The 230,686-nt window shown below is 31.4% G+C and carries 207 protein-coding genes, 4 tRNA genes, 3 rRNA genes, 1 other RNA gene, 1 pseudogene and 1 riboswitch (2 of these 217 only partly in view); of the genes and pseudogenes, 100 read left to right on the top strand and 116 right to left on the bottom strand.

What is annotated here, in order from left to right:
• A protein-coding gene (locus tag NZD85_RS10150) for a tyrosine-protein phosphatase (protein WP_171623929.1) crosses the window boundary here: on the bottom strand, positions 1-453 show its 5' portion. Its footprint begins 297 nt before the window's first position; the window shows 453 of its 750 coding nt (coding positions 1-453); the start codon lies at positions 451-453; its stop codon lies beyond the left edge, outside the window.
• 167 nt (positions 454-620) lie between these two features.
• Between NZD85_RS10150 and NZD85_RS10145 the strand changes: the two genes are divergently transcribed.
• Entirely contained in the window at positions 621-1,463 is an 843-nt protein-coding gene (locus tag NZD85_RS10145; protein WP_188319394.1) for a siderophore-interacting protein, read from the top strand.
• 117 nt (positions 1,464-1,580) lie between these two features.
• On the opposite strand, the gene NZD85_RS10140 is transcribed toward NZD85_RS10145, so the two are convergent.
• The 3 genes from NZD85_RS10140 to rluF form a co-directional block, all read right to left on the bottom strand.
• Positions 1,581-1,967, bottom strand: coding sequence for a hypothetical protein (locus tag NZD85_RS10140; protein ID WP_171623931.1), 387 nt, complete (start codon positions 1,965-1,967; stop codon positions 1,581-1,583).
• 189 nt (positions 1,968-2,156) lie between these two features.
• Positions 2,157-4,601 carry an alpha/beta hydrolase family protein gene (locus NZD85_RS10135; protein WP_260541691.1) on the bottom strand — a complete coding sequence of 815 codons (2,445 nt, stop codon included), beginning with the start codon at positions 4,599-4,601 and terminating at the stop codon, positions 2,157-2,159.
• 113 nt (positions 4,602-4,714) lie between these two features.
• A complete protein-coding gene (rluF, locus tag NZD85_RS10130) occupies positions 4,715-5,629 on the bottom strand; it encodes a 23S rRNA pseudouridine(2604) synthase RluF (RefSeq protein WP_188319396.1) in 915 nt (304 codons plus the stop codon).
• Between the two features lie 109 nt (positions 5,630-5,738).
• On the opposite strand from rluF, the gene NZD85_RS10125 reads away from it, so the two are divergent.
• Entirely contained in the window at positions 5,739-6,086 is a 348-nt protein-coding gene (locus NZD85_RS10125) for an arsenate reductase family protein (RefSeq protein WP_260541688.1), read from the top strand.
• Positions 6,087-6,094: 8 nt separating this feature from the next.
• Positions 6,095-8,233, top strand: a complete 2,139-nt coding sequence (locus NZD85_RS10120; RefSeq protein ID WP_260541686.1) for a S9 family peptidase — start codon at positions 6,095-6,097, stop codon at positions 8,231-8,233.
• A 70-nt stretch (positions 8,234-8,303) separates the two neighbouring features.
• On the opposite strand, the gene NZD85_RS10115 is transcribed toward NZD85_RS10120, so the two are convergent.
• The 8 genes from NZD85_RS10115 to NZD85_RS10080 all read right to left on the bottom strand — a co-directional run bounded on the left by NZD85_RS10115 (position 8,304) and on the right by NZD85_RS10080 (position 16,966).
• Positions 8,304-10,505 carry a M1 family metallopeptidase gene (locus NZD85_RS10115; protein ID WP_260541684.1) on the bottom strand — a complete coding sequence of 734 codons (2,202 nt, stop codon included), beginning with the start codon at positions 10,503-10,505 and terminating at the stop codon, positions 8,304-8,306.
• 125 nt (positions 10,506-10,630) lie between these two features.
• The gene (locus NZD85_RS10110; RefSeq protein ID WP_171623566.1) at positions 10,631-11,242 is read right to left on the bottom strand and encodes a DUF4254 domain-containing protein; all 612 of its coding nucleotides are present in this window, start codon (positions 11,240-11,242) and stop codon (positions 10,631-10,633) included.
• 83 nt (positions 11,243-11,325) lie between these two features.
• On the bottom strand, positions 11,326-11,505 hold the full coding sequence (gene tatA / locus NZD85_RS10105; RefSeq protein ID WP_171623567.1) for a twin-arginine translocase TatA/TatE family subunit: 180 nt from the start codon (positions 11,503-11,505) through the stop codon (positions 11,326-11,328).
• A 37-nt stretch (positions 11,506-11,542) separates the two neighbouring features.
• The gene (locus tag NZD85_RS10100) at positions 11,543-13,210 is read right to left on the bottom strand and encodes a murein hydrolase activator EnvC family protein (RefSeq protein WP_260541682.1); all 1,668 of its coding nucleotides are present in this window, start codon (positions 13,208-13,210) and stop codon (positions 11,543-11,545) included.
• Positions 13,210-14,001 (bottom strand): DUF4292 domain-containing protein, encoded by a 792-nt coding sequence (locus NZD85_RS10095; RefSeq protein WP_260541680.1) that lies wholly within the window; start codon positions 13,999-14,001, stop codon positions 13,210-13,212. Before NZD85_RS10095 ends, NZD85_RS10100 begins: the two co-directional genes overlap by 1 nt.
• 6 nt (positions 14,002-14,007) lie before the next feature.
• The gene (locus tag NZD85_RS10090; RefSeq protein WP_171623569.1) at positions 14,008-15,030 is read right to left on the bottom strand and encodes a sugar phosphate nucleotidyltransferase; all 1,023 of its coding nucleotides are present in this window, start codon (positions 15,028-15,030) and stop codon (positions 14,008-14,010) included.
• Positions 15,031-15,176: 146 nt separating this feature from the next.
• Positions 15,177-15,611 carry a dUTP diphosphatase gene (gene dut, locus NZD85_RS10085; protein WP_171623570.1) on the bottom strand — a complete coding sequence of 145 codons (435 nt, stop codon included), beginning with the start codon at positions 15,609-15,611 and terminating at the stop codon, positions 15,177-15,179.
• A 2-nt stretch (positions 15,612-15,613) separates the two neighbouring features.
• Positions 15,614-16,966, bottom strand: coding sequence for a lipopolysaccharide biosynthesis protein (locus NZD85_RS10080; protein ID WP_260541677.1), 1,353 nt, complete (start codon positions 16,964-16,966; stop codon positions 15,614-15,616).
• A gap of 162 nt (positions 16,967-17,128) precedes the next feature.
• Here NZD85_RS10080 and NZD85_RS10075 point away from each other — a divergent pair, with 162 nt between their 5' ends.
• Genes NZD85_RS10075 through NZD85_RS10065 form a run of 3 tightly spaced genes read left to right on the top strand, consistent with a single transcriptional unit; the run spans position 17,129 to position 18,874 of the window.
• A complete protein-coding gene (locus NZD85_RS10075) occupies positions 17,129-18,130 on the top strand; it encodes an NAD(P)H-dependent glycerol-3-phosphate dehydrogenase (RefSeq protein WP_171623572.1) in 1,002 nt (333 codons plus the stop codon).
• A gap of 1 nt (position 18,131) precedes the next feature.
• Positions 18,132-18,572, top strand: a complete 441-nt coding sequence (locus NZD85_RS10070) for a hypothetical protein (RefSeq protein WP_171623573.1) — start codon at positions 18,132-18,134, stop codon at positions 18,570-18,572.
• A gap of 2 nt (positions 18,573-18,574) precedes the next feature.
• Entirely contained in the window at positions 18,575-18,874 is a 300-nt protein-coding gene (locus NZD85_RS10065) for a hypothetical protein (RefSeq protein ID WP_171623574.1), read from the top strand.
• A 75-nt stretch (positions 18,875-18,949) separates the two neighbouring features.
• Here the strand turns inward: NZD85_RS10065 and metG are convergent, their stop codons facing one another.
• Positions 18,950-20,986, bottom strand: a complete 2,037-nt coding sequence (metG, locus tag NZD85_RS10060; RefSeq protein WP_171623575.1) for a methionine--tRNA ligase — start codon at positions 20,984-20,986, stop codon at positions 18,950-18,952.
• Between the two features lie 87 nt (positions 20,987-21,073).
• Between metG and NZD85_RS10055 the strand changes: the two genes are divergently transcribed.
• Entirely contained in the window at positions 21,074-21,295 is a 222-nt protein-coding gene (locus NZD85_RS10055) for a hypothetical protein (RefSeq protein WP_171623576.1), read from the top strand.
• 50 nt (positions 21,296-21,345) lie between these two features.
• Here the strand turns inward: NZD85_RS10055 and NZD85_RS10050 are convergent, their stop codons facing one another.
• The 4 genes from NZD85_RS10050 to NZD85_RS10035 form a co-directional block, all read right to left on the bottom strand.
• Positions 21,346-23,682: a penicillin-binding protein 1A gene (locus NZD85_RS10050; RefSeq protein ID WP_260541674.1), complete on the bottom strand. Its 2,337-nt coding sequence runs from the start codon at positions 23,680-23,682 to the stop codon at positions 21,346-21,348.
• A gap of 6 nt (positions 23,683-23,688) precedes the next feature.
• Positions 23,689-24,150 (bottom strand): gliding motility lipoprotein GldH, encoded by a 462-nt coding sequence (locus NZD85_RS10045; RefSeq protein ID WP_260541673.1) that lies wholly within the window; start codon positions 24,148-24,150, stop codon positions 23,689-23,691.
• The gene (gene ricT / locus NZD85_RS10040; protein ID WP_260541672.1) at positions 24,134-25,792 is read right to left on the bottom strand and encodes a PSP1 domain-containing protein; all 1,659 of its coding nucleotides are present in this window, start codon (positions 25,790-25,792) and stop codon (positions 24,134-24,136) included. Before ricT ends, NZD85_RS10045 begins: the two co-directional genes overlap by 17 nt.
• 84 nt (positions 25,793-25,876) lie before the next feature.
• On the bottom strand, positions 25,877-26,746 hold the full coding sequence (locus NZD85_RS10035; protein ID WP_260541671.1) for an MBL fold metallo-hydrolase: 870 nt from the start codon (positions 26,744-26,746) through the stop codon (positions 25,877-25,879).
• A 118-nt stretch (positions 26,747-26,864) separates the two neighbouring features.
• On the opposite strand from NZD85_RS10035, the gene gltX reads away from it, so the two are divergent.
• Entirely contained in the window at positions 26,865-28,373 is a 1,509-nt protein-coding gene (gene gltX / locus NZD85_RS10030) for a glutamate--tRNA ligase (protein WP_225541340.1), read from the top strand.
• A 54-nt stretch (positions 28,374-28,427) separates the two neighbouring features.
• Here the strand turns inward: gltX and NZD85_RS10025 are convergent, their stop codons facing one another.
• Complete coding sequence (locus NZD85_RS10025) at positions 28,428-28,799, bottom strand: DUF779 domain-containing protein (protein WP_260541670.1); 372 nt, start codon at positions 28,797-28,799, stop codon at positions 28,428-28,430.
• A 35-nt stretch (positions 28,800-28,834) separates the two neighbouring features.
• A complete protein-coding gene (locus tag NZD85_RS10020) occupies positions 28,835-30,340 on the bottom strand; it encodes an aldehyde dehydrogenase family protein (protein WP_188319351.1) in 1,506 nt (501 codons plus the stop codon).
• A gap of 142 nt (positions 30,341-30,482) precedes the next feature.
• On the opposite strand from NZD85_RS10020, the gene ssrA reads away from it, so the two are divergent.
• The 11 genes and pseudogenes from ssrA (at position 30,483) to NZD85_RS09965 (ending at position 41,559) form a co-directional block, all read left to right on the top strand.
• Positions 30,483-30,880, top strand: a transfer-messenger RNA (tmRNA) gene (ssrA, locus tag NZD85_RS10015).
• Positions 30,881-31,426: 546 nt separating this feature from the next.
• Complete coding sequence (locus NZD85_RS10010; protein ID WP_032132333.1) at positions 31,427-31,951, top strand: hypothetical protein; 525 nt, start codon at positions 31,427-31,429, stop codon at positions 31,949-31,951.
• 340 nt (positions 31,952-32,291) lie between these two features.
• A complete protein-coding gene (abc-f, locus tag NZD85_RS10005) occupies positions 32,292-33,887 on the top strand; it encodes a ribosomal protection-like ABC-F family protein (protein ID WP_090410526.1) in 1,596 nt (531 codons plus the stop codon).
• A gap of 283 nt (positions 33,888-34,170) precedes the next feature.
• Positions 34,171-34,953 (top strand): lincosamide nucleotidyltransferase Lnu(H), encoded by a 783-nt coding sequence (lnu(H), locus tag NZD85_RS10000; protein ID WP_260541668.1) that lies wholly within the window; start codon positions 34,171-34,173, stop codon positions 34,951-34,953.
• A 202-nt stretch (positions 34,954-35,155) separates the two neighbouring features.
• Entirely contained in the window at positions 35,156-36,322 is a 1,167-nt protein-coding gene (locus NZD85_RS09995; RefSeq protein ID WP_008651082.1) for a tetracycline-inactivating monooxygenase Tet(X2), read from the top strand.
• A gap of 193 nt (positions 36,323-36,515) precedes the next feature.
• The gene (locus tag NZD85_RS09990; RefSeq protein ID WP_216650029.1) at positions 36,516-37,469 is read left to right on the top strand and encodes a dihydrofolate reductase; all 954 of its coding nucleotides are present in this window, start codon (positions 36,516-36,518) and stop codon (positions 37,467-37,469) included.
• Between the two features lie 167 nt (positions 37,470-37,636).
• Positions 37,637-38,500 carry an aminoglycoside 6-adenylyltransferase AadS gene (locus NZD85_RS09985; protein WP_003013318.1) on the top strand — a complete coding sequence of 288 codons (864 nt, stop codon included), beginning with the start codon at positions 37,637-37,639 and terminating at the stop codon, positions 38,498-38,500.
• Between the two features lie 149 nt (positions 38,501-38,649).
• Positions 38,650-39,015, top strand: a complete 366-nt coding sequence (locus tag NZD85_RS09980) for a hypothetical protein (RefSeq protein WP_059137248.1) — start codon at positions 38,650-38,652, stop codon at positions 39,013-39,015.
• Positions 39,016-39,034: 19 nt separating this feature from the next.
• Entirely contained in the window at positions 39,035-39,943 is a 909-nt protein-coding gene (locus tag NZD85_RS09975) for an IS1595-like element ISBbi1 family transposase (protein ID WP_057281936.1), read from the top strand.
• A gap of 69 nt (positions 39,944-40,012) precedes the next feature.
• The gene (locus tag NZD85_RS09970; protein ID WP_005807148.1) at positions 40,013-40,558 is read left to right on the top strand and encodes a BRCT domain-containing protein; all 546 of its coding nucleotides are present in this window, start codon (positions 40,013-40,015) and stop codon (positions 40,556-40,558) included.
• A 220-nt stretch (positions 40,559-40,778) separates the two neighbouring features.
• A pseudogene (locus NZD85_RS09965) lies at positions 40,779-41,559 on the top strand (penicillin-binding transpeptidase domain-containing protein).
• A 203-nt stretch (positions 41,560-41,762) separates the two neighbouring features.
• Here NZD85_RS09965 and erm(F) read toward each other — a convergent pair.
• On the bottom strand, positions 41,763-42,563 hold the full coding sequence (gene erm(F), locus NZD85_RS09960; RefSeq protein WP_042005545.1) for a 23S rRNA (adenine(2058)-N(6))-methyltransferase Erm(F): 801 nt from the start codon (positions 42,561-42,563) through the stop codon (positions 41,763-41,765).
• Between the two features lie 380 nt (positions 42,564-42,943).
• On the opposite strand from erm(F), the gene estT reads away from it, so the two are divergent.
• The 5 genes from estT (at position 42,944) to NZD85_RS09935 (ending at position 48,450) form a co-directional block, all read left to right on the top strand.
• Entirely contained in the window at positions 42,944-43,786 is an 843-nt protein-coding gene (gene estT / locus NZD85_RS09955) for a macrolide hydrolase EstT (protein ID WP_260541666.1), read from the top strand.
• On the top strand, positions 43,779-44,930 hold the full coding sequence (tet(X), locus tag NZD85_RS09950) for a tetracycline-inactivating monooxygenase Tet(X) (protein WP_260541665.1): 1,152 nt from the start codon (positions 43,779-43,781) through the stop codon (positions 44,928-44,930). The genes estT and tet(X) overlap by 8 nt, the downstream gene beginning before the upstream one ends.
• A 224-nt stretch (positions 44,931-45,154) precedes the next feature.
• Complete coding sequence (gene dgt, locus NZD85_RS09945) at positions 45,155-46,570, top strand: dGTP triphosphohydrolase (protein ID WP_260541664.1); 1,416 nt, start codon at positions 45,155-45,157, stop codon at positions 46,568-46,570.
• Positions 46,570-47,334, top strand: a complete 765-nt coding sequence (locus tag NZD85_RS09940) for a nucleotidyltransferase family protein (RefSeq protein ID WP_260541663.1) — start codon at positions 46,570-46,572, stop codon at positions 47,332-47,334. The genes dgt and NZD85_RS09940 overlap by 1 nt, the downstream gene beginning before the upstream one ends.
• 357 nt (positions 47,335-47,691) lie before the next feature.
• A complete protein-coding gene (locus tag NZD85_RS09935) occupies positions 47,692-48,450 on the top strand; it encodes a ThiF family adenylyltransferase (RefSeq protein WP_260541662.1) in 759 nt (252 codons plus the stop codon).
• Here NZD85_RS09935 and NZD85_RS09930 read toward each other — a convergent pair.
• Positions 48,447-49,205, bottom strand: a complete 759-nt coding sequence (locus NZD85_RS09930; protein WP_260541661.1) for a helix-turn-helix transcriptional regulator — start codon at positions 49,203-49,205, stop codon at positions 48,447-48,449. The two genes, NZD85_RS09935 and NZD85_RS09930, sit on opposite strands and share 4 nt — an antisense overlap.
• A gap of 163 nt (positions 49,206-49,368) precedes the next feature.
• On the opposite strand from NZD85_RS09930, the gene NZD85_RS09925 reads away from it, so the two are divergent.
• Both NZD85_RS09925 and NZD85_RS09920 read left to right on the top strand, forming a co-directional pair.
• Positions 49,369-49,998: a hypothetical protein gene (locus tag NZD85_RS09925; RefSeq protein WP_260541660.1), complete on the top strand. Its 630-nt coding sequence runs from the start codon at positions 49,369-49,371 to the stop codon at positions 49,996-49,998.
• A 59-nt stretch (positions 49,999-50,057) separates the two neighbouring features.
• Positions 50,058-52,418 (top strand): outer membrane beta-barrel family protein, encoded by a 2,361-nt coding sequence (locus tag NZD85_RS09920; protein WP_260541659.1) that lies wholly within the window; start codon positions 50,058-50,060, stop codon positions 52,416-52,418.
• A 240-nt stretch (positions 52,419-52,658) separates the two neighbouring features.
• Here NZD85_RS09920 and NZD85_RS09915 read toward each other — a convergent pair whose 3' ends face one another.
• From NZD85_RS09915 to NZD85_RS09905, 3 genes are all read right to left on the bottom strand, one after another.
• The gene (locus NZD85_RS09915; protein WP_260541658.1) at positions 52,659-53,117 is read right to left on the bottom strand and encodes a LexA family protein; all 459 of its coding nucleotides are present in this window, start codon (positions 53,115-53,117) and stop codon (positions 52,659-52,661) included.
• Positions 53,118-54,386 (bottom strand): Y-family DNA polymerase, encoded by a 1,269-nt coding sequence (locus NZD85_RS09910; protein WP_317619453.1) that lies wholly within the window; start codon positions 54,384-54,386, stop codon positions 53,118-53,120.
• Positions 54,387-54,477: 91 nt separating this feature from the next.
• Positions 54,478-55,098, bottom strand: a complete 621-nt coding sequence (locus NZD85_RS09905) for a master DNA invertase Mpi family serine-type recombinase (RefSeq protein ID WP_260541657.1) — start codon at positions 55,096-55,098, stop codon at positions 54,478-54,480.
• Positions 55,099-55,182: 84 nt separating this feature from the next.
• On the opposite strand from NZD85_RS09905, the gene NZD85_RS09900 reads away from it, so the two are divergent.
• On the top strand, positions 55,183-56,094 hold the full coding sequence (locus NZD85_RS09900; RefSeq protein ID WP_260541655.1) for a TaqI-like C-terminal specificity domain-containing protein: 912 nt from the start codon (positions 55,183-55,185) through the stop codon (positions 56,092-56,094).
• A gap of 140 nt (positions 56,095-56,234) precedes the next feature.
• Here NZD85_RS09900 and NZD85_RS09895 read toward each other — a convergent pair whose 3' ends face one another.
• Positions 56,235-56,648, bottom strand: a complete 414-nt coding sequence (locus tag NZD85_RS09895; RefSeq protein WP_260541653.1) for a hypothetical protein — start codon at positions 56,646-56,648, stop codon at positions 56,235-56,237.
• A gap of 3 nt (positions 56,649-56,651) precedes the next feature.
• Positions 56,652-60,350, bottom strand: a complete 3,699-nt coding sequence (locus NZD85_RS09890) for a type IIG restriction enzyme/methyltransferase (protein WP_260541650.1) — start codon at positions 60,348-60,350, stop codon at positions 56,652-56,654.
• A 1,182-nt stretch (positions 60,351-61,532) separates the two neighbouring features.
• Between NZD85_RS09890 and NZD85_RS09885 the strand changes: the two genes are divergently transcribed.
• From NZD85_RS09885 to NZD85_RS09770, 24 genes are all read left to right on the top strand, one after another.
• Positions 61,533-61,880, top strand: coding sequence for a hypothetical protein (locus tag NZD85_RS09885; protein ID WP_032132208.1), 348 nt, complete (start codon positions 61,533-61,535; stop codon positions 61,878-61,880).
• Between the two features lie 2 nt (positions 61,881-61,882).
• On the top strand, positions 61,883-63,337 hold the full coding sequence (locus NZD85_RS09880; RefSeq protein ID WP_260541648.1) for a relaxase/mobilization nuclease domain-containing protein: 1,455 nt from the start codon (positions 61,883-61,885) through the stop codon (positions 63,335-63,337).
• A 1-nt stretch (position 63,338) separates the two neighbouring features.
• Entirely contained in the window at positions 63,339-63,986 is a 648-nt protein-coding gene (locus NZD85_RS09875) for a ParA family protein (RefSeq protein ID WP_032132210.1), read from the top strand.
• Complete coding sequence (locus NZD85_RS09870) at positions 63,961-64,242, top strand: hypothetical protein (RefSeq protein WP_032132211.1); 282 nt, start codon at positions 63,961-63,963, stop codon at positions 64,240-64,242. The genes NZD85_RS09875 and NZD85_RS09870 overlap by 26 nt, the downstream gene beginning before the upstream one ends.
• Positions 64,243-64,245: 3 nt before the next feature.
• The gene (locus NZD85_RS09865) at positions 64,246-64,686 is read left to right on the top strand and encodes a hypothetical protein (protein ID WP_260541647.1); all 441 of its coding nucleotides are present in this window, start codon (positions 64,246-64,248) and stop codon (positions 64,684-64,686) included.
• A gap of 78 nt (positions 64,687-64,764) precedes the next feature.
• Positions 64,765-65,031, top strand: a complete 267-nt coding sequence (locus tag NZD85_RS09860) for a DUF4134 family protein (protein ID WP_288764206.1) — start codon at positions 64,765-64,767, stop codon at positions 65,029-65,031.
• A gap of 1 nt (position 65,032) precedes the next feature.
• Positions 65,033-65,314, top strand: a complete 282-nt coding sequence (locus NZD85_RS09855; RefSeq protein WP_032132214.1) for a hypothetical protein — start codon at positions 65,033-65,035, stop codon at positions 65,312-65,314.
• Positions 65,311-68,370: a TraG family conjugative transposon ATPase gene (locus NZD85_RS09850; protein ID WP_260541645.1), complete on the top strand. Its 3,060-nt coding sequence runs from the start codon at positions 65,311-65,313 to the stop codon at positions 68,368-68,370. Before NZD85_RS09855 ends, NZD85_RS09850 begins: the two co-directional genes overlap by 4 nt.
• Entirely contained in the window at positions 68,357-69,013 is a 657-nt protein-coding gene (locus NZD85_RS09845; protein WP_260541644.1) for a hypothetical protein, read from the top strand. The genes NZD85_RS09850 and NZD85_RS09845 overlap by 14 nt, the downstream gene beginning before the upstream one ends.
• Positions 68,997-69,701: a hypothetical protein gene (locus NZD85_RS09840; protein ID WP_260541643.1), complete on the top strand. Its 705-nt coding sequence runs from the start codon at positions 68,997-68,999 to the stop codon at positions 69,699-69,701. The genes NZD85_RS09845 and NZD85_RS09840 overlap by 17 nt, the downstream gene beginning before the upstream one ends.
• 1 nt (position 69,702) lies before the next feature.
• Positions 69,703-70,362, top strand: coding sequence for a hypothetical protein (locus NZD85_RS09835; protein ID WP_032132218.1), 660 nt, complete (start codon positions 69,703-69,705; stop codon positions 70,360-70,362).
• A 9-nt stretch (positions 70,363-70,371) separates the two neighbouring features.
• Positions 70,372-71,181 (top strand): hypothetical protein, encoded by an 810-nt coding sequence (locus NZD85_RS09830; protein WP_260541642.1) that lies wholly within the window; start codon positions 70,372-70,374, stop codon positions 71,179-71,181.
• Positions 71,182-71,186: 5 nt separating this feature from the next.
• Entirely contained in the window at positions 71,187-72,431 is a 1,245-nt protein-coding gene (locus tag NZD85_RS09825) for a hypothetical protein (protein ID WP_260541641.1), read from the top strand.
• A gap of 4 nt (positions 72,432-72,435) precedes the next feature.
• Complete coding sequence (gene traK / locus NZD85_RS09820; RefSeq protein WP_032132221.1) at positions 72,436-73,050, top strand: conjugative transposon protein TraK; 615 nt, start codon at positions 72,436-72,438, stop codon at positions 73,048-73,050.
• 2 nt (positions 73,051-73,052) lie between these two features.
• Positions 73,053-73,421 (top strand): hypothetical protein, encoded by a 369-nt coding sequence (locus tag NZD85_RS09815; protein ID WP_032132222.1) that lies wholly within the window; start codon positions 73,053-73,055, stop codon positions 73,419-73,421.
• On the top strand, positions 73,402-74,583 hold the full coding sequence (locus NZD85_RS09810; RefSeq protein WP_260541639.1) for a conjugative transposon protein TraM: 1,182 nt from the start codon (positions 73,402-73,404) through the stop codon (positions 74,581-74,583). The genes NZD85_RS09815 and NZD85_RS09810 overlap by 20 nt, the downstream gene beginning before the upstream one ends.
• Positions 74,584-74,608: 25 nt before the next feature.
• Complete coding sequence (gene traN / locus NZD85_RS09805) at positions 74,609-75,451, top strand: conjugative transposon protein TraN (RefSeq protein WP_260541638.1); 843 nt, start codon at positions 74,609-74,611, stop codon at positions 75,449-75,451.
• A 13-nt stretch (positions 75,452-75,464) separates the two neighbouring features.
• On the top strand, positions 75,465-77,453 hold the full coding sequence (locus tag NZD85_RS09800; protein WP_260541637.1) for a type IV secretory system conjugative DNA transfer family protein: 1,989 nt from the start codon (positions 75,465-75,467) through the stop codon (positions 77,451-77,453).
• Complete coding sequence (locus NZD85_RS09795; protein ID WP_260541636.1) at positions 77,454-78,269, top strand: M23 family metallopeptidase; 816 nt, start codon at positions 77,454-77,456, stop codon at positions 78,267-78,269.
• Positions 78,262-78,960: a hypothetical protein gene (locus NZD85_RS09790; protein ID WP_260541635.1), complete on the top strand. Its 699-nt coding sequence runs from the start codon at positions 78,262-78,264 to the stop codon at positions 78,958-78,960. Before NZD85_RS09795 ends, NZD85_RS09790 begins: the two co-directional genes overlap by 8 nt.
• A gap of 283 nt (positions 78,961-79,243) precedes the next feature.
• On the top strand, positions 79,244-80,107 hold the full coding sequence (locus NZD85_RS09785) for a hypothetical protein (RefSeq protein ID WP_260541634.1): 864 nt from the start codon (positions 79,244-79,246) through the stop codon (positions 80,105-80,107).
• Between the two features lie 50 nt (positions 80,108-80,157).
• Complete coding sequence (locus tag NZD85_RS09780; RefSeq protein ID WP_260541632.1) at positions 80,158-80,829, top strand: hypothetical protein; 672 nt, start codon at positions 80,158-80,160, stop codon at positions 80,827-80,829.
• The gene (locus NZD85_RS09775) at positions 80,826-86,408 is read left to right on the top strand and encodes an Eco57I restriction-modification methylase domain-containing protein (protein ID WP_260541630.1); all 5,583 of its coding nucleotides are present in this window, start codon (positions 80,826-80,828) and stop codon (positions 86,406-86,408) included. The genes NZD85_RS09780 and NZD85_RS09775 overlap by 4 nt, the downstream gene beginning before the upstream one ends.
• A 91-nt stretch (positions 86,409-86,499) precedes the next feature.
• Positions 86,500-87,702, top strand: coding sequence for an IS256 family transposase (locus tag NZD85_RS09770; RefSeq protein ID WP_032131889.1), 1,203 nt, complete (start codon positions 86,500-86,502; stop codon positions 87,700-87,702).
• 114 nt (positions 87,703-87,816) lie between these two features.
• Here the strand turns inward: NZD85_RS09770 and NZD85_RS09765 are convergent, their stop codons facing one another.
• The 8 genes from NZD85_RS09765 to NZD85_RS09730 form a co-directional block, all read right to left on the bottom strand.
• On the bottom strand, positions 87,817-88,338 hold the full coding sequence (locus NZD85_RS09765) for a hypothetical protein (RefSeq protein ID WP_260541628.1): 522 nt from the start codon (positions 88,336-88,338) through the stop codon (positions 87,817-87,819).
• A gap of 101 nt (positions 88,339-88,439) precedes the next feature.
• On the bottom strand, positions 88,440-88,874 hold the full coding sequence (locus tag NZD85_RS09760; protein WP_260541627.1) for a PH domain-containing protein: 435 nt from the start codon (positions 88,872-88,874) through the stop codon (positions 88,440-88,442).
• Between the two features lie 59 nt (positions 88,875-88,933).
• Positions 88,934-89,104: a hypothetical protein gene (locus tag NZD85_RS09755; protein WP_260541626.1), complete on the bottom strand. Its 171-nt coding sequence runs from the start codon at positions 89,102-89,104 to the stop codon at positions 88,934-88,936.
• A 22-nt stretch (positions 89,105-89,126) separates the two neighbouring features.
• Positions 89,127-90,440, bottom strand: coding sequence for a replicative DNA helicase (locus NZD85_RS09750; protein ID WP_317619452.1), 1,314 nt, complete (start codon positions 90,438-90,440; stop codon positions 89,127-89,129).
• Positions 90,441-90,442: 2 nt separating this feature from the next.
• Positions 90,443-91,093, bottom strand: coding sequence for a hypothetical protein (locus tag NZD85_RS09745; RefSeq protein ID WP_260541625.1), 651 nt, complete (start codon positions 91,091-91,093; stop codon positions 90,443-90,445).
• Positions 91,090-91,350, bottom strand: a complete 261-nt coding sequence (locus NZD85_RS09740) for a DUF3853 family protein (RefSeq protein WP_032132623.1) — start codon at positions 91,348-91,350, stop codon at positions 91,090-91,092. Before NZD85_RS09740 ends, NZD85_RS09745 begins: the two co-directional genes overlap by 4 nt.
• A gap of 2 nt (positions 91,351-91,352) precedes the next feature.
• Complete coding sequence (locus tag NZD85_RS09735; RefSeq protein ID WP_260541624.1) at positions 91,353-91,646, bottom strand: DUF3853 family protein; 294 nt, start codon at positions 91,644-91,646, stop codon at positions 91,353-91,355.
• 19 nt (positions 91,647-91,665) lie between these two features.
• Positions 91,666-91,878: a hypothetical protein gene (locus tag NZD85_RS09730; RefSeq protein WP_032132621.1), complete on the bottom strand. Its 213-nt coding sequence runs from the start codon at positions 91,876-91,878 to the stop codon at positions 91,666-91,668.
• 104 nt (positions 91,879-91,982) lie between these two features.
• Here NZD85_RS09730 and NZD85_RS09725 point away from each other — a divergent pair, with 104 nt between their 5' ends.
• The 7 genes from NZD85_RS09725 to NZD85_RS09695 all read left to right on the top strand — a co-directional run bounded on the left by NZD85_RS09725 (position 91,983) and on the right by NZD85_RS09695 (position 97,057).
• The gene (locus NZD85_RS09725) at positions 91,983-92,426 is read left to right on the top strand and encodes a transcriptional regulator (protein ID WP_260541622.1); all 444 of its coding nucleotides are present in this window, start codon (positions 91,983-91,985) and stop codon (positions 92,424-92,426) included.
• Between the two features lies 1 nt (position 92,427).
• On the top strand, positions 92,428-92,982 hold the full coding sequence (locus NZD85_RS09720; protein ID WP_051955362.1) for a hypothetical protein: 555 nt from the start codon (positions 92,428-92,430) through the stop codon (positions 92,980-92,982).
• 1 nt (position 92,983) lies between these two features.
• Positions 92,984-94,246, top strand: a complete 1,263-nt coding sequence (locus NZD85_RS09715; protein ID WP_032132620.1) for a site-specific integrase — start codon at positions 92,984-92,986, stop codon at positions 94,244-94,246.
• Positions 94,247-94,549: 303 nt separating this feature from the next.
• Entirely contained in the window at positions 94,550-94,900 is a 351-nt protein-coding gene (locus NZD85_RS09710; RefSeq protein WP_260541620.1) for an Arm DNA-binding domain-containing protein, read from the top strand.
• Between the two features lie 17 nt (positions 94,901-94,917).
• Positions 94,918-95,181: a DUF2075 domain-containing protein gene (locus tag NZD85_RS09705; RefSeq protein ID WP_260541618.1), complete on the top strand. Its 264-nt coding sequence runs from the start codon at positions 94,918-94,920 to the stop codon at positions 95,179-95,181.
• Positions 95,182-95,553: 372 nt separating this feature from the next.
• Positions 95,554-96,669, top strand: a complete 1,116-nt coding sequence (locus tag NZD85_RS09700) for a Fic family protein (protein ID WP_260541617.1) — start codon at positions 95,554-95,556, stop codon at positions 96,667-96,669.
• A 28-nt stretch (positions 96,670-96,697) separates the two neighbouring features.
• Entirely contained in the window at positions 96,698-97,057 is a 360-nt protein-coding gene (locus tag NZD85_RS09695; RefSeq protein ID WP_260541616.1) for a hypothetical protein, read from the top strand.
• A gap of 175 nt (positions 97,058-97,232) precedes the next feature.
• Here the strand turns inward: NZD85_RS09695 and NZD85_RS09690 are convergent, their stop codons facing one another.
• Both NZD85_RS09690 and NZD85_RS09685 read right to left on the bottom strand, forming a co-directional pair.
• The gene (locus tag NZD85_RS09690; protein ID WP_260541615.1) at positions 97,233-97,373 is read right to left on the bottom strand and encodes a hypothetical protein; all 141 of its coding nucleotides are present in this window, start codon (positions 97,371-97,373) and stop codon (positions 97,233-97,235) included.
• 15 nt (positions 97,374-97,388) lie between these two features.
• Positions 97,389-97,529 carry a hypothetical protein gene (locus tag NZD85_RS09685; protein ID WP_260541614.1) on the bottom strand — a complete coding sequence of 47 codons (141 nt, stop codon included), beginning with the start codon at positions 97,527-97,529 and terminating at the stop codon, positions 97,389-97,391.
• Between the two features lie 406 nt (positions 97,530-97,935).
• Between NZD85_RS09685 and NZD85_RS09680 the strand changes: the two genes are divergently transcribed.
• From NZD85_RS09680 to NZD85_RS09670, 3 genes are all read left to right on the top strand, one after another.
• Positions 97,936-99,474, top strand: coding sequence for an IS1182 family transposase (locus tag NZD85_RS09680; protein WP_260541296.1), 1,539 nt, complete (start codon positions 97,936-97,938; stop codon positions 99,472-99,474).
• A gap of 151 nt (positions 99,475-99,625) precedes the next feature.
• Positions 99,626-100,054, top strand: a complete 429-nt coding sequence (locus NZD85_RS09675) for a helix-turn-helix domain-containing protein (RefSeq protein ID WP_260541613.1) — start codon at positions 99,626-99,628, stop codon at positions 100,052-100,054.
• Positions 100,033-100,914 (top strand): IS3 family transposase, encoded by an 882-nt coding sequence (locus tag NZD85_RS09670; protein ID WP_260541612.1) that lies wholly within the window; start codon positions 100,033-100,035, stop codon positions 100,912-100,914. The genes NZD85_RS09675 and NZD85_RS09670 overlap by 22 nt, the downstream gene beginning before the upstream one ends.
• Positions 100,915-100,975: 61 nt before the next feature.
• On the opposite strand, the gene NZD85_RS09665 is transcribed toward NZD85_RS09670, so the two are convergent.
• Complete coding sequence (locus tag NZD85_RS09665) at positions 100,976-102,043, bottom strand: ABC transporter substrate-binding protein (protein ID WP_260541611.1); 1,068 nt, start codon at positions 102,041-102,043, stop codon at positions 100,976-100,978.
• Positions 102,044-102,231: 188 nt separating this feature from the next.
• Between NZD85_RS09665 and NZD85_RS09660 the strand changes: the two genes are divergently transcribed.
• Positions 102,232-102,305 (top strand) — tRNA-Arg (locus tag NZD85_RS09660).
• Between the two features lie 108 nt (positions 102,306-102,413).
• Here the strand turns inward: NZD85_RS09660 and der are convergent.
• The 4 genes from der to NZD85_RS09640 form a co-directional block, all read right to left on the bottom strand.
• Positions 102,414-103,721 carry a ribosome biogenesis GTPase Der gene (der, locus tag NZD85_RS09655; RefSeq protein WP_171623781.1) on the bottom strand — a complete coding sequence of 436 codons (1,308 nt, stop codon included), beginning with the start codon at positions 103,719-103,721 and terminating at the stop codon, positions 102,414-102,416.
• 104 nt (positions 103,722-103,825) lie between these two features.
• The gene (locus NZD85_RS09650; protein ID WP_171623780.1) at positions 103,826-104,254 is read right to left on the bottom strand and encodes an adenylyltransferase/cytidyltransferase family protein; all 429 of its coding nucleotides are present in this window, start codon (positions 104,252-104,254) and stop codon (positions 103,826-103,828) included.
• 34 nt (positions 104,255-104,288) lie between these two features.
• Positions 104,289-104,639: a phosphomannose isomerase type II C-terminal cupin domain gene (locus tag NZD85_RS09645; protein WP_171623779.1), complete on the bottom strand. Its 351-nt coding sequence runs from the start codon at positions 104,637-104,639 to the stop codon at positions 104,289-104,291.
• Between the two features lie 112 nt (positions 104,640-104,751).
• Positions 104,752-104,824 (bottom strand) — tRNA-Phe (locus tag NZD85_RS09640).
• A gap of 134 nt (positions 104,825-104,958) precedes the next feature.
• Between NZD85_RS09640 and cls the strand changes: the two genes are divergently transcribed.
• Complete coding sequence (cls, locus tag NZD85_RS09635) at positions 104,959-106,455, top strand: cardiolipin synthase (RefSeq protein WP_260541609.1); 1,497 nt, start codon at positions 104,959-104,961, stop codon at positions 106,453-106,455.
• Positions 106,456-106,545: 90 nt separating this feature from the next.
• On the opposite strand, the gene NZD85_RS09630 is transcribed toward cls, so the two are convergent.
• Entirely contained in the window at positions 106,546-107,184 is a 639-nt protein-coding gene (locus NZD85_RS09630) for an HdeD family acid-resistance protein (RefSeq protein ID WP_260541608.1), read from the bottom strand.
• A 175-nt stretch (positions 107,185-107,359) separates the two neighbouring features.
• On the opposite strand from NZD85_RS09630, the gene NZD85_RS09625 reads away from it, so the two are divergent.
• Positions 107,360-108,685, top strand: a complete 1,326-nt coding sequence (locus NZD85_RS09625; protein ID WP_260541607.1) for a hydroxymethylglutaryl-CoA synthase family protein — start codon at positions 107,360-107,362, stop codon at positions 108,683-108,685.
• 36 nt (positions 108,686-108,721) lie between these two features.
• Here NZD85_RS09625 and NZD85_RS09620 read toward each other — a convergent pair whose 3' ends face one another.
• A complete protein-coding gene (locus NZD85_RS09620; protein ID WP_260541606.1) occupies positions 108,722-110,146 on the bottom strand; it encodes an MATE family efflux transporter in 1,425 nt (474 codons plus the stop codon).
• A gap of 194 nt (positions 110,147-110,340) precedes the next feature.
• Between NZD85_RS09620 and NZD85_RS09615 the strand changes: the two genes are divergently transcribed.
• The 3 genes from NZD85_RS09615 (at position 110,341) to NZD85_RS09605 (ending at position 114,515) form a co-directional block, all read left to right on the top strand.
• Positions 110,341-112,455: a prolyl oligopeptidase family serine peptidase gene (locus tag NZD85_RS09615; RefSeq protein WP_188319365.1), complete on the top strand. Its 2,115-nt coding sequence runs from the start codon at positions 110,341-110,343 to the stop codon at positions 112,453-112,455.
• Between the two features lie 76 nt (positions 112,456-112,531).
• Positions 112,532-113,455 carry a hypothetical protein gene (locus NZD85_RS09610; RefSeq protein WP_260541605.1) on the top strand — a complete coding sequence of 308 codons (924 nt, stop codon included), beginning with the start codon at positions 112,532-112,534 and terminating at the stop codon, positions 113,453-113,455.
• Between the two features lie 10 nt (positions 113,456-113,465).
• Positions 113,466-114,515: an NAD(P)-dependent alcohol dehydrogenase gene (locus NZD85_RS09605; protein ID WP_260541604.1), complete on the top strand. Its 1,050-nt coding sequence runs from the start codon at positions 113,466-113,468 to the stop codon at positions 114,513-114,515.
• Between the two features lie 63 nt (positions 114,516-114,578).
• Here NZD85_RS09605 and NZD85_RS09600 read toward each other — a convergent pair whose 3' ends face one another.
• The gene (locus NZD85_RS09600; protein ID WP_260541602.1) at positions 114,579-114,791 is read right to left on the bottom strand and encodes a hypothetical protein; all 213 of its coding nucleotides are present in this window, start codon (positions 114,789-114,791) and stop codon (positions 114,579-114,581) included.
• 28 nt (positions 114,792-114,819) lie between these two features.
• Complete coding sequence (locus NZD85_RS09595) at positions 114,820-115,056, bottom strand: hypothetical protein (protein WP_171623906.1); 237 nt, start codon at positions 115,054-115,056, stop codon at positions 114,820-114,822.
• 309 nt (positions 115,057-115,365) lie between these two features.
• Between NZD85_RS09595 and NZD85_RS09590 the strand changes: the two genes are divergently transcribed.
• Positions 115,366-116,442 carry a flagellar basal body-associated FliL family protein gene (locus NZD85_RS09590; protein ID WP_260541600.1) on the top strand — a complete coding sequence of 359 codons (1,077 nt, stop codon included), beginning with the start codon at positions 115,366-115,368 and terminating at the stop codon, positions 116,440-116,442.
• Positions 116,426-117,055 (top strand): hypothetical protein, encoded by a 630-nt coding sequence (locus tag NZD85_RS09585; RefSeq protein WP_260541598.1) that lies wholly within the window; start codon positions 116,426-116,428, stop codon positions 117,053-117,055. The genes NZD85_RS09590 and NZD85_RS09585 overlap by 17 nt, the downstream gene beginning before the upstream one ends.
• Here NZD85_RS09585 and NZD85_RS09580 read toward each other — a convergent pair.
• The 5 genes from NZD85_RS09580 to NZD85_RS09560 form a co-directional block, all read right to left on the bottom strand.
• Positions 116,995-117,552 (bottom strand): 5-formyltetrahydrofolate cyclo-ligase, encoded by a 558-nt coding sequence (locus NZD85_RS09580; protein WP_260541596.1) that lies wholly within the window; start codon positions 117,550-117,552, stop codon positions 116,995-116,997. The genes NZD85_RS09585 and NZD85_RS09580 overlap by 61 nt on opposite strands.
• Before the next feature lie 352 nt (positions 117,553-117,904).
• Positions 117,905-118,735, bottom strand: coding sequence for a hypothetical protein (locus tag NZD85_RS09575; RefSeq protein ID WP_260541595.1), 831 nt, complete (start codon positions 118,733-118,735; stop codon positions 117,905-117,907).
• 113 nt (positions 118,736-118,848) lie between these two features.
• Positions 118,849-119,322 carry a ribonuclease HI gene (rnhA, locus tag NZD85_RS09570; protein WP_171623901.1) on the bottom strand — a complete coding sequence of 158 codons (474 nt, stop codon included), beginning with the start codon at positions 119,320-119,322 and terminating at the stop codon, positions 118,849-118,851.
• A gap of 3 nt (positions 119,323-119,325) precedes the next feature.
• A complete protein-coding gene (locus tag NZD85_RS09565; RefSeq protein WP_260541594.1) occupies positions 119,326-121,176 on the bottom strand; it encodes a M1 family metallopeptidase in 1,851 nt (616 codons plus the stop codon).
• Positions 121,164-121,919: a lysophospholipid acyltransferase family protein gene (locus NZD85_RS09560; RefSeq protein WP_260541593.1), complete on the bottom strand. Its 756-nt coding sequence runs from the start codon at positions 121,917-121,919 to the stop codon at positions 121,164-121,166. Before NZD85_RS09560 ends, NZD85_RS09565 begins: the two co-directional genes overlap by 13 nt.
• A gap of 181 nt (positions 121,920-122,100) precedes the next feature.
• On the opposite strand from NZD85_RS09560, the gene pgi reads away from it, so the two are divergent.
• Positions 122,101-123,753, top strand: a complete 1,653-nt coding sequence (gene pgi, locus NZD85_RS09555) for a glucose-6-phosphate isomerase (RefSeq protein ID WP_260544560.1) — start codon at positions 122,101-122,103, stop codon at positions 123,751-123,753.
• Between the two features lie 141 nt (positions 123,754-123,894).
• Here pgi and NZD85_RS09550 read toward each other — a convergent pair whose 3' ends face one another.
• The 7 genes from NZD85_RS09550 to NZD85_RS09520 all read right to left on the bottom strand — a co-directional run bounded on the left by NZD85_RS09550 (position 123,895) and on the right by NZD85_RS09520 (position 131,793).
• Positions 123,895-124,419, bottom strand: a complete 525-nt coding sequence (locus NZD85_RS09550; RefSeq protein WP_171623899.1) for a plastocyanin/azurin family copper-binding protein — start codon at positions 124,417-124,419, stop codon at positions 123,895-123,897.
• Between the two features lie 95 nt (positions 124,420-124,514).
• On the bottom strand, positions 124,515-125,162 hold the full coding sequence (locus NZD85_RS09545; protein WP_225539622.1) for a 7-carboxy-7-deazaguanine synthase QueE: 648 nt from the start codon (positions 125,160-125,162) through the stop codon (positions 124,515-124,517).
• 4 nt (positions 125,163-125,166) lie between these two features.
• Positions 125,167-126,042: a bifunctional 5,10-methylenetetrahydrofolate dehydrogenase/5,10-methenyltetrahydrofolate cyclohydrolase gene (locus tag NZD85_RS09540; RefSeq protein ID WP_171623897.1), complete on the bottom strand. Its 876-nt coding sequence runs from the start codon at positions 126,040-126,042 to the stop codon at positions 125,167-125,169.
• Positions 126,043-126,168: 126 nt separating this feature from the next.
• Complete coding sequence (locus NZD85_RS09535; RefSeq protein WP_260541592.1) at positions 126,169-127,143, bottom strand: SPFH domain-containing protein; 975 nt, start codon at positions 127,141-127,143, stop codon at positions 126,169-126,171.
• A 112-nt stretch (positions 127,144-127,255) separates the two neighbouring features.
• On the bottom strand, positions 127,256-127,582 hold the full coding sequence (locus tag NZD85_RS09530; RefSeq protein WP_171623559.1) for an iron-sulfur cluster assembly protein: 327 nt from the start codon (positions 127,580-127,582) through the stop codon (positions 127,256-127,258).
• Positions 127,583-127,780: 198 nt separating this feature from the next.
• Positions 127,781-128,980 carry a hypothetical protein gene (locus tag NZD85_RS09525; protein WP_225542464.1) on the bottom strand — a complete coding sequence of 400 codons (1,200 nt, stop codon included), beginning with the start codon at positions 128,978-128,980 and terminating at the stop codon, positions 127,781-127,783.
• Between the two features lie 26 nt (positions 128,981-129,006).
• Positions 129,007-131,793, bottom strand: coding sequence for a TonB-dependent receptor domain-containing protein (locus NZD85_RS09520; RefSeq protein WP_260541589.1), 2,787 nt, complete (start codon positions 131,791-131,793; stop codon positions 129,007-129,009).
• 158 nt (positions 131,794-131,951) lie between these two features.
• On the opposite strand from NZD85_RS09520, the gene NZD85_RS09515 reads away from it, so the two are divergent.
• Both NZD85_RS09515 and NZD85_RS09510 read left to right on the top strand, forming a co-directional pair.
• A complete protein-coding gene (locus NZD85_RS09515) occupies positions 131,952-132,632 on the top strand; it encodes a response regulator transcription factor (protein WP_171623557.1) in 681 nt (226 codons plus the stop codon).
• 9 nt (positions 132,633-132,641) lie between these two features.
• Positions 132,642-133,670 (top strand): sensor histidine kinase, encoded by a 1,029-nt coding sequence (locus tag NZD85_RS09510; RefSeq protein WP_225542462.1) that lies wholly within the window; start codon positions 132,642-132,644, stop codon positions 133,668-133,670.
• Here the strand turns inward: NZD85_RS09510 and NZD85_RS09505 are convergent.
• Positions 133,667-134,077: a hypothetical protein gene (locus NZD85_RS09505; RefSeq protein WP_225542461.1), complete on the bottom strand. Its 411-nt coding sequence runs from the start codon at positions 134,075-134,077 to the stop codon at positions 133,667-133,669. The genes NZD85_RS09510 and NZD85_RS09505 overlap by 4 nt on opposite strands.
• A 110-nt stretch (positions 134,078-134,187) precedes the next feature.
• On the opposite strand from NZD85_RS09505, the gene leuS reads away from it, so the two are divergent.
• Positions 134,188-137,043: a leucine--tRNA ligase gene (gene leuS, locus NZD85_RS09500; protein ID WP_260541586.1), complete on the top strand. Its 2,856-nt coding sequence runs from the start codon at positions 134,188-134,190 to the stop codon at positions 137,041-137,043.
• A gap of 242 nt (positions 137,044-137,285) precedes the next feature.
• Positions 137,286-137,828 carry a GNAT family N-acetyltransferase gene (locus NZD85_RS09495; protein ID WP_260541584.1) on the top strand — a complete coding sequence of 181 codons (543 nt, stop codon included), beginning with the start codon at positions 137,286-137,288 and terminating at the stop codon, positions 137,826-137,828.
• Positions 137,829-137,898: 70 nt separating this feature from the next.
• Here NZD85_RS09495 and NZD85_RS09490 read toward each other — a convergent pair whose 3' ends face one another.
• Positions 137,899-138,975 carry a baeRF3 domain-containing protein gene (locus tag NZD85_RS09490; RefSeq protein WP_171623552.1) on the bottom strand — a complete coding sequence of 359 codons (1,077 nt, stop codon included), beginning with the start codon at positions 138,973-138,975 and terminating at the stop codon, positions 137,899-137,901.
• 167 nt (positions 138,976-139,142) lie between these two features.
• On the opposite strand from NZD85_RS09490, the gene NZD85_RS09485 reads away from it, so the two are divergent.
• On the top strand, positions 139,143-140,084 hold the full coding sequence (locus NZD85_RS09485; RefSeq protein ID WP_260541583.1) for a hypothetical protein: 942 nt from the start codon (positions 139,143-139,145) through the stop codon (positions 140,082-140,084).
• A 51-nt stretch (positions 140,085-140,135) separates the two neighbouring features.
• Here NZD85_RS09485 and NZD85_RS09480 read toward each other — a convergent pair whose 3' ends face one another.
• The 14 genes from NZD85_RS09480 to atpD all read right to left on the bottom strand — a co-directional run bounded on the left by NZD85_RS09480 (position 140,136) and on the right by atpD (position 159,466).
• The gene (locus tag NZD85_RS09480; RefSeq protein ID WP_260541582.1) at positions 140,136-141,710 is read right to left on the bottom strand and encodes a T9SS type A sorting domain-containing protein; all 1,575 of its coding nucleotides are present in this window, start codon (positions 141,708-141,710) and stop codon (positions 140,136-140,138) included.
• Positions 141,711-141,786: 76 nt separating this feature from the next.
• A complete protein-coding gene (locus NZD85_RS09475) occupies positions 141,787-143,157 on the bottom strand; it encodes a PKD-like domain-containing protein (protein ID WP_317619451.1) in 1,371 nt (456 codons plus the stop codon).
• A gap of 9 nt (positions 143,158-143,166) precedes the next feature.
• Positions 143,167-144,303 (bottom strand): YncE family protein, encoded by a 1,137-nt coding sequence (locus tag NZD85_RS09465; protein ID WP_260541581.1) that lies wholly within the window; start codon positions 144,301-144,303, stop codon positions 143,167-143,169.
• Complete coding sequence (locus NZD85_RS09460) at positions 144,300-146,297, bottom strand: TonB-dependent receptor (protein ID WP_260541580.1); 1,998 nt, start codon at positions 146,295-146,297, stop codon at positions 144,300-144,302. The genes NZD85_RS09465 and NZD85_RS09460 overlap by 4 nt, the downstream gene beginning before the upstream one ends.
• A gap of 96 nt (positions 146,298-146,393) precedes the next feature.
• Positions 146,394-146,583: riboswitch (cobalamin riboswitch) on the bottom strand.
• Positions 146,584-147,044: 461 nt separating this feature from the next.
• Positions 147,045-147,152 (bottom strand): 5S ribosomal RNA (gene rrf, locus NZD85_RS09455).
• A gap of 258 nt (positions 147,153-147,410) precedes the next feature.
• Positions 147,411-150,194, bottom strand: a 23S ribosomal RNA gene (locus tag NZD85_RS09450).
• A gap of 250 nt (positions 150,195-150,444) precedes the next feature.
• A tRNA-Ala gene (locus NZD85_RS09445) sits at positions 150,445-150,518 on the bottom strand.
• A gap of 16 nt (positions 150,519-150,534) precedes the next feature.
• Positions 150,535-150,608: transfer RNA gene (locus tag NZD85_RS09440), tRNA-Ile, on the bottom strand.
• Between the two features lie 105 nt (positions 150,609-150,713).
• A 16S ribosomal RNA gene (locus tag NZD85_RS09435) occupies positions 150,714-152,232 on the bottom strand.
• Together the 16S, 23S and 5S rRNA genes with 2 tRNA genes alongside form the textbook arrangement of a ribosomal RNA operon.
• Before the next feature lie 1,401 nt (positions 152,233-153,633).
• Positions 153,634-154,080: a hypothetical protein gene (locus NZD85_RS09430; RefSeq protein WP_260541579.1), complete on the bottom strand. Its 447-nt coding sequence runs from the start codon at positions 154,078-154,080 to the stop codon at positions 153,634-153,636.
• Between the two features lie 698 nt (positions 154,081-154,778).
• Complete coding sequence (locus NZD85_RS09425) at positions 154,779-155,786, bottom strand: homoserine O-acetyltransferase family protein (RefSeq protein WP_225542616.1); 1,008 nt, start codon at positions 155,784-155,786, stop codon at positions 154,779-154,781.
• Between the two features lie 27 nt (positions 155,787-155,813).
• Positions 155,814-157,121 (bottom strand): O-acetylhomoserine aminocarboxypropyltransferase/cysteine synthase family protein, encoded by a 1,308-nt coding sequence (locus tag NZD85_RS09420; protein WP_260541578.1) that lies wholly within the window; start codon positions 157,119-157,121, stop codon positions 155,814-155,816.
• 455 nt (positions 157,122-157,576) lie between these two features.
• Positions 157,577-157,870, bottom strand: coding sequence for a F0F1 ATP synthase subunit epsilon (locus NZD85_RS09415; RefSeq protein ID WP_171623425.1), 294 nt, complete (start codon positions 157,868-157,870; stop codon positions 157,577-157,579).
• Positions 157,871-157,957: 87 nt separating this feature from the next.
• Positions 157,958-159,466, bottom strand: a complete 1,509-nt coding sequence (gene atpD, locus NZD85_RS09410; protein WP_188319401.1) for a F0F1 ATP synthase subunit beta — start codon at positions 159,464-159,466, stop codon at positions 157,958-157,960.
• A 188-nt stretch (positions 159,467-159,654) separates the two neighbouring features.
• Here atpD and NZD85_RS09405 point away from each other — a divergent pair, with 188 nt between their 5' ends.
• Entirely contained in the window at positions 159,655-160,587 is a 933-nt protein-coding gene (locus tag NZD85_RS09405; protein ID WP_260541577.1) for a bifunctional riboflavin kinase/FAD synthetase, read from the top strand.
• Positions 160,588-160,613: 26 nt separating this feature from the next.
• On the opposite strand, the gene NZD85_RS09400 is transcribed toward NZD85_RS09405, so the two are convergent.
• From NZD85_RS09400 to NZD85_RS09375, 6 genes are all read right to left on the bottom strand, one after another.
• Complete coding sequence (locus NZD85_RS09400; RefSeq protein ID WP_260541575.1) at positions 160,614-161,651, bottom strand: hypothetical protein; 1,038 nt, start codon at positions 161,649-161,651, stop codon at positions 160,614-160,616.
• Positions 161,648-162,190 carry an RNA polymerase sigma factor gene (locus NZD85_RS09395; RefSeq protein WP_188319404.1) on the bottom strand — a complete coding sequence of 181 codons (543 nt, stop codon included), beginning with the start codon at positions 162,188-162,190 and terminating at the stop codon, positions 161,648-161,650. Before NZD85_RS09395 ends, NZD85_RS09400 begins: the two co-directional genes overlap by 4 nt.
• 134 nt (positions 162,191-162,324) lie before the next feature.
• Positions 162,325-164,580 carry a CotH kinase family protein gene (locus NZD85_RS09390; protein ID WP_260541574.1) on the bottom strand — a complete coding sequence of 752 codons (2,256 nt, stop codon included), beginning with the start codon at positions 164,578-164,580 and terminating at the stop codon, positions 162,325-162,327.
• Positions 164,581-164,691: 111 nt separating this feature from the next.
• Positions 164,692-165,687 carry an aspartate-semialdehyde dehydrogenase gene (locus NZD85_RS09385; protein WP_260541573.1) on the bottom strand — a complete coding sequence of 332 codons (996 nt, stop codon included), beginning with the start codon at positions 165,685-165,687 and terminating at the stop codon, positions 164,692-164,694.
• Positions 165,688-165,940: 253 nt separating this feature from the next.
• Positions 165,941-166,858 carry a T9SS type A sorting domain-containing protein gene (locus NZD85_RS09380; protein ID WP_260541572.1) on the bottom strand — a complete coding sequence of 306 codons (918 nt, stop codon included), beginning with the start codon at positions 166,856-166,858 and terminating at the stop codon, positions 165,941-165,943.
• 149 nt (positions 166,859-167,007) lie between these two features.
• Positions 167,008-167,418 (bottom strand): BrxA/BrxB family bacilliredoxin, encoded by a 411-nt coding sequence (locus tag NZD85_RS09375; protein WP_171623418.1) that lies wholly within the window; start codon positions 167,416-167,418, stop codon positions 167,008-167,010.
• Between the two features lie 112 nt (positions 167,419-167,530).
• Here NZD85_RS09375 and rnpA point away from each other — a divergent pair, with 112 nt between their 5' ends.
• Entirely contained in the window at positions 167,531-167,911 is a 381-nt protein-coding gene (gene rnpA, locus NZD85_RS09370; RefSeq protein ID WP_260541571.1) for a ribonuclease P protein component, read from the top strand.
• Between the two features lie 46 nt (positions 167,912-167,957).
• On the opposite strand, the gene NZD85_RS09365 is transcribed toward rnpA, so the two are convergent.
• From NZD85_RS09365 to NZD85_RS09305, 13 genes are all read right to left on the bottom strand, one after another.
• Positions 167,958-168,158, bottom strand: a complete 201-nt coding sequence (locus tag NZD85_RS09365) for a hypothetical protein (RefSeq protein ID WP_171623416.1) — start codon at positions 168,156-168,158, stop codon at positions 167,958-167,960.
• 14 nt (positions 168,159-168,172) lie between these two features.
• A complete protein-coding gene (locus tag NZD85_RS09360) occupies positions 168,173-168,787 on the bottom strand; it encodes a MarC family protein (protein ID WP_171623415.1) in 615 nt (204 codons plus the stop codon).
• 46 nt (positions 168,788-168,833) lie between these two features.
• Positions 168,834-169,586, bottom strand: a complete 753-nt coding sequence (locus NZD85_RS09355) for a LytR/AlgR family response regulator transcription factor (RefSeq protein WP_260541569.1) — start codon at positions 169,584-169,586, stop codon at positions 168,834-168,836.
• An 8-nt stretch (positions 169,587-169,594) separates the two neighbouring features.
• A complete protein-coding gene (locus NZD85_RS09350) occupies positions 169,595-170,458 on the bottom strand; it encodes a sensor histidine kinase (protein WP_260541567.1) in 864 nt (287 codons plus the stop codon).
• On the bottom strand, positions 170,430-170,789 hold the full coding sequence (locus tag NZD85_RS09345; RefSeq protein WP_260541566.1) for a hypothetical protein: 360 nt from the start codon (positions 170,787-170,789) through the stop codon (positions 170,430-170,432). Before NZD85_RS09345 ends, NZD85_RS09350 begins: the two co-directional genes overlap by 29 nt.
• 67 nt (positions 170,790-170,856) lie before the next feature.
• Positions 170,857-171,483, bottom strand: coding sequence for a tetratricopeptide repeat protein (locus tag NZD85_RS09340; protein ID WP_260541565.1), 627 nt, complete (start codon positions 171,481-171,483; stop codon positions 170,857-170,859).
• Between the two features lie 159 nt (positions 171,484-171,642).
• Entirely contained in the window at positions 171,643-173,442 is a 1,800-nt protein-coding gene (locus NZD85_RS09335) for a BatD family protein (protein ID WP_225542630.1), read from the bottom strand.
• On the bottom strand, positions 173,442-174,293 hold the full coding sequence (locus NZD85_RS09330; RefSeq protein ID WP_171623413.1) for a tetratricopeptide repeat protein: 852 nt from the start codon (positions 174,291-174,293) through the stop codon (positions 173,442-173,444). Before NZD85_RS09330 ends, NZD85_RS09335 begins: the two co-directional genes overlap by 1 nt.
• 17 nt (positions 174,294-174,310) lie before the next feature.
• Positions 174,311-175,321 (bottom strand): vWA domain-containing protein, encoded by a 1,011-nt coding sequence (locus NZD85_RS09325; RefSeq protein ID WP_260541563.1) that lies wholly within the window; start codon positions 175,319-175,321, stop codon positions 174,311-174,313.
• Positions 175,321-176,337 (bottom strand): vWA domain-containing protein, encoded by a 1,017-nt coding sequence (locus NZD85_RS09320; protein ID WP_225542633.1) that lies wholly within the window; start codon positions 176,335-176,337, stop codon positions 175,321-175,323. The genes NZD85_RS09325 and NZD85_RS09320 overlap by 1 nt, the downstream gene beginning before the upstream one ends.
• A 2-nt stretch (positions 176,338-176,339) precedes the next feature.
• Positions 176,340-177,305 carry a BatD family protein gene (locus NZD85_RS09315; RefSeq protein ID WP_260541561.1) on the bottom strand — a complete coding sequence of 322 codons (966 nt, stop codon included), beginning with the start codon at positions 177,303-177,305 and terminating at the stop codon, positions 176,340-176,342.
• Complete coding sequence (locus NZD85_RS09310) at positions 177,305-178,177, bottom strand: DUF58 domain-containing protein (RefSeq protein ID WP_171623409.1); 873 nt, start codon at positions 178,175-178,177, stop codon at positions 177,305-177,307. Before NZD85_RS09310 ends, NZD85_RS09315 begins: the two co-directional genes overlap by 1 nt.
• 23 nt (positions 178,178-178,200) lie before the next feature.
• Positions 178,201-179,202, bottom strand: a complete 1,002-nt coding sequence (locus tag NZD85_RS09305; RefSeq protein ID WP_375781348.1) for an AAA family ATPase — start codon at positions 179,200-179,202, stop codon at positions 178,201-178,203.
• 243 nt (positions 179,203-179,445) lie between these two features.
• On the opposite strand from NZD85_RS09305, the gene NZD85_RS09300 reads away from it, so the two are divergent.
• Both NZD85_RS09300 and NZD85_RS09295 read left to right on the top strand, forming a co-directional pair.
• Positions 179,446-180,039 carry a hypothetical protein gene (locus tag NZD85_RS09300; RefSeq protein ID WP_171623407.1) on the top strand — a complete coding sequence of 198 codons (594 nt, stop codon included), beginning with the start codon at positions 179,446-179,448 and terminating at the stop codon, positions 180,037-180,039.
• 81 nt (positions 180,040-180,120) lie between these two features.
• The gene (locus tag NZD85_RS09295) at positions 180,121-180,336 is read left to right on the top strand and encodes a hypothetical protein (protein ID WP_171623406.1); all 216 of its coding nucleotides are present in this window, start codon (positions 180,121-180,123) and stop codon (positions 180,334-180,336) included.
• Between the two features lie 90 nt (positions 180,337-180,426).
• On the opposite strand, the gene NZD85_RS09290 is transcribed toward NZD85_RS09295, so the two are convergent.
• From NZD85_RS09290 to NZD85_RS09280, 3 genes are all read right to left on the bottom strand, one after another.
• Positions 180,427-182,160 carry a hypothetical protein gene (locus NZD85_RS09290; RefSeq protein ID WP_260541559.1) on the bottom strand — a complete coding sequence of 578 codons (1,734 nt, stop codon included), beginning with the start codon at positions 182,158-182,160 and terminating at the stop codon, positions 180,427-180,429.
• A gap of 13 nt (positions 182,161-182,173) precedes the next feature.
• Positions 182,174-183,325, bottom strand: a complete 1,152-nt coding sequence (locus NZD85_RS09285; protein WP_171623404.1) for an ABC transporter ATP-binding protein — start codon at positions 183,323-183,325, stop codon at positions 182,174-182,176.
• Positions 183,326-183,901: 576 nt separating this feature from the next.
• A complete protein-coding gene (locus NZD85_RS09280) occupies positions 183,902-185,092 on the bottom strand; it encodes a phosphoglycerate kinase (RefSeq protein WP_260541557.1) in 1,191 nt (396 codons plus the stop codon).
• Between the two features lie 541 nt (positions 185,093-185,633).
• Here NZD85_RS09280 and rpiB point away from each other — a divergent pair.
• Positions 185,634-186,074, top strand: coding sequence for a ribose 5-phosphate isomerase B (rpiB, locus tag NZD85_RS09275; protein WP_171623402.1), 441 nt, complete (start codon positions 185,634-185,636; stop codon positions 186,072-186,074).
• A gap of 224 nt (positions 186,075-186,298) precedes the next feature.
• A complete protein-coding gene (gene asnA / locus NZD85_RS09270; RefSeq protein ID WP_171623401.1) occupies positions 186,299-187,303 on the top strand; it encodes an aspartate--ammonia ligase in 1,005 nt (334 codons plus the stop codon).
• A gap of 133 nt (positions 187,304-187,436) precedes the next feature.
• Here asnA and NZD85_RS09265 read toward each other — a convergent pair whose 3' ends face one another.
• Entirely contained in the window at positions 187,437-188,234 is a 798-nt protein-coding gene (locus NZD85_RS09265) for a glycosyltransferase family 25 protein (protein ID WP_171623400.1), read from the bottom strand.
• A 278-nt stretch (positions 188,235-188,512) separates the two neighbouring features.
• Here NZD85_RS09265 and rnr point away from each other — a divergent pair, with 278 nt between their 5' ends.
• Entirely contained in the window at positions 188,513-190,672 is a 2,160-nt protein-coding gene (gene rnr, locus NZD85_RS09260) for a ribonuclease R (protein WP_260541555.1), read from the top strand.
• Between the two features lie 41 nt (positions 190,673-190,713).
• A complete protein-coding gene (locus NZD85_RS09255; protein ID WP_260541554.1) occupies positions 190,714-191,397 on the top strand; it encodes a LysE family translocator in 684 nt (227 codons plus the stop codon).
• Positions 191,398-191,460: 63 nt separating this feature from the next.
• Here the strand turns inward: NZD85_RS09255 and NZD85_RS09250 are convergent, their stop codons facing one another.
• The 5 genes from NZD85_RS09250 to NZD85_RS09230 form a co-directional block, all read right to left on the bottom strand.
• Positions 191,461-191,967: a hypothetical protein gene (locus NZD85_RS09250; RefSeq protein ID WP_260541553.1), complete on the bottom strand. Its 507-nt coding sequence runs from the start codon at positions 191,965-191,967 to the stop codon at positions 191,461-191,463.
• A gap of 296 nt (positions 191,968-192,263) precedes the next feature.
• Positions 192,264-193,316 carry an alkaline phosphatase family protein gene (locus tag NZD85_RS09245; RefSeq protein WP_260541551.1) on the bottom strand — a complete coding sequence of 351 codons (1,053 nt, stop codon included), beginning with the start codon at positions 193,314-193,316 and terminating at the stop codon, positions 192,264-192,266.
• Positions 193,317-193,370: 54 nt separating this feature from the next.
• On the bottom strand, positions 193,371-194,378 hold the full coding sequence (locus tag NZD85_RS09240) for a glycosyltransferase family 9 protein (protein ID WP_225540657.1): 1,008 nt from the start codon (positions 194,376-194,378) through the stop codon (positions 193,371-193,373).
• The gene (locus NZD85_RS09235; RefSeq protein ID WP_260541549.1) at positions 194,359-196,209 is read right to left on the bottom strand and encodes a monovalent cation:proton antiporter-2 (CPA2) family protein; all 1,851 of its coding nucleotides are present in this window, start codon (positions 196,207-196,209) and stop codon (positions 194,359-194,361) included. Before NZD85_RS09235 ends, NZD85_RS09240 begins: the two co-directional genes overlap by 20 nt.
• A gap of 26 nt (positions 196,210-196,235) precedes the next feature.
• On the bottom strand, positions 196,236-196,664 hold the full coding sequence (locus NZD85_RS09230; protein WP_171623391.1) for a SufE family protein: 429 nt from the start codon (positions 196,662-196,664) through the stop codon (positions 196,236-196,238).
• 111 nt (positions 196,665-196,775) lie between these two features.
• Here NZD85_RS09230 and NZD85_RS09225 point away from each other — a divergent pair, with 111 nt between their 5' ends.
• The 4 genes from NZD85_RS09225 (at position 196,776) to NZD85_RS09210 (ending at position 201,058) form a co-directional block, all read left to right on the top strand.
• Positions 196,776-197,648: a diacylglycerol/lipid kinase family protein gene (locus NZD85_RS09225; RefSeq protein WP_260541548.1), complete on the top strand. Its 873-nt coding sequence runs from the start codon at positions 196,776-196,778 to the stop codon at positions 197,646-197,648.
• A gap of 167 nt (positions 197,649-197,815) precedes the next feature.
• Entirely contained in the window at positions 197,816-198,769 is a 954-nt protein-coding gene (locus NZD85_RS09220) for a 2-hydroxyacid dehydrogenase (RefSeq protein WP_260541547.1), read from the top strand.
• 333 nt (positions 198,770-199,102) lie between these two features.
• The gene (locus tag NZD85_RS09215) at positions 199,103-199,816 is read left to right on the top strand and encodes a pirin family protein (protein WP_260541546.1); all 714 of its coding nucleotides are present in this window, start codon (positions 199,103-199,105) and stop codon (positions 199,814-199,816) included.
• Between the two features lie 153 nt (positions 199,817-199,969).
• Entirely contained in the window at positions 199,970-201,058 is a 1,089-nt protein-coding gene (locus tag NZD85_RS09210; RefSeq protein WP_260541545.1) for a DUF6694 family lipoprotein, read from the top strand.
• 71 nt (positions 201,059-201,129) lie between these two features.
• Here the strand turns inward: NZD85_RS09210 and NZD85_RS09205 are convergent, their stop codons facing one another.
• The 6 genes from NZD85_RS09205 to NZD85_RS09180 all read right to left on the bottom strand — a co-directional run bounded on the left by NZD85_RS09205 (position 201,130) and on the right by NZD85_RS09180 (position 207,958).
• Positions 201,130-201,831, bottom strand: a complete 702-nt coding sequence (locus NZD85_RS09205) for an OmpA family protein (RefSeq protein ID WP_225542067.1) — start codon at positions 201,829-201,831, stop codon at positions 201,130-201,132.
• 26 nt (positions 201,832-201,857) lie between these two features.
• Positions 201,858-202,373, bottom strand: a complete 516-nt coding sequence (locus NZD85_RS09200) for a lipocalin family protein (RefSeq protein WP_260541544.1) — start codon at positions 202,371-202,373, stop codon at positions 201,858-201,860.
• Between the two features lie 129 nt (positions 202,374-202,502).
• Complete coding sequence (locus tag NZD85_RS09195; protein WP_188319425.1) at positions 202,503-203,396, bottom strand: class I SAM-dependent methyltransferase; 894 nt, start codon at positions 203,394-203,396, stop codon at positions 202,503-202,505.
• A gap of 1 nt (position 203,397) precedes the next feature.
• Complete coding sequence (mnmG, locus tag NZD85_RS09190) at positions 203,398-205,269, bottom strand: tRNA uridine-5-carboxymethylaminomethyl(34) synthesis enzyme MnmG (RefSeq protein ID WP_225539534.1); 1,872 nt, start codon at positions 205,267-205,269, stop codon at positions 203,398-203,400.
• A 54-nt stretch (positions 205,270-205,323) separates the two neighbouring features.
• Positions 205,324-205,749, bottom strand: coding sequence for an rRNA maturation RNase YbeY (ybeY, locus tag NZD85_RS09185; protein WP_171622932.1), 426 nt, complete (start codon positions 205,747-205,749; stop codon positions 205,324-205,326).
• A 4-nt stretch (positions 205,750-205,753) separates the two neighbouring features.
• Complete coding sequence (locus tag NZD85_RS09180; protein WP_260541543.1) at positions 205,754-207,958, bottom strand: patatin-like phospholipase family protein; 2,205 nt, start codon at positions 207,956-207,958, stop codon at positions 205,754-205,756.
• Positions 207,959-208,106: 148 nt separating this feature from the next.
• Here NZD85_RS09180 and NZD85_RS09175 point away from each other — a divergent pair, with 148 nt between their 5' ends.
• On the top strand, positions 208,107-209,147 hold the full coding sequence (locus NZD85_RS09175; protein ID WP_260541542.1) for an acyltransferase family protein: 1,041 nt from the start codon (positions 208,107-208,109) through the stop codon (positions 209,145-209,147).
• A gap of 34 nt (positions 209,148-209,181) precedes the next feature.
• On the opposite strand, the gene NZD85_RS09170 is transcribed toward NZD85_RS09175, so the two are convergent.
• Together NZD85_RS09170 and NZD85_RS09165 are read right to left on the bottom strand one after the other, a co-directional pair.
• Positions 209,182-211,647, bottom strand: a complete 2,466-nt coding sequence (locus tag NZD85_RS09170; protein WP_260541541.1) for a bifunctional UDP-N-acetylmuramoyl-tripeptide:D-alanyl-D-alanine ligase/alanine racemase — start codon at positions 211,645-211,647, stop codon at positions 209,182-209,184.
• Positions 211,634-212,230, bottom strand: a complete 597-nt coding sequence (locus NZD85_RS09165; RefSeq protein ID WP_171622936.1) for a thymidine kinase — start codon at positions 212,228-212,230, stop codon at positions 211,634-211,636. The genes NZD85_RS09170 and NZD85_RS09165 overlap by 14 nt, the downstream gene beginning before the upstream one ends.
• A 147-nt stretch (positions 212,231-212,377) precedes the next feature.
• Here NZD85_RS09165 and wecB point away from each other — a divergent pair, with 147 nt between their 5' ends.
• The 6 genes from wecB to NZD85_RS09135 all read left to right on the top strand — a co-directional run bounded on the left by wecB (position 212,378) and on the right by NZD85_RS09135 (position 219,065).
• Positions 212,378-213,493, top strand: coding sequence for a non-hydrolyzing UDP-N-acetylglucosamine 2-epimerase (gene wecB / locus NZD85_RS09160; RefSeq protein WP_260541540.1), 1,116 nt, complete (start codon positions 212,378-212,380; stop codon positions 213,491-213,493).
• Positions 213,494-213,501: 8 nt separating this feature from the next.
• A complete protein-coding gene (locus tag NZD85_RS09155) occupies positions 213,502-214,467 on the top strand; it encodes a hypothetical protein (RefSeq protein WP_260541538.1) in 966 nt (321 codons plus the stop codon).
• On the top strand, positions 214,457-215,743 hold the full coding sequence (locus tag NZD85_RS09150; RefSeq protein WP_260541536.1) for a lipopolysaccharide biosynthesis protein: 1,287 nt from the start codon (positions 214,457-214,459) through the stop codon (positions 215,741-215,743). The genes NZD85_RS09155 and NZD85_RS09150 overlap by 11 nt, the downstream gene beginning before the upstream one ends.
• A 4-nt stretch (positions 215,744-215,747) precedes the next feature.
• On the top strand, positions 215,748-216,761 hold the full coding sequence (locus NZD85_RS09145) for a glycosyltransferase family protein (RefSeq protein WP_260541534.1): 1,014 nt from the start codon (positions 215,748-215,750) through the stop codon (positions 216,759-216,761).
• On the top strand, positions 216,761-217,819 hold the full coding sequence (locus NZD85_RS09140; protein WP_225542078.1) for a hypothetical protein: 1,059 nt from the start codon (positions 216,761-216,763) through the stop codon (positions 217,817-217,819). Before NZD85_RS09145 ends, NZD85_RS09140 begins: the two co-directional genes overlap by 1 nt.
• 379 nt (positions 217,820-218,198) lie before the next feature.
• Positions 218,199-219,065, top strand: a complete 867-nt coding sequence (locus tag NZD85_RS09135; protein WP_225542079.1) for an O-antigen ligase family protein — start codon at positions 218,199-218,201, stop codon at positions 219,063-219,065.
• Between the two features lie 91 nt (positions 219,066-219,156).
• Here NZD85_RS09135 and NZD85_RS09130 read toward each other — a convergent pair whose 3' ends face one another.
• Together NZD85_RS09130 and NZD85_RS09125 are read right to left on the bottom strand one after the other, a co-directional pair.
• A complete protein-coding gene (locus NZD85_RS09130; RefSeq protein ID WP_225542080.1) occupies positions 219,157-220,182 on the bottom strand; it encodes a hypothetical protein in 1,026 nt (341 codons plus the stop codon).
• Positions 220,172-221,248: a glycosyltransferase gene (locus NZD85_RS09125; protein WP_260541533.1), complete on the bottom strand. Its 1,077-nt coding sequence runs from the start codon at positions 221,246-221,248 to the stop codon at positions 220,172-220,174. The genes NZD85_RS09130 and NZD85_RS09125 overlap by 11 nt, the downstream gene beginning before the upstream one ends.
• A gap of 90 nt (positions 221,249-221,338) precedes the next feature.
• Here NZD85_RS09125 and NZD85_RS09120 point away from each other — a divergent pair, with 90 nt between their 5' ends.
• On the top strand, positions 221,339-222,727 hold the full coding sequence (locus NZD85_RS09120) for an exopolysaccharide biosynthesis polyprenyl glycosylphosphotransferase (RefSeq protein ID WP_260541532.1): 1,389 nt from the start codon (positions 221,339-221,341) through the stop codon (positions 222,725-222,727).
• Positions 222,728-222,809: 82 nt separating this feature from the next.
• Here NZD85_RS09120 and NZD85_RS09115 read toward each other — a convergent pair whose 3' ends face one another.
• A complete protein-coding gene (locus tag NZD85_RS09115) occupies positions 222,810-222,998 on the bottom strand; it encodes a hypothetical protein (RefSeq protein WP_171622946.1) in 189 nt (62 codons plus the stop codon).
• A 39-nt stretch (positions 222,999-223,037) separates the two neighbouring features.
• On the opposite strand from NZD85_RS09115, the gene NZD85_RS09110 reads away from it, so the two are divergent.
• Positions 223,038-223,982 carry a DUF6427 family protein gene (locus NZD85_RS09110; protein ID WP_260541531.1) on the top strand — a complete coding sequence of 315 codons (945 nt, stop codon included), beginning with the start codon at positions 223,038-223,040 and terminating at the stop codon, positions 223,980-223,982.
• On the opposite strand, the gene NZD85_RS09105 is transcribed toward NZD85_RS09110, so the two are convergent.
• Complete coding sequence (locus NZD85_RS09105; RefSeq protein ID WP_260541530.1) at positions 223,917-224,744, bottom strand: UDP-2,3-diacylglucosamine diphosphatase; 828 nt, start codon at positions 224,742-224,744, stop codon at positions 223,917-223,919. The two genes, NZD85_RS09110 and NZD85_RS09105, sit on opposite strands and share 66 nt — an antisense overlap.
• On the bottom strand, positions 224,720-225,172 hold the full coding sequence (locus NZD85_RS09100; RefSeq protein WP_396127060.1) for a 6-pyruvoyl trahydropterin synthase family protein: 453 nt from the start codon (positions 225,170-225,172) through the stop codon (positions 224,720-224,722). The genes NZD85_RS09105 and NZD85_RS09100 overlap by 25 nt, the downstream gene beginning before the upstream one ends.
• A 34-nt stretch (positions 225,173-225,206) precedes the next feature.
• Here NZD85_RS09100 and NZD85_RS09095 point away from each other — a divergent pair, with 34 nt between their 5' ends.
• Both NZD85_RS09095 and NZD85_RS09090 read left to right on the top strand, forming a co-directional pair.
• On the top strand, positions 225,207-225,872 hold the full coding sequence (locus NZD85_RS09095) for a ComF family protein (RefSeq protein WP_171622949.1): 666 nt from the start codon (positions 225,207-225,209) through the stop codon (positions 225,870-225,872).
• Between the two features lie 27 nt (positions 225,873-225,899).
• Positions 225,900-227,657 carry an Ig-like domain-containing protein gene (locus NZD85_RS09090; RefSeq protein ID WP_260541529.1) on the top strand — a complete coding sequence of 586 codons (1,758 nt, stop codon included), beginning with the start codon at positions 225,900-225,902 and terminating at the stop codon, positions 227,655-227,657.
• 16 nt (positions 227,658-227,673) lie between these two features.
• On the opposite strand, the gene NZD85_RS09085 is transcribed toward NZD85_RS09090, so the two are convergent.
• Positions 227,674-228,084, bottom strand: a complete 411-nt coding sequence (locus tag NZD85_RS09085) for a DUF2752 domain-containing protein (RefSeq protein ID WP_225539546.1) — start codon at positions 228,082-228,084, stop codon at positions 227,674-227,676.
• Between the two features lie 63 nt (positions 228,085-228,147).
• Positions 228,148-229,512, bottom strand: a complete 1,365-nt coding sequence (gene radA, locus NZD85_RS09080; RefSeq protein WP_188319444.1) for a DNA repair protein RadA — start codon at positions 229,510-229,512, stop codon at positions 228,148-228,150.
• 197 nt (positions 229,513-229,709) lie between these two features.
• Here radA and NZD85_RS09075 point away from each other — a divergent pair, with 197 nt between their 5' ends.
• A complete protein-coding gene (locus tag NZD85_RS09075; RefSeq protein WP_260541527.1) occupies positions 229,710-230,501 on the top strand; it encodes a hypothetical protein in 792 nt (263 codons plus the stop codon).
• On the top strand, positions 230,494-230,686 hold the beginning of the coding sequence (locus NZD85_RS09070) for a hypothetical protein (RefSeq protein WP_260541525.1). It continues 584 nt past the right edge of the window; 193 of the gene's 777 nt are visible here — the first part of the coding sequence; the start codon lies at positions 230,494-230,496; its stop codon lies off the right edge, out of view. The genes NZD85_RS09075 and NZD85_RS09070 overlap by 8 nt, the downstream gene beginning before the upstream one ends.

Raw genomic sequence — 230,686 nt, 5'->3', positions numbered from 1 at the left:
TAAAATCGGCGTTCTGTTTTTGTGTTGTATGATATCAAAAAAGCTTTTGTATTGTGCCTGACAGGTTTTATCTAAAACAAAATCTTCATAAATTTTACACATAAAACTTTTTGGATTAGAAATACCAGCTTTAAATTCTTGCACTAACTCTTCGAAATGTCCAGATGAAATATCCAAATGAACTTCGTGATTACAACTGTTCGGAATATGATCTTGATTTTTTAAGCGTTCGTAAGTTGTGCGTAAATCTATAATTGTTCGGATTGGGAAATCATTCAAAACTTCTAAATCGTCATCCGTCAAATTAGCCAAATCATCTGATCGAATTAACAATCCTTTTCTTAAAATTTCATTTTGTGTGTTAACTATTCCACCTAAATCTCTGCAATTAAATCCGCCTTCAAGTGGAAGAGTTCTTTCACTTAGCGAGATTTCGCATAAAGTATTCTCCATTTTCTGTTCGTTTTTTAGGTTATTTTTCAATAGTTAAAAGTTACGGGTATTTATTTAGTTTAACGTATTAAAAAAACGATAAGTTTTTACTTTAACATTTTATTATTTTTATTCAATCTAAATTTATTTTACCTTCGCATAGAATTAGAATAAATCTAAATAATCTGATGGGAGATAAAGTGAAAATTGCGAAAGAGAAATTCATCTTAAAAAAGAAAGAATTTGTGACACCACATCTTATTCGCGTTCATTTAGAAAATAATGATGTGTCTTTTTTTGAAGATACAACTTTAGGAGGAACGTGTAAATTGCTTTTTCCACCGCTTGGAATCCGAGATATTCACTATGCTGAATATGATGAGGAGAACAAGAAATGGATTTCACCATCAGAAAAATTCAAACCAGTTTCTCGCACTTACACATTGCGAAATATAGATGCTGAAAACAATGTGATTGTGATAGATATTGCAAATCATGGGTTAAATGGTCCTGGATCTCGTTGGGCAAATGAAGCAAGAGAAGGCGATATGATTGGAGTTTCGATGAAATCGAAAAAGAAAGAATTAGCGCCAAAAACAGATTTCATTTTCTTAGCGGCTGATTTAACAGGTTTACCCGTAATTTCTGCTATTATAGAATCATTGCCTGCAAAAACAAACGGAGTTGTTTGTATTGAAGTTCCATCTGAAGAAGACATTCATCCTATTGAAACCAAAGCAAATTTGGAGTTTAAATGGATAGTGAATCAACATGTAGGTAATGGAACCGCTTTATATAGTTTAACAAAAAAACAAATCTTTCCGAAACGTAAAGATGGGAAACGTTATGCTTATGTGGCGGGAGAATCAAAATCTATAAAAGAAATTAAATCCTTTTTTAAAGATGATTTAGAATGGAAAAAAGACGAATTTTATTGTACATCACATTGGAAAGCTGGGAAAGCGGAGAAAAATGCATTAGAAGATTGTCACGATAAAATTGAACAAGAATTATTGGTTAGGGTTTTCTAAGTTATTTCGTAACTTTCATCTTTACATATTCTACCTTCCATAAATTCTGTGCAAATAGACATGGAGAAAAAAGCGTTAGAAAGAAGAATAAATATTTATTTTTCATTTTGTAAACGTTTAATCATTAAAGTAATAATAATATTTGTGAGGGTTAGTGATACTTTCTTTAATTTTTATCTTTTTTAATTCTTCAAGTGGAATTAACGTGTTCCAATTCGGATTTTCGGAAAGATAAAATGTATCTTTTTTTTCTGTGATTATTTTATTTAATCTCCATCCATTTTCCATGTTTGAGTCTATTTTTTCAATTTTACGATTTTTTGATAATACAAAATCTAAATCAGCAAAAGCATCTTTCACAAAAAATACGTTAAAAATATAAATTAAAGGAAATAGAAGCAAAAAGCATAATAGTCGAAAAACTAAAGGACATTTTTCCCATAAGAAAGAAAGCAAAACGGCAAATAATATACTTATTATGCATCTCATTAATTCATACTCCATTGTAGTTGAATTAAGTAAATAATATTTTTCATATGCTCTCAAATCAATAAATAGTGAGATAAAGTAGATTATAATAAATAGAACGTTTATAACGACAAACACTTTTTTATTCATTATTCCTGATTAATTATTAACTAAATATAATAAAAAAAGCGATTCAAAACTGAATCGCTTTTCCTATATTGAAAATTATTTCTTTTCAGAAGTTTTTCCTTTATTCTTGACATATTTCTCTAACCATTGATCTTGTTCCCACAACATATGTAAAACATTTTCTTTGGCAGCATAACCATGCGATTCTTTTGGTAATAACACCAAACGAGTTGTTGCACCTAAACCTTTTAAAGCATTAAAATATCGCTCAGATTGCATAGGGAAAGTTCCTGTATTGTTATCAGAATCACCATGAATTAACAACAATGGTGTTTTCATTTTTTCAGCATTCATAAATGGAGACATTGTATTGTAAACCTCTGGTGCCTCCCAATAATTACGTTGTTCTGATTGGAATCCGAAAGGTGTTAATGTACGATTATAAGCTCCTGAACGCGCAATACCTGCTGCAAATAAATTAGAGTGTGATAATAAATTTGCTGTCATAAATGCACCATAAGAATGTCCACCAACAGCAACTTTTTCTCGATCAATAAAACCTAAAGCATCAACTGCATCAATTGCTGCTTTTGCATTTGCAACCAATTGCGGAACAAACGTATCGTTTGGCTCTTCTTTTCCTTCTCCAATAATTGGGAATGCGGCATCATCTAAAACGGCATAACCTCTCAACGCCCAGAAAATAGGACCTCCGTATGATGGCGAAGTAAATTTATTCTCAGAAGTTGTGACTTGTCCAGCTGTTGCTGCATCTTTAAACTCGCGAGGATAAGCCCACATTAACATTGGTAACTTTTCTTTTTTAGTTTTATCGTAGTTTGGAGGTAAATATAAAGTTCCTGATAATTCTACTCCATCAGCACGTTTGTATGTAATTAATTCTTTCGAAACTTGGTTCATCGCCTCAAAAGGATTTTTTGTAAATGTTACTTGTTTTGGCTTTCCTCCTTTTTGGAAAATATTACGTACATATAAATTAGGATAATCAGTTTTAGACTGAATTTGCTCTAATATAATTCCTTTCTTTGGATCAATTACACGTGCGATTACTTCTAACTTATCTGATTTTTGTGCTCTCCATAAACGAGAAGTTTTTTGTGTTTTGATGTCAAAATCATCCACAAAAGGTAAGATTCCATCAGCAGAAACTCCATCACCAACTAACATCAATTTTCCTTTGTTAATCGAAAGAACATTGTAACCATACTCATTTATTTCTGTTACAAAACTTCCTGGATTGTTGTATGCATCTTGTGTATTTCGACTAAAGAAACGTGTTGGTTCTTGCTTTGGATTAGAAGGATTAAAAGTATAATAACTTTCGTTTCGAGTATTGTACCATGCATCACGAATCAAAGCGACCTCATCATTCCCCCAAGTTACGCCTCTGTAACGATCTTTTATTTTTACTAATAATTCTTTGTTAGCAGTAAAAGGCGCAGCAACTTGATAAAGAGCATCACGGTATTCTGCAGGTTTGTTAGCATCACCTCCATCTAAAGCTTCTACCCAGTACAATGTATTTGGTTTGTCTGCTCGCCAATATAAACCTCTTTTCCCCATAATGGTAGAAGAAAATCCTTTTGGAACTACTTCTTGTAATTCTTTGTAATCAACTTCTTTTACTAACTTTCCATTGATATCATAGACAACATCTGTAGATGGAAAACTATTGTAGGTTACTAAATAAGAAAACGGTTTTTTGATTTCATTTACCAAAACATACTGTCCGTCTGGAGATGTAGAAATATTTGTATACATCGCTGCATCTTTCCATTTTGATTTTGCTCCCGTTTCGATGTTTACTTTCACTAATTCGGAAATAGCTAATTGCTCGAAATTAAACTCATCTGTTTTATTTTTCAACAAATCTTGGTAAGTTCTATTTTGAGCTTCTTTTCCGTCAGCTACAGAAACTGTTGGTCCTGTTGCGATTGCATCTTTTGTATCAATTAACGCTTTTTTAGAAGCTGGAATTACATTAACAATCAGCTCACTATCAGAAACCCAACTAAAAGGACGACCTAAGTTTGCATTCAATTTATCTTCGTAAACTTTTGTTGCCGATTGATTTTTAACATCAATCACCCACAATTCTACTCCTTTATCTGTAGTATTTGTAACCGCAAATTTAGATTGAGATTTGTTCCAAGATTGATTCGAAAAACGTCCTTTTGCAGGTAAACCAGCTATCGATTTTTCTTTTGAAGTTTTTAAATCAAAAAAAGTGATTTTCTCACTAAATGTTTCACGCGAATTAATATTCGTTACAGGATTAATTCGCAACCCTGCTAAACGTAACTCTGTTTCTGACAATTCATTAATCGTTTTGTAACGACTTCTGTACGATAAAAAAGCATTCTCTGCTTTACGATCCGTAGAAATTGATGGTGGCATATCTGCCTCCGCTAATTGCAAGATTTCTTGAGGCGGTAATTGAAACGTAACATTTTCTTGTGCTTTTACCGATGTTCCTATTGTCATCGCTAAAAACAATAATGAATAAACAATTTTCTTCATGTGTTTTTAAGATTTTACATCATAAAGATATTGAAACTTTGTAAATCTTAAGTAAAGAAATTAATTATCTATAAAAAAAGACAACTCACCTTATGATGAATCGTCTTTAGTATTTATCTTCTTTTTCCAAATTTTCCTCCTTTGGTATTCGTTGGCGGTTTACTTTTTCCAACTCTTGCTTGCGTTGTTGGTTTTTTTGCTGGTTTTTTGATTGATTTTCCTTTCGAATCTTTAAAATCTGGTGAAATTTCTTTGGTTTTCTTCGCAGATGATTTCTTTGACTTTTGCTGTTGAGTTTTTTCAGCATGTTTTTCAGAGTCGGCTGTTAATCGATTTAATTCTGCTAATTCTTCTGATGTTAAATCTCGGTATTGACCAAGCGGAACATTCAACGTTAAGTTCATAATTCGAACACGTTCTAACTTTTTCACCGAATACCCAAAATACTCGCACATACGACGAATCTGACGATTAAGTCCTTGCACTAATGTAATTTTAAAAACATTTGTACTTATCTTCTCTATCTTACACTTTTTTGTAACCTGATTAAGAATTGGAACTCCTTTTGACATTCTTTCGCAAAACTCATCTGTAATCGCTCTATCAACGGTAACAATATATTCTTTTTCGTGATTATTTCCAGCACGTAAAATCTTATTCACAATGTCTCCATCACTTGTTAATAGGATTAATCCTTGCGAATCTTTATCTAAACGACCAATTGGAAAAATACGTTCACCAAAAGATAAAAAGTCGACAATATTATCTGGATCTGTTGGATCTGTCGTACACGTAACGCCCACAGGTTTGTTCAACAAAATATAAACTGCATGTTCTTTTTCTTTCGGCTCAATCTCTATTCCTTTTACAGTAACATGATCGCCAAGTCTTACAAATTGCCCAATTTTAGCAATTCGTCCATTAATTTGTACCAAACGATTTTCTATGTAATCGTCTGCTTCGCGGCGCGAACAAAAACCGCTGTCACTAATGTATTTATTTAATCGAAAATAATTAGACTCCTCCATATTTGCAAAGATAGTTTTTTATCAATTTGAAAACACTTTTGCATAAACACTTTATGATTGACATAAGCCGAAACTTATTTATATTTACAATTCCAAAGGAATTTTGACTATGAAAAAAGTATTTTTTTTGAAAACATGTGATACATGTAAACGAATCATGAAAGAATTAGATTTTACAGGTTTTGATTTGCATGAAATAAAATCAACTGCAATAACTGAAGAAGAATTAGCTGAAATGAAAGATTTAGCAGGAAGTTATGAAGCTCTTTTTTCTCGTCGTGCACAGAATTATAAAAAATTAGGACTGAAGGATAAAGTCTTAACTGAAGATGAAATCAAAAATTATATTTTGACAGATTATACTTTCCTAAAAAGACCTGTCGTGGTTGACGGAGATAAAATTTTTGTTGGAAACGAAAAGAAAAACTTAGAAGCCCTTGGGCAATATCTAAAATAGATTCACACATGAAAAAAACAATTTTATTAAGTACACTTTTTCTAAGCGCGAGTTTACTTGCACAGAAAAAAAACATATCAATGGAAGATGCTGTACTTGGATTATCGACGAATTTACGTATCGAGAATCTAAATCAAGTACAATGGATTCCAAATCAGAATGCATTTACGCAAAATGTAAAAACATCATACGGAGAAGCTTTAATCAAAAAAGAAGTTCCTTCTCTTAAAACAGATACGATTTTTAGAAGTTCTCAGTTTGAGAATAAAAGAATTCCTTCTTTAAATTGGATCAATGATAAACAAGCTTATTTTTCTACAAAAACAGGTTACAAAACAATTACAACTGCTGGTCAGCAAGCTGATTGGTTGAAATTACCAGATAATGCAGAAAATGTAGAATTTGACGCAATAAATAATCAAGTTGGGTATGTGATTGATAATAATTTATTTTTTGTAGATAAAGCTGGAAAAACACATCAAGTAACGAATGATGGGAAATATGAAATTGTGAATGGGAAATCGGTTCACCAAAATGAATTCGGAATTCACAAAGGAATTTTCATTTCTCCAAAAGGAAATTTAGTTGCATTTTACAAAATGGATCAAACGGTGGTAACTGATTATCCAATAATCGATTGGTCGGTACAACCTGCAGTAAACAAAAACATCAAATATCCGTTTGCTGGAACAAAAAATCACATCGTTACATTAGGAGTTTATAATCCATCAACACAAAAAACGATTTTCTTAGAAACTCAACCAGAAGTTGACCATTATTTAACTTCTGTTACTTGGTCACCAGACGAAAAACATATTTATATTGCTTTACTTTCTCGTAATCAAAAACACATGGAATTGAATCAATATGATGCTATTTCAGGGAAATTGATTAAAATATTATTCAAGGAAGATGATGCAAAATATGTAGAACCTCAAAATGAATTGCATTTTATTCCAGGAAAATCAAACGAATTTATTTGGTGGTCGCAACGTGATGGTTTTATGCATTTATACCGTTTCAATACAGATGGAAAATTATTGAACCAAATTACAAAGGGCGATTGGATTGTAACAGATCTTGTTGGTGAAAATGCAAAGAAAAAAGAGTTGTTAGTCATGACGACAAAAGATTCTCCAAAAGAACGTCAGTTATATGCGGTAAATTGGGAGAATGGCAAATTACGTAAAATCACTACAGATGCAGGAACACATAATGTTTCAGTTTCATCGAACGGTGAATATATTGTGGATAACTGGAGCAATGATAACACGCCTCGTAAAATTGATGTAATTGCAGCAAATGGAAAGTTAAAACAAAATATTTTAACTGCTCAAAATCCTTTAGCAAATTACAATACGGCAAAAGTTGAAAATATAACGTTAAAAGCAGATGATGGAACAGATTTGTATGGAAAATTAATTTATCCAACCAACTTTGATCAATCGAAGAAATATCCAGTTATCGTTTATTTATACAATGGTCCTCACGCACAATTAATCACCAATCGTTTTCCTGCAACAGGAAATCTTTGGTACGATCATTTAGCAGAAAAAGGCTACGTTGTGTTTACAATGGACGGACGTGGATCGGCAAATAGAGGGTTAAAATTTGAGCAAGCGATTCACGGAAATGTAGGAACAACTGAAATGAATGACCAAATGAAAGGTGTAGATTTCTTAAAAACATTGCCTTTCGTAGATGCAGATCGTATGGGAATTCATGGGTGGTCTTATGGTGGATTTATGACAACATCCTTTATGTTACGTAAACCTGACGTTTTCAAAGTTGGCGTTGCTGGTGGACCTGTTTTAGATTGGACACAATACGAAATTATGTACACAGAACGTTACATGGAATCGCCACAAGATAACCCAGAAGGTTACAAAACATCAAATTTAATTAATCGTACAAAAGATTTGAAAGGTAAATTATTAATGATTCACGGAGCACAAGATCCAGTTGTCGTTTGGCAACATTCGGTTGATTTTGTTCGTGAAGCTGTTAAGAATGGTGTTCAAATGGATTACTTTATTTATCCTGGACATGAGCATAATGTTCGTGGAAAAGATCGTGTACATTTAATGCAAAAAATTACAGATTACTTCGATTTGTATTTAAAACCTGAAAGTACAACAACAAAATAATTTCAAAACTAAAAACCACTTCTTGCGAAGTGGTTTTTTAGTTTTATTATTTTTTGTCACTTAAACAATTTTACTTTTTTGTAAACTCAAATTTTTGACCACCTTCTTCTAAGGTGAATGATTTTTTATCTTTCGCAAAAATCAATTCAACTCCTGCTTGTTCGTTATTAAATTTATTATCTCCTAAATATTCTAACGGAATATTTTGACCAACAAATGTTAAACTCAACTTACTATTTTCCGAAATCAATAAAAAAGATGCGTCTATTTCCTTATTCGTATATGTTCCTTCGTAATCTTTTGTATTAATCTTTTCAATAGGTTTTGCATCAGCCATATTGAATGTGTTATTCTTAAGATCTGTATCAGGTAAGGCACCTTTTGGATCAAGTTGTACAGTTGTCACTTCTTTTGTAGAAGGCACTTTGAATGTCCATTCTGTATTACGCTTCCAAACTTCGATTGGTAGTTTTACTTCTTGCGAAGTTCCATCTTTAAAATTGACTTGAATAGTTGTTGGCATTGGTAATTGACCAAAGTTTTCGACTTTTAAAATCAAGCCTTTTTTATAATCCCCATCTACATATTTTGCACTGTTAATTCCTTGATCAATTGTCCATTTATTCAAGAACCAACCTCTCCAAAACCACGATAATTCTTCTCCCGAAACATTTTCCATCGTACGGAAAAAATCCTCTGGCGTTGGATGTTTAAACGCCCAATATTTAATGTATTGACGCAAAGCTTTATCAAATCTTTCTTCTCCTAAAATCGTTTCACGCAAAATTCTCATTCCAATTCCAGGTTTGTAATACAACAACGTTCCAATATTACGTTCGCGCATATTATCTGGTTGTGTGGTAACAGGTTCTAAGTTTTCGCCAAATAAAAACCCTCCCATTCGTTGCAACGATTGTTTTTTATAGTACTCTCCGTTGTTAAAATTTTTTGTTGAAATATCATTAATAAACGTATTGAAACCTTCGTCCATCCAACCATGAACGCGTTCATTAGAACCTACAATCATTGGAAACCAAATGTGTCCAAATTCGTGATCTGTAACACCCCAAAGGCTTTCTCCTTTCGAGTTCATGTGGCAAAATACAATTCCCGGATATTCCATTCCGCCCTCATTTCCTGCCACATTTGTAGCCGCTGGATAAGGATATTCTGACCATTGTTTCGAATAATGCTCAATGGATGCTTTTGTATATTCTGTTGATCTTCCCCAAGCTGCTTCGCCATCACTTTCTACAGGATAAGCCGAAATAGCCAATGATTTTTGACCACTTGGAAGGTCTATTTTGGCTGCATCTACAATAAAAGAAGCTGATGAAGCCCATGCAAAATCGCGTGTATTCTGAATTTTAAACTTCCATGTTTTTGTTCCTTTCGCTGTTTTTGAAGCTTTATTCACTTCTTCAGCCGAACGAATAATAACTGTTTTATCACTTGATTTGGCTTTCGTCCATCTATTGACTTCTTCTTTCGAATACACTTCATTTTGATTCAATAATTCACCAGATCCTACAACATAATGCGTAGAAGGCACTGTAATATTTGCAGTTACATCTCCATATTCCAAATAGAATTCTCCAGGCCCTAAATAGGGTAATGTGTTCCATCCCATGATATCATCGTAAACAGCCATGCGAGGAAACCATTGAGCCATTGTAAAAATTTTACCATTTTTAGTTGATTCAACACCCATTCGATCTGCGCCATAATCTGGTGAAACAAACGAATACTCTACTTTTATTTTGGTTTTACCACCTCTTGCTTTCAAGTGATTCACCAAGTCGATTTGCATGCGTGTATCAGAAATGGTATAGTTTGCTTCCTTTCCGTCTATTTGTACAGATTTGATTTTATAACCACCTTCAAACTGAGAAGTAGCATCACCGTATCGGCTTCCCGAAATAGGTACTAATGCACTTCCACGAGAGTCTGTTTTGAATAAATTTTGATCCAATTGTAACCACAAAAAATCTAAATCATCAAAACTATTATTAGTATACGTAATCTCCGAAGTTCCGGATATTTCATTTTTTTCTTCGTTCAAACTTACATTCAAGTTATAATCCGCGCGATTTTGCCAATAATTATGACCTGGTTTTCCACTTGCCGAACGAGTTTCTGTTGCGTTATTTTGATAAAAAAAAGGTTTGAAAGCTTCTTGGTAATCGTATTTTGGTTTCTCTTGTTGACCAAAAACTGAAACTGAAAAGAAACTCAAACCTAAAATAAAAGGTTTAAAATAATTTTTTCTCATGTGTTTAATTTTACAGTAACTATAAAAATACTTTTTATTTTTTAGATTCACCGAATAAGTTTTGGGTAAAAAAAAACTCATCTTAAAAAAAAAATGAGTTTTTGTATTTCAGCTAAAAGTGAAATCTATTTTTTATTTGCATAAAGAACAGGATTCAAGTCCTCGTCATTATACATTTTCATTTGTTTGTACACTTTCATGTATTTTTTTCCAGCAGCAAAATCAGCCAATAATTCTTCTATCGCAGTTGATAAATCATGATGTTGTTGGTTCAAAACATCCAATTTAGCTTGACAAGCAGCTCTGTGTTCAGCTGTAGCATCTTCACGTTCTGCTTCTTGCTTCATGTGATACACTTTTAGCGATAAAATCGAGAAACGATCGACTGCCCAAGCAGGAGACTCTGTGTTGTATGTAGCATCTGCTTTTACATCTACATCTGCGTATTGTTGTAAAAACCAGCTATCCACATATTCTACCATGTCCGTACGCTCTTGGTTTGATTTATCAATCCAACGTTTTAAGCTTAATGCTTCAACTGGATCAATTTCAGGGTTACGAATAATGTCTTCTAAATGCCACTGAACGGTATCAATCCAATTCTTTTTGTACAATAAGTGAGCGATTAAATCTTCCTCGCTATATGGATTCTCGATTTGACGATTTACATCATCGTATTGGTGATAATCATTAATACTTTGATTAAAAATTGACCAAGCTTTATCTGTAAATTTCATGTTTTGTATGTGTTTATAAAATAAAAGCATTGTAATCAAAATTGTTCAACTACAATGCCTTTTTATTTAATTAAAAAGATAATTTAATTTTCTTTCTTTTCAGAAGTTGTGTCTTCTGGCTTGTTATCTTCGCGAGTTGCTTTTTTAAATTCATTTAATCCAGAACCTAAACCGCGCATTAATTCAGGAATTTTTTTACCCCCGAATAATAGTAATACAAACAATAGAATTACTATCCACTCTTTACCTCCTAACATTCCCATATTGAATTGATTTTAATGCAAATATATAATTTATTTATTACATTCCCGCTACCCAAAGTGCAGGATTTTGTTTTGTTGTTCCACTCCAAACTTGGAAATTCATTATAGTTTCTCCGTCTCCACTTGTGTAGATGATTCCTAAAGATTGACCACGTTTTACATCATCTCCTTTAGAAACACTTACACTTGATAAGTTAGTATAAACTGAATAATAAGATCCATGTCTTACTAAGACAGATTTACCATTTCCAGAAACAGCCATGACAGCTTGTACAACTCCTTCGTAAACAGCACGTGCTTGTGCTCCACGATAAGTTGAAATATCAACTCCACTATTCTGGGTTGTAATATTAGATAAAATAGGATGCGAATTTGAACCAAAACGACTTACGACAGTTCCTTTATCAACAGGCCAAGGTAAACGCCCTTTGTTTGATGAAAATTCTCCTGAAATTCCTTCCGAATCTGGACGTTCAGCATGTGTTTCTGCTGGTTTTACAGCATCTACTTTTACGACACGTTCTTTTTCTGGAACTTTAGTTACTACTTTTTGTTCTGCTTCTATCTTTGCTTTACGCTCTGCTTCAGCTTTTGCTGCTGCAATCTTACGGGCATCTTCTTCTTTCTGAACTTTTAATCGAGCTTCTTCTTCTGCCTTACGCTGTGCAATAATGCGTTGACGTTCTTCTTCTGCCTCACGTTCTAATTGCTCAAATTTTGCGACTTCTGTTTTAGCCGTAGAAACAAAACTTCCTGTTGGATGATGTTTAAGATAAGATTGATACGCTTGTTTTGTATGTGCAGAACGTGCAATATTCCATGCTTTTGCATCGTTTTCAATTCTTAAAATTGCAGTACGTGCAGATTTTGCATAATCACCTTTTGGATTATCTCGCAAATATTCGTTGTATGATGCAATCGAATTTCCTCGCTTGGCTTCGTTCCAATCTTTCAAATCTTTTTCTGCTCTAATTTTCGCTTGACGAATTTCTTCTTCAATAATGGCTTTAATCTGAGCATCTATTTGACGTTGTTGCGCTTCTTTAGCATTAATTTCTGCAGCGATTACTCCTTCGTTTTTACGGAATTCTTCAACAGCTTTTTCCTTAGATAATCGTTCTTTTTCTAAGTTTTGACTAAACAAAGTTTGTTGTGAAAGTACTTTTTCTTTCTCGTCTTTTGCTTTTTCTTTCTGCGCTTTTTTTGCTTGAATATCCGTTTGTTTACCAATAATCTCATTGGCTTGTCCCAATTGGAAAGCGGAATATTTCTCTAAATACTTGATACGACGATATGCCTCTCCTAAACTTTTAGAAGAAAGCACAAAAAGTAATTTATTTTCGACAGATTTATTCTTGTATGCACGAACTAAAACCTGTTTGTATTCTTTTTTAAGCTCAACCAACTCGCGCGAAAGCTTATTAATCTCTAATTGAGTTAAATAAATTTCGTCCTCGATAAAGCGTTTTTCTTTTGATAAATTGTTGACTAACTTAGATTGAACTTGAATTTTTTTCGTCAAATTCTGTACATATTCAACATTTAACTTCGAATTTTTCTTATTAACCTCGAGTTGTTTGTTTAAATTTATAATCTCTTTTTTTAGTTGAGCATTCTGTTTTTGTAAGTTCGCTTTATTGTACGGAACTTGCGCAAACACTGATAATGACAACGTTAAAAGTATCGTTGATAAAACAAACTTCATTATTTTATATCTTTTTTCTTATACCCATCTGGAATAGAGAACGGTGTGTTCGTTTCCTGAAACGTAAAACTATTATATTCCAACTCTACTTGGCGCGTTTTTTTATCTTTTATAATAATTTTAACATTTTTCGGAAATTCCTCTGCGCCAGCTTTTACCCAATTGTTATAAGTCAAATCTACTTCCATCTTGCGTTTTGGATCTTTCAAATGAGCTTCGATTAATCTAAAACCATTGTCAAAAATATAAGTTTGAATATATTCTCCTTCTGTTGGAGAAGCTACAATTGCTTGATTTTTATTATAGGTAATTGTGTATTGATTATTTGCAAAACTTGCTGTGTAATCTGTCGGATTTAGGTCAACGAAAACTTTTCCTAACATCAAATTTTGTAATTTTTGATAATCGATAAAATCAACTTTCAATAATTTATTCGCTATCGTAAAATCGCCTTCGTAATACGTTCCTCCGATTTTTTCATAAGCAGCGAAACCGTCTGGTGTAATTAATGAACGAGCACCTGTAAAACCAAATTTTGTTGCATTAACCCATATCTTTTGTCCATTTTTTACAGCAATCGTAGCGTTAGCATCTCCCAAATCTGCTATAACTTTTGCCTTAATCGTCAAGTCTTTGAACGACGATTTTTTAGACAATGTTTGTTGAATAATTTTTGCCGAAGCGGATACAACTTCTGTCTTATTATCTTTCTCAACTTTTGCTAATTTCTGTGTGCTACAAGCTGTTGCAAGTATTCCTAAGCAAAAGATATACGTTAATTTCTTGATCATATTTTATTAAGCTTCGTGTGACTTGAAATCCAATTCAGAGTAATCTCCTAAGCTGATACTACGCGAAACACCAAAATATTTGGCATTATTTCCGATCATTGTATCTGTTAAATTAGCATTACTAATCGTTGAATTTTCTTGAATCAAACTATTGTCAATATTCGAGTTTTCAATAACCGTTCCATTTCCCAATGATACAAAAGGTCCAATTTTTGAGTTTTTAATCACGACATTTTCCCCAATAAAACATGGTTCAATGATTAAAGAATTTTCGATTGTTGCAGTTGCTGAAACGCCTTTAAAATCTTCTTTATCCAAGTTCAACACGCGTGTGTTTGTATCAACAGTAACTGCTTTGTTACCACAATCCATCCATTCGTCAACTTTACCAAGCGTAAATTTATCTCCTGCAGCACGCATATTTTCTAATGCATCTGTCAATTGATATTCACCTCCTTTCTGAATATCATTCTCTAATAAATATTCAATCTCTTTGTATAATTTTTGTCCATCACGGAAAAAATAAATCCCGATAATTGCTAAATCAGAAACAAATTCTTTTGGTTTTTCAACAAAATCCGTGATTACATTTTGCTCATCTAATTTCACAACTCCGAAAGCAGAAGGATTTTCGACTTGTTTTACCCAAACTACGCCATCCGATTCCATATCCAATTTGAAATCTGCACGGAATAATGTATCTGCATATGCAACTACTGTTGGTCCGTCTAAAGCTTCTTTCGCCATCCAAATAGAGTGCGCTGTTCCAAGTGGTTCTAATTGGTGACAAATTGTTCCTTTTGCTCCTAATTTTTCTGCAATCGAAATTAAATCAGCTTCAACTTCATCGCCAAAATCACCAATTACAAATGCAATTTCATCAATTTTTTCTGAACATACTTTTGCGATATCTTCTACTAAACGATGAACAATTGGTTTACCTGCAATTGGAATTAAAGGTTTTGGTGTTGTTAATGTATGAGGGCGCAAACGTGAACCACGTCCTGCCATTGGGATAATAATTTTCATTTTATTTGTAAAAATATTTTTGTTAGATTGATAGTTTATAATTGATAGTTAAATTAATTCTATCTTAGATTCTTCGACAAGCTCAGAATGACAAACTTTCTCTTTTTAATTTTAATGCGATTCTGAAACGAGTCAGAATGATATTTTTATTGTTTTCCTGTACTACCGAAACCACCAGCTCCGCGTTCAGTTTCATTTAAGTTTTGAGTTTCTTCCCATTCAATAGTTTCGTGTTTTGCAATCACTAATTGTGCAATACGCTCTCCATCGTTGATTGTTACAGCTTCATTCGAAACATTTGCTAAAATAACCCCAATTTCACCACGATAATCTGCATCAATTGTACCAGGAGAATTAAGACAAGTTAAGCCATGTTTTAACGCCATTCCACTACGAGGTCGAACTTGCGCTTCATAACCTGCAGGCAATTCGATACTCAAACCTGTTGGAATAAGTCTTCTTTCTAAAGGTTTTAACTCGATTGGAGCATCAATATTAGCTGTTAAATCCATTCCAGCAGATAAAGCTGTTTTATATTCTGGTAAAGCGTGTTTTGAGATGTTAATAACTTTTACTTTCATCTTTATTTTCTTAATTTTTTGAGTGTATTTCTTTCTGCTAAAGCAATAAATGCAATGTACACGATTAGAATTAGATTACCAATAATCAAATTAGAATCAAGCACAAAATAATTTGTCCAACCTAATGCGATTGCAATTCCCATATAAAGTAATATTTTATTGACTTTGTAAGGAATCGGATAAACTTTCTGTCCCCAAATGTACGAAATCACCATCATTACACCATAAGCAATTAAAGTCGTCCATGCAGAAACCATAAATCCATATTTTGGTAATAAGAGGATGTTTAATATAATGGTGATTGCACCTCCAATTAATGAAATTATAGTTCCGATATTTGTTCTATCTGTGACTTTATACCATGTTGAAAGGTTGTAATAAATTCCAAAAAATAAATTAGCAATTAAAATAATTGGAACAATATCCAACGCAATCCAATAAGATGATTTGATAATGAACAGTTGCTTGATCCAATCGATGTTTGCTAATATTCCGAGAATTACAATGTTACAAATAATACTAAAAAAGAAAAGGATATTGGCATACATCTGTTTTGCATCTCCTTTTTTAGCAACTTTAAAAAAGAATGGTTCGATTCCCATTCGGTAGGCTGTAACAAAAAGCGTCATCAAAGTCGCTAATTTATAACATGCCGCGTAGGAACCTGCAGCATCTTCATCAATAAATTGTCGTTGAACTAATTTATCAAAATTTTCGTTCAAAACATAACCCAAACCAGCAATCATAAGGGGATAAGCGTATATAAACATCGTTTTGAATAAAGGTTTATCAAACTTAAATTGTACTTGACGAATCACACCAAACAACAATATAAAACCAAGAATACTTGCAATTAAATTTGAGATAAATGGATATGAAATTGTATTATCAAACCCTAATCCATTCATAACATCAAAAGATACGTAGTACAATAAAACGATGGTTAAAATCGCTTGAAATACGTTCTGAAAAACTTTTATGCTGGAGTATAAAATTGGTCGATTCTTGAAACGAAGAACAGCGAACGGAATAACACAAAGGGTGTCAAAGAAAGCAATCCAACCAAACCATAAAAGGTATTCGGGATGATCGGTGTAATTGGCAAAATCTGCCAAAGGTTGTAAAAAAACATACAACAACACCATCATAACAGATGAAGTTAAAGTCATAAACCAAAAAGATGTATTCAATACTTTTTGATACAAACTTTCTTCTGTAGCATATCTGAAAAATGCTGTTTCGAAACCAAATGTCAAAATCACATTAAGAAATGAGACAGCAGCATACAGCTGACCGAAAATAGAGAAATCTCCTTCTGCAGTTTTACCAATAATAAATGGTGTCAATGCAAACATGATTAATCTCGGCAAAATTGAGCCAATACCATAAATAATGGTCTCACTAAAAAGTTTTTTGTACAAGGCCGTTAAAATTTATACAAAATTGATGTTCTTTTTGTAAAATTCAAAATACCGAAGCTACAAATTAATTAACTTTGTCTGTTCAATACATATATTATGATAGAGTTATCTAATCGTAAAGTTGGATTAATAGGGAATGGAAGCTGGGCAACTGCGATTGCAAAAATGCTGAATAAAAACCTTGAAACTTTCAACTGGTGGGTAAAAGATGAATACGTAAAAGGCCATTTGGAGCGTAATAGACACAATCCAAATTATTTGACTGATGTTGAGTTTAAATCAGAAAAACTAAAAATATCAACAGATATCAACGAAGTTGTAGCCAATTCTGATATTATTTTCATTGTTGTACCATCTATTTACGTAGCCGATTGTTTGAGTAAATTAACTGTTCCGTTAACAGATAAATTTGTGGTAACATCAATAAAAGGAATTATTCCTGATCATTATCAATTGGTCGGACAATATTTGTTTGAAAACTTCGACTTAAAAGAAGAACAATTAGGAATTGTAAGTGGTCCTTGCCACGCAGAAGAAGTAGCATTAGAGCGACTTTCTTATCTAACAATTGCAGCACAAGAAAAAGAAAAAGCACAAATTGTTGCCGATTGTTTAGCGTGTGATTTTATCAAAACAAAACTCTCAAACGATATATACGGAACTGAATTTGGTGCTGTATTAAAAAACATTTACGCTATTGCGGCTGGTATTGCACATGGTTTGGGCTATGGCGATAATTTTCAAGCAGTTTTGATGAGTAATGCAATCCGAGAAATGAATCATATTCTAAAAACAGTAAGTCCTGTAAAACGTAAAATTAACGATTCTGCTTATTTAGGCGATTTGTTGGTTACAGGTTATTCATTCTTCTCACGAAACCGAATGTTCGGAAATATGATTGGAAAAGGCTATACCGTAAAATCTGCTATTTTGGAAATGAATATGGTTGCTGAAGGTTATTACGCAACAAAAGGTGTGGCGATAATGAATGAACAATATCAGATAAAAGCACCAATTATCAACGCGGTTCATAAGATTTTATATGAAGGTAAAAATGCTTCGAAAACAATCGAAAAGCTGTCTAAAAAATTAGATTAAGATGATTAAACAAGATTTTATTTCAAAATATATTCAAGAATTAAACAAAACATTGGCGCGAATTATTTCTATGGAGATAGGCAATTCTGACGATGGTTTCTTGATTATTTTCAATCAAATGTTACAATCGTACTACAAAATTGATGACAACAATTTATCAACATTGTTAGAAATCAACGAAGAACGCGATCAGTTTTTGTTAGCAGATGAATTGAAAAAGAAAAATATCTTGTCTTTTATGAAAGCAATCCGAGTGTATATCAATCAAAATAATTCGGAAAAAGCTTTGGCTGCTTATCAGGTTTTAAAACGGATTGAAAGTACACATTCTGGAATTTTTCAATTTCCAACAGAAGAAGATAAATTGATTGCACAAGAACGCAAAATTGTGGAAGAAAAAATGAATGCACGCGATTCGTTTACTTTTCCTGAGAATGTTTAGGGATGAAGGTTAGAATAACTTTTTTTGTTTTATTATCTTTTTTAATAGGATTTTATAGTTGTAGTTTCAAAAGTAAGAAAGAAAAATTTGCTAAGGAATTATTAGAAAAGGTTGAAAATTTTCGAAAAGTAAATAATAGAATTCCAGAGAATGTTAGAGAACTTGGATTGTCAGAAGAAATGGATAGCCCTGTTTTTTATCAAAAAGAAAACGATTCGGTCTATATTATTTGGTATGGATTGAGTATTGGAGAATCAAACGTTTACAATTCTTCAATTAAAGAATGGAAGAAAGAAGGATAAGATAATTGTCAAAATAAAAGCCACTTCGATGAAGTGGCTTTCTAATATCTCAATACTTATAGCTAAAATCTAAGTTTATCCAACTTGCACACCATTTGGCGTTTCTTCTTCTGGATTCACAAACGTTAATTTTCCGTCTGCTTTATCCGCAAATAATAACATTCCGTTCGATTCGATTCCACGAATTTTACGAGGTGCTAAATTTGCTAAAACCATTGCTTGTTTCCCAACGATTTCTTCTAACGTAAAATGTTCTGCAATACCAGAAACAATTGTACGAACATCCATTCCAGTATCTACTTTTAGTTCGAACAATTTATCCGCTTTCTCCACTTTTTTCGCTTCTAAAATAGTTCCTATACGGATATCCATTTTTTGAAAATCATCAAAAGAAATCAATTCTTTTTGAGGTTCTGCGTTTGGGTTTGTCATGTTATTTTTAACTTTACTTTCGTTTAATTTATTGATTTGTGCTTCGATGGCTTCGTCTTCAATTTTCGCAAAAATTAATTCCGATTTCCCTAATTGATGACCTGCTTGAACATATTCATCCGTCGATTCTAATTCGTTCCATGACATTTTCTCTAAGTTCATCATCGCTAACATTTTTTCCGATGCAAATGGAATAAAAGGTTCACCTAACTGAGCTAATGCAGCAGAAATTTGCGTTGCAGCATACATAATACCTTTTACAGCTTCTGCATCATCTCCTTTTTTCCAAGGTTCTTGTGCTTGTAAAAATTGATTTCCAAGACGAGCTAAATTCATATATTCTGTTAGCGCTGCGCGAAATTCATATTTTTCTAAATGATCTCCGATACGTTTTGCAAAATATTTGATTTCTGTTAATTCTTCAAATTCGATTGTTTTTGAAGGAACAATTCCCTCGTAATATTTGTGTGATAAAACCATTACACGGTTGATAAAGTTTCCTAAAATTCCAACTAATTCAGAATTATTTTTTGTTTGAAAATCTTTCCATGTAAAGTTATTATCCTTGTTTTCTGGCATATTCGCCGTCAACACATAACGCAATGTATCTTGTTGACCAGGGAAATCTTCTAAATATTCGTGCGCCCAAACAGCCCAATTACGAGATGTTGAAATTTTGTCATCTTCTAAATTTAAAAATTCGTTTGCAGGGACATTGTCTGGCATAATGTAATCACCATGCGCTTTCATCATAGTTGGGAAAATAATACAGTGGAAAACAATATTATCTTTTCCGATGAAATGAACTAATTTCGTTTCTTCATTTTGCCAATAATCTTTCCAATTCTTACCGTTTTGCTCTGCCCATTCTTGCGTAAAAGAAATATAACCAATTGGCGCATCAAACCAAACATACATTACTTTTCCTTCTGCACCTTCTACAGGAACTGGAACTCCCCAATTCAAATCACGCGTCATAGCACGAGGTTTTAAACCATCATCTAACCATGATTTAACTTGACCATAAACACTCGATTTCCAATCGTTTTTGTGCCCTTCTAAAATCCATTTTGATAAGAAATCTTGGTATTGATCTAACGGTAGATACCAGTTTTTTGTTTCTTTTTTGATGGGTGTATTTCCCGATAATGCAGAACGTGGATTAATTAACTCTTCTGGACTTAATGTTGAACCACATTTCTCGCATTGATCACCATAGGCATCAGGATTTTGACATTTTGGACATTCTCCTCGAATGTATCGATCTGCTAAAAATTCGTGTGCTTCTTCGTCGTAAAATTGCTCTGTAATTTCTTCCGTAAACTTATTGTTATTGTACAATGTTTTGAAAAAATCTTGCGAAACTTCTCTGTGTTTAGCTGAAGTTGTACGAGAATAAATATCGAATGTTACACCAAAATTTTCTAATGTACTTTTGATGTTTTCGTGGTATCGATCAACAATATCTTGTGGCGTAACACCTTCTTTTTTGGCACGAATTGTAATTGGAATACCGTGTTCATCAGATCCTCCAATAAATGCTACATCTTTTCCTTTACGTCTTAAAAAGCGTGCATAAATATCAGAAGGAACATACACACCTGCCATATGACCTATGTGCAATGGACCATTAGCGTATGGTAACGCTGCTGTAATTGTATATCTTTTTGGATGACTCATCTGCTTATAATCTATAAGCTACAAAGATACGATTTGTTGTTTGTTTTGTTAAAACCTTTTTCTAAATTTATAAGGTAAAACAATTTTATGGAAGAGCAAGTTGACACAACGCCAGAAGATGTAGTCGCAGATACGATTACCACTATATTTACCTATGCCAATTATTTTTTAGTTGCCGCTCTTGTTGTGTTATTAACTTATATGACGATTAGAGATTTTATGAAGAAACAACGCGAAAAAAAATTAGCGCAAGAACGTGATGCTTACAACAATCAGTTTGATAATGAAAACGAAAATAAAGATGAATAAAAATCAAAATAGCCACTCAATTTGAGTGGCTATTTTTGTAATATGAATTGTTATTCTATTTCTTCTTCAGGAATTTCGTAGTTCTCTCCTACGCTTTCGCTTCCACTTCCTTCGATTATAGGTCCTGGATCATAGCTTTGATCATACTGATGGAACCCATAGGTATTTGAACAATCCCAATGCTTTTCGATATCCTTAGGCTTATCAAATTTATCTCCAGCAGTTACACCAAATTTTCCTCCTTGTTTGTACACATCTTGCATATAGTAAGCCCAAATAGGTAAAGCCGTATTCGCTCCTTGCCCTGTTGCTGTACTTGCGAAATGTGCAAATCGATCTTCTGCTCCGACCCAAACTCCAGTTACTAAATTAGGCGTTAATCCCATAAACCAACCATCCGAGTTTTCGTTTGTTGTTCCTGTTTTACCAGCAATCTCAGCAGTTAATCCATAACGGTTTCTCAAACGAGCACCTGAACCTCTGTCTACAACACCTTTCATCAAATCAATCATCGTGTAAGCTACATTTTCATTGACTACTTCTCTGGTTTGAGGCGTATAATCTTTGATCACTTTTCCTTGTTTATCTTCTATTCTTAAGATTAATTGTGGTTTAATGTAAATTCCTCCATTAGCAAAAGCACTCATCGCACCAACCATTTCGTATAAAGACAAGTCGGCAGAACCTAATGCAATAGTAGGATCATTAACGATTGGCGATTCAACTCCTAAATCTCGTGTCATTTGAATCACAGGTTCTGTACCTGTTTGCATAATCAAACGAGCTGCAACAATATTGGTAGAATAAGCCAATGCCGTTCTCAAATCTTGAGAACCTCCATAGCGACCGTTTGCATTACGAGGAGACCAATTCCCTGGGATTCTTTCGTTCGAAACGGTATGACAAGGCGTTAATCCCAATTGATTAATCGCTGTTGCATAAACAAATGGTTTGAACGTAGAACCTACTTGACGACGAGCTTGTTTTACATGGTCAAATTTGAAATAATCCCAATCTATACCACCAACCCAAGCTTTGATTGTTCCGTCTTTTGGATCCATCGACATCAAACCTGCTTGTAAAATATGTTTATGATATTCGATAGAATCCATTAAAGTTTTTCCTTTTTTATATTGAATTCCGTTCCATGTAAAGAACTTAACAGAATCTCGGGGCGTTGTGAAAACGGTTTCTATTTCTGCTTCCGACTTCCCTTCTGCTTTCATTTTCTTGTACAAATCTGTACGTTGCATAGATTGCTTGAAAATTCTTAATCGTTTATCTGCAGAAATATTATAAAATGGTGCTAAACTTCGTCCTCTTTGTTCTCCAAAAAATTGATCTTGCAAAACTTTCAAATGTTTTTTTACTGCATCTTCAGCTAAAGCTTGCATTCTCGAATCTAATGTGACATAAATTTTAAGACCATCTTTTTCAAGGTTATATGATTTCCCTGTTTCTTTCTCATATTCAACCATCCATTCTTTAATCTCTTTTCTTAAAGCTGATTTGAAATAAGCTGAATGCGATTCGTCTTGTTTCATAATATCTTGCTTATCTGTAACTAAAGGAGCTGATTTTGCAGCTTCACCTTCAGCTTGAGAAATTTTATTGTATTTCATCATTTGATCCAATACAAGATTTCTCTTTTCTTTCGAAACTTCTGGATATTTTACAGGATTATAAGCAACTGGATTTTGAAACATCGAAACTAAAGTTGCGGCTTCGTCTAAGTTTAATTCTTTTGTTGTTTTATTAAAATATACCTTAGAAGCAGATTCAATTCCTTTTGCACCATAAATAAAATCGAATTTATTAAAGTACATGGCAATAATTTCTTCTTTCGTATATAACTTCTCTAATTGTACAGAAGTCACCCATTCTTTTAACTTTTGTATAACACGTTTTACTTTGTTAGAAGAAGGATCTTTTGTGTACAATTGCTTTGCCAACTGTTGTGTAATCGTAGATCCACCACCCGAATCACCACCCGATGTGATTGCACGCGCAGCGGCTTTAACGTCTACGCCAGAGTGATCAAAGAAACGAATATCCTCTTTTGCTAATAAAGCATCTACCAAATGTGGTGGTAAGTCTTTGTAATCAATCGGAGTTCTTCGTTCTGCTTCGAAACGATCTAATAAAACGCCATCAGATGAAATAATTTCTGACGAAACATAAATATCAGGATTTTCTAAATCACGAACATTTGGAATTTCACCTAACCATCCGTTAGAGGTTGCCCAAAATATGCCGAAAACTCCTATTATTGCGCCAAAAAATAGTACCCAAATGGTTACAATTATTTTTTTAGCAAATGAAAAGCTATTGAACTTCTTTTTTGCTTTAGAAGTTTTGCTTGTTTTAGAATTTTTATTGTTTTCCATTCTGTTTTATTCAGCTTTATCAACAATCAAACTAATGTCTTCGATTCCTTTCAAATTCTTTGTTCGCATACCTTGCCAAACTTTTAGTTGATAGCGACCAGAGTCTTTTATTGGTAAATTTTCGCGGTAAACCAACATCATTTCTTTTGTTGTCATTCCTTTTCCAATCCAACTACCATCAGGATTTGCAATGTAATACTGCAAAGTATCAATCATTTCGTTGCCTTTTGGATCGATGAATTTCGTGAACAAATATAAGTTACTATATTCATACGACGTATTATTTCTTAAGACAAATCCAATGTTAACAGCTGATGGTTTTGGATCATTCACCTCAAATGTAAATATTTGAGGTTGATCACTTTTCCATTCATCTTTCACATCTTTTGTGTCTTGATAATAATGTTTTGCTTCGCAGCTAAACAACAAAAAGACTAAAATAAAAAGCAAACTACTGTTGCGTATCATCTGGTTTTGGTCCACGATTAAATCTTTTTTTATTTCGATTTTTCGATTTATTTGGATTCGGTTGAGAATTATTTGTTGAATTCTCCTCCTTCGTTTTCGGATTTTGCTCAGTATTTTGGTTATTTTGCTGAGGCTGTTTTTTAGGTTGTTGAGTTAACTGATTAGCCTGATTGTTTTGTTGGCTATTATTGCTCGGATTATTCGGTTTTCGCTTTTGTTGATTGCGATTGCGATTATTTCCTTGCGGTTTTTGTTGATCAGTATTAGGTTGAGCTTGTTGCTCATTCACCTGAGTTGGCTTACGCTTCTCTTTTGGCTGATTTGATTGCTGATTCGGATTCGAATTTTTATTCGGTCTTATTTGATTATTCTTTTTCGACTGATTTGGATTCTTACCTTGTTTATTTTCAGGACGATTCGTTTTATCTTTTGCTTCATTAGGCTGTTTTTGTTTTGCCTTCTGAGGTTTTAGATTATTCGCATTAGCAGCAACTTTTTCGTTTCCAGAATTTTGATTGTTCTTATTAATTCGTTTACGTTTTTTGTTCTGTTTTTCTTTGCGTTCAAAACGTTCTAATGAATCTTCTCCAATAACATCAGAAAAATCTGGTTTTGATTCTTCTACATTTTTCGCTAAGTCTTCTAAAGGCTGGGTTTTTTTACCTTTAGCTGTCATCGCTAAAAATTCTTGAATATCATCTACAGAAAATTTATACCATATAATTCCACCTTTGTCATAAGCAAACCACATTTCTTTCTTGAAAACATCTACTTTCACACAATGTGCCCAACCTTTTTCAGTTTCAAATCGACTCTCCATTGATGGAAAATGATTCAATGCATCTAAATATGAATCTAATTCAAAATTTAAACAACATTTTAGTTTCCCACACTGTCCAGCTAATTTCTGAGAATTGATTGATAATTGTTGATAACGTGCTGCAGCTGTACTAACAGAACGGAAATCTGTTAACCAAGTTGAACAACATAACTCGCGTCCACAAGAACCAATCCCTCCTACTTTAGCAGCTTCTTGACGGTAACCAATTTGTTTCATCTCTATTCTTACGCCAAATTTACCAGCGTAATCTTTGATTAATTGACGAAAATCGACACGTCCTTCTGCTGTATAATAAAATGTAACTTTCGCTCCATCTCCTTGGTACTCAACATCACAAATTTTCATTTCCAAATTAAGGTTTTTAGCCATAATTCGAGAATCTACCATTGTTTGTTTTTCTCTATCACGAAACTCTATCCAAGTTTCGATATCTTTTTGGTTCGCTTTACGATAAACCTTTTTGACATCTTCCGCAGTCCACGAAAGATTCTTCTTTTTCATTTGGATTCTAACAAGCTCACCCGTAAGTGTAACAACCCCGATATCATGACCAGGTGTTCCTTCAACAGCGATTACATCGCCAATATTTAGAGATATGTTGTTTTCGTTTTTATAATAAAACTTTCGATCGTTTTTGAAACGAACTTCCACAAAGTTGAACTTTTCTTGTCCATTAGGAAGTTGCATATTCGATAACCAATCAAAAACTGATAATTTTCCGCAACCATCAGTGCCACAAGCACCATTATTGTTACATCCTTTCGGAAGGCCATTAGAAGTTCCACAAGATCCACATCCCATGCTTTTATATTTTTTTAATGACAACACAAAGGTATGAAAATATTTTTCTGAATTTGTGAAATCATTTCGGTTAAGTTTTCGAATTTAAATCGAATCAAAAACTTCTGAAAATGAATAAGTTTGATCTAACCTAATACCTTTCTCGGTTAATTTTAAGGTTGCCAATTCATTGACATGATCGTGTTCAAAAAACAAAATATAATCATTTTCAACTGCTTTTTTCAAAAAAGCATCTTTTTCTTCTAATGTTATTAAAGGTCGTGTATCATACCCAATCACATAAATTAACGGAATATGCCCTACAGTTGGGATTAAATCTGCGATATACACTATTTTTTTTCCTTTATAAGTAATGATAGGCAACATTTGTTTTTCGGTATGACCATCTACGAATAGAATATCAAAACCAAGCGGAGAATTTTCTAATATTGAACCATTTTGTGGTAAATCAATAAAATTTAATTGTCCACTTTCTTGTAATGGTACTATATTCTCTTTTAAGAAAGACGCTTTTTCTCTCGGATTTGGATGCTCTGCCCAATCCCAATGATTGGCATTCGACCAAAATTTTGCATTTTTGAAAGAAGCTTCCAGATAATCTTTCTCTTTGTTGTACTGAATTGCACCTCCACAATGATCAAAATGTAAATGTGTTAAAAAAACATCCGTAATATCGTCACGATGAAAACCGTGTTTCGCTAAAGAATTATCCAATGATAAATCGCCCCATAAATAATAAAACCCAAAGAATTTTGCATCTTGTTTATTTCCTATTCCGGTATCGATTAAGATTAATCGTTCGCCATCTTCTATCAACAAACAGCGCATGGCAAGATTTATCAAATTGCGGTCATCAGCAGGATTTGTTTTATTCCAAATAGATTTCGGAACGATTCCAAACATGGCACCTCCGTCTAATTTAAAATTTCCTGTTTCTATCGTATATAATTTCATAATTTGTGGTTTCTAAAATTGTTTCAATGATTTAACGAAGATAAAAAAATAGAATATTATTGAAATAAATATCCAATATAGTTTTGAACAGCTTAAATTTGCAAAAATTTTGATTACAATGGCAAAAGAAGTTCGTGTAAGATTTGCGCCAAGTCCAACAGGTGCTTTACACATCGGAGGAGTCCGTACAGCGTTATACAATTATCTTTTCGCAAAACATAATAATGGGAAATTCTTATTAAGAATTGAGGACACAGACCAAACACGTTATGTAGAAGGTGCTGAGCAATATATTATTGATTCGCTGAAATGGTTAGGTCTAACACCAGATGAAGGCGTTGGTTTTGGAGGAGATTTAGGACCTTATCGTCAATCAGAACGCAAAGAAATCTACAAAAAATATGTAGACGAATTGTTAACGAATGGAAAAGCGTATTATGCATTTGATACAGCTGAAGAATTAGATGCAGCTCGTGCAAAAGCAGAAGAAAATAAAGAAACTTTTATCTATAATTGGTCAACAAGAGGAAACTTAAAAAACTCGTTGTCGTTGACAGAAGCTGAGACAACAGAATTAATTGAAAATGAAACACCTTATGTTGTTCGTTTCAAAATTGATGATTCGCGTACAGTTCTATTGGATGATATGATTCGTGGAAAAATCTCGATTGATGCCTCTACATTAGACGATAAAGTATTGTTCAAATCAGACGGAATGCCAACCTATCATTTAGCAAATATTGTAGATGACCATTTGATGGGAATTACACATGTGATTCGTGGTGAAGAGTGGTTACCATCTATGGCGTTGCACGAATTATTATATGATGGTTTTGGTTGGGAAGCACCTCGCTTTGCTCATTTACCATTAATCTTGAAACCAGAAGGAAAAGGAAAATTGAGTAAACGTGATGGAGACAAACACGGATTCCCTGTATTTCCAATGGAATGGAAAACTGAAGAGGGAATTGCAAAAGGATATAAACAAGAAGGCTATTTTCCAGATGCGGTATTGAATATGTTAGCCTTATTAGGTTGGAATTCTGGAACAGATCAAGAGATTTTTACGATGGATGAATTAATTCAATTGTTTTCATTAGAAAAAGTTTCGAAATCAGGCGCTCGTTTTTCTCCAGAAAAAGCAACTTGGTTCAATCATCAATATTTACAACTAAAATCTGTTGAAGAATTATTACCATCTTTTGAGGAAGTTTTGAAAGAAAATGGAATTGAAGCAGACGCTTCTCTGGATGCAAAAGTTGTAGAATTATTAAAAGAAAGAGCAAATTTTGTAAAAGATATTTTCGATCAAGGACAATTCTTTTATATAGCTCCTACATCATACGAAGAAAAAGCGTCTAAAAAAGCGTGGAAAGAAGATTCGAAAGAGATTTTGAATAAATTTATTGAAGTTTTAAATTCGTCTGAATTTGATGCTGAAACACTACACGATGCGATGGCTAATTTTGTTACAACTCAAGAAATTGGGTTTGGTAAAATTGGAATGCCTTTACGTCTTAGTTTAGTTGGTGCGTTACAAGGACCTGATGTTCCTGTAATTATGTCAATTTTAGGAAAAGATGAAACTATTGCTCGTATCAACAAGGCAATTGAAGTTTTAGGATAATATTATTTCTATCATAAATACAAAAGCCATTTGCATTGCAAATGGCTTTTTCTATTATAAATTGATTTTGACATCTTCTAACCGACCAAGTTCATCTTGCGTAAAAAGCGTATAATTAACTTTGAATGTTTTTCCAAGCGGAACTTCTAACGAAAATCCTCCTGCTCCAATTGCTTCAATTACATCTAATTCGAAATGAGCATATTTCCAATATTCAAATAAATCTTTATCCACCCAAAATTCGACATTGCCAATCTCTCCAATACAAACATCTTTATAACGAAGATAATATTCGCCTTTTCTAAAACATTGCGGCTGTGTTCCTTCACAACAACCACCAGCTTGATAAAGCATCAAATCACCATACTTTTCTTTCAATTCTTGAAGAAGATTTTTCGCTTTTTCTGTTGCATCCACTCTTTTCATATTGTTTTTTTTTTAGATGATTTGATCATGTTCTATTAAAAGAATCCTAATTTCTTTTTACTATAAGAAACTAACATATTTTTTGTTTGACGATAATGATCTAACATCATTTTATGATTTTCGCGACCAATACCTGACAATTTATATCCACCAAATGGAGCACCTGCAGGATAGCTATGGTATTGATTTACCCAAACACGACCTGCCTGAATTGCTCTTGGAACTTGGTACAACTGATGTGCATCTCTTGTCCAAACTCCGGCACCTAATCCATAAATCGTATCATTGGCAATTGCAATCGCTTCAGCCTCATCCTTAAAAGTAGTTACAGCTAAAACAGGTCCAAAAATTTCTTCTTGGAAAACACGCATTTTATTATGACCTTTTAACAAAGTTGGTTTGATATAGTATCCGTTTTCGATATCTCCTTGTAAATGATTCGCATCTCCACCTGTTAATACTTCTGCACCTTCTTCTTTACCAAGTTTAATATAACCTAAAATTTTATCATATTGAATTTGTGATGCTTGAGCACCAATCATTGTTTCTGGATCAAGTGGGTTTCCTGCTTTGATGGCGTTTACACGTTCTACAACTCGAGCAATAAATTTCTCGTAAATAGATTCTTGAATTAATAAACGAGAAGGGCATGTACAAATTTCACCTTGGTTCAAAGCAAACAATACAGCTCCCTCAATCGCTTTATCCAGAAAATCATCATCATGATCCATTACCGACTCAAAGAACACATTAGGCGATTTACCTCCTAATTCTAATGTAACTGGAATAATATTTTCTGTTGCATACTGCATTACAAAACGACCTGTTGCAGTAGAACCCGTAAAAGCAGCTTTAGATACTTTCGGATTTGTAACCAATGCACGACCTAACTCACTTCCAAAACCATTCACAATATTCAAAACGCCTGGAGGCAATAAATCGCCAATGATTTCAATTAAGAATAATATTGAAATAGGTGTTGATTCGGCTGGTTTTAATACGATACAATTCCCCGCAGCTAAAGCTGGAGCTAATTTCCAAACAGCCATTAAGATTGGAAAATTCCAAGGAATAATTTGCGCCACTACACCAATTGGTTCATGAACAATAATCGAAACTGTATCTTTATCAAGTTCATTTAAAGAACCTTCTTCAGCACGAATTACAGAAGCAAAATATCTGAAATGATCAATTGCTAAAGGAATATCTGCATTTAATGTTTCGCGAACAGGTTTTCCATTATCATATGTTTCTACAGCAGCAATATCTTGTAAATGTTGCTCCATTCGATCAGCTATTTTATTTAAGATTAAACTCCTTTCTGTTGCAGAAGTTTGACTCCAAGATTTAAAAGCTTCGTGTGCTGCATCAACAGCTAAACTTATATCATCTTCAGATGAATGTGCAGCTTGTGTGAAAACTTTTCCTGTTAATGGTGTCACAACATCAAAATATTTTCCTGATTTTGGTGCCGTAAATTTTCCATTAATATAATTGTCATAGTGCGCTTTGAAAGCTGGTAGATTTACTAAATTTGACATATTTATGTGATTTTAAATTTTTTACTTGTTCTAATTTAAAAATTTATATTGAATAAGTATGTTTAGAAAAAGTTAATTCTATTTGGTATAAAATTTGTACATTTGGCATCCGTCAATTATTGAATTGACCATTTACTAAAAAGGGGCTGACTGGTTTTGACAGCAGGGTCAATGGGTAAGTAAGCATGTAGTGATAGGTTGTGTACTCACTTTAATCAGGCACTTCAACTTTTTAACTGGCAACGAAGAGTACGCTTTAGCTGCATAATTCTGAATTTTAGTAAGAATTCGCCACGTCTATACAAGGTATAGAAGCTGAATGTTCCTCAAAAGCCTTGACTTACGGCGTTTGATAAAGGAACACGGGAAAGTAAGAATAGAAACCTTAGTGCATCGGATAGGTTTCGAGATTTTAGATGATAAGCGAATGACAGAGTGTTTGTTCTCAGGATTTCGTCGAAAATTAAGAATAGACTAAACATGTAGAAAGCTTATTTGTTGCTTGTTTGGACGCGGGTTCGAATCCCGCCAGCTCCACAACTCATGCTGACTATCAGCGAATTATAAAATACTCGGACTAAATCAGGGACTTTTTCCTAATTTTAGTCCGAGTTTTTCTTTATATTAAATATTAATTCAGTTTTTCTCATTCTTTTAGCGAGTTAATATTATTCATCTTATAGAGATTCTGTAATATGTTGATAGCATTCTATTATATCTACAAAATTTCTGTTGCCTTTAGTATTATGGATATACCAAGCTTTATTTAATGACAAAATAGCGTGACTTACAAAATAAATGTAGAATACTAATATTTTCTTTCTAGTAGTAAAAGAAAATCCAGATAATGTTTTTGTTTCTATGTTAGGCAATTTCGATTTTAAAGTTGGCGAGTACGGATTTTAAATATTATTGAATTACGCAAAACAAATATTTATTATGAATAGAATGACAAATTTATAAATAAATATTGATATAGAATGTTAATATACAGTGTTTTGTGATTTTAAAATTTAAGTTGCATATAAAATATTATTTCGTATATTTGAGTGTTATGCGTCAGTTTAATCCAAACAAGAAACGAATATGAAATATTTACTTTTATCATTTCTTTTAATCTTTACTACACTTGGTTTTGGACAAAATAAAAATAATCAGGAATTAGGATTGAAATCTGAAAGTGATAAGTGGATTGAAAATTTAGAAAAAATTGATTCTAAAGAAATGCAAATTCATTTAATAAAAGAAAAAATAAAACAAGACTCAATTATTAACTTTAAAAGCATATCTGATAAAATTGTAATAAAAGTAGAGGATGGTGAAAACATAAATGACGCATTAAGAAAGCAATCTAAATGTAAAATAATGTTTGTTCTTTTTCAAAAAAATGTTGGTCACTTACTTGACTTAAACCAATACCCTAATTATTCAGTTATTTTAAAATATTTAACAAACGAAACAATAAATTCAATCGAAATTCTAAAAAATGAAAATGCAACTTCTCTTTATGGAAGTCGAGCAATCTGTGGAGTAGTTATACTTAAAAGTAACGACAGAAAATTAAAAAAACTAATAAAGAAAAGTTTGCGGAATAAAAAACCGACCGCATAACAAGGGTTTTGCAAAATGGCGGAGTAACGGCTAAGTTGAAAATTTGTGCTTCGTAATCCGCAAAAGCCAATTTTATTGGCTTTTTTTGTAATTTAGCAAATAGAAATTGGCTTTTGCTACGTGTCGTCTAAATCGAAACTTCCGTCTTCGATTTCCCGCCACTTCGCAAAGCCCCGAACCGTTATCGGCAATACGAAATAAAGTAGTTCAGAAAAAATATTATATTTGCAACATAAATAAAAAGTAAGCAGAAAATGTAAAAATTAATTTCTTAGACAATCTAACAATCAGCTCAAAAAATTGGGCTCCCACTTTTGTTAAACTCAAAAAGAAATTAATTATGCTTACGATTCAAAATTTATCCTATTCACATCCCAATAAAAATACGCTGTTTACTAATTTAAGTATGACAGTAAACCATTCCGATAAAATTGCATTAATTGGCAATAATGGTGTTGGAAAATCTACTTTACTCAAACTTATAGCCAAGGAATTAGAACCTGATGACGGACAAATTTCCTCCGAAACCAAACCCTATTATATTCCTCAAATTTTCGGTCAGTTTAATGATTTGACAATTGCCCAAGCCTTACAAGTTGAAACCAAACTCAATGCTTTACACGAAATTTTAAACGGAAGTGTAGATGAAAAGAATTATAGCCTTTTAAATGACGATTGGACGATAGAAGAAAAATGTCAAGAAGCCCTAAGCTATTGGGATATTTCTGATTTATCACTATCTCAAAAATTAAGCGAATTAAGTGGAGGACAAAAAACAAAAGTCTTTCTCGCAGGTATATTTATTCATCAACCATCATTTGTTTTATTAGATGAACCCAGTAATCATCTTGACAAATCCAGTAGAGACTTACTATACGATTTTATTCAAACCTCAAGAGCAACTTTTATAATCGTTAGCCACGACCGAGAGTTACTTCAGTTATTAAATCCTATTTGTGAGCTCAACAGAAATGAAATTAAAGTTTATGGCGGAAACTATGAATTTTATAAAGAGCAAAAAGAAATTGAACAAAACGCCTTAAGTCAAGATATTCAGAGCAAAGAAAAAGCACTTAGAAAGGCGAAAGAAAAGGAGCGAAAAACAATTGAACGACAACAAAAATTAGATGTTCGAGCAAAAAAGAATTTAGGAAAAGCTGGACTTCCCAAGATAGTATCAGATGCTTGGAAGAATAATGCTGAAAGAAGCTCAGCAAAAATTGCCGGAGTTCATTCAGATAAAATTAATGGTATAAAAGAAGAACTTCAAGATTTGAGGCTTTCCGTTTCTGATATAGAACAAATGAAATTTGAATTTGATTCTTCCAATCTTCATAAAGGTAAAAATCTGTTTATAGCAGAAAATATCAATTTCGCATATAGAACAGGAGGTTTATTATGGGAGAAACCTCTAAACATTCAAATTGTCAGCGGTGAACGAATTGCTATCAACGGAAAAAATGGAACAGGAAAAACCACACTTATCCAAATAATACTCGGAAAACTTAAACCAACGGAAGGAAAAATATTTATTGCTGAAAGTCATTCTGTTTATATTGACCAAGATTATTCTTTAATCAATAATCATTTACAGATTTATGAACAAGCTCAAGAATTTAATCAAACCGGCCTTCAGGAACACGAAGTAAAAATCAGATTAGACCGTTTTTTATTTTCAAAAGATGATTGGGATAAGCCTTGTCATACATTGAGTGGCGGAGAAAGAATGCGGTTAATGTTGTGTTGTTTAAACATTGCTAATCAATCTCCCGACATTATTATCTTAGATGAACCTACCAATAATTTAGACCTTCAAAACATCGAAATTTTAACCAATGCAATCAATGAATATGAAGGAACTTTAATTGTAATTTCCCACGATAAAACGTTCTTACAAGAAATAAATATTGAACGAACTATTGAATTAATGAAGTAAAGCCGATAACATCGGTTTTGCAAGAGAGCGGGTTATTGTTTCCGTTCAAAGATTTTCGTTATATTTAAAGTTCCGTCTTCGCTTGGAAGTCTTATGCTAAAATCCGCTCCCTCGCAAAGCCGCGGCCCGTTGGCGGTAATTTTACCAAACAGAATGTTGAACATAAAAAAGTATAATCCGATGAAGCTATAAGTAACTGTCCAAAATAAACAACGTAAAACTTTTTCATTGCTTTCAAAAAGTAATGCGAACTTCTATTATCAACTTTTAAAAATTAGAAAAAATGACACAGTTACAAATGATTAACAAAACAAAATCTATAGCGCAACAAGACGAAAATGTTTCCGCTGTTTTTATGTATGGTTCATTTACCAAAAACGAAGGAGACAAATATTCTGATATTGAATTTTACATCTTTTTGAAAAATAAAGAAAATTTCTCGACAGAAAAATGGGTAAACCAAATTCATCCTGTGGCTTTATATTTTACAAACGAATATGGAAGCGAAGTGGCTATTTTTAAGAATATGGTCAGAGGAGAATTTCATTTTTTAAAAACGGAGGAAATTAAAATCATCAAATCTTGGGACGGAATAGTTACATTTAGCGATTTTGACCAAATGAACCTAATCGACAAAGACGGACATTTAACGAAAACACTAAATCAAATCAAAACGAAATCGCCCGAAAGAATAACAAATGAAAACATCTTGTGGTTAAGTCAATCATTACTGAATGTTATACTGACAACAAGCAACTTAATTAAGCGAGAAGAATTTGCTCATGCTCATCATAGTTTATCAAATGTTCAGAAATATTTGCTTTGGCTTATTAGAGCAAGAACAAACAAAACCCAACATTGGGAAAGTCCAACTAAAAGTCTTGAAAAGGATATTGATACGACTTGGTATTTTGCGTATAAAACAGTAACATCGGATTTAAATCCTAAAAATATAATTTTAGCTTTTGAAAACTCATTAAATTTATCGGAGAAACTATTTGACGAACTAAATATTGAACCAAAAATGAAAGAAATCCTACACGAAATAAGAAAAAACTACCGCTAACAAGGTATTGCCAAAAGCGGGGCTAAAGTGCTAAATTCAAAATTTGTGCTACTATCTCCGCCAAAAACGAATTTTATTCGTTTTTTATTTTTAAATTTAACTCATAAAAATTCGTTTTGGCTCGCCTCGGTGCAAAATCGAAACTTTCAGCTTCGAATTCCCCGCCTTCGGCAATACCCAAAACGTTATGTGCCATTTTTGAATGACAATGCGAATAGATACAGACAAACAAATGAATTTACTTAGTGATAAGAACGTTGCAATAATTGGTGGTGGACCCGTTGGACTGACTATGGCAAAATTATTACAGCAAAACGGCATAGACGTTTCAGTTTACGAAAGAGACAACGACCGAGAGGCAAGAATTTTTGGTGGAACCCTTGACCTACACAAAGGTTCAGGTCAGGAAGCAATGAAAAAAGCGGGATTGTTACAAACTTATTATGACTTAGCCTTACCAATGGGTGTAAATATTGCTGATGAAAAAGGCAATATTTTATCCACAAAAAATGTAAAGCCCGAAAATCGATTTGACAATCCTGAAATAAACAGAAATGACTTAAGGGCTATCTTGTTGAATAGTTTAGAAAACGACACGGTTATTTGGGATAGAAAACTTGTTATGCTTGAACCTGGTAAGAAGAAGTGGACACTAACTTTTGAGAATAAACCGAGTGAAACAGCAGATTTGGTTATTCTTGCCAATGGCGGGATGTCCAAGGTAAGAAAATTTGTTACCGACACGGAAGTTGAAGAAACAGGTACTTTCAATATACAAGCCGATATTCATCAACCAGAGATAAACTGTCCTGGATTTTTTCAGCTATGCAATGGAAACCGGCTAATGGCATCTCACCAAGGTAATTTATTATTTGCTAACCCCAATAATAATGGTGCATTGCATTTTGGAATAAGTTTTAAAACACCTGATGAATGGAAAAACCAAACGCAGGTAGATTTTCAAAACAGAAATAGTGTCGTTGATTTTCTTCTGAAAGAATTTTCCGATTGGGACGAACGCTACAAAGAATTGATTCATACGACGTTGTCATTTGTAGGATTGGCTACACGGATATTTCCTTTAGAAAAGCCTTGGAAAAGCAAGCGCCCATTACCCATAACAATGATTGGGGATGCCGCACATTTGATGCCGCCTTTTGCAGGGCAGGGAGTAAATAGTGGGTTGGTGGATGCCTTGATATTGTCTGATAATCTAGCCGATGGAAAATTTAATAGCATTGAAGAGGCTGTTAAAAATTATGAACAGCAAATGTTTATCTATGGCAAAGAAGCACAAGAAGAATCAACTCAAAACGAAATTGAAATGTTTAAACCCGACTTTACGTTTCAGCAATTGTTAAATGTATAAAATGGAATAAAACGGCACATAACAAACAAATTGGCAATAGAGCCGGTGAAGTACTTCTATTGAACTTTTGTGCAATGTTGAAGATTAGTAATTCTATTCAACATTTGTGCTAAAAGTCGGCTCCATCGCCAATTTGCCAAACGTTATGCGACATTTTATCCAATCACATTAAATTGACAAAATATTAAATAAAATGCTAAAACTTTACAAAGAAATTAATGGAGTTCTTCATTATTGGGAAACTTGGGATGAAGATGACAAAACAGGTCTTGTTCATTGGGGAACTGTTGGAGAAAATGGAGAGCAAAAAAAAGTAAAATCCACACTTTTAAAAAATTTTCATAAAATAATTCAACAGGAAATTAATGAGAAGATTAATGAAGGTTATGAGCAAATAGACGAAGATGATTTAAAATTTCTAATAATTGAATATAAACTAAATTCTGACTTTGGAAATGAAGAAGACTTGGAAAAACGGCACAGACTTGAAGCCAAAATGAATGAAGATTTGGGATGGAACCTATCATTGGGTAATTGGTTATTTTCTCACGGAAGAAGAGGCCAGGGGAACACAGGTTCACGATGCAGTAATTCCAAATCCCCGCATGGTGTTCATTTCACCTACAATTTACAAAGTACTTCCATGAAAGTAGCATTGATTGTTGCTGTTGATCAGCAATTCGGTATTGGAAAGAACAATGATTTGATGTGGCATTTGCCTGCAGATATGAAATTTTTCAAAGAAACAACCACGGGACATATTGTGGTTACAGGTAGAAAAAACTACGATTCCATTCCGGAACGTTTTCGGCCGTTGCCCAACCGCGAGAATGCGGTCTTAACACGCAATACCGAATATCATGCTCCTGGAGCAGTTGTTTTTTCTTCCTTGGAATCCTGTTTGGATCATTATAAAAATGAAGTGGAACGAACCGTTTTCATAATTGGAGGCGGACAAATTTACCGAGAAGCTTTAGCGCTTGATTGTGTTCAAGAGATGTTTATTACCCATGTGCAGGGCGAATTTGGTGCAGATACCTTCTTCCCGAAATTCGAAGCTGTCGCTTGGAATGTTGAAACGGTAGCAACCCAAGTAGTGGATGAGAAAAATGCCTATGCGTTTGAAGTGAAAAGGTATTGGAGGTAACGTGATTACTTGATGAGAAATAAGAAATCATTGTCTACCTACTTTCGTTATATTTGATCAAATAAAGAAACAAACCTGCACAAAAACATCAAGTATTATGCTGTTTTGTACAGAAAAGCCGTATCAATAAATAAGTTGTACGACATAGTAAAACCGAACCAAACAAAATGAAAGTCAGAGAAGAAAAGTTAAGAACAATTATAGAATGGTCGGAGAAAAACGAAGATGTAAGAGTTCTTCTTCTGACAAGTTCACTTGTAAATCCTTTAGCACTTGTTGACGAATTTAGTGATTTAGACATTGAATTTGTTTTTGAGGATAATACAAATTACATTTCAGACAAAAGCTGGACGCTTAAATTCGGAAATCCAATTGCTATGATTGAAGAAGACGAAAGTTGTTTTAACCATAAACACGCAATGAAAATGCTACTTTATGAAGACGGTGTGAAAGTAGATTTTAAACTTTACAGCAAATCAAAATTTATAAAGGAAACGCAAGAGAAAGAATTACCAGAAGATTGGGATATTGGTTATAAAATTTTAATTGATAAAGATGGTATTACAAAGCAAATGCTGAAACCAACTTATCAAATTTCCATTATCAAAAAACCGTCTGAAAAAGAGTTTCAAAATCTAATAAACGATTTTTGGTGGGACACAACTTACGTGGCAAAGTGTCTTGTGAGAGATGAAATATTCTATGCGAAATTTATGTCGGAAACCGTTATTCGCACAGAATATTTAATTCCTTTAATTGAATGGCACATTGCAAGTGAACACAATTGGAACATAACGACCAATAAATATGGACGACTTTTCAAAAAGTATCTTAACCAGGAAATGTGGGCTAAAACAGAACAAACATTTTCAGGGAGCGATATAAAGGAAAATTGGACTGCTCTATTTTCAATGACTGATTTAGTTTCAGAAATAGGAACTGAATTGTCAAAAAAATTAGAGTACAAATACCCGGATAAATTAGAAAATGACATACGAAAATATTTAGCTGGACTAAAACCCAAAACATAACTACGTCGTACAACATCGTATTGGCAATAGGCGGGCTGAACGGCTTCGTATCAACGGAAGTGCAAAATTCAACTTCTGTTCTTCGATTAAAGTTCAGTGCTAAAAATCCCGCCCATCGCCAATACGCGGCACGTTAGCAGAAATGTCAAATGAAAGTACTGCATAAAACACTTTTCTTAATTATTATCTTGTTTGCAATTAGAATTTTTGCAAGTCCACAAATTCCGGATTATATCATTTATAAAGGTGACACTATACCAACGTATAATTTAATTTTAGAACAATTTTTACAAAAGAAAAATCCAAATGAAGAAAAACTTTTTGGGTTAAGTTTCAGAAGCTCTGAAAATATTGGGGTTTCAACAAATTGTTGGAGAGGATATCAAGCGATATACGAAATAATAGACAATAAACTTTATTTAACAAATATTATTTCTTGTGGTGAATTATACGAAAAATCCAAAATAAATTTATCTGATTCTCCGCAAACACACCTAATATTTTTAGTATATTAGCGCTCAAAAAGCAGGGATTATGAACATATTCAGTTTTACGGCTCATTTCGGTTCGGAGGAAGATTGTCGTTTGCATTTCAAGGAGCAGCGTGATAAGGAAGGGGTTGTCTGCAAGCGATGCGGGGGCACTTCCCATTATTGGTTACAGGGTAAATGGAGTTATGAATGCAAAGGTTGCCGTTTCCGCACCTCGTTGCGCAGCGGTACGAACATGGAGAGCTCCAAGCTGCCGTTTCTGGTGTGGTACAAAACGATGTTCCTGATGAGTTGCACAAAAAAGGGATTCTCCACCAACGAACTCCAGAAGCAATTAGGATTGAAGCGTTACGAACCGGTATGGGCGATGGTACACAAACTCCGCAGGGCGATGGGCAACCGGGATGCAAGGTATACACTGGAAGGGATGATAGAACTGGATGAGGGTTACTTTTCGGTGGCCAGTAAGGAAATCGAGCGAGGCAAGGGTACACGTGGCCGGGGAGCCGAGGGAAAGCAGAACGTTGCGGTGATGGCCGAAAGCACCCCGTTGGAAGATATCGAAACGGGCAAAAAGGAGAAGCATGTGCGTTATTTCAAGGCCAGGGTACTGGATAGCCATCAAAGTGAAGGAATCAACGGCGTGGTCAGGGACTGCATGGAGGATGATGCCATCGTATTTTCGGACAAAAGCACTTCTTACGTTGACATCTCCGATCTGGTGGAATTGCACGTCACCGAGAAATCAGACGCCAAAACCACCAAGGAAACACTCAAATGGGTGCATATCGCAATCAGTAATGCAAAACGGACATTGCTGGGCAACTACCATAAAATCAAAAGGAAATACTTACAGTTGTATCTCAACGAGTTTATTTACAAATTAAACAGACGGTATTTTGGAGACAAACTCTTTGACAGACTAGTAATTGCGAATATAACAGGTGCATAAACGGATAATCAGAAAAATCTATATGAACATTATAATTTAAAACCATATGTCATAAGTTATATTGACACAATGTTATTTGCAGATAAACTTGGGATGCCTAAAAAAATAAAAGATTTAGCAGAGAGTTTGGACTTAGAAGTAACAAATCATCACGACCCAGAATTCGATGCAAAACTTTGTGCTTTAATATTTGGCGAATTGACTGACAAGTATCCAAGTTATCAAGAACTAATAAGAAAAATTGATGACCAGCCTAAAACAAATAATAATTATTTCAATCAACCAAGTGAAGATGTTTTAGAAGAAAATGAAGAGCATTTATCAAATTATCAAATAACTCAAAACGAACTTGAAAACATTGATTTAATAGGAAAAGGAATAGTTATTACGGGCAACTTTTCAATAGAAAGAGAAGAAATAAAAACTTTTCTAATGAAAATTGGTGGACAAATAAAATCAGGAATAACAGGTAAAGTAGATTTTGTTTTTGCAGGTGAAGATTGTGGTTGGTCAAAAATCCAAAAAATAAACGACTTAAACCAATCAAAAAAAGCAAACATTAGAATTTTAAACGAAGCTGACTTAAATTATCTTATCAAAAAATACGGCATATAACATCGCATTGGCAAAATGGCGGGTTAAGTGCCAAACTCAACTTTTGTGCATTTTATTCCGCCGAATGTGTTCCACATTCAGCTTTTTTTAATAATTTAGCTTCTGTGGAAACACATCGGCTACGTCACTGCTAAATTGAACTTTTTGTCCAATTTATCCGCCACTTCGCCAATGCGTTTCCCGTTAGTGGCAACAAAAACAAACGATAATTAGACAATAAATGAAAAATATTTTATTTGTAGTTTTTATTTCAATGATATTTTTATTTGTTTGCTGTAACACAACAACGAATAAAAACATAATTGAAACAGAAATTTCTGATTTTGACAAAATTTTAGATAGTTTTCAAGTAAATGGTTCAATTCTAATTTATGATAACGACAAGATTACCTGCATCAACATTCAAAATTCCAAATTCTATAATTGCTGTTGAATTAGGCATTATTGAAAATGATACAACTATTTTAAAATGGAATGGCGAGCAGAGAAAAATGGATATTTGGGAAAAAGATTTATCATTTAAAGATGCTTTTAGAATTTCCTGTGTTCCTTGCTATCAGGAAATTGCAAGGAAAATCGGAACAATTAAAATGAAAAAATATTTAGAAAAATTTGAGTATAAAAATATGATTTTTGACAGTTTAACGATTGACAATTTTTGGCTTGAAGGAAATTCAAAAATATCTCAAAAACAACAAATCGACTTTTTAAGGAAATTCTATTTTTCAAAATTTCCAATTTCTGATAGGACAATAAAGATTGTCAAAAATATTATGGAAATTGAGCGAACTGAAAATTACATTTTAAGCGGTAAGACTGGATTAAGTTCGATAGAAGAAAAATATAATGGTTGGTTTGTTGGTTATGTTGAAACAAAATCTAATGTTTATTTTTTTGCAACAAATGTAATTCCGACAGACGGATTGAATGTTGATGATTTTATTTCATCGAGAATTAATGTAACAAAAAATGCGTTAAAGCAAATGAATATAATGAAATGATAAATGCCACTAACATATGGTAGCCGATAATTGCCGGCTTTCGTGCCAACTTGATACTTTGGTGCTTTTAACGAACCGAAGTGCTAAATTGATACGAAAGTGCTGTAAATCCGGCAACTACGGCTACCATTTTTCGTTATGCGGCAGCTTAAAAGACGACACCAAACCAAAAAAAATCACCTTGACAACCACCCGACTTTGAACTACGAAGGATGAAATTTTTCAGGGACAACTTCCAGCATTTCCAAAAAACAGTTTACCCATTGACTTGGAGACAAACAAACAATTTGAGCATTAAGGTTTAAACCGAATTTTTCCGAAATTGACCTGACCTGACTTTTCCTGAAAATCGACTTTAAAGCTGTTTTTACAGATAAATCAGGTTTCTCTAACAGACAGGAAATAAATGCTAAGTATTTGGCTTTAAACTTAAAATCAAAAAATAAGTGTTTTCTTTTAATGTTTAACAGGGCTGATTTGACAGTTGGCGGTGGCAAGAAACTTTCAGGACCTACCTCATAGACAAGTTTCAAATCAAAAAAAGTATGATAGAAAACGGTATATGGATTGTAAAGCTTCCTCGAAAATAACTTTTGTGTAGGTTCTAACTGAAGGATAATGGAACCTCCCAGAAAATTTCCAAGACTCTCAAACATCAGGATTTTGAAAATATCGGAAGTAATGCCATAAGGAATATTTGACACCACTTTGAAAGGAAATTTCGGAACTGCAAAATTCCTAAAATCACAACCGACAACTTGAACATTTCGGGCATCAGAAAATAATTTTCGTAAATGTTCAACCAAAGCTGTGTCGTTTTCAATAGCAACAACATTGTTGGCGATTTTTAATAAATGAACAGTAAGAAACCCCTTGCCTGCCCCAATATCTAAAACCGTATCCTGATTACTTATATTTGCTTGTCTTATTGCATCTTTTATTAGCACTTTATCAATAGTAAAGTGCTGACCCGTAAAACGAACGGGCAATTTCTTTTTTGTCATTAGTAACTTCTTACAGGTGAATACTTGAATTCAAATCACAATTCATAATTCAAAAATTGAAATTGCTTGACTGCAAATTTAGTAACTTTGCTTGACAAATTAACGAGAAAGAAGAGAAAATGAAAGCCGACCGCATAACATCACCTATACGCAAGCAGGGGGTTCGTGCTTCGTAAGACAGGAAAGTGGTAAATTTGAAGTTCAGTTCTTCGTAGGAAGTTCAGTGGTTAAAATCCCTGCCTGCGTATAGCTGAGAAACGTTAGCGGGCATTGTGAAAGATACCAGCATAACAGTTAAACATTGATAAATGAAAAAAAAACTACTTTGGATATTAATTTTAGGACTGATAATAATCAGTTGCAAACAAAGGAAAACAGAAATGAAAGAGAAAATAATTAAAACAAACGGCATTGAACTCTGTACGGATAGTTTTGGAAATAAGAAAAATCCAGCAATCCTTTTGGTAGCAGGTGCAACCGTATCAATGCTGTATTGGGACACTGAATTTTGCCAACAATTATCTGAAAAAGGATTTTTTGTTATTCGTTACGACAACAGAGATGTAGGAAAATCCACTAATTATGAACCAGGTTCTACTCCATACGATATTGTTGACTTAACTAATGACGCTATTTCAATATTGGATGGCTACAAGATTGACAAAGCACATTTTGTGGGGATTTCTTTGGGCGGACTAATTTCTCAAATAGCATCAATAAAGTTTGCCGACAGAGTTAACTCCTTAACTCTTATGTCATCAGGCCCTTGGGGAGACTCAGACCCAACTATACCTGAAATGGACACGAGTATTTTAGATTTCCATAGTAAAGCAGGTACAGTCAATTGGACAAATGAAGACAGTGTGGTAAACTATTTAATTCAGGGTGCAGAATTAATGAGTGGCAAGAAACAATTTGACAAACAAAGAAGTGAAAAACTGATAAGAGCTGAGTTCAATAGAGCCAACAATTATATAAGTATGTTCAATCACGCTGCATTGCAAGGTGGTGAAGAATATTGGAACAGATTAAACGAAATCAAACAACCCACCTTAATTATCCACGGAACAGACGACAAAATTTGGCATTATAAGAATGCAGGTTTTTTACAAGAAAAAATAAAAGGTTCAAATCTAATCACCCTTGAAGGTACAGGACACGAATTACACGTTGATGATTGGAAATCAATAATTGATGGAATAGAAAAACACATAAATGACTGATAAACAAATGAATTTACTTAGTGATAAGAACGTTGCAATAATTGGTGGTGGACCCGTTGGACTGACTATGGCAAAATTATTACAGCAAAACCGCGTGGACGTTACAGTTTACGAGAGAGACAAAGACCGAGATGCAAGGATTTTTGGTGGGACACTTGACCTGCACAGGGATTCGGGACAGGAAGCAATGAAAAGAGCGGGATTGTTACAAACTTATTATGACTTAGCTTTACCAATGGGTGTAAATATTGCTGATGAAAAGGGTAATATTTTAACCACAAAAAATGTAAAGCCCGAAAATCGGTTTGACAATCCTGAAATAAACAGAAATGACTTAAGAACTATCTTATTAAATAGCCTACAAAATGACACCGTCATTTGGGATAGAAAACTTGTTACGCTTGAACCTGATAAGGAGAAGTGGACACTAACTTTTGAAGATAAACCGAGTGAAACAGCAGATCTGGTTATTATTGCCAATGGTGGAATGTCTAAAGTAAGAAAATTTGTTACCGACACGGAAGTTGAAGAAACAGGTACTTTCAATATACAAGCCGATATTCATCATCCAGAGGTGAACTGTCCTGGATTTTTTCAGCTATGCAATGGAAACCGGCTAATGGCTGCTCATCAAGGTAATTTATTATTTGCGAATCCTAATAATAATGGTGCATTGCATTTTGGAATAAGTTTTAAAACACCTGATGAATGGAAAAACCAAACGCAGGTAGATTTTCAAAACAGAAATAGTGTCGTTGATTTTCTTCTGAAAGAATTTTCCGATTGGGACGAACGCTACAAAGAACTGATTCGTGTGACATCATCTTTTGTAGGGTTAGCGACACGAATATTTCCCTTAGGTAAGTCTTGGAAAAGTAAGCGTCCATTACCCATAACGATGATTGGAGATGCTGCTCATTTGATGCCTCCTTTTGCAGGACAAGGCGTAAACAGCGGGTTGATGGATGCCTTGATATTGTCGGATAATCTGACCAATGGGAAATTTAACAGCATTGAAGAGGCTATTGAAAATTATGAACAGCAAATGTTTATCTATGGCAAAGAAGCACAAGAAGAATCAACTCAAAACGAAATTGAAATGTTTAAACCCGACTTTACGTTTCAGCAATTGTTAAATGTATAAAATGGAATAAAACGGCACATAACAAACAAATTGGCAATAGAGCCGGTGAAGTACTTCTATTGAACTTTTGTGCAATGTTGAAGATTAGTAATTCTATTCAACATTTGTGCTAAAAGTCGGCTCCATCGCCAATTTGCCAAACGTTATGTGCAATAATTCTCCACTCATATACACAATATTACGGAGCTTTTCATTAATTTAGCACTTAATAAATAAAAGCTAAAATGACCTACAAAGACAAATGGGAACTCCTATTCCAAGATATAAGATTTAGAGAAAAGACACCAAGTATTCCAACTGACGGAAGAAATCCTTTTGAAAATGATTATGGTAGATTAATTTCTAGTTCTCCGATTAGAAGGCTCCAAGATAAAACACAAGTTTTTCCACTTGAACAAAGTGATTATATTAGAACTAGATTAACTCATTCACTTGAGGTATCATACATTGCAAGTTCAATAGGTCAAAGTATTGAAAATATATTAATTGAAAAAAAAGAAATTTCTGCTAATAAAAATGGGTATTTAAGTTCTCTATTAAGAGTTTCAGGACTTATTCATGATTTAGGCAATCCTCCTTTTGGGCATTTTGGAGAAGAAGCTGTAAAGAAATTTTTTAGAGATTATTTTTCTTCAGATGAGTTTCTTGAATATCAGAAAAAAATTCAAAAACAAAATAAAGTAGATGAACCAATTCTTAGTGATTTGGAAAAAAGCGATTTTCTAAATTTTGATGGAAATGTACAAACACTTAGAATTTTATCAAAGCTCTATTATTTTGGGGATGAATATGGTTATAATCTAACTTATTCAACCTTAGCTTCAGCTATTAAATACCCATCTAACTCAATTGATGGAAATAAAGGAAAAGAATTTGCTGAAATTTCAAAAAGAAAATTTGGATATTTCGTGACTGAAAAGGATACTTTTGAAACGATTAACAAATATTTAGAGCTAGGAAATAGAAGAAGCCCAATTGTTTATCTAATGGAAGCAGCAGATGATATTGCATACAGTGCTGCGGACATTGAAGATGGAATTAAGTTAAACATTGTAAATATATATGAGGTCAGAAAAATATTTGAAAACAATTTAACAAATAATAAAGATTTAGTATTAAATGAGATTGATAGATTAATTACGTTATTTGAAAATGATCAAATTGATGAATCTATTGTAATTCAAAAATTTAGAATATTCACGCAACGTGAAATGATCAAAAGGATTATTGAATCTTTTGAAGAAAATTATGATTCAATAATGAATGGAACTCTTGAATCAGAAATCATAGATATTTCAGCAGCATCTGATATTAGAAAAGCATATAAAAAACTTCAATATAAAGTTTTTGATGATAAAAATATTTTGAAAAAGGAAATCGCAGGATGGGAAGCCATATATGGTTTGTTAAAAATTATGGTAAAAGCATCTAGAAGTGCCAATTTTAAATCAGGAGGTAATACTTACGAATCTCGTATTTACAAATTAATTTCTTCAAGTCATAGATTTGTTTATGAAAAAATAGAAACATATGAAAATACTGAATATAAAAAACTTCAAATGATTACTGATTTTATTTCTGGGATGACTGATACATATGCAATTAATTTATATCAAGAATTAAAAGGAATTAAGTTATAGTGAAAAACTATAAAGACATAAGGCACGGATTCTACCTTCATTTTACTAATCAAATGAAGGAGGAAGGTTTTATGGATTTCTTTTACGAATTATTTTTGGAAGGTCATGCTTATGTTGTTGGTGGATACTTTAGAGATTTTATTTTTTCACAACAAAGTAGAGATATTGATATAATAACTGATATTCCTAATGATTTACTAAAATCTATGGTAGTAAATTCAAACGTTACATACGATATCAATAGACACGGTGGTATTAAAATTAAGCTTAATTCTATCGAAATAGATATTTGGGCTATTGAAAACAACTGGGCATTCAAAAATAACCTAGTTAAATTAAATGAGGATGATAAACTAAATAGTATTGCGAAGGGTTGCTTCTATAATTTTGATGCTCCTGTGATAAATTTATATACTTATGATTTTAACATGAGATATTTTAACGATTGTATAGAAAAAAAAGAATTGAATATTTTACAAGAACAATCAGTTTATAAAAATTTGAACCCCTCAATTGAAGCAAATATTTTAAGAGCGATTCACTTAGGGAAAAAATATAATTTAGATTATTCAAAAAATACAATAGAATATTTAATTGCAAAAATTGGCTATATAGATGATAAATTTCAGAAGCCACTTGATAGATTAATTGAAGTGAAACAACAATATCCAAAGTATCATCATATCAAAGAAAATGATATTTTGAATTTATTATATAAACTAAGAGAAAAACAGAATTCTACTCAATTAAAATTAGATTTATAAAAATTACTGCACATAACAATGTATTGGCAAAATGCGGGAGGAAGTGCAAAATTGAAAATCCAGCTTTTTTTGCCGCCGCTGCTTTTCATATTGATATTTTTAGTAATTTTATCAAGATGAAAAAGCATCGGCTTCGCTCGGTTCTGAATTGAACTTTCCGTCCAATTTTGCCCGCACTTCGCCAATACTTTTTCCGTTAGCGGTAATGCTATTTGAAAAATTAACGAAATTTTCGGATTTAATTAAACACCAAAAAAAGAGTCCATCCACGCTATCAGCACATTTTGCATTTTCCCTCTGCTCTATCTCTACAAAAATGCAAAAAGAGCTGATTTTCTCCACTTAAACCCTTAAGCAATGAATGAAAATTTATACAGTAGAAATAGAATATACATTACAGCTCAAGAGCAAGAAACAATTAAAAACTACCCTATTCTATTAGCGGGATGTGGAATTGGGAGTAATATCGCTGAATGTATTTTAAGATTAGGTTTTGAAAAAATTACTATCATTGATGGAGACCAAGTTGAAAAATCAAATCTGAACAGACAAAACTATGTGATTAATAACATTGGTCAAGAAAAGGTGAATTCGATAAAAGAAAGACTACTTGCAATAAACCCAAATGCACAAATCAAAATTTATAATCAATTCATAAATTCAGAAAACATTAATGAATTTCTAAAAGACTGCAAAATTGCCGTGAATGCTTTAGACTTCGACTCCGATATTCCATTGCTTTTCGATGTAAAATGCCAATCCCTGTCCATTCCTGTTTTACATCCTTATAATTTGGGATGGGCTAGTTTAGTGGCAATTATACAACCGCAAAGTCTAAACTTCTCATCATTACAAACCAACAAAGAAAAAATAAATGAAATTGTCATTGTCGAGTTCTTTCTTAAGAAACTAAAAGAAAAAGGTACACCAACAAAATGGTTAGAAAACATTGTAGAAAAATACTTACAAGAAGATGCATCGCTACCGCCTCCGCAACTTTCAGTTGGTTCTTGGTTGGTTGCTGCTATTTGTTCAAATATTCTTTTTAGAATTGCTACAGGAAAAGATGTAAAAATCTTTCCCGAATTTTATTATTTAGGTACAGCCGAAAACTAAATCAGCTTATTATTGATGGCGCAGTTTATCGCCTCAGAAATATTGCTTACTTCTAATTTTTCAAAAAGGTTTTTTCTATGAAATTTTACCGTATCTGCTGTTATAAAAATATTATCTGCAATCTCATTAATGGTAAATCCTCTACTGGAAAGTTGTAAAATCTCTTTTTCTCTATCTGAGAGTTCTACTTTCTGTCCCACTCTCCACACCTCTTCAGATAAATCAAATTCGTATTTTTCATTACTTCCTTTTTTGTAAATGCGAATATTACCTGAATTTTTTTCAGAAGAAAGCGATACCACGCAGATAGCTTTCCATATTTTACCATCTTTTGTAAGAAATAGCGGAGTCAGTTTTTGGTTAATTAAAATCACTTTATTTTCTTGATTTTTTATGTGAAAGTCATAAGATATGGTATATTTTTTTCTTTCTTCAAACGGTATTTTATCATAAAACGCAAATCCTGCTGTATTTATCTTTAATAATAAATCTATATCTTCTTTTATAACATATTTGAGATAATACCCATAACCCATTTTTTGTACTTCTTCTGCCGTATTTCCACATAAAAAAAGGGGATTGTCAGACACATAGTCGAATCCCTTTTTTTCATAATCTATAACATATATACTTGTGTAAATAGTTCTAGCCAATGCTTTCACCGTTTCTAAATAATCATCTAACTGACATAACTCATCATTAGATAATTCATTAACCGTATTACGCTCAAAAAAGAAATCATCAATCTTTTTCATTGGTCTTTCATTGGGATTCTAACAAAGTTACAAACTTTAGCCACACAAGAACTACAATTTTGTGTAGTCATTTTCTTTTTTACACAAAGTAAATTTGAGAAAACACTTAACCATGAACCGATTAGCCAATAATCTTGAGTTGTTGAAATCCGACAACCAGTTGATGGAATTATCAAAATTTATCGTCTTTGAAAATTTCAATCATCATACAAATGGTGAATTATCCATTGATTGTAAAGATGACATAAATTCTATCTATTTTGAGGAAAGGAAATACTTTTCAAATTCAAAAATTTATATGTCTAAAGATGAATTTGGAAACATAAACGGCTCTATAAGAACTTTAGAATGGAACTATATAGATACCTTACCCATTCAGAAAATGTTTGATATTAACCCTTTGAATTTTATGAATGATTCAAATTCAAAAGTTTGGCATATAGGAAGATTTGCCATCAGAAAGGATATAAAAGACAGAAACTTGTTTAAACGACTTATGGTTTGTGCCATACACCCAATTTGTCAAAACAAAGGTAGCATTGTCTTTGCGGAATGTGATAGCAAATTGCTCAGAGTTTTGAATTTATTGGGGATAACTACGGAAGTCATTGGAGAATCAATAGACTATTTAGGGTCAGAAACCATTCCTGTCGCCATGACCACAGATGGATTGCTTCCATTCTACTCCACAAACTACAATCTTGTTCCTTTTCACTTACTAGAAAATCATTTTCAATTATTTAGACCTAATATAAACTATATTAGCCAACAAAGAAACTACAAAATTGGGTAGTCGAGCTAAACATGACAATTATTAGGTTTGTGTTAATAGTTGCTTGATTACCTATCCTAATGAATAAGTTTTTATTACATAAGACATTAATTTTAGTTTCATTCTTTTTTATAACATCTGTTTATGCACAAACCGTTTCTCTCTCAGGACGGTTTGTGGATGAAAAAAATACTCCTTTGAGTTTTATTGAAGTAATTATTTATGAAAACGAAGAACTCGTTTTAACGGAATCGTGTGATGAAAATGGAAAGTTTAACTTTTTCATTGTGCCGTCAAAATACAAATTTGTAGCCGAGAGTTTTGGAGAGATATTGTATGAAGAAGAAATCAATATTCAAGAAGACACAAACCTCAAGGATATTAAAATAACAAATACAAGTATCTTATTACAAGATGCAGTTATTGTAGGAACTAAACCGATTTTCAAGCAAGAATATGACAAATTCATTTTCAATGTAGAAAACAGCCCACTCAAACAAGGTTACGATGGTTTAGAAGTTCTAAAACGAAGCCCAAAACTTCAAGTAAACTCTAAGGGAAGCATTTTATTACGAAACCAAAGTGTTTTAGTATTAGTCAACGGTCGTAAAATGAATATGTCTGGAGAAGAATTATCCAATTATTTAAGTAGTATCAATTCCGAGAATATCAAAAGTATAGAGATACAAGATGTTGGATCAGCAGAAACAGATGCCTCTAATAGCGGTGGAGTAATAAATATAGTTTTAAAAAAGCCACCGACAGGTTTTCAGTCAACCATTAAAACCTTTTATATGCACCGAAACGAAGAAAACCAACTTTACTCTGGAGGGATTACCAATCAGTTCGGTTCAGAGAAATGGAATATCTACAACAAATTCAATTATCGTGATGACGCAAATTTATCCAAATTTAATTCCACAACTCGTTTTTACAATAATAATGGAAGAAATGAGAATGGGGGTGAAACCGATTATCAAAATAAAAATTTCAACACAACAACCGGCATCGTTTTTTACCCGAACGAAAAACACGAAATCGGAACTGAAATATATTATTCACATGGAACGATAGATAGAAATGGTTGGGAAAATCTTGAAGTTTATAATCCTGATTTAAATGCTGTTTCTGAAAATAAATCAATTTATTTCAACAAAAATATCTTTTGGGACGTTGTTGCGAACTACTCATACAAATTAGACAGTTTGGGCAGTAAAATTAAAATTATAGCCGACATAGGAAACAATACCATTGACAATCGAAACGAAGTTGACACCCGATATACATTCGGAAATCTCGAAGACAATAAAAATAGGTTTTTGACAGATGCAAAATCTAATTTTTACAACATCCAATTAGATTGGAACCAAAAGTTGAAGTCAAATTTAGAATTTAGTTTTGGTGCAAAATTATCCAATGTTTCGAGAGAAAATGAATTGAACACATATCTGTATGAAAATGATTGGGAATTAACTGCTGACGGACAAGAAAATTTTGAAAATACCGAAAATGTTTTAGCAAATTATCTAAGTATTTCCACAAAACTTAAAGAAAAGCATCAACTAAAAATCGGTTTACGGACAGAATATACTGACTTAAAAGGAAACGATTTTGTAAATAACACAGAAGTAAAACAAAACTATTTTGATTGGTTTCCAAATTTCTTCTATGCCTATCAAATTAAAGAAAATCAAAACCTTTCATTTTCTTATTCGAGAAGAATACAACGACCAAGTTTTCGAGACTTAAATCCATTTATCATAAAGCAAAACGATTTTCTATATCAAATAGGTAATCCAAATTTACACCCCCAATACACAAACAAGTTTGATTTAACCTATCAACGAAAAAAACAATCGTTTTCCCTTTATGCTGATTTCACTAACGACATGATTATGGGTGTTTATACAACACAAGGGAACATAAGTTATTATAAACCGCAAAACTTTGGGAAAATGAGAAATTTGGGATTTGATTATTCCTTTTATGGTGATTTGACAAGTTGGCTTTATTCAAATATCTCTTTAGGAGGTTGGAATTATAATTTTGAAACACAAAACTTACAAAACGACAGATTCTCTTTTTATATATCAACTTATTCACAAGTTAAATTTAGCAAAACCTTTTTCTTAGATGTAAATAATAGTTTTTACTCTAAAAACCAATTCGGCGTAACACAAGGAGCAGAACAATACCAATTAGACTTAGCATTACAGAAAAATATTTTAGACGGTGCAGGATTAATCCGAATTGCGTGCGAAGATGTTTTCAATACATCAAGAGACAAAAACACATCCTATTACGAAAACTTTGATTTCCGATTTCACCAAAAGAGAGTAACACGCTCATTTGTATTAATGCTTATTTATACTTTCAAAAATAAAGGAAAATTCAACGAAAGAAATGTTCAACAAGGTAACGATAACAAAGGAAGATTATAGAATGGCGGAAACCGAAAAGCCAACAACGAGTAGGTGTAACCCAAAAACTTGTTAGTCATGAATGCAAAAAAATCATTCAAAGAACTTGTAAAGAATATGGAAGCTTTACAAGAGGATGAACTGTATAAAAAAACAAGTTTTTTAAGTTCTTTTTTGAATATAATGATCCTGGTAAATGGTCTTTTTCATTACCCAAAAACCAAACTATTTTATGCTTCTCTAATAAAAAATTGAATTAATTTATCTTCTTTTATGTCTAACTAAATCTGTTACAACTCCTAATATGATTACCACATCCTCTTCTTCTAATTGTATACAGTTTTTATACTTAGAATTTAGAGAAACTAATTGTTTATTTACTGCATCAAAACGTTTGAATGTATATTCTGAGTTATTGACCGAAACGATAATATCATCGTGATGTCTTGGTTCTATGTCAGATCGAATGATTAATAAATCACCTTTTAGATATTCAGGATACATACTATCGCCACCGACACGATTGAGATAAGTTGCCTCTGGATGGTTTAATAAAATTTCATCTAAGCTAATGTTATTTTGGACAAAATCTGCTGCAGGAGAAGGAAAACCTGCTGAAACATCACCGAAAAATTGAACAAATCTTTTTTCACCATCTGTTTTAATCGGTATATTGATTAATTCGTCTGAAAATTTAGGGGCTTGAATAAATTGTACCATTTAATAAACGTTTAAAATATCTGTAAATTTTGTAGTATAACATGGAGATAATCGCTCTTGTTTCATTTTCCATTTTCGGCGGGTATCTTGAGAACCCAATATAAGCATATGATTTCCATACGTTGAATTTAGCTGATCCATTACAGCCATCAACGCTTTATGTTTTGGTGACTCATTATTAAATAAATTCATTTGTACTTGATCGTCTGGTGTTATAGCTGATACAATTACTCCTGCTTTTTTATAATCAGGGACTTTTCCTTCAGATGGTACTATTTTATCTAATAAAAACAAAGCGGCTTTCGATAAGACAATACTCGAATTTGTATCAAAATCTAAGGTTGTACTAAGACTATTAGAAATAAAAGATTGTTTTTCATCAAAACGATTGGTCATAACAAAAACGGTAATGATGTTGCATTTTGATTTTTCTTTTCTAAGTTTTTCTGCACACGAAATAGCAAAAGTAGAAACCCGTTCTTTTAAATTATCATAGTCATTAATTGTCTTCTCAAAACTACGAGTAGTTGCAATCGATTTTTTTCGCTGAATTTCTTCTAATTTTAATACACTTTCGCCTAAAAGTTCTTTTTTTAAACGCAATTCAACAATGGAAAAATTACGTTTAATATATTCATCTTCTAACCTTGTAAAATCATAAGCATTTTTACAACCTATATAGGCTAAACGTTTGGATAAGCGACGTCCTATTCCCCAAATATCTTCACATTTCATCCACTTCAAAGCTTTTTCAATTTTCACTTCAGAATCTATCATGTAAACACCATCATGATGATTCGGGAATTTTTTAGCAATCCGATTAGCTGCTTTAGCCAAAGCTTTTGTAGGTGCAATTCCTATACAAACAGGAATCTTAGTAAGATTATAAATTTTTCTTTTTATATCCTGCGCGTAATCAATCAAATTAAAATTCTCAAATCCTTTAAACAGTAGAAAAGACTCGTCAATAGAATAAATTTCTACATCTGGACAATAAGATTGAAGGATAGTCATTACACGATTACTCATGTCTGCATACAAAGGGTAATTAGAGGAAAAAACATATACTTTTTTCAATCTAAAAAGGCTTTCATATTCAAAGGCAGGTGCTCCCATAGGAATACCCAGATCTTTAGCTTCATTGGAGCGAGCAATAACACATCCATCATTATTAGATAATACCACAATAGGTTTACCATTTAATGTAGGATTAAATACACGTTCACATGAAGCGTAAAAATTATTACAATCAACTAAAGCATACATCATTCTACAAAGTTGACTAAATAAAACGCTACATGGTGTCGTGGTAAAAGTTAAAGTCTTTAGAAATTAACTATTTCTTGAATTTATAGTACTGTTATAATTTTGGATTTGAAATAAGTAATTCTGGATTATTCTTTACGAAACTTGTAACAGTTAATCTATGTACTCCCAATATTCGCCCTATAGCACTATAAGAAACATTTTTATCTAATAGTTCTTTTATCTTTTTTTCTTGACCGGTTAATTTTGTTTTAGATGACTTACTCCCTACAGGACGACCAAGAATAACCCCTTCTGCTTTTTTACGTGCTAAAGCTTCTTTTGTGCGTTGTGAGATAAGATTTCTTTCAATTTCGGCAGATAGTCCAAATGCAAAGGCTAAAACTTTTGAGTTAATATCGCTTCCTAAACGATAATTATCTTTAATTGTCCAAACTTGTATATCTCGATTCATACATTCATTCAAAACACCCATAATCATTAAGAGATTACGCCCAAGACGAGACAACTCTGAACAAATTAGAATATCATCTTTTTTCATTTTTTTGAGAAGCTTTCCTAGCTTTCGGTCATCGACTTGTTTTGAGCCTGATATGGTTTCCTCTATCCAACGGCTAACTATAATGTCTTGCTTTTCACAAAAATGGTTGATTTCAAATCGTTGATTTTCTACTGTTTGTTTATCAGTACTTACTCTAATATATCCGTATATCATGTTGTATAAATTTTTTATACAAAAATGGTTTAAATTAAATACTTATTGTACAAAATAAATATAGACATTTAATATAACAGTAAAATGAGCATTTATTTTGAACAATTTGCTCACCAAACTGATTTTAAAACAAGCGAAAGTTGGGTTGTACTTTCTCCTATTGAAAAACAAATTAAGCAGAAAATAGAAGCTATTGGCACACCTCTTAAAGAGTGGGATATAAACATCAATTATGGAATAAAAACTGGTTTTAACGAGGCGTTTATTCTCACTGGTGAAAAGAGGAAAGAATTAATTGACGAAGACCCAAAAAGTGCTGAAATTATACGACCGTTACTTAGGGGACGTGATATTAAACGTTATTCTTATGAATTCGCTGATTTATATATAATTACAACTTTCCCAAGCTTGAAAATAGATATTGAGCAATATCCTGCTGTAAAAGAGCACCTTATGAGTTTTGGATATGATAGATTAAAACAAACTGGAGATAAAGGAAGTCGTAAAAAGACTAATAATCAATGGTTTGAAACACAGGATACGATAGCTTATATGGAGGATTTTTCTAAACAGAAAATTGTATATATTGAAATAATGACTGACAATCCAGATGAAGGTTACGATTTTCCGTGCTTTTCGTATGATGAAGAAAAAAGTATTGCTTTAAATACTGCATACATCATGACTGGGGATGTTAAGGAATTAAAGTATATTCTAGGTGTGTTAAATTCAAAATTGGGCAAACAGCTTGTTAAATATTATGTCGTACAATTACAACAAAGGCAATACCGAATGCTAGGTCAATATGTCGTTAATTTTCCAATACCAAAATTAGATTATACAGAATATTGTTTTTTTGACAATTTAGCAACTGAAATTTTGGAAAGAAAAAAAAGTATGCAAGACTTTAAAGAGTTGGAAGAAATCATAAAAAACAAAGTATATAATATCTTTAATTTTACAGATGAAGAAATAGATTTTATTGAGCTTCAATAAAATCTATTCCAAAATCATAGTTAAAAACTTTATGTTTTAAAAATGTATATAAAATTATCACACAATCTAAAGCATCTTTCTCCAATAATACATCGTATTCAGATACACCTTTTTCAAATTTTCTTTTAGCTAAAGTATTTTCAAGGGGGGGGGGGTGTTTGATGAACTAGTGGGTTTCTTTTTAATCGTATTTCATCCAACATCTTTAAGAATTCATTAGATAATATATTATTTTCACGAGCAAAAGTTATCATACTAAAGAATGACGTGTTTTTAAACTTTTTATCAGTATTTTTCAAATGGTTATATAATGCTTTTTCTAAAAAAGATTGTGATAAGATTATGGTAGATAAATGTTGACCATTTATAAAAGTTTCTTTAATTTCCCTTAACAAAATAACTGTTTCTGCTCTACCCAGGAGCTCTATTTCAGCAGGGTATATTTTTGAGAGCATATAAAGTCTATGAAGTTTTTTTGTTTTCAAATGATTATCATAATCAACCAAATGTTCATATAATTTGTCAAGCTCATCTTTATTTAAATTATTTTCCATCACTTAAAAGCTATTTATAAAAACCATTTCTTCATCTGTAAAATTAAATAATAAATAAATAATTCTGTTTAATTGATCTTCCAATTCATTAATATTTAGAATATTGTTTTTAGTTAAGACTAAATTGTCTACAATATTTTCAATTTCCTTATTTGTTTCATCATTAGGTATTGGGATCACAAGAGGTTCTATAGCTTGGACGCTTATTAATAAATCACCTGTACCAGTTTTTGGAGCATCTTTCATTAAATATTTACCTAGGCTCGAATTTAATATTCCTACTAAATATTTAATATGCTGTCCTGTTGCAAAGCAGGCGCTATCAAGTGCTAAGGCTCCAGTTTCATCATATGAGAAACGTAAAAGTGAACCAACTCTTTTCCAAACCATTTTTGGTCTAAAAAAATCCTCCATATAAGCACAGTTCCTTAAATTATATGGAGTATCTCCTTTATCAGCTCGTTTTTCTAATTGCGAATAATATTGATCTAAATGTTTCTTGATTGCTGGGTAATCTTCTATTTCTATGCGTTTTACACCTTTGTCTTTTATGCCATTATGAGTATTAATTAACCATAAATCTGCAAAATCATATCCGTATCTTTTAATATCTCTACCACGTAAAATAGGTCGTATAATTTCGGCAGATTTCGGATCAGAAGCTATAAGTTCATCTTTTTTATTTCCATCAATAATAAAAGCTTCATTATACCCTGTAAGTATTCCTCTATAGATATTAATATTCCAATCCTTTAATGGAGTTCCGACAGCTTCAATCTTAGCTTTTATTTGTTGTTCTATTTCGCTTAGAACGATCCAGCTATCAGAGGAATTAAAAGAAGAAATATTATAATGTTGTTCAAAATAAATGCTCAAATTATTTAACACCTTTTCTTTAACAATACAAGCCTTGGTTTGTTGTCTATTTTTATCCTTAGCAAACATTAAAATATTGGTATCAACAGTAGCAGAATCAAATATCTGAATCCCTCCAAAATCAATAAGAATTAAAGGATCTGTATTATCTACAAAATACTTTCGCAAACTTTCTCCATAAGCAGCACGCATCCATTTATTAGAAGTAATGAAAATTAAATTCCCTTTATCTCTTAAAATGTTGTTACCTAATTCGTAAAACAAACTGTAAATATCTCCTGTACGAGCAAAGGTAATATAATTTAATTGTTGTAAAGCATCGCTTGCTTTACCCATTTTTTGCAGTTGGATATAAGGCGGATTACCAATAATTACATCAAATCCAATATAGTTTCCTTCATTATCTAAAACCTCAGGAAACTCGAAACGCCACTCAAAAGCATCCTGATAAATTACATTATTTAAAATCTCTTCTTTTTCCTTAGTGATTTTATCAGCTTTTATTTTTAGTTTTTTAAGATTGTCTTTTTCAGCTTTTTTGATTTTTTCTCCAAATAATTCTAAATTTTCTAAACGCTGTTTTTCAAGCTCATATTCGCCTAAAGCTTTGGAAACTTTATCTTTTATTTTAGAATCTAAGGTTGTTTTGAAATTTGATTTGATCGTGTCAATTATATCTAGAACCTCATTCTTTTTTTGTTTACTATTGGTTTGCTTATACTCATTTACAGCAATCTTATAATCTTCGATACTATAAACAACTTCTTTATTCTTAAAAGCAGTTTTTAAACTATCTTTTAAATCAAATCGACTAATTAATGAGTTCCCACATTTTATATTGATATCAATATTTGGAAGTGTTTGCAATTCACCTTCGGCTGTATAATAAGCATTTTTCAATAATTCGATCCACAAACGCAATCGACAAATATTTACTGAATTAGGATTAATATCTACTCCAAATAAACAGTTTTCAATAACATTCTGTTTTTCGTGAAACAGCGTTTTTTGAATGAGTAAACTATTAATATCTTGTCGATGATATTCGAATAATTCGCCTTCGTTGTAAGAAATGTAGAGTTCATCGTTTTCTATAGACACATCGCAAGGAATTCTTTTTCCTTCTTCATTGCACAAAATATTCAATTCACTTTTAATGGAGATAACTTCATTTAAAGCAGAAACCAAAAAGTGCCCTGAACCAACCGCAGGATCACATATTTTTAGACTATTAATCGTTTGATTGAATTTTAGTAAATCCTCTTTTTTGAAAAATTGGGAACAGTAATCTTTTACATCTTCAAAAGTTTCAATTGTGTCATTGTAATCAACTTTAAACTTATCTACAACAGCTTTCCTGATGGCTTCTTTACACATGAACATAGTAATATATCCGGGTGTATAAAAAGAGCCGTCTTTATAACCGTTTATTTTTTCAAATATTAATCCAAGGACTGAAGCATTGATTAATGTTTTATTTTCGTGAGCATCTTCAACTTCTGTATTTGCATCAGCAGAAAAATCATAAGCATCTAAAAAACGGAAAATATATTCTAAAGTATTTAGCTTTCCTTTCAATCGTTTTCCGTTGGCATCTTTTAAAACTGTAGATGAATAAATTTCCATCTCTTCATCTTTCAAAGCCGTTATATCAAAGGTAAGTTGTTCAATTGCACTATGCTCAAAAAGGCTACTGTTTAAATAAGGGATATGCTTAAATTTATCTTTGTATTTTGCATGACGTTCGTTCAAGGGTCTTGCCAAAGCAGAAAAGAATAAATCATTTAAGGCATCAAATCCATCTAAAAAATTAAAGTTCAAAAACTTGAATTCATTGGATTTGTTATAACTTACTAACTGAGATTCTAATAATTTTAAGAAAAGTATTCTATTAATCCAATTGATGCAAAGTTCTAAACCAACTGAAAATGCTTTTTCGTCGTTATTAGAAAATCCTTTAACACGATCGAGATAGTTTTTATCTTCTAACGTAAATATGGTATTTTCTAAAAGTGAAGCGTAATCCCTTTGGTTTAAAGGTTTACGAACAATGACTTTCTTAGAGTTTTCTTTTATTTCTTCTAAACCGATGATATGAAGCAATTCTTTGTAAAAAGCATCATTTAGTTTATTGCTATCATTACCAAAACCATGACCTAATAAGTGAACATTGGAAAATAACTTGTAAATAGTACTTAATTTGTTATCACTAAGCTTTTCAATCTCATCTGCACCTATTTTTAAATATACATACGGCAATTGTTCTTTAATTCCTTCAATATATTTAAAAGCAATTTCGTTATAGAAAAGTTCATTTTTTGTAGTGTCTTTTAATCCATCACGAAAGTTATTGTACTCTTTAACCAAATTAGCATTTTTATAAAACAAATTATAAAAATCTTCTGCTTTAAAGAAAAACCACTCTACACCATTTGTAATAATCAAATGCTTGATATTGTTGTTTTTATGATCTATTCGTTCACGTAAATAATAAAGCAACAATTCATGTAGTGCTTTCTTATTTAAATTCTTTTCAGAAATAAATTCAGCTTTATTACTTGGTCGCTTAGCTTCAATAATTACTCCTATATCACTCTTTGCTGTTTCATCCAAGTATATAGCTAAATCAATACGATCCTTAGTATTAATAAGATTTTTCTGATAAAATGTATTTTGAAAAAAGCGTTTAATAGGTTCTTTTAAATGCTCTTCACTTTCATTCTTTTTATCGCTTAAATCAATAGCTTCAATACAGTTTAATAATTCATTTTTAAACTTTTCTATATCGCTTTTTAATGGTTTAAATTTACGATATGCTGGATTCAATGCTTTATTGATGGGAGTTGATAACATATAGCAATATTTTAACATATAAACCTACAAAACATTTTATAGAATATAAGTGTATTAATAGAAAATGTTAAAGTTTTAGTAAATAAGTTTATTATTAATAACAGCTTTGCATTTTACGATTACCTACCTGTAAAAAATGTGTATAGGTAAGCCTACCAGCATGTAAAAAATGTGTATAGGTGAACCTACCAACATGTAAAAAATGTGTATAGGTGAACCTACCAACATGTAAAAAATGTGTATAGGTGAACCTACCAACATGTAAAAAATGTGTATAGGTGAACCTACCAACATGTAAAAAATGTGTATAGGTAAGCCTACGAACATGTAAAAAATGTGTATAGGTAAGCCTACGAACATGTAAAAAATGTGTATAGGTGAACCTACCAACATGTAAAAAATGTGTATAGGTGAACCTACCAACATGTAAAAAATGTGTATAGGTGAACCTACCAACATGTAAAAAATGTGTATAGGTAAGCCTACGAACATGTAAAAAATGTGTATAGGTGAACCTACCAACATGTAAAAAATGTGTATAGGTGAACCTACCAACATGTAAAAAATGTGTATAGGTAAGCCTGCCAACATGTAAAAAATGTGTATAGGTAAGCCTGCCAACATGTAAAAAATGTGTATAGGTAAGCCTGCCAACATGTAAAAAATGTGTATAGGTTAAATTTCGCTATCGACTATAATTCAATTACTTATATAAAACTAATAACTTTATTATCTATTTATATATATATTATATAATAATTATAATAATATTAATTAAATAATTTTTACTTCTGCATTGTTTTATCATCCTGGACTTATTTCTAATAATATATTTCTTTATAAATCAATCATTTAACAGCTCTTTTAAAAAATTGATATTAAATAGCAAGATGTGTCATTGTTCCCACAAACTTTTCAAGTTTGGAAAATGACATCTTGCCTTTTTTCAAAAGGAGAAAAAACTTCGGAACTCGTTTTTTACTTAAAATTCACTATTAAAAAAATTTATCTTCAACTATTATTGTCGTTTTTAGTCTTATTTAATACTAATTAGACCTACTGACAGTCAATCACTTGCAATTAATATTTAAACTAATCAAATTTGTAGTGTAACTAACAAAAGAAGGTTTATTTAATTGATTTTGAAGTGGATTAATGGAGAAAAAAACAGACACAATAAAATTTAGAATAGAGATGCAGAAAAAAGAAAAGTGGAAGCAAATCTGTTTACAAAAAAATATTTCTCTAACAAATCTAATCGTAAAATCTGTTGAAAATAGGCTTCTAGAAAATGAAAGAAAGTTGGTTCTGGAGTTCATTGAAAAGCAGGATAATATTTTTGGTAAAATTCAAAACAACATCAATCAATTTGCAAAAATTGCTAATTCAAAAAATGATGTTTCGACAAATGATCTAAGAAGATTCAATCAAATGTTGCAGGAAATTGAAACATTGAAAAAGGTACAGATCGATATTTTTAATAAAATCTATTCAAAACTCTGAAGATGATTGTAAAAATAATGAAAGCTGCTGGACCAAGTTTTCCAGGAGTGAAATACAATGATAAAAAAATACAATCGGAAAAAGGCGAGTTAATGCGGATGAATAATTTCCCTTCATTTATTAATGAAAAAAGTAAACAAGAAGAAGTGAAAAATTATTTGGCTGCAATTTCGAAAAATAACAAAGTTAAGAAACCCCAATTTCATGCAACCATTTCAACAAGATTTAGAGAACATAGTAAGGAAGAATTAACAAGAATATCAGAGGAATTCATGAAAGAAATGGGATATGGAGATCAACCATATATCGTCGTTTTTCATGATGACACAGAAAATAATCACGTTCATATTGTTTCAACTAGGGTTGATAAGCATACAGGAAAAAAGATTGATGATAGTTTTGAGAAATTGAAATCCCAAAAAGCATTGACAGTCGTGATGGAAAAAATCTATGGTGTTAATACAGATGAGAAAATTGAAAAAATGTTGCAGTATAAATTTAGCACCATGAATCAATTAGCTCTACTTCTTGAACGATCAGGTTTTCGTCTTTCGAAAAATGCAAAGATTGAGAATGCTTATGATATTTTAAAAAATGGAGTAAGACAAAAAACCATTTTAAGTAATCAAATAAATTTTAATCAAGGGACAAAAGAACGGAAAAATCAATTAAAGGCTATTCTCCATAAATATAAGGCAATTCAGTCCAATAAGGTTTTCAAAGTTATAGACCGAAGAGAAAAAGAGGGCATGTTACCAAAAGATAAAATTGATGATAACTGGGAGCCCAAAATAGAGTTTCAAAGTGAAATACAACACAAGCTCCGAGAAGCTTTTGGTATTGATATACATTTTCATCAAAGTGCCGACAAAATTCCTTTTGGCTATACATTAATTGATCATAAAACAGGAATGATCTTCAAAGGTAGTGAGTTGTTAACCATGAAAGACTTATTTGAATTTACAGATTCGGAAATCGATAAAAGGCAATTTGAATCCTTAAAAGATTATTCAATAAGAGATGAAGATTCTAAGAGACTACTGCTTCAACATCTTAACAGAAATGGTTTTGATAACATTCAGGATTATATGCTTTTTCAAAATAAAAAAAGAAAAAGTAAAAATGAATTCAGTTCATTGAAAAAAGAAATTGTTGACTATTTGAAAGCTAAATACAAGAACAATAATCATATAACTATTTTGAGAGATGAAGAAGGTAAAGACTACGTAATTCATGATAGACACCATTTCATAGGAGAATTGAAAACTGTTATTGGAGAATATGAATACCAAAAATATTTGAATCATGATTTAAATGTTAATCAAGATTCTAAGCTTTCAGATGAATTAAGTCAAAGTATTAAAGATTTGACTTTTGAAATTAATAAATCATCCCACGGTGGTAACGACCCATCGGAAGAAGAATTAAGGAAAAGAAAACGCAAAAAAAGGAAATAATATGATTATCACTTTTGCAACACAAAAAGGAGGAGCTGGAAAAACAACATTAGCAATTGCTTTTGTTAACTATTTAAATGCTCTGACAGATAGGAAAGTTAACGTTTACGACTTTGACTTTCAGAAATCTTTTTACAATAAATGGATTGAAGATGAAATGTTGGAGTTACCCAAGCTATATGATGTAAATGTTATTGGAGACGATGAAAATCCATTTGATGACTTAGAAGTGCTTTTTGATTTAAAAGATTCTGAAGAAGTAAACGTGTTTGATTTAGCAGGTACACTAGATGAAAAATATTCTGACCTACTAATTTATAGTGATGTTATTATTATTCCTTTTGAATACTCTGATGTTTCTGTTAAATCTACTCTAGTTTTTAAAAACCTTTTGGGGATCATAGAATCGCAAGCAGAACGGATTTTTATTAGGAGTAAATACGATAAAGGTTATAAGTATTTAAACCAACAGGAAATGGACGAAGAAATTTCAAAATATGGAGTTTTAATTGAAACGCCTGTGTTTAAACGAAATTGTCTTCAAACCATTAACACCCGAAAATTGAGTTACGAACAAAAATATGCAGTAAGAAAACCCTTTAATGAAATAATTGAAAGTATAAATGAAGCACTACAAATTACCCTTTAAAATCAATCTTGATAGAAAATACAATGATCTGAATATTGACAAGTATTATGATGAAAGAAATGAGAATGAGAATGAAAGAAAGACGTGGAATATAGCTTTAGACAATGATTTACACATGGAATTAGGGAAATATAAAACTTTTGATATCTCATTAGATGAAATTATTGATTTGGCTCTTAGATATGCTTTTAATAAATATGAATTTAGAAGATTATCAGCTCAATTAATTGAAGAAAAATCATTAAAAAAAACATAATTTATGATAAAATATTTAATAATTCTGCTTGCTACATACGTTATTTATTACACTGTTAATATTGTTTATGATCTTTTTTTAAAGAAAGAAAAAACAGAAAACCCCGATGATAAAGAAGAGTATTCTTTGGGAGATATAGTTACTAATGATATAAAAACAGTCAACATAGATGATGTGGAAGATTTAAAAACTCCAGCATCTTTCCAACAAGTGAACATACAATCTAATGATGATAATCTTCGTCCCAATTTAGAAGAATTAAGGGAGCGATTTGAAAATGAAAACGAAATAGATTCCTCAGCTAATTTGAATAAAGAAAGTGAATCTAAAGCTAAGTCAACGAAAGACAAAAATAACTGGAAGGAACTGATGAGATTATCAGAAACCATGGTTCAAGTTGTAAAAAACTATGATGGTCAAAAAGTTTATCACTCAACAATTTAATAATTAATTTTTTTTAAAACCAATTCTTTAATCATGATTAAAACAAACATGAAAACCAAGTATTTTTTAACAATAGTTATGATGACTATTCTTATTTCTCCTTTAATGGCACAAGGTGGAGCGACAGCTATTTCAAATGCAGCAAGTGACATAAAGGATTATTGGGATCCACTAAAACTTATACTAAAAGCAGTAGGTGGAATTGTAGGACTTATTGGCGGACTTCGTGTGTATAACAAATGGACGAACGGAGATCAGGATATCAATAAAGAAGTTTTGGCATATGGCGGAGCTATGGTCTTCTTAATTGTTGTTCCTGAGTTTGTGGGAGCCTTTTTCAGCTAGTATGAGTTTTTATTTATATAAGGGGTTGAAAAAACCCCTTGTATTTTTCGGTTTAAAAGGTAAGTATATCTTACACGCTGTCGTGGTAATAGGCGTTGGAATCGTTATAACCATGATACTTTCCAAAATAGGATTATTAGGTTCATTGTTAGGTATTGCACTTATTGCAGGAGGCATCTTATTGATCTTTAAAAGACAAGATAAAAAGGGTTTATATAATAAAACTAGAAATCATAATCAAGTATTTATTATTCCTAAAAGAATGAAAAAATTAAAAAAATGAAAAAATTTGAGTTTACAATTCCATTTATTGGCTATGACTATGGGAAAGATCATAACTGGGATTTTGATGTGTTAATCGGACAGTATGGGAATCCAATTATAGCAATCAAAATCAAGAATGTTGTTGAACAATATTCCGCTGATCCTGATTCATACTCAGATTTTCATAGTTTACTGAATCAAATTGTTAGTATTATCGGTGAAGGTCGGATAATACAAAAACTCGACGTTTTTTCTAAAAAAAGATACAATGCAGAAAAACATGATGAATTTCTGCAACAAAAATATTCTGATCATTTTGATGGTCGGATGTATAAAACGATTGATACCGTTTTGATATTTACAGATATCATCGACGATAAGCTCAAAAAAAAATCAAAACAATATAGTTTTTCTGAAAAAAAATATAAAGAATTAAGAGATAAATGTCAAAAGATATTTATGCTGTTGAAACAAGAAAATTGTAATCCTCAATTTTTATTTGAAAAAGACTTTGAACATTATATTTCAGGAACTATAACCATGCAGTTTAATGAACTTCCTGTATTTGACAATATCAAATCTACCAATGAGTTTTTACAAATAGGAAATCGGTTTGTAAAAAACATATCTTACGTAGATGTAGAAAATATAGATTTACCTTCAACAATTGCACCCTATTCTTATTTAGGCGGTTCTGGAGCTGCAGCTGAAACAGCAGTAGATAATTTTTCTTTTTTAAATGATTTAGATGATTATGAGACAATTATTTATAATCAAGTTATTTCTATTCCCTTGCAGGCTCAACAACATAGAGAATTAGATAAAAAGAAAAAAAAACTTGAAGGAGCTTCTAAAAACTCTCCTTCAAATGCAATCATAGCAGAAGAAATAGAAAGCCTACTTTATAATATTGCTACGGATGGTCAATTAATAGTGAACGCTCATGTTTCAATTCTATTTTCTGCAACAAATAAAGAGGAAATGGAAAATATTCAATCCGTAATCGAAAATAAATTATTCACAAAAGGAATCATCGTATCCAAAAATGCATATAACCAAATGGAGTTATTTAGAGCTGCTATTCCTGGTAATTCAACTGAATTACGAGACTATGATTTCTTTATGACAACAAGTGAAGCTGCACTTTGTTTTTTTTTTAAAGAAAGTTACCCGTTGAATGAAAAATCAAATTTTTATTTAAGGTTTACAGATAGACAAGGTGTACCCATCAAAATAGATCCATCAGATTTACCTATGAAAACAGGCAGAATTAACAATCGTAATAAGTTTGTTCTTGGTCCTTCAGGTTCAGGGAAATCATTTTTAATGAACAATATTATCGAACAATACCTCACATACAACTATGATGTAGTGATTGTTGATACAGGAGATTCATATAGCGGCACATGTGCTTATAAAAACGGTAGATATATTCAGTATACAGAAGAGAAGCCAATTACGATGAATCCTTTTCTTTTGACCAAAGAAGAATTTAATATTGAAAAAATTGAATTTCTAGGGAACTTGATTTTTTTAATCTGGCAAGGAGCGGACGCAAATATGTCGCCTACGATAAAATCGATTTTAGACAATGCTTTAATAACCTATTATCATCAATTTTTTACTAAAGATAAAAATTGGTATGAAAGTCAAACTACTGAAGATTTACTTTTTTACTTACAAAAATTCAATATCCATGAAGCAGATATTAACGTAGAACTTGAAAACTCTTTTGAGAAAGAAAAAACTTATTATGATGTTTTAGGAATTGCGTATGACGCTACTACAGAAGAAGTGAAAAGAGCAGGCAAAAAACTTATATCGGAATTTCACCCAGATAGGAATATTAATAATCCTGATTATAATCCAACAGAATTTTACAATGTATATGAAGCTTATGAAACATTGGTAGATGAACATAAGCGAAAAGTGTATAATGAAACTAAGTTGATTTTAATAAAGTCACAAGATATCATTAAAAGACCTCAATCAGCTGAAGAATGGAATGAAGCTTTTAGAAATGCGGTTATAAAAAAGATTAAAAAACTGAATGAAGACTTAAAAGTAAACGAATTGTCTTTTAATACATTCTACGATTTTTGTAATGATTTTCTACCAATTTACTTAAATAATAAACGTCATAAAATCAATGAAAAGGAATTCAATCTACGCACATTTCTGTTTGTTTTAAAAGACTTTTATAAAGGTGGTCGGTATGGTCCAACCTTGAATGAGAGTGCGGATAATTCACTATTCGAAGAGCCTTTTATTGTATTTGAAATTGATAACGTAAAAGATAATCCAAAACTATTCCCTATAGTAACACTTATTATCATGGACACGTTCATCCAAAAAATGAGAATGCGCCAAGATAGACGTAAAGCACTAATCATTGAGGAAGCATGGAAAGCAATCGCTTCTAAATTAATGGGTGGTTATATTCTTTATTTGTATAAAACAGTAAGAAAGTTTTGGGGTGAAGCAATTGTAGTAACACAAGAACTGGATGATATAATCGGGAATGCTGTTGTAAAAGATAGTATTATTAATAATTCGGACACGTTTATTTTGCTTGATCAAACAAAATTCAAGGATAATTTTGATCGGATTGCCGATATACTTTCATTAAATAAAGTAGAACAAAACAAAATATTTACAATCAATAACTTGAACAATAAGTTTAATAGAAGCAGATTCAAAGAGTTTTATATCGGAAGAGGAGGACGTGGTGAAGTGTATGGTAATGAAGTTTCTATTGAACAATACTTGACTTATACGACAGAGAAACCTGAAAAATCAGCAGTTGAATATTATGTGAAAAAATATAAATCATATGACGATGGTTTAGTTGTGATTGTCAAACATTTAAAAGAATTTGATGTTGAATTAAGTGAACTTGTGGCTATTGTTAATTTATTTAGACAACCCTTAAATCAAAAAATTATTGACTTTTATTTTGAGTTAAAGCAAATACATAAAGACAATACCCTTAAAGTAATTTCTCAACAATTGAAAGACTTTCAAGATAACCCAATTGACTTACTTAAAAACAGATACGCTCATGAAAAAGTTTAGTTTAATTGTAGCATGTTTCAGTTGTTTTTCTTTGCATGCACAAAGAACCTATATAGATCCTACCGTTACTGCGGCAATGATTCTCTATTCAGAAAACCTTAAAGCCAAACAGGAACAGGTAATTGATGAAACAAATAAATTACAGAAGGCACAAGCATGGGTAGGTTCACAAATGATGGTGGCAAATGATATACAAAATAAAATTTTGAAAGGTTTAAGTGAAGTTTCAGGAACCTTGCAGAATGGTATTCAAGTGAAACAAATTTATAGTGAATTAGAAAAGTGTTATAAGTATGCAGATGATGTTGCCAAGCTTGCATCACAAAATCCACAATTTGCAATTTTTGGTGTTAAGGCAAGTCAGAAAACGTACGAGCAAAGTATTAAGATTGTAACTGATGTTAGCGAACTTCTTTCTTCTGGACAACTGAACCTAGCAACAGCAGGAGATCGGTATAAGTTATTGTTTAATATTTCTGAAAATGTTAGAAGTTTAAAGCTTTGGTTATTAGCTATTAGATTAAGAATTCAGAGAGCTGTTAATGTAGGGTTTTGGAATGCTATAAATCCATTTTCAAAATATATCAATACGGATAAAAGTATTGTAGAAAATATCATGAAACGTTATGAAAGAAATTTTTAAAAGTAGAATTACCTACGCTTTACGTGTGTGCCTAATCATATTTATACCAATGATTTCTATGTCTATGGGAGGCAATTCTCAACCATGGAGTAAAGAGAATGTTTCGTTCCCAATGATGAACTTGGAAATTAAGGCTACCATGAAAGAAAATGAAAGACAAAAGGATATGAAATCCAATCAGGATCATAATACCATGGCTGAAGTTTATAATAAAGAGCAATGGGGAAACTTTAAAGAAAAGATAGTAAAAATTCAAGATCGGCTAAGAATTGTTTCTTTTAGTTTACAAGCAATTCCTTCAGGTATACAAATCAAAAGAGAGATTGATAAGATATACGAAAACCAAAAAAAGATAATTGAAGAAATTGAACAAATGCCATTAACGTTAGTTGTTATTCTTCCTTCGCAAATCAAATTTATTGATGACGTCCAAATGATTATTCGTTACATCGCAGGAATTATACTTTCTTACGGAGCTATTAATCAAATGGAGAAGGCTGAGCGAAAAATATTATTAGACTTTGCGGTAGATGAGATTAGAATATTAAGAAATAACTCGAGTCGCATGTTGTTCAATATTAGAGAAATAAAATTAAAAATCAAACGAAACACTCGAGCATTTGAATTTTATGTCAATAGAGATAAAAAAGTGGTAGAAGATATTTTAAGTAATATTAAAAATTTTTAAAATGAAGAAGTATTTGCTCTGTTTAGGTCTTCTATTTAGTCTTTCAGCTAACGCTCAATCTTTTGTAATAAATGAGAAGTTGTTAATTCAGATTTCTAAAAATCATGCTGTAAGAATGGCAAGTGAAGGTGCGTTTTTAGATTCTTATGAAAGACAAAAAAAGCTATATGATGAAATCAATAAAAAAGTAGCACAAGTAATTGCTATTCAGGATTATATATATCAGCAATTGAAAAACGTAAATACAGCTATTTTACAAAGTAAAAAATTATACTATATCTATCAATACTTGGATAGGATTTCTAAAAATGGACAGATCATGATTGATTTATCTATGAGAAGACCTGACTATGGAATCTTTGTAAACCGATACTATACCAATATTTTAAGAGAAATAAAACTTTTAGCAACCGAGCTTACTACGGAGATTTTGAATGAAAATAGAGACTTCTTAATGGATTCTATGGATAGAGAAATTCTAATAGAAAAGATATATAACCGTTTAAGACATATCAATGGGAATATTTTATATATCACCCTTAGACTTCAAAACGCTCATAAAATCCCTTATCTATACAATGTGCCTATAATAAAAAATTACCTGAATGTAGATAAGGCAATTGTAAATGATATTATCCGAAAATATAACTACATCTTTTAATCAAATCGTATGAAAAATCTAAACATTTGTCTACTAATAACATTATTATCTGCTCTTGTTAATGCGCAAACAGTAAATAAACTGAATGATCCATCTATCGTAGCTCAACATAAAAGAATGACTTATGAACGTTGGGGAGATTGGAGACCTTATCCAAAGTACTTTTTAGGGATTCAAACAAATTTTGCCTATGCAACCGTTTGGGGAATGTGGGCACCTAAAAGAAACCGAGAATATAAAAGAGGGGAAGATATTCGTCCTTTAAAACCAACAGGTTTACAAAATAGAAGGTTGATGGAGCTGAAAATTGAAGAACTAGAAGCAAATAAAATTAAAACTTCTGCTGATACAATTTATAATAGAAGTGTTCAAGATTTCGCTCATTGGACTTCAACCTTTGTTGATGCTGATCCATTATGGTTGCTTTATTACAAGAGAATGTTATCCCCTGTCAGAAATTTCCCCTCAACTCCATCACATTATATTGATTGGAAAATTAAAGATGAGAAAACGTATGAAATGATGAAAAGCACAGGTAAAATAAAATATTTACAAGAAGAACTTGACATTATTAAAGATAAATATCGCATGTCAAGAACAATGGATATGCCACGTGGAAAACGTTTCCTTATGTATCATGAAACCCTGATAAGATGGAGAGCCTTTGAAAGAAGTTTAAGGGCAATCAATGATAAAACAACTCTTTTGCTAACCTATCGAAATCTTGTGAAAGATAAATACAACTTTAAACAACACACTTCGAAAACCGATGAACAAATAATTGAATCTGTGATGCTTAAACTAAAAGATAAATATTAATTCTTATGAAAAAGTTATATGTAATAGCATTAACTATTGGTTTATTTATCCTGCCTATAGTTTTGTTTGGTCAATCAAATGAAGAGTATGGTAATATTCTAAAATATTTAAAAGGTGATGGTGCATTCGAGAAATGGTTTATGGAAGTTTTCACGAAACTAGATACAACTATTAATGTAGAAGCTTCATCCGCCGCATTATTAGGTAGAGCAATTGGTGGTTTTGGTTCCCTTCTCTATCTAGGATATTTAGGGTGGCAAATGATTTCAGGAGATAGAGATTGGGAAATATTACCGATGCTAAAACCTTTATTCATAGGTTTAATTTTGATCTATTGGACAAGCTTTGTTGGTATGATTCAACAACCTTTTATTTCCTTGTCTGCTCCAGGTCAACAAATATTTAGCGAAATTGAAGATGAAGTAAATGATTTGAGAGTTGAACGTTTTAAAAAACAAGCTCAACTTTTAGAATTTCTTATTAAGAAAAAAGCTGAAGAAGATGCTAAACAAGAAGTAGTTGAAGGTGATCAAAGTTGGTGGCAACAATTAGGGGATGAAATTTCCGATTCTATGGATAAATTGATTGCACCAATAAAAGAATGGGGAATTCGGATGAATTATTCCGCTCAAAAAACAATCGCTGAGATTATCGAGTTTATAGCTTTAGCCTTACTACGAACATGTGTTTATTTAATTTTCTTTATTCAAAAAATTTGGAGCTATATCTTAATAATACTAGGTCCTATTGCTGTAGGTATGGCTTTGGTTCCAGGGTTTGAAAACTCCTTATACAATTGGATTGCTAAATTCATTAATATCAATTTATACACTTTTATAGCCTATACAATTATCAATATTGGTCAACAATTAATAGCATCAGGATATACAATGGAAATTGAAAGATTAAGTCTTTTGGTAACAGAACAAGGGGTTGTTGACGATATCGATGCTTTGCTTCTCTATATGACTGGGAGTGGGATTATTTATAATCAACTTTTTACGGTAGTTGCCTATGCTGTTACAGGAATTGGAGTTTTAATGACTCCAACAATAGCAGATACTATTGTTACAGCAGGAGGTTCAGGCGCAATGACAAAAGTTAAAAACGCTGGTGCTAAAATAATGAGTGGAGCAAAGACAGCTGTAATTGCTGCTAAAACAGGAGGGGCGAGCGCAGTAGCAGCTGCAGCAAAATCAACTGCCTCAGCTGGAGCTTCGAATAGAGTTAAAAATGCAATGAAAAAATAATAAAATGCTAGTAAAAAATATAGAACAAAGAATTAAAATTAATAAAATAGTTTCTATTTCAACTATTTTATTTGCATGCATCATCGTTGTTGTCGGATTTTTATTTTCTTATAAGCTTATTGAAGATTCGAAAAAGTCTATCTATATAATTGATAATGGAGTCCCAGTATTAGCTCAACAAACCGATGCACTAATCAATAGACCAGTGGAATATAAAGCTCAGATTGAGTTGTTTCATAGATTGTTTTTTACTCTAGCACCCGATGATTCATATATCAAAGAAAACATCAATAAATCACTTTATCTAATTGATGATTCAGGTAAAAAAGAATACGCAAATCTTAGAGAAAAAGGGTTTTATAATCAAATCATTGCTTCAAGTTCTATGGTTAGTGTCAAAACAGATTCTATCAAAATAAACCCTGCAAACAATAGCTTCTTATATTTTGGAAAACAGATGATTAATAGAAAATCAGGAATCATTACTAGAAAATTAATCACTGAAGGTTTTTATAAAGATATTATAAGAAGTCCTAATAATCCACATGGTGTTTTGATAGAAAGCTGGAGGGTTCTTGATAATGAGGAGTTGTATTCTAAAACTAATAAATCATTCTAAGTATGGAAAAATATATTGCAAAACTTAGTAATAAAAAGTGGTTTATATGGGTGGTTAATCATCCAAAAAAATTCTATGTATTTACCATGATTTTTTTAATCATTTCCTATATAGGTAACATCACTTATAGTCTTTATAATGAAAGACCTACACGACTTCTAACGTCTAAATTTCCTGTTGTGAAAATAGAAGAAAATAAAACCGCTATAAATCAACAAAAGATTCATGAAAGGATGAAGAAAATTGTTTCCGAATTACAATCCTTAAAAGTCAAAAGAGATAATAATTCGCTTATCAAACAAGACAGTTTAAGAATAGAATATTTGTTTAACCAGTATCAACGATTGAAAAATGAACTTCAAGAAAATTAATTTCAAAGATAAAAAGTATGTAATTCCTCTAATAATATTACCAGTACTATTATTCTTTATCTATTTAGGATCGAGCTTTATGAAAGAAAAGGAGCCAGAAATTGATCAAAGTGAAAAACTAACCCTTTCCTTAGGAGACACTAGAGATTCTATCATGACAAAAAATGAAGCTTATGATGCTTTTTTTGACAAGACGGATGATAGAACTATGCTAGAAGGTTTAGACCCCGAATCTGATAGTTTAATGGTTTATGGAGATTTATTAACAGATAACGAGAAAAAAAGGATTGATTCTATTCGATATAATAATCAAAATCGGATGAAATCAATTAGTAATAAAAATAATTCTTCTTACTACAATCCAAACCAAGATCAAAAAGATTATCAGAGATCGGCAGAGATCATAAGAATGTTGAATGAAAATTCATATACCTCAAAATCAAAAAATACACCTGCTGAAAGCTATTCACAAGAAAATCAAACTGATCCTGTCAAGTTACTGAAAGAGCAAATGTTGATCATGGATTCGATAGAAAAAGCTCGAGATCCTGAATACCAAAGTAGATTAGCAGCTGAAGAAAAATTAAAGTCAAACAAAGCAAAAAAAGATGCTTTTCTAAACTCAACTTTTAATGTAATGAAATCAGATGTAAGCTCTAGTTTCAACTCTATCTACAGAACCAAAGAAAATAATTTCATTAAAGCTGTAATTGATGAAGATACAAAAGGATATTTAGGCTCAAGAATTAGAATACGCTTACTCGAAGATATTTATGTTGCCAAAAAGAGAATTAAAAAGGGAAGTATTTTATACGCTCAAGTATCTGCATTCTCAATGCAACGTGTAAATCTTAATATCGTTTCTGTTTTAGCTGATGGTGAAATTTTACCTATCAATTTATCTATCTACGATTTAGATGGAATGCAAGGGTTATTTATACCTAATAGTCTATTCAGAGATATGGTGAAAGAAATGGGAAGTCAATCCGTACAAGGGACAAATTTAGATATTAACGGAAGTAGTTTTTTTACAAGCATAGGTTCAAAATTATTCACATCTACTTCTCAATCCATTGCCAATATTATCAAGACAAACAAAGCAAAATTGAAGTACAACTCTTATGTCTATTTAATTGATGAAAAAGAGCTTAAAACAAACTAATTATAAACTTTTTAAATATTAAAAAATGAAACCAAATATTTTTTTATTTATTCTTTCTGCATTTTTTTTCATTAAGGTAAATGCCCAAACAGCAACGAAAGAACAGTTAGTTGAAGATTTGAAAATTATCGAAGTATCCAAAGGAATTAATTTACATATAATATCTCCTGAAGTAGTCCAGTATGTAGATTTATCAACGGATAAACTTACGGGTGATATTCCAACCGAAAACATTGCAAGAGTAAAAATTACGGATAATGATTCTATTGCATTTACAAATAACCAAGAAATAGGCATTATCACGGTTGTTGGTCAATCTTTTATAGCTCAGTACAGAATAGTTTATTCTGATGATAGTCAGAAAAACAAAACGAATATCCACATCCAAGCTGAAAATATGCAGCCAATTGAGTTTAGTTCGATGGTTTTTTCCAATACAGAATTGAAAAAATATTCAATGGATTTAATTACAGAAAAATCTGATAAAAAACCTATACGAATTGAAAACAACTCAAAATTAACGATGCAACTAAACAATGTATATGTAAGAAGTGACTACATTTTTTTGGATGTTACTTTTCTTAACAGTACCAACATAAGTTATAGTATTGATGATATTAAATTTACGATTGAGGATAAAAAAATTCACAAAGCGACAAACAACCAGAGTATAGATTTACAGCCAGTTTTCACCTTAAATAATTCTAAATCATTTAGAAAAAACTTCAGAAATATTTATGTATTCAAAAAGTTCACTTACCCCAACTCAAAGGTGATGATGATTCGTTTAATAGAAGAACAACTTTCTGGTAGAACGATTGAAATGAAAGTCAACTATTCTGACATATTGAAAGCAGACACTTTTTAGAAATAATACTATTATGCAAGAACAACAATATCAGTTAAATTTATATAGTTTTTTTCAAAAGTTAGTATATGCAATTGTTGCCCTTGATTGTATATCACTGTTTTACGGAAAGGCTAATATTCCTGTTTTATCTAATCTTCTACAAGGTTTAATAAAAACAGGATTTATCTACCCACCGATTAACGCAAAATTTGCTACACTAATTTTCATCACCTTAGTAGCAATCGGCACAAAGGCAAAAAAGAAAAAAGAATTAAACATTACTACAAATATTATAATACCAATTATTATTGGACTTACACTGATGTTTGCTTCTTTGGTTTGGCAAAATCAAGCTGAATCTCAAATACTTCCAACAATAATTCCTGGATTAAATGCCTATCAACTTCTATATGCTTGTTTGTCTTTTTTAGGAGCTGTAATAACCCAAATGGGCGCAGATAGTATTTCTAAATTTATGCAACAAAAAATGGGAAAAGATAGATGGAATGTAGAAGAAGAATCATTTGATCAGAATAAAGAATTAATCGATACTCCTACTAGTATCAATATTCCATATTTATTCAAGTATAAAGGAAAAAACAACAAAGGTTGGATGAATATTAATCCATTCAGAGGAACTATGGTGATAGGAACGCCTGGTTCTGGTAAATCTTTCGGTGTGATAAATCCAGCTATTCGACAAATGATTTCAAAGGGATTCTGTTTATGTATTTATGATTTCAAATTTCCCGACTTAGCTCAAATTGCCTATTATCATTATTTACTGAAAAAAAGCAAAGAATCTGACTATAATTATGACTTCCATGTCATTAATTTGAATAATGTTGAGATGTCAAAAAGAGTGAATCCTTTTGACAAAAAGTATGTTCAAACTTTAGCAGAAGCTCAGGAAATGGCAGAAGCAATGGTAAGCTCTTTGCAAAAAGGTGGCGCAAGCGCTGGTGGTGGTTCTGATCAATTTTTCACCCAATCTGCTATAAACTTTCTGTCCTCAACGATCTATTTTTTTGCGACATATGAAAATGGTAAATATTCAGATTTACCACACATTCTGTCCTTCATGAATAGAAGTTATGAAGAAATTTTTGATACTTTATTTCAACATGAAGAATTGGTTTCATTACTATCACCTTTTAAATCTGCATATGATAACAAAGCATTTGATCAATTAGAAGGACAAGTAGGTACATTGAAAATTTTCCTATCAAGATTAGCAACAAAAGAAAGTTATTGGGTTTTTTCGGGTGATGAAGTCGAATTGAAAATTACAGACAAACAGAATCCTTCCATTTTAATATTAGCGTCTGATCCAACCACACAAGATATTAATTCTGCACTGTACTCTTCTGTATTAAATAGAACCCTAAGAGTAATTAATTCAAAAAATAATTTACCAGGCGGAATAATTGCGGATGAATTTCCTACGATTTATATCCACAAAATAGACAACGTTGTTGCAACAGCTAGAAGTAATAAAATTGCAGTTTTACTTGGTCTTCAAGAGTTACCACAGTTACGACAATTCTATAAAAAAGAAGTTGCAGATACAATTTCAGCAATTGTAGGAAATATTCTTTCAGGTTCAGCCAGAGATAAAAATACCTTGGATTGGTTAGAAAAAATGTTTGGGAAAATTAAACAGAAAACCTTTTCTCAATCTATTTCTCAACAGGGATCTACGACAAGTATAAATGAGAAAATGGACAATATGATTCCTGCAGGAAAAATTGCTGCCTTAAAAACTGGGGAAATGGTAGGAATAATCGCTCAGGAAAGCAATACCGAAGAATATAAAACTTCCGCCTTTAACGGGAAGATAAGTTTGAATATGAATGAAATAAAAAAGGAAGAAGAAAACTATCCAAAATTACCTGTTTACTATTCGTTTGTTGATCATAACAGAATCAATAGAAAAGAAGATGTTTTGATGACAAACTTCAGAAAGATTAATCGAGAAGTAGAATTACTAGTGAACGAACAACGAAAAACCACAACTTAAATGAAAACATATTACCTAATTCTTTTTTGTTGCCTAAGCCTTATCGCTAGCGCACAATTTAACACTCTTACACGTAATGTTATTTACAATAAAACAGAGGCGAATACAAAGTTCGATACAAAGGAAATAGAGAAAGAAAAGACCAATGATAAAAAGAAAAAAACTATTAAACAAGTCTTAAACCTCACTAGTAAAACAGATTTGAAAAAAGAAATTGATTCAATGAAAATATTAATTAAAGATATTAAAAATGACAGATCTTTTTTTAATCAACTGAAAGACTCACTAATAGGAAACACCATGAGTCAATTGAATAAAAAAAATTTACCAAAAGAAAATAGTATAAAAAATATAATTAAGTACGAAACCATAGAGGAAATTGAAAATAATATATTTATGCCTATAAGCAATAAGATATTAATTACCTCTCCTTTCGGATTAAGAAAACATCCAATAAGTGGTGTGAAAAAGATGCATAATGGTATAGATATTAAAGCAAACTATGAAGCTGTCTTTTCCGTTTTGGATGGCATTGTCGTAGCCGCTGGATGGGATACTAATGGAGGTGGAAATTATATAAAAATTAATCATTTCGACAGATTTGAAACCGCATACTTGCATTTATCTGAAACCTATTATAAAGTTGGTGATTTTGTGAAAGCAGGTTTTGTCATAGGTAAGAGCGGAAACTCTGGGCATTCTACTGGTCCGCATCTACACTTTTCGGTCAAAGAATGGGGAAAATATATTAATCCAACTAATTTTTTAAATGATATAATTAAAGTAAATAACTTAATAGCAAGTAATTATGAATAAACAAACTTTACCTACTGATGAATTGAAAAAATACGGAATTATTAATGATGATAATTCGTTTTCAAAAAAGTTAAGTGCTGATGATGTTCAAGTTTTTTTGAATGGAGGAACTATTGTAGCAGACAATGAAACAAAAAGAATTACTTTTCATTTAACCGAAAATAATTCCAAATTAAATGTCAATCTTTTTGAGCGTGACAAATCATTGAAAGATGTTTTAGAAAACAGTAAAAATAACATTGAATATACTGAAATTACAAACATTTCAACCAATGGTGAAAGGATCAATTTCGAACAAAAAGCATTTGTTTACGATGAAAAATCTAATCAAACTTTAGAACTAGATGTAATCAAAGATATTAAAGAAATTTCTGAAATTGTTAAATCTAAAAATAATGATTTACAAACAAATAGATACAAAATTGAATTGCAAAAACTTCAATCCTTTCTACAAGATAAAATTGATAAGTTCCCTGAGATAGCAAAAGATATTTTAGTCGATTTAAACATTGTTTCAAATGAAATTAATAGCATCAATAGTATTTCAAATCCGAAAAAGCAACAGCAAAAACAAAATAAAAGCGATATCAATTTAAATGTCAATGATCCCGACATGTATCAAGATGCAAGTCTAAAAAGAGAAGAAGAAATGAAAGAAGAAGAAAACCAAACACGTAGAAGAGGAAGATAATAGGTAGTATCTAATCCTTTGCCCTTTCCAAAAAACATTTCACAATTCCGCAACAATTCATTTTATTTCTTGCAGCAAAATTGCTTCATTTATTTTTGAAAAGCGCACTCTCTCTTACAACACTATAATAAAATTCTGTTCCGACATTTTATTATAGAGTTGTATGCTTATCTAAAAAAACATTCAATGTATTATTTAGTCTTTTTTAAATTTAATTAGTTTATAAACAAACACTTATCTTGATTTTGTGAAGTAATTTTTTGAATTTTGAAGTAAGACTTGTATGGCAAAGGATGATTTCATTGAAGAAACTCTGAAGTTTGATGTTGATTCCATAACTAGAATAGGTCTTGAAAATTTTTTAACTACAATTCAATATATAATTATTATGGAAAACAATCAAAATTTTAATCAATTAGAATATTTGAAAAATCAACTAAAGTATCTAGGGTTTGGAGAAGATGAAAAATTACATCAAGATCTAGAATCTGGTATTGAAACTAACGAAAAAAAATTTGAAATAAAAACGAAGACAGATAAAGCTCTTCCTTGGAATGCTGTAGACTTTACTTTGAAATTTAGTAAATCGGAACAAGGAGGAGTTTTTTTTAATTCGTTTGATGCTACACTTTCAAGCGATAAGAAAGATCCCATTACACAAAATTTTAAGGTTACAAAAGATAACACTTTTACTGCAAAAGAAGCAGTTAATCTACTAGAAGGTAGGTCAGTTAAAATAGAATTTGTCAACCCTAAAACAGAGCTGAAAGAAGATGCATTTGTAAAGCTGAATCTCAAAGAAGAAAAAAATGAATTTGGGAATTATAACTATCAAACATTTTATAAAAATTACGGAGTCGATGTTCCTAAAATCATTGAGAAATCAAATTTAATTTTTGAAAAACCAGAATGGAAAGATGACACCATAAAATCACTTGAAAAAGGAAATATTGTCAAAGTGAAATTTCAACTAGAAGATAAGCTCATAGAAGGAAAAGCTTTTTTAAATCCTCAATATAAAACTCTGAATCTCTATGACAATAATATGAATAGAATTAATACGAATAAACCCCTTCAAGGTTTAGAACAAGAGGATGCACATGAAAAAGGAAAAATAAAACAACAAAGCAATTCTAGAAGTATATAAAAGTAATCAAACGGCAATTTTACTATTGCCGTTTTTAAATATATGATTTTATGAAAAAAGGATTAATACTAATGTTTTTATTATCTGTTTTTATTTCCTGTAAGAAAAATGTTGTATCACAACAAGGTGGAATAGATGTAATTTCTAACGTTTATTTTAATGCTTCAAAAGGATTGGATGAAATTCAAACTTTTTACATTTCCAGAATTAATTACTCAAATGATTCTATTATAGAATTAATCCCTGATGTAGATTTACCATCCATAAATGTAGAAAGTAATTTTATTTTAGATACAACTTACTATTCTATTAGCGATAATGTTAGCCAATCATTGATAACAGACCTAATGAAAGGCCAAGGATATTCTGTTTTTAAAAAAAATAATGGGGCTATATATACAAATGAAATAATCCCTAATTACGCGCATAGAAGACCTTTACCTGATACAATTCTTTTCAAGAAAAAATATAAAAGATTCGAGATTAATTCTCCCGATTTATACTCTCGATTTTATGTCTATCAAACAGATACACTATTACCTTACTCTTTATATCAACATATTCGAAAAGATTTTGACGGACGCTTAGAACGTATTGATACCTATAATAAAAAAACAGATGTCTTTGTAACCCTTCAAATTATTCCAAGAAATAAATGGGATGAAGAAGCTGAAGAGTTTTTCAATTTTAATCGTTTCGTCAATACAAAAACAAAGCAATGAATTATCAGTTTACACAAGATGAAATTAATGAAATATCTAACAGTGTTTCTGTTTTAGATTATTTCTTATTTCTTGAACAAAAAGGGAAAATGAAATTTGAAGCTAAAAAAGGAAGAGATTATTTTTTTAGAAATAATGAAAATAAGTTTTCTGTAAATGATAATGGTTATTATAATTTTAAAAATAATGAAGGAGGTAAAATTCTAAAAGCTGTAATGTCTTTTGAAAATAAGACTTGGAAAGAAGCATTAGAATTTCTGAGAAACTTTAACGGAAATAATCTAACAACAATTGCAGAAAGAAAAAAAGACTTTAAAACTCGCGAGAATAATTACTATTCTGAAGTGAAAATTCAATACACAGGATTACCAAATAATGAAAAACTATTAAAATATTTTGAGGAGAGAGGAATTTCTAAATCAGTTCTAGAAGAAAACACTTTTCAGATTCACTATTCAAATAATGGTAGAAATTACTTTGGAATAGGTTTGGAAAATAATTCTGGCGGTTATGAAATTAGAAATCCATTTGTAAAAACCAAATTAGGAAAGTCTGATATTTCTGAAATAAAAGGTTCAAAAAAAGAGATAATACTTTTTGAAGGAATGACCGATTTATTATCATTTCTTCAACTACAAAAAATAAATAATAACAAAAATAATCGTACATTAATTTCTTTAAACTCTATCACCAATACAGACAATTTTTTAAATGCTTATAAAAATTATGATGGTAAGATTTTTTTATGTTTAGATGGTGATTCAGGAGGAAATTTTGCTACAAGAAGAATATTATCAGAATTTTCAGCCAAAAACATACAGGATATTCGTTCCTTTTATAACATTTCTGAAACTGCTAATAATGACTTGAATGACTATCTTAAAGCTAAGATATTACACGAAAATATTAATATAAATACTATTCAAAATGAGAATACAATTAAATCTGAACGAGTTTCCAATTCTCAGTCAATGGAAAGAGGAACACCTAAACAACAAGCTAGAGATATTAGTAAGGAAAGCCAATCCGAGCAAGAAAACAATCACGCAGGAAGACAAGATGTGGGCAGCAACCATGCTAGAAATGGACTTGAAGGAAATGAACCTGACCGTAGGAGAAATCCCGAACCAGGAAGTGAACCCACATACAAAAAACAACAGAAAGATGTTATCCTCGGGGATTCCTTGGGCAGAAGATTATTAAATCAGTCAACTAATATTGAAAAGCTAGATGAGCTTATTATCCAGTATAAAGACAGAAAATTAACAAATAATGAAATAGCCGAAGTCATTTCTACAGCAACGTATATTTCTGATGATTTGAAGGTCAAACTCAAAGAAGGTCTTGTAATAACTGATGATTTAAAGAATATTGCCAATCAATACGTAACTGGAGGAATATCGAAAGAAGGAAGAGGGATATTAGATGAATATTATACCGATTCTACTATAGTAAATAGCATTAAAAATCTGATTAAAAACAATTTCAATAACTTCGAATCCTTAATGGTTTTAGAACCAAGCGTAGGCACTGGAAATTTTCTAGAATTATTAAAAGATATTAATCTCAAATCTTACTCTACTGCATTTGAAATCAATGAAACGTCCGCTAAAATTGCTAAAATATTTTATCCTGAAACAGAAATAAATTTAAGGTCTTTTGAAACAGAATTTATTGATGAAAAAGGTTTTAAAAAAGACAATAATCAAACCTATGATTTGATTATAGGTAATCCTCCTTACGGAGAACATAGAGGATTTTATAAAGGTTTAGGAGAAGAACCCAAAATTGCTAAGTATGAAGATTATTTTGTAAAAAGAGGTTTAGATGTACTTAACGAAGGAGGTACGTTAGCAATGGTTTTACCTTCAGGTTGGCTTAATCGACAAAAAAAATTAGCTGGTGCAGTATTACAAAATGCCTTTAGATTACCCGTTGGTGCTTTCGCAGGAACGCAAATAGGAACGGATATTATTATCCTAAGGAAAAATGCAGAAAAACAAACACAAAATATTTCTGACTATTTTATAAAAAATCCTGACCATGTTTTAGGGGAAATAAAGGAAAAAACAAATCGTTTTGGTAGGCTTGAAAAATATGTTGACGGAAATTTAGAAGACGCTTTAACACTCCTAAATAGCTTCAACAAAACTTTACATCAAGGAACTCAAATAAACTTATTTGAAAATGTAGTTGAGCAAATATCAAAATTAGATGATAATAAAGAAGTAAATACAGAAAGTAATTTATCTGTTGATGAAAAAGACGAAGTAATTAAAATTACCAAGGATGCTATTGATAGACTTCAAGAACTTAAATTTCAATCACCTGCCACTAAGAAGCAAATCAAAAAACTAGAAAACTATTCTCAAAATCTACTTGATAATCATCTCTCCAACAATCAAGTAAAAACAATTAAAGAGAAAGCTGAAATAATAATAAATAACTCGAAAACATCATCTTCAGAATATTTGGTGCAAAATCAACCCAATATTTCTAAAAAAACTTTAAAATATCATTTTATTAAAGAAGATGAAACAGTGAATTTATCGGAGCAAAGCATATCAAATATTTCAGAAAAAGAATTGAATGCTTTTAAAGACACAAATTATGATGGTACATTAAATAACAGAGAAAACCATTTAGAATTTGCCAATCTCTATGATGGAAAATGGATTCATGATTTTTATTATGCTGAAGGAAATATTTACCAAAAACTAGATCAATTAGAAATTGATTTTTCTGATAAAAATTCTCCTCAATACTTAAAACAGAAACAATTATTAGAGGGTGTTTTGCCTACTCCCAAAAAAATAAATGAAATAATATTATCACCTAACCATGAGTTTGTACACAATTTAATAATCGGTACAAAGGAAAAAGCTGAATATAATTATGCAACTAGCGTAATTGATAGTTTTACTGTACAATATAGTTTGGCAGATAAGTTTAAGGACTTTATTTATACTTTACCCTTTGATGCTTTTCAAGGATCATCTGCTTGGGAAGTCAATAGTTTTGTTGATAATGAAACAGTTACAGGTAGTAATAAAGAAAGAAATGCATTAGTAAGGGAACGTAGAAAAGTTGCTGCTAACGATCTGTTTAATAAATTTATAAATGAAGAGTTAGATGAAAAGTTGAAGGTTCTTTTTGTAAAAGAATTTAATCGAAATTACAATAACATTTACGTTCCAGACTATTCTAAATTTCCATTGTTTTCTAAAGTACATTTAAATTTTAAAGGAAAACCATTAAGATTAACCGAAGTGCAAAAAGCTGGTATTGGTAGAAACACTACCAAAGGAGTAGGATTGTTGGCTCACGAAGTTGGCTTTGGCAAAACGCTTTCTGGTATATTATCCATGCATGAAGCAATGGAAAGACAAAACTCTAAAAGACCTCTAATAGTTGTGCCAAATGATAGTATTTTAAAACAATGGGTTGATACGATTTTTGAAACTATTCCTAATGCTAAAATAAACGTTCTTGGTAATCTAGGAAAAGATTATGATTTGTCTAAATTTAATAATAAAGACAATGAAATAACCATCGTTACATATGAAGGTTTTAACAACATTGGATTTTCTCAAGAAATTACACAAAGATTAGCCGAAAAATTCAATTATATTTCTAAAAACGAACTAAAAAGTGTTACAAATACTGTAAGAGAAACAGAGATTGAATTGCAGAAAGAGAAAGAAATTGAAGGTCGAATGAAAAGAGGGAAAATTTATGATTGGGAAGACTTTGGGTTTGATCATTTAACCTTTGATGAAGTTCACAATGCTAATCATATCGTTGGAAAAGTAAGAATTGATGATCGACGTTTTGCCTCTGATTTTAGAAATCAAAATCAGCAAACTTCTAAATTAGGAATCAATACTTGGATGGCTGCTCAATATATCCAAGAGCAACACAATGGTAGAAATATTACTCTTCTTTCTGCAACTCCTTTCACAAATAAGCCCTTAGAGTATTACTCAATCTTGTCTTTAATTGCCAACAATCGCTTAGAAGAAAAAGGATATTTTAGAGTTAATAATTTCTTTGAAACTTTTATGGAAGCCGATAATGACATGGAAATTGATGCGAAGGGAGATGTGAAGTTTAAAGCCAATGTCCGAAGATTCAAAAACAATACTTTGTTTCAACAATTATTATCAGAGTTTATTGATATAAAAGGTGAAGAAGAAAATCCTGAACTAATAAGACCAAATAAAATTAATAAAGAATATAAAATTGAACAAAATGATCTTACTAGAGAACAGTATCAATTGTTAAATGATAACTTTAGTGAAACCGAAAAAGGTGCGATTTTAACCCATATATTAAATGCTCGTTTGATTGCTATCTCTCCATATTTATCTCCGTTTTATGATTATGAAAATGAAGGACAACCATCAATGAAAGAATTTATTGAAAACTCTCCTAAACTTTTCGAAACGATGAAATTGATTGAGCAAAACTTAAAGGATATTCCTGATGGCGGACAAATTATTTATTCTGAATTGGCTGTTTCTGAATTTCCTAAATTAAAAGAATATTTAGTTACCGAAATCGGACTTAAAGATTCTGAAGTTGGAATCATTACTGGAAAAACTACAAAAACCAATAGACTGAAAATTCAGGACAATTTTAATAATGGAAAAATAAAAGTAATAATTGGTAGCGAATCTATCCAAGAAGGGATGAATCTACAAGCGAAAACTACAGATACATACTTTTTATCGTTACCATATAATTTTACTTCATTACGTCAAGTAGAAGGAAGATCATGGAGACAAGGGAATCAATTCGAGAATGTTCGGATGAACTTTATGCTTACTAATGATAGCATTGATGTTTTTATGCTACAAAAACTCCAAGCAAAACAAGCTAGATATTTAGAAGCAATGAAAAAAGGTGCTGATATTTTAGATGTTTCAGATATTGATACGCAAGAACTCAAAACAGCCATCATAACAGATCCATATACTAGAGCTGATATTGAAATAGAATTGATGAAAAAGAAAATAGAAAATGAAAAAAATAAGTTTTCTTCTGATTCTGCTTTCGTCTTAAGAAAATATGAGGAATACAACAACGCGTTGAACGAAGTGAAAAAAGCTGAAGGAGAACATGCTACTTTTGTAAGTTACTCTGAAAAAAATTCTGAAGGTGGACAAATAACAGCTTATTGGAACTCTCAATTATTATACTCACAAAATAAAATCGATGCTGCACAAAAAAACTTAGAAAAGGTAATAGATAATCTTGCTAAAAAAGGTGTGAATGTAACAGAAATAGAGAGTCAAAAAGAAATGACAGAAAATAAAATATTAGAACTAGACAATCAATTAGATAATTTACCTGATAAACATGCTGAACTGGTTGAAATATATAAAATGGAAAAACAAACACTTCTAGAAAAGAAATCTAAAATTGATATTGTTCTAGAGCGAAAAGAAGAAAATTTACGACTATTTCCTAATACAACTTTTGAAAAAGGAAAAATAAGACAGCAAAGTATTTATATTAAGAATGAAGATAATAATATATATTTAGGAAGAAAAGGTAGTATCCCACTAACTGTGTAAGTTAAAAAGTTATTCTGATAAATTTTGAGCCCTTAATGCTCAAAAAATTTATTGGCAATAACTTTTTATTATTTTTAAACATTATACAGTTATGACTAACAAAGAAGATTTATTAAACAACAAGGATTTTTTAAAATCCTTTAAGAATGGTGAAGATTTAACATCTTTCTTCAAAGAACTCCACAAGAAGGCCGTAGAACACATGCTTGATGCAGAACTGGATAGCCATCTGGACAACGAAAAACATGATAAAAGCATCGATGGTAATTATCGAAACGGACATGGAACCAAAAAGATAAAATCCTCATTCGGTGAATCCGAGATAAAAGTTCCAAGAGATCGTGAAGGTAGTTTTGAGCCTGCATTAGTTCCCAAAAGGCACAACATCATTGATGGTTTAGAAAACATCATCATCTCGTTTTATGCCAAAGGAATGAGTGTTTCGGACATTGAAGAGCAGATTAAAGAAATGTATGATTTTGATGTTTCCACTTCGACAATTTCCAGAATAACAAACGCAGTAGCCAGTGAAGTTGTAGCTTGGCAGAATCGACCGTTAGACGATGTTTATCTGATTGTTTGGATGGATGGGATTGTTTTTAAGGTTCGCGAGAACTCAAAAGTCATTAACAAAACCATTTATTTAGCTGTTGGTTTAAATCGTGAAGGCAGAAAAGAAGTCCTCGGCATGTGGCTTGGAAAGAACGAAAGTTCTAGCTTTTGGATGAGCGTTCTCACGGATTTAAAAGCTCGTGGCGTAGAAGACATTCTCATTACAGCTACTGATAATTTGAACGGATTTACAGACACCATCCGCTCGGTTTTTCCTGAATCTCAAACCCAAATATGTGTGGTTCATCAGATTAGAAACGCTTGTAAATACGTGGTTTGGAAGGATAGAAAAGAGTTTTCTGCAGATATGAAACATATTTATACTGCACCCAACAAAGACGCTGCCAAAGCCGCTTTAGAAGATTTTGCCACAAAATGGGAAGGGAAATATCTTTACGCAATCCAATCCTGGAGAAACAACTGGGACGAACTAACCGTATTTTTTGACTTCCCAATGGAAATCCGTAAAATCATTTATACGACTAATTTAATCGAAAATCTGAACGGAAAAATCAGAAAATATACCAAAAACAAAATGTCTTTTCCTACTGACGATGCGGTATTGAAGTCTGTTTATTTAGCACTCAAGGAATCAACTAAAAAATGGACAATGCCTATTCATAATTGGGGTATTGTTCTTAACCAATTTATGCTTATTTTTGAAAAAAGGCTCAGATTATAAAATCTAAGCCCAACTTTTTAACTTACACACTTTATAGGATAGTGTCGAAGAAAAATTAAATAAAACTATTATTTTGAAACAAAGGAGCTTATTGCTCCTTTGTATTTCTCAATATCAATTAAGCTTAATCTCACCAGCCAACAATGCTTCTTGCAAATATATTTTATATTCTTTTTTTTCATATTTGGTAAGTAGCACATACCCACTGTCTGAAAATTCCCAATTAACAATTTCAATTTTTTTACCTGCTATTTTTTTAGCTTCATTAGAAATAGGTAACTCTTGTATTTTTTCTAAAGCTTCAGTTCCGTATTCAATAGCATTAGCAGCTCTCATAATTTTCATTGATTCCGATAATACTTTTATGTTGCCAGAACCAATACCGATAGCAGCTGCACCAGAGCCTGTAATACTAGCAACACTTCCTAATAGTTTAGTATTAATTTTTTTTACAGGCTTTATAAACATAAAGTCTTTTCTTAAAGGTAAAAACACTTGGATTGTCTTACCTCTTTCTAACGATATTGTATCATTTATAATTAATTTATCACCAACATTTTGTATGGATTTTGGAATAATTTGTCCAGTTAAGATATTGGTGAAAAGTATAATTGTAATTATTAATATTTTTTTCATAATTTTTTTCTTTTGTAGTAATTGCTTTTATGTTTTACATTTTTTCAGAGTTAAAAACTTCGGAAACCTTAATTTTAATATGTGTATCTATTTAGAAGAATTTATTTTTTTAGTGAAGTTTTCTCAAGAAGAATTTTTCTTAATGGTTCAGGATTAGCAATAAAATATTGTTGATTTATTTCTCCAGTACTCACCACTACTGTACCGAAACCTAGTATTTTACCTAATAAAGGTTTGAAAAGATATATGTTTTCGATTTTTTGTAAAGGGATGTCTGAAACATTTTTGTTCAAAACTCCTGTTATTTTAGTTATGTTATCTTCAGAAAGATAAATTCTGGTAAATTTATTTTTCAACCACATCCAAATACCTTTAAAAAATAATGCAACTAATAAAATTGCAAAGTATTGGAATAACCCTCTTAAAAATATTGCAGGGAGTATTCCTACAAATCCTATTAATGTTAATATTGAAGGAATTATATATGATATCCAATGAAGGTTTGCTTTATAAATTATTTCATTACTAGAATCCATGTTGTGTATTCGTTATGTTAAACATAATAGGTTTATAAAAATTCTTTTTATTATTTTGGTTATTTGGGAATAATAAGTTTGAAACCTTTATTTGTTTTTACGTATTTCCCACCGTTACGGAGACGTTTCTCCTCAATCACTTTAGCTTTTTCAAGATATACTAATGCTCTAGAACGCGCATCCTTTTTGCCCTCTGTTGTAATTAAATCTTCTTTATTTTTCTTGCTCATGACTTTGTTGTTTATGAAAGATTTATAATGTATAGAATTTCGAAGTTGGTAGATTGATTCCATATCGTTCGGACAACAACCCTCCCTGTCTATTTTTCTGAATAATAATTTCTATTTGATTTTCGGTTGTTTCATTATTATAATCGTAGTTCCAGGTATCAATTCCGTAATATTCAGGTCTGAATAAAAACAAGACTTCATCCGCATCCTGTTCTATAGCTCCTGACTCTCTTAAATCAGAAAGTAATGGTCGTTTATCGCTTCGTTCTTCAACCTTTCTTGATAATTGAGACAAAGCTATTACAGGGACATTTAGTTCTTTTGCAAGAGCTTTTAGAGATCTTGAAATTAATGAAATCTCTTGCTCTCTATTATTTGTATTTCGATCAACAGTCATTAACTGCATATAATCAATAAATATAATATCTATATCATACCTCATTTTAAACATTTTAGCCTTCAATCTCAGATTATTAATACTAATTGAAGGGGTGTCATCAATGTGTATTTTTAATGATGAAATATGTTTTTTATACTGTTTGAACTTATACCATTCATCTTGATTCATTCCTTTTCTTAGTATTGAATAGTTTGGAATTTCTGTAATATTGTTAATTATCCGACCTGTAATTTGCTCTGAACTCATCTCTAGAGAAAAAACTGCACAACTACCACCTTGAGAGGCTACATCAACAACAGATTGGACTAAAAATGCAGTCTTTCCCATACCAGGTCTTCCTGCCACAATTGTTAAATCTGACTTTTGCCAACCACCCATTGCCTTATTAATAATTGGTAAGGATGTTTTGATTCCTGTTAATTTTCCTTGTTCAATTTTTGCTGCTCGTTTCTCAACTGAATTTACAAGTTGAGAGAATGTGTTTAAAGATTTGTTTTTGTCAATAAATTTATCAATGAAGAGATTTTCAAAAGTTTGAAATGCTTTATCCCTGAGATGAAAAATATCCTCGTCAGGCTTTTTAGCAAAATCAATTAAAGATTGAAATTTTTTAATAAAATCTCTTTTAACAGATAACTCCACTAAGATCATTATGTAGTATTCTAAATGCGCACTAGAAGTTGGAGATGCAGAAATAGAAATAATATGTAAATCCAAATCTTTTCTGTTTATTTTACCAAGTTCAACACTGATTGTTACCAAGTTGATAGGTTTATTGTCATGATATTTTTTAATTATTAAATCGTATATTAACTGATTGTTTTTATCGAAAAATAAATCATGATTTAATTTTGAGTAGTGATTAACTATATCTTTTGGAAAGGTTATCATCATACCCAATACCAAGTCCTCTATATTTTTATCATGAATCTTCATATCTATTCGTTGTAAGTTGTTTTTGGTCTGTGTATTTTAGGTACTGTTATTTTTTGATTTTGTTGTTGATTGTTGAGATAAGGAAGTGTGCTCCTTATAGAACTTTGCCAATTTGTAATTGGTCGATCATAACCATTTTTCCAGTCGTTCTGGACCCAACTATCATATTTAGCTTCAATAAAAGGGTCAAGAGTTTCATTATATCCTTTTAGTGTTCTAGTGTATTCAATAAATTCGCTAAATGCTGGAATGGAGGTTTTCTTATTGTTTAGTGATGCTTTAGTTTTATTAATATTTTCTCTATTGATTTCTTTATCTGCATCTTCTTTTTTAGATGGAATTTCTTTTATTTGAATTGGCTTTTCTTCTTTTTCCCATATATTTATATTTAGTAATTGATATCGACAAGGAAGTCCTCTTGTTGTTTTGTATTGAATTAACCCTAAGTTTCTTAATTTAACTTTTGTTGCAATAATTGTAGGTCTTGATAAATTAAGTTCATTTTTAATCTCTATATCTGAAATTACTAATGATTCATAATTATTATCTGCATACTTATTAAGTAGAAACAAATAAAAAGCAATTGCACTAGCGCCTAGAGAGTGTGTTTGGTTGAATTTCCAAAAACTATGTGTTAATTCAATTTGTTTCATACTTTATTACCAAATAGTTGCAATGCTTTATCTGCATCAATGATTATGATATTTCCATTTTGAAATATCGCTTCGTCAAGTATGCCGGACTGCTTTATATTTGAGGCTTTAGATCTTGAACATCCCAGAAGTTTTGCAAGACCTTTAATTCCATAAACATAATTTCTTGTTTTATTGTAGTTTAAACTATTCTGTAGCTCAATAAATTCCAATACTGTAAGCTCAGAAATATTTTTATTAGGATTAATTTGTTTCATGTCTAATCTTTATTATTAAAAAGCTCTAATGCCTTATCTTTATTAACAATAATTTTTCTTCCGTTTTGAATAATTGCTTCATCAAAAATTCCTTCTGATTTTAGTTTTGATGCATGACTTTTAGAACAACCTAATAGTTTTGCTAAACCATTAATTCCATATACATATTCAATTTTTACTGATGGAGATGTTTTTTCTTTAGGTTTATTTTGATTCTGATTAGAAGAACTTAAAATCTCTTTTAATTCGGCTACTGTTAATTGCCAAATTGGTAAGTTTGGATCAATTTTTTGCATAATTCCGATAAATTTGTTGTTATTTATTTTTTTCCATTTTTAATATAACAGCTCTGACACCTTGAGGATGAAGACCTCCATGTTTTTGCCCAAGCGCACGCCAAATAGCCCACTTAGTTGCACCTTCTGGAGGATTTTGGAGTATACTTAAATACTCTTCATATATTTTTTTATTTCTTTCGTCTTTCTCCTTTTGTAAAGGAGTACGTAAATCAAGTTGTTTAGTGATCATAGTGAGTATTACATTTTTTGATTATTTTTGTTTTATTCGTTGTGTTAAACAATTAATTAATTACATTACAAATATAGGGAATTATTTCTCTATAAAACAACAGTATGGAGAATAAAATGACTAACATTAAGGAAAGAATACTTCTACTAGCTGAAAACGTGGAGGTTACTAAGCAGGAGTTCTTTAAAAAGATAGGAATAACTTATAGTAACTTTACAGGGGATAAGAAGAATAGACCTGTAAATTCCGACGCAATAAGGAATATATTGCTTACTTACCCCCAAACTAATCCATATTGGTTGATTCTAGATAAAGGTGATATGTTAATAGATAGTAGACAACAGTTAATTAATAATTTAGATGGTAGTAAAAGTTTTGGTAGTAATATCAATGGAAATAATGGAAATATTACTATTTCTAATAATGACTTTTCTAGCATGGTAGAAGCACAAAAGGAGTATTTATTAAAAGAAAAAGACTTGATAGATAGCTTAAAAGAATGTCAATCTCAAGTAACAACTCTGTTAGAAATTCTTAAAAAGAAATAATATGAAATACTTTTTACTTTTATTAATCTTAGTTATTACTAATCAATCGTTTGCACAGACAAATGAAGAGTTAAAAAAGGAAATTCAAGAGATTAACTCTACTATAAGAATAATTCAACAAGATATTGATGCCATTAAAGCTGAAAATATTTATTTGAAAAGAACTTTAGATTTAAATAAAGCTATTCTCGAAAAAGAAGAGGCTAATAATTCTTATAAAATAAATAAAGTTATAGGTAATAAAACTGAAAAGACAATTCAAATTAGTTTTCTTATTGAATCAAAGGATTTTAACAAAGAGCTTTACGTTAGTGATCTTTCAATAATTGACTTAGAAGGCAACGAATATAAAGTTGATATGAATAAATCAAGTAATCCATTTCCTAAACTTGTTGTAAATATTCCTCTAAAACTAATTTTTTCTTTTAAAAATATTGAAAACGAACCTAAATATTTAAAGTTATTTAGATTTCAGGTTAAAAGCAAACCGCAAGGTACTAGAGATGAGTTTAAAAGCAATCTCGAATTTAAAGACTTAAAAATTAACTGGGAATAACATGCTAACTAATTATCACGCTCAATTTTTATTAGATAAAGAAAAAGATAGTCAAACAGCTAGATTGCGCTATAGAATAAAGTGGGATAATAATAAAAAAATAGTTTCATTTAGCGTTGGTTATCGTATAGAAGTCAATAAATGGAGTTTGGACACCCAAAGATGTGTAATTAATACAACACATGGAAAGAAAAAAATACCTGCAAGCACAATAAATAAAAAAATTCAAAATTTCGAAACAGCATTTGAAAAAGTAGTTACTCATTTTGATAAAAACAACATAATACCAACTGTTAGTGATTTTAGAGATCATTTTAATCAGGAAATAGGTAATAATACAGATTTTAAAAAGAATTTTTTCGAAATATTTGATGAATTTATTAGCGAAGAATCAAAACTAAATCTATGGACCAAATCAACAAATGCTAAGTTTAATACAGTAAAAAACCATTTAATAAAATTTAATCCGCATTTAGATTTTGACTTCTTTGATGAATCGGGTTTATTTGATTATCAAATATTTTTACAAAACGATTTAAATTTTAAAAATTCTACAATAATTAAACACTTTTCTTTTTTAAAATGGTTTTTAAGATGGGCTCAAAATAAGAAATATAACACGAAAGAAGATTTTAGAAATTTTAAACCAAAGCTAAAAACCACCAAAAAGAAAATTATATTTCTTACTCAAAAAGAATTAAAACAACTACAAGATTTTATTATTCCTGATGATAAATCATATTTAGATAAAGTAAGAGATATATTCATTTTCCAGTGTTATTCTGGTCTAAGATACTCTGATGTTGCAAATCTTAAAAGAAGCGACGTTAAAGAAAATCATATTGAAATTACAACAGTAAAAACAGCTGATAGTCTAATTATAGAGCTTAATAACTACACTAAAGCAATTTTAGAAAAATATAAAAATAGAACATTTAAAAACAATTTAGCTCTACCTGTAATTTCTAATCAAAAGATGAATGATTACATAAAAGAACTTGCTGAATTAGCAGAAATAAATGAACCAATTCGAGAAACTTATTACAAAGGAAATAAACGTATTGATGAAGTAACGCCAAAATATGCACTATTAGGCACCCATGCTGGACGGAGAACATTTATCTGCAATGCTTTATCTTTAGGTATTCCTCCACAAGTAGTCATGAAATGGACAGGACATAGTGATTATAAAGCAATGAAACCATACATAGATATAGCTGACGAGATCAAAGTTAATGCGATGGAAAAATTTAATTTACTTTAGTCCCGTATTTATAAAAACAGGGACTAAAACCACTTTAGTTTATTAGATTTTAATAGACTTTGTTAAAACAACAAAAACATTAACTCAATAAATATCAATACTTTAATTATATAATGGAGCTTATTAGCTATTATTTCGAATCCCGCCAGCTCCACAAAAGCAACTTTTAGAATCACTAAAAGTTGCTAAACCCTCTAAAATAGAGGGTTTTGTTGTTTTAAGACCTCAACTAAAAACAAATAAAAGCAACTCAAACTAAATTTACCGTCCCCTATTTTTATTGATCATATTTAAATTACAATTATGGCAAAATCCACATTTGTTTTAAAAGAACCAAACGCAAAAACTAAAACACCTATTTATGTTGTTTTTCGTTGGGAAGATAATAGTTTGAAAATTTCGACTAAACAAAAAGTAAATCCCGAATATTGGAATACAGATAAGCAAAGAGTAAAAACAACGATTAAAGTTTCAAATCACAATGAAATTAATAAAGAGTTAAGTTCAATAGAAAGTATTTTAAACAAAATTTTTGAAAAGTTTATTGAGCGATTTGATAGAAAACCAATCAAAGAAGAAATCAAAAACCTTTTTGATTTAGAGTATTTTCAAAAAAATCCACAATTTAAGAAAGTAGAACACAAAAGGGAGTAACAATTCATAGATTAGAATTGGAGTCACAATTTCGTTGCAATGGTTCTGATGGTTATTTAGCCTGGATTGATAATGCACTTCAGATTAGAGAAACGGCAAATGAAAATCTAGAGGATACAGAATACGAATTTAAAGTAGTCGATACGCCGAGAGAATTACAAGATATAATTTACGAAAAGAATAAAATAAACAATAAAGCAAGGATTGTAGCGGGCTATTGTTGGAAATGGAAAAGTAAAAAGGATCCTGAAACAAGAGAATACTTTAAAAAGATGATATAATTAAAATAAGTCATATTTTAGTTGTGTAAGTACGTCAGATCATCGTAGACTAAATTAGTAAAAAACTAATATAGCCTTATGATGACGAAATGACAACAAAAGAAACTTTGTTTGCGAAAGAGAAAAAAGGGAAGAAGAAATAATTTATTTTATTTACAAAATGAGTCGCATTTTTGTAAACAAAATATTTTGATAACAGAAATTGTAAGCTAAATTTGTTGTTTACATTTTCTAAGCAAAAGTTGTAAGCAAACTTTTTTGTTTACAACTTTTGTAATCAAATCTATTTGACTGTTGTTTTTTGTTGTTTTTTGTAATCAAACACACTTGTTTACATAATTTTATTTATATTTGGATACAATATAATGTGAAATGGATTTTAATATAGATAACGCTGTAAAATATCACTACAATAATTTTCCTCCTCAAAATATTAACTACGCAGATTTTATTCAGGAACTTGTGAAAGCAACGGACGCTCTTGCACGATTTGATCAAATGCTAAAAAATTTACATAACACAGAAATTCTTTTAGCTCCATTAAGAAATCAAGAAGCCGTAATTTCATCTCGTATAGAGGGAACTATTAGTACAATGGACGAGATTATGCTATATGAAGCTGATAATGAAGGTCAAGATAATCCTAATGCTAAAGCTGATGTTATAGAGACTATTTTATATCAACGTGCTTTAAAGAATGCACAAAATGCTTTAGAAAGCGGTTATGGCTTTTCAACAAGTTTTATTAAACAAATGCATCAACAACTTCTGTACTTAGGAAGAGGAGCAAACAAATCACCTGGTGAATTTAAAAAAGAGCAAAATTATTTAGCTGATACCCGTAAAAAAGAAATTCAGTTTATACCAATTAATCCAGAAAACTTAGATCAAGGTTTAGAAAATCTTTTTGATTATATTAAAACTTGCGATTTACCGCCTTTAATTAAAACAGCAATCATGCATTTAGAGTTTGAGGCATTACATCCATTTAAAGATGGAAATGGTCGAATTGGTCGTATGTTAATAACACTTAATTTATGGCAAGAAAAAATTCTTTCTCAACCTCATTTTTATATCAGTGGATATTTCGAAGAAAATAAAGACGAATACATCGAGCAAATGAGAGAGGTTTCACGTTCTAATGATTGGAACCAATGGATAAAATTTTTCTTGAAAGCAGTAGAAAGTCAAGCAATACGTAATTTAGAAATTGCAGAAAATATCAAAAACTTATACGAAACAACAAAAACAGAATTTTCAGATATATTGTCTTCCAAATGGAATATGGAAATTTTAGATTTTATTTTTACTTATCCTGTATTTAGAAATAATAAGTTTGTGAATACAACGAAAATCCCAAATGCTACTGCTGTTCTGATTATTAAAAAATTAGAAGAAAATGGATATTTGGTTTTAAGAGAAAAAGCAGCTGGTAGAAGAGCAGCCCTTTATTCTTTCGAACCTTTAATGCAATTAGTACGCGTGTAAAACAAAATAATAACTCTATTCAATAAACATGAAAACCAATACAACAAACGACTATAAACAACCAATTAATCTGGTTAATGTAAATTATAAACAGACAGGACAAAGTAAATCAACAAATGAATATGGAATGCGTGAAATGCAAGAAAAAGCATTTGAAGCGCGTTCTGCACAATATTTATTATTAAAAGCTCCTCCAGCTTCGGGAAAATCAAGAGCTTTAATGTTTTTAGCCTTAGACAAATTAATTAATCAAGGAATAAAAAAAGTAATAGTCGCTGTTCCTGAAAATTCCATCAACCTACCGTTTATCAAGGAACTATTAGTATCATTAGGAATATCTATAGCTACTATTCGAAATTTGTCAGGACCAAGCGCTATCCCATTATAGGCAGGCAGATTATTAATATAAAATTTTTCTTTCACGTAGACATCACCTTTATTTACTTCAAGCATTTGAACAGGATTAGGAACACCAATACCCATTTGAGCATATACGGTGCTATAAACTGTTAATAACAACAGTATAAATGATAGATTGTATTTCATAGAAAAGTTTAGGTTGGTTAATAATTAATTACAGCAGCAGTTGCAGAAGAGGTAGATTTGTTGTTCATCTTTATCTCTTGTAAAGGAAATATTTTAGCATAATTTTTAGGATACACAACACATGTTATATGCCAAGTACCGTTGTTTTCAGAAGCCACTGCAGAATAATCTGCTTATAAATGCCAAGTTCCATTTATTTCTTTCGTTCTGGCCACTGGTGGTGCTGGATTATTTCCTAATAAATTTTGATCAAACCATGCCGATAAAATTACCAAAGCATAATCTGTAGAATTAATTTTAGTATTAAAATCCAAAACCCAATCTTTATTTATATTTTTTAATTGATAAGTTAAAATATAAAACCCCAAATCAATAAGACACTCAATAAAGGGGGACAAGTTGAGGACAAATTGAAAAATGCTAATTTTAAATACAATTATTAAACAGATAACTAATTAATAATTCATTATTTAAATTCTTATTAAATTAAGAACTTCAATCTATATCAAATTTATAACAATACACTTTACATTTCAACAAATAAACGCCTAATCTACTTGAATTAGGTTAACGTTAAGCTCCAAGAACACATAAAAAAAGAAGCTGTCTCAAAACTAGACAGCTTCTTTTTTTTGCTTTTTAGAATATATATGTTCTTTTATAGTTGGATTTTTACTGTATTTTTTGTAAATTTAATGTAAGAATTCCATCTATTTCTCTATGAATTTCAAGCATTACAATCAGCGTCAAACCGCACTTTTTCCTTATTCGTTTGACGACTTAATTTCAGAAAAACATCCTGTTCGGGTAGTTGATCAAGTTGTAGAGTCCATTAATATCCAACCACTATTAAAAGCCTACAGTAAAGAAGGTAATCCGGGTTATCATCCAAAAATGTTATTAAAGGTGATGATTTATGCTTATATGAGTAATGTTTATTCTTCACGAAAAATAGAGTTGGCTATCAGAGAAAACATCAACTTTATGTGGCTTACGGGAATGAGCACTGTGGATCACAATACCATTAACCGATTTAGAAGTGATAAATTAAAAGATAGTTTTAAAGAAATCTTTAAACAAGTGGTCATGATGCTGGCAGAGGAAGGATTGATTTCAATGAAACAAATTTATACCGATGGCACAAAAATAGAAGCTCAGGCAGGCAGATACACTTTTATTTGGGGTAAAAGCATTAAAACCAACAAAGCTAAAATGCTTACTCAGTTAGAAGAATTGTGGAATTATGCTCAAAGTATATCTAATGATGACGATCCTGATACCGAGCCACCTCAGTTCAAGGAAATCAGTCAGGAAGTTATCCAAAAAACCGTTGAACAGATAGATACCAAATTATCGGGTAATGAAAAAGCTTCCAAGAAATCTAAAGCAAAATTGCGTTACATCAAACAGAACTTTGAAAAAAATCTTCGGAAATATGAAGAACAGGAAGCTATTTTAGGCGGAAGAAACTCATACAGTAAAACCGATCCTGATGCAACTTTTATGCGTATGAAAGAAGACCATATGCAAAACGGACAGTTAAAACCCGGTTACAACGCCCAAATATCAACAGAAAACCAAATCATTATTAATTACACTTTACATCAAAACCCTACAGATACCAAAACTTTAAAGCCACACTTAGAAAATCTTAAAGAAACTTATGGGGCAGAAATCTTTAAAAAAATAGAAAACATTACAGCCGATGCAGGCTATGGTAGCGAAGAGAACTACGATTACCTTGAAAAAGAAGAGCTGACCGCTTATGTGAAGTACAATACTTTTGAAAAAGAACAAGATAAAAATTACCAAAAAAAGCACAAAACCTTTAGGAAAGAAAACCTTTATTACAACCAAGAAGAAGATTATTATGTGTGTCCGATTGGTCAGAAAATGCACAAAACCCATGAAAGCACAAAAACAACCCAAGCCGGATATATACAGCAATTATCGCATTATCAGGCTCAAAATTGCGAAGGATGTCCGCTGCGGGGAGTCTGCTTTAAAGCCAAGGGAAACCGAAGTATAGAACGCAATCATAACCTTGAAAGACATAAAGAAAAAATCAGGGAATTACTCACAAGTCAAACGGGAATACAAAAAAGGAAACAACGCTCTGCCGATGTAGAGCCTGTATTTGCCCAAATGAAACACAACAACAATTTTAGAAGATTTTCGTTAAAAGGAATCCAAAAAACCGAGTTAGAATTCGGATTAATGGCTTTAGCACACAACTTAAGAAAGAAAATTGCTGCATAAGGGCAATTTTACCCTTTTCTAAAATGATGAAATTTTATTGGAAATTAATTCAAATAAAAAAAACCGCCTCAAATTTTAATATTGAGACGGCTTCTTTTTTTGATTGAATTGTCCCGTCCTGAAATAGCGATACAAAAAAGAAATCGTTATTATGGAAGAAAGAAGTAATTATGTCAAACGTACTCAGCGAGATTACAGTATGTCTTTTAAGTTGAATGTTGTAAAAGAAATTGAGTCTGGGGAATTATCTACTGTGGGCGCTTGCCGTAAGTATGGCATCCAAGCCCGAAGTACAGTTATGAGTTGGCTCAGAAAATTTGGTACCTTTGATTGGGAGAACCAAACACCCTCGAATATGCCAAAGTCACCAGAACAAAAGATCATGGAGCTTGAAGCCCAAGTAAAGCTTTTGCAAAAGCAGAAGGCTTTCCTTGAGAAACAAGCTTATGTGGCTGATAAAAAAGCCATTATTTTCGATATGATGATTAACCTTGCCGAAGAGGAATATCAAATTGATATACGAAAAAACTCACCACCCGAACTATCGACTCTTTCCGAATGGAACAAAAAGAAACCATAAGTTTCTCCTGTGAATTGTTCGGGGTTGACCGACAGGTTTATTATCGTCATTTAAAGCGAAGAGCAAAGCGGCAACAAAATGCACAGCAGGTTGTGGATTGGGTAGCAGAGCTGCGAATGATTCATCCAAAAATGGGTGGAAAGAAACTGTATTTTCTTTTGAAAGAGAAACTTGAAAATTTAAGAATTGGCAGAGACAAATTCTTTGACTTCTTAAGGGCTAACCATTTGTTAATCATTCCCAAAAGAAGTTATCACAAAACTACCAATTCGTATCATCGTTTTAAGAAACATAAAAATTTAATTAAAGATTATCAATGCAGAAAACCAAATAATGTATGGGTGTCGGATATCACCTACTTGGGAAACAGAGAAAACCCAGCCTATTTAAGCTTGATAACCGATGCTTATTCTAAGAAAATCGTAGGCTTTGATGTGTCGGATTCTTTGGCTACAGCATCTTGTTTAAATGCTTTAAAAATGGCATTGAAAAAAGAAAACCCGAAGAGTCTTATTCATCACTCGGACAGAGGTTTACAATATTGTTCCGATGATTATCAAAAGCTATTGAAAAAGCATAAAATCCGTTGTAGTATGACACAAGAATCAGATCCTTATGAGAATGCCATAGCCGAAAGAATCAATGGAATTTTAAAACAGGAATATGATATTGATAAATTTAATGTAGATTTGAATACAAGAAAGATTTTGGTCAAACAAACCGTAGAGATTTATAATGAGTTAAGACCGCATTTGTCAAACTATTATTTAACACCGATGCAAATGCACCAGCAACAAGATTTAATACCAAAATCGTACAAAAAGAAAAACAGTACAAATACGAATATATGTACTGTTTAAAATAAAATTTTATTGGTCTAATCCTGTATCATTTTTTCAGGACGTTACAAATATATAACGTCTATTTTAATTGTTGATAAAAGTATAAATCATAGGTAGGAAATAAATTTGGATAGAAAATTTTACCCAAGTCATTTAGAATTATATCGGGACGAACAATTCCTTGTTCAAAATAATCGTTTGAACCTTTTTCGTTCATACGTTTATTGTAAGCATATACATTTCCTTTATTAAATGCATCAAACCAAGTATAATTCGGATAAGATGCTTTCATTTCTGCCAAGGAATTAACATTTGTCACATTAATCCAATAAGTTGCCGATTTACCTTTGGTATAGACTTCTTCAAAGGTTAAACTCAAACTATTTTCTCCAATTTTATCATCAAAAATATAATTACCTTTTGCATCATCAATCAATTTTGCTTGCAACAAATCTCTCGTTGGCAAATACCAAACATCACCATACATCGTATTTACAATTGTCGAAATATTTCCATTTGCTTTGGTTTGAATGATATTTTTAATCGAATCGTAATTATTTTTAACTGTTTCTATACGTTTTTCGGCATCTATTTCTTTTCCTACAAGCTTCCCAAAAATCTTCAAATATTCAACCTGTCCTAATGGATTTTGTTCTTTATATTCATCTAAATACAAGATTTTTATTCCATTTTGTTCCAATTGTTGATGAAATTTTGCCAAAACAGGATTAGAACTAGCAATAATCAATTGAGGTTTATTTTTAAGAATAATTTCTGTGAACAATTCATTGGTGTTACCGACTTTCAAGATCGTCTTATTTGATATTCCTTCATCAATTTTCGGATTAAAGATAAAATCGGCATCGCAAACACCTTTTATTATATCAATACTTCCTAATTCATCTAAAAATGTAACTGCAGCCGATGTTTCGACCATTACAGATTTGATTGGTAACTCTTTTTTATCAAAGGAGACGAAATTACCCGAAGATTTGATTGTGATTGTTTCATCATTTTCTTCTATTGAAATATTTTTTGCAAACAGAAATTTCTTCTGGTTTTGATGATATTGAACGACTTCTTTTGGTTGTTTACAACTGCTAATGGCAAGAAGTATGAATGAACTTAGAATTATTTTTTTTAGCATTTCTTTTCAAAATTGAAGGAACAAGTTAAGAAATATGACAAAATCATAAAAATATTTTTGTAAGCAATTGATTCGTTGTAGATTAAATTATAGTTAAAATTTTTTGTCTAAAACATTAGGTTTTTCTAATAAAAGTGCTGTATATTTGCAATCGAAAATAAGGGAAATTAGTTTTCAATATTTCAAATGGCCGAGTGGCGCAACTGAATAGCGCACTTGATTACGGCTCAAGAGGTTACAGGTTTGAATCCTGTCTCGGTCACAAAAATGCTCAGCGACAAACGTTGAGCTTTTTTTATGAATGTTAAATTCTATTGTTATCAATAAGAAAGTCCATTTACAAATTGTAAATGGACTTTTTGGATTTTTATTATTTCTTTCTGAAGTAAACTTCGATCGGAACACCTTCAAAATTAAATTCTCTTCTCAATTGATTTTCGATAAATCGTTTGTAAGGATCTCTAATATATTGTGGCAAGTTACAGAAAAACGCAAATTGAGGCGTTTTTGTAGGCAATTGCGTCACATATTTAATTTTGATGTATTTTCCTTTTACTGCAGGTGGAGGTGTAATCTCGATAATCGGTAACAATGTTTCGTTTAACTTACTTGTTTTAATACGGCGACTACGGTTCTCATAAACTTCGACAAATGTATCTACAGCTTTTAAAACACGTTGCTTTGTTAAAGCTGAGATAAACAATACAGGAACATCTGTAAATGGTGCAATACGTCTTAGAATAGCTTCTTTGTATTCTTTCATGGTATTGGTTTCTTTTTCTAACAAATCCCATTTGTTAATCAAAATAACGACACCTTTTCTATTACGTTCTGCTAAATAAAGAATATTTAAATCTTGTGCTTCAATCCCACGTTCTGCATCAATTACTAATACACAAACATCACATTCTTCGATTGCACGAACCGAACGCATCACAGAATAAAATTCTAAATCTTCGCTAACTTTTCCTTTTTTACGCATCCCTGCAGTATCCACCAAAACAAATTCATGTCCAAATTTATTGTACAATGTTTCGATAGAATCACGTGTTGTTCCTGCGATATCAGTTACAATATTACGTTCTTCACCTAATAATGCATTGATTAATGTAGATTTTCCAGCATTTGGACGACCTACGATTGTAATTTTAGGTAAACCTTCAAATGGATCTACGTGTACTTCTTCTTTAAAAGTATCCACTACATCATCTAACAATTCACCTGTTCCACTACCAGTCATGGCAGCGATTGTGTACATTTTTTCGAATCCTAAGTTATAAAACTCATAAGAATCGTCTAAATTTTTGTTGGTATCGACCTTATTCACAACTAAGAATGTAGGCTTCTTAGTGCGTCTTAAAAGGTTGCCAACTTCCTTATCCATATCCGTTAATCCAACTTGATTGTCTACCATGAACAAAATTACATTTGCTTCATCAATAGCTAATTCAACTTGCTTGCGGATCTCTTCTTCAAAGGTATCATCCGAACCAACGACATACCCTCCGGTATCGATTACGGTAAACTCTTTCCCATTCCAATCCGATTTTCCATAATGACGATCACGAGTAACACCAGAAGTGTCATCCACGATAGCTTGTCTTTTTTGGATCAATCGATTGAAGAATGTAGATTTACCAACGTTTGGTCTTCCTACAATTGCAACTATATTTGACATTCTGCAAAGGTATAATTTTTCATTTTATTTTTTGTATTAATTTTTTGATTGATAAAGTTTTGTACAAAAAAAAGGTTAGATAAACTCTAACCCTACTAATTTTCTTACTTTACAACTTTTAAAAGCTCTTTTTCCGCCACTACTTTTCTTAATCCAGAACTTGAGAAACGGTGATCTCTTGAGTTATAATACAATTCAATTCCTTTTTCTTCACAATATTTTCTTCCTGTGAAGTTTTTATCTTGATACTCTACTCCCAAAATACGAACATCAATCTTGAAAGAACGTAAAACATCTTCCAAATCTTGTTCTGTCGCATAAGGCACAATTTCATCTACGAATTTGCATCCTTTTAATTGAATGTAGCGTTCTACAACAGTTTGTGTTGGTTTGTTTTTTTCAGGACGATCCAATGTCGGATCCGTCTGTAAACCTACAATCAAATAATCACAATGTTGTTTTGCATCTTCTAACATTTTGATATGCCCAGCATGGAGCAAATCAAATGCACTAAATGTAATTCCTATTTTCATAGTATGTTTTTAGTTTAGTTTCTTAAGTTATTGTTTAGTCTTCGCTGGAACGATTATAATCATCTTCAATTCGAATTATGTCCTCTTCACCAAAATATGTACCATGTTGTACTTCGATGAAAATCAAGACCTCATTTCCGATGTTTTGAATACGATGCTTTGCTTTCAATGGAATAACCACCACTTCGCCAGCATTATATTCATATTCTTTATCATCAAGCGTCACCAAAGCTTTTCCTTGAACAATTGTCCAAACTTCGGCACGATGATTATGGTATTGGTAAGACAAACGTCCACCAACATTTACTTCTATGCGTTTTAATTTATATATCTCGGTATCTTCTAATACATAGTAAGTACCCCAAGGTCTTTTTCCTATTTCCATCTTTTATGCAATTTACTGAATATTTCGATATACATATTCAAAATATTCCATTAATAAATTGTTTCCTTTGTCAAAAAAAAAACCCCAAACATACGCTTGAGGTTTTAAAATGTGGTGCCTCCAGGAATCGAACCAGGGACACAAGGATTTTCAGTCCTTTGCTCTACCAACTGAGCTAAGGCACCGCTCATTTTGGAATGCAAATATAAGAAGGTTTATTTCTTATTTCCAAAATAAATTTATTTATTTTTTTAAATTTATTCAAAACAATTGATTTTTATTGAGTTATTTTTATAAAAAATTTCTAACTGCTAATAAAATGGATTGGTCAACAACTATTTTTCAAGTTTGGAGCTTTATCAAAGATTGGTATTGGATTCCATTATCTTTTTTATATGTCATAGTTATTATTACCATTTTAATTGAAAACAGAAATCCAACAAAAACAATTGCTTGGATATTAGTGATTGTTTTTCTTCCCGTAATTGGATTCATCATTTACTTTTTCTTTGGTCAAAAATTTAAAAAAGATTTATATTTTAAACGTATAGATAAAAGTCATCAAAAAATTATTGGAGAAAAATGGCAAGAAATGGATAAAATTATCCAAGAAGATTTGATACGAGTTAAAGACAAAATAGGTTCTCTTTCTCAGGTTTATCGTTATCTAAATAATGCGCGAGTTGCTCCTCCATCAACCAAAAATAAAGTGAAATTATTGATAAACGGAGAAGAAAAATTTCCTTTATTTATTGAAGCACTAAAATCTGCAAAGCATCATATTCATCTCGAATATTATATTTTTGATGAAGATAAAATTGGTAATGAAATTATCTCCATTTTAGAAAAAAAAGCAAAAGAAGGTGTTGAAATACGTCTAACCACAGATGATTTTGGTTCTCCAAAATTAAATAAACATCAAAAAAGATTTGAAGGAACTGGAATTGAATATCAAACGTTTCTTCCTGTTCGTTTTTCGTCTTTAGCCAATTCAAACTATCGTAATCATAGAAAAATTTTGATTGTAGATGGTCAAAAAGCATTTATTGGTGGCATTAATATTAGTGATAAATACATCAATCAGAATGGAGAAAAAAGTCCGAATAACGAAGTTTATTGGCGTGACACATCCGTTATGATAGAAGGTGAAGCGATTAATAATTTGCAATTGCATTTTTACTTAAATTGGATGATGACAGAAGGAAATAAATTTAATATTTCTGACCCCAATTATTTTTTCGATTCAAAAAACACGAATTTTGACGATATGGCGACTGTAAGTTATGGTCTTTCTTCGCCAGGTAGTGACGTACATTCGGCAATGGAAGCCATGATTTTGGCGATTACCTTAGCACAAAAAAAAGTACAATTGTGCACGCCTTATTTTATTCCAAGCGATGAATTTAAAACAGCCTTGATGATTGCGGTTTCTGCTGGTGTAGAAGTCGAATTGATTATTCCTAAAAAAGGCGATTCTATCATCGTACAACAAGCTTCATTGTCGTTCCTAAAACCTCTAATGAAGAGAGGTGTAAAAGTTTATCTCTATGAAAAAGGATTTATTCACTCAAAAACAATTACTGTTGATGATAAATTGGCTTTTATTGGAACTGTAAATTTAGATTTTAGAAGTTTTATGATCAACTTTGAAATTACTTCAGTTATTGAGAACGATATTTTATTGAATGAAATGAATACGAATTTTGAAATAGATCGAAATAATTCAGAATTATTAAACATCGAAAAATGGGAAAACAAACCATGGTATAATCGTGCATTTGCTTCGGTTTGTAGGTTATTAGCACCGATATTGTAATCGTTTATTATATTTACTTTAATAAGAAAAAAAATGCTTTGCTATCAATAGGAAAAATTGCTTTAGGATTTATTTTCGTAAGTTTCGATTTTAATGATTTCTGAAATCTTCGATTTCCTTTCTGATATCTTCATATCGTCTTCTCAAATCATCTGAAATTGTATTTGGTAAATTTTTAACTCTTTTCAATTGAAATGAAATAAAAATTGCAAATATACCTGATGAAATGATAGCTAAACCAAGCCACATAACAGCTGTTAATCCTGCTAATTGTGGATTTGAAATTAATATAATCGAAATAATTAATCCAATAATTGCGAAAAATAAAGAGAATCCCCAATCTTTAACACCATAGTTTTTAAGTTCAAAAGCATAACTAATTCCCGAAATTGAACGGAATAGCACTAAGAATCCAACATAAAATGCAAAAACTTCTAAACTTAGAATAGGATTAATCACTAACATAAATCCTACAATAGCAGTGATAATTCCAAAAGCTAATGTCCAACCCCAACTATCTATTTCATCTTTATTTGAAAGTGAAAAAACAATTTCAGAAATTCCAGAGAATAAAAATGATACAGCAAAAAACACTGAAAGTGCAACATAAGAAGCTAAAGGAGAGACAAAAGTGTAAATTCCTAATCCAACAAATAATAATCCTATGATTAATAAAATCCACCAATATTTGATAGAATTCTTGATTGATTTGTAAAAAGTACGAGCCATTTTAAATATAGATTTTAAATTATAAAACTATAATTTTAAGAAATTCTCCAAAAAGGAGCATTGTTTTTTGCATAATTTATAATCATCCAAGATTGTTTAAAAATGAAGATTTATTTCATATATAAATAAAAACAAAATAGCCTTAACTTTGAAGTTCGCTTAAAAATCAACGAAAATGAAGTATGGAATAGAAGCGGCTTCTATCTACGTTCCGCATATATATTTACCAATTAAAGATTTGGCAATTAAACGCAATATTGATCCTGATAAACTTGAAATTGGATTAGGTTTAAAGAAAATGGCTGTTTTAGATGCTCACGAAGATACTGCAACTATTGCTGCGAATACTTTATTGAAATTAATTATTGATTTTAACATCAATCCGAACGAAATTGGACGAATTTATTTAGGAACAGAAAGTGCATTGGATGGTGCTAAACCAACGGCTACTTATGCCGTTCAGTTAGTAGAATCTGTTTTAGAAAATCAATTTGGAGAACGACCTTTCAAACACACAGATGTTGTAGATATGACGTTTGCTTGTGTTGGAGGCGTTGATGCTTTACACAATTCTATTGACTATGTTCGAGTAAATCCAGCTAAAAAAGCAATTGTTATCGCGGCAGATTATGCAAAGTATGGATTAGAATCGACAGGAGAATATACACAAGGCGCTGGTGCTGTTGCAATGTTGATTTCGAATCAACCTGATTTGATCGCATTTGATAATAATTGGGGAATTGGAATGGAATCTGTTTTCGATTTCTTTAAACCTCATCAAGCGACTTCGAATAGAAATATTTTAAATGCATTAGAAACAACAAAATCTGAAATTGAGATTTTCTCTGATGAACCTGTTTTTGACGGTCAATATTCTAACGAATGTTATAAAAACAGAGTAAGAGAAGCCTATTTTAATTTTAAAGATCAAACAAATGTTGAAGGAAAATTGTATGAAAACTGGCGATATATTGCCTTTCATTTACCTTATGCATTTCAAGGAAAAAGAATGTTTTCGGATGTTTTTGCTTTAGAAAATGGTCAAGATAATTCGAATGATAATTTAAAAATAATTTCAAAATCGGATGAATATAAAGCGTTAATCAAAGAAAAAGTAGAGCCAACTCAACGTGCTTCTTCTGAGATCGGAAATATGTATACTGCTTCAATTTTCACTGCATTTTTATCGGCTTTACAAGTTAGTACTGATAACAATGAAGATTTAACAGGAAAAACAGTAGGTTTTATTTCTTACGGTTCTGGTTCAAAATCTAAAGTTTTCCAAGGAAAAATTGGGGAAGGTTGGAAAGATGTAATGAATAAAGTTGATTTGTTTAATTATTTGAATCAAAGAGAAGCTATTTCATTTGAACAATACGAGGATTTGCATAATAAAAATCAGAAAACTTCAATTAATGCTTCAAAAGGGTTTGCTTTAGACCGCATTGAAACTGAAATTCCCGATTTGAAAGGTGCAAGATATTATACATTTAAAGGATAAAAACATAAAAAAATCGCTCAAATGAGCGATTTTTTTTTATACTATTTTCAATTTCCATTTCCCTCGTTTAAAAAGTATAAATGCTAAAATTGCAATAAATGTTTCAGCAACAGGAATTGCTATAAAAACACCTTCTTCTCTCAAATCGAAATGGTAAGACAATATATACGCTAATGGAATTTGAAACAACCAAAATCCAACAAAATTAATAATGGTTGGCGTCATCGTATCACCAGCACCGTTAAACGCATTCATCATCACCATTCCAATTCCATACAAAAGAAAACCACTTGCCAAAATATACATTCCTTCCTTTGCAACAAGTTTAATAGACTCTTCTGTTGTAAATATTGAAACTAAATAATTGCTCAAACCATAAAAAACTATGCTTATTATTAGCATATAAATAATATTAAATTTCATGGTCATTAAAACCGATTTTTCTGCTTTTTCGGGATCTCTATTTCCTAAATTTTGTCCTACCAACGTTGCTGCTGCATTACTTAATCCCCAAGCAGGCAACATAAAAAACATCATTAATCGCAATGCAGTTTGATAACCTGACGAAGCTATTTCTCCTCCTGTTTGTGCAACAATCCGTGCTAAAATTATCCAACTACAACTTGCTATAACATATTGAACAATTGCAGGAATAGCAATTCGTAAAATATTGATAATTAAATTAGATTTTGGCACAAAATAAGACCATTTGATTTGAATTAATGAGTCTTTTTTCTTTAAATAATACAGTTGATAGACAACCCCACAACTTCTACCGATTGCTGTTGATAATGCTGCTCCTTCTAATCCCATTTCTGGAAAAAAGAACCAACCACGAACAAGAATTGGACACAAAATAATATTGATCCCGTTTGCTAACCATAAACTTTTCATGGCAATTGCGGCATTTCCTGCACCACGAAAAATTCCATTTATTAAGAATAGAAGGACAATACTTAAACAACTCACCATCATAATCTTGGTAAAGTTTTTACCATATTCGGCTGCTTCTTCAGAAGAGCCCATCCAAATCAATAAATCTTTAGAATAAATAAATCCGAAAACACTTAATAAAATGGTAATCAATATGGATAATAAAATTGCTTGCGAAGCACTTTCAGATGCTTTTATAGGATTTTTCTCGCCAATTCTCCGTGCAATAATAGCGGTTGCAGCCATGCTTATTCCAATCGAAATCGAATAAACTATTGTTAATAATGATTCGGTTAGTCCTACTGTTTGTATCGCAAAAGCGCTTTCTTTTAAATGACCTACAAAATATAAATCAACCAAGGCAAAAACAGATTCCATCACCATTTCGAACATCATCGGAATAGCCAATAAGAATACAGATCTACGAATTGGAATTGCAGTTAAATCTAAATTTTCGCTTGAAAAAGATTGCTTAATCAACAAGAAAACGGACCTAATTTTAGCTGTTAAAGACTTTTCTAAAGTCATTTTTTAGGTTTTATGAATGAAAAATAATTGATAAAAAATTAAATCAAAATGAATTTAACGTAAAGTTGCCGCGAAAAGTTAAGTATCCATTTAAAAATAGGTGAGGATTTTGCACAAATTTAAATCATTTTTTTCAATACCAATTTATCTTTTTGGTTTTATTATCTTTACCAAAACAGCTATTATATAGAGAAATGAAAAAAACTGCTTTTATTTTATTTAATGTTGCCCTTATGGTAGGAGTGAATGCACAGAGTTACAAAAAAAAATACCCAGACACGAAAAAAATTAATCATGTTGACACGTATTTTGGAGAAGAAGTACAAGATCCATATCGTTGGTTAGAAGATGATTTGTCTGATGACACAAAAAAATGGGTGATTGAACAAAATAAAGCGACTTATGCTTATTTGAATGAGATTCCTTTACGCACGCAATTGAAAAAATCGTTGACAGATATCTGGAATTACGAAAAAATATCTACGCCTTTCAAAGAAGGTGATTATACCTACTATTATAAAAATGATGGTTTGCAACAGCATTCTGTTTTGTACCGTAAATTAGGAGAAAATGGAGCAGAAGAAGTTTTCTTAGATCCAAATAAATTCTCAAAAGATGGTTCTGTTTCTTTAGCAGATGTAAGTTTTTCGAAAGACGGAAGCTTAGTTGCCTATTCTATTTCAGAAGGTGGATCGGATTGGAGAAAAGTGATTGTTTTAAATGCGAAAGATAAAACACAAGTTGGAGAAACTTTGATTGATGTTAAATTCTCTGGTACAGCTTGGAAAGGAAACGAAGGTTTCTATTATTCTTCTTATGATAAACCAAAAGGATCTGAATTATCAGAAAAAACAGATCAGCATAAATTATATTACCACAAATTAGGAACAGCTCAGAAAAAAGATCAATTAATTTTTGGAGGAGCAGAAATGCCTCGTCGTTACGTTGGTGCTTATTTGACTGATGATGAACGCTACTTAATCATTACAGCTGCAAACTCGACAACAGGAAATGAGTTGTACTATCAAGATTTATCAACAACCAATTCTCCAATTGTAAACATTGTAAATAATTTTGAGACAAATACTTCTGTAATCGACAATGATGGAGAAACGTTCTATTTATTTACAAATAATAAAGCACCTAACAACAAGGTTGTAAAAGCTACAATCTCAGATTTGAGTGAGCCTGCTTGGCAAACGGTTATTCCTGAAACAGAAAATGTATTATCCGTTTCTACAGGAGGAGGGTATTTATTTGCGAAATACTTAAAAGATGCTATTTCTGTTGTTGAACAATATAAATATGATGGAACTAAAGTTCGTCAAATTACATTACCTGGAGTTGGTACTGCATCAGGATTTGGAGGAAAAAAAACAGAGAAAGAAATTTATTTCGGTTTCTCAAATTATATCACACCATCAACAAGTTATAAATTTAATGTAGAAACAGGTTCTTCTGATGTTTACATCAAACCAAATGTAAAATTTAATTCGGATGATTATATTTCGGAACAAGTATTCTATGCGTCAAAAGATGGCACAAAAGTTCCGATGATTATTACATACAAGAAAGGATTAAAGAAAAATGGTAAAAACCCAACAATCGTTTATGGATATGGTGGCTTCAATATTAGTTTAACACCTGGTTTTAGTCCTGCAACTGCTGCTTGGATTGAAAATGGCGGTATTTATGCTGTTCCAAATTTACGCGGAGGTGGAGAATATGGTAAAAAATGGCACGATGGTGGACGTCAGTTCAATAAATTGAATGTTTTTAACGATTTTATCGCTGCTGCCGAATATTTACAAACAAACAATTATACGTCGCCAGATTACACTGCATTATCAGGGGGATCTAACGGAGGTTTATTGGTTGGAGCTACAGAAACCATAAATCCTAAAATTGCTAAAGTTGCTTTGCCTGCTGTTGGAGTTTTAGATATGTTGCGTTACCACACATTTACTGCTGGAGCAGGTTGGGGATATGATTACGGAACTGCTGATGATAGCAAAGAGATGTTTGATTATCTGAAAGCATATTCACCTGTTCACAATGTTAAAGAAGGAACATGTTATCCCGCAACTTTGGTTACGACTGGAGATCACGATGACCGTGTAGTTCCTGCACATTCATATAAATTTGCAGCAGAATTACAAAAGAAACAAGCTTGTGATAATCCTGTATTAATCAGAATCGAAACTAAAGCTGGTCACGGAGCAGGTCGTTCGACAGAAGTTGTAATTAACGAAACAGCTGATAAATATGCATTCACATTGTGGAACATGGGAATCAAAAAATTGAAGTAATAAAATCAATTTAATAACTCAAAAATCCATCTGATTATTCAGGTGGATTTTTTAATTTTATCCAAAATATAATCGAATGAAAAAATTATTTACTCTACTTATCTTATGTTCAACCTTTTCTTTTGGACAATATATTTCTAAAGCGAAAATAATTTCAAATCAAACGAATAATACTTTTGAGATTAGGGACGTAAGCTATATTAATGATGGAAAAGGAATTCAATTTAAAACAGATTTATCTAAAAATACGTTCGCAATTGTTCGACTAAAAGATTTTAAATTAATCTTTGATAATGAAGATTACTCAAAGAATATTCCGCAAATTAAAGGCGTTTTTAACCAAAAAGAATTCTCTTATCCCGATGGTTTATATTTAACAAAGGATGATTTTATTTCGAAAAAGACAGAAGATAGATTATTTGAGATGAAACCAAATCTTTATGCTGATTTGTTTGAACAGTCAGCAGATTTAGTAAACTTTTATGATAAAAACGGGAAATTTCCTGAATATCAACAACGAGATTATTTCGCAATTGTTAAAAATGGGGATATTTATTTTAACGTAAAAGAAATTAAAAAGATAGCTAAGGAGAAAAAGATTTTGTTGGCAAAAGAAATTCCTAATTTTGCTTATGTAAGAGTAAAAGCAGGTTCAGATCATCATTTATATATGGAATTGCCAAGATCTCAACAGAATAATGGTTATTTAATGATGTTTGGAATGGCAGGAGCAATTGCTTCGACCATGATTAATACAACTGATTCTAAAGAAGAATATTCCGAAAATTATATAAATCTTGTAAAGGAAGGAATTATCACTCTTAATCCTAACGATTATAAAGGAATTATATTCAATACTAAAAATAAAGAATTTGAAATACTATCGAATTGTTCTGATTTGAGTAATTATTCAACTCGATATAATAATTCAATGCTTAATTTAGATTGTAAATCACATTATTCTATAGATAAACAAAGAGAAATATTAAATAACCTTTAATAAGTACAAAATGAACACAAAAGCATACGCAGCATTTAACGAAACAGATGCATTAGGACCACACACAATAGAACGTCGCACATTATCTCCAAAAGATGTTTTTATAGATATTGATTATTGTGGTGTTTGTCACAGCGATATTCATACAGTAAAAGGGGATTGGGGAAAACCAAATTATCCCGTTGTTCCTGGTCACGAAATTATTGGTCGTGTCAAAGAAATCGGTTCTGAAGTAACCAAATTCAAAGTTGGAGATTTAGTTGGAGTTGGTTGTATGGTTGAATCTTGTCAACATTGTCATCCTTGTGACGAAGGTTTAGAACAATATTGTGAAAATGGATCAACAGGTACGTACAATTCTAAAAATTCTAAACATGGTGGAATTACCTACGGAGGTTATTCAGAAAACATTGTGGTAGAAGAAAACTTTGTTCTTCATGTCCCAGAAAATATTGATGTAAAAGCTGCTGCACCCTTATTGTGTGCTGGTATTACAACTTGGTCGCCTTTGCGTCATTGGAATGTAAAAGCTGGCGATAAAGTTGGTGTAGTTGGACTTGGAGGTTTAGGTCACATGGGGGTTAAATTTGCTAAAGCAATGGGTGCTCATGTAGTGATGATTACCACTTCTGAATCAAAAGGGGAAGATGCAAAAAAATTAGGCGCAGATGAAGTTCTTATTTCAAAAGATGCTGACCAAATGAAAGCACAGCGAAATACCTTTGATTTCTTATTGAATACAATACCGGTGAAACATGATGTCAATCCATATTTAGCTTTACTTAAGCTTGACAAAACAATGTGTATGGTAGGTGCGATAGAACCTTTGGATGCAGTTCATGGTGGATTATTAATTATGAAACGTCGTAATTTAACGGGTTCATTAATTGGCGGAATCAAAGAAACACAAGAAATGTTAGATTTTTGCGGTGAACATAACATTGTTTCGGATGTAGAAATGATCGATATTCAAAATATTAATACCGCTTACGAACGTATGATGAAGTCTGATGTCAAATATCGCTTTGTGATTGACATTAAATCATTAAAAGAATCTTAGAATCTAACGTTATAAAAAAAATCCGCTCAATGTAGCGGATTTTTTTTATTAAGTCTACGAGTTTCACTTCAAGACAGAATCTTTAGAAACTTCTGTTTTATTCACAGTTTTTGAAGAATCTACAGTAACTCCTTCTACAGAATCGGCAGACGATACTTCGATTATTGATGAATCTACATTTTCTGGTGTAGTAACTTCTGGCTGAGAAGCTTCTTTTTTACAAGAAATTGCAGTAAAAGTGAATGCTGCAAACGCAAATAACGCTAATTTTTTCATTTGATTTTTATTTAATTTATTCTGCAAATTATTTTTTCTCAGTTGTTGTAGTTGTAGTTGTTTCAACTTTTATAGAATCATTAATCACAACTGAATCTTTTCCAATTGTATCAACTTTAATTGAATCTTCTAATGTTGTAATGGTATCATTTTTCACATCAGTTTCTGTTTTTATTTCTTTCGATCCAAACAAATGACAAGAAGATAAACCCACCGCAGTCCCGAATACTCCTAATACAATTACGTTTAATGCTAATTTTTTCATAACTTTAATTTTTTAAATGTTTTAATTGATTTTAGATTGAAATGATATGTTGTATCATTTTGTTGAACCAAAGTTAATCTCAAATCAACGTTTTTTTCATGCAAGATGCTTGTAAGACAATTGTAATCGATCAAATAAAAATTCAACAAATGTTTTACAATAGAAAAAATCATTTAACAAGTCATTAATAAAGAAATTCGACGAATCATATCAAAAAAATTATTTTATTTGTACTTGTATTAAAACAAGATTTGTAAAATATATTTTATTTTACAAGTTACTAAAAACCAATCTTTTAAATTTTAATTTTTGAGCAAATTTACAGATATAGAAATTTTCGAAATTCTAAAAAAAACGATTGCAACTCGATTTTTAGAAGATAATTCTGCTCAATCCGAAAATATCTCTGATTGGAAAGGTCAAGAAATTACGACTTTCCAAGATGACTTATTCAATAAAACCCGATCAACTGTAAGTGAAAAGTGGTTTTATACTTATTTTAAGTCAGATTTCAAGAAGCTTCCACGTATTGATATGCTCAATCTTTTGGCGCAATATTGTGGATTCAAGAATTGGGCGCATTTTGTTCAAATTCAAAAGAACGAACATTTTGGAACTCATAAAACAGAGGAAATACTGATTGATACAGAAGAAATCGAAAATTTATCCCAAGAAAATACTCCTTCGGACGAAGTAGAAAAAGATACACAACAACAGGTTAAACAACAAACTGAAAAAGAATTAAGTCCAATACAAGCTATTGAGAAGAAACCAAAACTAAAACTGATTTCAATTATAGCTTCTGTAATTCTTTTGTTATGTGGTATTGGTGTGGCTGTTTATTATTCATTTTTTGGACAACGCGAATATGAATTTTGTTTTGTTGATTCGGATAGGCAAACAACCATTAATAACTCTGTCGAAGTGACAATTATAAGAGAAGGATTTACGCCCTTGTATCTATCAACAAAAACAGGTTGTATTAAATTCGAATCTCAAAAAGATACGATCAAAATGTTTGTGACTTCACCTTATTATAAACAAGATACGTTTAAGGTTAATTTACATCAATATAATCAACCCGAAAAGTTATTATTAGAACCTGATGATTATAAAATTATGCTGTATTATTATTCGAATTCAGCAAAAGATTTAAAACAGCGAATTTCTAAATTAAACCAGATGATTTCTGATGATGCGTTGATTTATCAAGTATATGATAATGATTTTTTCGGTGTAGAAATTCTTTCGAAACAACAGTATATCAATTTGGTTACAATGCCTACGACTTCGTTAAAGAACTTTTCTTTAATCGAATCAGAAAGTAAAAAAGGTAAAATTGTTAAATTAAAATTTAAAATCCAGCAAGATGAGAACGATAAGTAAAGTAGTTCATTTTAGCATTATTTTGCTAATGAGTGTTTGGATTATATTTTCGTGTAAAGACGATAAATATAAAGGTGATTACAACCCAGAAGCGATAAAAGGTTACAAAAACGAAGCTTCTACTGTGAGTAGTAAAATGGATTCTGTTGAAGCTGTAAATTTTATTGCAAAACAGAAATTACGTGAGTTTTACGAACTTTCGGCACTGGCTTCTAATACAAGCGACACCGTTGTTGACAGTTTGTTAAGAGATCAATTATTGTCTTATTTCCCGCAAAAAGATACAACAGAAATTTATGCATTACTAAGAGATTTAGCCGATAAAAAAGTAACGATAACTTCTGTTTCTAAGTTTGCAATTCTACCTCAAGACTCTGTTACGCCAGATTCTGTGAAAAGAATTGCTTATTCAGTGAATTATTTTAACTCGAACAAAAAATTAATCGAAACCAATAATCGTACAGGAATTTTTGTGATAAAACAGAAGCCTATCCAATTTAAACGAGAATTTAAATTCTATTTTAGAACTTTAAATGATAAAAAAGACTCGATTCAGAAAGATTCAATTCCTTCGGGAGTAATACAAAAATCAAGTGGAAAATCGCCAGAATAAGCGTCTTCAATAATTTCAATAGGTCTAAAATAAGTTAGACCTATTTTTTTGGAATCAGGTCTACATCTTGCTAAGAACTTATCGTAATATCCTCCTCCATATCCAACTCGATTCCCATTTTTATCTGCAACAAACATTGGAATAAAAACGACATCAATCGTAAAAGCATCGACTTCTGTATATTGAACTGGTTCTGGAATTTGAAGTGAGTTTAATTTAGTTTCAACATCTTTTTCAACCTTACAATTCAACATATCATCACCAACAACCAAAGGTAAAATTACATCTTTATCCTGCTGAAATAACCAATCAATAATTGGATAAGTATTGATTTCGTTGTTTTTTTCGATGGGTAAAAAAAGATGAAACGACTTAGATCCAGAAAAATCGAAGGTTTTGATATACTCAAAAATTTGTTCGCTCAACTTATTTACTTCTTCTTTTGAGAAAGATTTTCTCAACGATCGATAGTATTTTCTTGCTTCAGCTTTTGTCATTTTTAGGCGTATTTCAGACGAAGTTAAGAAATAATTGATTGGTTAAAAAAGTAGAGAGTTTTAAAAAGTTTCAACTATTTAAAAAATACTAAAACAATAATAAAACATACAATTGCTATAAAAAGCAATAAATTAATAGGTTTTATTTTCATTTTGCTAAACACAGACTTTTTGTAAGTCTTATGAATCCTCTTAGGCTTTGACATTATTTGTTAGATTTATTATATAAAAGATGCAAATATGTAGAAAAGGTTGCTTTATAAAATGAGGGAAACCGTAAATCAATTGTAACATAATGTATATCAATAAAATAAACGTATTTATTTTTTTTGAAAGAAATTATTAAAACTTTTTAACTAATTTTTTTCATACGTTTTGAAGCTTCATCTAACCAAGGTTGATAGTTACAATGTTTTTTTATTGCCTGATAAATTGCTTCGCTATTCGGATCATTTGGGTCAAGTTCGTAGATTAATGAATTAATGAATCCTTTTTTGATGGATGGACTTTTTATGTTCTCTAACAAACTATCTGCAGAAAATCCTTGATACAATTTTTCTTGTAAACTCGTCAAAACAATGTTGCGATAACTCTGATAAGTTTTATAATCTTCGTCATTATCCAAATGAATCTTCTCTAATTCGGACAAAAAATTAACGGGTAATTGCTCCGATACTGGATTGTAGTACGTATAAGAATCCTTGTACATATACAATAAATTGATGAAATCGTAATTCAGATTTGTTTTCTCAGTTCTAATAAATGACGAGTTCACCTTCAATTTTTCTAAATCTTCAAACACTTTTTGATGAAAATTTTTGATTTGATTTTTAAAATCTGGAGGGGTTAATTGAAACAATTCTATATTATCAGTCAAAAACTTATCCGTTTTAAAACTTTTTTCAATTAAATAATTGTTTCGATTTTTTCCTTTTCCTGAGAATTTAAAGTGATTCTCAATTTGATTCAAATCTGCATCTAAAATCAGACTATCTCCCGGAACTAAGTAAATTGTAAACTCTTCTCGATCAATTGAAAGTGTTTTATAGCCTTCATCTACCAATTGAAGTGTATCCGAAAAATTTCCATCATAATCTAATGCAAATGCTTTTTCGCGATTATTCAATAAGAGGTAAATACTATCCGTTTGTGCATTGGCAATTCGTCCACTAAAGTGGATCATTTCACCATTTTCTTTTTGAGGTGAACAACTATAAACTGTTATTAAAAGTAGCAGAAAAAATCTCCACAACATCTTCATTTTCATCTTTCTCTCTGTCTTACAAAAGTAGAAAATTATTCTTCGTTTTGATGAATTTCAAAGAAAGAATCTACCTTAAAATTGGCTGAATCATTTGCCGCAGCAACAGCCAATTTATCTGCTTCCTCGTTCCAATGATGTCCAGCATGACCTTTTATCCATTGAAATTTGACACGATGAATTTTGTACACATCCAAAAAACGTCGCCACAAATCTGAATTCTTTTTTCCTTTAAAATTCTTTTGTACCCAACCAAAAACCCAACGTTTTTCTACTGCATCAACGACATATTTAGAATCGGTTATAATCGTAATCTCCGTATTGGTAAATTTTAAAGTTTCTAAAGCCGTAATCACAGCTAATAATTCCATTCGATTATTTGTCGTTAATCGAAAACCTTGAGAAATTTCTTTTTTAACTTTTTTCTCAGTTTCTAATAAAATACAACCAAATCCTCCTGGGCCTGGATTTCCCAACGAAGAACCATCTGTATACGCTACAATTGCCATAGTTTATGGTTTGTAGTTTAACATTGTATCAATCGTTTGACGCGCAACGAAATGGTAATTAGGACGTGCATCTTTGTAAATATTTTTCGCAAAATCTGTTTGATTAGATTCTTTAAGAGCTAAATACAAAGGTTCTAAGAATTTACGTCTTCCGACATTTACCAAGAAATCTTTCGCATTGGCATTCACTTTATCGTAATGCAACAAAAATGCTTTTTCATACCAAGCGGTTTGAATTTCAGGATTTTTAGAAGCTGTAAAATTATATATCTCATCCAAATAAGCTAAATCTTCTTTTGTGTTTTTAGCTGTATCGATTTGACGAATAAAATGTACCCATTCGTTTGTTGATTTTGTAGAAATCTCAACTTTTTTAGGTGCTAATTTATTTCTTCCGTTAGTGATATCTTGTTGTAATTGTGCTTCTGCTAAATCAAATAATTTTGAAGTAGGTTTTTTCAAATCTTTTGGCCAACCAGTATTATAAATCCATTCTTGAACAAATGAATCATCTCCATTCGTTAAATTAGCTTTCAAATAATCCACGAATTTTTCTGTAGTCATTGTTTGAAAAGCATGCGAAGAAAAGTATTGATTCAAGAATTTATCAAATTTTTCTCGACCATATTTGTCTTCTAACATTTTTAAGAACAAATAACCTTTGTCGTATGGAACATCAGAAAAAGCATCATCAGGATTTGCACCAGTCATGTTCACTTTTAAAGAAGTATATTTTTCTGGGATATTTTTCATAGAAGTTTCTAAATCTTGAAACCCGATTACCGAAATCATATCTGCGTAATCCTTTCCTTCTAATTCTTCCATAATTCGACGTTCAAAATAAACCGTAAATCCTTCATTTACCCAGAAATCATCCCAAGTAGAATTTGTTACCAAATTTCCTGACCAAGAATGTGCCAATTCGTGTGCAATTAAATTCGTCATCGAGCGATCTCCTACAATTGCAGTTGGCGTTGCAAACGTTAAACGTGGATTTTCCATTCCTCCAAAAGGAAACGATGGTGGTAAAACCAATACGTCAAACTGTTCCCACGGATATTTTCCGTACAATTTTTCGGCAGCCGTAACCATATTTCCCATTTCAGCAAATTCCCAAGCAGCCGCTTTCAATAATCCTGGTTCTGCATAAACACCTGTTCTGTTATCAATTGGTTGATATTGCACATCTCCAACAGCTAAAGCAATCAAATAAGGTGCAATTGCTTGTGGCATTTTGAAGGTATAAACTCCTTCCGCATTTTTTTCTTTTGGATTAATTGCACTCATTAAAGGCAACAAATCTTTTGGCGTTTTTACTTTTGCATCATACGTAAGACGAACACTTGGCGTATCTTGAATAGGAATCCAAGAACGTGTTAAAATGGCTTGACCTTGCGACAATAAAAAAGGATGTTTTTTATCGTGTGTTTGTTGCGGACTTAACCATTGTAATGCATTTGCATCAGGTGATGTTTTATAAAAAACTTGTACAATCGTATCATTTGGTGTGACATCAATAAGTAATGCTTGACCTTTGATCGAATCTTTTTCGCCTAATTTATACGTTGTTTTTTGTCCATTTGCTAATAAAACAGAATCAATTGTCAACTTTTCAGTATCCAAAATCAATTGTTTAGCTTTATTATTTACAAACGTATATGCAGCCGAACCTTTTATTTGATGGGTATTAAAATCAGTTTCGATATCTAAACTCAAATGCTTAATTCGCGCTTGATCTAAATCTGCAAAAGTCTGATTGTCTTTAGCTTCAATACCTTTTGTTGATGTAATTTGTTTGCTACAAGCTGTCGCAATTAAGGTTGTACCAAGTGCGATATAAACTAATTTTTGCATTCTTCTAAATCTTTTAATATTGTGTTGAAAGCCGCTGCTTTTAAAGCTGCTTTGTCATTTTTAACGTCTAAATTTTCTGTATCGAAAGTAGCCAATAATCGAACTTTTATTTTTCCTGGATAGCCTCTAAACCAATTAAATGGAAACATCTTATTCAATTTATGTATAGAAAAAACAGCCAACGGAGTTTTAGTTTCAATGGCAATATTAAATGCACCATCTTTGAAAGGATCCAAATAAATCTTAAATTCCTTATCGTTTGTTACTCCTCCTTCTGGGAAAATAAAAATACTCAAATTTTTATCTAATTTCTTTTTTGCTTCCGGATAAACGTTTGCTTTACTTCGCACACTTTTTCGATTAACTGGAATACAAATTCGTTCGAATATTCGCCCAAAGATAGGGATTTTAAGTAATTCTGCCTTACCAACAAATACGATTGGATGATGTTTTAGTATGGTTAACATCAGCATAATATCCATTACCGAAGTATGATTAGCTATGAAAATATAATTTTCGTCCGGATCAAGTGGAACACGTTTTTTATAATCGATTCTAAATCCTGTTCCATACAAAACAAATTTCCCCCAATACCTAATCAGTGGATAAATATAAGGAAAGGTTCTGTCAAAACTTGCTAATGGTAAAACGATAAATACCCCTATTGTTAAAATATAAACTGTGGCTAACAAAATCATCCAAATGCGCCAAATAAGAACAAAAAAACCTGTAATGTATTTCATTGAGTTGGTTTAGTTGGGTAAAGATATGGAGAAAATTAGTTGATTGAAAAATAAATCATTTTCCTCGTTTTGTTGAAAAAAAGTCTTAAATAAAATTGCTAAAACGATATCATCCAAAACTTCATTTTGCAACCAATTTGAAATGATTAAATTTGTTTTGGGAAAGAATACTAAAAATATTATGGCTTTAAATACAATCAATCCAACAACTACGAATGCTTGGAATGCATTAGAAAAACATTTTCAAAATATTCAGCACACTTCCATTAAGGAATTATTTGCTCAAAATCCGAAACGTTTCGAAGAATTTTCGATTCAATATCCATCATTATTAGTGGATTATTCGAAGAATAGAATTAATGCAGAAACCATTCAACTTTTAGTAGATTTAGCAAAAGAAATGAATCTTGATCAGGCTATTCAACAAATGTTTGATGGTGACGTAATCAATGTGACAGAAAAGCGTGCAGTTTTGCATACGGCTTTACGTAATCGCTCTAACGAAGAAGTTTTGGTAGATGGAAAAGATGTGATGCCTCAAATTAATGAAGTGTTAGAACAAATGAAATCTTTTTCTGAAAAAGTGATTTCTGGTGAATGGAAAGGATTTTCAGGAAAAGAAATCACAGATGTTGTTAACATTGGAATTGGAGGTTCTGACCTTGGTCCTGTGATGGCAACAGAAGCCTTGAAACACTATAAAACTCGTTTAAATCTTCATTTTGTTTCGAATATTGATGGAACACATTTGGTTGAAACGTTCAAAAAAATTAATCCAGAAACGACTTTATTTATTGTTGCTTCAAAAACATTTACAACTCAAGAAACCATGACGAATGCTTTTTCGGCGAAAGAATGGTTTTTGAATTCGGATGCGCAAGAAGAAGATGTTGCGAAACATTTTGTGGCATTATCAACAAATGCAGAAGGTGTTGCAAATTTTGGAATCGACACAGCAAATATGTTCCAGTTTTGGGATTGGGTTGGTGGTCGTTATTCGTTGTGGAGCGCAATTGGTTTGAGCATTGCTTTGGCAGTTGGTTTTGACAATTTCGAAGAATTATTAGAGGGTGCACATGAAATGGATATCCATTTCAAAACAGAAACTTTAGATCAAAATATTCCCGTTGTTTTAGCGCTTTTGGGAATTTGGTACAACAATTTCTTTGGAGCTAATTCTGTTGCTTTGTTGCCCTACGAGCAATATTTATCACGTTTCGCAGCTTATTTTCAACAAGGAGATATGGAATCGAATGGGAAATATGTTGGTCGAGATGGGAAGAAAGTGGATTACGAAACAGGACCTATTATTTGGGGTGAACCAGGAACAAATGGTCAACATGCTTTTTATCAACTAATTCATCAAGGAACAAAATTAATTCCAGCAGATTTTATTGCAGGAGCTAATTCCTTGAATAAATTAGGGGATCATCATGCAAAATTATTATCAAACTTTTTTGCACAAACAGAAGCTTTAGCTTTTGGAAAAGATGAAGAAACGGTTGTTGCTGAATTAGAAAAAGCGGGTAAATCGAAAGAAGAAATTGATTTCTTAAAAGCATTTAAAATATTTGAAGGAAATCGTCCAACAAATTCTATTTTGTACGAAGTTTTAACACCAAAAGTTTTAGGAAATTTAATTGCGATGTACGAACACAAAATTTTTGTTCAAGGTGTAATTTGGAATATTTTCTCTTTCGATCAATGGGGAGTTGAATTAGGAAAACAATTGGCAAATGTTATTTTACCAGAGTTAGAAAATGATGAGCAAATAACTTCACATGATGCTTCTACAAACGGTTTGATAAATACATACAAATTCTGGAGAAAATAAATTCAGCTATTTTAATAAAAAAAGCCTGTTGAAAAACAGGCTTAAAATTAACACATGAGGACAAAATTTACTCTACTAAATCTTATACACCCATGCTTATTTCAATATTTGTGCCAAAAGTAAATTTGACATAATCAATTATTATTTAACGGCTTTAATTTTTCCGTTCATTGTAGCAAAGTGTCCAGGGAAAGAACATAAGAAATCATACGTGCCTTCGTCTACCGTAAATTTGATTTGATCATTTTCTCTGCCTCCTAATAATTTTGTGTGTGCAATGATTTCTGATTGTAAATCAGTTGGAATATAATCTGTTGCTTTGGCAGAAGCTGCTTTATTTGCAAATGCAGAAGCATCAGAACCTGGTTTTAATAAAATAAAATTATGTCCCATCGCTTCTTTAGACATTTCACCTGTATTCATCAAAATTAACGTAACCTCTTCTCCTGCCTTTACTGTAAACTCTGTTTTATCAAAGCGCATGTCATCACTCGCCTTTAAAACAATATGATTATTTGTTGCTGGTGTTGAAGCTACTGTAGTTTCTGAATCCTCTTGCGGAGCAGTGCTGTAGTCTATTTCTGGTTGAGCAGATTCTTCATTTTTAGAACCACCGCAGCTCATCATAAAGACTGCTGCGAAACTCATTAAAACTATTTTTTTCATGATTCAATATTTTTGTTTGATATAAAAATAGTGAAATTCAGTTACTTAAAAAAGTTTATTGATTAATAAATAATCTGATTTAAAGCAGAAAATTGTTAAGGAATATCTAAATACTTGTGTGTCTGTAAAGAATATCTCCATTTTGGATTCTCTTTTACATAATCAATAATTAAAGGAAGGTTTTTGTCGCGTTTGCTCCATTCGGTTTGTAAAAAGAGTGTACAATCCTTTCCAACTCGTGTTGCTTGTTCTTCCGCAAATTTAAAATCATGATTATTAAAAACAATACATTTTAATTCATTTGCAGCTTCGCAAACCTCATCCAATGGCAGCATTAATTTTTTGGGAGAAAGACAAACCCAATCAATTTCTCCACTTAACGGATAAGCACCCGAAGTTTCGATATGAATACGGGCACCTTTTTCATGTAGTTTTTTTGTCAAATAAGTCAAATCCCACATCAAAGGTTCTCCTCCTGTAATGATGATAGTTTTGGCTTGTGAAGTTGCCAAGTCTACCAATTCATCAACATTAGTTAAGGGATGCTTTTCAGCATCCCAACTATCTTTAACATCGCACCAATGACAACCTACATCACAACCTCCTAATCGAATAAAATAGGATGCCACTCCAGTATACATTCCTTCCCCTTGAATTGTGTAGAAATGCTCCATAACAGGCAATAATTTACCTTCTTCTATCAATAGTTGTTCTTCTGCAGTTGTTGATGCAATATGTATCATAATTTTATTTTTTGTTGTTGTAAGCCAACAATGTGTTTTTTAATAACATTGCACGTGTCATTGGTCCTACTCCACCAGGAACAGGTGTAATCCACGATGCTTTTTCTTTTACATTATCAAAATCTACATCACCAGCCAATCTAAATCCTCGAGGATTAGTTTCGTCGTCAACACGTGTAATTCCAACGTCAACGATGACTGCTCCCTCTTTTACCATATCGGCTTTTAAGAAACCAGGAACACCCAAAGCAGTGATCACAATATCAGCTTCTTTTGTAAATTGTTCTAAATTTTGAGTTTTGGAGTGAGTTAAGGTTACCGTACTGTTTCCAGGGTTCCCATTTTTACTCATCAAAATACTCATTGGGCGACCAACGATGCGAGAACGTCCGATTACAACAGTGTGTTTACCTGTTGTATCAATGTTATAACGCTCTAACATTTCCATAATTCCATAAGGAGTTGCTGGTAAAAATGTTTCCATTTCTAATGCCATTTTTCCGAAATTCATTGGATGAAATCCATCTACATCTTTCTTTGGATCAATCGCATTAATTACTGCTTCTTGATCGATATGTTTTGGCAATGGTAATTGAACGATAAATCCGTCCAATGTATCATCATTGTTCCATTTTTCAATCTCTGTAATTAAATCTTCTTGTGAAATTGTATCTGGCAAACGTAATTCAGACGATTCGAAACCTACGAAATGACAATCCTTTATTTTATTGTCAACATACGTTTGCGAAGCGCCATTACTTCCTACTAAAATTGCCCCCAAATGTGGTACACGAACTCCTTGGTCCTTGTAATTCTGTACCAGCTCCTTGATCTCTTGTTTGATCTCTTTTGCCAGTTTAATACCGTCTAAAATTTGCATTGTTTTGTTGTGTTTGCGCAAAGATACGGACAAATTAGAAAATAAATAAAGATGTTGTGATGATGATTTTTGATTCAATAGAAAAACCACTTCTTTTTATGAAGTGGTTTTTGGTTGATAATAATTTTATGCTTGCTCTGGTAAAGTAAACGAATCGTCTTGATTCGGTTTATTTTTTCGGTGAGTTGATGGCTCGTCTTTTATGATTTGATGTTCATTTAACTGATGTGCCGCTGTAAAAGAAGTCACCATTGTATTCAACATTTCCGATGCTGCTGTTGGCGAATTAGGTAATAACACTAACTTGCTTCCAGATTTTTCTCCAATTGCTTGCAAGGTATCATAATGTTGTGTAACTACAATTAATGCAGAAGCTTCTTGAGACGTAATTCCTGCCCCATTTAATACATCAACAGATTCTAATAAACCTTTTGCAATTTCGCGTCGTTGATCGGCTATACCCTGTCCTTGTAAGCGTTTTGACTCGGCTTCGGCTCTTGCTTTTTCAACAATTAAAATACGAGCAGCATCACCTTCATATTGTGCAGCCAATTTTTCGCGTTCGGCAGCATTGATACGATTCATCGCATGTTTTACTTGTTCATCAGGATCGATATCGGTTACCAAAGTTTTGACAATTTCGTAACCATACGAATTCATCGCTTCTTGTAACTCTCCCTTTACAGCAACGGCTATATCATCTTTTTTCTCGAAAACATCATCCAAACGAAGTTTAGGAACTTCAGCACGAACAACGTCAAATACGAAAGATGTAATTTGCGTATATGGATTATCTAATTTGTAAAATGCATCATAAACTTGTGTTTTGATGACTTGATATTGAACCGAAACTTTTAATCGTACGAATACATCATCTTTTGTTTTTGTTTCAACGACAACATCTAATTGTTGAATTTTGAGTGACATTTTTCCTGCGATTTTATCAACAACTGGAATTTTGAATTGTAATCCAGGGTTACGAATACTGTTAAATTTTCCGAATCGTTCTATGATAACTGCAGTTTGCTGTTTTACGGTAAAAATGAATAAAAAGAGTACAATTATACCTGCAAATAATAAAAATCCTAATGTAGGTCCCATAGTTTTAGTGCTTAAAAATAATAATGGAATTAAGATAAGTATTTATTTTCAGAAAATATTCAGAATGAATTGATAATTGATTTTTAGACCAAAAAAAATTAGGAATGTTAACTTATAACATTCCTAATTCGAATTTTGCTTCTTCGCTCATCATATCTCTATCCCAAGGTGGTTCGAAGGTAATTTCTACGTAACATTTTGATACGTATTCTATTTCTTCTACGCGCTGCTCTACCTCTAAAGGCAAACTTTCAGCTACTGGACAGTTTGGAGATGTAAGGGTCATGGTAACTTTTACTTCACCATCTGCATTCACCTGTGCATCATAAACCAATCCCAATTCGTATATATCAACGGGAATCTCTGGATCGAAAACTGTTTTGAATTTTTCAACCAATTTCTCTCCAATCGAATCTAATTGTTGTTCTGTTAATGCCATTGTTATCAATTGTTATTGTTCTGCAAATGTACGAATAGTTTAGCTTACGTGGAATTTTTCTAAATAACTATTTTTAATGAGTTAAAATAAAATCTTTATAATGATAGAAAATCGCTTCTTTGGAGAACCCAAAAAAGCGATTTACAAACACGAAGAACTTTTTTAGATAAAAAGTTTTATCATTATATGGATTGATTATTATAAACCTAAAGTCCAGCCTTTTGCCCAATCTGGTGTAGCTGTTCCATTTCCAGCACCATTAGCGGTAGAACTTTCTGTATAAACAGCAGAAACATCTACTGTTTCATTCTTAGTATTTTTTCCAACAGATTTTGTAGTTACATTATCAAATTTGACATTAGTAGCTTTTAATTTTCCTGTAGTAATTGCTGCAATTGACTCATCTTGTTGAATATCAAAACCTACATTCCAGTTACTTAAAACTATGTTATCAAATGTACCTTGAGAACCTACTCGTAGCTTTATCCCTTGAGGTTCTGCTCCTTCTTTTCCTGCACCGATTAATGTCATATTTTTTATAGTAGGACTAGAGATTGGAGTTGCTAATGGATTATTAGAGTTGTTATCAGCTTCTATACCTCTATTTCCTGCATTTGTCTTTTTACCATACCAATTTTGTCCCGTTCCATTCCATCCTTCAGTCCAATCAAACATGTCATCCCCAACATCTTTATGGGTATTAACAACGACTAAATTACTCGCGTCTACTGTTCCACCAAACCACTCAAATCCATCATCTGAACTTTCGTATGCTTGTACATTTTTTATAACTGTTCCTTTTCCAACTCCAAATAAAGATAAGCCATTAAACTCTTTATCTGCATTGTAAGCAAAACCAGAATACTCTATTCTTAAATATTGAATTGATCCAGAATTATCGTTGACATCACTTCCTCCGTAAGCCAATTCCCCACCTACTTCTGTTGTCGCTGTTGTTCCTTTGTTTATAGGAGCTTTACCAGCTAATACTAGTCCTCCCCATTTACCAGGAGCTTTGTTTGTAGCCGTCATAATAACTGGATTGCTTTCTGTTCCTTCTACAAATATTTTTGCTCCTTGAGCAATAGAAATAAATCTTACTTCTTCGTATGCTGTAGCAGAACTAGGATTTGTAGCTTCTATAACAACTCCTGGTTTGATTCTTAAAATTGCTCCTTCTCTTACAATTAAACGTCCTGTTAATTTGTAAGTTCCTGACTCCAATACGACCTCTCCTTTTGTTATTTCTCCTTTTAAGTTATTTCTATCTACAACGAAAGTAGATGGATCAGTTATTTCAGAAGAAGAATCATCATCGCTAGAACAAGATATAAATGTTGTTGAAACTGTTCCTACAAATAATGCTAATGTTAAAAGTTTAAAAAAAGATTTTTTCATGTTATTTGTTTTTGTTTTGTTTTGTTTTAAAAATTATAATTTACAGAAAGACCAAAGTTTGCCCCTCTTTTATATGAAACAGCTGTTACGTTACCTGTTGCGTTTTCTTGTACACGTTTAAATTCTGGATTAAGAATATTTTTTGCAGCAATGTTTATTCCTATGTTTTTATTTAACTTAGTTCGTAATATAAAGTCTAAAGATCCTATCCCTTTATCAATTAAGTTTCCTCTATTCTCATTGTTCAATGCATAAATTCGATCCGAGTAATAAGCATAAGAAAGTGTAGCCATAACTTCAGCTCCTCTCTTCCAAGATTTTACATAAGATACATCCGCATTAAGTAAAAAATCAGATGCTCCTGTCAAAGCAGCTTTAGGTGTAGTTAAATTTAAATTATACATCCCTTTTGTTTCTTTTCGTACCTTTTCAGCATCTATTTCTTGGTCAGTTTTCATGTAACTGGCATTTAAACCTGCTGACAATGTATTTTTGCCTTCTTGTCCAAAATTGAATATATTTTTTCTGATTTCTAACTCTGCTCCAACGACATAACCATAATCTCCATTAACCCAAGAAATATCATTTGTAGATGAAGCAATGACAACCTCATTAATTGGATTCTGAATATATTTTCCGAAACCTGCAATAGAAATTAATTCTCCATGAGATGGAAAAATCTCCCATTTTAAATCTACATTATAGTTATCTGATGCATAAAGAAAAGGATTTCCATATTTTGTTTCATTTACATCTTCATATAAAAACAATGCTTTTTCTTTAAATTGAGGAAGTGTATAGGTTTTCGATGCTCCGAAACGTAAGTTTTGTTTATTGTTGATAGCATATTTTACAATAAGACTCGGTAAGAAGTAGTTTTCGTCTAACATGTTAGAATTTAAGTCAGAACTTAACTGTGTTCTCCACGATATTTCTTGCAATATATTTTCGTAACGTAAACCAAGAACTGCACTTAATTTATCTGTTAAGTTATATTCCAAATTTGCATATCCGGCATGTATAGTTTGATCTCCATTATAAACCTGAGGAGCTAAAGTACCGCTATATGTCGTTGTACTAAAATATCCGTTATTATAGTTCGTTTCATTAAAAAAAGCATCCAAATTATTCGGGTCTATGACTTGTGAGTTGTTTAATCTGAAATTAAATTGTCTTGCTTCAAAATCACGATTCACAAAACGACCGTTATATCCCACTTTTACAAAACCTCTAGCTAATCCATTTGCAGATTCATTCAAACGATAGCTTAATCCTACATTTGCAGCATAACTCTTTTCTATTAAATTATGAAAATAACGATGATTATCGGTTGTAGAATTTTGAGCAAGCTGGTATTCATTTGTCGTTTTATTAAGTCGTAATGTGTTTTGTGTACGATCTGGCACATCACTTTCTATTTTATTAAAAGCTAATCCCCAATTCAGATCCAATTTATCTGTCAACTTATGATCTCCCAAAAGTTGGTTTACCATTAATTGGTTTTGTATATAAGTATTACGCTGGATTAATCCATTATCATCCTCAGCAATATCACGAATAAAACCATAGTATAAATCTCTTGATTGCTCAGAAGAATTAATAAATAAGAAATTATATTTGATACTATGATTTTTATTTATTTTATAATTCGCATTAAACATTCCTGTAGAATTTGTTTCATAAGAATATTTTTGATGAGGTACAAAAGATCTTAATCTTCCTCCTAATCCTCCTAAAGCATTAACTGTTTGATTTATACCTTCACGATAATCATAGTTACTATTAAAACTCGCACTAGCAAACACTCCTAGTTTTCCTTCATCTCCAATTCTAAAAGTTTTACCAGCTTTCAATCCAAAATTTGGCGCAATTGTACTCGACGTTGTTGGATTTAACTTCGTCTTAAATTGGTATGAATTCAAAGGGTTATTAGGAACATTTATTTTAGAAAAACCTGTCTTACTTGGTCCATCTTGTAACATAAAGTTACTCTCACCTATAGCATTTGTATTAACAGAAGTTCCTACAGAAATCTGAAATAGTCCTTTATCTTGGAAATCCTTTGATACTATATCTACAGCTGCCCCAGAAAAATCCCCCAACAGTTTAGGAGAATAAACTTTATCAACTGAGATATATTCTATAATGTCAGTATTAAAAAGACTTAAATCAATATTTTTATATTCTGGATCGTTAGATGGTAATGGTAAATTATTTAATGTTGTAGATATATAACGATCACCTAATCCTCTTACAAAAATAGAATTTGTACCTTCAAGCTTAGAAATTCCAGCTATTTTAGTCATTGCTGTTGCTGCATCACTTACTCCTTTTCGCTCTAGCTCCGCAGCACCAATATTCGTTACTATATTTACAGATCTTTTTTGCAAGTTCAAAAGATTTGCCTCAGCAGCTTTACTTCTTACACCTGTAATAACAGCCGTTGATAAATCAATTTTACCATCTTTGAAATCTTCTGGTTGCAAATACATATTTAATGTATTCGAATCTGTTAAATTCTGAGTAATCGTTTGATAACCATCGACTTTCATTTCCAATTGATACGTATCATCTGGAACAGAAATTTCGTAACGACCGTTTTCATCTGTTCTAGCTTGAATATCCAAGCCTTCTACTGTAAATGATTTTCCCGAAAGCGGTTGATTGGTTCTTTGATCAAATAGAGTTCCTTCTAATTTAATATTGGTCTGTGCAAATAATGCGGCTGACCCTAATAATAAAAGTAAAGTTAAATTGCGTTTCATTGCGATTGATAATTCGTGTTTGTTGATTGCAAAGTTGTTGGTTTTCAATGAAAAACATTTTTACAAATTGTAAAGCTTTTGTTAGGTAATTGTTATCAAATTATTGTAATTTTAAATGAATGTTAAGAAATATTTTTAAGTGATTTCTCCTAAAATTTAAGCTTAATTTTACATCGACTAATTTTATTTAGTTATTACAAACAATTATGAAGAACATTAAAATTTTATTAGTTGACGACGAACCAGATATCTTAGAATTTATTGGTTACAACTTAAAAAAAGAAGGATTTGAAGTAGAAACTGCTCAAAATGGAATTGAGGGCCTTAAACAAGCCAAAATTTTTCGTCCAGATTTAATTCTACTTGATGTCATGATGCCACAAATGGATGGAATGGAAATGTGTGCCGAATTAAGAAAACTTGACTCTTTTAAGGATACTTTAGTTGTATTTCTTTCTGCTCGCGCCGAAGATTTTTCTCAATTAGCAGGTTATGATGCTGGTGCAAATGACTACATTCTGAAACCAATCAAACCAAAAGTTTTAGTCAGTAAATTAAACGCTTTATTAAAGCTAAAACAACCTAATGAAGCTCCTAAAGATGAATACATCAAATTAAATAACTTCGAGATTAATCGCGAAACCTACAAAGTAAACTTTCAAGGAGTAGATTTTTTATTACCAAGAAAAGAATTCGAATTGATTGCTTTATTAGCCTCAAACCCCGAACGTGTTTTTAAACGCGAAGAAATTTTAGAAAAAGTTTGGGGGAACGAAGTTGTGGTTGGTGGACGCACAATTGACGTGCATATGCGAAAATTACGCGAAAAATTTGGGAACGATCGCTTCTCTACAATCAAAGGAATTGGATACAAAATAAATGATTAAAAGCTCGTAATGGCTTCAACTTTCAAAGTTCAAAACATCCTTTTATATGCCTTTATCAGTACATTATTTTTGGCTTTAGGATTTGTTTTGTTCTCATTTTTATGGTTTGGAAATATTCAATTTATTCTCCAAGAAAAATTATTTTTCATCAGTTTGATGATGCTTTTGTTGATTGGATTATCAATATTTTATTGGTTTTCTTTAAAAAATCAACGCAAAAAAGATTTTACCGAAATCTCTAAAAACATTCCTCAATTTCAATCTAATCATGTTGATTTTGAAGAACTTTCTCATAAAATTTCAACAATAACAGAAGATCAATCGAAAGAAATTGACGTGTTGAATGAGCGCGAAAATTACCGAAGAGATTTTCTTGGAAATATTTCGCATGAATTAAAAACGCCCCTTTTTTCAGTTCAGGGATATTTATTAACCTTGATTGAAGGTGGAGTTGAGGACGAATCGATTCGAGATAAATATTTAAACCGAATCAATAAATCAGTTGATCGATTAATTTATTTGGTCAAAGATTTAGATATGATTGCTGAATTGGAACGTGGACGAATCAACATCGAGTTTTCGGTGTTTAATTTGACTGCACTTGTACAAGATGTGATTGATTTATTAGAAATTAAAGCAGAAAAAAATAACATCAAAATTTCGCTTAATTACCCTATTCATCAGCCGATAAAAGTGGTAGGTGATATTCAGAAAATACAACAAGTGTTGATTAATTTGATTGTAAATGCCATTAATTATTCGAATCCAAATACAGAAGTTTCAATTGATTTTGAGGAATATGATGATAAAATTCAAATTTCAATAAAAGATCAAGGTGTTGGAATAAAGCAAGAAGACATTGATCGAATTTTTGAGCGTTTTTATCGTGTTGATAAATCTAGAAACCGTAATAATGGAGGATCTGGATTGGGGCTTGCTATTGTAAAACATATCTTAGAAGCCCATCATCAAAAAATTTATGTGACAAGTAAAACAGGAAAAGGATCTACATTTTCGTTCTATTTGCAAAAAGCTTAATACGTTTCTTTTTTCTTCGTAAATTTTAAAGTGACATTATTCTTAAAGACTTTCAGCGTATCATTTTTAGCTTCTTTCCATAAAAAATAAGGAGGATGAATATTCAACACATTTCCTTTTGTTGCCAACGAATCATCGAACATTTCGGCATATAAAATTGTATCTTTTGATAAGAACAATTTATCTTGATTTTTAACCAAATAATATTCGTTTCTCAAATACATAGGATCTTTTACACGCAAAGTAGAATCTCTTGGATCTAAGTTCCATTTAATATGAATTGGATTAAAACCATCTTCATAGCCCACAAAAACACGTGTCGTATTTACAATATGTCGAATAGAAAAAATTAGAATAGAAAAAAATACAAGTATACCGATATAGTAAAATATCAATTCTTTTTTCATTGGTTTGGTTTAGGTGTTGATTATTAAGTTACAAATATCGTCTTTCTATCTCAAAAGATACATAAAAAATGTAAATTTGCACTAATTTAATTTTAATATAACTTCCAATAATGCAATATAATCCGAATGAAATCGAACCAAAATGGCAAAAGTTTTGGATTGAAGACAAGACGTTCAAATCTGATAATCAATCAGAAAAACCTAAATTTTATGTATTAGACATGTTTCCTTATCCGTCTGGTGCTGGCTTACACGTTGGTCATCCACTTGGATACATTGCATCTGATATTTATTCCCGATACAAAAAATTAAAAGGATTCAACGTTTTACACCCTATGGGTTACGATTCTTTCGGTTTGCCTGCAGAACAATATGCGATACAAACAGGTCAACATCCAGCTGTTACAACAAAAATGAATATCGAAGGTGGTGTTGATAAACAAGGAAATGTAATTGCAGGATACGAAAACCAAATGAAAAAAATTGGTTTAGGATACGATTGGGATCGTGAAATTAGAACTTCAGAACCTGAATATTATAAATGGACACAATGGATTTTTAATCAATTATTTGATTCATATTATGATCTTTCAACAAATAAAGCAGAACCCATTTCATCGTTAATTGAAACATTCAAAACTAAAGGAAACACAACGGTGAATGCTGTAAGTGATGAAGATACAGAACGCTTTACAGCAGAACAATGGAATGCATTTTCTGAAAAAGAACAACAAGCTATTTTATTAAAATATCGTTTAACATTCTTAGCAGAAGCCGAGGTAAACTGGTGTCCAGATTTAGGAACTGTTTTAGCGAACGATGAAGTAATAAATGGTTTATCAGAACGTGGTGGATTTCCTGTTGTGCGTAAAAAAATGACACAATGGATGATGCGTATCACGGCTTACGCAGATCGTTTATTAACGGATTTAGATAAAATTGATTGGCCAGAACCAATCAAAGATTCTCAACGCAATTGGATTGGTAAATCTAAAGGAGCGTCGATTTTCTTCGGAATTGAAGGTCATGATGATAAAATTGAAGTTTTCACAACTCGTCCTGATACTGTTTTTGGGGTTTCTTATCTTACATTAGCACCAGAACATCCTTTGGTTTCACAAATTACAACTGCTGAATTCAAAGCAAAAGTTGATGCCTATGTAGATTATACGTCTAAACGTTCGGAACGTGATCGTTTAGCTGATGCTAAACATATTACTGGTGAATTTACGGGAGCTTTTGCTATACATCCATTTACAGGAAAACAAGTTCCTATATGGATTGGTGATTATGTATTAGCATCGTATGGAACAGGTGCTGTAATGGCAGTTCCTTCTGGTGACGAACGAGATTTTTCTTTTGCAAATCATTTCAATTTACCTATTATTAATATTTTCAAAGGACAAAATATTTCTGAAGCTGCTTTTACAGAAAAAGGTGGATTCGAATTACAAGATTCTGATTTCTTAAATGGATTAGGTTATCAACAAGCTGTTGAAAAAGCAATTGAAGCCTTAGAAGAAAACGGATTTGGAAAAGGAAAAACAAACTTCCGTTTACGTGAAGCTGTTTTCTCTCGCCAACGCTATTGGGGAGAACCAGTTCCTGTTTATTTCAAAGACGGAATGCCTTACACGATTCCTACAGAAGCCTTACCAATAATTTTACCAGAAGTGGACGAATATTTGCCAACTGCAGAAGGTGAACCACCATTAGGACGTGCAACAAAATGGGCATTTAACACAACTACAAACGAAGTAGTGGACAATAGTTTAATCAACAACGAAACTATTTTCCCTATCGAATTGAATACAATGCCTGGTTGGGCAGGTTCTTCTTGGTATTGGTTACGTTACATGGATGCTAAGAATGATAACGAATTTGTATCAAAACAAGCCGTTGATTATTGGCAAAATGTAGATCTGTACATGGGAGGTTCTGAACACGCAACTGGACACTTATTGTATTCTCGTTTTTGGCAAAAATTCTTATTTGACAAAGGATTTGCTCCAACGGAAGAATATGCAGCGAAATTAATCAACCAAGGAATGATTTTGGGGATGAGTGCGTTTGCTTACCGTATCAATGGAACAAATACATTTGTTTCGAAAGGTTTAAAAGATCAACACGAAACCACTCCAATCCATGTTGACGTAAATATGTTGAAAGATGGAGGGGATGAATTAGATACAGAAAAATTCAAAGCGTGGCGAGAAGATTTTGTAAACGCTGAATTTATTTTAGAAGACGAAAAATACATCACAGGTCGTGAAGTTGAAAAAATGTCAAAATCTAAGTTTAATGTAATTTCTCCAGATACTATTTGTGACGAATATGGTGCTGATGCGCTACGTTTGTATGAAATGTTTTTAGGTCCGTTAGAACAAACTAAACCATGGAATACACAAGGTATCTCTGGTGTTTCTTCATTCCTTAAAAAATTATGGAAATTGTACCATAATGGCGAAAACGAGAGTTTCTTCGTTTCTGATGACGAACCAACAAAAGAAGAAATGAAAGTTCTTCATCAATCAATCAAAAAAGTAGACGAAGATGTGAATAATTTCTCGTTCAATACATCGGTTTCTACCTTTATGATTGCAGTGAACGAATTAGGAAAATTAAAATCAAATAAACGCGCAATTTTAGAGCCTTTAGCAATTATTATTTCGCCTTATGCACCACATATTGCAGAAGAATTATGGTCTAAATTAGGTCACGAAACTTCTGTCGCAAAAGCTGACTTCCCTATTTTTGAAGAGAAATGGTTGGTTGCAGATGCAAAAGAATATCCAGTTTCATTTAATGGTAAAATGAAATTCTTGTTAGAATTGCCTTTAACCTTATCAAAAGATGAAATTCAGGAAATTGTCATGAAAGACGAACGTACCATCAAACAATTGGGAGATCGTACTCCAAAGAACATTATTATTGTTCCTGGAAAAATTATCAACATCGTTGGATAAAAAAAATTTTAGATACTAGATTTTAGTATTGAGAATATAGATAAAAGCCTCGCAAATGCGAGGCTTTTATATTGGAAAGATTTTTCGACAAACTCAGAAAGACAAGACTTAGAATAAAATTAAAAACCGCGTTAGGGATTGCAGTGGAAATCCTTTGCTGAATAGCAAAGATTGGAACGAAAAGCCCGCCCGAAGGGAACGCCCAAAAAAAATTAATATCTTAGTCCAAATAAATACGCAACATGAAATATTTACCAACGTTAGAGACGGAGCGATTGATTATACGCCCAATTACGATGGATGATTTGCACGATTTTTATGAAATGGATTCTCAACCCGAAGTGCACGTTTACCTAAAGGCTGAACCTGTAAAGACTATTGAGCAAACTCGCCAAATTATTGAAGATTTACAGCGTCAATACGATGAGTTGGGACATGGACGATTGGCAGTTGTGGTGAAAGAAACTGGTAAAATGATTGGTTGGACTGGTTTTAAATATATTATTGAAGAAGAGGCTATGAACAATCGCTTTGACTTTATTGATATCGGATATCGTTACCGAAAAGAAGCATGGGGAAAAGGTTATGCAACCGAAGCTGCGAAGGCTTGTATGGATTATTACAAAAAAAATATGTCGCATATTCAACTAAACGCGATAACACATGTTGACAACGAAGGTTCACGAAAGGTATTAGAAAAAATTGGTTTTGAAGTAACCAAAACTTTTCATTTTGATATTTGGGAGTTGGATTGTTACTGGTATGAGTTGAAGCAAGGAGAGTAAAAATTCCATCTTAATTGTTATTTAACAAAAAATAACAATTAAGATGGAGAATAAATTTTAGCGCAAAGAATTAATACCTCGTTTTTAAAACAATATTACCTAGTTCTTTTATTTCTTCTTGACTAGTAAAAATTGTATTCCCTTTTTTTGCAATCACTTCCCATGCAATAGTACTTACGACATCGTCCAAAACACCTGGTTCTGTAGCGTCGGAAACAATATCAAATGTACGATCGTCCTTCATACGAACTGGCTGTTGGTAATCTTGGTGCACAATTAACAAATCTCCTCGACCATCAATAGCAGCTTGATAAATTTCTTGTAAATCTGTTAAGACTTGCCCTTTACTTACGGCTTCACTCATTTCTTCGATCGATTTTTTTCGATTTTGGTGTTGATAATTTTTAATAAATTCACCTGCAATTTCCATGTAGTCGTTTTGTTGCGTTGGTGAATTAAAATCGGTAGAAATATTTCCTAAGTATATACTAGGCGTATCTGCTTCGGCAATAAATTCACCATAATTATCATCCGTAGAAATGACCAAGCAACGTAAACTACCTTCCGGGTTTACACGCTGAACTGATTTATCTATCTGATTAAAGAAGTCTTTGATTTTGTTTTTCTGCTCGTCTGTTTTGCTAAATAAACTACTAAGGTTATAGTTATTTTCTGTAAATGGAAAATCATCATTTTCAATTTCTTGAACAATCGAATCATTGATGGCTTGATACAAGTGTACCCCTTTTTTTGTTAGATACAGCACCAAATATTCAGTAACACGATTCATAACTTTAATAAGAGGTCTGATATGAAACGTTTCATCAATCCAAACACCTTCATGAGTTATTGGAATATCAGTACGTATAAATTCGAACGTGTCCTTTGAAATATAAATGTGTAAACTTTCTAAATTCTTATGTACTTCTAATTCTTCAGCTATATTTTCTAATTTTTCTAATATATCTGGAATTTCTCGTTTGGAGTGAATTTCCAATAATCTATCTTCCGCTTCTTTCGCTAAATTTTTTAGTTTGATTGCGTCTTGTTGGTTGTCTGGGCTCGTACGATGTGTATTGAATGCAATCGTAATACAAGGAGAGTTTTTTTCTGTTGCTAGCGTTAAAAGTTGTTCTTTAATACTCATAAATATTATTTTTATAAATGTTTATTATTCTATTAAGATATCTATAAATTTCTCAACAACAATTAATAACCAGCACTTTAACAAAAAAAATAACATTTTCAAAAATATGTATCTTTATTAAAGATAAATGTTGGGTATTAACAAACTTCCTTGGCAAACCATTTTATATGAAAAAATTAATTTTAACAACTCTTTGTTTAGTTTTATCACAAGTCAATTTTGCTCAAAAAATTTCGACGAATGACTATGAAGTGAAAACGACTTTAGCTGATTTTAATCTAAAAGGAAAGGTTGAAAAAGTTGTTTCAACAGCTACAGATGCGAACGGAAATTCGACTACTTTACCATTTTTGGAAAATGAATTTTATAATCAGATTTCGTTAGAATTTAATTCGAAAGGTTTGTTAAAAAAACGGACCAATTATTTGGATTATCGAGGGAAATTAGCTGTTTATAACTATGTTAATAACGACTACAACAACTCGAATTTAATTGATAAACAAACGAATACAGTTATTAACAATAATGAAGATCCAAAACGAATTGCAGCAGACAAAACATTTGTTTATGACCATAAAAATCGCTTGATAAATTTGATTGAAAAAAATGAAGGAAAAACATCTAAATCGAGTTATGAAACAGTTTTTAATTATTCGAATAGGTTAGATAAAATCACAACAAAAGTAGAAGGTGCTACGATTTCTGAAAACAATTTGACTTATAATAAAAAAGGGCACTTGGTGTTGGATGAGATGACTTCTTTTGATGGAAAAAAAGGGCGAAAAATATACTATATCTACGACAAAGACACAGCTGTTTTTCAGGAAGAAGTTGCTGGAAACTCAAGCAAAATAATGTTTTTTGATCATGGAAATATTTCAAAACTACAATCATTTGATCACAATAAAATGTTGGTTTATCAGGCTGATTTTGATTCGAAAAATGAGATTGTCAACTTCAAGAAACAATCATTTCGAAATGGACAAAACTTCTTAACATCGTATCAAGTTTCGTATGAATATGATTCGAAAAATAATTGGATAAAAGCTTCTATTTCAACAGATGGTGAATTAAAATATAATGTAAAACGCACAATTAATTATTATTAAACAAAAAAGGTTGAGCCTTGCTCAACCTTCTTTCCACAAATAAATAACACACTACTTTTTGATTACTTTGAAAGTAGAGTTGTTAACTTTTATGATATAAACACCTTTCAATAAAGAAGAAACATCCAATTGATTCTTCCCTTTTTGAAGTGTTTTCTCCATAATTTTAGTTCCTGTAAGTGCAAAGATTTCTGCCTTAGATTCTTCTTTTGTTTCGATGAACAAGATATTATTCACAGGATTTGGGTAAACATTTATCAATGATTTCGTCAAATCATTTGTTCCTAAAACAGCTGTTGAAATTGAAATCGTTTGTGCGACTACTTTTCCATTCGAATTAAAAGAAAGTTTAATTTTAGCTGTTCCGTTTTTTAAAGGATTGATGACTAACTCATCTTTTTCATTGATAGAAATTTCCGCCACATTATCATTTTCGAGAATTTCTAAATCTTTAACAATTGCAATTGCCAAATTATCTTCATCGGAAACTTTATCCTTTAAGTCAATTACTGTTGGAGAATTGATGTGATATGTTGTTTCTAACTCATTTATCTTCGGTGCAGCGTTATCTGGAAAAACGGGCAATGATTGAAACCAATAATAATCTTCTAATTGAATTGTATTAGTTAAATTTCCTTTGTTGTCAAATTTGTGAATCCAGTTTTTTTGATAATGACTTCCAAAACCACTTTCTGTTGTTGTTACAATTAACTCATCTGTAACAGGATCAACACGTAAACCTGCTCCATAAATAGCTTGTTTATATTGTTCATCTTGACCAGGAATCGTAGCAAAATTTTCGTTAAACTCGTTTTTATCCACATCATATTTCACCATTGTTGGACTAATAGACCAACCAGCACCAGGGAAAAAGTAAATTGCATTCTCTTGGGATGAAGCACTAAAACTACCTGCGTTCCACGCTCCCCATGTGTTTGGGATGGTTTTCGTAGGAATCGCAACTTCGGATGTTGCTAAACTAACAGGGTCTATTTTAACTAACTTATTCGCCAAAGCTCCCCAAACATTCCCATCTTTTGTTTGTACAACAGAAATAAAATTTCCTGTTATCGTTTGCTTTATTGTATGCGCTTTAGGATCGATAACTAAGATTCCACCTTTTTGAGTAACAGCAAAAACATAAGTCGATGTACGAATCATATTCGCCAACGCACCAACTTTATCAGTACCTTCGATTAATGCTCCTTGCACCATGTTTTCAATATCAAATAAATATAGTCCGCTCATAGTTCCTATATATCCTGTTTTAGTATCTACACCCACAAAACTTCTTCCATCTCCACCAATGTTAGTAAAGCTCGCTTTTTGTTCTAAATTTTTAGCATCTGCGACAACCAAACGATTTCCTTGTTTTGAAACAATATAAAAATTGTCACCATAAATTGTTGCAAAAGGAGGCGTGACACCTAATTCTTCGTTTGGATTTGCCGTTTTGTAAATGTTATAATCAACTGTATGATCTTGATTCAAAAAATTGATTGATCCATTTGAATGACCAAACCAATCTTCGTTCAAGATAAAAACACCGTTTGTGTATTCCTTTGTTTGTGCAAAGCTTGTTTGTATTGCTACAATCGAAATAATTGAAAGTAAAAGTTTTTTCATGTGTTGTTTTTAAGATATCCGAAACCATTATCAATTGATTCATGGCTTCGGATGAAAAATATTTAAAAATGTTATGTTATAAATGTAAATCGTAAGCTCCAGTTACTTCAGTCGAGATTTCGCCTAACCACCCCGCTTCCTGATTAGTTCCTGTGTAAATTTTGATAAAATCAATTCCCATTAATTTGACAGGGTTTCCATTTTTATCGACAGCCCAATCAATGTCAATGTTTGAATCCTCCGAATCATTTTGAGCATTATCTGCATAACCATATGCATATTGTTTTCCTGTCCAAATTCCATTGTTTTCGGTATAATTATTAGGTAAAAGTGTTCCTGAAAATTTCAGTTCATTTTGCTTATACCATAATGGATAATACGATTGCTTATGGTAAATATTCTTGGTTTTAAACCCTGAATTCCCTTGATTATCGGTCCATTTTATATATTCAGGATTTGGAATTACATCTTCAACAGTTGGTTTTTGAAAAACAATCGAATAATTTTTGATTGTGTTTGGATTTTGATATTCGCTTCCTGCGATTTCGTACCATTCATCTTCGTCAGGTTTACCATTTTTATTTTTATCATAGGCAACCATGATAATTCCTGGCTCAGATGATCCGGCAAATCCATTTCCTAAAACTTTGAAATCGCGTTTATTCGCGTGATTCATAATTGTATGATCAAAACCAAAAACGACATAACCACCAAATCCACCTAATGTGATCATTCCGCCTTCTTTGCCAATTAACTCTTTTCCTGCTTTAGCCGTCATTTCAACTTGTGTATCCCCTTCTACATATGCTGGAAGTTTATTCACAAACTGTCCCACTGATGGCAAATAATCAAAAACTTGTGCGATGTATTTACTATAAATAGACGTTTCTTTGTTTACCTTAATTTTCGTAGAAACGTCTACATTATATTTTCCTTTTAATTCTAATGTTAAATTATATTCTCCTTCTATATCTGATATGTATTGTAAGTCTTTTAAACTTCCAATTACTTCTCCATTTTGTTTCCATGTATATGAGTTAAATGTTTCATCATCTAAATCTGGTTTAATATCATATAGCTTTAATCGATCAAAAGAGTATTTACTTTCTAAAACATCTTTAACTTTTAAATTTGAAACTGCTGAATCCTTTTTTAAATTATTCTTAACAATTAATTTTAATTTATAATCTCCAGATTTCAATGGAATAAAGTCCAATTTTTCTGTTGTAGAAATAATTGAATCTCCTATTTTCCAAGTATAAGTTGCGTTATCAAATCCTTGAGTATTCGCTTCTATATTTAGATTCTTAAATCGAGTAACTTCATACTCGCTTTTTAATGCAACATCATATAAAGAAGTATCAATTGATTCATCATCTGAACAACTGTAAATTCCAACTACTCCCAAAGAAATAATTGAATAAAGTAATATAGATTTATTTTTCATATGTAAATTTTATTTGTAAACAAAAGCAAAATGAGCGGGAATATTTCCGGCTCCAGTTTTCCATTTAAAGACTCCATTTTTATCAAAACAATACACATAACCCATCGAAACATAGTTTCCAACATCGGTAATAAAAATGTCTTTTGTCTTTGGATTTATGGCGATTCCATAAGGTGTTTCGATAGTGTTAATCACAGGATCATTCACCAATGTATTGTTGATAACTTGTTCTGTTTTGGTATCAATTACACCATAAGATTTGGTGTATTCGAAAGTTGTATAGCTAAATTCATTCGAATAATAATACAGCTTGTCATCATCAATCGTAAAGTTAGAAACTGGAATATCAAATTTCTTTTTGATTTGATGTGTCTTACTATCAATTACAAAAAGATTAGATGAAATATCTTTATAATTACCACGAGAAGTGACATACAAATCGCCATCAGCATCTTTTTTGATACGATGAAGATTCACTTCAACATCTATTTTTTTCGTTTCTTTAAATGTTGACAAGTCAATCACCGAAATAGTTCTATCATAATCTGGAACTCTATACCCACCAGAATTTGCAACATATAAATTATTTCCAACCACTTCCAATTCATCTGGTTGATACCCAACAGTCACTTGACGCGTAACGGATAAATTAATCGTATCAATCTCTACTACTTTTCCTAAAGGCGCTTTCGGGTCAAGCGTGACTGGACCTGCATACGAAGTAGCATACGCCTTTCCATTTGCAAATGTGATGTATCGCCCATTCTCTAAAGGAATTGTTCCTAAATGCTTCGCAGTTTTAACATCCATTACTTCGATAAAATTGGACACATTGATTACCGCATATAGCTTGTTACCATAAATCTTAATATCATTTCCAACATCGCCCAATTCTTTTACTACTTCAGGGTTTGCTGAAGCATAAATGTTTCGATTATACACGCCTGTTTTAAAATCCATATAATCTATTGTCGCCATATTGCTTCCCATCTTTCCTTCGTTCAGTAAATAAAATCCAGCGACATCTGTTTCTTCTGGAGTTGTTACACCATCTTCTTCACTTTCGATTAAATACGTATCTTGCTGACATGCATAAAAAGTGGTTGCTGTTAATAAACAGACGAATAATTGTTTAAAATATCTCATAAATTTGCGCTTAATATAAATTTGAATTGCCTCCCTGGCATTGGATAATTGTAAATCACATCGTATTGTTGATTCAAGACATTGTTTAATTCAAAAGAAATTTTGAACGAATTTTGATTTAATTTAAATTCTTTATGCACGCCCAAATCATTTGTAAACCAAGGATTAAGTCGATTATATTTATTATTATCTTGATGCACATTGTATCGTTCGCCCACATAAATAAAACTGTAATTGAAATTCCACGTTTTGTATGAAGCGCCTAAAACAAAGGATCCGCTATGCTTGGCTGTATATGGAATTTGATTTTTGTAGTAACTTTTTGTAGGACTTGAATAATCTAACGCTTCTAAAAAACCATAGTTCAACATTGGCGAAAACTCTATCTCACCAAAACTAAATGTTGATCGCAGTTTAATATCCAATCCTTTCATCCTTGTTTGACCAAGATTCATCATTGTAAATCGAAACAAACTGCCCGAAGGAACAGCTACAATTTTATCGGTAACTTCGTTGTAGTAAGCATCAGCTTGAATGGAAATATTTTTGAAGAAACGATGAAATGATTTAGAATAGGTAAATCCCACATTATATTGTGTAGAAAATTCTGGTCGAAGATTAGCATAACCAATACTCGTGTAATATAAATCGTTGAACGTTGGCATTCTAAAAATTCGCTTATAAAATGCTCTAATGTTAAAATCGTGTGATTTGAATGGTTGGTAATTTGCAATAATCGTTGGTGTCCAAATAGTTTTATCTTGTGCGCTTGTATTTTTTTCGACCGATTCTTTCACAAAAGTTCCCAATAAACTTCCTTGTAAACTCAAACGATTCATACGATAAGTTGAAGCAAAAGCAATCAAATTTGTGTGACGAGTTGGATATGAAAATTCTTTTAAATCAGCATCTAAATTGTTAAACTGATAGTCAGTTGCAACGTTCACATCCCACTTATCGCTAATAGAATATAGATTTGCCCACGAAACATAAAACTCCCGTTGAATGTATTTATTTTCATTTTTTACGGTAGAAACGGTATCTGTAAAATGTGTAAAATCGTATGCAAACTTTGCATTAATCTTCGACTGAAAATTATTGAAACGTTTTTCGAATTTTCCCTGAACAAAATAATTTTTATCAACTAATGTTTGTCCGCGCCCATCAAATCGACCTCTTACAATTGCTGCTGGTATTCCCCGATCCGAATCAAACAAATAACCTTTTACATTCCAATTGCATTGATTTCCTTTTCCGAATAATCCCAATTCAACACGTTTCGCGTCAACTTGCCCATCTCGACGTCTCAAAACTGTATCATATGCTGTAGAACCGTCCATATTTTTTCGTTGATAACGAAATTTATACACTCCATTCGTTTTGATATATTCAGCGCTTAAAACTGCTGATAAACGATCAGAAATCTTTTGTTCAATTCGTGTTGAAGGGTTAATTAATTGAATAGAGCCTAATTTATATCGAAGTGTAATATTAGTACTTTTGTTATCTCTAAAAACAGGCTTCTTAGTTTCTAAATAAATTGCATTAGCTGACGCATAATCTTTTGCTGATTGAAAAATATTACTTTTTTGACCAATGTATAACGAAATAACTTCCATATCGTCCAACGAAAATTTTCCTAAATCTATAATTCCGTTCTGCGCATTTCCCAATTGAATACCATCATAAAACACTCCAACATGCTGAGAGCCCATTCCACGAACATCAATTGTTTTCAATCCACCTACCCCACCGTAATCTTTGATTTGTACACCAGAAAAGAAACGAACAGCGTCGGCAACAGAATGGCTATTCAAAGCCTGTAATTGCTCTCCCTTTAATTCTTGAACAGGAACTACAGTTTTAGTATTTGTCGTTGAAATATCAACCTGTTGAAGCTCTAATATACTATCACGAAAAATTTGCGCATAGGCAATATTACATGAAAGTAAAATCAAGCTGCAACAATAAATTATAGTTTTTAGATTTCTCATTTAGCAATAATTAATTGTTGCTAACGAGAGTGTATGAAGTCAGTACATAGGCATTTACCTATCCCAAAATTGTTCTTCACGCTTCAGTCCCCGAAAGCATTAACATATCATTTTGGTAGGTCTTCTGACTTACTCCTTTTTTAGAAAATCCTTCCCATTCACAAAGAACAGTGGATAATTTATATTCTAAAAAATATGGAGCTTACAGCAGCGGGTCTGTTCAGGATTTTCACCTGATTCCCTGTTACCGAACTATTACGCTCGCACCAAATGTTAACCAAAAATAAAGTTATTATTTTGAATAAACAATTAAACTTTTATTCAAAATATAAATCAATTGCATATATTCTATAAAATTTCTTTCTGGGCGTTCCCTCGCCAACAAAATTATAATTAAATAGTAAAATTTCCTACGCTCGGTCGGGCTATCCGTTGCAATCTTTTGTTTGGAGTATCATAGGTACCTAAAAACAAAATCCTTCGTCAAACAAAAGGATTTCCACTACTATCCCTAACGCGGGTTTTAAGTTATAACCATAAGACGTTAATAAATCTGTCATTCTGTGAGTTTAACGAAGAATCTCAACTATTCGTCAATTCGAGTAAAAATCTGTGATTTTTGTATCGAGAACTTAGACCTAAAGAACGTATTTCAGCTTCGTGAAGCTCTAATATCTAATTACTAACATCTCAAAAAAGTATAAACAAAAAAAAGCCTCAAGAAATAATCTTGAGGCTTTTGATAAAAACTGGCGACGACCTACTCTCCCGCAATCGCAGTACCATCGGCGCAGGCAGGCTTAACTTCTCTGTTCGGAATGGGAAGAGGTGAGCCCTGCAGCTATAGTCACCCTAATATTTTTAATTAGGTATTAGTTCCTAATATTTTTTGACATTATTAAATGTTGTATTAAGTCTTATGTTTTATTGTATTAAGTGATTACTTAATACTTTTTACATAATACATTTTACAAACTCTTACAATCTGGTATTACATGTTTAATCCAAATAAGATTAACTAACCTTCTCTATGACGATTAAATCAATGTTAGTATTTAATCTTTTTATTTTGGTTGGTATCGCTACCAACTATCTTTGATTCGTTGTACTTTTAAGAAAAAGTCTATGGGTAATTAGTACTACTCGACTATGACATCGCTGCCTTTACATCTATAGCCTATCAACGTTGTAGTCTACAACGACCCTTTAAAGAAGTCTAATCTTGCGGCGAGTTTCGCACTTATATGCTTTCAGTGCTTATCTCTTCCAAACGTAGCTACTCAGCGGTGCACCTGGCGGCACAACTGATACACCAGAGGTTTGTTCAACACGGTCCTCTCGTACTAGAGTCAAGTCCGCTCAAACTTCTAACGATCACAACAGATAGAGACCGAACTGTCTCACGACGTTCTGAACCCAGCTCGCGTGCCACTTTAATGGGCGAACAGCCCAACCCTTGGGACCTTCTCCAGCCCCAGGATGTGACGAGCCGACATCGAGGTGCCGAACCTCCCCGTCGATGTGAGCTCTTGGGGGAGACTAGCCTGTTATCCCCGGAGTACCTTTTATCCTTTGAGCGATGGCCCTTCCATACGGAACCACCGGATCACTATGTCCTGCTTTCGCACCTGATCGACTTGTTGGTCTCACAGTCAAGCACCCTTATGCCATTACACTCTACGCACGGTTACCAAGCGTGCTGAGGGTACCTTTGAAAGCCTCCGTTACTCTTTTGGAGGCGACCACCCCAGTCAAACTACCCACCATGCACTGTCCTTCCTAAAAGGAAGTTAGGCTCCAAGTAAATAAAGGGTGGTATTTCAACAATGACTCCACAATACCTAGCGATACTGATTCATAGTCTCCCACCTATCCTACACATTATTTACCCGAAGTCAATACAAAGCTATAGTAAAGGTTCACAGGGTCTTTTCGTCCCGTTGCGATTAACCGGCATCTTCACCGATACTACAATTTCACCGAGATCATGGTTGAGACAGTGCCCAGATCGTTACACCATTCGTGCAGGTCGGAACTTACCCGACAAGGAATTTCGCTACCTTAGGACCGTTATAGTTACGGCCGCCGTTTACTGGGGCTTCAGTCAAAACCTTCGAGTTACCTCTAAGCTCCTTCCTTAACCTTCCAGCACCGGGCAGGTGTCAGACCCTATACGTCATATTTCTATTTTGCAGAGTCCTGTGTTTTTGATAAACAGTCGCCTGGGCCTTTTTACTGAGGCTGTCATTGCTGACAGCGACCTTTCTCCCGAAGTTACAGGTCTATTTTGCCTAATTCCTTAACCATGAATCGCTCGAGCGCCTTAGGATACTCTCCTCGACCACCTGTGTCGGTTTACGGTACGGGCTGCACATCTCGCTATTTCTTGGAACAATTTTCAGAGGATTATCACTCCAGCCGAAACCTTCGTGTACTATCCCTACTTTACGTAGGTTCAACGTACTATTCCGTCAGTACGCACCTCCTACAATCATTCGTCACTTTTATTGAGTGCAGGTACGGGAATATTAACCCGTTTGCCATCCACTTCCCCCAAAGGGTGCGTGTTAGGTCCCGACTAACCCTCAGCTGATTAGCATAGCTGAGGAATCCTTAGTCTTACGGCGAATAAGTTTCTCACTTATTTTATCGTTACTCATGCCTACATTTTCTTTTCTAAAAGCTCCACCACCCATTACCAGGTGACTTCTGCGCCGTTAGAATGCTCCCCTACCAGTCATACATAAGTATGAATCCATAGCTTCGGTAATATGCTTATGCCCGATTATTATCCATGCCGGATCGCTCGACTAGTGAGCTGTTACGCACTCGTTAAATGAATAGCTGCTTCCAAGCTAACATCCTAGCTGTCAATGCAATCCAACCGCGTTTTCTCAACTTAGCATATATTTGGGGACCTTAGCTGATGGTCTGGGTTCTTTCCCTCTCGGACATGGACCTTAGCACCCATGCCCTCACTGCATAGAAACATATATTAGCATTCGGAGTTTGTCAGGAATTGGTAGGCGGTGAAGCCCCCGCATCCAATCAGTAGCTCTACCTCTAATATACTTAACTAAACGCTGCACCTAAATGCATTTCGGGGAGTACGAGCTATTTCCCAGTTTGATTGGCCTTTCACCCCTACCCACAGGTCATCCGAAGACTTTTCAACGTCAACCGGTTCGGTCCTCCACTTTGTGTTACCAAAGCTTCAACCTGCCCATGGGTAGATCACAAGGTTTCGCGTCTAATACTACTGACTATAACGCCCTATTCAGACTCGCTTTCGCTACGGCTCCGGACCTGAAGTCCTTAACCTTGCCAGCAACATTAACTCGTAGGCTCATTATGCAAAAGGCACGCCGTCACACTTTAGTGCTCCGACCGCTTGTAGGCGTACGGTTTCAGGTTCTATTTCAACTTTCTATTCGAAATGCTTTTCACCTTTCCTTCACAGTACTAGTTCACTATCGGTCTTTGAGGAGTATTTAGCCTTGGAAGATGGTCCTCCCATATTCGGACAGAATTTCTCGTGTTCCGCCTTACTCGTTATCAACATTATAAAAATTTCACTTACGGGACTATCACCCTCTTCGGTTAACCTTTCCAGGTTATTCTGTTATCCTTATAAAGTCTTTAGGGCTAATCCGCGTTCGCTCGCCACTACTTACGGAATCTCAATTGATTTCTTTTCCTATTGGTACTTAGATGTTTCAGTTCCCAACGTTCGCTCTGCTTACGCAGTGACATGTCTTCAACATGCCGGGTTGTCCCATTCGGAAATCTTCGGATATAATGTGTATGTGCCACTCCCCGAAGCTTATCGCAGCTTATCACGTCCTTCATCGCCTCTCAAAGCCTAGGCATCCGCCGTACGCCCTTTGTAACTTTTTTCTCGATTTAACCGTCATATTATTGAGCGGTTATGTTAATCTTACTCGTTTTATTGATTAATTGTATACCTTTTTAAAACTTTTGTATTTATTTCTAAATCTGTTTGTTTTTGATTGTATGCGATTATAATTATTAAATTATAATCTGTTTCTAATAATGTCAATGAACTCTTCTTTAATGTGATAATTTGAAAATGTAATAATGTGATAATTATCTCATTAATCAATTCTCGAATTAACTCATTAATTCGTGGAGAATATCGGAGTCGAACCGATGACCTCTTGCGTGCAAGGCAAGCGCTCTAGCCAGCTGAGCTAATCCCCCTCTTTATGTTATTTAGTAGTCTCAGGCAGACTCGAACTGCCGACCTCTACATTATCAGTGTAGCGCTCTAACCAGCTGAGCTATGAGACTCTTTAATACTCTTAAAGAGTGGTCTATATTTATAGTTTATACAGAATAAAAAGCCGAATCAAAATCAATCTTCTAATTAATAGAAGAAAATTCGTCGTTCTCTAAATATGAGATGTTCCAGCCGCACCTTCCGGTACGGCTACCTTGTTACGACTTAGCCCTAGTTACCAGTTTTACCCTAGGCAGCTCCTGTTACGGTCACCGACTTCAGGTACCCCCAGCTTCCATGGCTTGACGGGCGGTGTGTACAAGGCCCGGGAACGTATTCACCGCATCATGGCTGATATGCGATTACTAGCGATTCCAGCTTCATAGAGTCGAGTTGCAGACTCCAATCCGAACTGAGATAAGTTTTCGAGATTCGCATCCTATCGCTAGGTAGCTGCCCTCTGTACTTACCATTGTAGCACGTGTGTAGCCCAAGACGTAAGGGCCGTGATGACTTGACGTCGTCCCCACCTTCCTCGCGGTTTGCACCGGCAGTCTCATTAGAGTCCCCGTCTTTAAACGCTGGCAACTAATGATAGGGGTTGCGCTCGTTGCAGGACTTAACCTAACACCTCACGGCACGAGCTGACGACAGCCATGCAGCACCTTGCATTCTGTCCGAAGAAAAAACTATTTCTAGTCCTGTCATTATGCATTTAAGCCTTGGTAAGGTTCCTCGCGTATCATCGAATTAAACCACATGCTCCACCGCTTGTGCGGGCCCCCGTCAATTCCTTTGAGTTTCATTCTTGCGAACGTACTCCCCAGGTGGGATACTTATAACTTTCGCTTAGCCACTGAATCCGAAAATCCAACAGCAAGTATCCATCGTTTACGGCGTGGACTACCAGGGTATCTAATCCTGTTCGCTCCCCACGCTTTCGTCCATCAGCGTCAGTTAATGTTTAGTCACCTGCCTTCGCAATTGGTGTTCTGCGTAATATCTAAGCATTTCACCGCTACACTACACATTCCAGCAACTTCAACATTACTCAAGACTAACAGTATCAATGGCAGTTTCATAGTTAAGCTATGAGATTTCACCACTGACTGATTAATCCGCCTACGGACCCTTTAAACCCAATAAATCCGGATAACGCTTGCACCCTCCGTATTACCGCGGCTGCTGGCACGGAGTTAGCCGGTGCTTATTCTTCTGGTACCTTCAGCTATCTACTCGTAGATAGGTTTATCCCCAGATAAAAGTAGTTTACAACCCATAAGGCCGTCTTCCTACACGCGGGATGGCTGGATCAGGCTTCCACCCATTGTCCAATATTCCTCACTGCTGCCTCCCGTAGGAGTCTGGTCCGTGTCTCAGTACCAGTGTGGGGGTTCACCCTCTCAGGCCCCCTAAAGATCGTCGACTTGGTGAGCCGTTACCTCACCAACTATCTAATCTTACGCATGCCTATCCTACTGCGATAAATCTTTCAAAACTCCATAATGCTATGAAATCTATTATAAAGTATTAATCCTCCTTTCGAAGGGCTATCCTTTTCAGTAGGGCAAGTTGCATACGCGTTACTCACCCGTGCGCCGGTCTCTAATTCCCGAAAGAATTATACCCCTCGGCTTGCATGTGTTAGGCCTCCCGCTAGCGTTCATCCTGAGCCAGGATCAAACTCTCCATTGTAAATTATTTTGTTTAGTCTATAAGACTTATGTTTTTACAACTTCGAATTTCCTTAAGCTCCATTATTCAAGGATTGACTTCGTTATTATTCGGCTTATTTTTTCTTCTGTATATATTATAATTTCAAATGAACTTCTCAGTTTATAACTTACAAAACATCGCTGTTTCTGTAAGCGGTTGCAAAGGTAAAACTTATTTCTTAACTACCAAATTTTATTTTAAAAATTTTAAAGTTTTTATTTCAATAAGTCAATTTACTTCGCAGCAAAATCACTCTCGTGATTTGCGTTTGCAAAGGTAAAACTTATTTCTAATTCAACAAAATTTATTTTTTAAAATTTTTGTCGCTTGTTTTACTTTATGTCAACTACAATACTACTCGTCTTTCGTATTGGGATTGCAAATATACAACCCATTTTTCCGAACTTCCAAACGCATTTTACATTTATTTTACTTTCTATCCCTAACTGACTGTTATGACGGGAAATATTTTTTGAGATTTTTAGATTTGAGAAACTAGATAGTAGATTTCTGACTCGAAAACATCGTTTTTACTATACAAAATGATTAGACGTTTTGTTTTTATTACTTATAAATAAAAGTAAAATGTCTACTTTGTGGTTAACGACTCGGGAAAAGTTCCGATATTAATTAATAAAGTCGAGCTAAACTTTATCTATATAGTATATGGTAGTTCTAATTACAGGTTCCTCAACAAGTATTTACTTTCTGTCTTTCTGGCAAGAAGGAAGATTAGTTGTTATACGACGTTTTTATTTAAGTTAATTTGAAAGACATTAATATATTCCTCAAATTCTGAGATATGTTCTTTAGAAATTTGAGATTTTATAATTTTAATAGAATTATTGGGTGTACTCAATATATAATCTCCTGCAAAATATTTAATATCAAAAATTTCGTTCAAATTTAATTCTTTTCTGGGTAATGAATTTATAATAATTTTATTTTCAGATATTTCAATATAATTTAGTTGAAATTCATAAACATAAATTCCTAAATATATAATTCCTAATATTAAAGTTGGATAGAAATACCATTTAATATTATCATATGCTAATAAATAATTGCTATTATAATCCAAAGTATTCCTAAATAGAGATTTTTATTGACAGATTTTTTTGAAAAAGGAAATTTCATTTTTATAAATTTTATAGTTTCAATTTTAAGCAGTTTCTTTAAAATATCGTATAACGAGCCGAGTATTTGCGAAGAACGGGAGAGAATTTGAACGAAGTTCAAGTTCGTCCGTTCAAGCAAATTGCTTGGTTAAAACTAAATTAGTGTATTGTTTTAAGAAAAGCAATTTTGTGAGCGGAAAATTATGATATAAAAGTTTACTTTCAGTCCGTTTTTCGCGAAATACTATGTTAGCTGATGTTTTTATTGATTGCAGCTTGGTTGTAAAATAGTTTCAGATAATTTAGTTAGGTAAAATATACTTTCTGATTTATATATTTTATTGCTTTTACAAAACTTAAAAGTAAAATAGGGAGTCTCAAAATCTGGAGTGTTAATTTCAATTTCTCTGATTAATTTTTTGTCTTTATAAAAATAAAATCTTGTTTTATTAAGATCTAAATCCTTTGTCTTAAAATTTAAATTTAAATCTCTTTCGATTTCATTTGAAAATATAGGAACACTTTCATTACCTCTTATATATTGAAAATAATCCCAATCAAAGTTGGTTATCTTAGAAAAGTCAAAAATTTGTTTAGTTTTAGTCTTTTCATATTTATTATTAGCTTCTTCTAATTCTTTAAAAAACTTATTTTCAAAATTATTGCAGGAAATAAAAAGACTTAATATTAGGAGTAAATGAATTTTCATAAGAGTTTTTTAAAAAAATATCAGCCAACTCTCGAATATACGCAACTTTCTATAAAAACCAAATAAAAAGTTAAAATAAACATTACTTGTTGAAAATAAATTAAACACAATAATTAATTGCGTATTTAGAATTGTTTGTGGATTTTTTTTGTATGATTTTAAATTCAAATAAAGTTTTACGTTAACAAATAAGCGTATTCTGAAATTATAATTGGCCATAAAAACATATAAAAATCGAGTGAATTTTATTTTATATTTTTTAGACTATCAAACATATTTTTCCAACCTTGAGTTCCAGTCACTATTGAAATGAAAGTAAAATACCCTACGCTACTTAAAAAATAGAACTAATATTTTTAGTCATAATTTTGATTTAAGTTTCGTGAAAATCAGCTACATCCTCAAGCTTACTCGCTACTTAAAGGCAGGATGAAGGCAGGATAAAGGCAACATAGTGGCAGTAGAGTGGCAGTAGAGTGTATACAATACTTTTTTTGGACGGTTTATAGTTTTAAAAAAAGGAAACTCATTGCGCGCGAGGTTTGTATTTTCACTGCATGGAATGATTAGGCGGTGACGATTTGCTGAATCAAGCAAATGGGCAGCGGCTACTTTTGGGTTATGGACTCGGGAAAGGTTTCGCAAAGCGAAATAAATTAGTCATAAAAAGCTTAAAAAATTCGAGCTTCATTTATTATTTAGACGAAATGATTTAGGATTTTATTCAATTCTTTGAGTTCAACCAAAAAACCATCGTGTCCAAATAAAGATTCTATTTCGGTATATGTTGCATTTGGAATATGATTCGCGATAAATTTTTGCTCCGTAGGTGGGAATAAAATATCCGAAGAAATACCAATCACAAGGGTTTTAGACGAAATTTGAGCAAGTGAATTCTCTAAACTTTTTCGATTTCGAGCAATATTTTGTGAATCCATGGCTTTGGAAAGCGTCCAATAGGAGTGCGCATTAAATCGGTTTGCTAATTTCTGTCCTTGGTATTTTTGATAGGATGACGCTTTGAAATCAGTATAAACCGAATGATCATCTTTTTGCTTTTCATTATATATAGAATAGGTGCGATAAGAAAGCATCGCAATTGTTCGCGCCGCAATCAATCCATTTTTCCCTCCATCTTCTGTCATATCATTAAAAGTTGGATCGGCTTCTATTGCCAAACGCTGAGATTCGTTGAACGCAATTCCCCACGGAGAATGAACTGCATTTGTTGCCAGCAAAACCAAATTATCTACCTTTAACTTGTCAAGCAAAGTAAATTCTAAGGCTTGTTGACCACCAAGCGAACCGCCTATTAACAAATGAATGGTCGAAATTCCTAAATAATCGGCTAAAAGTTGATGCGCATTGGCCATGTCTTTTATTGTGATCGTTGGAAAATCTCTGTAATAAGGCGTATTTGTAGCCGGATTTATAGACATTGGATTTGTGGTTCCGTAATTGGATCCAATGACATTTGCACAAATAATAAAATGATCTTTTGGATTAAATAAATCATTTTCTCCAAAAAGACCTGCCCACCAATCAAAAACATCTGAGTTTGCCGTAAGTGCATGGCAAACCCAAATGATATTATCTTTCTTGTTGTTTAAAGTTCCTGCCGTGTGATAGGCAATGGTTAAATTTTCTAAAGTTTGACCATTTTCTAATTGAAAAGGTCGATTATAATGATATTGTTGAAAATTCATTATTAAATTATATTCGAAAGTAACGGATTATTTAATTTTATCAAACGCTTGTTGAAGATCATTTTTGATGTCATCGATGTGTTCTATACCGACAGAAAGACGCAATAATCCTGGGTAAACACCTGCAGATTGTTGTTCTTCATCACTCAATTGTTGATGAGTTGTTGCTGACGGATGAATAATCAAAGATTTTGCATCGCCAACATTTGCCAAATGACTAATCAATTCTAAACTATCTATAAAATGATTGGCTTGTTCTGCATTTCCTTTGATTACGAATGAAAGAACCGCTCCGAAACCATTTTCCAAATATTTTTTTGCCAATTGATGACTTGGAGATGAAATTAGACCAGGATAGTTAACTTTTTCGACTTGCGGATGAGATTCTAACCAACGCGCAATTTCTAACGTATTGTCCAAATGTTTTTGCACTCTTAATGACAATGTTTCTAAACCTTGAATCAATAAAAAAGAATTGAATGGAGAAATGGCAGGATCAAAATCACGTAAACCTTCGACACGTGCACGAATAATAAATTGAATATTTCCAAAAGGACCATTAATTCCGAAAACATCAGAAAAAACTAAACCATGATAACCTTCCGATGGTTCTGAAAATTGTGGAAACTTTCCGTTGCCCCAATCGTAATTTTCACCATCTACAATCACGCCTCCAATAAAAGTTCCGTGCCCACCGATCCATTTTGTAGCAGACTCGACTACAATATTTGCGCCGTGTTTTAATGGTTTGAAAATATAGCCACCAGCTCCAAATGTGTTATCAACAATTAAAGGAAGGTTATATTTTTTTGCAATAGCTGAAATTGCTTCGAAATCGGGTACGTTGAAACTCGGGTTTCCGATTGTTTCAGTATAGATTGCTTTTGTATTTTCGTCAATTAATGATTCGATAATCGCAGGATCTGCATTTTCTGCGAAACGTACTTCGACACCTAAACGTTTAAAACCAACTTTGAATTGATTGTATGTTCCTCCATAAAGATTAGAAGCAGAAACGAAGTTATCACCAGATTCTAAAATATTATTTAATGCAATAAATTGTGCTGCTTGACCAGATGCAACTGCTAAAGCGGCAACACCACCTTCTAATGCTGCGATACGTTTTTCAAAAACGTCTGTTGTTGGATTTTGAATTCGTGTATAAATATTTCCAAATTCTTTTAACGCAAACAAATTTGCTCCATGTTCTGCATCATTGAAAACATAAGATGATGTTTGATAAATAGGAACTGCGCGCGAACCTGTTGTTGGATCGACTTCTTGACCTGCGTGAACTTGTAATGTATCGAAATGTAATTTTTTTTCTGTTGACATAATAAAATGATTTGAATGTGATAATTAATTAAATTGTAGGGTAGAGTAGGTTTGTTGTATTAAATTAACAATAACACATTCTGATTTTACTATTGACACAATTATAAATATTTTGAAGTAGGACACCGTGTCCAAAAGAATGTTTTTGAGAATTGTACTTCATCTGAAAAATTTTAGCTCATTTTGGGTTACCTTTCGTAACTCCTTTTTTGATGAAGTGAAATTAGAATTATTTTCTAAATTATAAAATATTAAAACTATTTTTTAGAAAACATTTCTATAATATTTAATTAATTAGAATAAGTTTATATTTTATAGGTAAATCAATACTGGAAAAACTATTAATCTAAATTTTATAGAATATTATTTGAAGAAATTATCGAGTATAATTATGAGGAAACAAAAAAGGAGATCAAAATTGATCTCCTTTTGTAATATTTGTTCAAAAAAAGTAATTAGTTTGCTAAAACGATTACTTTATTGTTGTTCATTTCAATTGTTCCTCCTTTAATGTCTAATAATAATGTAGACTCATTTGATGGAGAGCTATAAACTTTACCTGAAATATTATCGAAATCTTCGAAAGTTTTTGTGTGAACGTAAATTTTGATTGTTCCTTCACCTAAAGTTGCAACGATAGGAGCGTGGTTGTTTAATAACTGAAATTCACCATCTTTTCCTGGTAAAGTAACAGCATCTACTACTGCATCGAAAACTACGAATTCTGGCGTAATAATTTGTAAGTGCATAATCCTATTGTTTTAAAAAAAAGAGTACTTAGTAACTTTTAGAGTAAAAGAAACGTAAGCACTCTTCTATATTGTTATATAAAAATATTATTTAACTTCTGCTAACATTTTTTCTCCAGCCTCAATCGCTTCTTCGATTGTACCACGTAAGTTGAATGCAGCCTCAGGATATTGGTCAACTTCACCATCTAAGATCATGTTAAATCCTTTGATTGTATCTTTGATATCAACTAATACACCTGGGATACCTGTAAACTGTTCTGCAACATGGAATGGTTGAGATAAGAAACGTTGGATACGACGTGCACGGTGTACAACTAATTTATCCTCTTCTGATAACTCTTCCATACCTAAGATCGCGATGATATCTTGTAAAGCGTTGTAACGTTGTAAGATTTCTTTTACACGTTGAGCTGTTTCGTAATGTTCTTTTCCAAGAATTGTTGGTGTTAAGATACGAGAAGTAGAGTTCAATGGATCTACCGCTGGGTAAATACCTAATGAAGCAATTTTACGATCTAATACCGTTGTAGCATCTAAGTGCGCGAAAGTTGTAGCTGGCGCAGGGTCAGTTAAGTCATCGGCAGGTACATATACAGCTTGTACAGAAGTAATAGATCCGTTTTTAGTAGATGTAATACGCTCTTGCATAGCCCCCATCTCAGTTGCTAATGTTGGTTGATAACCTACGGCAGATGGCATACGACCTAATAAGGCAGAAACCTCAGAACCTGCTTGTGTAAAACGGAAGATATTATCTACGAAGAATAATACGTCACGTCCTTGACCTTGTCCATCACCATCACGGAAATATTCAGCTAATGTTAAACCTGTTAAAGCAACACGAGCACGTGCACCTGGAGGTTCGTTCATTTGTCCGAAAACGAAAGCAGCTTTAGACTCTTTCATATTTTCGTGGTCAACTTTAGATAAATCCCAAGATCCACCTTCCATTGATTGCATGAATTCTTCACCGTAATTAATTAATCCAGCTTCGATCATCTCACGCATTAAGTCATTTCCTTCACGAGTACGTTCTCCAACACCTGCGAATACAGATAAACCTCCGTGTCCTTTAGCGATGTTGTTCATTAACTCCTGAATTAATACTGTTTTACCTACTCCGGCACCACCAAATAATCCAATTTTACCTCCTTTTACGTAAGGCTCAACTAAGTCAATTACTTTAATACCTGTGAATAAAACTTCTGCAGATGTTGATAATTCTTCGAATTTTGGAGCAGGACGGTGAATAGGTAAACCGTTATCTTTATCTAAATTTTCTAAACCATCAATAGCATCTCCTACTACATTAAATACACGTCCTTTGATATTCTCACCAATTGGAACCATAATTGGTTTACCTAATGCGATAACCTCTTGACCTCTTTGTAAACCATCAGAACTATCCATTGCGATACAACGTACAGTATCTTCACCGATGTGCTGCTCAACTTCAAGGATTAATGTTTCTTTTCCTTGACGAGGAACCTCTAATGCATCATAAATATTTGGAAGGCCTTCTGCGTTATCAAAAATAACGTCAATTACAGGTCCAATAACCTGTGCAATCTTACCTTTCTTTTGATTTGCCATTATATGAAATGATTTAGTTTATTTTATTTGGGTGCAAAGGTAAGTTAAAAACATTGTATTATTTGTATACTTTTTAAGATTTTTGTCATAATATTTTGATTAATAATCAAAACATTACAATCAAAGGAAATTAAAAATAGATTTGAAGTTCGATTTGAAAGCCTTAATTTTGTGCAAAATCATTTTTAGTGAACGTTTATCAATCCTTAGAAGAAATCAAATCTATCAAACGTCCTGTCCTTACTTTGGGCATGTTTGATGGTGCACACATTGGTCATCAATCTATTCTAAAACAACTCAATACAATTGCAAAAAAAATTGATGGAGAAAGTGTTTTGATTACGTTTAATCCACATCCTCGAATGGTTTTACAGCCAAATTGTGATCTTAAATTTTTGAACACTTTAGAAGAAAAAGAAAATGTTTTGCGTCAATTTGGGTTAGAACATTTGATTATTCAAGCGTTTACAAAAGAATTCTCACAAGTTACTTCGGTAGAATTTGTCAAAAATTTTCTTGTTGATCAATTGCATATTGATACATTAGTGATTGGTTACGATCATCATTTCGGGAAAAATAGAGAAGGAAATTTTGAGCAATTACAAGTTCTTTCGAAAGAATATGGTTTCAATTTGATTCAACTAAAAGCTGTTGAAGAAAATGATGTGGCGGTAAGTTCTACAAAAATTAGAAATGCACTTATCGAAGGAAACATCTCGTATGCGAACAAAGCATTAAATTACAATTATCCGCTATCTGGAAAAGTTGTTCATGGAGATAAAATTGGGCGTACACTTGGTTTTCCTACAGCTAATTTACAAGTTGATCCCAATAAATTAATTCCAAAAGATGGCGTTTATGCAGTTGATGTTTTTGTGGATAATCAAAAATATTTAGGTTTATTGAGCATCGGATTTAGAGAAACAGTAACAAATACGAGAGAACATCGAGTAGAAGTGAATATTTTGGATTTTGATCAAACGATTTATGGAGAAACTATTCGCCTCGAATTTTTAGAAAGATTAAGAGATGAAAAGAAATTTAATTCGCTTGACGAATTAATTGCTGCCATGAATCAAGACAAAGAAAACGCAATACGTTTATATGGAAATAAGAAATAAAGGTTCGCATTGCGAACCTTTATTTCTTATTTTGGTTTTGAATAATATTCAAAAATTTCTTTTTTATTCTTTTCTAATATTCCTAATAAAACTGCATCCATTTTGGGTTGATTTGTTGTCAACGTAATTTTATCTTTCACTTTTTGGAAAGTTATCATCACACTATTTGTAGAACTTTCAAACACTAATTTTGATGATGTTGAAACATTCAACAATTTAAAATTTGTCCGAAGAATATCCGACTTTACCGTAAACTTTAATGGTTTATAAATAATTATTGATTTATTAACCATTGATTTCTTTGGAGAAACTTCCAAAACTGGAGCTGTTTCCAAAGTAGTGTTACTTATTCTATCTTCTGCCACAACAGTCATTTTCATCACTTCCGAAGTATCTTTTTGTTTTGTAATCTGTCTTTTTACACCGTTAGCAGCAACAACTCCAGAAACTTTACCACCGAATCGATCAGAAATAATAGAATCCTTTGAAATCTTATTCAAATTCGCTTTTGCAAATTGCCCCTGATTTTCAATCGAATCCAAAACTTGAGAACGAGTTTCCATTGCTTGTGGTGCAGATAAAGGAGCTTCAATTGTTGGCGCAGAAACAAGTGAATAATCTTGTAAATAATTTTCATTTGCAATTGTTCCTACGGTTTTCTCTTCGATGATTTTGTATGTCGGTTGTTTCGTTACTTTCTTATTTTTAACAATTTCAATCGATTCTTCTACTATTTTATCTTTCGAATCAACAATTGTTATTTCTTCTTCAATTGAGGATTTTTCTATAACTGGCACATTTGTTTGTACAACTTGAAGCGAATTTTTTCTGTTTTCTGAATTAATATTTTCGATAAAAAGTACAAAATAAGGAATCGCAATTAATGCAAAAACAGCAGCTGAAAACCAAACGCTGGAAATAAATTCGCGTATAGGTTTCTTTTTCTTTTCTTCGTTCTGTAAACCAAACTCAATACGTTTCCAAACCAAATCTCTCGGTTTTTCACCGACAGTTTCGTTACTTTTTGATCGGAATAAATCTTCTATTGGATCATTTGTGTTCACGATAAATTTGATTTTATATGTTCATTCTTACTTAACATTTCCTTTAATTTCGTTTTCGCTAAATTGAGTTGCGATTTCGATGTACCTTCTGTAATACCTAAATTTTCAGCAATTTCTTTGTGCTTATATCCCTCAATAACGTAGAGGGTAAACACGAGACGACAGCCATCGGGCAAATAATCGAGGAGTTTCATCACATCATCTTCCTCTATTTGTTGCGAAGCCTCCTGATTGGATGAAATAGAAGAGGAGTAATCGTCTACATTGAGATGAAAAATTTTATTTTTTCGCAATTCCATCAGACATTCGTTGATCATAATTCGTCTCATCCAACCTTCAAAACTACCTTCAAACGAATAACTTTTAAGATTTTGAAATATCTTCAAAAAGCCTTTTACCAAAGCATCTTCCGCTTGTTGTATATCTGTAAAATAACGTTTACAAACTGCAAAAAAAAGCGCATCGTATTTTTCGTAAAGCAGCCTTTGTGCTTTCGAATCATTGTTGATACAAGCTTTTATCAGTTGTTTCTCGTCCAAAATCCCTTTCTTTCTTACTATTTAGATGCGTAAATTACGTTTATGGTTGTTTTATTAACGTAAAAACTTTGTTAAAGTTCTGAAAACTTATTCATTAAACATAAAAAAAGTCGCTGAATAAGCGACTTTATAAACTATTTTTTTATGAATTTTTTCGTTGTTCTTTTATTATCTTGAGTTAATTGGATAATGTAAACACCTTGTTTAAGTTTACTTACATCAATTTTTTGATTATTGGTTGAGTTATGTTCAACTATTTGTCCAATAATATTTGATATCTTATATTCAATTTTACTTTTAGAACTTGAAGCTATATTTAATATATCTTGTACTGGATTCGGAAATAGTATAAAATCAACTTTATCTAAATCGCCTACTCCTAACGTTTTTTCAAAAATAGCTTTAACATAGACATCTTTTTCAGAGTTGATAGTAATTTTCTGATCTGTCGAACTTATATCTCCTTCCCAATGCGAAAATTTATATCCAGGTAAAGCTATTGCTTCAACAACCAACGGAACCTTTTGAAAATATTTTCCAGACCACGTTTGATAATCATCTCCAATTCCTATAGTAGAATTATTAATTTCAATTGTATTAACTTTTACAAATCCTTGAGATATATTGTTAGTTTCAGTTTTTAAGTTATAAGTTCCATTTAATTTAAAGAATTCAGATAAGTGTTCTATTTGATAATGTGGCCTTAAACGAGAAAACTCTCTCATTATTTCAATATTTTTGTCCCAATCCTCTATTGAATTAATTAAATTCCAACGACTAATATTTTGAGGCATTTCTTGACGAATATTATTTTGCATTAAATCGATTAATTCAATAACATGTTCTTTTTTATATGTTGTATTTAATAAATCAGCAAAGCGATTAATAAAATAATTTTTAAAATTTTCATTCTCTAATAATCCTATCAATATATGATTTTCATATATCTCACCTCCGTGATTAATCGAAGATATTGCTTGTTGTAGTGTATTATGCTTATACGAATTGGGTACCCAATCTTGATCTCCATTAAAACTTATATCAAGATCTTTCATTAACCATCTGAATCTTCCGTCTTGTCCATAAATAGCATCTGGCGTATAATTAATTCTTTTTCTAAAAAATTCGTTATTATTATATGGCCAATCATAATTAGCTGCAAAAATTTGTGCTATATGATAATCTGAAAAATTTATTTCATCTACGTAGGTAATACCTCTTTGATAATTATTATTAATTGATATATCATTATTTTTAAAAAAATCAAGAGTTTCATTATAAAATTTAAGATCACCTATAGAAGCTTCAACAATAGAAGTTTGTTCTATATAATCAATATCTTTTTCTTTAATTCCATAGATCTCTTCTAAATATTTTTCATCATAACGTTCTCTTAAATTATAAATACCATAAAATTCTCCATTAACAAAGCTTAATACAGGCTGATAGTTTTGCGTATCAAAATTCAAATGCTCATTCAATTTCTGTACAAAAGCATCTCTAAATAAAGTACTATATGTATCCTGTCCTGAATTTCTTAAAATTAATCGTTTGAATGTATCAATATCATAATCGCTAAAAAAATTATACTTTAAGTCTTTTTTTCCATAGTCAGATTTAGCATAAATGCGATGTGATCTATTTTTTAAATGTCTTGAGCCATTTCCATGATTTCTTACTCCTACTGTTTGATTAATTTTTACAGTTTGGTCAGCTAAGTAAATAAAATTAACAGGAACTTCAGAAGTAGACCCTGAATTCCAATAATTTGCAGTAGTCCATGATCCTGCTATATCAGTAGAATTAGTTAATCTCCAATCATCAAACTTTTTTCCTGCTACAAATAATCCATTTTCATATCCAAATAAAGCATCATCATTCACATTAATACTAGCAATAGGTAAAGTATACGTTTTATTGATAAAATATACATTGGTAATAGTTTCTGAATATGAATTATCGTCTTTATAGGCTTTAACTCTTACTACAAAGCTTTTATCCATTTTTTCCGTTGGAAAATACTGATCTTTTTGGAAAGAAGTTGAGATATTAGAAATTCTATTCTCTTCATTCGATCTGTCATATACCTCAATTGAATTTAAGTATAAATTTGATTTTAGAGAATTTTCAAAGAATTCAAAAGGAGTATCATGTGGATACTGAGGATATTGTTTTTTATATTTATAGGTTCTCCCTTCTAAATTATTAATATCTGGTTCTGAAGAATCTATTGTATAAACAATTTTAACATTAGGGTCTGAATGAGATAATTCTAAATTAAAATCTTTATCATAAAATCCACTTTCATGTGAAAATTTTGGTGGATCTAAAGTTTGCGCAAAATTAAAAATTAAAATATTTAAAAATAAAATTGTAAATGTTTTTTTCATATATTATATTGTTTTCAATTATATTCAAAAATACATTTTATTACATAAAAAAATCTGATATAATATGCTATATCAGATTTTCTTTTATTATAGAATAGTTCTAATTTATTATTATCCAACTAAATTCTTTCTTACTAAATATTCGGCAATTTGAACTGCATTTGTTGCAGCACCTTTACGTAAATTATCGGCAACAATCCAACAATTTAGTGTATTGGGTTGGGATAAATCGCGACGAATACGTCCTACAAAAACATCATCTTTCCCCTCCGAATAGAAGGCCATTGGATAAGTATTTGTATCAGGATTATCTTGTACCGTTACACCATCTTGTTCTGCTAACAGTTTACGAACTTCTGCTAAATCAAAATCATTTTCAAACTCGATGTTTACAGACTCCGAATGTCCTCCTTGTACAGGAACACGAACTGCAGTTGCTGTGATATTCATCTCATCAACACGCATAATTTTACGAGGTTCTCTCGTTAATTTTAATTCTTCTTTTGTATAACCTGTTTCTTCATCAAAAACATCACAATGTGGTAGCGCATTTTTGAAAATTTGATAAGGATATACTTTTGTTACATCACGACCTTCAATTTCACCATTCAATTGCTCTACGGCATCTTTACCAGTTCCTGTAACCGATTGATAAGTAGAAACAACGACACGCTTAATTCCGTATTTTTTGTGCAAAGGATTTAAAATCATTACCAACTGAATTGTAGAACAGTTAGGATTTGCGATAATTTTATCGTTTGGTGTTAAAATATCTGCATTTATTTCTGGTACAACTAACGGACAATTAGGGTCCATTCTCCAGGCCGATGAATTATCAATTACAGTTATCCCAACTTCTGCAAACTTAGGCGCCCACTGTTTGGAAGTTTCTCCACCTGCCGAAAAAACTGCGATATCTGGTCGCATTTCTACAGCATCCTGCATTGATACAATTTTGTATTCTTTTCCTTTGTATTCAATAGTTTTTCCTATTGATCTTTCTGATGCTACTGGTATAATTTCAGTGATTGGAAAATTTCTTTCTTCCAAAACTTGGAGCATAACTCTGCCGACCATTCCGGTAGCGCCTACGACTGCTATTCTCATTTGTTTATTAAATAATGTATAATATATTTCGAAATGCTAATTTACTGATAATTTCAATACATTTTTCTCTCTTTCATTGGTTTAGCAATCAATATGATATGATATAATTTATGTTATGATGTTAATTCAGGGATTTGTACTTTTCTTAGAATTATAATTTATAAAACATCTTTTTGAAAGAATTTTGAACATAAAAAAAGTGGAACAAATTGCTCCACTTTTCTATAATTGTATAAAAATTTGTTATCAAAAATTATTTTTTGATGATTTTTTGGATTCTTGTTACTCCTTTGTCATCTTTAACTCTTAAGAAGTAAACTCCTGCAGCTAATCTTGATGTATCAACTTTACCATCTTTAGAGAAGCTTACTGGAATTACACGTCCTGTTACATCAGCAACTGTAACGTCTGCAACTTTAGATCCTTCTAATTTAACGTTAACTTCTGTTGTTGCTGGGTTTGGATATACAGCTAATTTATTAGATCCTAACTCAACAGTACCTAAACCTTCTACATTTCCTGTTACATTCATAATCCAACTAACTGGGAAACCAACTGAAGCTACTGTACTTGCTCCATCATCATTTACACATTCAGAGTCTGGCCAACCAATATATGATGGTGCTGTTTCTCCACCTTCGTTATTACCAAACCAAATATTTCTTTCAAATACATAAGCTACTGCAACTCCAAAATCAACTCCTGCAGGAATTTCAACTGTTTCCATTAATGGAATAGATTCCCAATTATTTTCACCTCCAACTGTCGTAATAGACCCATAAGCATCTGTTAATGTAAGTGCTGAACCTGGTATTTCAGCAGCTTTAATATTTGTACCAGGAGCTACTGTCACTACTTCTGCCCAAACTGCTGTTTTTGCAAGAGATGAAGCTACGAAATCAACTTTAGTTACAGTGAAAGCTCCTGTAATTCCATAATCTGACAATTTAAAAAATCTAGAATCATGATTAATAGCGCCATCACAAACAGGTGTCGAATCAGAGAAATTTTCTCCATCCTTATATTGGATAAGTGTTTGCTCGTTCGCTTTGTGAACTGGAGCTTGAGAAGATGCTTTTGGTAATCCTTCTGCTACTTTTTCTAATTTCAATGTTTGAGCGTACGATGTTGTTAATGCTGCAATAGATAAAAGCGTAAAAATTTTCTTCATAATTATTAATTTTTAGTGTTATTTCTGTTTAATATGGAATAAAACTAAACAATTATATTACAATTTCAAAATAATTAACAAAAAAAAATAAAAAACCCATAATCACAATGATTATGGGTTAAATAAATCCTAATATGATTTATATCGTATTAAGCAAACTCGTTATAGGCAGCTTTTAAATTTTCTGCAATAGCATCTGCAGAGTGTCCTTCGATATGATGACGCTCTAACATATGAACTAATTCACCATCTTTGAACAAAGCTACTGCAGGAGAACTTGGAGGGAATGGTGCAAAAAACTCACGCGCTTTTGCTACAGCATCTTTATCAAATCCTGCGAAAACTGTTGTTAAATGTGTTGGAACTTTTTCATTATTCAATGACATGACAACACCCGGGCGTGCAGCACCTGCAGCACAACCACAAACACTGTTTACCATTACCAAAGTTGTCCCTTCTTGTTTGATTGCTGCTTCTACTTGTTCTGGAGTAGTTAAATCTTCGAAACCATTAGAAGTTAACTGAGCCTTCATCGGCATTACTATTTCTGCTGGATACATATTCTTCTTTTTTTTGTTTTAATAAAAATAAATTATTTTCAAAGTTACATAATTCTAAAACTTTTTAGAATACTTACTTTTGCAAGTACAAATTTACGTAGAATTTAGCAATATGAAATTGACTTTTGGTAAGAATGAGAAACTTAAAAGCAGAAAAGCATTCGATGAATTGTTTTCTGATGGAAAAACATTTGTTTCTCATCCCATCAGATTTGTCTACAAAATCAAGCCAAAAGAAGAGTATGATATTCGAGTAGGAGTGAGTGTTTCGAAGAAAAAATTTAAACACGCAGTAGATCGAAATCTTTTGAAGCGTCGTGCAAAAGAAGCTTATCGATTAAATAAATTATTAATTCAAACTTCAGAACAATATTCGATCGATATGGTGATGATTTATACTTCATCTAAACATCAACCTTTTGAAGTGATTGAAAATTCTGTCAAAATATTATTAGAAAAGTTGAACGAAGCAATACAAACAAAAAAAGATTAACCTTTTCGGGTTAATCTTTTTTATTTTATTTCTACAGATAAATAGTTTACTTCTTAAGATTTGCTTGTAAGCGGAAAAAGCTAAAATAAACAGATACTAAAATTAATCCACAAACAGAAGCTCCAATTCCTAAAACACTACGAAAGTTAGCTTCAGCCATCAATCCAGCTTTATAATCCATCTCATATAGGTTATAACCTAATCCTATCAACAAAACAATTGTTGCGATATAAATATATGTTTTCATTAGATAATGAATTTTTAAATATTAATTTCATTCATAAACAAAGCACCGATATTTGAGGTAAATAATTTGATTGCAATTGACAATAATATCACTCCAAATACTTTTTTCAGTACCGATAAAACTCCAGGTCCCAACCATTTTTCGAGTTTACCTGCAAATTTCAGCACCAAATATACGATTAACATATTTAAAATAATAGCTATCACAATGTTAATATCTGCATACTGCGAACGAAGCGACAAAACTGTTGTCAATGATCCAGCTCCTGCTACCAACGGAAACGCAATAGGGACAATAGATGCAGAGTTAGATTCGACGCCTTTCTGTATTTCAATTCCCAGTATCAGTTCCAACGCGATGATAAAAATCACAAAAGCACCAGCAATAGCAAACGACTGAACATCAACACCTACTAATTTTAAAATTTTGGTTCCAAAAAATAGAAAAGAAATCAATAAAATACCAGCTGCAATCGTAGCTTTCTCCGATTGTATATGTCCCACTTTACTTCGAATTCCTACAATAATCGGAATACTTCCCAGAATATCAATAACTGCAAAAAGTACCGCAAATGTGGTTCCGATCTCACTAATAGAAAGTTTTTCGAAAAAAGAAACAATATTATTCATTCTATTTTTTTAGATGTTAATTTGTCTACAAAATAAAGAATTTTTATTATTCTAACCAATTTTTAAAATCAGTTACTTTTTCTCGACTCACTATCAAATCCAATTCGTTATAAGTATTTAAAACTATTTTTAATCTTGAGTTAGAATACATTGTTATTTCTTTTATCGAATCGATATGAATGATCTGACCACGATTAATCCTAAAAAATTTCTTTGGATCGAGTTGATCTTCTACTTTTTCTAAAGAAAAATCAATTACATAATTACGATTGTCTTTTGTATGTATGTAAGTAGCTTTGTTCTCACTAAAGAAACACTCGATGTTTTCGGTTTCTATAATTTTTATGGAAGTTCCGATTTTAATCGAAAAACGTTCTTTAAATTTTTCTGTTTGATTATTTGAAAAAAAATTTTTCAATTCATTTAGATTAAAACTTGAAGATGCTTGCTGAAATTGTTTTTCAAATTTTTCAATTGCAAACTTCAATTCCTCTTCATCAACAGGTTTCAACAAATAATCAACCGAATTTAATTTAAACGCTTTCAATACATATTCGTCATAAGCTGTTGTGAAAATTATAGAGGAAGAGAGTTTAACTTGATTAAAAATATCAAAGGACAAACCATCTGACAATTGTATATCCAAAAAAATTAAGTCTGGATGCGGATTTGCCTTCAACCAAGCAACACTTTCTTCAACAGAATGTAGCATTTCATGAATTTGATAACCCAATTTTTCTACACGTCTTTTCAACAAACGCGCTGCAGGCTTTTCGTCTTCTATAATTAGTATTTTCATCCGTTTTTTTATGTTAGTTCAGTATTCACATTTTGAGTTAAAATAGGAAGTTGAACTTGAAAAACTTCTTGATTTTTTTCAATATTCACTTCTCGATTTGAGATTAGTTGGTATCGGTTAATAATATTCTTCAGTCCAATTCTTGTCGATTCTTTGATAGAATCTTTGGGTTGAAAAGAATTTTCTACAATTAATGAATCATCTCTTTTATAAATTTTTATTTTTAATGGTTTTTGTTCCGAAACCACATTATGTTTAATCGTATTTTCTAATAAAATCTGCAAAGAAAGCGGAACAATAAATTCGTTTTCAAAGAAAGTTGTTTGTTCAATTTCAAAATCAATGCTATTCTCAAAACGCAATTTGAGTAACTTAACATACGTTTTTGCAAAATTTATTTCTTCTTGAATCGGAACAACTTCTTTGTCTTTTTGTTCTAAAACATAGCGATAAATCTTAGAAAGCGACGTTGTAAAATCAATTGCATTAGCTGGATTTTCTTCAATTAAACCTGTTAAAACATTCAAACTATTAAAAAGAAAATGAGGATCTAATTGATTTTTTAAGGTTTCGAAATTTGCGGTAGCCGTTTCGGCTTTTGTTGATTCAAGAAATATTTTAGTTTCTAATTTGTAACGTCTTCGCTCAAGAAAATAGAAGAATAACAAGAATATAATTGTTATAATTCCAACTAAAAAATAATTTATCCAATGACTATAAAATACTTTTTTAATGAAAAATAGATTGTCAAAGTTTACAAAAACAAAATAAAGTAATTGAGTAAAAACAATTGATTGAACAAAATATTTCCAAATCTCACTCTTAGGATTATCTATTTGTTTATCATTTTTTTTGAAATCGTTTGTAAACACTAGTGTTTACAAACGATGCCGCAATACTGAAAGAAAAATAACCAATAAAATATTTTAACGCTTCGGGATGAAAAAATTGATTCATCGTAATATTAGGAGATGTTAAAAAAATAATGCTATAAATCAAAATATTCACAATAAACAGAATTAGCGTATTTCGTAGAATCAATTTTTTATCTGAAACGATTATACCTTTTACAAATTTGTAAATAATCAATCCTAAAGCTAAATATCTAATAATATTATTTCCAATAACTTCATTCTTAATTGACACTAATGAATAAATCATCAGTATTAATACAAAAATTATTTTTTTTACATCACTATTCATATCAAGCAATTAAATTAATCAACCAAAAAAATAATTTCGTGAATAAACTGTGCTACTAAAGCTATCATTATTGTACAGTTTTACATTCATTATTCAACAAGTTTTGCGCACGATTTTTACCCCATTTTGGTTCGTTATTCTTTGGTTTTTCAGCATCAAATAAAGCTAAAGATTTTTTTACATTTTTGCAATCTTGTGTAATATCCATTCCACTGTACTTTGCCGAATTGATATTAAACTCTGCCAATCCTAAAACAGAACGTGGATTTGTCGGATTTAATGCCAACGATTTTTGATAGATTTGTAAAACTTCGCCATAATAAACAGCTCCATTCTGCATTGGATTCTGCACAATTTCTGCTGTTAAATACAAGGCTTTTAAGTTTAAAATCTCTGTATTTAAAGGATTACTTTTCAATAAATCATCTAATTGAATTTTTACTTGTGATAAAATTTTTTCGTTATAATCTGCGTCATTCGATTCAAACGTTTTTAGGATTTCAGATAAAGACAAGTAATATTTTGGTAACCATTCATTCGGATAGTCGTTGATTAATTGCTTAAAATTAGCTTCTGAAGAATGATTTCCTTTGTTCCATTCGACTAAAATAGTACTCAAATCTGATTCAAATTTATTTTGTGCAAAAGCTGATATTGAAAATAATGTTGCGATAGTTAAGAAGATTGTTTTCATAATTGGTGTGTTTTAATTTGTTGAATCAAAGTTCTTAACTACCAATTAATTTTGAAATTATATGTTGATGAGCTGTTAAATATTGTGGATGAATTGTAAAATAAAAGGGACAACTCAAAAATTGAGATTATCCCTTTTATGATCTAAAAAATTTGAAATTTATTTTCGCATCAATTCTTCTGCTACATTTCGTGTTGCTTCGAAAACTTCGTCTAAATTTTGATTCAGGCCACCATAAGCATACTTAGCTTGTCTAGCGTTATTCAACAACAAAGTCCATTGTTCAACAGCAAGTTCACTTACACCATTTTTCAGTAATTTTTCAGCAATAATTTCATCCGAAAAATTAGCTAAATCTGTATTCGTATTTTTCATCGCCACATTACACAAAATATTTTCTTGTAATTGATAAAAATCTTTTTGATCTTCTGCTTTTATTTTCTGCTTCAGTTCTTCTAATTCAGCTGAAATTTGATTAGAATTGATTATTGGTTTTTCTACCAATGTGAATTTTTGTGTTTCTATTTTGGGTTGAAAAGCTTCGAAATTTTTCTGTTCGTTGATTGGTTTTACTTTTGGTTCTGATTTTTCTTTTTCTGTTGAATTATTTTTATTTTTCATCAAAAATAAACCTCCTGCACTTAAAATAATCACACCTCCAGTTAACCACAACCAGCCACTTTTTCCTTCTTTAACATCGTTTTTAATTTCATCAAATTTTTCTAAAATTGTAGAGTCTGATGTTTTGTTTGATGTTAGAGTTTTGGTAGAGTCTGCATTTTTAGAACCTGAAACATTTAGTTGAATTGAGTCAGATTTTAACGTGATATATTTTTCTTTTGCAGGATCAAAATAACTAAATTCAACTGGTGAGATTGTATATTCTCCACCATAATTTGGAACAAGAACAGTTTGTTCAGCTACCTTTCCTTTCATTCCCGTATCGTAAGTTTTGTAGGCATCACGTTTTTTAGGTGCAAATTTTTCTACGTTTTTAGGTGCATTGATTTCAGGTAAATTGATTGTATTGAAGTTTCCTGTTCCAACAATTTCAATATCAAAATTTATACTTTCATTCGTTGAAACTTCTTTTTTATCAACTGAAGCATTCATTTTAAATTGCCCAACTGCACCGCTAAAATTCTTTGGACGACCATTTTCTGGTAATTCTTTAGCGTTAATTACAACTGGATTACTACGCACTTCTACCGCTTCTGCTCCATAGGTTGTAGGCAATACGACATCAACTGAAAACGGATCAATTTCTATTTTTCCTGGTTTCTGAGGAAATACATAATAACGTGCAACTTCTTCAGAAAAATATTGTTTACCCGCAACTATTTCTTGTTTGATATTTTCTGGAGAACTTTTAACAATTTTAGGGCTTAAACCATCTAAATTACCTTGTCTAAAATTCTGTTTACGGTTTAAGTATGACAAATCTTTTGCATATAATTTTACCGATAAACTAACTTGTTCGTTAACATAAGGATTTGTTTTCGAAACTTTACTTTGTAAAAAAACAGGTTGCGAAGTATTACTTCTATAATTATTGTGGGTTAATCCAGTTCCTTTTACAACAACATCAACAGGTTTTGATGTATACGTTTTCCCATTAATGACAATTTTTGCAGCTCCAACTCTATATTTCCCCTCTTTTTCTGCTACAAAAGCTAAGATAATTCCATCTTCTATTATTCCTCGACCATTTATATACGACACGTTTTGAGAACGTTGTTCTCCAACAATTTGTAATCCTTTGTGCGGAGGATATTTCATTGGTTGATCAATCGTATAACTATCGGTATTAGATTCGATAAAAAAGCCCACACTAAATGCTTCTCCTAAACTGACCTGCGTTTTATCTGCATCAGATTTAAAAGTAATTTGTTGTGCTAACGCTGTAATAGACGTTAGGGCAAACACTAAAAAACTATTTAAAACTCTTGCCGTTGTCATTACCAATCCTTAGATGTTGTTGTTCGTTGTTTTTCTGCTTTTTGCTGAATAATTCTTCGTTGCGTTTTAGCTTCTTGATTTTGCAATGCTTTTAGTAAACCATCACTCAAATTATTCTTTGCATTATCTTGTTCTTTTCCATCTCCATTATTTCCTTGTGTTATTTCTGGAGACGAATTATTTCCTTGTCCTTTATTATTTCCATTTTCGCCGCCAGCTTTCGGATTTCCTTCCTCATTTTGCTGTTTTTGCTGATCAGATTGTTGATTTTGTGCTTGATTCTGATTTTGCTGCTGCTTATTTTGGTTTTGTTGGTTCTGTTTATTCTGTTGCTGTTTTTGTTGATCGTTTTGATCTTGCTTATTCTGATCTTTATTGTCCTTGTTATTTTGATCTTTTTGTTTCTCACGTTCCTTTTCTAACATTTTTTTTGCTAAGGCGTAATTGTAACGTGTGGCATCATCTTTTGGATCATTTTTAAGGGCTTTTTTATAATTATCAACCGCATTTTGATAATCTTTTTCTTGCATAAATGCATTTCCTAAATTATGATAAGCAAGATGTTTATCATTCTTCGTTTTAGAAACTTCTGCAGAACGCTTGTAATGAGCAATACTTTCTTTGTAGCGTTTTTGTTGAAACAAAGCGTTTCCTAAATTATAATTTGCTTTGACAGAAGTTGGATCTTCCATCGAAGCTTTTTTGTAGGCAACTTCTGCATTATCAAATTTTCCTTTTTGATAATACTCATTTCCTTCAATAATGTAGCTTTTCGTTTTCGATTGACTATAACCAAAAACGGATAAAAGCATTATTCCTAAAAATCCTATTTGTTTTAAAAAATACATCATTTTACCATACAAACTTACTATTTCTTTTTGTTAAAAATCTTATATTCAGATGTTAATAATTCCACAAAAAGTAAACACACCGCAACCGCTAAAAACCATTGATAAATGTGATTCATATCTCTTGTTGTAGCATTTGCTATTTCGTTTTTATCTAATCGAGCTTTATACATTGATAGAGCAGATAAAGCATCTTGTGTATTATCCAGATGAATATACGTTCCGTTTGTATCTTGTGCTAATTCGCGAAGATTTTTATCTTCTAATTTTGTGATTACTGTAGAGCCTGTTTCGTCCTTTTTATAGTCTTCGGCGTAGCCATTATAGTACATCGGGATTGGTGCACCCTTATCTGTTCCCACACCAATTGTAACAATATGTATCCCGTTGTCTTTTGCAATTTTAGATGCTTGATTAACGGTATTTTCATTGTCTTCTCCATCAGAAATTAATACAATTAATTTACTTGTATTCGCCGAAGCTTTGAATGTTTTTGCAGCTTCTTGAATCGCATTCAGATAATTTGTTCCTTGGCTCGAAATTAACTCTGTATTAACATTTTGCAAATAACTTTCGATCGCAGCATAATCATTTGTCAACGGAGAAATCGTATACGCATTCGCTGCAAAAGCAACCAAAGAAGCTCTATCTCCGCCTAACTGTCCAAGTGTTTCGGTGATTAACTTCGTTGCTTTTTCTAATCGAGAAGGTGCTACATCTTGCGCATTCATACTTGAAGAAAGATCCAATAAGAAAACCATATCAATGCCTTCCCGTTTTACTTGTACTTCTTTTTCACCGTAAAGCGGATCCATCAACGCGATAACCATCAAAAATAAAGCGACACAAAAAACGACAATTTTAAAACCATAACGTTTAGAAGAAGTGATTGGAAAAACAAATGGAAATAATTCTTTATCAGCAAATGTTTTCTTTACACGTTCGCGCCATTGAAATACTGTTATCGATAAAAAAATAACGATAAACAATAAAATCATCAACCAAATATTATGTAATTCTCCCCACTGCATTAGATTAATTCTTTAAAAAAGGTTCTTCGCAAAATAGCTTCTAATACCAAAATAATAAATGCTGGCAATAAAAAGCGAGCAAACAATTCGGTATAGTTATAATATTTGACTTCGTTAATTTCTGTTTTTTCGAGTTTATCAATTTCTTGATAAATATTTTTAAGACTTTCATTATTGGTCGCTCGGAAATATAAACCTCCCGTTTTATCAGCAACTTCTTCCAACAATTTTTCGTCAATTTGTACAGGACGCATCTCAAATACATAATCGCCCAACATATCGTAACCAATTGGCATAGGTGCCAATCCGTTTGTTCCGATACCAATAGTATACACTTTTATTCCTTTATCTTTGGCGATATCAGCTGCTTGTCTTGGTGATACATACATCAAATCTCCCGAAGGATTAATCGACTCGACACCGTCTGTAATCAATATGATTACTTTCGATTTTGCTTTACTATTTTTAAGGTGATTAACTGCTGTTGCTAAACCAATTCCAATAGCTGTTCCATCAGCCAAACTGCCCGAATGTAACATCTCAATTTCTTGTGTTAATACATCACGATCGGTTGTAAGCGGAACACGTGTTAAGGCTTCTCCAGAATATTCGACTAAACCAATTCGGTCTGTTTTTCTTCCAAGTGAAAAATCTTTTGCAACATCTTTTAGCGCTGTTAATCGATCTGGTTTCAAATCGCGTGCTAACATACTCAACGATGTATCAACTGTTAATAAGATATCAACACCTTCATCAGATTTTATTTTTGTAGTCACATCAACATAACGTGGACGAGCTAATGCTACAATGCATAAGGCCATCGCAATTATTCGCATCAAAAATAAAATAGGTTTGTATGTTGCTAACGAACTTTTCGCACCACCAAATGCTTTTAGTGATGGTAATTTTAAGGATGCTTTTTTCTGACTCGTTTTACGAATTTCTCTAAAAATAAAGAAAGGTAAAGCAAGTAATAAGAGTAAGATCCAAGGATTTTGAAACTCAAAATTTAGCATTCCTAATTGTTATTAAACTGTTTATATTTTTCGCCTGTCACTTGATCTTTATTTAGATCTTCATTTTCAGGTATTTCTATTGGTTTTATACGCTCTACAAATTCATCTACCCAATTTCGGTGCATATTATTTGTAGAATCATCAAACTCTTGTTTGGCAAATTTCACCAAGTCTGCATCGAACAAAAATTGTTTAAATTTTTGAACATCATCTGGTAAAACATCCTGTTTTGTTGCAATATATTTCACCAAATCATCAGACAAAATTTCTAAAGCAGAAAAATTATATACTCTTCCTAAATATCGTCTAACAATAAATGATAATTGTGTGTAATATTCTTTTTGTTCACCACGTTTCAAATATTTTTTTGCATCTAACGCTTTCAAACTTGCTTTTGCTTCATCATAAGGCGTTTTATATAGTTTATCACCAGAAAGTTTTGACTTGGCACGAATATATAAGATTAATAAAACTGCAGCAATTATAAATAATATGAACGCAATAATTCCATACAACCAATACTTATTCCAATAATCACGAATAGAATATTCTTCTTCCATGACTGGTTTAATTGGAAAAATAGCATTTTTAGTTGTGTCAACTTCAACATCTTGAATTTCAATTTCAAGTTGTTTTGTGGTTAAATCTTTGTCATTTTTTTGAATGATAAAAGATGGAATAGTAAATTTTCCTGCTTCAAAACCTGTCAATTCTAACTGCTGAACAATTTCAGATTTTCCTTCTGTTTTTACCGTATCAATTTTTTGATCTAAAACCTCGATGTGATAATTTAAGGAATCTGAAATGGTAGGGAAAACAATTTTATCTCCTTTTTTGAAATCTATTTTTATTTCATATTGAATTGGTTCGCCAACTTTAAACGTTGTGCGATCCAATTTGGGCATAATTTCTTGCGCAAATGAAAAGTTTAAGATAAAAAAACTGACTAAAAGCAATAAATTCTTCATTAGGCTTTATGACTTTTAAAGTAGTTTAACAATGGGCGAACATAATCTTCGTCGGTACGAATACTAATTGCACCCGAATGATTTTTTTTGAAAATAGATTGATAGCGTCGATCTAAATCGTAATAATATTGTGCATATTGTTGACGCAATTTCTTAGATGAAGTATCAATCAAACGGATTTCTCCTGTTTCATTATCTTGTACATGGACCAAACCAATATCAGGAAAAGATTGTTCTTTTTCGTCGTAAACACGGATTCCCGTTACATCATGCTTTTTTGCCACAATTCGCAATGCTTTTTCGTAATCAGAAGAATCAATAAAATCTGACAAAATAAAAACATTCGATTTTCGACGAACTAAATTCATAAAAGTTTCTAATGTCACAGACAAATCTGTTTTTTTGCTTTTTGGTTCGTAAGAAACAATTTCTCTCACCAAACGCAATACATGTTGTTTTCCTTTTTTGGGTGGAATAAATTTTTCGACTTGATCCGAATATAAGATCAAACCTACTTTATCATTATAGGTAATTGCCGAAAAAGCTAATGTTGCACTCAATTCAGCAATTGTTTCCATTTTAATTTGTTTTCGCGTTCCGAAGTTTCCAGAATTTGAAACATCAACCAATAAAAACATGGTTAACTCGCGTTCTTCTTCAAAAACTTTTACATAAGGTTCGTTGTATCGTGCCGTTTTATTCCAATCAATATTACGAACATCATCACCATATTGATAAGGACGAATTTCGCTAAAAATCATACCTCTTCCTTTGAATGAACTTTGGTATTCCCCCATAAAAAGGTTGCTCGCTTTGCGCTTGCTTTTTAGCTCAATACGTTTTACACGTTTGATGATTTCTTTTGCATCCAATGTTTAAAAGATTTAGAATAGATTTAAGGAACTGGAACAACATTTAGGATATTGTCGATAATTTCTTCTGGCGAAACATTTTCTGCTTCTGCTTCGTAGCTAATTCCGATACGATGACGCAACACATCTTTAGCCATTGCACGTACATCATCTGGAATAACGTAAGCACGTTTGCGCAAAAATGCATACACTTTTGAAGCTTGCGCCAAATTGATTGATCCACGAGGAGAAGAACCAAATGAAATCATTGGTACCAATTTTTCTAATCCCACTTTTTCTGGAAAACGAGTAGCGAAGATAATATCCAAAATATATTTTTCTATCTTTTCGTCCATGTAAACTTGTTTCACCATTTCGCGCGCATCCAATAATTCTTGAACAGAAATAACCTTCTCTATTTTTGGAAAAGTTTGATTAATCGAATTTCTCAAAATCAAGCGTTCTGCTTCAAATTCTGGATAAGTAATCACCGTTTTGATCATAAAACGGTCAACTTGCGCTTCTGGTAAGGGATAAGTTCCTTCTTGTTCCACTGGATTTTGAGTAGCCAAAACCAAGAAAGGTTTTTGCAAAGGATACGTTTCGTCTCCAATCGTAACTTGACGTTCTTGCATCGCTTCTAATAATGCAGATTGTACTTTTGCTGGCGAACGGTTAATCTCATCAGCTAATACAAAATTGGCGAAAATCGGCCCTTTTTTTATTCGAAAATCGTTTTCTTTTACGTTATATATTAAAGTACCAACAACATCTGCAGGTAATAAATCGGGAGTAAACTGAATACGAGAAAAAGAACCATCTACAGCTTCAGATAACGTTTTAATCGCTAAAGTCTTTGCTAATCCTGGCACTCCTTCTAATAAAACATGTCCATTTCCAAGTAATCCGATTAATAGACTTTCAATCATTTTTTCTTGTCCAATAATCGTTTTATTAATTTCCGTTGTTAACCTTGCAATGCTTTCGCTTTTTGCCTCTATTTGTAGGTTTAGTTGTTGTATATCCAAAATTTCGTTGAAATTAATGTTTATATAATTGATTCAAATTTCCTCTAAAAGTAACAAATACAATTCATTTAGAGTTTAAAACTTTCATACAATATTGTTAAAATTTGTTAAGACAAAAGTAGTATACCAAACGTTTTGACCACTCTTTTTATAAAATATTTTCTATTACTTACAAACTATTTATAAACAATAAATTTTCGTATTCAGAGTTATCAAAAACAATTTAAAGAATATTTATATTTTTACTAAAATTAATACACTATGAAGAATTATGTATTGACTATTTGCTTAATGCTAAGCATTTTATCTTTTGGACAAAAATTTCAAATTTTATCTGGAAACACAAATTTTCTAAGCGATCAAAAAGAAATCAATGTCGAACTTGTTTTTGACAATGTGAAGTTTTATAATGAAAATAAAACTGAAACTGAATATTTAGAAAAACGAGAAAAAGATGTATTGGACAATCCAAAAAGAGGTGAAAGTTATTGGAAAGAATGGCTGGCAGATTGGAATGAAAACAAAAATTCTACTTATTTAGATAAATTTATAAAAGGAACAACAAAATCAAAAAAAATAAATTTTGTAAAAAATTCTTCTGCTAAATATACCTTAATCATCAATTCGGAATGGATTTACCCAGGTTATCATGCGGGAATTGCGATAGAACCAGCAAAATTGAGTACAACTCTTCATTTTATTGAAACTGCAAATCCTTCTCACATTTTATTATCTATAAAAACAGATAAAATAAAAGGAACTTCTGGAAAAAATGATTTTGTTATGGAATATGGACGAATTGCTTCGGCTTATGAATCAACTGGAAAATTATTAAGCAAAGAATTAAAATATTAAGTAATTATATTCTAATCATTTAAAATTTTTTATTATTTTTAACTAAATCTTTATTTAACACTAATTGAAAAAAATTAAAAAATGAAAAAATTACTAGTATTAGCAAGTTTAATGGCTGTTGTAACTTTATCTGCTCAGGATAAAAAAACTCCTGTAAAATCAAAAAGTACAACGAAAACTGAAAAGAAAAATGATGCTAAAAAAGCAGAACAAATGGCTCCTGAAAAACGCGAATCAACAAATCAAAAACAATCGCCTGCTTTGGAACAAAAAAGACGAACTATAAACACAAACTAATTAAAAAATTTATCTAAATTTTAAATCAAAAAAGCTGTTTTTAATGAATTAAAAACAGCTTTTTTGATTTATTTGTTTTCATTTTTATTTTTATTCTTCTGGCATGGCTTGCCATTTTTTGTAAAGATTAATAATGAAATAAAAACTTATCGCAAATAAGATTGGATTAATAAATAGAAAGATTTCTGATAATTTTTGCAACATCAATAATTCATTATTTGTTTGTCTCAAATCATAAATTCCAATTCCTGAATTAGGATTATACAACATTTCTGCTCGAATATCGGTGTAAAAACTCAACATTGCAATAGCGATAAAGATATTTGTCGCAACAAACCAATTTAGATTAACACCTGTTAGAACTTTGTATTTTTTGGAACGCAATCCTAAAATTATAATCACAATAAATGCAATGTAGAAAAACAATAAAATAATGTAGGGTGTATATTTTGTGTGACCAATACTCGCATCAATAGAAATTCCGAAAACACTTCCAAGAATTCCTAAGATTCCTGATCCAATCAAGGAAATTAACCAAACTTTGAACGAACTAAATCTAAACGAAATAACAAGAACAGTAAAAATTAAAGCGGTTAACAAATAGTGCTGAATATGATTTAACCAAGTGGATTGATATTTCGAAAACTCAATGTTTTCATATACCCTGTTCAAACTATCTTGGTTTATGTAATCTTTTTGCTTTCTGTTTTCGTCTTGGTATGAATTAATATAATCAAGTTTATGATCAATAAAATAATAGGGATATTGAGGAATATAATCGATCCATTTTTTATGTTTGAACTGATAACCAATTTCTTGTTTTTTGAGTAAATCAGTATAATTATTCAATAAATTTTCAATTTCTTTACGATCATTTTTTTGTAACAAAGCCATCCATTGTTCATCGTAAAATTGATGATTAAAAGTTGAATCTTTCGGGTTTTGGAATGTTAAAAAACTATAGTTGTATAAACTCGCTAAATTGTAATAAACGTTTGGATTTTCAGTAGTTGAAACTTGTGCTGAAACAGAATCTATAGCATAAACTGGTTCTGAAGCTACATAAGTAGCTTCCATCGCTGGATTATATTCATTAGATTTTACTTTGAATAATGGTTGATATATTTCATTAAAAATAATTTTAGAATAACTTTTACGTTGAGGAAAATGATTTGCTAATAAAGTTTCAAATTCTGGGTTTCTAAAATAAGGTTTTAAAAAAGCATTATACGAATATGTCGGATTTTCTCTTAAATATTCCTTTTTGTTTATTTCATACAATTCCTTTGTTTCTTTTTCTGAAACCAACGAATCAAAAACAGAAACAGGCAAATTTCTCGAATAATTATCATAACCAAAAGTTGGTTGTAATGCAAAACCTTGCGCACGGTTGATGACATCAATATCTTTCAAATATTGTTCTTCTGACATATAATTTGAAACGCGTAATTTCAATCCAGTTTTAAACGAATTTGGAACATACATCATCAAAAAGAAGATGAAGAAAACAGCTAAAAACTCTTTGAACAAATAGTTTCTTGAAGTTGGATAATTTGATTTGAAACGATTATTTTTAAAATAAAAGTAATGCCAAATAACCGTAATTAATACACCTATTAAAATATAAAAAAATATAGTTCCTGAATTGAAAAAGGTTTCATATAATGCACTTTCTTGTAGTTGAGATTTTTTATTGAAAAATAAAAAACCATTGATAAATGCAATAAGATTAAAAATAAATACAGTTAGTAAAATCCAAATAAATTTCAGATTCCAAATCAACGGATATTTTGTTATTAAAGTTTGATTTATTTTTTTAAACATAATTTATTTAGTTTTAATTGACAAAAAAGCGACGACTTGACTTCGAAATATCTCTGATGTATTTTACTTTTAAGGTTGATTTTCCTATTTCTGATAGAATATTATTTATCGAAATTCCCTTATCAAAATAAGCAATATACGAACCTCCGTTAAATTTGATTTGCTTAATTTCAATACCCGATAAAGCTGTTAATAACTCTTCTTTTGTATTATCAACATCTATTTCAACAATCGTAAATTCTCCTTCCAAATCATTTGTATCTCCTTGTATTTTAAGTTTTCCTTGTTCTAAAAATAGAACCTCTGTAGATACTTTTTCAACTTCATACAATTGTTGAGAACTCAATATAACACCAAATGGATTTCGGATAGATTGCGATAAAAACTTCAAATCTTCCAGAATAATTTGTTGTGCTAAAATATCCAAATTAGCCAAAGGTTCGTCTAACAACAAAACTTTTGGACGACGCAATAATGTTCGCGCCAGCTCGAATCTCATTTTATAACCAGACGACAATTGTCGCCATTGCAAATCTTTGTAAGACCAAAGTCCCAAACGAGCCAACATTACATTGGCCAACAACCAATTTTCTTCGCTATAAATATCATAACAGCTTAATGTAAATTGCAGATTTTCCATCAACGAACCGTACAAAACTTCGATACGTTGCGGTACATAAACTAACTTCGTTTTCAGTTCGTAACTAAACGATTTTGCTGTAGAAAATTGGTAATTGATATCACCAGCAGTCGGTTTTAGTTCGCCACAAATCAAACGCAATAAAGTCGTTTTTCCATTTCCATTTTCACCAACCAAACCAACAACTTCTCTCGATTTGAGATCAAATGTTATGGGATGAAGTTTAAAATTTCGACGATGATATGCTTTTTCAACATTGTTCGTTGAAATCAAAATTTCCTCATTTTGATAAGCTGGAGGAGTCGCTTGTTTTAACTTTTCAACAAGTTCTAATGCCTTAGTTTTTTTATGATCGTTGGTTGATTTTTCGTCGTAATATAAATCTGAATACGAAATAATCTCTTTGTAAAAAGATATTTTATCCAAATCCAAGACACAATCAATCAAGCGTCGATATCCCAAATCGAGATCGTTATGATTCAAATGATTTTCTACTTCGTTTAGGCGTTGGTTAAATTCATTCATAAACTGAAAATTAGTTCATTACGAATATAACAAAGCTTTATTTCAAATAAAATAGCTAATTGTAGTTATATTTCAATTTCAACATTTTTTGATAAACTATCTTAATTACTTTTTAATTCATTTAAAATGAATAATTTATAATTAACAATTTTAGTATAATTGACTTATTTAAATTCAAAAAAATGACTTATTCACAAGTTTTAATAAACTACGTTTATAAGCTTTTAATTTATTTAAATACAATCATTTACTATTAACAAAATAGTATAATTCTATCTTACAAACAATTATTTGATAACTCAGTTAAAAAGTAGTTAATTTATTCATTATAAATATATTACTATCAACAATTATCAAAACTGATTTTTTTTAGAATCACATTGTGAAAAGATGTTGAGATTTCTCAATACTTTGAAATGTCAGAAATTTAATGTCATTCAAAAAAATATTATTCTGAACGAAACGATAGTAAAGTGAAGAAGCTACTCATGAAAAAGTAAAGTTCAATGAATTCAAAAACATAAAAAAAGCCGAGCAAAAGCTCGACTTTTATTTATGTTGAAAAAATGTTGTTTCTTAATTTAGAATTGCAGCAACTCCTGGTAATTCTTTACCTTCAAGTGATTCTAACATTGCACCACCTCCAGTTGAAACGTAACTCACTTTGTTGTCGTAACCAAATTGTTTTACGAAAGCAACAGAATCTCCTCCGCCAACTAAAGAGAAAGCGCCATTTGCTGTAGCTTCTGCAATTGCATCACCTAAAGCAACCGTTCCTTTTGCGAAATTTGACATTTCAAAAACACCTAAAGGACCATTCCAAAGTATTGTTTTCGAATTTTTAATCACTTCTGCATTTTGTTTGATTGTTTCATCAGCAACATCCATTCCCATCCATCCATCAGGAATCTCACCAACTTTTGTCACTTGTGTATTCGCTTCGTTACTAAAATTATCAGCAATCAAATTATCGATTGGCAAATATACTTTTACGTTATGTTTTTCACATTCAGCTAAAATTTCTTTCGCTAAATCTAATTTATCGTCTTCAACCAACGAATTTCCAATTTTTCCTCCATTCGCTTTAACGAAAGTATATGTCATTCCTCCACCAATAATCAAGTTATCAATAACTGGTAAAATATTGTTGATAATTGTAATTTTAGAAGACACTTTAGCTCCTCCAAGTATCGCTGTTACAGGTTTTTCACCATCAGCTAACACTTTGTTAATAGCTGTTAACTCTTGTTCCATTAACAAACCAAAACATTTATTTTCTGGGAAAAAATCTGCAATAATTGCTGTAGAAGCATGTGCACGATGTGCTGTTCCGAAAGCATCATTCACGTAAATATCTCCAAATTGAGCCAAAGCTTGTGCAAAATCTTTGTCACCAGCTTCTTCTTCTTTGTGGAAACGGACGTTTTCTAATAATACAACTTGGCCTGATTTTAGATTATTAACTTTTTGTTTTGCATCATCGCCAATAACGTCATTTGCAACAATTACATCAACGCCAAGAATTTCTGAAACTTTAGAGGCAATGTGTTTTAATGAATATTTATCATTGAATTCTCCTTTTGGACGTCCCAGATGACTCATTAAGACAACTGCTCCACCATCTTTCAATACCCTATCGATCGTTGGTTTGGCAGCTCTAATTCGTGTATCATCGGTAACATTTAAGTTTTCGTCTTGTGGAACATTGAAATCTACACGGATTAATGCTTTTTTATTTTCGAAATTGTAGTCGTTGATTGTTTTCATTTTTTGCTTTTGAAATTTGTACTTCACAAAAGTAATCAAAGTTTCATTTTCGCACTTAAAATCATTCAATACAATTTTCAACTATTAACAATTCATATATATTATAATAGATTAATTAATTTTTAAATTTTAAAAAAAAGAAAAATGTTACTACTATTAGCACTGTTAATATGTGGATAACTAAAGTGAGATAAATTTTATTTAATAGCAATTAACAAGCTATTATTCGTAATTTTGTTTTGTAATGAAAGAGTTAGATCAGCTATCAACAATTAATCATTTTGGTTGATAAACAACTTTTGTTAAAAAGAAGTTTTGTGAAAACTATCAATAACCGTGTGCAAATCTTTTGTGCCAAAATGAAAACTTTCACTTGACTTGTATTGATTTATTTCTAATTGATTTTTTGAATCAGATTTCCAAATTTTTGTGTCGAAAAGTTATTAGTTTTATTCAATCATCTTTTAACAAGTTGTTACTTTTACTTAACGTTTGATTTACAATTATTTAAAACAAAAAACAAAAAACACCTGTTAATTAAATGAAAATTGCAATCGGAGCGGACCATGCTGGGTTCGATTATAAGGAGAAATTAGTACCCTTTTTAACAAGTCAAGGATTTGAGGTTGAGGATTTTGGAACGTTCTCAACAGCAAGTGTTGATTACCCTGATTTTGCACATCCAACGGCACAAGCTGTAGAAGATGGAAAAGCAGATTTCGGAATTTTGATTTGTGGTAGTGCGCAAGGCGTTACCATAACTGCAAATAAACACCAAGGAATTCGTGCTGCATTGTGTTGGATGACGGATATAGCTCGTTTGGCTCGTCAACACAATAATGCAAATGTATTGACTTTGCCTGCTCGTTTTATTGCGTATGAATATGCAGAAGAAATTGTGAATACATTTTTAGCAACAGAATTTGAAGGTGGTAGACACCAAGGACGTGTAGATAAAATAGCGTGTTCTTGTAACGGATAATTTTATATAGGTACATATAAGATAAAAAATCGGTCAATTCGTAAGAGTTGATAGATTTTTATTTTAAATATTAAACCTAAAATAATTTATAAGTTTAAATATTAAATAATAATTAATAAATTACATTTGTAATTAACTATTTTTAAACTAATTTAAGTCAATAGTAAATTTTATATAAAAAGCTGTTCTATTTTTACACCCAGAAAGAATTTAAAGATTAAAAGATGAGCAGAGCATTATTACTTCGAGAACAAGCAATTTCTTATGTTAAAGAAGAATTCTCTAAAGGATTACAAAAAGAATTAAACATAATTCCTGTGTCAGGACCATTGGTAGTTTTGGATGGTACAGGAATTAATGATGATTTGAATAGTATCGAAAGACCTGTAAAATTTCCGATTAAATCTTTAAATGATCAGCATGCTGTAGTTGTACATTCTTTGGCTAAATGGAAACGTATTCGTTTGAAAGAGTTGGAGATAGAACCAGGAGAAGGAATTATAACAGATATGCGCGCATTACGCCCTGATGAAGATTATTCGCCAATACATTCTATTTATGTGGATCAATGGGATTGGGAAAAAGTAATTGTTCCTCAAGACCGTCAGTTAGCTTATCTTTTCCAAACAGTTGAATCTATTTACAAAGTAATTAAAGAAACAGAACAAGGTGTAGAGGCTAAGTATCCTCGCTTAAAAGCAATTTTACCAGATAAAATTACGTTTATTTCATCAGAAGATTTGTTACAAAAATACCCAACATTTACTCCTAAACAGCGAGAAAATGCAATTTGTAAGGAATTTGGAGCGGTGTTTATTTATGGGATTGGAGGTGAACTAAGTAACGGAGAATTACACGATTCGCGCGCTGCAGATTATGATGATTGGAGTACTGAAAATAGCGAAGGTTTTAAAGGTTTGAACGGTGATATTTTAGTATGGAACCCAATTTTGGAAACTGCTTTTGAACTTTCTTCGATGGGAGTTCGTGTAGATAAAAAAGCATTGACTAAACAACTGGAGATTAGAAACTCAACAGACCGTAAAAACTTATTATTTCACTCGATGTTATTAGACGATCAATTAACAGAATCCATAGGAGGAGGAATTGGTCAATCTCGTTTGTGTATGTTTATGTTAAAGTCGCGTCACATCGGCGAAGTACAAGCTAGTATTTGGGATGGTAAAGTAAAAGAAAAATTAAAAGAGGAAAGTATCGAATTACTATAAATAGAAAAAGCAGTTTCTTAAGTTGAAACTGCTTTTTTTAGGTTTTAAGATAGCATTAACATTGTTTATAACTGTTGATAAGCATTGTTAATTTATTGTTTTTAAATGTTATATGATTGATGCTGATTGTTAATTAAGAAATGCGTTTGTTTTTCTTTGCGATAAAACTATCATAAAAATTTCTGAAACCATGATGCTTAATTAAATAGAGATATTTGGGAAAAATTCGATTTACTTCATAAATCAATTGTCTTGGAAATTTTGATTTTCTTAACGATCTATCAATTTGAATTTGAGTTTCTACTGGCGCAGGTTTAACAAGTGATGGAAGAATATTATAAATTCTTAAATCAAATTCCCACGCATGTTGCAAATCACAGTCAATAGGTCGTTTGATTGTTGGTAAAGGATTTTTAATTTTGGCTAAAAATTTTTCTGCAGCAAAACGAGTCCAAATCGCAGCAATCGTTGTAATCGGAATACTTGTTCCGCAAGCCGCCAAAATATGTTTTTCGTCTATTTCTGCTATCTTAATGTGTTTTCTTTTTCCGTTAAATAACTTCAGAACATCCCATTGATGTTTTTTGGGAAGTTGGTGATACATCGAAAGAGAGTTCTCTATAACAGATTTAAAATCATCCGCCATTATGGCGTCATCTTCAATAATAACGGCAAATTCGTTTTTGGAAGCCAAGAAAACTTCTAATGTTTTGACATGACTTAAATAACAACCAATTTCTCCAGGAACCAAATCACGATCATATTTGTTATCCACTTTATAAGTAGTAACATCCATGGTTTTAGCATCTACAGCAGAAATTCTTTCGTATGAAACAGCACATTTATCGAATTCGTTTTGCATTAATTTCAATCGTTCTTCTGCACGATCTAAATTAATCAAATAAGTTTGATATAAAGGTTTAGTATCCATTCAATTAATAATCTTGTCAAAAATAACTTTTTTGGCTCAATTTTCGCAATAAATCGAAGTGTTAAAAGTAATCTTATCTTTTATGTAACATAGAATTGGCTGTAAATTGTTATTTTAGAAAAAGGATATATTACCTTTGCAGTGGTTATGTTGTTTATTAACATCTTATCAATAGTTATTAAAACTGAATTAATAATCAATGAATTAAGATGTTTATTTATTAACTATTTTAAAATAAATCTCGAAAATAAATCAAGAGATTTTACAGAAAACAAATTATGCCAAGAAAAAATTTTAAAAATACAAAGGCGAAAAAAGACAAAAACATAACAAAGTTTACGAAGTCTATCATCGAAGTTTTATTTCAAAATCCAAATAAACCTTTAAATTACAAACAAATCGCAGCAGCTTTAAATTTAACGAATCGAATTGATGTCGAATTATTAATCAAAAATTTGAATGTTTTATTAGCTGATAAAAAAATAACTGAAGTCGAAAGAGGAAAATACAAGATTAATGCAACCAATGATTATATGGTTGGAATTGCCGATTTAACTTCTTCGGGAAGTGCTTACATTGTGATTGATGGTTTGGAACAAGATGTTTTTGTACAAAAAGGAAAAACAAAAAATGCCTTAAAGGGCGACACAGTTCGTGTTTATGTTTATCCTAAAAAGAACAAAAATTCTTCTCGTGCAGAAGGTGAAATTGTTGAAATTGTAGAACGTAATAAAACAGAATTTACTGGAATTTTCGAATTAGGAAAAAACGGAAATTTTGGATTTGTAACGATGCAAAATGGAAATCACGATTTTTTTATTCCAAAAGAGCGTATTAATGGAGCTCAATCAGGAGAAAAAGTTGTGGTTCGTTTAACGAATTGGCCAGAAGGTTCTAATTCTCCGTTTGGAGAAGTTTCTAAAGTTTTAGGAAATCCAGACGATACAGATGTTGAAATTCATGCAATTTTATTTGAATATGATTTACCAGCTAAATTTCCGGAAGAAGTAGAGGAAGAAGCAAATCAGTTGGATACAACTATCGGAGAAAATGAAGTTGCCCGTCGCCGAGATATGCGAAATGTAACAACATTTACGATTGATCCGAAGGATGCAAAAGATTTTGATGATGCTTTATCTATACGTAAATTGAATAATGGAAATTGGGAAATTGGTGTGCATATTGCCGATGTCACACATTATGTTCGTCCAGGTTCGTTAATCGAGCAAGAAGCTTACAAACGTGCAACTTCTGTTTATTTAGTTGATAGAGTAGTACCAATGTTACCAGAAGTTTTGTCGAATGTTGCCTGTTCTTTACGTCCAAACGAAGATAAATTTACCTTTTCAGGAGTATTTGAAATGGACGACAATGCGAAGATTGTAAACACGTGGTTTGGTCGAACTGTAACGCATTCGGACAGACGTTTTACATACGAAGAAGCACAAGCTATTATCGAAGGAGAAGATGGAGATTTTAAAGATGAGATTTTAGCTTTAGACCGTTTAGCGAAAACAATGCGCCAAAAGCGATTGAAACATGGAGCAGTTAACTTTGATAAAGTTGAAGTAAAATTCGATTTGGATCAAGCGCATAATCCACAAGGAATTTTCTTTAAAATTTCGAAAGATTCGAATAAACTAATTGAAGAATTCATGTTGTTATGTAACCGAAAAGTTTCAGAATTTATTAGTTTAGATAAAAACGGCAAAGAGAACTCGAATACTTATATTTATCGTATTCACGATGATCCAAACCCAGATAAGTTACTAGATTTAAAGAATTTTATTCGTCAGTTTGGTTACGAATTAGAAATTGGAGATCGTAAAACAACCATCAATTCGATGAATAAATTGTTAGCTGATGTAAAAGGCAAACCAGAAGAAAATATGGTTGAGACTTTGGCAATGCGAACAATGGCAAAAGCTAAATATACAACAGAAAATATAGGACATTACGGTTTAGCATTCGATTATTATACTCATTTTACGTCGCCTATTCGTCGTTATCCAGATATGATTGCACACCGTTTGTTACAAGATTATTTGGATGGTAAAAAATCGCCATTAGCTTCTACCTATGAAGAGAAGGCAAAACATTGTTCTTCTCGTGAGAAAATTGCAGCAGAAGCCGAAAGAGAATCGATTAAATACATGCAAGTTAAATACATGGAGCAATTCGTAGGTCAAACTTTTGATGCGTTTATTACAGGAGTTCAGGATTATGGAATATTCGTTGAAATTCCAGAAACTCGTTGCGAAGGATTAATCAGATCGCGTGCGATGAAAGGTGATCATTTTGTTTTTGATGAAAAAAATCATGCCTTAGTTGGAAAACGTACACGAGTTAAATATCAATTAGGAAGCCCAGTTAGAATCAAAGTTTTAAGTGCAGATTTAATTAAGAAGCAATTAGATTTTGAATTGGTTGATGCTTAAGTTTCATAATTTAAACTTATCTTGCAGACCTTAATTAAGTTATGGAAATAATATTTTCGGCCATACTAATAGGTTTTTTATTGAGTACAATCCTTATTGGACCAGTATTTTTTTTGCTTATCGAAACAAGTTTACGAAGAAGCTGGAAAACCGCTGTAGTATTGGATTTGGGAGTAATAGCTGCGGATATTCTATGTATTGCTGCTGCTTATTTTGGGAGCAAAGATTTTGCAGATTATGTGACAAGCCATCCTAGATTTTATCGCATCTATATCATTGCTGGTTTCTTTGTTTTGATTTATGGAATTTTTATGTATTTCTCTAAACCTAAACTACATATAGAAGGTGAAGCAGGATTTGTAACCAATAATTATATGAGGACTTTCATCAATGGATTTATCATGAATTTATTGAATATTGGTGTGATTGTTTTTTGGTTTGTAATTGTTTCTTCAATCATGATTCAATATCCAAATCCAAGAGATTTTATGCTGTATATGGGCGTTGTTTTGACGACCTATTTTGTAATAGATTTGGGTAAAATATTTTTGGCAGGGAAGCTACAGAAACGTTTTACCGATCAAAAAGTATTTATGGTGCGAAAAGGAGTTGGTATTTGTCTATTAATCTTTGGACTAATTATCATTCTGAAAGGTTTCGGATTCTTTAAAGAAATTGATCAAAAGATAGAGAATCAGCTCATTAATCAAGAACAAACAAGTTAGAAATATAAACTCCCATCAAATTTTTTGATGGGAGTTTTTACTTAACATAAAAGGTGTTATAAATTATTCTTGAGGTTCAAAAGAAGTAACGGTTTTAGTACAATCACCAAGACAAGATGTACAAGATTTTTTATTTGCAGCTGGAACACAACCGTTAGTACCAGCACACGCTTTACTTGTACAAGAAATACCTCCAACTAATAAAGAAATATTTCCATTATTATTACTTTCTTCTAATAAGGTTGTTGTTACTAAACCATTGTCAGATAAACTTCTTAAATAATATGAATTATCAATATTAATAATCTTAGATTCGTTATAAGATAAACTATTTTCATTAACAGGATCTATAAGATTTTCTATACCTTTATTAATAGATGCCTTTGATACTAATAAATTAATCTTACCGTCTTTAATATTTGCAATTTTCCCACCCACAATTGAATTTTCAATCTTTGCATTTGCGTCAGCTTGAGAAATATCTTCATTTTTACTATCATCAGAAGAGCAACTAAAAACGATAAATGAAAGTAAAAATAAACAAAATGTTTTTAAGTAATGTTTTTTCATAAGTAGTATTTTTAAGTGTTATATATTTATAAATATATAAAATAATATCCAATATTTAATTAAAAACAAAATAAATAATATTAAAATTTATGAAAAACATATTAAAAAGCCACTTAAAACAGGTAAATCTCTAATAAAAGTAATCTACTAAACATAATTAGTATTATCTACCAATATTTTTTAGGTTAAAACGTTGGTTTACTGAAAGTGCCGTTTTGAATAAATTATTTCAGTTAGAAAAACACGCTGGAGACCGCATTTTACCGTTGGAATCGGATATTCAAAGCAGACAAATCTTACTTCAATAACGACTTTCCAGAATCCTTATAATTCCATGTTTTTACTTTCATTAAATCAGCAATTGTAGAGGCAATTTGATTGAGATAAGTTTGTTTCTGTTTGAATTTTTTAGGATTAATCCCATTTCCAATCATCAATATAAAACCTTCGTCTGATCCAAGAATTTCATCATAATGTTCTGACCATTGTCTTCCATTTCCACGTCCGTGATCAGTTGTTACAATAATAGTTGTTTGATCTTTATAGAATGGATCGCTTTGTACATAATTCCATAATTCCTCAATCATTCTATCATTGCGGTTTATTGAAGTAATATATTGATCGTAATCTTCATCATGTCCAAAATCATCAGGCTCACCATATCCTATAAAAAGTAAATGAGGTTTTTGATTTTTCATAGCTTCTAACGCATATTCATGTGTAAAGATATCGTAACGAGTGTTTTGCCAAAGTTTTGGTGTTAAATCTTGTAATTTATTTAAATAAAGTTCTTTTCCAGTAGGTTTTGGATTAAAACTATGTTGATAACCAGAATTGATTAATAGCTTTGATCGATTCTGATTGAATATATACGTAAACATTTTCCAGCTTCCAACTACCATAACTTTTTGATTATAAGTCGGAATGTTATTTACATATTCAAAAATTGAAACATTAGGATTTAAAATATCATCGTTGTTAATAATGTTAATATCATCATGTTTTCCAGTAATAATTTCATTATAACCAGGATACGACCAAAGTGGTTTATTCGTTAAATTGACATGATTTTTTTCGTCTCTGTTTCCTAGAATAACACCTTTTTTTGCAATATAGTTCCATGTAAAAGGCATTAATAATTTTCTACGTTGTAGAGAATCTTCAACAAAATATTTTTCTTTATGATAATTCATTGAAGAGGTAAAATTTGGACGATTAATTAAGTATTTATCAGCACCACGAACAACTTCTTTCCACCTTACTCCATCCATAGTTATGACGATAACTTTTGGTTCTTGTGCAAAAAGAAAATTAGAGAATAAAGCAACAATAAGAAATGTATATTTCATATAATTTTTAATATCTTATAAAAATAGAAAAAGCATCTTAATGATGCTTTTTAATTATAGATTTTCTAGTCTTTTAACAATTTGTAGATAAACATCTTCTGCACTTAAATTTTGAAAATAATCAAAATTTTCAAAACCTTTTGGATCTTTGCCAAAGATAGAAGTTGGTCGACATTTTAACGTTTCATCCTGAATCACATCTTCCATAGCTTGACCATAACCCAAAAATCCTGCATAAGGATGTGTTCCTCCCCATATAGAAATTGTGCGTGTTCCCATCAATGAAGCTAAATGCATGTTTGCACTATCCATTGAAATCATCGCTTCTAATTTTGCAATGGCTTGTAATTCTTCTTCAAAAGAAACGGTTCCAGCTAAAGAAGTGATATTATGATTGAATTTTTCCCAACTTTTTAATTCGTCTGTTTCAGTTTTTCCACCACCAAATAGATAAATTTTATACCCGTTTTCGGCTAAATTCTTCGTTACGATTTTCATCTTTTCAATTGGATACATTTTACTTGTAAATGCAGCAAAAGGCGCTATACCAATCGATTTTGGTTCTTTGATTGATTTTGGTTTGATGTGATGTGTTAAATTGAGTTTAAAACCGAGTTGACGCAAAACATCTGCATAACGTTCAGTTGTTAATTTTAATTGCTTAAAAACTCGATTTTCTTGATGAACCAATGCTTTTTTTTCAGCACGTCCTTTGTCTAAAGTTGCTGTTTTGGTTCCATTTAATCTAAATAAAGCGGTAATAATTTTTGATCTAATAACGTTATGAAAATCAGCAACATAATCAAAATTATGTTTTTTTAAATCATGGTATAATTTGAACAAGCTAAAAAAGCCTTTGTATTTGTTGTTTAAATCAACCGGAATAAATTTGATCTGCGGAAATTGTTTGAAAATATTTCCCATAAACGGACGCGAAGCAACATAGACTTCAATATTTGGATTTTGTTGAATAAATTCCTGTAAAATAGGAGCGATCATCGTTACATCACCCAAAGCAGAAAAACGTAAAACTAACAGTTTCTTACGATTCGTTTTCTCCATGATTTCTGTTGTTAATTTCTTTTGCAACCATTTTCATTTGTTTCTCAAATTCTTGCTTTGAAGCTTCAAAATATTGATCTGAATTTTCGGCGTGTTTTGCGATTTTTCGCAATGATTTACGATCACTTTTAATAAAAATTTCTCCAACTTTAGCAGCTTCATCATAAGTGAAACCATATTTCATTAGAATTTGTCTTCCTACATAAACAGATGAGAAAAAGTTTTCTCTGTACACTTCATTCAACCCATCTTTTAAATAATTGTAGGCATAACTACGGTTTTTTGCACGAACAATAATTTCGAGATTTGGAAAGTTTTTTCGAACGATATATACCAATTTTTGATTGATTTCTGGTGGATCTAAAGCGGCTACAAAATATTTAGCATGTTCGGCTCCAGCAGATTTTAATAAATTAATATTTGTTGCATCACCATAAAAGACATTAAAACCTTGCTTGCGCATTTTCTCTACACGCTCACTATCATTATCCAAAACAATCGATTTTATTCCAGTGCTTTTTAAAACTCGGCTTATGGTATTCCCAAAATCACCAAAACCTGCAATAATAATTTCTCCGTCAGCAGAATTTGGCATTATTTTATCGTTTTGAATAATGGTTTTAACTTTTGTTTTGACTCCAAAATATTTTAGAATTAATTTTTCATTTAATACCAAAAGTAAAGGCGTGAAAACCATTGTAATGGCCGTTGTAGCCAACATCATATCATACCATTCTTTGCTTAAAATATCTAAATTTCGAGTTAATGCTAAAATTACAAAAGCAAATTCTCCGACTTGAGATAATAATAAAATGAACAACCATTTTTGATCAAAATCAAATTTGTGTTTGATTCCAATTAGCCATAAAACCAAAGATTTTATTAACATAATTCCGAATGTTAATCCAAGAATCATAAATGGTTTATCTGCAATTAATTTGAAGTTTATTGTTGATCCAACTGCAATAAAAAAGATTCCTAATAACAATGATTTAAACGGCTCGATATCACTTTCTAACTGATGTTTATATTCATTATTTGCTAAAACTACACCAGCGATGAAAGCTCCTAAAGCAGGTGAAATACCTACTTTTTGCATTAAAACTGAAACGCCAATTACCAAAAGTAACGCAGATGCTGTATAAATTTCACGTACTTGCAACTGTCCAACATATTTGAAATAAGGTGTAATAATATAGCGACCAATTACATAAATAAAAGTAATCGCTCCTACAATTACCAAAGTTTTCATGAAGGCTGGACCTCCAACAAGTAAGCTTTTTGAATCGTCTCCGATTGATTGTATGAGCGAATCTCCAACCAAAAGCGGAATGATCGCTAGTATTGGAATAACCATTATATCTTGAAATAAAAGTACCGAGAATGTCGACTTACCAATACTAGTTTTGGTCAATCCTTTTTCGCTAAGTGTTTGCATAATTATCGCAGTAGAAGACATCGTTACAGCAAATGAGATGGAAAGAGCCAAGGGTAAATTCATTTTCAGCGCAAAAACTCCAACTAATGTTGTAATTAGAATTGTTCCCAAAACTTGCATTCCTCCTAGGCTGATGATTTTATCTTTCATCTTCCAGAATTCTTTCGGATCAAGTTCTAATCCTACAAGGAAGAGCATCATTACTACACCAAATTCTGTTGCATGCATGATATCTGCTCCATCATTACCTACAAATTTTAGGACATAAGGTCCAATTAAAACACCCGCAATTAAATATCCTAAAACCGAACCCATACCAAGTTTTTTAGAAATCGGTACGCAGATTACAGCTGAAAATAAAAATATAAATGCTTGTCCAAGAAAATCGTCCATTATTTTAGGTTGCTTTGATTATAGTTTTAACTATTATTTTGTTTCGATTGAAATGCAATTGCATAGAATTTAAATTGTTTAATCATCGCCAATAAACCGTTCGCACGAGTTGGAGATAAAAATTCTGATAAACCAATTTCGTTGATAAAATCTGTATCCGATTCTAAAATATCTTTTGGCGTTTGCTTGTTGTACATTCTCACCAATAAAGCAGCAATTCCTTTTGGTAAAATTGCATTAGAATCGGCTTTGAATTTGATGGTGTTTCCATCAAGTTCTGCATCTAACCAAACAGAAGACTGACAGCCTTTGATAATTTTATCATCTGTTTTTTCTTCTTCAGTTAATGTTTCTAAACTTTTTCCTAATTCGATTAAATATTCGTAACGTTGTTCCCAATCATCAAAAAATGAGAATTCGTCTACTATTTCGTTTTGAATTTCTTTAATTTTCATAAGACAAAGTTAGAAAGTTTTTGATAGTTTTTATCCAAAAAAACACCTTAAATCGCTTGATTCTTTTAGTTTTCTTATTTTTGTTGCTCAATAAAATTCAATTCCTAAAAAATGAGGTACACTTTCATTGTAAATCCAAATTCTGGAAATGCAAAACACGATATTTCAATCGATTTTCTACAAGCAAAATTTGATGCTTCTGACGAAATAGTTTTGAAAGAAACCGCTTATCAATTTCATGCAAAAGAATTGGTAAAAGAAGCAATAGCAGACCATTCGGATGTGATTGTTGCGTGTGGCGGAGATGGAACAATCAATGAAGTGGCCAGTGCTTTGGTAAATACAAATATTGCTTTGGGAATTATTCCTGCTGGTTCTGGAAATGGTTTAGCAACTAATTTGAATATTCCGAAAGATATCAACAAAGCGATTGAAATTATCAAAACAAATTCTGTGCATACAATAGATGTCGGTCGGGTAGAGGATAACTATTTTTTTAGTAATCTTGGTTTTGGAATTGATGCTGAAGTAATCAAGACGTATGAAGAGAATCAAAAGCGAACAATTACTGGTTACGTTGATGCTTCTGTTAAAACATTGTTGAATTACAAATCAAAATTATTTCGTCTTTATATAGATGATGTTATAATCGAGAAGAGTTTTTATTATCTTTTCTGTTCTAATTCAAACATTGCGGGATATGGCATCTCTTTTACACCAAAAGCAGATTTATCTGATGGAGAGTTGGATTTGTTAATGATTGAAGATTTAGATGTTTTCGAACAATTTTATTTTTCCGTTTTAGTTTTGGCTAAAAAAATTGATTTGTTAGAAAAAGCTCAATACCGTAAAGTAAAAAAATTCAAAATTGAAACCTTAGATGGTTTACCGATTACCTATCAACTTGATGGAGAAATACATCAAACTAATTCACCTCAAGTGAAAGTTAAAGTCTTACCAAATGCGTTAAGAATTATTCATTAAGTTTATAATTGATCGATAAATAATGATTTAATTAACAATTTAATCTCTTTATTATAAGTGATTTAAAAGCTTATTAACATGGTTATAAACGTTTTGTTTACAACCATTTTTTTTACTATTTCTGTTTAGATAAAGTCAATCGTTGTAACTTTGATAAAACTTTTGCAATGAATACGGCATATAAAATTTTAGCAATAGATTCTAATCATGAATGTTTGAATAAAGGACTTCGAGAAGCAGGATTTATAGTTGATGAAGATTATAGTTCACCCAAAGAAATTATTGAACAAAAAATTAATCTTTATGATGGATTAATTGTTAGAAGTAGATTTCCAATCGATAAAACTTTTTTGGGTAAAGCAACTAACTTAAAATTTATTGGTAGAGTAGGGGCAGGCTTGGAGAATATTGATGAAGATTTTGCAGCGCAAAAGAATATTATTTTATTTAATTCTCCAGAAGGAAATAGAGATTCTGTTGGAGAACATGCAATTGGTATGCTTTTGATGTTAATGCATCATCTGCGAAGAGCTGATAACGAAGTTCGTAAAGGAATTTGGAAACGCGAAGAAAATCGTGGAGACGAATTGAAAGGTAAAACGGTCGGAATTATTGGTTACGGAAATATGGGAAATGCTTTTGCGAGACGATTGCAGGGCTTTGAAGTTAATGTCATTTGTTATGATATTTTACCAAACAAAGGAAATGATTTTGCGAAACAAGTTTCATTAGCTGATTTTTTTGAACAAGTTGATGTCGTAAGTTTGCATACGCCGCAAACAGCAGAAACGATGAAAATGGTAAATGCTGAATTTATTTCGAAATTCAAGAAGCCATTTTATTTTGTGAATACAGCTCGTGGAAAATCTGTCGTTACAAAAGATTTAGTTGAAGCAATGAAAGATAGAAAAGTAATGGGGGTTGCGTTAGATGTTTTGGAATTTGAAAAATCAAGTTTCGAGAAATTAGTTGCTTCAGAATTACCAGAAGAATTTCAGTATTTAATTGAAGCAGATAATGCAGTTCTCGCACCACATATTGCAGGTTGGACACACCAAAGTAAAATAAAATTAGCAGAATTTATTCGAGATAAAATTATTCAATGGAAGAATAATTGTTAATCATATAGAATAAAAAAGGTTCCGAAAATTCGGAACCTTTTTTCATTTTGTAAGTTTTTTGTAAATCTTATACAAAATGATGGCTACTATAATTACAAGAACAATCTGGAATAGAATCCAAAGCACCACATTAAATGTCGACTCGCTTGAAATTGATAGCATAAATATTCCTCATGTGTTAACTGAATGCTAAAATATAAAATATTTTTAACATTTAATTAATAGATGAAAAAAAATATCTTTTTTCTTCATCTTGGTTTAGTGATTGATAACTTATCACATATCAATTTTTAAGTTTATAAATCAGCATAAATTTGTAAAAAATTAAGAACTATGAATTACCAAATATTTAAATCAGAGTCTAGAGGAGGAGCTAATCATGGTTGGTTAAATACTCGTCATTCATATAGTTTTGCAAGTTATTATGATCCATCTCGTATTCATTTTGGTGCTTTACGGGTTGTAAATGATGATATCATAACAGGTGGAATGGGATTCGGTAAACATCCGCATGATAACATGGAAATTATTACGATTCCAACAAAAGGTGGTATTTCGCATCAAGATTCTATGGGAACAGGTTCTATTATTGAGTCTGGAGATGTTCAAGTGATGAGTGCTGGAACTGGTGTTTTTCATAGTGAAATGAATGCCTATGAAAACCAAGAAGGACATTTTTTTCAGATTTGGATAATTCCAAATAAAATGAATGTAGAACCACGTTATCAGCAAATATCTATTCGTGAAGTTGCAAAAGAAAACGAATTGTACCAAGTTCTTTCACCGAATGCAGATGATCAAGGTGTTTGGATTCATCAAGATGCTTGGATTTTTTTAGGAAATTACTCAGAAGATGTAACAGAAACATATAAAGTACAAAAGGAAGGAAACGGAGTTTTCTTTATGGTAGTAGAAGGTGAAGTGGAGTTTGATGGAAATACATTAGCAAGAAGAGATGTTGTTGAGATACAAGATGTAAATGAGTTTACGTTTAATGTATCGAAAGGATCACGATTAATGTTCATTGAAGTTCCAATGAAGATTTAAAATTTTTTTCATGTTTTAGTTGTTTTATATTAAAAGCAGATTTCGTTTTGGGAGTCTGCTTTTTTTTTTGAACAAAAAAAACTATTCAATACAAGTATTTAGTATATTTACTGCTGATAAAACTTTAACTTAAAACGTATTAATCCATACTATATGAAACGTTTATTCATCATTATCTCTTTCGCTTTAATGATTATCAGCTGTAAGAATGATAACATCGAAATAGATTCTTCTTCAGCGCAAACTTTTAGCGAGACAGTAGACAAAATCTCGAAAGCATTGCCTGTTATGCAACAAGATAAGTTTAAAGAAGCCTTACAAATTATTTTTGAGTATAACACAAGTCCAACCATGGATAATGAAGCTCGTTGGGGAATTGTTCGTACGTTGTTAGATGGAAAAACAGTTGATGAAGTTTTTGATATTGCAGAGAAAGTAGCTTTACAGAATAAGTTTACTTGGAATAGAAATCAAGTTCCTTTGGTGAATGGAATTCCAAAGCCAGAAGCGGTAGAAGTTATAGAAACGCCAACAGAACCAACTTCAAATGTTCAGCGTTTTGATTTTAGTGTAAAACAAGATGATAAGGGTATTTCTATATCGCCGTTTTTTTATAATGCGCAAGGAGAAGAAATTCAATTGGATCAAGCTGTAACAGCAACTGTAGAAGTTTTTAATTCTGGTAATATTGTGTATACTTTCCGTTCTACGATTGATCCAAATTCATTGGATGATTTATACAGAAAGAATGCAATTACGATTAAATATGCCTCTTTGGATGCTTCAAAGATAAAGAATGATCGTTTAGATATTTTAGTTCGTATTCCTAATTCTGAACGTTATTTAACCAATCGTAAGGCGGTAAAAGTGCCAATTAATTTGATTGGTGCTGTTGTTGTAGATTCTATTTCTTTAGAAGATGTGCCTATTGATGTAAGTAAAGAAGCAGGAATGGTGAAGTCTTTGTCGAATCGTTTTATGACAAATTTATCGAAGAAAAATTATTCTGGCGCTTTTGCTTTAACAAGAAATGGAGAATGGAATACCTATCAAAAATTTTCTTCTGATGAAGGCATTAAAAATTTAGAGCAAGCAACAATAAAAGATGCAAAAGTTTTAGATGCTGATGAAAAAGTAGCTTTAGTAGAAGTGCAAGCGAACTTAAAAGATCAATCTTCTAAAACGTATCAAGTAACGTTAGAAAAGATCAATAACAAATGGTTTGTGGTTAATTTTAAATAAGTTTAAACCTTTATAAACATAAAAAAAGCGTTCAATAGCTGAACGCTTTTCTTGTTTTATAATATAAATGATTATTGACCATTTGCTTCTTTAGCAGCGTCAGCTTTCATTTTTTCATTTGCAGTAATCGCAATCTCAACACGACGGTTTTGAGCACGTCCTTCTGCAGTTGAATTGTCTGCGATTGGTTCTTCTAAACCTTTACCTTTTGATGTTAAACGAGAAGAAGATATTCCTTTTGCAACTAAATAATCTTTTACAGATTGTGCACGTTTCTGTGATAATGGTAAGTTATATCCTTGCGAACCTACGTTATCTGTATGTCCAACGATTAATAAATCTGTATCAGGATATTCGTTGAAAACTTCTACTAATTTATCTAAATTCGATTTAGCAACAGCAGTTAAAGAAGCTTTATTATATTCGAAAGTAACTCTAGAATTTTCATCTAAAATAAGGTTAATTCCTTCTTCTGTTCTTACAACTTCAGCGCCAGGTAAAACTTCTTCGATTTTTTGAGCTTGTTTATCCATTTTGTTACCAATAACACCCCCAGCGGCTCCACCAACTGCAGCACCTATTACAGCACCTAAAGCAGTGTTACCACCTTTACCAATATTATTTCCTAAGATACCACCAATAACAGCTCCACCAACAGCACCAATACCAGCACCTTTTTGAGTGTTATTTGCGTTTTGTACTGCTGTACAAGAAGACATGATAAATGAACCTCCTAATACGATTGCAGTTATTTTTGTATTTATTTTTTTCATAATTTCTAAATTTTTTAAATTGTTGATTAACGTTGGAAGTTATAAATTACTTGTGCAATTTTACCATTTGCATTAATATCTTGTACTAATCTCATCGAATTTGCATCAACATAATCTACACGCATTTTGTATCCAGCTGTATTTTGTTTGGCTTTGATTCCTGTTACATCTTTGAAAATAAAATAAGTTATAGAACCATCTTGTTGCAAATTCCAAATAATGTTAGCTGTTCCTGTAGGACAATCTTCATCAGCAGTATTAAATGTATAGGTTCCTTTTTTATTGTTTTGAACCAAGTTCCAAGTAGAACCTTCGTAACATTCTGGATTTGCAGTATCAAAAACTCTTGAAACGGCATCCGTAACTTTTACATTACCCTGAACTTCATTCGTTGTTAGACCTTCGTAGTCAACATTTGTTAATGTCCATGTTCCTCTCACTTCTTTACCTGTTTCAATCTCTTGTTTTGCGACTGTTGTAGATGCACAAGATGTTAAGAAAGCAGAAGCGCATATCCCAAATAATAAAATACTTTTTTTCATAGCTATTTATTTTATTTATGTATTTATAGTCCAAAAAAGGGCTTTTATATATTAGATTTATTCAATTTTTTTAATAAAAAGGTCATAATGCTCAATTGGCTTATAAAAGATAGCTTAAAAGGGCTTATTTTAATTTTCGGCTTTAATTACATAGATTAAAGAAGAATATTCTCCCGTTTTCTTTGCTTTTGCATTTGATTTTAAACCGACTCTAATAGCGTTTAAAAAACCTAATTTATTTCCTTTATATTTTTCAGAAAGTAGACTCACATAAAACGAATCTAATTTCATCGGATGAGTAGATTCAATTTTCATACCAAAGTTGTTAAAAAGTTTATGCATGCTTGTTGCTGAGAAATGCCACAGGTGTCTAGGTACATCATAAGCTGCCCAATATTTTCCGTAATAAGCTGCATCGTAAGATTGGTGATTTGGTACGGCAATTATTAATCGGCCATTTTCGTTTAGATGTTTTTTTAACAAATGGATGATTTCATTCAGATTTGGTATATGTTCTAAAACATGCCACAACGTTATGATATCATATTTTTGATTATTTTGTTCTAATTCTGTAGAAGTAACGTTTTCAATTCCTATTTTAGATTGTGTAATTCTACGCGCAGAATCGTTTGGCTCCATTCCTAAAACATCGTAACCATTTTTTTGTAAATGTTCTAAAAAGTCACCAACTCCGCAGCCGTAATCCAATATCTTTTTACCTGTTGATATATTCCGAATCAATTCTAATTTGTTGTTTAGATTGATTGATTTTGCTATTTGGTAAAAACGTTCGAAAACAGATTTTTTTCCATCGGTATGGGAAATATAATTTTTACTTTCGTAATATTTACCCAAATTTTCGATAGGCTGGGGGAGAGTATATAAAACGCCTGTTTTAGAATCTTCAAACAATTCGAAGTTTTCTCCAGTTAAAAAATAATCTTTTAAATCTAATTTCTTAATACCAGAAAATCCTTCTTTTGAAGGATTTTCTTGAGATGTTTCACGTGGAACATTTTCCATATTATCTTCCCATGTAAATTAATAATACACTAATATCTGCTGGTGATACACCACTAATTCTTGAAGCTTGAGCGACGGTAGCTGGTTTTATTTTTGCCAATTTTTGGCGTGCTTCGATAGACATTGATCCAAAAATACTGTAATCCGTATCAGCTGGAATTTTAAGATTTTCTAATCGATGCAACTTGTCAGCATTCTGTTGTTCTTTTTTGATGTATCCTTTATATTTTATTTGAATTTCTGTTTGTTCTAATTCTTCGTCATCATATTCATTAGAATCAATATATTCTTTCACACGGTTTAATTTTGTGAAATCAGAAAGCTTTAATTCCGGACGAGAAATAACAGAAATCATTTTATTTGGTTGCTTCAATGGAGTCCCATTTCGTTCTTCTATTACCTCATTTATTTCTTGAGGTTTGATCGAATTTTCTTCGAAATAGTGAACAAGTTTTTCAGCTTTATCAAACTTTTCTTCCATTCTTTTCAAACGATCTTCAGAAGCTAAACCAATGTCAAAAGCCTTTCTTGTCAAACGTTCATCTGCATTATCTTGTCTCAATAAGATTCGATATTCAGCTCGGGAAGTGAACATACGATAAGGCTCTTCTGTTCCTTTAGTAATCAAATCATCGATTAAAACACCAATATATGCTTCGTTACGGTTTAAGATAAACGGATCTTTTTCTTGAATTTTCAACACAGCATTTATTCCCGCCATTAATCCTTGAGAAGCTGCCTCTTCATAACCAGTTGTTCCGTTTATTTGACCTGCACAATACAAGTTATCGATTAACTTTGTTTCTAACGTGTGTTTTAGTTGTGTTGGTGGAAAATAATCATATTCGATGGCATAGCCTGGGCGTAAAATTTTTGCATATTCAAAACCAGGTACAGATCGTAAAGCTCTTGCTTGAATATCATCAGGTAACGATGTCGAAAATCCATTTATATAGAATTCCATTGTATGCCAACCTTCAGGTTCTGCAAATATTTGGTGACGATCTTTGTCTGCAAAACGGTTAATTTTATCTTCTATCGATGGACAGTATCTTGGTCCAGTTGATTTGATTGTACCGTTAAACATTGGAGAACGATCGAATCCTTCGCGTAATAAATCGTGTACTTCTTGATTGGTATAGGTAATCCAACAAGAGCGTTGTTTGGTTAATTTTGGCGTATTGGTATACGAAAATTTAGACGGGTTTTCATCTCCTGGTTGCTCAATCATTTTCGAATAATCAATTGATCGACCATCAACACGTGGAGGTGTTCCTGTTTTCATTCGGCCAGCTTCGAAACCTAAATCAACGAGTTGTTCTGTTATACCGAATGCAGCAGATTCTCCCATACGTCCACCTCCAAATTGTTTTTCTCCGATGTGGATCAAACCATTTAGGAAAGTTCCATTTGTTAAGATAACAGTTTTAGAACGAATTTTCATTCCCATCGCTGTAATCACTCCACAAACTTTACCATTCTCTACGATTAAGTTTTTAACCATATCCTGAAAGAAATCAACATTCTCTGTTCTTTCTAAAGATAAGCGCCATTCTTCGGCAAAACGCATGCGGTCAGATTGAGCTCGTGGTGACCACATCGCAGGACCTTTTGATTGATTCAACATTTTGAATTGAATCATCGTTTTATCTGTAATAATACCTGAGTATCCACCCAAAGCATCTATCTCGCGAACGATTTGTCCTTTTGCAATTCCACCCATAGCAGGATTACAAGACATTTGTGCGATTGTTTGTAAGTTCATTGTAACAAGGAGTGTTTTAGCTCCTAAATTGGCAGCTGCAGCTGTTGCTTCAGCACCAGCATGACCACCACCTACTACAATTACATCATATTCTGATTGAAATATCATTTGATTTGTAAACTTATTTTTCTTGTTAAAATAATAAATGTTCCACGTGGAACATTATGAATTTAGATAGTGACTAAACGTTTCTAAATAGTAATTTTCTTTTGTAGTCATCAATTCTTTTTCTTCTGGTTCTTTATCCATATAACCAGCGAAATGTAATATTCCATGAATCACAACACGAGCCAATTCATTCTCAAAAGAGACATTATTCTGCTCTGCATTATCTTTTATTCTTTCGATACTAATAAAAATATCACCCATCAATTCGTCTTCAATAGAATTATCGAAACCGATAACATCTGTATAATAATCGTGATCTAAATATTGTCGATTAATTTGAAGTAAGTATTCATCATCACAGAAAATATAGTTTAAATCTTCTATTGTTTTTCCTTCATTTCGCATACTCTCTACGATCCAATCTATCCAAGTTTGAGCATCTTTTAACTCAAAATCTGTTTCGTAAAATAATTCTATCATTGTTCTAAAACCAGTAACCTAAACTTAAATTAAATAATCCTTTTTTGGTATAAGGCGAATAACTCCAAATGAAATTTAAAGGTCCTAATGGACTATCGTAGCCATAGGTAACGCCATATCCAAGATATTTGTAATCGGTTAAACTTAATTGCTCAAATCTGTCGGTGATATTTGCGATATTCATAAACAGACTTGTGTAATGATTTTTCAAAATTCGAGCTTGCAAATGAGACCCAAATAACAATTGATTGTCGCCAATCGCAGAGCCAAAAGGAAGCCCATAAAACTTTGTGTAATTGAAAAAATCTTGTTCAACATAACCTCCAATATAAAATTTCTGAGGTATCGTTACATTATCGTTGAAAAAGGTTCCAAAGTTAGCAGTAAATCTGTAACTTAGGAAATTATTTAACGGAAAATTTGCCTCTAAACTTGATTCTAATAAATAGTTATTTTCGAATCCATTAACATTAGAATCAAATAAATACTTGAAACTTCCATCAAATTTTAAACCACTTCGTGCAAAATTAGCATTGTTTCGGTTATCTGCTTTGATGTAGCCATATGCTTTCCAATAATAACCTTCTGATTTTGCTGGAAAATCTTCGTTTTTCGTAATATAGTTGTTTGTAAAAACCTTCGTATATTGATGCTCTAAGCCAACACCAATCGCATATTTTTCTTTGATTGTAGATTGAATGTAGATTTGATTGATGTATTCTCTAAAATTGTAATTGACTTTTTTATAAATATTATCTTGACCAAAGAAGTTTCTGAGGTCAATTTCTTTATCAAAATAATGTGAAAAAGAGTTGAAACCAATACTTGGTAAATATCCATTGTCAATGAAAAAATTGATGTTATATCGAGCATAATCCCCAACGACAACATCAGCTGAAAGTACCGAGTTTTTGACAAATAAATTTTTAGACGTAAAGTTCAAAAGTAACCCTGTTTTGAATAAATCATCGTAATGTAATCCGAAACGAATTGATTGTTTGGTCTTATTTTCTTGAACTTTTAAGGTTAATAAATTTTCATCATCTTCGATTTCTGAAATTTTATACGTAATATTATTAAAGTTTCCTGAAGCATATAACTTCGAAATTCCAAATTTTAAATCATCGTATTTTATTATTTCGGGAGTTCGAATCCCTAATTTACCTTCGATGTAATTCTTGTTAAAATTTTTCAAACCTTCAACCTCGATATTTTTTACCAAAACATAATCATCCAATTTTATTTCATTTCTTTGAGTTTTGGATGCATGTTGTTTTTGAGCAATTTCTTTCAATTGATCAAACACTTTTTCTGAAGCGATAAGACCTCTGTTGTAGATGGAATCTACTTCATCAAAACTCGTCACAGAATATTCTTTCAATTCAGGTTTAATTAAAAGATCAACTAATTTCTTTTGTTCATCTGTTTTTTTAACGATGCTCATCGTCATAATTTGACTCAAAATATCAATCGCTGAATTGAGGTCTTCACCCTTTTGCAAACCATCTCCAAGCTCGACTCCGATAATGATATCGGCACCCATTTCTTTTACTTCTTTGACAGGGAAATTATTGACAACGCCGCCATCAACATAAATTTTTCCGTCAATTGTAACAGGGTCCAACATGGTAGGATAAGCGCCAGAAGCTAAAATTACGCGAGGTAAAAATCCTGAACGAAACACTTTTTCTTCACCAGTTTCGAGATTTGTTCCAATGCAAACAAATGGTGTAGGAAGTTGATTGAAATCGTCGATATTGTGAACTGGGCGTAGTAGATATGTTAATAAATCTAATGGTCCTTGCCCTTTAGAAAAAGCATTTGGAATGGTTAGTTTGAACTTATCAAAAGGTAATTCTAAGATATACTTTTCTTTGTATGCTTTTTCAAAAAAAGGAATTTCTGCACGGTCTTTATTTTGTGTAATCAAAGAAGAAATATCCAGTTGATACATGATTTTTTGAAGTTCATCGGGAGTATAACCAGCCGCATATAAGCCGCCGATAATCGCTCCCATACTTGTTCCTCCAACATAGTCAATCTTAATTCCAGCTTCTTCTATTTTCTTTAAAGCGCCAACATGTGCATAACCTTTTGCGCCACCACCACTCAATACAACGCCAACTTTTAATCGTGTGGAATCGTTCTTCGTTTCTTGGGCAAAAGAAATGGTTGAAAAGAGTATTACGAAGGCGAAAAATATACGCATAAATCTATTTGAATTGTGGAATAAATATAATGAAATAAAGCCTTATGATTATATTATTTAAGAACAATAAGAATACTATTTTTAAATTTCACTTCTAATAAAATAAAAATTGATTTTAATTGTTCTTAAAATTAGATAATATAGCTTGATGAGATACTTTCACACTTTTGACGCTTTACGCTTTTTAGCTTTTTTTATTGTTTTTTTACACCATTTACCTGTTGTTAATATTGATTTTATTAATTTTTTTATGCACAGTGGAGGAATTGGTGTTCAAATATTTTTTGTATTAAGTGGTTTTTTGATTTCTTACATTTTACTGGAAGAGAAAAAAAAATCAAAACAATTAAATCTTAAAAATTTCTTCATGCGTAGAATTTTGAGAATTTGGTCACTTTATTATGCAATGCTTTTATTTGCATTTCTAACACCTTATATTTTGCAACTATTCTCATTAAAATCTAGTGATGAAGGTTATCATCCAAATTGGTTTTTTCCGTTACTTTTTTTAGAGAATTATCAAATGATTATTAATAATAGCTTTGCAAATGTTTCCCCGTTACGTGTTATGTGGTCGTTATGTATAGAAGAACATTTTTATATACTTTGGGGTATTGTATTCTATTTTATTTCGAATAAAAGGTTTCCTGTTTTTTTAGTTATTTCTATAATTTTATCACTTATGTTCAGAGTTATCTATGATAAAAATAACATTTATGATTTAGATATCAATACAAATGTTTTATATTTTTCTTTTGGAGGAATTGTAGCTTATTTGTTGAGTTACAATGAAGATTCTTTAAATAAATTAAGTAGAGTTCCTCATGAGTTAAAAGTATTATTGTCAGGAATAATTATTTTATTATACTTTTTGATTCCAACCTTTAAAGTAGATCCCGTAATTATTGAACCATTGATTATAGGAATATTTACTTCTATATTAATTGCATTTACTTTATGTAATCGTAATGCAATAATAATTAGTGATTCTAATATATTCAGTATACTAGGAAAATATACTTATGGGATGTATTTATTTCACACTATTTGGATAAATTTTGTAATGAAATTTTTTTCAGACTTTAGTGTAGTTTTTATTTTATCATTTTCAGCAACGATTTTTAGCAGTATGATTTCTTATCATTTATTTGAAGGTAAATTCTTAAAATTGAAAAAGTATTTTAAATAAAAAAGAGCCACTTTTCAGTAACTCTTTCTATGTATTATTCTTTATAATATACTCGTTTTATCCGTTGCGAAACAGAAGTCAAAACCTCGTAAGGAATTGTTCCCAACCACTCGGTTACTTGTGCAATCGTTGGAAGATCTCCAAAAATAGTTACTTCGTCACCTTCTTTACATGGAATATCCGTTACATCAACCATCATCATATCCATGCAAACAGATCCTGTTATGGTAGCTAATTTTCCATGAATACCAACTTTTCCCTTTCCATAACCAAGCGAACGACGAATGCCGTCGGCATAACCTACAGGTAAAGTTGCAATTTTGGTATTTCGTTCTGCGGTAAATCGACGACCGTAACTTACAGTTTCACCTTTTTCAATTTCAGAAATTTGAGAAATAACCGTTTTAAAACGTACAACAGGTTTCAGGTATTTCTCCATAAAATCGGTATATTCCGAATAACCGTACATACCAATTCCTAAACGAACCATGTCGTATTGATGTTCGCCATAGGCAACAATTCCTGGAGAATTTAACGCATGTTTAATTGGTTTTATGTTTAAGGCTGTTGAAATAGCAGCATAACTGTTATCAAAACGATTCAATTGATATTTGACATAATCTTCTTCTTCTGGCATATCTGCTGTTGCCAAATGCGTGAAAATTGATCGAACAACAACCTGTGAATGATCTTTTAAAATTGCAATTAATTCTTCGAAATCATTTTCATGAAACCCAAGACGATTCATTCCCGTTTCCATTTTCAGATGAATTGGAAAAGATGAAGAAATCTGTTTTTCTTGTAATTTTTGAATAAATAATTTTAACACACGTAAACTATAAATTTCAGGTTCTAATTGATAATCGATTACAGTAGAATAACTACTTTGCTCTGGATTCATCACAATAATTGGTACCGTAATTCCAGCTTCGCGTAATTCTTTTCCTTCGTCAGCAATTGCGACACCAAGAAAATCAACTCCATTATTTTGTAACGTATTTGCCACTTCAAAACTACCCGTTCCGTAACTATTCGCTTTTACCATACACATCAATTTAGTGGTTGGTTTTAGCAACGAACGATATACATTTATATTTTCGATAAGATGTTGCAAATTAATTTCGAGAACAGAATCGTTGGAACGCGTTTCCAATTCGTTCGAAATTTTTTCTAATTTGAATGGACGAGCACCTTTTAATAAAATTGCTTCGTTATCGACATGTTGATGTTTGAATTGTTCCAAGAATTCTTCAGTCGAATTAAATGAACGAACATACGATTGAAACAAATTTTTGAACTGCGAAATTTTTTCACCAATCAAAACGATTTCATCAAAATGATAAGGATTCACTAAATCGGCAGCTTGTTGATATAAATCTTCGTCAGATAAATTACTTTGTAAAATATCCGTCAAAACCAGCGATTTTTTATCACGAGGTTGTTGATTAAGAACATTTAGCCCAATTTTTAATGAATTTAGATCAGAATTGAAGGTATCATTAATTAAGATAGAATGATTAATCGCTTCTTTTATTTCCAAACGCATTTCGATTGGTAATAATTGATTAAATTCTTCTTTAAATTGATTGTAATCAATGTTTAAACTGATTAATGTTGTTAAACAAATTAAACTGTTTTTAATCGAAGCATCATCAATAAAAGGAATAGAATAAGTGAATTCTTCTTGATTATGTAAAATAGAAATTTGCGTATTAGTCTGATTACTTATGATTTGCTTGATTTGCACAGTGGCAGAATCTGAATAACCATAAGAATATTTATCTATATTGCTTAAATATATGTTTTCAAGAATAGCTTGACGAACTTTTTCATTATCGATATTGAAAACTAATTTTTCTACATTCGAAAATAATTTCAGTTTTTCTTGAATCAATTCTTCTTGATTTTTGAAATTCTCTAAATGCGCTTCTCCAATTTTTGTCAATACACCAATTGTGGGCTGAATAATTTCTTCGAGATTTTGCATTTCGTTTGGCATCGAAATTCCTGCCTCAAAAATTCCCAAATCATTTTTTTCTTCCATTTGCAAAACAGAAAGCGCTGCTCCGAATTGAGAATTATAACTTTTTGGACTTCGAACAATTGAGAATTTTTTCCATAACAATTGATTCAACCATTCTTTCACAATTGTTTTTCCATTAGAACCTGTAATTCCGATGACAGGAAACTGATATTGTTGACGATGAATTTTTGCCCAATTTTGTAAAGCAAATAGAGGATTTTCAACCTCTATAAAATTTGCTTGAGGTAAATGAGTCAATGCTTTTTCGACCACAAAATTTCGAATTCCTTTTTGATAGGCATCTTGAATATATAAATGACCATCTTTTTGATTGACATGAAGTGCAAAGAAAATTCCGTGAGTTGGATTGACAATCATACGCGAATCAAAGAATATTTGATCGATGATGGCATCTCCATTTCCAATCAAAGTACCATTGGTGATGCTCGAAATTTGATTTAGATTATACGTTTTCAACTTTTTGTTTGTTATGTTCTTCCCAAAAAGCAGCTCGGCTTAATGGTTCGTATTCTGAAGTTTCGCCTAATTCGACAAGACGATCACTGTCTATTTTTCTGTGTGAGTAATTGGCTAAATTTCCTGTACGCACGCAAATCGCATGTACTTTGGTCACATATTCGGCAGTTGCCATTAGATTAGGCATAGGACCAAATGGTCGACCTTTAAAATCCATATCCAAACCAGCTACTATCACACGTTTTCCTTCGTTCGCTAATTGATTGGCAACATCTACGATTCCTTCATCAAAGAATTGCGCTTCGTCAATTCCTACCACATCACAATCATCAGCCAATAATAAAATTGCCGAAGAATATTCGACAGGCGTTGATGTAATCGAGTTTTGATTGTGTGAAACCACTTCGCGTTCTGCATAACGTGTATCGACTGTTGGTTTGAAAATTTCGACACGTTGTTTAGCAAATTCGGCACGTTTTAGACGGCGTATAAGTTCTTCGGTTTTACCAGAAAACATTGAGCCACAGATGACTTCTATCCATCCACTTTTTTTGTTATGATTAAAGGTATTTTCGAGGAACATAGTTCAAATAATTTAGTTTAAAATGTGAGAACAAATTTACGGAATAAATTAGATGAGTTGGTTAAAAAATAAATGAAGATTAATTTAAAAGAAAATTAGTAATTTAGCGTTTTGTATTAGAAATTTACCTAAATTATTATATTAAGTATGAAAAAAATTTTATTTGTTTTTGGAACACGACCAGAAGCAATAAAAGTAGCTCCATTAATAAAGTCTTTTAAAGAAGAAGATTTTTTTGATGTAAAAATTTGTAATACTGGACAACATAAAGAAATGTTGGATCAAGTATTAGATTTTTTTGAATTGGAATGTGATTATAGATTAAATATAATGACTGAAAATCAAACTTTATATAGTATAACAGAACGAATAATTCATAATTTAAAAGAAGTATTAGAAGTTTATAATCCTGATTATGTATTTGTACATGGAGATACATCTACTACAATGGCTGCTAGTTTAGCCTCTTTTTATCATGGCTCTAAAATTTGCCATATAGAGGCAGGTTTGAGAACTTCAGACTTAAGAAATCCTTTTCCTGAGGAAGCAAATCGAAGAATTACATCTGTATTGAGTGATTATCATTTTTCTCCGACTGAATCATCTAAAAGAAATTTACTTAAAGAAAACATTGATGATAGTAAAATTTTTGTTACTGGAAATACTGTTATTGATGCTTTGTTATATGGAATAGAAAAAGTAAAATCTGATAGCTCTATTGTTGCAGATTTAAAATTAAGATTATTATCTAATAAGGAAATTGTTTTGATAACTTGTCATCGTAGAGAAAACCATGGTAATGGAATTTTAAATGTATGTAAAGCTGTAAAAGAACTTGCACTATCGAACGAAAATTATCAATTTGTTTTTCCTGTCCATTTAAATCCTAAAATCTTAAAAATTGTTCATGAAGAATTGATTAGTATTGAAAATATAGTTTTAATAGAACCATTAAACTATCCTAATTTTATTTGGCTAATGAACGAATCAAAGATTATTGTTACCGATAGTGGCGGAGTGCAAGAAGAGGCTCCAAGTTTAGGAAAACCTGTAATTGTTGTTCGTGATGAAACAGAAAGACCAGAAGCTGTAGAAGCTGGTACAGTAAAACTAGTAGGATCAAATGTAGATTTAATTGTTAAAAATGTACAAGCTTTAATAGATGATAAGAATTTATATGAAAAAATGAGTAATGCACATAATCCATATGGAGATGGTAAGGCTGTTGAAAGAATAATAGAGGTTATTAAAAATTATAATTAAAACAAATAATGAGTAAAGTAGAAGAAAATAATAATCAAGAAATTGATTTAATTTATCTAGCACAAAAAATCAAAGAAATTTTTGTAAACTTAGGATTATTAATTTTTAATGTACTTAGATTTTTTATAAAGAGTAAATATATTTTATTACTACTAATTATTTTAGGAGTAATTTTAGGCTTTTTTTATGATAAATATGCTCCTGTTCAATATAAGACAGAAGTAATTGTTGTGCCTAATTTTAATAGTACAGATTATCTTTATTCTGAAATACAAAATTTTAGTTCTAATATTCCCCGTAATAAAAAAGAGAAGATATTTTTAGAAGATATTTTAAAAATAGAAATAGAACCAATTACAGACACAAAATCATTTATCGAAAATACTCAAAATAGGGAGTTTTTGAAAATTTTGTCGGAGAATGGACAAAATTTTGAAAAGGTGTTGAAAGATAAAAATATTTTAAAAACCAATAAGTATCATTTAATTACTATCACAACAAAAACTAATAATTATACAAAAAATATTGTTGATTTTTTATTAGAGGATTTAAATAAATCTAAGTATTATTTGGATAGAAGTAAATTGAGCATAGAAAATTTAAAAGAAAGTAAAATTCAATTAACAAAATCTATAGATCAAATCAATGTGATTTTGGATAAATTAGGTACTAATGATTTAAAAAAAGGAGAAAATGATGTAATTATTAATAACTACGATCAATTAAATTTAGTTATAGATTTGAAAAAAGAATATTTAGAAGAATTATTAAAAATAGATACTAAAATTATTGAATCTGAAAAGATCATATTCCCTGTAAACATTTCTTTTAATAATGAACCTATTTCGAAATTTTATCTAAAAAGTAAATTTGTCTTTCCAATTATTCTTATTGTAGCTTTTATTTTTTATAGTGTTTTAACTCGTTTTTATAAGAAATATGCTAAGATTTCAAGTATAAGAAATGCGAGATAAAATTGAGCAAATTCTTAAAAATAAGGACCTTAAAAAGGTTTTAATAACTCTTTTTTTGAGAATTATTGGCATAATTACATTGTTTGGAATAACATTAATAATGACAAGAAATTTTCCAGCTAAAAATGTAGGAGATTATGATTTTTCTAGAACATTATTATTATTACTAGGTAGTATTACATTATTAGGTACGGATCAATCAATTTTATATTTTTCTGGATTTTTGGAGTCAAAACAATCTTTTTATAGTATGAAAAAACTGTATAATAAGATTGTTTTGTTTATGTTTATTATGTGTTTAATAGTTTATATATTATTCAACTGTTTGCCAATAACTTTGTTTGAAAGTGATACTTTCTTATTCTTAAAAAAAGGAATCTTTATATTATTTTTTTATAGTTTAACAATATTTAATACTGAGTATTTAAGAGCAATCAATTATGTATATTTATCTGAGCTTTTTAGAAATACATTTAAATATTTACCCTTATTGTTAGGTTGTGTTTTGTTAATTAATTTTAACTTAGATTATTCTTTAGTCGATTTTTTTTATTTTGGTTTTGTAATATTGGCAATAATAACAACTGTTTGCTGCTTTTTATATAATAAAAAATTAAAACGTTCTAATGCACAAGTTTTTATAATAAGTAATAAAAAATTATTAGAAAGATCGACTCCAATGCTTTTTAGTAATATATTAATTTTTTCAAATCTAAGTATAGATATTTTTCTTTTGAAAAAATATTATTCCTCTGTAGATATAGCTTATTATTCCACGATTATGAAGTTAATCACAATATTGTCAATGGTTATAATATCGTTTAATATTAACATTTCTACAAAAATATCAGAATTTTTTAGTTTGAATAAATTTGAAGATTTACAATTGTTAATCAAAAATAATACAAGAATAGTTTTATTGTTAAATATAGTTATAACAACTATCTTGATTTTTATAGGAGTTCCTCTTTTAGAATTTTTTGGAAAAGGTTATTCAGAGGCATATATACCTTTAATAATCCTTTTGTTTTCTCAAGTAATAAGTTCTACACTGTGTACAGCTCCAGTTATTTTAAATATGATAGGACAATCTAAAATTTATTTTGTAATCTTATTGTTTTCTACCTTTATTTGTTTGATTTTTAATGCAATATTAATTCCATATTATGGGATAAATGGAGCAGCATTATCATTTTTAGTAACCAATTTTTTTACCTATTTTACAATTTATATTTATGTAAAAAGAAAATACAAATTATCAATATATTTTATCTAAAGCTATGACTTATTATTTCTATCTTCCTAAAAAAGCAATAAACGAAGCGACAATATTTTATGTAAATATTGTCAAAGAAGCTTTAGAGTTTAAAAAAAATAAAGTAATTTTTACAGAGACATTAGATTTTGAATTAGAAAAAGATGATTATATTTTAACGATACGATTAAGAGATTTTCTAATATCGTATTTAAAATATAAAACACAAAATACTATTTATTGGTTTCAAGGTATTCAGCCTGAAGAATATTTAATGCTTAATAACTTTTCAATAAAAGCAAAGTTAATAAAATTTGGTTTAGACCTATTAGAAAGATGGGTGCTTAAAAAAGCAAAATATACATTCTTTGTATCAAATCGGATGAAAGAACATTTTGAAATAAAACATAGTTATAAAATTAAAAATGATATTATAATGCCTTGTTTTAATAAACAGATGAACGAGAAGATGTTTTTCTATTCTAAAAATGAATCTTCATTTGTTTATGCAGGATCATTATTTGCTTGGCAATGCTTTGATAAAACAATAGCATTATTCAAAGAGATTCAACAACAAATACCAGAAGCATCTTTAACTATACTAACAAATGAGATGGAGAAAGCTAAAATACAAATTGAATCTTTAGGGATAAAAAATTATTTTGTTAAGTTCGTTCCTTTAGAGGACTTAGACCAAGAGTTGTCAAAATATAAATATGGATTTATTATAAGAGATAATATTTTAATAAACAATGTTTCTACACCAACTAAAATGAGTACGTATTTATCAGTTGGTTTAATTCCTATCTATACAGATGTAATAGAAGATTTTAATCAAAATCTTAAAAACTATAATTATCAAGTTTTATTGGATTATAAAGAAGATATAAAAGTATGGTCAGAAAAGATAAGAACGTTTAATCAAAAAGATATACAAATCACGGATCAATTTACAGAAACTAATACTATTTTTAATGATTATTACAACATTAGCAAGTATATCACAGTAATTCGAAAAACTATAAATAGTATTGATTAATGAAAATTGAAAAAAGATCATTTTTTATTGTATTATCATTTTTGATGATTTTATTAGGATTAATATTTCCGCTCATTCTTCCAGAAAATTTTTATTTTGATGCTAATATAATTGTGTCAGATTTAGGAAATGAAAAAGGGGTAATAGGTAGTTATCCATTTACAATGCTTTTTTATTGGATAACAGGCTTAGGAAAGTTGCCATTTAGCCTTTTGGCTATCATACAAATACCTATATTATTATTATTAATTTGGTTTATAGGTATTCCAAATAATTTTTCAACATTAAATATAAAGAATAGTTTAATATATTTATCTTTTTTGATGTTAGTTATATTTATTGGTCAACCATCAAAAGAGTTTATAACATTTATTTTTGCAGCAATTATTGTCTATATATTTAAATACAACTATTTTTCATTAGGGATTTCAATACTTCTATCTACGCTCTTTTTTATAATTTTTGGAGGTGTTTTTCGTCCATATTTTGCATTTATGCCATTTATAGCATGCGCTATCTATTTTATTACGAGAATTAGATTTACAAACCGTTGGATACTATCATTGTTTTTAGGTTTTTCAGTACTAATTCTTTTATCTTTTTTGTATCAACTTGGAAAAGGAGAATTTTTCTCTGAAATGTCGAGAGAAACTATAAATGAAATAAGATTAAATTCGGGTGATGAAAATGCAGATACAATGATTGTATCTCCTATTCCAGTGACAAATATATTTACAGAGGCATTTGCAACTTTATATGGTTTTTTAACCGTTAATTTTCCTATAAATGCTTTACGTTTTTTTTATAAACCACAAGTATTTGCTTTTGTTATTTGGCAAATATTACTGACATGGATTGTTATTGTTCGCTTTGGTTATTTGCTAAAAGAATACCCCAATAGAAAGAAAGATCTATGGTTAATGTGTCTATTATTATCTTACTTTGTTGTACAAGGAATTTTTGAACCAGATTTAGGATCAGCAGTACGTCATAAAATAGGGATATTACCTTTAATTTATTACTTATTTTATTATGATGATTTCAAAAGAAAAATTTAACCTTATTAATAATTGGTTATTGATATTAATTCTATCAACTATTTTTTTTAGAGCGTTTTCTACAATTTTAATTTTTGTTTTTGGAATTTTTAATATATTACATTATAAATATTTAACTTTTAATAAAAAAATTATTCCATTTTTTTTAGTTTTAGCAGTTCCTTTTCTGTTAGAGATAGTTTTTTTATGGAATAATTTAGATTCTCCAAAAATATTTAAACCTCTAGAAAAAGTTCTTTCTTTTTTAATATTTCCATTATTTATTACATTAAATTATAAGGGGTATAAATATTATTATATTGCAGATTGGTATAGAAAGGTGTCAACATTTTTGATTGTTATATTGATGATACGTTTCTGTATTATTTCTCCTGAATATGTGAATAAGTATATAAATGGAATTCATTTATGGGAAATGGGGTATGTCTTTGCCAATAGTTTTGGAAATCATGCTCCTGCAGTGAATATGAATATTGCTTTTGTTGTAGTACTCAACTTATTTTTTATGTTAAAAAATTATCCGAAAACGAAAGTGTATAATTTAGTTTTGTTGATGGCAAGTATTATTTCGTTATTCATTATCAATACTAGACTTTCATTGGGTAGTTGTATATTATGCTGTTTAATAGTAGTAATTTGGTTCGCATATAGAAAGTATAAAATAAGAAGTATTTACTTTATAGGTGTTTTTACAATTGTAACAAGTCTTATTTTGGTAATCGCCTTTATTTCAAATCCATATATGAAAGAGAAATATTCTAAAGTAACTTTTGCTAACATGGATAAAATTGGAAAGTTAGATGAGGTTGAAAATCCAGACGGAGTTTTACACAATGCTTTAGTGACAAGAGTAAGTATATGGAAGTCTACGATAGAATTAGGCAATAATTCGTTTTTTACAGGAGTAGGTTCTGCTAATGCAAAACAAGCGCTTTTTAATTATTTTGAACTAACTAACCAAAAGTTTTTATCTAAATATGAATTTCCAGTTCATAATCAATTTTTAGATTATTTTCTTCGATTTGGGATTATAGGGTTTATATCTTTAATTTTTTATTTTGGTTATATGTTAAAACTTTCTTTAGCATCTAAAAATATTATAGGAATTAGTTTTGTACTAAACTTTTTTTTATCGAATTTATTTGATGATTTTTTAATTCGTTTCGATGGAATATTATTCAGTGCGATATGGTTTAGTTTGATTGTCGTTTTTTATCTAGATAGAATCCAAGATGAGGTCAAATAAAAAGTAAAATAATTAAAAATAAGAGACTTAATTATTTTTGAATATGTGTTAAAAAACGACTTACAAATAAATAGACTCAATAACAGAAATACTAATTTCCTTCAAAATCAATTTCTTTGATATCATAGGTTATATCAGCACTTCTTGTTGCAGAGTATATATCTAATCCTGTTATAAAATTTGTTTTATTGAAATCAATATCATTAAAATATTTTAGGATTAGAGGTTTGAAATCAATAGTAATATTTTTATATGAAGAATCAATATTATCTATTCCAACTTTATTTCCATGTAATAAGGTTCTTTCGATTGTTACCCCTTGGTTAAGAATAGTTTCCTGAAAAAAAATATCATCATTAGGATTTCCATTGTAATCTTTATTCGAAGGATTAGAAAAAATTACACCAATCAAATACGATTTAAAGATAGAACCATTATCATTGTAAACACTAAATCTAAAATCACAAGTAATATAGGCTCCCGACCAAACAGTATTGTTTAAAGGAGGTTTATAATCGTTTAGTTTTGCATTGAATGTGACTTTAAGAGTATTAAAATCATTAATATTATAATTGGCTTTGAATGAGTGATTACCTCCGCTCCAAACATTGTCTACAGGCCAGTATTGTGGCCAATTGTTAAATATAAAACCAACTTCTCTTAATTTATCATTATTTAAAAATTTAGCGTTGTTGATGATTCTAAATTCTAAAGGCTCATTATTTGAAATCCTATTATCATTTAAAGTTAAAAAATCAAAACCGGGATTGGATTTTTTTTGATTATAGTCATAGCCCAAAGTCACCCACATTAGTGAATAGTTTGAAAGATTAGATGTATGAATAGTTTGATTAGAAATAGGATCAAGATAAGATGAATCCCATTGATTAGATGGTGATCCTAATAAATGCCCTTCTGTTAAATTAGAATAATAATTTCTAAACATTGCGCTATCCTGATTATAAAATACCCAAGATTTTTTAGTTATTTTAGGATTCCAAAGTAAACTGTTGGAAATACCGTATTTTTTATTTTCAGTATAAACTTGATAATTATAACTTTTACAATTAAAGAATATAAGCAAAAATAAGGCAACAATGAATAATCTAATTTTCATAAATATTAATTAAATCGTAGAAATTTTTTTGACTGTCAAACTTATTTTTACAACTTAGGTATGCATTTTTTCCCATTTTTTCCCTTGCTTCAGCTTGCTCTAAGAGAGTGAAATATTCATCTAGTTCCTCTATTTTTGTGAATAAATAACCATTAATCCGATGATCTACAATATCTTTGTTTCCTATCACATCGGTAGCTACAATAGGTTTGTGGAATGCGAGTCCTTCTAATAAAGCAATTGGTAAACCTTCCCAAAGAGAAGTTTGTAATATTACATCAATTCGATTGAGGTGTTTATACACCTCAATCGAATTAAAAAACCATCCTGTGACCTCAATATTTGGTGCAGTAATTTCATGTCTTAATTCTCCATCTCCAATCCAAATAAATTTGTATTGTGGAAAATGAAAAGCTATTTGATTAAATAGTTTTGGGTTTTTTTGTTCAGATATACGTCCAACTAATCCTAATGTAAGTTGGCTATTATTAATAGCGATGTAATTACGCTCAACTTTTTTCAAATTTATCCCATTACGAACTAAAGTCGCTTTTCCCAATTTTTTAGCTATTTCATATTCTGTGTCGCCGCAAGCAATTGTAGTTCCTCCAAAAATAGATTGTGTATATTTTTCAATTATTCGATATAAATTTTGTTTGGAAGAAGAAATATCTTTACGTAGGAAAGAATAACCATGAGGAGTGTAGAATAGCTTATGTTTTTTGAAAGAAACAAAACTTGCCCAACGACCTATTACACTTGCTTTAGAAGAGTGTAAATGGATGACATCAGGATTAACTTTTCGTATAACTTTGGCTAATTCATAAGTTGAAATAAGATCTTTTATAGGATTTAGGTTTTTAACCATGTCCACTTTTATTAATTTAACCTTATCTCCAAAATCCTCCTTAATTTTTTCTGGTACAATTTCATCTCGTTTGTCATTATAAACAATAATAGTTTCATAATCGTTTAATACTTCTTTTTGACTAAAAAAATAACTAAGATCTTTAAAATAGGTATGAACTCCACCACCTAAGGCTTCTATGATATGTAAGATTTTCAAAATTTGTAATGCTAAAAATAAAAAATAGTAATCTCAACAATTTAAAAAGATTTCAATAGAATTCTTTATATATTTGGCAAAAGTAATAAAATGTTTTACAAAAATAAGTTCTTTGGAAGAAAGGTTTTTTTATATTTATTTGATTTTTTTATATTATCATTTTTATTTTATAATTTCATTAGATTACAATATGATTATTTTTACACGATAGATTTAGTTCATTTACCTAACTTTTATGCAATTGTTGATGCCCATTATAAAGCATACACACTTACAATTGTTTCTTGGTTTATTATTGCTGATTATGTTAAACTATATTCGATAAAGAGAGTAAATTATTTAAGAGAATTAATAAAAAAAGTTATTTCTCAAAGTTTTCTTTTTTTTGTTATTGTTTTTACCATTTCTGGATTAAAGACCGAAAGTCTATTATCTAATAAATTGGTAATACTTCTTACTTTTATAATTCTATTTTATCTACTCATAACTCGTATTTTAATGTTTTATCTATTCAGAAAAAAATATGAAAAGGGTGAAGATTTAAAAAATATTTTGATTGTCGGAGAAAACTTAAATTCGATGCGTTTAAAAAATATTTTAGATGATAGAAAACATTTTGGATTAAATGCTATTGAAAGTAATGGATTAGATTTAAAAGAAATAATAAAACTGATAAATCAATATGATATAAAAGAAGTTTTTATTTCCCAATCAGGCATTCAAGATTATCATTTTGAAAATAAAATACTAGCCTATTGTGAAAATAACCATATTGAAGTAAGTTATGTACCAAATTCTTTAAACAATGATTTAATAAGTTTAGAGGTTAATTACATTGATACATTACCTATTTTCAAATTAAAAAAATACCCATTAGAGCAAACAAATAGTCAAATACTAAAATCATTATTTGATATTATTTTTTCATCTTTAGTTTGTGTATTTATATTAAGTTGGTTGTTTCCAATTATAGCTTTATTAATTAAACTAGATTCTAAAGGATCTGTCATTTTCAAGCAGAAAAGAAGAGGGCTTAATGGTAAAGAATTTGATTGTTATAAGTTTAGAACAATGCGTAATGATGGAACAAATTCTATTAAAGCTACTGTTGTTAATGATAATAGAATTACTAGAATAGGTCATTTTCTAAGAAAAACAAGTCTTGATGAATTTCCTCAATTTATAAATGTTCTCAAAGGAGATATGTCTATAGTTGGGCCTAGACCTCATATGATATCACAGGACATATATTATAGTGAAATAATAAGAAAATATAATCTTAGAAATTATGTGAAACCTGGAATTACGGGTTTATCTCAAGTAAAAGGGTTTAGAGGAGCTATAGATTGTGATAAGGATATGGAAGATCGTATTCGAACAGATATTTTTTATGTACGAAATTGGTCTTTATTATTAGATATTCAAATCATTTACCAAACAGTAGTACTTGTTTTCAAAGGTGACGAAAACGCAATATAATTCACAAAAAAACCCTTTACAGTTATTGTAAAGGGTTTCTCGAATTAATTCGAAAATATATTTTTATACAAATAAAGATGGATTATCTTTCGTATTTTTTTTCATTTTCGGTTCCAAAGCTAGCGATTTTAAATAACCACCATCCCATCAATGCGCATCCGATGAATGTAAATAACCATCCAAAGATAACGCCAACTGGAGATAATAAATTTTCAAAAGTCCATTTGAAAATATCACCAATCGCAAAAAATAAATCAGTTATAACTCCCATATTCTAGTTTATTGCTTAATTTGCATCAAAGTTAATAAAATGTTGGTTAATCTACTTGACAAAAGGAATTTTTTTATACAGATTTTTATCATTGTACTGTTTACATTGCTTGGAGCAGCGAATTTTAACAGTATTGATCTGAGTAATTTAGAAAAATTGGGCGTATTTCTAACGATTTTAACAATTGCTTTTGTAGGTTATACCGATAATACAAACGATTTAATTAGTACGTCATCATATCCAACGTTTATTTATATTTTATGGCTAATGCCTTTTATAGGCGGATTGTCAGACTATCGTATTGCAGGAAGTTTATTGCTTGTTACCTATATTACAGTACAATTGTTGTACTTCGAATCCGAAAAAAATGATACATATAATACGTTTGATATAGGTGTGTTTATGAGCTTTGCAATTTTACTCAATCCTCCACTTATATTTTTAGGAATAGCTATTTTCGCTTATTTCTTGACGCTAAGAGTGGTAGAACCTAAGATTCCTATTCTTGGATTTTTAGGATTTATTCTTCCAGTATTAATTGTAGCACAAGTAAGTTTTCTTTTAGATTATTACTTTATGTACGATTTTTATAAAGAACAATTAATGTTTACAATGGTACATTTCGAATTGAAACAATTGTTTTTAATTCCAGTTGCAATTGTCTTAATTTACTCTATTGTTAATCATTTCAAGAATATTAATAAGCTGACAGCTCAAAAGAAAAGAATCTTTTTGTTGATCCACTTTATGTTTCTCGTCATTTTTATCACTTATATTCTTTACGGAGGAAATAATGATACTTATCTTGCTTTTTTAGGATTTAGTATTATGCTAATGTTGACCAGATATTTTACCGAAAGCAAACCGAAAATAGAGTGGCTAAAAGAAGCTTATCTATGGATTTTTATGATTTGCTTGTTAATCTATAATTTTTATGATCGAATCCCGAGATTCTTCTCCTTGATTACGGAAGTAAGTTTTTAATTCGAATTCATTTCCATCAAAAACACCATAGGTAAAATAGTTAATCCAATCTCCAAGATTGATGTGACGTGCTTTACCTATCGCAATTTCCATTGGTAAATGTCGATGTCCATAGACAAGGTAATCGTAGTATTTTCGATGCAATTGTTTGCGACTGTATAAGATCAACCATTCGTTATCAATACCAAGAAAATTGACATCTTCATCGCCCGAAATCATTTTGTTTTTTCGCGAAGCTGTAATTCCTAACCACATAGCTAAATCGGGATGAAGTAAGTAAAAAAGAAATTGACAAACTTTGTTGGTAAACACTTTTTTCATGCGTTTGTAACCTTTATCTCCAGGACCTTTTCCATCGCCATGAACAATAAAAAACTCTTTGTTGTTGATGATAAAATCTTGTTTATCTCGAAAAACGATTGCATTGATTTGTTCTTGCAGATAATCTTTCATCCATAAATCATGATTACCAACAAAAAAATAAATTGGAATTCCACGATCAGATAGTTCGGCTAATTTTCCTAAAACACGAACAAATCCTTTCGGAACAACATGTTTATATTCGAACCAAAAATCAAATAAATCACCAATCAAAAATAAAACACCACAATCGTCTTTTATTTCATCAAGCCATTTTACAAACAATTTTTCGCGTACCAAACTATCTTTTTCATTCGGAGCACCAAAATGATGATCCGAAGAAAAATAGGCCTTTTTACCAGCTTCTAATTGAATGTTTATTGGTTGTCCTCCGCTAACCATTCTGCATAAGAATTATCTGTTTCATGTAATTTTAGCGCAACCAAATCAATATTATTTGGTAAAAGAGGCTTTATTCTATCCACAATCCACAAAATCATATTTTCTGCAGATGGTTGATAATTTGTAAATACAACATTATGCCCTTCGGCTAATAATTTTTCACCCAAAGATTTGTGAGGAGAATTTTCGTTCAATAGAATAACATGATCAAAAAGATCAACAATTTCTTTGTTGACAATTTTCTTCAAATCTCCAAAATCCATCACCATTCCAAGTTTCACATCGTTGATATCCTCAGAAGGAACACCTTTTACAGTAACAAATAATTTGTACGAATGTCCATGTATATTTTTACACTTTCCGTCATAACCATGCAATGCATGTGCAGTTTCGAACGTAAAAGCTTTTGTAAGTCGAATGATTTTCATTAAATTTAGTACTAAACTTTAATTTGCAAAGGTAATGGAAATCAAAACAATCGTAAATTCTTTGGTTGATTTATTTTTTCCGATGCGTTGTTTGGATTGTCAAGAGGTGATTCAACCTTCGCAGTTTCTGTGCGTTTCATGCTCAACCAATCTCGCATTTACCCATTGGCAATTTGATCAAAACAATATAGCTTATTCTAAATTACGAAATATATGCGAGGTAGAAAATGTTGTTGCTTTGTTAGAATTTAAACATCACAATACAACGCAAACAATTTTGCATGAAATGAAATATAGAAATCGTCCACAAATAGGAATTGATTTAGCACAGTTAATCAAATTTGATTTGAGTGATTATGACGGAATTATTCCGATTCCATTACATCCAAAACGATTGAAAAAAAGAGGGTATAACCAAGTTGAATATTTTGCACGAACATTGGCTGAAAATAATCAAATCAATTACTTTTCGGATGGATTAATTCGAGTTAAATATCATTCATCTCAAGTAAATGAAGATAAACAACATCGGTTAAATAACTTGAAAAATGCGTTTGAAATTAATCCAAATCTAAAACCTGGACATTATATTTTGATTGATGATGTACTAACAACAGGTGCTACTATTGCCTCGGCAGTTAAACAGTTTAATTTTTCAGAAAATTTTAAGATAAGTGTAATCACCATTGCTTGTGCATAATAACAAGCTTTTTCTTAACTTGCGCCCATGAATAAGACGACACGTTTTTCGCTTTTGATGTTAACTATTTTGACGGTTATTTCTTGTGCAAGACAGGGTTCGCCAACTGGTGGACCTAAAGATGAAACACCACCAGTTTTCCTAAAAGCTGCTCCAGACACGTTGGCAACGAATGTAGATGTCAATTTGCAAGAAGCAACAATCAACTTTGATGAGTATATTATCTTGAAGGAATACAGCAAAAATGTGGTAATTTCTCCTTCGTTTCAGATACCGCCAATTGTAACGCCTCAAGCATTAGCAAAGAAAAATATTTCAATAAAATTTCAAGAACCACTTTTGCCAAATACAACCTATAGTTTCAATTTTGGTGATGCAGTTCAAGATTTTAATGAGAACAATAAGTTGTCAAATTTTCAATATGTTTTTTCGACAGGTAGTTTTATCGATTCGTTAAAAGTAACGGGACATGTAAATTCGTCTTATGATTTTAAATTACCAGAGAAGATATTGGTCGGGCTATATAAAGTAGACAGTGCATATACCGATAGTGTGGTGTTGCAAAAGAAACCATATTATATTGCAAGAGCAAATGATAAAGGTGCATATCAGTTAAATTATTTGGCTTCAGGGAAATATAAACTGATTGCATTCGAAGATAAAGTAGAAAATGTAATGTATGATTATGGTAAAGAACGTTTAGCTTTTCATAATGAAGCGATAGAATTGAATTCGAATCAGGCAATAAACTTGAATTTATTCAATCAAAAACCAGCATATCGTAAGCCAGAAGCAAGTTTCAAACAAGAAGGTTTGATTGTGTTTAAAACAACTGGAGCAACAGAAGATGTAACGATTACACCTGTAGGGAAAGAATTTAAATCGGCTTACATTGAGAAATTTCCAAAGCAAGATTCGATTAACTTTTGGTTTAATCCAAAGGTGGACACCATATCAGGGCGAAGCGCAAAATTAAAATTTAATGTGCAACATAAGGATCAAATTGATTCGATTAGTGCATTGTATTCAAAATCGAATGTTGAACGTAAATTAGAGTTTAAAGCGTTAAATGATCAAAAATTAGCACCGAATAAAACGTTTAAAATCCAAGCTAATGCACCTATTAAATCGTTAGATTTAACTAAAATTCACGTATTCAAGGATACAGTTTCAATACCATTCAACGTTTCGATTGATACGATTAATGCACAAAATTTAAACTTTGTTTTTGATAAAAATTTAGATGAAAAGTTTGAGGTAAATATCTATCCCAATGCGTTAACGGATGTTTTAGGAGAAAAGAATGATACATTGGCATATCCAATAAAAATGGGAACGCGTGGTGATTTTGGGCATTTGAAATTAACGCTTCAGAATACGCCTTCAAAACCATTTATTTTGCAATTCCTGAAAGCAGATCAAAACTTTACAGTTTTAGAAGAGATTTATAATCCAGCGAATAAAAATTATTTTGAGTTTAATTTTATAGAACCAGGCGAATATTTGTTCCGATTGTTGGTAGATGAAAATGCAAATGGAAAATGGGATACAGGTGATTATTTATCAGGTAAACAACCTGAACCAATTTATTTGTATCCAGAACCAATTAAAGTACGAGCAATGTGGGAGGCTACTGAAACTTGGGTTTTAGGAGAAGTGAACCAAGCTGTTTCGTTACCAAATGATGAGGTAGATTCGGATAAAAATAGAATACGTCGAGGAGAGTTAAAAGAAGGTGAGGAGCGTAGCGCTACACAATCAGATCAAAAAAAATTAGAGGAATAATTCCATTTTTTTTGATTTAACCTTCTGGTGCTAAATAGATAAACGGTGAAAGAGGAATATTTCTTAAAATCGAATAAATTAATAAAAAGAGTAGAAAGTTTCGCGCGAAACTTGTTGAAAAATGAAACTTACTCGATAAAGGTTCCGCTAAAAATATAGTTCCGATAATAGAATAATAAAAACGTATGCAAATATATAGCGCAAAGGGGAGTAGCAAATTATATCGCAACGATTGTAAAATATGGCCGTGTGTTAATAAATAAAAAGCGCGTTGACCACCACAACCAGGACACCATAAGCCAGTTATTGCATGAAACATACATTTTATCGTAAACGGACTTTGGTTGTTGTAATAACCGTAAAAATAAGCGATTCCCAAAATTGGCAATACGGTTGCTAATCCATAAACTAAAATCCGCTTTTTCATATTATTTCGTTTGAAACAAAACTATAAGATATATGTAAATCCAATTATTTGATGACTTTTAATTTATTGAAACAACATACGGTAAAGATCTTCGACTTTTGAAATTCGGACAATTCTGATTCCAAAATCTGTATCTTTTATTTTGTTGTACTTTGAAACAAATATAACATCAAATCCTAATTTTTCCGCTTCCGTAATACGCTGTTCTACACGATTTACAGCCCTTATTTCGCCGCTCAAACCAACTTCGCCAGCAAAACAACAGTTATCAGGAACGGCAGAATCTTCGCTCGAAGAAAGAATTGCAGCGATAACAGCCAAGTCAATTGCAGGGTCGTCTACACGAATTCCTCCTGTAATATTCAAGAAAACATCTTTCATATTCAATCGAAAACCAGCGCGCTTTTCCAAAACAGCCAACAACATGTTCAATCGCTTCGCGTCAAAACCAGTAGCAGTCCGTTGTGGCGTTCCATAAACAGCTGTCGAAACCAATGCTTGAATTTCGATTAACATAGGACGAACGCCTTCTAAAGTTGCTGCAATTGCATTACCACTAAGTAATTCATCTTTTTTTGTAATCAACACTTCAGATGGATTTGTGACTTCGCGCAAACCGGCACCTTGCATCTCGTAAATTCCGATTTCTGCAGTCGAACCAAAACGATTTTTATTTGCTCTAAGAATTCTATAAATATGATTACGATCGCCTTCAAATTGAAGAACAACATCAACCATGTGTTCTAAAATTTTTGGTCCAGCAATTACGCCTTCTTTGGTGATATGACCAATCAAAATAATCGGCGTGTTGGTCTCTTTCGCATATTGGATGAGCTCAAAAGTGGTTTCTCGAATTTGCGAAATACTTCCTGGAGATGATTCTACATGAGGTGTTTGTAATGTTTGAACTGAATCGACAACAATTAATTGAGGTTGAATTTCTTTGGCGTGAGCAAATATTTTTTGCGTATTTGTTTCGGGTAAAATAAAACATTGATCGGATTCTATTCCAATTCGTTCGGCACGTAGCTTAACCTGAGAAACAGATTCCTCACCAGAAACATATAAAATTTTAATTGTATCTAACTTTAAGGCAACTTGCAACATTAAGGTCGATTTTCCTACACCAGGTTCTCCACCAACCAAAATCACAGATCCTGGTACAATTCCGCCTCCTAAAACTCGGTCTAATTCTTGGTTTTTAGTCGAAATACGGATTTCTCCCAACGGATTAATTTCTCGAATATTTAGTGCAAAAGTTTTCTCTTTTTTATCCGATTTATCTTTCCACGATTTTTTTTCTTCGCCTTTGTCAACAATTTCTTCAACAATGGTATTCCATTCACCACAACTTTTGCATTGTCCCATCCATTGTGAGGTTTGCGTGCCACAGTTTTGACAGAAATAGGTAGTTTTTGTTTTAGCCATAGTTTCAAATTTACACAAAAATAATGGTTTATCGCGACAAGATATGGAGTTCTATTTGTGAATTTTTTTAATACAATAAGTAAATAACGTTAATGATAATTCACTTTTTTAACAAATTTCAGATTTTAGATAAAGTTGAGTTAAATATTGATATACAATCATTTTCTCGATTATTTTTAAGAGAAAATTGAATGCCAATGATGAGAACTTTACTTTTTAACCTATTTTTCATTTTATGTAGTTTACTTTATGCGCAATCAACCTTAATCACAGGAAAAATTATGGTTGACGATGCTGATGAAGTGATGGATCTGAGTGGAGCAACGGTTGAAAATTTAATGACAAAAGCCAAAGCAAAAGCCAATTCGGAAGGATTATTTTCGATAAATGTTAATTTGAATGATGAATTATACATTAAGCATTTGGGGATTCAAGATCGAAGTTTGAAAGTTACTGAAGCTATGATGACGAAAGGATTTGTAAGTATTCACATGAATGTAGAAGTGATTGAATTGGCTGAAACGAATATTCAGAAACTGAATAAAGATGCGTTTAGGAATATGGGAAAAGAGAAATCGTTTCAAGAAAAATTAGGAGATGAAATGGGAATTAATTCACTTGATTTTAAAGCTAAATTGAATCTAAAACATGATGAAGAAATAGTCAATCGAACAATCAAACAGGTTGGAGGAGTTAATTTATTGGGAATAATGAATCTTTTCAAAAATCCCAAAAAGCGTGTTAAAAATCCAGTTCCACTAAAAATAGTGAAAGAAGATCAATTGCTTGCGCTTCGTAGGTTTTATACGACTTATTATTTTGTTAATGATTTGAAGATTCCAGAAGGAAAAATCAATGAGTTTTTAGATTATTGTTATTCAAATTTTGATTTTCCAACGTTGTTAAGGGATAATAATTTTGATGAAATACTTTTTGTCATAGAAGAACAATCACCAATTTATTTAGCAAAAATATCGAAGAATGAATAAATTTTTATACATCTTATTTTTTAGTTTGATCAGTATTTTTTCGCTTGCACAATCCAATTTGATTACTGGAAAAGTGGTGATTGACGATGGTATTGTGGGACAAGATATTGTTGAGAATATTTTGATTACCAACGAAACGACTAATGCTAAAGCATTTACAAACTCGAAGGGAATGTTTTCGATCA

Origin of the sequence: Empedobacter stercoris, from assembly GCF_025244765.1 — a bacterium.
Taxonomy (GTDB): Bacteria; Bacteroidota; Bacteroidia; order Flavobacteriales; family Weeksellaceae; genus Empedobacter; species Empedobacter stercoris.
This window is presented reverse-complemented; position numbering and strand designations above follow the sequence as displayed.

Excerpts from the sequence above, each read along its gene's own strand:
- NZD85_RS10145 (WP_188319394.1), top strand. The coding sequence starts at position 621 with ATGGGAGATAAAGTGAAAATTGCGAAAGAGAAATTCATCTTAAAAAAG.
- NZD85_RS10140 (WP_171623931.1), bottom strand. The coding sequence starts at position 1,967 with ATGGAGTATGAATTAATGAGATGCATAATAAGTATATTATTTGCCGTT.
- NZD85_RS10135 (WP_260541691.1), bottom strand. The coding sequence starts at position 4,601 with ATGAAGAAAATTGTTTATTCATTATTGTTTTTAGCGATGACAATAGGA.
- rluF (WP_188319396.1), bottom strand. The coding sequence starts at position 5,629 with ATGGAGGAGTCTAATTATTTTCGATTAAATAAATACATTAGTGACAGC.
- NZD85_RS10125 (WP_260541688.1), top strand. The coding sequence starts at position 5,739 with ATGAAAAAAGTATTTTTTTTGAAAACATGTGATACATGTAAACGAATC.
- NZD85_RS10120 (WP_260541686.1), top strand. The coding sequence starts at position 6,095 with ATGAAAAAAACAATTTTATTAAGTACACTTTTTCTAAGCGCGAGTTTA.
- NZD85_RS10115 (WP_260541684.1), bottom strand. The coding sequence starts at position 10,505 with ATGAGAAAAAATTATTTTAAACCTTTTATTTTAGGTTTGAGTTTCTTT.
- NZD85_RS10110 (WP_171623566.1), bottom strand. The coding sequence starts at position 11,242 with ATGAAATTTACAGATAAAGCTTGGTCAATTTTTAATCAAAGTATTAAT.
- tatA (WP_171623567.1), bottom strand. The coding sequence starts at position 11,505 with ATGGGAATGTTAGGAGGTAAAGAGTGGATAGTAATTCTATTGTTTGTA.
- NZD85_RS10100 (WP_260541682.1), bottom strand. The coding sequence starts at position 13,210 with ATGAAGTTTGTTTTATCAACGATACTTTTAACGTTGTCATTATCAGTG.
- NZD85_RS10095 (WP_260541680.1), bottom strand. The coding sequence starts at position 14,001 with ATGATCAAGAAATTAACGTATATCTTTTGCTTAGGAATACTTGCAACA.
- NZD85_RS10090 (WP_171623569.1), bottom strand. The coding sequence starts at position 15,030 with ATGAAAATTATTATCCCAATGGCAGGACGTGGTTCACGTTTGCGCCCT.
- dut (WP_171623570.1), bottom strand. The coding sequence starts at position 15,611 with ATGAAAGTAAAAGTTATTAACATCTCAAAACACGCTTTACCAGAATAT.
- NZD85_RS10080 (WP_260541677.1), bottom strand. The coding sequence starts at position 16,966 with ATGTTTGCATTGACACCATTTATTATTGGTAAAACTGCAGAAGGAGAT.
- NZD85_RS10075 (WP_171623572.1), top strand. The coding sequence starts at position 17,129 with ATGATAGAGTTATCTAATCGTAAAGTTGGATTAATAGGGAATGGAAGC.
- NZD85_RS10070 (WP_171623573.1), top strand. The coding sequence starts at position 18,132 with ATGATTAAACAAGATTTTATTTCAAAATATATTCAAGAATTAAACAAA.
- NZD85_RS10065 (WP_171623574.1), top strand. The coding sequence starts at position 18,575 with ATGAAGGTTAGAATAACTTTTTTTGTTTTATTATCTTTTTTAATAGGA.
- metG (WP_171623575.1), bottom strand. The coding sequence starts at position 20,986 with ATGAGTCATCCAAAAAGATATACAATTACAGCAGCGTTACCATACGCT.
- NZD85_RS10055 (WP_171623576.1), top strand. The coding sequence starts at position 21,074 with ATGGAAGAGCAAGTTGACACAACGCCAGAAGATGTAGTCGCAGATACG.
- NZD85_RS10050 (WP_260541674.1), bottom strand. The coding sequence starts at position 23,682 with ATGGAAAACAATAAAAATTCTAAAACAAGCAAAACTTCTAAAGCAAAA.
- NZD85_RS10045 (WP_260541673.1), bottom strand. The coding sequence starts at position 24,150 with ATGATACGCAACAGTAGTTTGCTTTTTATTTTAGTCTTTTTGTTGTTT.
- ricT (WP_260541672.1), bottom strand. The coding sequence starts at position 25,792 with ATGGGATGTGGATCTTGTGGAACTTCTAATGGCCTTCCGAAAGGATGT.
- NZD85_RS10035 (WP_260541671.1), bottom strand. The coding sequence starts at position 26,746 with ATGAAATTATATACGATAGAAACAGGAAATTTTAAATTAGACGGAGGT.
- gltX (WP_225541340.1), top strand. The coding sequence starts at position 26,865 with ATGGCAAAAGAAGTTCGTGTAAGATTTGCGCCAAGTCCAACAGGTGCT.
- NZD85_RS10025 (WP_260541670.1), bottom strand. The coding sequence starts at position 28,799 with ATGAAAAGAGTGGATGCAACAGAAAAAGCGAAAAATCTTCTTCAAGAA.
- NZD85_RS10020 (WP_188319351.1), bottom strand. The coding sequence starts at position 30,340 with ATGTCAAATTTAGTAAATCTACCAGCTTTCAAAGCGCACTATGACAAT.
- NZD85_RS10010 (WP_032132333.1), top strand. The coding sequence starts at position 31,427 with ATGAAATATTTACTTTTATCATTTCTTTTAATCTTTACTACACTTGGT.
- abc-f (WP_090410526.1), top strand. The coding sequence starts at position 32,292 with ATGCTTACGATTCAAAATTTATCCTATTCACATCCCAATAAAAATACG.
- NZD85_RS09995 (WP_008651082.1), top strand. The coding sequence starts at position 35,156 with ATGACAATGCGAATAGATACAGACAAACAAATGAATTTACTTAGTGAT.
- NZD85_RS09990 (WP_216650029.1), top strand. The coding sequence starts at position 36,516 with ATGCTAAAACTTTACAAAGAAATTAATGGAGTTCTTCATTATTGGGAA.
- NZD85_RS09985 (WP_003013318.1), top strand. The coding sequence starts at position 37,637 with ATGAAAGTCAGAGAAGAAAAGTTAAGAACAATTATAGAATGGTCGGAG.
- NZD85_RS09980 (WP_059137248.1), top strand. The coding sequence starts at position 38,650 with ATGAAAGTACTGCATAAAACACTTTTCTTAATTATTATCTTGTTTGCA.
- NZD85_RS09975 (WP_057281936.1), top strand. The coding sequence starts at position 39,035 with ATGAACATATTCAGTTTTACGGCTCATTTCGGTTCGGAGGAAGATTGT.
- NZD85_RS09970 (WP_005807148.1), top strand. The coding sequence starts at position 40,013 with ATGTTATTTGCAGATAAACTTGGGATGCCTAAAAAAATAAAAGATTTA.
- estT (WP_260541666.1), top strand. The coding sequence starts at position 42,944 with ATGAAAGAGAAAATAATTAAAACAAACGGCATTGAACTCTGTACGGAT.
- dgt (WP_260541664.1), top strand. The coding sequence starts at position 45,155 with ATGACCTACAAAGACAAATGGGAACTCCTATTCCAAGATATAAGATTT.
- NZD85_RS09935 (WP_260541662.1), top strand. The coding sequence starts at position 47,692 with ATGAATGAAAATTTATACAGTAGAAATAGAATATACATTACAGCTCAA.
- NZD85_RS09930 (WP_260541661.1), bottom strand. The coding sequence starts at position 49,205 with ATGAAAAAGATTGATGATTTCTTTTTTGAGCGTAATACGGTTAATGAA.
- NZD85_RS09925 (WP_260541660.1), top strand. The coding sequence starts at position 49,369 with ATGGAATTATCAAAATTTATCGTCTTTGAAAATTTCAATCATCATACA.
- NZD85_RS09920 (WP_260541659.1), top strand. The coding sequence starts at position 50,058 with ATGAATAAGTTTTTATTACATAAGACATTAATTTTAGTTTCATTCTTT.
- NZD85_RS09915 (WP_260541658.1), bottom strand. The coding sequence starts at position 53,117 with ATGGTACAATTTATTCAAGCCCCTAAATTTTCAGACGAATTAATCAAT.
- NZD85_RS09910 (WP_317619453.1), bottom strand. The coding sequence starts at position 54,386 with ATGATGTATGCTTTAGTTGATTGTAATAATTTTTACGCTTCATGTGAA.
- NZD85_RS09905 (WP_260541657.1), bottom strand. The coding sequence starts at position 55,098 with ATGATATACGGATATATTAGAGTAAGTACTGATAAACAAACAGTAGAA.
- NZD85_RS09900 (WP_260541655.1), top strand. The coding sequence starts at position 55,183 with ATGAGCATTTATTTTGAACAATTTGCTCACCAAACTGATTTTAAAACA.
- NZD85_RS09895 (WP_260541653.1), bottom strand. The coding sequence starts at position 56,648 with ATGGAAAATAATTTAAATAAAGATGAGCTTGACAAATTATATGAACAT.
- NZD85_RS09885 (WP_032132208.1), top strand. The coding sequence starts at position 61,533 with ATGGAGAAAAAAACAGACACAATAAAATTTAGAATAGAGATGCAGAAA.
- NZD85_RS09880 (WP_260541648.1), top strand. The coding sequence starts at position 61,883 with ATGATTGTAAAAATAATGAAAGCTGCTGGACCAAGTTTTCCAGGAGTG.
- NZD85_RS09875 (WP_032132210.1), top strand. The coding sequence starts at position 63,339 with ATGATTATCACTTTTGCAACACAAAAAGGAGGAGCTGGAAAAACAACA.
- NZD85_RS09870 (WP_032132211.1), top strand. The coding sequence starts at position 63,961 with ATGAAGCACTACAAATTACCCTTTAAAATCAATCTTGATAGAAAATAC.
- NZD85_RS09865 (WP_260541647.1), top strand. The coding sequence starts at position 64,246 with ATGATAAAATATTTAATAATTCTGCTTGCTACATACGTTATTTATTAC.
- NZD85_RS09860 (WP_288764206.1), top strand. The coding sequence starts at position 64,765 with ATGATGACTATTCTTATTTCTCCTTTAATGGCACAAGGTGGAGCGACA.
- NZD85_RS09855 (WP_032132214.1), top strand. The coding sequence starts at position 65,033 with ATGAGTTTTTATTTATATAAGGGGTTGAAAAAACCCCTTGTATTTTTC.
- NZD85_RS09850 (WP_260541645.1), top strand. The coding sequence starts at position 65,311 with ATGAAAAAATTTGAGTTTACAATTCCATTTATTGGCTATGACTATGGG.
- NZD85_RS09845 (WP_260541644.1), top strand. The coding sequence starts at position 68,357 with ATGAAAAAGTTTAGTTTAATTGTAGCATGTTTCAGTTGTTTTTCTTTG.
- NZD85_RS09840 (WP_260541643.1), top strand. The coding sequence starts at position 68,997 with ATGAAAGAAATTTTTAAAAGTAGAATTACCTACGCTTTACGTGTGTGC.
- NZD85_RS09835 (WP_032132218.1), top strand. The coding sequence starts at position 69,703 with ATGAAGAAGTATTTGCTCTGTTTAGGTCTTCTATTTAGTCTTTCAGCT.
- NZD85_RS09830 (WP_260541642.1), top strand. The coding sequence starts at position 70,372 with ATGAAAAATCTAAACATTTGTCTACTAATAACATTATTATCTGCTCTT.
- NZD85_RS09825 (WP_260541641.1), top strand. The coding sequence starts at position 71,187 with ATGAAAAAGTTATATGTAATAGCATTAACTATTGGTTTATTTATCCTG.
- traK (WP_032132221.1), top strand. The coding sequence starts at position 72,436 with ATGCTAGTAAAAAATATAGAACAAAGAATTAAAATTAATAAAATAGTT.
- NZD85_RS09815 (WP_032132222.1), top strand. The coding sequence starts at position 73,053 with ATGGAAAAATATATTGCAAAACTTAGTAATAAAAAGTGGTTTATATGG.
- NZD85_RS09810 (WP_260541639.1), top strand. The coding sequence starts at position 73,402 with ATGAACTTCAAGAAAATTAATTTCAAAGATAAAAAGTATGTAATTCCT.
- traN (WP_260541638.1), top strand. The coding sequence starts at position 74,609 with ATGAAACCAAATATTTTTTTATTTATTCTTTCTGCATTTTTTTTCATT.
- NZD85_RS09800 (WP_260541637.1), top strand. The coding sequence starts at position 75,465 with ATGCAAGAACAACAATATCAGTTAAATTTATATAGTTTTTTTCAAAAG.
- NZD85_RS09795 (WP_260541636.1), top strand. The coding sequence starts at position 77,454 with ATGAAAACATATTACCTAATTCTTTTTTGTTGCCTAAGCCTTATCGCT.
- NZD85_RS09790 (WP_260541635.1), top strand. The coding sequence starts at position 78,262 with ATGAATAAACAAACTTTACCTACTGATGAATTGAAAAAATACGGAATT.
- NZD85_RS09785 (WP_260541634.1), top strand. The coding sequence starts at position 79,244 with ATGGCAAAGGATGATTTCATTGAAGAAACTCTGAAGTTTGATGTTGAT.
- NZD85_RS09780 (WP_260541632.1), top strand. The coding sequence starts at position 80,158 with ATGAAAAAAGGATTAATACTAATGTTTTTATTATCTGTTTTTATTTCC.
- NZD85_RS09775 (WP_260541630.1), top strand. The coding sequence starts at position 80,826 with ATGAATTATCAGTTTACACAAGATGAAATTAATGAAATATCTAACAGT.
- NZD85_RS09770 (WP_032131889.1), top strand. The coding sequence starts at position 86,500 with ATGACTAACAAAGAAGATTTATTAAACAACAAGGATTTTTTAAAATCC.
- NZD85_RS09765 (WP_260541628.1), bottom strand. The coding sequence starts at position 88,338 with ATGAAAAAAATATTAATAATTACAATTATACTTTTCACCAATATCTTA.
- NZD85_RS09760 (WP_260541627.1), bottom strand. The coding sequence starts at position 88,874 with ATGGATTCTAGTAATGAAATAATTTATAAAGCAAACCTTCATTGGATA.
- NZD85_RS09755 (WP_260541626.1), bottom strand. The coding sequence starts at position 89,104 with ATGAGCAAGAAAAATAAAGAAGATTTAATTACAACAGAGGGCAAAAAG.
- NZD85_RS09750 (WP_317619452.1), bottom strand. The coding sequence starts at position 90,440 with ATGAAGATTCATGATAAAAATATAGAGGACTTGGTATTGGGTATGATG.
- NZD85_RS09745 (WP_260541625.1), bottom strand. The coding sequence starts at position 91,093 with ATGAAACAAATTGAATTAACACATAGTTTTTGGAAATTCAACCAAACA.
- NZD85_RS09740 (WP_032132623.1), bottom strand. The coding sequence starts at position 91,350 with ATGAAACAAATTAATCCTAATAAAAATATTTCTGAGCTTACAGTATTG.
- NZD85_RS09735 (WP_260541624.1), bottom strand. The coding sequence starts at position 91,646 with ATGCAAAAAATTGATCCAAACTTACCAATTTGGCAATTAACAGTAGCC.
- NZD85_RS09730 (WP_032132621.1), bottom strand. The coding sequence starts at position 91,878 with ATGATCACTAAACAACTTGATTTACGTACTCCTTTACAAAAGGAGAAA.
- NZD85_RS09725 (WP_260541622.1), top strand. The coding sequence starts at position 91,983 with ATGGAGAATAAAATGACTAACATTAAGGAAAGAATACTTCTACTAGCT.
- NZD85_RS09720 (WP_051955362.1), top strand. The coding sequence starts at position 92,428 with ATGAAATACTTTTTACTTTTATTAATCTTAGTTATTACTAATCAATCG.
- NZD85_RS09715 (WP_032132620.1), top strand. The coding sequence starts at position 92,984 with ATGCTAACTAATTATCACGCTCAATTTTTATTAGATAAAGAAAAAGAT.
- NZD85_RS09710 (WP_260541620.1), top strand. The coding sequence starts at position 94,550 with ATGGCAAAATCCACATTTGTTTTAAAAGAACCAAACGCAAAAACTAAA.
- NZD85_RS09700 (WP_260541617.1), top strand. The coding sequence starts at position 95,554 with ATGGATTTTAATATAGATAACGCTGTAAAATATCACTACAATAATTTT.
- NZD85_RS09695 (WP_260541616.1), top strand. The coding sequence starts at position 96,698 with ATGAAAACCAATACAACAAACGACTATAAACAACCAATTAATCTGGTT.
- NZD85_RS09680 (WP_260541296.1), top strand. The coding sequence starts at position 97,936 with ATGAATTTCAAGCATTACAATCAGCGTCAAACCGCACTTTTTCCTTAT.
- NZD85_RS09675 (WP_260541613.1), top strand. The coding sequence starts at position 99,626 with ATGGAAGAAAGAAGTAATTATGTCAAACGTACTCAGCGAGATTACAGT.
- NZD85_RS09670 (WP_260541612.1), top strand. The coding sequence starts at position 100,033 with ATGGAACAAAAAGAAACCATAAGTTTCTCCTGTGAATTGTTCGGGGTT.
- NZD85_RS09665 (WP_260541611.1), bottom strand. The coding sequence starts at position 102,043 with ATGCTAAAAAAAATAATTCTAAGTTCATTCATACTTCTTGCCATTAGC.
- der (WP_171623781.1), bottom strand. The coding sequence starts at position 103,721 with ATGTCAAATATAGTTGCAATTGTAGGAAGACCAAACGTTGGTAAATCT.
- NZD85_RS09650 (WP_171623780.1), bottom strand. The coding sequence starts at position 104,254 with ATGAAAATAGGAATTACATTTAGTGCATTTGATTTGCTCCATGCTGGG.
- NZD85_RS09645 (WP_171623779.1), bottom strand. The coding sequence starts at position 104,639 with ATGGAAATAGGAAAAAGACCTTGGGGTACTTACTATGTATTAGAAGAT.
- cls (WP_260541609.1), top strand. The coding sequence starts at position 104,959 with ATGGATTGGTCAACAACTATTTTTCAAGTTTGGAGCTTTATCAAAGAT.
- NZD85_RS09630 (WP_260541608.1), bottom strand. The coding sequence starts at position 107,184 with ATGGCTCGTACTTTTTACAAATCAATCAAGAATTCTATCAAATATTGG.
- NZD85_RS09625 (WP_260541607.1), top strand. The coding sequence starts at position 107,360 with ATGAAGTATGGAATAGAAGCGGCTTCTATCTACGTTCCGCATATATAT.
- NZD85_RS09620 (WP_260541606.1), bottom strand. The coding sequence starts at position 110,146 with ATGACTTTAGAAAAGTCTTTAACAGCTAAAATTAGGTCCGTTTTCTTG.
- NZD85_RS09615 (WP_188319365.1), top strand. The coding sequence starts at position 110,341 with ATGAAAAAAACTGCTTTTATTTTATTTAATGTTGCCCTTATGGTAGGA.
- NZD85_RS09610 (WP_260541605.1), top strand. The coding sequence starts at position 112,532 with ATGAAAAAATTATTTACTCTACTTATCTTATGTTCAACCTTTTCTTTT.
- NZD85_RS09605 (WP_260541604.1), top strand. The coding sequence starts at position 113,466 with ATGAACACAAAAGCATACGCAGCATTTAACGAAACAGATGCATTAGGA.
- NZD85_RS09600 (WP_260541602.1), bottom strand. The coding sequence starts at position 114,791 with ATGAAAAAATTAGCGTTATTTGCGTTTGCAGCATTCACTTTTACTGCA.
- NZD85_RS09595 (WP_171623906.1), bottom strand. The coding sequence starts at position 115,056 with ATGAAAAAATTAGCATTAAACGTAATTGTATTAGGAGTATTCGGGACT.
- NZD85_RS09585 (WP_260541598.1), top strand. The coding sequence starts at position 116,426 with ATGAGAACGATAAGTAAAGTAGTTCATTTTAGCATTATTTTGCTAATG.
- NZD85_RS09580 (WP_260541596.1), bottom strand. The coding sequence starts at position 117,552 with ATGACAAAAGCTGAAGCAAGAAAATACTATCGATCGTTGAGAAAATCT.
- NZD85_RS09575 (WP_260541595.1), bottom strand. The coding sequence starts at position 118,735 with ATGATCCACTTTAGTGGACGAATTGCCAATGCACAAACGGATAGTATT.
- rnhA (WP_171623901.1), bottom strand. The coding sequence starts at position 119,322 with ATGGCAATTGTAGCGTATACAGATGGTTCTTCGTTGGGAAATCCAGGC.
- NZD85_RS09565 (WP_260541594.1), bottom strand. The coding sequence starts at position 121,176 with ATGCAAAAATTAGTTTATATCGCACTTGGTACAACCTTAATTGCGACA.
- NZD85_RS09560 (WP_260541593.1), bottom strand. The coding sequence starts at position 121,919 with ATGAAATACATTACAGGTTTTTTTGTTCTTATTTGGCGCATTTGGATG.
- pgi (WP_260544560.1), top strand. The coding sequence starts at position 122,101 with ATGGCTTTAAATACAATCAATCCAACAACTACGAATGCTTGGAATGCA.
- NZD85_RS09550 (WP_171623899.1), bottom strand. The coding sequence starts at position 124,419 with ATGAAAAAAATAGTTTTAATGAGTTTCGCAGCAGTCTTTATGATGAGC.
- NZD85_RS09545 (WP_225539622.1), bottom strand. The coding sequence starts at position 125,162 with ATGATACATATTGCATCAACAACTGCAGAAGAACAACTATTGATAGAA.
- NZD85_RS09540 (WP_171623897.1), bottom strand. The coding sequence starts at position 126,042 with ATGCAAATTTTAGACGGTATTAAACTGGCAAAAGAGATCAAACAAGAG.
- NZD85_RS09535 (WP_260541592.1), bottom strand. The coding sequence starts at position 127,143 with ATGGGACCTACATTAGGATTTTTATTATTTGCAGGTATAATTGTACTC.
- NZD85_RS09530 (WP_171623559.1), bottom strand. The coding sequence starts at position 127,582 with ATGGCATTAACAGAACAACAATTAGATTCGATTGGAGAGAAATTGGTT.
- NZD85_RS09525 (WP_225542464.1), bottom strand. The coding sequence starts at position 128,980 with ATGAAAAAATCTTTTTTTAAACTTTTAACATTAGCATTATTTGTAGGA.
- NZD85_RS09515 (WP_171623557.1), top strand. The coding sequence starts at position 131,952 with ATGAAGAACATTAAAATTTTATTAGTTGACGACGAACCAGATATCTTA.
- NZD85_RS09510 (WP_225542462.1), top strand. The coding sequence starts at position 132,642 with ATGGCTTCAACTTTCAAAGTTCAAAACATCCTTTTATATGCCTTTATC.
- NZD85_RS09505 (WP_225542461.1), bottom strand. The coding sequence starts at position 134,077 with ATGAAAAAAGAATTGATATTTTACTATATCGGTATACTTGTATTTTTT.
- leuS (WP_260541586.1), top strand. The coding sequence starts at position 134,188 with ATGCAATATAATCCGAATGAAATCGAACCAAAATGGCAAAAGTTTTGG.
- NZD85_RS09495 (WP_260541584.1), top strand. The coding sequence starts at position 137,286 with ATGAAATATTTACCAACGTTAGAGACGGAGCGATTGATTATACGCCCA.
- NZD85_RS09490 (WP_171623552.1), bottom strand. The coding sequence starts at position 138,975 with ATGAGTATTAAAGAACAACTTTTAACGCTAGCAACAGAAAAAAACTCT.
- NZD85_RS09485 (WP_260541583.1), top strand. The coding sequence starts at position 139,143 with ATGAAAAAATTAATTTTAACAACTCTTTGTTTAGTTTTATCACAAGTC.
- NZD85_RS09480 (WP_260541582.1), bottom strand. The coding sequence starts at position 141,710 with ATGAAAAAACTTTTACTTTCAATTATTTCGATTGTAGCAATACAAACA.
- NZD85_RS09475 (WP_317619451.1), bottom strand. The coding sequence starts at position 143,157 with ATGAAAAATAAATCTATATTACTTTATTCAATTATTTCTTTGGGAGTA.
- NZD85_RS09465 (WP_260541581.1), bottom strand. The coding sequence starts at position 144,303 with ATGAGATATTTTAAACAATTATTCGTCTGTTTATTAACAGCAACCACT.
- NZD85_RS09460 (WP_260541580.1), bottom strand. The coding sequence starts at position 146,297 with ATGAGAAATCTAAAAACTATAATTTATTGTTGCAGCTTGATTTTACTT.
- NZD85_RS09430 (WP_260541579.1), bottom strand. The coding sequence starts at position 154,080 with ATGAAAATTCATTTACTCCTAATATTAAGTCTTTTTATTTCCTGCAAT.
- NZD85_RS09425 (WP_225542616.1), bottom strand. The coding sequence starts at position 155,786 with ATGAATTTTCAACAATATCATTATAATCGACCTTTTCAATTAGAAAAT.
- NZD85_RS09420 (WP_260541578.1), bottom strand. The coding sequence starts at position 157,121 with ATGTCAACAGAAAAAAAATTACATTTCGATACATTACAAGTTCACGCA.
- NZD85_RS09415 (WP_171623425.1), bottom strand. The coding sequence starts at position 157,870 with ATGCACTTACAAATTATTACGCCAGAATTCGTAGTTTTCGATGCAGTA.
- atpD (WP_188319401.1), bottom strand. The coding sequence starts at position 159,466 with ATGGCAAATCAAAAGAAAGGTAAGATTGCACAGGTTATTGGACCTGTA.
- NZD85_RS09390 (WP_260541574.1), bottom strand. The coding sequence starts at position 164,580 with ATGAAAAAAACATTTACAATTTTATTTTTAAATATTTTAATTTTTAAT.
- NZD85_RS09385 (WP_260541573.1), bottom strand. The coding sequence starts at position 165,687 with ATGAGAATAGCAGTCGTAGGCGCTACCGGAATGGTCGGCAGAGTTATG.
- NZD85_RS09380 (WP_260541572.1), bottom strand. The coding sequence starts at position 166,858 with ATGAAGAAAATTTTTACGCTTTTATCTATTGCAGCATTAACAACATCG.
- NZD85_RS09375 (WP_171623418.1), bottom strand. The coding sequence starts at position 167,418 with ATGTATCCAGCAGAAATAGTAATGCCGATGAAGGCTCAGTTAACTTCT.
- rnpA (WP_260541571.1), top strand. The coding sequence starts at position 167,531 with ATGAAATTGACTTTTGGTAAGAATGAGAAACTTAAAAGCAGAAAAGCA.
- NZD85_RS09365 (WP_171623416.1), bottom strand. The coding sequence starts at position 168,158 with ATGAAAACATATATTTATATCGCAACAATTGTTTTGTTGATAGGATTA.
- NZD85_RS09360 (WP_171623415.1), bottom strand. The coding sequence starts at position 168,787 with ATGAATAATATTGTTTCTTTTTTCGAAAAACTTTCTATTAGTGAGATC.
- NZD85_RS09355 (WP_260541569.1), bottom strand. The coding sequence starts at position 169,586 with ATGAAAATACTAATTATAGAAGACGAAAAGCCTGCAGCGCGTTTGTTG.
- NZD85_RS09345 (WP_260541566.1), bottom strand. The coding sequence starts at position 170,789 with ATGAATAGTGATGTAAAAAAAATAATTTTTGTATTAATACTGATGATT.
- NZD85_RS09340 (WP_260541565.1), bottom strand. The coding sequence starts at position 171,483 with ATGAAAACAATCTTCTTAACTATCGCAACATTATTTTCAATATCAGCT.
- NZD85_RS09335 (WP_225542630.1), bottom strand. The coding sequence starts at position 173,442 with ATGACAACGGCAAGAGTTTTAAATAGTTTTTTAGTGTTTGCCCTAACG.
- NZD85_RS09330 (WP_171623413.1), bottom strand. The coding sequence starts at position 174,293 with ATGATGTATTTTTTAAAACAAATAGGATTTTTAGGAATAATGCTTTTA.
- NZD85_RS09325 (WP_260541563.1), bottom strand. The coding sequence starts at position 175,321 with ATGCAGTGGGGAGAATTACATAATATTTGGTTGATGATTTTATTGTTT.
- NZD85_RS09320 (WP_225542633.1), bottom strand. The coding sequence starts at position 176,337 with ATGCTAAATTTTGAGTTTCAAAATCCTTGGATCTTACTCTTATTACTT.
- NZD85_RS09315 (WP_260541561.1), bottom strand. The coding sequence starts at position 177,305 with ATGAAGAATTTATTGCTTTTAGTCAGTTTTTTTATCTTAAACTTTTCA.
- NZD85_RS09300 (WP_171623407.1), top strand. The coding sequence starts at position 179,446 with ATGAAGAATTATGTATTGACTATTTGCTTAATGCTAAGCATTTTATCT.
- NZD85_RS09295 (WP_171623406.1), top strand. The coding sequence starts at position 180,121 with ATGAAAAAATTACTAGTATTAGCAAGTTTAATGGCTGTTGTAACTTTA.
- NZD85_RS09290 (WP_260541559.1), bottom strand. The coding sequence starts at position 182,160 with ATGTTTAAAAAAATAAATCAAACTTTAATAACAAAATATCCGTTGATT.
- NZD85_RS09285 (WP_171623404.1), bottom strand. The coding sequence starts at position 183,325 with ATGAATGAATTTAACCAACGCCTAAACGAAGTAGAAAATCATTTGAAT.
- NZD85_RS09280 (WP_260541557.1), bottom strand. The coding sequence starts at position 185,092 with ATGAAAACAATCAACGACTACAATTTCGAAAATAAAAAAGCATTAATC.
- rpiB (WP_171623402.1), top strand. The coding sequence starts at position 185,634 with ATGAAAATTGCAATCGGAGCGGACCATGCTGGGTTCGATTATAAGGAG.
- asnA (WP_171623401.1), top strand. The coding sequence starts at position 186,299 with ATGAGCAGAGCATTATTACTTCGAGAACAAGCAATTTCTTATGTTAAA.
- NZD85_RS09265 (WP_171623400.1), bottom strand. The coding sequence starts at position 188,234 with ATGGATACTAAACCTTTATATCAAACTTATTTGATTAATTTAGATCGT.
- rnr (WP_260541555.1), top strand. The coding sequence starts at position 188,513 with ATGCCAAGAAAAAATTTTAAAAATACAAAGGCGAAAAAAGACAAAAAC.
- NZD85_RS09255 (WP_260541554.1), top strand. The coding sequence starts at position 190,714 with ATGGAAATAATATTTTCGGCCATACTAATAGGTTTTTTATTGAGTACA.
- NZD85_RS09250 (WP_260541553.1), bottom strand. The coding sequence starts at position 191,967 with ATGAAAAAACATTACTTAAAAACATTTTGTTTATTTTTACTTTCATTT.
- NZD85_RS09245 (WP_260541551.1), bottom strand. The coding sequence starts at position 193,316 with ATGAAATATACATTTCTTATTGTTGCTTTATTCTCTAATTTTCTTTTT.
- NZD85_RS09240 (WP_225540657.1), bottom strand. The coding sequence starts at position 194,378 with ATGGAGAAAACGAATCGTAAGAAACTGTTAGTTTTACGTTTTTCTGCT.
- NZD85_RS09235 (WP_260541549.1), bottom strand. The coding sequence starts at position 196,209 with ATGGACGATTTTCTTGGACAAGCATTTATATTTTTATTTTCAGCTGTA.
- NZD85_RS09230 (WP_171623391.1), bottom strand. The coding sequence starts at position 196,664 with ATGAAAATTAAAGAAATTCAAAACGAAATAGTAGACGAATTCTCATTT.
- NZD85_RS09225 (WP_260541548.1), top strand. The coding sequence starts at position 196,776 with ATGAGGTACACTTTCATTGTAAATCCAAATTCTGGAAATGCAAAACAC.
- NZD85_RS09220 (WP_260541547.1), top strand. The coding sequence starts at position 197,816 with ATGAATACGGCATATAAAATTTTAGCAATAGATTCTAATCATGAATGT.
- NZD85_RS09215 (WP_260541546.1), top strand. The coding sequence starts at position 199,103 with ATGAATTACCAAATATTTAAATCAGAGTCTAGAGGAGGAGCTAATCAT.
- NZD85_RS09210 (WP_260541545.1), top strand. The coding sequence starts at position 199,970 with ATGAAACGTTTATTCATCATTATCTCTTTCGCTTTAATGATTATCAGC.
- NZD85_RS09205 (WP_225542067.1), bottom strand. The coding sequence starts at position 201,831 with ATGAAAAAAATAAATACAAAAATAACTGCAATCGTATTAGGAGGTTCA.
- NZD85_RS09200 (WP_260541544.1), bottom strand. The coding sequence starts at position 202,373 with ATGAAAAAAAGTATTTTATTATTTGGGATATGCGCTTCTGCTTTCTTA.
- NZD85_RS09195 (WP_188319425.1), bottom strand. The coding sequence starts at position 203,396 with ATGGAAAATGTTCCACGTGAAACATCTCAAGAAAATCCTTCAAAAGAA.
- mnmG (WP_225539534.1), bottom strand. The coding sequence starts at position 205,269 with ATGATATTTCAATCAGAATATGATGTAATTGTAGTAGGTGGTGGTCAT.
- ybeY (WP_171622932.1), bottom strand. The coding sequence starts at position 205,749 with ATGATAGAATTATTTTACGAAACAGATTTTGAGTTAAAAGATGCTCAA.
- NZD85_RS09180 (WP_260541543.1), bottom strand. The coding sequence starts at position 207,958 with ATGCGTATATTTTTCGCCTTCGTAATACTCTTTTCAACCATTTCTTTT.
- NZD85_RS09175 (WP_260541542.1), top strand. The coding sequence starts at position 208,107 with ATGAGATACTTTCACACTTTTGACGCTTTACGCTTTTTAGCTTTTTTT.
- NZD85_RS09165 (WP_171622936.1), bottom strand. The coding sequence starts at position 212,230 with ATGTTCCTCGAAAATACCTTTAATCATAACAAAAAAAGTGGATGGATA.
- wecB (WP_260541540.1), top strand. The coding sequence starts at position 212,378 with ATGAAAAAAATTTTATTTGTTTTTGGAACACGACCAGAAGCAATAAAA.
- NZD85_RS09155 (WP_260541538.1), top strand. The coding sequence starts at position 213,502 with ATGAGTAAAGTAGAAGAAAATAATAATCAAGAAATTGATTTAATTTAT.
- NZD85_RS09150 (WP_260541536.1), top strand. The coding sequence starts at position 214,457 with ATGCGAGATAAAATTGAGCAAATTCTTAAAAATAAGGACCTTAAAAAG.
- NZD85_RS09145 (WP_260541534.1), top strand. The coding sequence starts at position 215,748 with ATGACTTATTATTTCTATCTTCCTAAAAAAGCAATAAACGAAGCGACA.
- NZD85_RS09140 (WP_225542078.1), top strand. The coding sequence starts at position 216,761 with ATGAAAATTGAAAAAAGATCATTTTTTATTGTATTATCATTTTTGATG.
- NZD85_RS09130 (WP_225542080.1), bottom strand. The coding sequence starts at position 220,182 with ATGAAAATTAGATTATTCATTGTTGCCTTATTTTTGCTTATATTCTTT.
- NZD85_RS09120 (WP_260541532.1), top strand. The coding sequence starts at position 221,339 with ATGTTTTACAAAAATAAGTTCTTTGGAAGAAAGGTTTTTTTATATTTA.
- NZD85_RS09115 (WP_171622946.1), bottom strand. The coding sequence starts at position 222,998 with ATGGGAGTTATAACTGATTTATTTTTTGCGATTGGTGATATTTTCAAA.
- NZD85_RS09110 (WP_260541531.1), top strand. The coding sequence starts at position 223,038 with ATGTTGGTTAATCTACTTGACAAAAGGAATTTTTTTATACAGATTTTT.
- NZD85_RS09105 (WP_260541530.1), bottom strand. The coding sequence starts at position 224,744 with ATGGTTAGCGGAGGACAACCAATAAACATTCAATTAGAAGCTGGTAAA.
- NZD85_RS09100 (WP_396127060.1), bottom strand. The coding sequence starts at position 225,172 with ATGAAAATCATTCGACTTACAAAAGCTTTTACGTTCGAAACTGCACAT.
- NZD85_RS09095 (WP_171622949.1), top strand. The coding sequence starts at position 225,207 with ATGGAAATCAAAACAATCGTAAATTCTTTGGTTGATTTATTTTTTCCG.
- NZD85_RS09090 (WP_260541529.1), top strand. The coding sequence starts at position 225,900 with ATGAATAAGACGACACGTTTTTCGCTTTTGATGTTAACTATTTTGACG.
- NZD85_RS09085 (WP_225539546.1), bottom strand. The coding sequence starts at position 228,084 with ATGAAAAAGCGGATTTTAGTTTATGGATTAGCAACCGTATTGCCAATT.
- radA (WP_188319444.1), bottom strand. The coding sequence starts at position 229,512 with ATGGCTAAAACAAAAACTACCTATTTCTGTCAAAACTGTGGCACGCAA.
- NZD85_RS09075 (WP_260541527.1), top strand. The coding sequence starts at position 229,710 with ATGATGAGAACTTTACTTTTTAACCTATTTTTCATTTTATGTAGTTTA.